We start from the raw sequence: 230,686 nt of genomic DNA, 5'->3' as shown, positions 1-230,686 counted from the left end.
ATAATTCAGGATTTATTTAGTTTATAATTGCTATAAATTATTTTACAGAACCAAGCATACCTTGAACAAATTGCTTTTGCATTACAAAGAATACAAATGCAGTTGGAAGTGTTGCTATTACTATTGCAACCATTATCATTCCATAATCAGGAGTATAACTTGACCCAAGTGTTGAAATTATTAAAGGTACAGTTCTCTTTTCTGGAGATTGAAGTGCAAGTAATGGCCATAAATAGTTATTCCAACTACTCATAAATGTAATTATTGCTGCAGCTGCATATGTTGTTTTCATCATTGGCATATACATTTTGAAGAATATACCTATTTCACTTAATCCATCAATTCTTGCAGCTTCCAATGTATCTTTGGGAAATGACTTTGTATTTTGTCTAAAGAAGAATATTAAAAATGCTGTTGCTATACTTGGAAGTATTATTGCACCAATTGTATTTAATCCAATAAACTTTAATGGTGTAGTTTTTAAATACCCAAACATCTTAAAAAGTGGAATCATAAGAGCTGAAAAAGGCACCATCATAGATAAAAGAAGTATATTAAAAACTTTATCTCTTGTATCTGTTCTAAAGATTTCAAATCCATACCCTGCTATTGAAGATACCAAAAGTGCAACTATTGTTGTTATAATTGCTATTTTAGCTGAATTTCCAAGTGAATTAATAAATCCTAAGTCTGAACCTAAAAGATTATTGATATTTGTCATCAAATTACTTCCTATTGTTAATTTTCCTCTTGTAACATCAACTGATTTATTTGTTGCACCAATTATCATCCAAAAAAACGGAAAGATTGATATAAATGCTGCTAAACTCAAAAATACATATTTAAAAGCTGATGAGAATTTAAATTTACGTTTATTCATTACTGTCCCCTCCTATTTTAAATTGGATTAATGAAAGAATTACAATCATAATAACAATAACATAAGCAACTGCTGCTGCATAACCGAAGTTTGGTGTATATGTGAAACATAAGTTATAAATATAATGTGATATTGTTGTTGTAGCATTTGCTGGTCCACCGTTAGTTATGTTTACGACTTCATCAAATAATTGAAGAGTACCAATTGTTGATGTTATTGTTGTAAATAAAATTATTGGTTTTAATAATGGAATTGTTATTTTAGTAAATTTTTTAAATGTTGATGCTCCATCAATAGATGCTGCTTCATAAACTGCTGGATCTATATTTTGAAGTCCAGATAAGTAAAATATCATATTGTAACCAGTCCATCTCCATGTAATTGCAATAATTATTAATACTTTTGCCCATATCGGATGTGTTACCCATTCAATAGGCCCTGAAATTATGTTTATTGCCATTAAGAATTTGTTTACAAGTCCATCAGATGCAAATATACTTTTCATTATTATTGAATAAGCAACTAATGAAGTTACACAAGGCAAAAATATAGCTGTCCTAAAAAATCCACTGAATTTTAAATTCTTGTCATTAAGCATGGATGCTATTATAAGTGCCAAAACTATCATTATTGGAACTTGTACTAATAAATATAAAAATGTATTTGAAACTGCTTTTATGAATGTTGCATCAGTTAACATTCTTTTATAATTATCTAAGCCAACAAATTTCAGATTATTTCCCATACCAGATTTTAATGATGTTATAAATGATTGCACTGTAGGATAAAATACAAATAATGTTATGAGAAATATACTTAATGATACAAAAATCCATCCCCATCGGTTAGTCTTTCTTTCTATACCTTTATGCTTCATTATTATCAACTCCTTTAATTGTTACTAAGACCACTTGTCAAATTCTAAATTACAATTTGACAAATGGTCTTGAAAAAGATTTTTAATATATAAATTTCATTTGTCATAATTGTTTATTGTCATATATAAAATTTAATTGAGATTATAAAAAATATTTTTAGGATTATTAAGTATAGTTTTTCTTTATATCTTGTAGGTATTATCAATTTCTAATAACACCTACAAGAATTTATTTTAAAAGAAAGAGTTTTTAAGTATTTATATTAGTTTCCTACTGAGGCTTCTGCTTGAGCTTGAGTATTATTTAATGCTTCATCTATGTCTTTACCTGAAACTATAGATTGCATTCCCTCTGCCATTATGCTTTCCAATGCATAAGTGTGAAGTCCATAATTTACAGGTGGAATTTCTTCAGTCCATTTAGCAAAATCTTTAAATATCTCTTGTCCACCAAAGAATTCTGAAGGAGTACTGTAGTTTTCACTGCTACTTGCTGATTTTAATGTACTTACCAAATTAATGGCTGGAACTAAATCATTCATTAAATCATCACTTGAAGCAAAAGTTTCTTTTAAGAAATCAGCAGCTAAATCCGAATTACCAACTTTATCTAATACATACCAGCTACTACCACCACTATTAGAAGCATTTACTGATTTAGAATCTGAACCCATTTTTGGAGTTGCAGCTATTCTCCATTGACCTGATTGATCTTCAGCAGCTTGAATAGAAGAAGAAATCCAACAACCATTAACTACACTTGCAACATCTCCACTTTGGAATGCACCAACAAAAGCATCCCATCCTGAAACTTGTTTTGCAATGTTTGCATCAACCATCTCTTTATAGATTTCAACAGCTTTTCTTAAAGATTCATTGTTATTTATGCTTACTTTACCATCTTTATCAACATACCAAGCACCAGCTGATTGCATCATAACTCTAATTTGATTTAAATCACTTGGATCCATTGTTAACATTGCTTTACCAGTCTTTTCTTTTACTGCTTTACCAATTTCAATATATTTTTCCCAAGTAATATCTTGCATATCCGCTTCTGTATATCCAGCTTGTTCAATTAAATCTTTTCTATAGAATAGAGCTGTTACACCACTATCAAATGGCACTCCATAAATTTTATCTCCATCTGTCATAACACTTAATTTGTAATCCATAAATTTACTTGGATCTACGTATCCACTTAAATCTTTAAGTTCTCCTGGATATGATAAAAGGTAATTTTGAATCTTATAATCTTCTATTAAAACTATGTTTGGAAGTCCATCATATGTTCCAGAAGAAAGGCTTGTATTTAATTTTTGTACTACATCATCTTGGGCCATACTTACAACGTTTATAGTTACGTCAGGATGATCTTTTAAATATCTTTCTTTAGCCATATTGGCTGCTTTAATATTAAATGTATCATCCCATGCCCAAATTGTAATTGTCTTATCATCTGATGATGCTGAACTCGCTGAAGATGATGAATCTGTGCCTGTTGCACCACCACATGATACTAAACCTAATGTCATAACTGCAGTTATAGTTGCTGCTAAAATCTTTTTAAGTTTCATAAATAAATCCCCCTTAATTTTTTATCTTACATGAGATTAGTAAAATTATTTCTCATGTATTTGTTTACATTGTAACATTTTTAGTAAAAAAGTTGTTATGATATTATTTATTATAAATAGTAATAATTTTATAATCAGTAAAAATAAATTTGTACTTTTTTTAGAAAATGGTATTTATTTATGAAAACAATTACAAAGTATTGTTGTTTTTTACTTTTGCTCTTAATTATTTTACTAAATTTATTTCTTTAATTATACTAAAAAAACTATTGTTAATAATTTTAACAATAGTTTCTTTTGTTTTATTTGCTTATTGCAACACAACTCTCTCTTATTTTAAGCTGTGTTGGTATAACTACTTTTTTATTATATTCTCTATTATTTGATATGTTTTCAATTAACAGTTCCACTGAAGCTTCTCCCAAATACTCACTTGGTATTCTTATAGTTGTAAGCGATGGAATCATATATTTTGCACTTGGCTGATCATTAAAAGCAACAATGCTTATATCATCTGGAATTTTCAAATTTGCTTCAGCTATTGCTTTATATGCTCCAACAGCCATTGTATCATTTCCAATTAAAATAGCAGACGGTCTATCTTTACATTTTAACAATTTTTTAGCACCTTCATATCCACATTTAAATGTGAATTTTTCAACCCTATGAATATATTCTTCATTGAATATATCTCTGCTTTTCATAAATTCAAAATATTTATTTTGCCTTGAATCAACATCAATTTCTCTTACTATTTTTTTATTATTTTCACTGCCACCAATGAATCCTATTTTTCTGTGTCCTAAATCATATAAGTATTCTAATGCTGTTTGTGTTGCCTTTTCTAAATCTGGTATTACTGAATCAAATCTATTTTCATCTGGAGAATAATCTACAAAAATTATATTTTCGTTTTTCATATAAAGTTTTTCTATTATACTTTCAGAAAATCTTCCTATTGCTATTATTCCAATAACATCACCAATTTCGGAATCCATACTGTTTTCATTTAATCTTACTAAATTTAAATTATATTCATTACATCTCTTTTCAACTGCCCATCTTAAAGTTAGATAATATGGATCTCCTAATTCTTCCTCATAATCATACCAATATATAATTCCTACATTTTTTGTTTTCTTTTCTTTATTTTTTTTACTCTTAGTTGATATATAATCTAATTCATCTGCAACCTTTAATATCTTTTCTCTTGTTGTGTTACTTACATTTAATGTATCATCAAAATTTAAAACCCTTGAAACTGTTGAAATTGAAACTCCAACTATTGATGCTATATCTTTTATAGTAGCCATAAAAGCTCACCTCACTTAAATATCAATAAATCAATTTATATCTGAATAAATGTATAGTAAAATTTAATTTATTTTACTAAAACAAATTTTAGTTCTATTCTGAAATTATTATATTTAATTGAAAATATAATTTAGTATTACTATTATCTCTTCCTATATAATATACTATATTTCATGAAAAGTTAAGCTTTTAATAGGAAAAAGTCATAAATATTATAATATTTATGACTTTTACTAAAATTCTAATTTTATTTTATTTTAAAGCTTCTTCAACTTCATTAAGCATTTCATTTGCTGCTTTAATTCCAGCGCCTCCAACATACCAAGTTTGAGGATCTAAATAAACAATATTTCCATTTTTATATGTATCTGTAGTTTTAACTAATTCATTTTCTATTATTTCTTTAGCTGGTTGATTTTCTCCACCTGTCATTGCACCTTTATCAATTACAAATAAGTAATCTGGATTTTTACTTACTAAATATTCATTTGAAATACTTTGACCATGATTTGATATCTCAATACTTGAATCAGCTGACATAAATCCAAGCTCATTATAAATTATATTAAATCTTGAACCTTCACCATACACACTCATAGAACCATCACTTACCATTGTCATTAAAGCATTTAAATTATCTGCTTTAACCTTTTCTTTTATAGAATTCATTCTATTTTCAATTTCTTCTATTTTTTCTTTTGCTACATCTTCCTTATCAAATATTTGACCAAGTACTGTTACATTGTTTTTTAATGTTTCTAAATAATTTGCTCCATCAGAACCTAAATATATTGTAGGTGCAATTTTAGAAAATTCATCATAAGAATCCGCTTGTCTTCCTTCAATAATTATTAAATCTGGATTTAATTCATTTACTGCTTCTAAATTAAATTCTTTAACCGAACCTAAATCTGTATATTTTTCATCGTTATATTCATTTAAATAGTCTGGAAGACTTTTCTTTGGAAGAGCTGAAACTGAATCTACTCCCATTTCATTTAATATATCAAGTGAACCATAATCTAAAACAACTACATTCTTTGGATTTTTACTTACCTCTGTTTCTCCACCTCTATGAGATACTGTTATAGTTTGAGTATTATCTTGTTCGTTATCACTAGTTTTAGTATTACATCCAATTAATCCTCCTACTAAACTAATACCTAATGCTAAGGTTACTAATAATTTAACTTTCTTTTTCATATTTATTCCCTCTCCTTTTTACATTTCCAACTTTATTTTACATAATAATTATTATTTAGATTATATTATTGTTTATCTACTCTTTTTTATATTTATTTCTAAAATATATGCATATTTTTATCTTAATTCGATTTTAGAAATATACGCATATTTTATTATCATTAATATTCTTTATATCAAAATCTATTTCATATACACTTTCAAGAATTTCTTTATTTATGATATTTTCTGTCATATCATCTTTAATAACTCTTCCATTTTTTAAAATTACTATATTATCTGAATATACAGATGCAAAATTTATATCATGAAGTACTATTACTACTGTTTTATTAAGTTCATCAACAAGTTTTCTTAATACTTTCATCATTGCTACTGAATGTTTCATGTCCAAATTATTAAGTGGTTCATCAAGAAGTATATATTCTGTATTTTGAGCTATAACCATTGCTATATAAGCCCTTTGTCTTTGTCCTCCACTTAATTCATCTAAATATTTATGCTCTATATCTTTAAGCTCCATATATTCTATAGCTTCATCTATATATTTTATATCTTCCTCATTAAATCTTCCTTCGCAATAAGGATATCTTCCAAAGCCTACTATTTCTCGTATTGTGAGTCTTACATTTATATTATTAGATTGTTTTAGAATAGAAATTTTCTTTGCCAACTCCTTGTTATCATATTTATCTATATCTAAATCATCTATTATAACAGAACCTTTATCCTTATTCATTATTCTCGATATCATAGAAAGTACAGTACTTTTCCCAGCTCCATTTGGTCCTATAAATGATGTTATTTTTCCTTTTTCTATATTTAATGAAACATCATCTACTACTTTTTTGTTTCCATAGATTTTTACTAAATTTTTAACTTGTATCATTTTAAGACTTTGCCTCCTTTAATAAAAGGTATATAAAGTATAACCCACCTATAAAGTTGATTATTATACTTACTGTTGTACTAAAGTTTAGTATTCTTTCTACTATGAACTGTCCGCCAACAAGAGCTATTATACTTATCAAAACACTTCCTGTTATAAGATAGCTATGCTTATATGTTTTAAAAAATTGATATGATAAATTTACTACAAGAAGTCCTAGAAAAGTTATTGGTCCAACTAAAGCAGTTGAAATCGAAACAAGCACTGCCACAACTAGAAGTAATTTTTTACTTAATTTATCATGATTTATTCCAAGATTTATTGCTATTTCACGGCCTAAATTCATTACATCAAGTTTTTTTATATCTTTATATGTAAATATAAAGATTCCACATATTAATACTAAAGCAATTATCAAAATATCTGTATTTATGTTAGTAAAGCTTGCATACATTTTGCTTTGAAGCGCTATAAAATCGTTTGGATCTATAAGTACCTGCATGAAAGAACTCATGCTTCTAAATAAGGTTCCAATGACTGTACCAACTAACAATAACACAAAAACATTGCCGCCTTTTTTAAAAACAAATTTATATAATAATAACGTTCCCAAAAGCATTATTAAAACAGATACAAAGAAGTTTACATTTTTATTAGTCATCATAATACTTTCTATTCCAAATAAATAGACACATAAAGTTTGGCCAAATGTATATATTGAATCCAAGCCAAGTATACTTGGAGTTAAGATTCTGTTATTTGTAATAGTTTGAAATATAATTGATGAAAATGCTATTGCACCTCCTGTAACACATATTGCAATTATCTTTGGTATTCTTTTTGACAAGTTATATGCATAATTTCTCGCATTGAGTCCGCTAAAAATAAACAACATTATAAAAACTACTGCAATCATAGATAATATATAAATTTTTGTTTTATCATCTATTTTTACTTTTTTCTTTACATTGCTTTTTATCGAAATTTTACTGCTAAGCTGCATTTCCATTCCTCCTGAATATAAGATAAAGGAATATTATACTTCCTATTACCCCTACTGTAAGACTTATTGATACTTCATATGGATAAATAACAATTCTGCTTAAAATATCGCAAACAAGTATAAAGTTTGCACCAAATAATGCTGTTATTCCTATGTTTTTACTTAGGTTGTCTCCCTTATAAAGAGATACTATATTAGGTACTATAAGGCCTATAAAAGGAATACTTCCTACAGTTATTACTACAAGTGCTGTAATTAAAGCTACTATCATCATTCCAACATTGCATACCTTATTATAATCTAATCCAAGATTCTTTGATATGTCTTCACCCATTCCTATAATAGTAAACTTATTTGCATACAAAAACGCAATTATTAATAGTGGAATAGTTAAATATAATAGCTCATAATTTCCTTTTAAAATCATTGAGAATTTCCCTTGAAAAAATGATCCCATATTTTGTACTAAATCATATTTATAAGCAATAAATTCTGTAAGTGATCCTATAACATTACCGAGCATTATCCCAACAAGAGGTATAAATATTACACTTTTCATCTTTATGTTTTTAAGTATTTTCATAAATAAAAACGTTCCTATAAGCGCAAAAATAAATGCTGTAATCATTTTTTGCATGACTGTAGCCGAAGAAAACATCATCATAGCAAAAATCACACCAAGCTGCGCTGAATCTATAGTTGCTGCAGTTGTTGGAGATACAAATTTATTATTGCTTATTTGCTGCATTATAACTCCACTTATACTCATCCCAACTCCCGCAACTAATATGCTTATAAGTCTAGGTATTCTGCTTATAAGTAATACATCAAATTTTTCTTTAGTCATTGAAAATATATCTGTAATACTTAAGTCATGAACACCTATGAAAAGTGATATAAATGAAAGTACTATTAAAGTTAAAATCAAAATTTTTTTCTTCATATGTTTTCAATTCAAAATTCTAATTTTGAATAATACCCCTTCCTAAAAAAACTATAAATCATCTGATAATTTATCTAATTGATAACGGTTCTCTCTTGTATCTATATTACTGATATTGTATCTCAATGTCAACTATTTTTATCTTAAAAATATAAAAAATATAGCTTTATGAGCATAATCCATCCTTATTATGTTAAAAATCCACACATAAAACAGATTAATTGTAAAAATCTATTTTATATGTGGATTTTTTATAATTCTCATTTTATCCAATATATTGGAAAATTAGTATTGTTACATCATCAGTTTGATCTTCACCTATACAATATTCATCAATGCTTTCTTCTATTAATGGTATTATTTCATATATATCTTTACTTTGAGTACACTTTTCATTAAGAACATCCCTTAGCTTCCCAGCACCATACAAGTCGCCATTAATATCCATTGCTTCAGTAACTCCGTCTGTATACGCAAACAAAATATCTCCTTCTTCTAATTGTAACTCCTGCTTTTCAAACTTAGCTTGTGGCATAATTGCAAGAATGCAATTATTTTTTACATTCATATAATTAAATTTATCATTGTTTCTTTTAATTAATGGTGGGTTATGTCCAGCATTAACATATGTCATGATTCCTGTTTTGAGGTCTACAATGCCTAAAAATGATGTTACAAACATAAATGTATCATTATTTTCACTTAACTCATTATTAACTTTTTCAACTACATCCTCAATATCAGAAGAAGATTTTAGTAAGTTTTTAATTATAGTTTTAGATATCATCATAAAAAGTGCTGCTGGTACTCCTTTTCCTGATACATCTGCTATTACAAAAGCAAGTTTATCTTCATCTATGAGGAAAAAATCATAAAAATCTCCTCCTATTTCTTTTGCTGGATTCATTCTTGCTACAATATTAAAATCCTTTCTCTCTGGAAAAGCTTCAAATGCTTTTGGAAGTATTGCTGACTGTATATTCTTTGCCACGGATAATTCTGTACTTTCTTTTTGAATCTTTTCTGTTACTGTAGATAAATTTTTGACATAACTTTGAATTTGACACATCATTTTTTCAAAGGCTATTGCTAGTTCTTCGATTTCATCTCCTGTTTTTATTAAAGCAAATTCTTCTTTTATTTCTTCTTGTTTTTTCTTATCATAATGTTTATTTCTTCCAAATTCTTCTACTGAATTAAATAAAATCTGTATAGGAATTATTATCTTACTTTCAACATATCTTAAAGCTAATAATGTTAACCCAAATACTAAATATCCAAATATGCAGATGGTTAAATAAATTTTTTTATATTTAACTACTAAATGTTCAGTAATATTGATATTAGTATTAAAGCCTAAAGCTGCTTCAATTGACACATAAGCTACTATACAAAGAATAACTATGAATACAATGCCAAACGTTAAAAGTCCAACAGTTATCTTTCCTTTAATAGAAAAAACTCCTCTAATTTTAGATATTTCAACAGTATTTACTTTATTAACTATAGGCATACAAATAAAGATAAATAATAGTACATATATAAATGCCAGTCCTAAAATGATTAATATTTTATTCTCTATAAAATTATTATTAGATATTAAAATAAGGATAACAGATAATAGAGCCATTAAATATACTATATATTCATAATTCACATTTTTTAATATGTTAGTTTTTGACCTTGGTATATGTGGTTTTATATCAGTAGTAGATAATATTATCAAAATTAACATTTCAAGTATTACTTGAAAATTATAATTATTCAAAAATCTTAAAATCATAATCTCAATATTAATATTTTGTCCTAGCAGTACACTTAATGATAATTCAGAAATAAGACTTACTGAAAGATAATTAATAAAAATAATAAAAATATATTTTAATATAGATCTAATATTATTTAAATTGGGTATTTCACATTTATCTTTTATATTAAATGTATACCAAAGTTTATATGGAGCATATGAATAAAAAAAGTTTAAGCAAAAGTTAACCATAGCAATTGATAAAGAATACTTACAAATTGATACATCTATTATTAAACTTCCAATTGCTACTCCAAGTGCTCCACTTGGTCCTAAATATAATCCTAATACAGGAAACAATGCTTTTTCAGGTCTTATCATCAGCATATTAGATATACGTAAACTTATAAGCTCGCTTATTAATGATATTATGAAAATTATTATTCCGCTTATTAGTATTTTATTTCTTTCATCTTTTCTCTTTATTATAGAAAAAATTTCCGTCAAAAAGTTTTCACTCCTTTTTAAAACGTACTGTATTTTATTCAAATTTATTTATTATCACTAAAGTGATTGATAATGTTTTTTGATAGTTAATACATTCATATTTTCTCTTCGTTCATATTCAATGATATCTGATATTTTTTTCAACAAAAATATTCCAAGTCCTCCAATGCTTCGTTCCATAATATCGCTTGTAATATCAGGATTATTTTCCTTAATCGGATTAAATTCAATTCCATAGTCACAAACCTTTAAAGTAAGACAATTATTTTCCTTATCATATTCATAACCTGCAATCATTTCTCCATGCCCTTTTGGATATGCATAATTAATAATGTTCATTAAGGCTTCTTCACAAACAAGCCTTATCTCCATATCTACATGTTTTGTAACCTTAACATCTTTTCTTAAGTTTTCAATTATAAAGTCTATCATTATGTTTAAATTACATATATTAGCTTCTTTTCTTAACCAATCCATAATAATCACCTTCACCATATTTAAATAAACTTAATTTATAATTCAAAATTTCTTAAGATAAAACTTTTCAATATTTATTGTTTACTTTTTCCAGTGAGTATAATTATGCTTCTAGGATTTACATAAATTTCATTTTGATTTTCGATTAATATATATTTATTTTCTTCATATATATCTTCTCCATATTTACAAGAAGTGTCACAAAATTTATACCACTTTTTATTTGCTGGAATAATCGGTAAACTGAACTTATGCATTTCCCAATGCATATTAATAGCTATATATATATAAGTATCTTCTTTAACATTATATTTATATTTGTCTTCAACAAACATAACAGCAAGATGCAATGAATTGTATATATTATCAGTATTCCAAGGAGTTTCGCTATGCCAGGAAACTTCTGGATATCCAGTTTTATTTATGTCAATATCGTAGGAAGAATTTTTTAATACAGGATGTAATTTTCTAAACTTTATAATATTTTTAAAATAATTATAAATATCATTGTTTTTCTCTAGCATGTCCCAATTTAGCCATGATATTTCATTATCTTGACAATAGGCATTGTTATTTCCAAATTGAGAGTTACAAAATTCATCTCCTGAAAGAATCATTGGAATCCCCCTACTTATAAGCAAAATGGTTATTGCATTTTTTATTTGTTTTTTTCTAAGTTTTACTGTAGAAACATCTGTAGTTTCACCTTCACACCCACAATTCCAACTATTATTGTCATTTGTTCCATCAGTGTTATTTTCGCCATTTGCCATATTGTGTTTTTCATTATATGAAACTAAATCATAAAGAGTAAAACCATCATGACAAGTTATAAAGTTTACTGATGCATTTGATGATCTATTATCGTATAAATCTTTTGATCCAAGAATTCTTTCCATAAATTCACTTGTAATATTTGAATCACCTTTAATGAATCTTCTTATGGCATCCCTGTACTTTCCATTCCATTCTGCCCATCTTCCCCATGAAGGAAAATTTCCTACCTGGTAAAGTCCACCTGCATCCCATGCTTCTGCAATAAGCTTGCACTTAGATAAAATTGCATCATGTGCAAGTGTTTCAAGTAATGGTGGATTTGTCATAGGTACACCCTCTTCATCTCTAGATAATATTGATGCTAAATCAAATCTAAATCCATCAATATGATATTCAGACACCCAATATCTTAAACAGTCTAATATAGAATTTCTAACTATAACATTATTGCAATTTAATGTATTTCCACATCCGCTAAAATTATAATATTCTCCATTAGGTGTTAAAAGATAGTATGTTTTATTATCAATTCCTCTATATGATATATATGGACCTCTTTCATTACCTTCTGCTGTATGATTAAATACAACATCAAGTATTACTTCAATTCCATTTCTGTGAAGTCTCTTTATTAGATTCTTAAGCTCATCAACTTCCATTCCATACTTTCCTGTAGCTGCATATCCAGCCTTTGGTGCAAAAAAATTAACAGTACTATATCCCCAATAATTATATAATCTATTTCCATCTATTATTTTTGAATTTTCAAATTCATCAAATTCAAAAATAGGTAGAAACTCTATGCAGTTGACTCCAAGCTCCTTTAAGTATGGTATTTTATCAGCGATTGCTGCAAATGTTCCTCCATATTTAGCTTTGCTTGAACTATGCTTTGTAAAACTTCGTACATGTGTTTCGTATATTATGAGATCTTCCATTGGTATTTCAAGAGGAATATCTCCTTCCCAATCAAAGTCGTCATAAATTATTCTTCCTCTATGTTGAAATTCATTTTCAAAGTCAGGCTCTTCTCCCCATATATTTCTTCCTGATACTGATTTTGCATATGGATCTAAAAGTGTCTTTTCCTTATTAAACCAAAACCCTTCTCTTGGTGAAAACTTTCCATCCATTCTATATCCATATTCAACATTCTCATAATCTATATTAAATACTATCATAGAAAAAACATCACCAATTCTAAATTCCTTTGGAAATGGTATTATTGCATATGGCTTTTTTTCTCTTTTTTTATAAAGAACCAGATCGCATGATATGGCATATTTTGAAAATATAGAAAAATTAACTCCATTTGGCACAATAGATGCCCCATAAGGAAGAACTTTTCCTATTCTATATTTAATTCCATCATGTTCATGTGTAGGATAACTATCAACTCTTATCATCAATAACCTCCCATTATACTTATTAATTTATTTTATAAAAAGTAATATATTTATTAATCCTCAAAACCTTTAAATATTCCGCTGAATCCTGTTATCTCCATAACCTCTTTAACATCTTCGCTTAAATTAATTATGTTCATATGTCCACTTTTCAATTTTATAGTTTTACCAATAGTAAGTAAACTTCTTAGACCTGCGCTTGATACATACGGACATTTTCCCATATCTATTACTATATTATTACTTTCATTTAATATATCTAAAACTTGTTCAGTTACATCATTACTTGAATTACCATCTAAATTCCCTATTAATTGTATATACTTTTTGTCTTCCATATCTTTAATATTTACATTCATTAATTTCACTTCCTTTTTATTACAAGGATTTATATAACAATTATATCACAAATTTCTACTAATTTTCTTTATAATACTAACTCCATAATAATTAATTTTCAATGATTAATTTAATTTAAAGCTCTTTCAAAACTTCTACTAATTATTTTTTTAGATTTTGTGATGCGAAATCCTCTTTCACTGATCATTTATATTTGAAAGTTTATCATTAAAATATGTATTTAGATAAAACAAAGAAATAAAGGTCTCATGTTCTGCTTAAATCTCGCATCAGAAAAATGAGCTTTAGAATTCTTACATCAATGATTGTTCCAAAATTGTTTGTCCAATTTTATATTGGAGCAAACGGTTTTGGGCACAATCATTTATGTTTGAATTCTTAGCTTATTTCTCCTGCAAAGCTAGCAGAATTTGAAACCTTTATTTCGATTATTTCTCACTAAACTTAGTCTATACTTTATTTGAAGTATTGATCACCATATCCGTAATTTTCTACTACGTAATCAATGTCTTTATCTCCACGTCCACTTAAGCATACTAATATAGATCCCTGTTTCATTTCTTTTGCTTTTTTCATTGCATATGCTACTGCATGTGAACTTTCAATAGCAGGTATAATTCCTTCATATCTTGATAACTTAAAGAACGCTTCCATTGCTTCTTCATCACTTATTACGTTATAGTTAACTCTTCCAACATCTCTTAAAAATGCATGCTCAGGTCCAACTGATGGATAATCAAGTCCACTTGCAATTGAATATACTGGTGCTGGTTCTCCATCTTTATCTTTTAGCATTATACTTTCAAAACCATGCATAATTCCTTTTTCTCCAAATTTCATTGATGCTGCATGATCTCCAAGTTTTTCTCCTCTGCCTAAAGGTTCAACCCCGATAATATCTACTGGTTCATCTAAAAAAGGTATAAACATTCCAGCTGCATTACTTCCACCACCAACACATGCTGTTACGACATCAGGTAACAATCCTGTCATTTCTTTAAATTGCTCCTTTGCTTCGTATCCTACTACTGATTGGAAATCTCTTACCATAAGTGGAAATGGATGAGGCCCAAGAGCTGATCCAATGCAGTAAATAGAATCTTTATAATTTTTAGCATAGGATTCAAATGCAGAGTCTACTGCTTCTTTTAATGTTTTTAATCCATGTGATACTGGTACTACCTTTGCGCCAAGTATTTTCATTCTTGTAACATTAGGTGCCTGCTTTGCAATATCAACTTCACCCATATGTATTTCACATTCGAGTCCAAAAAATGCAGCAGCTGTAGCTAAAGCAACTCCATGCTGTCCTGCACCTGTTTCTGCAATCAAACGTTTTTTCCCCATATATTTAGCAAGTAACCCTTCACCCATACAGTGATTTAGCTTATGTGCACCTGTATGATTTAGATCTTCTCTTTTTAGATATATTTGACAGCTGCCAATTTCTCTAGATAATTTTTCACAATGATAAACTGGTGTTGGTCTTCCCTGAAATTCCTTACGTATTCTTCTAAGTTCATTAATGAATTGTGATGAATGGCATATTGTTTGATATGCATCTGCAATTTCCTCAAAAGCTGGAATGAGTTCATCACTTAAATACGCACCTCCATATTCACCAAATCTTCCATTTTGATCTGGATAATCTTTTAAATACCTTTTAAAATCCATATATATCCCCCTTATAATAAAGATTTTTGTTATTTAATATCTTTTATTTTATCACTAACTTCCTTTATGGAAGAGGATAAGCTATTTAATTTGTCTATTGCTTTCATATTGTCATCTATGTTTTCTGACACTGAGATTATATTATTTAGCTTATTACAATAACTTTCATTTAGTTTATTAAGACTCTTTGAGTGTTCTAGATTATTTACTTCATCCTTTATATTTTTCAAATCATCTATGTAATATATTAAATCATTTTCTGCACTCACATCGTTTTCTGAGAGAATGGATACCATGTTCTTTAAATCCTTTTGAACATTAATTGTCTGCTCAGAAATAGACTTTATGTAAACAGCATCATTTTTTAAATTCTCAGCTGTTTTTGCAGGACTTTGATTTAATATTATAAAATTATATCCAAATAAAATTAAAATAAAGATACTTATTATTATAACAGCACCTTTAATAGCTCTTTTTAAAAGTCCAATTGCAATAACTGCTACAATTACTACTAATAAAATTTTAAAGATTGAACTTTCTAACATATGCACCTCATAATTAATCTGTTGCAACTAGTTTGTATATTCTGTTTCTTGTCTCAACATAAATATCATCATTATCAAAAAAATAATTTACAACGGGACTTGTCTTTATATAGCCTTCTTCATCTATATTTTTCATTGTAAGAGATTCATCTTTTAAAATTGTATTTTTATCTATTCCTACTCTTTTTCCTAATCTATTACTGCTTTCTAAATCTGGCTTCTTAGTTTTACTGTTGATTATTCCATCAATTATATAATTATTCATATTTTCATCTCCTCTTAGCTAATAAAACATATCTTTATTATATCATATGTATATTATTTTAGCCTTAATTTTACTTTAAAAAGAGTTTATACTTAAAATTAGGTATAAACTCTGAAGTTTAGAAATCTAAAGTTTTTAAAGCAACTTATATTTACCAAAATTTTTAATTTAAAGAGAATTCATTATTTTATCTTTAAACATATCATTGTTTGTGAAACTGTATCAGAAAATAGCTCTATATTTTCTGCTTTTATTACATGAATAACATTATCATAGTCACATTCTATTAATTCACCAATTATATTTTCAGACTCTAATATTAAATCTTCATTGAATTTCACATTATCATCTCCATTAAAAATAGCACCATAAAATATTCCTGATTCGACTAAATCCTGAAAGAAATGACTTCCATATGAAAGCTCCGGCATCAAATTTTCACTTTTATAGGCAACTTCAAATATGCCAAGCATATTACAAAGCTCAGTAAAATGAACTGGTACTCCGAGTGAAGTTATCGTAGTGCCCCATCTTCCAGGGCCTATTAATATTGCATTCCTATCTTTTAACACAGAATTTAGCTCTCCAACTTTTCTAGCTATTTTGAATCTTTCTTGTTCATTTAAATTTAAGTATTCTTTTGCTTTTATATGAACTATATAATCAACTTTATAATGTACATTTCCTCCCATAAAATTACCGTGTGTCTTAAAAAGACATTTTATTTCTTCACTTTCTTTTGGGATATCTACAAGTTTTCCAAGACCTCTAGTTTGAAGTGGTCTACATTGAAGTATATTTATTTTGTAGATTTTATCATTTTTAAAATTTGCAGTGAATTCTATATCAACAGGATAATCATAAGTATCACGTAATAACTCTAATATTTCTTTCATTTTTTCTGCAAAATTTGTTTCATTGAATAAATTCTTAAAATTAATTATATATGCATCACCTTTTAAATTTAGTTCTCGTTTTCTTTTTGAAGTTTCATAATCCATTTGTGCAAATAAGTCCTTGCTTATTCTAAGATCCTCTGACATTCCATCATCAATAGTAAGTTTACAAAATGAATTTTTTTCTATATTGATACAATCCATATAGTGCTGAGAAAACTTTTTTTCATCTCCATAAGAAATTAACGGAACTCGTTTAGGATCATCTAAACATACTATTCTTGGATAATCACCTTCAATTCTATCTACTGCTCGTGTTCCGAGGCCTACAACAAGTCTTAGCATTCCTGCATTCATGTCAATATTCTTATCCCATACATAAAGATTAGATGAATTTCCTACTCCAGCAAGGTGAGGAAAGAAGTAATTCCCATACTTGTCGCCTGATACCCTTTGAATTAAAAGTGCCATTTGTTCATCCTTATCTACAAGTCCTCTATTCTTACGGTAATTAAGTGCATCTTCATTCATTGTGCTTGCATATACAATCTTAACTGCTTCTTCAAATGCGTTATAACGTTCCTCTGAAGTTCCTTGGTTTGTACAAAATACACTATCATATTTACCTGCAAATGCATTACCAAAGTTATCTTCAAGAAGTGAACTTGAACGAACTATTATAGGAGATTGTCCAAAGTATTCCAATACGTTCATAAATTGTGTTTTCATTTCATTTGAAAAAGTTCCATTTAAAAGCTTTTCCTTAAGCTTAGGTGCATATTTATAATATCCTTCTTCTGTCTTTTGTTTTGTTCTAAGAGACCAACATCCATTTTGAACGATATATGTATAAAATACATCTGTTCCTAGATAAAAAGAATCATGTATTTCCATTATAGATTTAAATCTTTTATTTTTGTCACTTTCTAATATTTTTCTTGCAAGAAGCATTCCAACAGATTTTCCACCTATCATTCCAGTTCCTATTTCACGACCTTTTATATTTAGAAGATCTCTTAACGTAAAATATTTTTTACATAAGTCATACATTTTAGATTCTCTTCCAATCAAAAGTTTTATAAGAAGCTCTTTAGCTTTTTCTTGTGCCTCATTAGATCCACTTAATTTTGTATAAGCATCATTAAATGTTACATCCCAATAATCAAGTTTATTTGAATTTAAATTGAATCTTGAAAAAATCAACGAAGCATCAAAGCTTGCTGAAATACACAAGGCTTCTTTTCTTGTAATTAGATGAGGCAAAAACATGTTAGATGAATATCTTTCATAAACCTTTAATGGATGAACATAGTAAGTCCCATCAATATTATATAAGTCAAGAAGAACTTGAGTTGTTTCTCTTATTCTTGAAATTGTATCATTTGTATGGGAATCGCGTATAAGTGCAAAATACGCTATTGTTTCTAACTCATATAAAAATGGACATGTTACTTTAAAGAAATTTCCTATCATTAAGTCAGAATACCAATACTTAAGAAGATCTGTTAAACAGTCAAATACATAAAATGCTCTTTTTCCTTCACCTTCAATTATTGAATGTATTGTGCTTGCAAAATATTCAAAACCTTTTTCTGCTTCAACATTGATTAATATAACATTAGAATTTTCTAAAATTATGGGCTCATGAGTCCCAAAACGTATATAAATTATCCTTCTGTTATCTTTTACTGCCTGTTCTATATAAGGATTTACAATTTTTCTGTAATCGTCTAAAGAATCAACCTGCCATACTACATTATCTCCTAATCTTAACTTATCTATAACTTGATCTAATCCATTAATTCCTGTGTTTACTGCATTCATATAATCTCATCCCCTATCAATAGAAATCGATAACATAACGTGTATGTATTTAAGTATCAATCACTTATCAAGATTATTATCTAAAATTTCAAAGTATAGCCCTTTAATAAATTATATCATGCTTCACTAAGATTTATATATTATTTCCATAATACACATATGAAATATTAATTTATAAAATATAAAAAAACGCAAAATTATTAAAAGTTTAATAATTTTGCGTTTTATCTTTTTAACTAAATTTTAAAAATAAACTAAATCATTTTCTATTTTCTCTATTTCTTTATAACTTTTTACCATTAAGAATGGAATTTCTCTTTGTTCTTCTTTTACATATTGCTTATGAATTACACCTTCAAGTTCAATCCATTTTTGCCCTTCAAAATCTACTGGCTTTCCAGATTGACATAGTAATCCTAAGAAAGATATATCATCTGCACAGCATGTCATAGCTCTTCTTCCAAAAGCAAAAACATTTTTTGGATATTGATCATGAGTATAAGCAAGGCCTTTCACCTTTATATGTTTTCCATCATACTTTTCTGGTGTTTCAATTGCATCTAAATACCATACTCCATAATCATAATCTTCAAATTCTATTATAGGTGCATTTATGTCAAATGGAAGTTCTAAAGGTGTATCATCAATTTCACCATTTTCAAGTTCAAAAACTATGTTTGCTTTTCCACTAACAGCTTTTATACTATTCCTAACAGCTAATTTATTTGTATTTTCTTTGCAACGATTAACTACAATTAAATCTGAATCTTTAAATTGCTCTATCATTAAAGATTTCATGTTACTCATATAGGCATCGAATGTTGTAGCATCTATAGTAGTCATTATTTGTACAAGTTCCCATCCTTTTGGAAAATCTAAATTTTCAATAAGGTCAAACTGCCACATACCATTATATTCAATTATGACTTTTGTAGGTTTATACTGAACTTTACATTGGTTCAAAAATTCTGATGTAAGCTCTTCTTTATTTTTAATTTGTATTAAAACTGCATTATTTTTATTTAGAACTTCTTTTTCATATTCTTCTATTCCACTTTCACAGGCAATTACTGCGATTTTTTCACCTTCTGTAAAGTCTGGATCATTAAATATTTCTTTAATAAAAGTTGTTTTACCACTTTCTAAAAAACCTGTAACTAAGAAAACTGGCACATCTATCATCACATTCTACCTCTCTTACTTATCTTAAGCTATATTAAATAATTCTTCTATTTTTTTCTTATCAATATTTGTTCCTATTACACATAATTTACCTGTATAATCTGGTTTTCCTTCACGCACTTCATATTCACCTGGAACTAAATCAAAGTTAATCCATGTTCCATCAGTTGAAGGTATTATTCCTTTTGCACGTAATATGATTCCATATTCTTTTGTTCCAGATAAAGTTTTTAAAATAGTATCTAATTCTTCTTTAGAATACTTTTTAGGAGTTTCTGCCCCCCAGCTTGTAAATACATCATCTGCATGGTGGTGCCCATGATCATGTCCGCATCCACATCCTTCTCCATGTTCGTGATCATGATGGTGATGACTGCATCCACATTCTTCATCATGCTCATGGTCATTATGATGATGTCCGCATCCACATTCTTCATCATGTTCATGGTCATGATGATGGTGTCCACATCCACATTCTTTATCGTGCTCATGGTCATGATGGTGGTGTCCACATCCACATTCTTCATCATGTTCATGGTCATGATGGTGGTGTCCACACCCACATTCCTTATCGTGTTCATGATCATGATGATGGTGATGATGTTCTTTTTCAGCTTCTAAAAGTTCTTTTTCTAATGAATTTCCTTCTTCCATAGCTTCTAAAATTTGTTTTCCATCTATTTCATCCCAGTTAGTAGTAATTATTGCTGCATCTTTATTATGTTCTCTTAATGCTTTAACAACACTTTGAAGTTTTTCTTCAGATAATTTTTGTGAACGACTTAAAATAATAGTGTTAGCACTTTCAACTTGGTTATTAAAAAATTCACCAAAGTTTTCCATGTACATTTTACACTTCATAGCATCAACTACTGCACTTGCGCTATTTAAATTAATTTTAACTTCACCTTGAACATCTTTAACTGCCTTAATTACATCAGATAATTTACCAACTCCTGATGGTTCTATTATTATACGTTCTGGTGCATATTTTTCAAGTGCTTCCTTAAGTGCTGTTCCAAAATCTCCAACTAAAGAACAACATATGCATCCCGAATTCATTTCTGTTATTTCAACACCTGAATTATTTAAAAATCCTCCATCTATTCCTATTTCACCAAATTCATTTTCAATAAGCATTAACTTTTCACCTTGTAATGCTTCTTGTATTAATTTTTTTATTAAAGTTGTTTTTCCTGCTCCAAGAAATCCTGAAATAATATCTATCTTTGTCATCTAAAAACCCTTCCTTTTATATATAAATTTATATTAAATCCAATATCACTATTTGATTATTTATTTGAGAGTCATTCGCATTTATCTTTTCTCATCTAATACTACTCCCTACTATTAATATTGTCAATAAATAAGTTTTAAATCATTTGGTGCATATAGACAAGTTTATTTATTTTTATTATAGCCATTACAGCTTATAAATTTATTGACTTTATTACAATAAAATCCACTAAGTCATTATTACTTAGCGGATCAATAATTTTATATTACTCTTAAGTTTTAAAACTGTCAATATCATATGTTTTTTCTAAATTTATTATAATTACATTCCTATTTCACTTCTATTTGGCATTATAAATGCACAAATAATGTAAACCAAAAGTCCAGTTCCAAAAAAGAAAAATGAAATAACCCATAATAATCTAATCACTGTTGGATCAACATTTAAATATTCTCCTATTCCCCCACATACTCCACATATTTTCTTATTTCTTTCAGCCTTATATAACTTCTTGTTTTCCATCTGTATCCCCTTCCAAATTCAATTAAAATAAATATAAATTATTTATCTCTTCAATCTATATTTATTTTATCATAAAATATGTAAAAACATATTAAATTACACCAATAATAAGCTAAAAATAAGAAAATACTAAATTCTTAATATTTGTTTAAATAATATTAAACTTCACTATTTTCTATAGGCACTTCATTATTTATGGAGCTTGATTTACTAGGTAATTGTGCCATTATTATTGCTGAAAATACTAAAATACATCCTATAAGTTCTTTTCCTGAAAAAACTTCTTTTAAAATAAGCCATCCTGAAAGTGCAGCAAAAACTGATTCTAAGCTTAAAATTAATGAAGCTAAAACTGGATCAGTATATTTTTGTCCAACTATTTGAAGAGTATATGCAACTCCACATGACATTATTCCTGAATACAATATTGGCGTATACGCAGCAAGAATATTCTTAAGTTCTGGATTTTCAAAGATTACTGCTGGTATAAATGCTATAATTCCACAAACAAAAAACTGTATGCATGACATTTTAACACCATCTACAATAGGTGAAAAATGATCAATAACAAGTATATGTATTGAGAATACAAAAGCAGATAAAAACATAAGAAAATCTCCTTTGTTTATGCCTAAGTTTTCTTTAACACACAATAAATATAATCCAACCATGGAAATTACAACGCTTAACCAAACATTAGACTGCACTTTTTTCTTTAAAAATAATCCAAGTATTGGAACTATAACTATATAAAGTGCTGTTATAAAACCTGCTTTACCAACTGATGTATAAATTATTCCTACCTGTTGAAGTGAACTTGCTGCACATAGAACTATACCACACAATACACCTCCAACTATTAAATCCTTTTTGTTTTCCTTCTTTTCTATTTTCTTGTCTTTTGAGCCAATCTTATTCAATAAAAAAATACAAGGAATAAGAACAATTCCTCCTATTATGCTTCTTGCAGCCAAGAATGTAAATGGACCAACAAAGTCCATTCCAACACTTTGCGCTACAAAGGCTGTCCCCCATATAAGTGCTGTTAAAATTAACATTGAATTTCCTTTTAATTTGCTTTCTTTCATTTGTATGCCCCTGCTTTCTGTTTAAATTGCTTAGCTTATATTTTTCAGCTAACGCTTATTTGCTTTTAAAATAAAAAGTGTAAAAACTATATTACAGTTTTACACCTTTTTTAAAATTCATATCAATACTACTTATTATACCATATTATTTATAAAATTAAAAATTCTTTATGGTAATTTTGTTTACATTTATATCTATACTCTCATTTTTTTATGAAATCATTCAATATATATTAATTCCTCATATATAACTAACAATAATGTTAAATAACATAAAGATGAACTTTCTATTTAAAAGCATCTTTAGACTTTAGATACTTATTAAGTCCATTTTTCCTTAATATACATGATGGACATTCACCGCATCCATCGCCTATTATTCCATTATAGCATGTAAGTGTTTTTTTTCTTATAAAATCAAGCTTTCCAAATTCATCCGCCATTTTCCATGTTTCTGCCTTATCAATCCACATTAGTGGTGTATGTATTACAAAGTCATAATTCATTGCTAAATTTAAAGTGACATTTAAAGATTTTATAAATACATCTCTGCAATCAGGATATCCACTAAAATCTGTTTCACATACTCCAGTAATTATATGTTTAGCACCTTTAACCTTAGCCAAAACTCCTGCAAAACTTAAAAACAATAAGTTTCTGCCTTCTACAAATGTTGAAGGTAATTCACCATCTTCTCCTTTAGTTATTTCTATATCATTTCTTGTAAGTGCATTAGGTGCTAATTGATTTAAAAGTTCCATATCCAATACATGATGCTCCACATTTAATTCTTTTGCTATATTTTTAGCACATTCTATTTCCAGCTTATGTCTTTGATTGTAGTTGAAAGTTACTGCTATAACCTCATCAAAATTCTTTAAAGCCCAAAATAAGCATGTTGTTGAGTCTTGTCCTCCGCTAAATACTACTACTGCTTTTTTATTCATTTTCATCCTCCATAAATTAATAGAATAGTATAAACAGTTCCCATACACATTCAAAATCTCCAAAACAAAAAGGTTATTTTAAAAGACTGTTTATAAATCCTTTAAAATAACCATCTATAGTCTAAATATATTTGCTGCCATAATCAAACATGGCAGCAAATCTCATAAAATTAATAGCCTAGTTTTGTTTAAGGACAGGATGGTCTTAATGAACTGTCCATTATTATATTTTTAAATTAATAATATCATTAATTAGTAAAGAAGTCTAATATATTCCATCCATCACTGGTTTGGCTCTTATATAATTCAGTATATCCGCAATGACTGCAGGTAACTGTGATAAATTTTTTGTTTTGTATATCAAATATTTTAGCAAAATTACCTCCAGTTGCTTGGAACTGATCAGTTTCATATCTGTCACATCCACATTTTGGGCAAATATATTTTCTATTTTCCATATTTAATTCCTTTCTAAAATAGTTTCTTTATAACTAGCAATGAATTGATATAATATGTATTTTTTTATTTTCTAAAACTTTGTACCATACTTCAAAATTAAATCCTTTATCTGAAACAGCTTCAAAATAATCATATTTTTCTCGTCCTTCTTTAACAAGCCCTATACTTAGTGCTTCTGGGTCATGAGTAAAATGTAATTCATATAAGCATTTCTCTATTTCTATCAGCTCATCTATGCTAAAATCAACTATATTTTCTATATCAGTATCTTCTATAATAAATCTATCAAATGTATCTTTCCATCTTGAGAATATTTCACACCTTTTTTCACTTTCTATCTGATTAGCTTCTTCTTTCTTTGATAAAAATATCTCTTGCAATTTTTCTTTTTCTTTAGCAAGTTTTTCTTTTTCAATTGAAAGTTTTTTTAGCAACTCCTCTTTCTCATTAATTTCTTCTAATGTATTATTTCTCAATTCATTTTTATATGTAATTTCATGAATTATATTATTAATTTCATTTGTAATATCAAAAACTTCTAATTTTACTTTTTCATATTCTTCCATTAATAAATTCAATTCTTCTAAATTTAAATTTTTTCGTTGTTCTTTAAATATCTGAAGTTTTTCACATTTTAATTTTTTTTCTTCTTCTAAAGATTTTTTTAAATTTTCTAAATCAATAATATCTTTCTCAGAATTTTTTATTATTTTTATTTTACTATTTAAATTCTTATTTTCTTTATTTAAATCATTCTCATTTTTTTCTATATCATTTATGCATTTTTTAACTTCATTTTCTGTCTTTAATAAATTATCTTTTAAACTTCTAAAAGCTTCATCATTTTTTATTATTGCTTCTTTTTCTTCACCATTTACAAAGCTCGGCATATCTTCATTTTTAGGAGTAAATAATTTTCCATAACTTTTAACTGCTATCCATACAATTTTGGCAAGCATATCTTTATCCAAATTTTTCATTGAATTTAAAATTGAAATTTTATCTTCTTCTATTACTTTCTTAAATTCATTTTCTTCTTCAAATTCTAAGTATTGATTATTTTCTTCACCTACAATAACATACTCTACTTCCTGAATGTTTTCTCCTTTTAAGTGTTTTTCCTCATTTTCATCATTCTTTTTAGAATAATTCAAATAAGTCAGATCAGCTTTTTTTGCTGGTGTTAAATTATCCTTAATTTTATATAATTTTGCTGCTTCTTCTATAACTTTTACTGAAATTTCATCTTCACTTGGTTCATCAGATTTATTTTTGGATTTTTCTATAAGTATCTCTTTTAATCTTTCATTAAGCTCTTCTCTTGTATACTCTTTTAATTCATTTGTCTTTTCTTCAAGTAGTATCCAAATTTCTTTTACTTCTGGTTCTTTTATATTAGGATCTTTTCCAATCTTGTTTCCTAAAAAATTAATTATATTTACAGCTTTTTTTATAGCTTTTTGAGCAATAGGCTTTGAAAGGTTATACATATTAATTGTTTCAAGTAATGCTATTTGCTCTATAAGCTCATTATCACTTAACTTATTGATTCCATCAAAAATATTCGGCATACTTTATCTCCCTTTATAATGTATTTACAAATTAATTATGTACATTTAATTTAATTCATCATATACTTGATTTAGAATTCTATTTCCTTCATAAACTAATATCATTTCATATTTTTCTTCATCTTCAAAAATTTTCTGTAAAATTATATTATTAATTAAAAATTTAGTTTCAAAATCCTTCTTATTTATTATGGCTAGATTAATCCATTTATTTATATGTTTAGCACGTAAAATCCATATTGCTTCTTTATCTTTGCTATCCGGCAGATATGCATTAACATGTTTATTTATAAATTCTGATAATATCATTTGATTATTTACTTTAAAATTTTTAACATGGCTTTCAAAATCATCTACAATATTTATGCTGCTTCTATCAAGCTTTATTAATAAGTCATAACTTTCTAAACAATCAATCCTTTTATTCAAAGCATTAGATTCTTCAGTTATGTTTTCAATATTCTTAGATTCTTGTTTTTGTTCTTCTTTTTTCAGTCCATTTTTTAATTTATTCAACCATTTAAAATATAATCTCATAATAATACCCTTCTTTTCAAATTATAATATATCATATAATTATATAATTTAAAATTCTATATATGTGGAAGTAATCCCCATACTCTTCATTTCCTCAATTACTTCTAAATAAGCTGACTTATCATAAGTATACTTAGCTGCTTCTTCATAGCAGTAAAGCGCTCTACCTTCATCTTCAAAATGATAGTAACATGCAGCGAGCTTGTTTAATAATTCATGATTATTTCTATGTAATTTTAATGACTTTTTAAAATTCTTTACAGCTAACTTATAATTAAGTTTCAATTTATCACTTCCATCAAATTCCAAAAGATTTTCTCTATTTAAATATATGTTTCCTATACATTCATATACAGAGGATAATAATAATTCATCATTTCTCTTTTCCTCTTCTGAAAGACTTTTTTCACCTTTATTAAGATAGTCTAAAGCATTGTTACTATCAAATAATTCTGCATAACAAAATCCTATATATATAAGACTTAGACCATCATTCATAATTTTATTATAATTCTTAAAGCTTTCAATTGCTTCTACATATTTCATTTCGTGTCTGCAAATCATGCCTTTTATAAATAATGCCTCATGGTTTTTATGATCAAAATTAATTGCTTTATTTATAAAGTACTTTGCTTTATCTACATTCTCTTTTTTAAGTTCATCTTTAGCAATACTATTTAAAAGTAATGATAATTCTGCATTACTTGAAATATTTCCACCTTGGACTCTTATTTTGTTTTCTTCTAAAAAATTATCTATTTCTTTTTGGTCCATATATTTTCACCTGCTTTTTATAAAATCATTTACAAACTTATTTTACCATAAAATCTATTATATTAGATTATCAGACTATAAAAATTTATAAATTTTACTTGATAAAGAAAATTTTATTTTATATAATCATATAGTCATGCAATATAATTAAGTACAATAAAATTTAATAAGACAGTTCGTGACCATCCTGTCTATAAATAAAACTAGGGATAATGTAGAAAGAGTAATATTTCTATGTGTTTTTTAAGATGGGCATTTTCCCATCTTTTTATTTTTTGGGAGGTGATTTATATGGAATTAGGTAAGAATATTTCTAAAACACAAAAGCTTACTGTTTCTGCAATAGTTATTGCTATATATGTGGTAACAATGTTTTTTACACAAAGCTTTGCTTTTGGAGCTGTACAAGTTCGTATAGCCACAACACTTTATTCTTTGGCTTATCTATGTCCATTCCTAGTTTTACCCCTTGGTCTATCAAACATAATATCAAATATGGTCCTTGGAGGACTTGGCATATTTGACATATTAGGTGGTTTCATTGTAGGAGTAATAACCTCTTACTTAATTTATCTAGTGAAAAAATATAAATTGAGTACAAGCTATATTGCGCTTATAATAACATTTGTTCCAGGGCTTATTGTACCAATATGGCTATCTTTAATACTACATGTACCATATTACACTTTAGCCATAAGCTTATGTCTTGGGCAAGTTATTCCTGGAATTTGTGGCGTGTTTCTTGTAAACTCACTAAAAAATAAATTTCTATAAACTCTTAAACTTTAAGGATTCTGCATGATAAATTTTAAAATTGAAAAATAAATACTACATGAATGGAGAATAAATTATGCGTGAAGATTTAGATTTAAATTTACTTGGAAATCAAAATGTTAAATATCCTTTTTCATATGCACCAGGGGTTTTAGAGACTTTTGATAATAAACATCCTGACAATGACTACTTTGTAAAATTCAATTGCCCTGAATTTACAAGCCTTTGTCCAATAACTTCTCAGCCTGACTTTGCCACAATATATATATCATATATACCAGATAAAAAAATGGTTGAAAGTAAATCATTAAAGCTATATTTATTTAGTTTTAGAAATCATGGAGATTTTCATGAAGATTGCATGAATATAATAATGAAGGATTTAATAAAGCTTATGGATCCAAAGTATATAGAAGTATGGGGTAAATTCACTCCAAGAGGGGGAATATCTATAGATCCATATTGTAACTATGGAAAGCCTAATACAAAATATGAACAAATTGCATTTAATAGACTTGCTAATCATGATTTGTATCCTGAAAAGGTTGATAATAGGTAGTATTTAGAGTTTAGGCTGAAATAAGCGAAATAAAGCTCTTATGTGTGGCTCGCTTGCTACAAAAATGAAGCCAACATAAGAGCTTTATTTCTTTATTTCATCTAAACTCATAATATAAAGACTATTACTATAAATACATTTTCAAATTAAGAAATATTTAAAAAGTTAGTAGCAAACTGTTTTGGATACAACCTCTTTCATTAGAATTCTTAGCTGAAATATTTACGCAATCGAGCATAACATATATTGAATTTCGAATATTACCACTAAACTCTGATATCAAATATTTTACTCATTTATTCTCATGTTATTAAAATAATATGCTTCTTTTATCTTTAGGTAAAACTTAGCTTTAGTGATTTGTGTATATGGAGTAAGCCATAGAAATCCTATTCCAAGAGTGAATATGCAAAGAATTCCCCATCCAATAAAACTTAAATTAAGAATTATATAATTCCATATGTGGCCTTTCATCATTTTAAAACTATTTTTAATACAATTAATTATTGATTCTGAATGATTTTCTTTAAGAATGTAGTAAGTTTGTGACATAAATGCATCCAAAATAATACATGCAATTGTAGTTATAATTGATAATATTATAAGAATTCCAATGAAACCAAAAGCTCCTGATAAAATATCTGGGGCAATACTACCATAACCACCATTAAAATAAGAAATTGAACCATAAGCAAAATATAATGCTGATATTATAATTAAAGCATATACGGGTAACAGTAATATATTAAAACCTATTCCTGTAATAATCCATACTAATAGTAATTTTAGAATATTTTTAAATCCTGAAAATATATCTACAACATCAGCATTTTTATCCTCTGCAATATTTAATGAAAAATGACACCTTCCATATTCAATTACCACCTCAAGCAAAGCTCTGATAATTGAAAAAATAATTGCAGTAATGCACGTTATTAATATTACCGTGTTTGAATTTATTGTTCCTACAGTATTATTCATAAATGAAGATATAATATTAGGTATACATGTAATAATTCCTCCTATTAAAAATGTTCCTACAGCTAGTCCCCATCTTCCTCTTAACGAGTTCCTTGCCTCTCTTCTTAAGTCCGAACAATTTATCCAATTCATATTTCTTTCTCCTTTTTTATATTATACAAGTTATATTTTACCATATATTATAATAAAACAAAAATATAAGCTATGTAATAGTAAAAGGCTTAATCAACAGTATTCTGTTTTGATTAAGCCTATATTTTAGATAAAAGGATTATAAAATCTATTTCCATTTTTAATTGTAATTATAATTGATACCATAAATATAAGTAACATAACAATCATTGCAAAATAATCTCTACTTCTAAACTTTTTTTCACTATACCATGTACGTTTCTTCATATTTCCAAACGATCTAAGCTCCATGGCACTACTTATTACCTCTATCCTATCGAGACTAGAAAAAATTAATGGCATAAGTATAGAAGTTGAATTCTTAATACGCTGTGTAAGCTTTGCCTTTTTAGACATATCTATTCCTCTTGCCTGTTGTGAAAATGATATATCTCTATACTCATTTTGAATATCTGGAATATATCTAAGAGCTATTGAAACAGAATATGCTATTTTATAATTAACTCCTATTTTATTTAATGATGCTGCAAATTCACTTGGATTCGTAGCAACCATAAAAACTAAAGCTATAGGTATTATAGAAAAATATTTTAATGTTATATTTAAGTGATAAAAAAGCTGCTGGCTTGTCACTGTGTATGGTCCTACTATATGAAAAAGGTCAGTTCTGCTTTTATAAATAGCTACGCCTTCATATGGTGAAAATATAAAAATAGCTATATTATTTATAATTAAAAACACCACTATGAAATAAAAAACAAATGAAATTTGTTTAAATTTTACTTTAGAAATTTTAAATATCATAATGCTGAATATAACTAAAAATGCCAAAACAAATGTATTATAAGTCAGCATTGATGTAAGTGACCAAAGTATCAAGCAAATAAGCTTTGTTGCACCTGTAAGATTGTGTATAGGAGATTCTAATTCTCTATATTCTAAGAATGTTTCATTCATATCTTTCTATACCTCCTATCGTAATCTATAAATTTTTTCACAAATTGTTTAGGCTCTTTTAAATCTGCTTTTACTGCAAGTTCATATAAAGATGTTTCTTTTAAATTCGCTTTCTTTATTATTTCATTATTTGTTAAAACCTTATATGAACTATCATCCATAAGTTTTTCACCTTCACATAAAACAATTGCTCTATTTGTATACTCAAGCATTAAATGCATATCATGAGTTATCATTATTATAGTTATACCTTGTTTGTTTAAATCACATAAAAATTCCATTATTTCTGTGTAATGTTTAAAATCTTGCCCGGCTGTTGGTTCATCTAATATTAATACTTCCGGATTAAGAACAAGCATAGATGCTATTGTAACTCTTTTCTTCTGCCCATAACTTAAAGCTGATATAGGCCAGTTACGGAATTCATAAAGACCACATATTTTCAATGTATCATAAACTTTTTCTTTTATTTTTTCTTCATTAATACCTCTAACCTTTAGCCCTAATGCTACTTCATCAAAAATCATTGTTTTAGAAATCATTTGATTTGGATTTTGCATGACCATTCCTATTTTCTCTGAACGTTCTTTAATACTGTCTTTTAAAATACTTCTTCCGCTATAAAGAATATCTCCTTTATTAGGATTATAAAAACCACAAATTAGTTTAGATATGGTAGATTTACCTGCTCCATTTCTACCTACTATACTTATCATTTCACCTTTATGTATTTTAAAAGATATATTTTTTAATATCTGCTTTCCATCATTATATTTAAAGTCTATATCTTTAAGTTCAAGTATAGTTTCTTCACCATGAAGGCTTTCGTCTTCTTTGATATTTTCAGCCCATGTATTTAGCTTATTTACACATTCTTCTACATTTATAGTATTTATATTTTCTACGTGCATATCACTCTTAATATGGCATCCTGCATACTTCAAGGCACTTAAATATAAAGGCTCCCTTATTCCTATTTCTTTAAGTGTTTCCTTACATAATAATTCAGATGGTTTTTCATCTGCAATTATCATACCATCATTCACAACTACTATTCTATCAACATCACAGTGAAGAACGTCTTCTAAACGATGTTCGATTATAATAATTGTTTTATTGGTTGCTTTTTTTATTTCATCTATTAGCTCAATTGTCTTTTTCCCAGTGCTTGGGTCCAAACTTGCTAATGGTTCATCAAAAAGAAGTATATCAGGTGCTCCAACCATAACCCCTGCAAGGGATACCCTTTGCTTTTGACCACCTGATAATTTCTGTGGTGATGAATTTAAATGATTGTCTATTGAAACAAGCTTTGCAGCTTTTTTTACTGCTTCTTTCATTTCATTTTGATTAATACAATCATTTTCCAGTTTGAATGCTATATCTTCTCCAACCGTAAGTCCTATAAATTGTCCATCAGGATCCTGAAGAACTGTTCCTACCATATTAGATAGTTCAAATATACTTAAATCTTTACTTTCTTTATTATTTATTTTTAAGCTTCCATCAATTTTACCTTCATATTTAAATGGCACTAATCCATTTATACAATTTGATATTGTACTTTTTCCACAACCAGAAGGACCAACAATAAGTACTTTTTCTCCTTCGTATATTCTTAAATTTATGTTTTTTAAAGTTGGCTTTGCCTGAGCTCTGTATTGGAAACTAAAATCATTAAACTCTATTACAGTTTTTCTCATACAAATCTCCCTTTTCATTATTCTTTCTTCTTTAATTTAGACATTCTTTTTACATACTCTACTATGATAAACTATTTTTTTTAATATGTATATGGTAAATTTATTATACTATTAAATTAATTTATTTTTTGTAAAATATAAAGAGACGGAATGTTTTTCCATCTCTTTATATTTTATAAAAACTATTCTCTGTCTAAGCTACCTTGCTTTACTCTAGTCTTAGAATATAAAACTAATAAGATAGTGCCTATAATCCCTACTGTAATCATATTACTTATTCCTGCAACTATACCTTGAAGATATACTTTATTAGCAGGTTCTGCGTATATTACTATGTCTAAAGTTGGTGCAACCAAAAACCAAGCAACTGCATTTGCTATAACTTGACATATATTAAATCCGATAATTTTTTTCTTAGATAATTCACCTTCATTTATATTAATTTTATTCCATGCAAGACCAATAATAAGTCCAACAATAGCTGATGCAATTATCCAGCTAAACCAAGGTAAACCATATGAAGTTAAATCCTTTAATGTATGACCAATAAATCCAATTGAAATTCCAGCTATAGGCCCATAGATAATTGCCATTAATGCAAGGAATGCATATGCTGTTTGAATTTCAGTGTTTGCAATACCTGTTGGAATAGATGCAAATCTTCCAAGAATCATAAATACAGCTGATCCAATTCCAATTGCAACTATTGTTTTGATGCTTAATAGTTTATTTGTCACTTTCTTTTCCTCCTCAATCTTTTTAATGAATATTAGTATCAATATAATTCCTAACAACTGTATTATAATATATTATAGAAAAAAATAAAGCTAAAAAACAAAAAAATCCATATTAAATTGTTTATTTTATTAAAAATTCCAATTTTATCATAATTAATTAAAAATGATTGTTTAATATTCAACATGGCTATTTGTATATAAAATAAATAAATTACGTAGTATTAGATGTTAGTGGGTAAAAACCGAAATGAATCCCTCATGTTCGGCTCACTTGCTACAAAAATTCAAGTCTCCGACGAACATAAGAACTTCATTTCTTTGTTTCATCTAAACTCATAGTATAAAGATTGTTACTCTAAATAAATACATTTTTAAATTAAGGAATGGTTATTTATACATGTTAAAGATTTAAAAAGTTAATATTTTATCATTTTTTAAAGGTATAAATATAAGAATATAAATTCTTACGAATTTGCTTATTCTATGCTGGTTAGCTTGATTTTTATAGCTAACTTCATAAATCACCTCCATTGATTAGAAGATATACTTTATGGCATAGAATATAAAAAACATTAATCATAATTAAAATAAATTGGGTATATATGATTTTAGAGAAAAACAAAGAAATTCAATATATGAATATGCGTAGTATTGTATTGGAAATTTAAGCTTTTAAATTCTTTGGCAGAGGCTGTTCCAAAATTGTTTGTCCAAAAACTTGCTTTTTGGAGCAAAAATTTTGGGGTGCAGCCTCTGCCATTAGAATTTTTAGATGAAATTTCCATACAATCGAGCATATCATATATTAAATTTCGGTTGCTATCCACTAAACTCTTATTCTACACAACATATTTATGTTGTACTATATTTTAATAAATATATTTTTACAATTTGAATTTACTTATGCTTTTTACTAATTCTTCTGATAAAAGTACAAATTGTTCTGCCTCACCTGAAGTTTTATCTATAGCTTGACTTAATTCAGTCATTGAAGCTGATGTTTCCTCAGTACTTGCAGCATTCTCTTCTGCTATTGCTGCTAAACTTTCAATGCTGTTTAATAAGCTATTTTTTAAATTATTTAAGTTTGCTATTTCTTCAGAAATTTTTACTGTTACATTTCTTACTCCTATGATTTCATCATTAACAAATTTAAATATCTTTTTTGTAGAATCTAATTTATTGTTTTGTTCATTAATTATGGTTTCAACATCATTCATTGTACTTACACTTGTATTTGAATTCTTAATGAGTTTTTCAACTATGTCAGCTATTACTTTTGCTGAATTTTGTGATTGATCAGCAAGCTTTCTTATTTCTTCTGCAACAACGGCAAATCCTTTTCCAGCTTCTCCTGCTCTTGCTGCTTCTATACTTGCATTAAGCGAAAGTAAATTAGTTTGATCTGCAATATCAGCTATAAGTTCTGTTGCAGTTCTAATTTCTAATGCTGAACTGTTTGTTAAATCTGTTTGAGATTTAACTATGCCTACACTTTCTTTTGTTTTGTTACTAATTTCTGAAAGTTCATTTAATGTATAATTAGCATTATCATTATATTCGCGCATCTTTTTAGAACTACTATCTAAAAGTTCAACATGATTTTTAGTCACATCTATAGCATTTCCAATATCAAAAATTTGAGAGCTTGCATTTTGAGTTTCATTGGCTTGTGATGTTGCACCATTAGCTATTTCTCCAACTGCTGCATTTATATTTGCCATTGAACCGCTAATATTTTCAGCTGATTCATTAAAATTGCTTGAAAAGGCTTCCAACGTCTTTGATGTTATTATAATATTATTTAAAATATCTCTTAAAGATTGTATTAAGTTATCTGTTCCTCTTATAACATCACCAATTTCATCAGTTCTTTTAAGCATTTTTTCATCAATTTTTATAGAAAGATCACCGTCTTTCACTTTTATTAGGTTATTAGTAGAATATTTCATTACTTTGACCATTTGTCTAATAGATATAGATGCTAATAGACTTAATATTAAAATTATTACTATTTGACATATAAAGGATATAGTATTTAATTTAGACATATCACTATCAACTATAGTTCTATCTTTTCCTACAAAAACCATTCCAATAACTTGTCCCCCATTAGGTTGTTTTATTGGAATATAATTAGCAGCACATTCTATACCATTTATAGATATATTAGATGTATAGAACATTTCTCCATTTTTTATAACTGCATCTATGACTTTTGGGTCAGCTTTTGTACCAATAAATCTTTCACCATTTTCTTTCATTATATTAGTTATTACTCTTGTATCATTATAAAATATTGTAACGTATAATCCTGTTTTTTCCTTAAGTTTATCAATATAATTAAACTCTTCTGATATTTTTATATCTCCTTTACTAAAAATATCGTTCTTATATTCATAATTATCAGTATTTGATGATTCATAATTTTGTAAAATAGTCATTCCAGTATTTCTGAGTTCCTCTTCTAGTAGCTTATCACTAGTTTTGCTTAATCCCTTTATATTTAGTATCGTTAAAAATAACGATATTCCTATAATAGGAATAAATGTAATTAGTAAAATTCTCATGGAAAAATTTAGTTTTAATTTCATTATTATTTATGCCCCTTTCATCTTCAAATATTAAATTTATAAAAAATTTTAATAAATATACTTTATACCCAATATCTACATTTGTATTTTATATTTTTATATGTGCTCTGTCAATAAATTGTATTTTTTCCTTTAATGCAACATATGATTTTCATTCTAATAATAAAAATCACCTTAAACTTCCAGTATTTACCGTAGTGTTTAAAGTGATTTTTATCTATTTATTAAAACTTATTTCTTTATGTTTTTTTCTGATACTGCATCTCCTATAACTAATATTATTGATAAATATACATTAATACCAAAAACTGCCCCGAAACTTCCATATAAATAAAGTTTCTTGAAGAAATCGCCTGCAAATGAATCAAATAACATATGAATTTCTTTAGGGTCCATAGCTGAAATTTGTTTTTCAGTTACTTCTTTTAATTTGATACCTTTTAATATATTAGTTGTATGTTCAATTGCACCAGACATCATAGCTTCTGAAAAATATTCTGTCAGATCCATTTTTGCACTATTATTTATAAAATCCATATTATTTCTTATTGCATTTTCTACTACTATATTTATTAATCTCATATTTTCAACATTAAATTCATTGTTTTTAGACAATCCTATTAGATTTTCTTTTATATCTGTAAATAATACATTTTCATCAATAAAATCTTTAAAAGTTAAATTTGAATTACTTTCATAAAAATTCTTTATTATACTACTTATATTATCTTTTCGAATACTAATATCTAATGCTTTATTTAGAATAGTTTTAATAGTATATCTTATATTCATGTTTTCATATATTTCTTCTACTTTAACATCATAAATATATTTTATAATATTTTCTTTTAACATATTAGTTATATATCTAGAAATTTCGTCTAAATCGTCATTTATATTTCTTGAAATCTCCTCCTGAATCATATGCACTTCATTTATGCAATTCTCATTTATAAAGCTTCTTATATAATCCACTTTTATGTTACATATGTATTCACACAAATAATAACTAATGCTTTCTATCTCTTTACTTAAATCTATGTTTTCACCTACATCAAAAATAGAATTAACTGTATTTGGTATGTTAATATCCTCAACTTTTATATTAAATTCACTTATTTCAGTCACATATAATGAATTATTTAACATATTTTCTAGTACAGATATAATTTCATATAGGTTATCATTCATAAATTCTGGAGTCTTTTTAGAGACCATAATATCTACGCATTCATCTACAATTTTATTCCCTCCAGCCATTAAAAATAAACCTTTTTCTAAAAAGTTTAATTGACTGCTTATGATATTTTTTACCAATGAACTTATTTCATCTTTATTTATATTTAAATATTTCACAAGCTGATCATTTAACTTTTTGCTTATACTATATAAATTTCTATTAAGTATTAATCTTACATAGCCATCAAATACATCTGCAACTGTATTTTCATTACTCAATTCTTTTGTTAAATAATCTTCTACAAATTTTCCTGCAAGAACTTTAAAATCTTCTTTTAAGAATTTTTCTATTTTTACTTCAAAGAACTTATTTATACTTTCAAGTTTTTCTTCATTTAAGAAGTCTTTTATAGATTTATTTATTAAATTTACATAACATTCATCATTACTAAATAACATGTTTTTTATAAAATCTTTTTTTGCTAAAGAAAATGTAAAACTCTTAATATTTGAATATATTTCATTTTCTATAGATTTATTAATTTTTAATAAAATTTCATCATTTAATATATCTTTTATTTTTTCTTCCTTTTGAATTTTTCTCTCAATATAGTTAATTATATTATTTTCTATAGAATCTTTTTGTTTTATAAAATTATTAAACAAATTATCTAAATGAGTTTTTTTAACAATCTTATTTATTTTAGTATTTTTAATACTTTTACATAAATCATTATTTGTTTTCTCATCTTGTAATACATTTAAAATTCTTTTATACAACGAATTACTTAAAGTCTCTTTTTTGGCAGCAATAAGCTTTGATAATACTTCATAATTACTACCTTCAATATTATTAATTAATGACATCTTTAAGTAATTTTTTTTATTTTCAAATAAACTTTTGACTTTTGATGCATTAAGAAGATTATCCTCAATCACATTTCCAATGCCAACTGCCATACTTTCTCTATGTGCTGGAATATATCCTAATGCAAAGTTTTTTAAAAACGGAATCTTTGCAAGAAACTTATTTTTCTTATATGGATGAAAAAGCATTTTTAAAGCTATTACATTTGTCATAATACCTATAATTCCCATTAACAAGCATGAAGTAACTGTTGTTAAACTATTATTATAAAATCCAAATGTATTAATATTAGCAGAGAATAGTCCAAATATAAGTCCAGTAATTCCTCCAAGTATTCCACCAAAAATCGAAAGTGGTTTTAATTCATTTCCCATAAATTTTTGCGCAAGATCACAGATTTCATCTTCATTAAATGTAATAAGGTTATCATAAACTATCTTTTTAACCTTTTGATCTAGTATAATATTTAAATTGTTATTTACATAAGTAAAGATTTCTTCATTTAACTGCTCAATAACTTCTTCTTTGCTTGTTATCTTTTCTATTATATCTATTACTTTACTATCCTCATATTTAGATATTATTTCATCTTCAATACTTAGTACTTTTTCTATGCACATACTTTCTACAAAGATCTTATTTTTAATAAATTCTTCATTCAAATTTATTTCACTTATTGAAGTCTGCACTTTACTCTTAATATATTTTTTTATAGTTTCTTCATTTTCTTTAAATAATTCAAAAATATACTTAGATGAATTTTTTGATATATTATCTATATTGTTATTTATGAAATTTATTGATTTTAAATCAGTATTATATAATTCATCAACTTTATTATTTATATTTTCACATATAAATTGTGAAATTTTCTTTGATAGATTAATTTTATTTTCAAATATAATCTTATATATGTATTCACTGCCATTATCATTTAAAAACTCTTTTAAATCAAATGTTATAACATCCTTAATCTTTTTCTTAAGAAGTTTATTTATAATGACTTTAATTATAGAATCATCATTCATAAATAGCTTTTCATAAACAATTTCTTTATCTAAATTTTTAACTATATCACTTACTTTTATATCTTTAGAGTAATTAATAATATATTCGCTTAGGTCTTTTGGCACATTTTCATTTGTTGAATAATTTTCAATATATTCTACAATTTTATTAACAGCATTAGTCTTTGAAGGATTATCACTTAAGAAAGTATCTCTTGCCTTATTAATTATTAAATTTTTAATAGAGCTATCAAAACCAACCATGGCTTCATTAATAGATTCTTCTATTAATTTGTTAATTTCATCCTTATTATGTACAACATATTCACATATATATGGTGTACTTTTTTCTATAATCACTTTTAAAATAGATTCTATAATTGAATTAGTTTCTTCTGGCAATATTTCATATATATACTTATCACTTTCTAAAAATTCCTCATATATTTTGCCTATAATATCTTTTAGAATTATTCTTAAATCATTAGAATTTATAAAATTTTCTATTTTTTCTGCATTGATAAAAAATCCTATTTCTTTTTCTTTTAACGATTCCTGTAATTTATCAATAATATCATCAATCTTTAAAATTTCACATAATTTATTTATAAATGATTTTAAACTTTCTTCATCCTCAAAAACATCTTTTATTATTAATTCTGTATATTTTTCAATTTCTTCTTTTATTTTATTTTTACTGTCTTCATTTAATATTTCTGAAATTTTAATATTTGAATTTTCATTATATAAATCAAGTATCAGCTCTTGAGTTATACCTTCTTTTTCAAGAGTATCTAAAATCAAATTATACAGCTTATTACTTATATTAGCTTTTTGAGCATTCGATAAAATAGATTCTATATCAAAGTTATTCAAAAAATTGCTTACAAAATCACTCATAAGTAATTCTAAGTTTTCTTTGGTAAACTCTCTAAAAGCATTCTTACATTCATAGAAATTAGATATATCCTGAAATTTCAATTCATTTATTGACTCTCTTAAATTAACTGTAAGAATACTTGTGCACATACTTTTAAGCTGCATTTTAAATTCATCTGTTGAAATTTTCTCTTTTAAAGTGTTACCATTTATAATATCTCTTTCAATTAATTCACTAAGCTCTTCAATAAACTTTTGTTTATTTTTTCTTATTACTCCACCAAATTTTAAAGGAGTATATTCTTTAAACAGCATATTTACAGCATATTTATTTGTAATATATCCTGAAGCCCCTCCTGAAATTCCTTGGAGAATTAAAAACATTAAATTTCCATTTATACTCATATTCATCACCTTAAATTATTTTATAACATTACTTATTTTTTTACAAATTTTATAGAAATCCTATACATTATCATCTTACCTTTTAAATAAATTTAATTTATGATTTAATATGATTATGCACATAATTCACACTTAACATACTATTTAATTTATGACTATAAAAAAGAAAGGATATAAATAAAAAATGAAATATTTAAGTGATTATCACCTTCATTCATATTTTTCCTTTGATGGAAAGCAAAGTATGGAAGAAGCTGTAATTCAAGCAATAAAAAATAACATAAATGAACTTTGCTTTACAGAGCATGTAAGCTTTGATCCTGAAGATAAAAGCTATAAAACTTTCAAATTTACAGATTATAAAAATGAAATAGAAAGATTATCTTCAATTTACTCAGATTCAATAAAAATAAAAGCTGGAATTGAATCTGGAGAATATCATTTATATAAAGAAGATTTTGATAAATATTATAAAAATAATGACATAGATTTTATAATCGGTTCCGTACATAATGTAAACAATAAAGGACTTCGCACTAATTTAAAAGAATATGGAGAACAAGTTTCTTATGAAGATTATTTTAAAGAAATTCTTATACTTTCAGAAGTTGGTGACTTTGATGTTCTTGGCCATCTAGATATTATTCAACGATACGCTTTTAATTACTACGGTATATATGATTTATCTAAATATAAAGAATATATACATGAGATATTAAAGACTCTTATTTCTCGAGGAAAAGGAATCGAGATTAATACCTCTGGTCTTCATAATAATATACTTTTTCCAAAACTTGAAATATTAAAAATGTACAAAGACTTAAATGGAGAAATAATTACAGTTGGTTCAGACGCTCATGATTCTATAAGAGTTGGTGAAAATATTTCTTATACATATGATATTCTAAAAAGCTTAGATTTTAAATATGTATTTACTTTTAATAAAAGAACCAAACATGGAATACTGATATAGTGAATTAAGTGATATCAACTAAAATAGAACTTTCAGTTCTGGTCACTTTGCATAAGCAGAGAAACCAGATCTTGCATTTGGTTTAAATTGTATGCTTTGTGAAGAACATGAGAGCTCTATTTCTTTGTTTAATCTAAAATTATTTATTAGTATTATTAAAATAAGTAATATCACAAAATTCATTCTTTTAAATAATATGATATCTATATTTCTTATTAAATGCGGATGTTATGGCTAATGCCATAACAATGCAATATATATATAATTAAAAAGCTTTAAGCTTTTTTTCCTTCATTGATTATTGAAAATTGATAATTGGTAATTTTAAGGAAACACACTATTCACATTCGTTCATAGGAGTAAGCGCGAGCAGCCAAATATAAAATTTGGACTCTTGCTTAAATTACAATTTATCTATCGGTAAATTATAATATATTAGGCATATAATATTCATCTACATATTTTCATCAATGTATATTGATTTTCTTTTTGTATAATCTATTTAAAAACTACCTTTTATTTATAATCCTAAATTATATTCTCTGACTTTCCCCATTTACTAATCTTTTTATAAGTAGGCACTTCCACATTATACTTTTCTGCAAGTCTTACAACATTGTGAACCAATCCATCAAATTCAGAAGGACCACCTTTCTCAACATCACGCTGCATAGAAGTTGTTGAATCCTTTGTTAGACCCTTTAATATTTCCATATTAACAGTTGTAATATCTTCTTCAAAAACGATTTCCATAGCATGTCCTAATGATTCTATTTCTTCAACAAGACTAATAAATGTATTTTGTTTTTCACCAGGAACCATAAAATCACTACCAACTCCATGATAATATAATCCAGCTGCTCCCATAGGTGAAACAAAACTGAACTTTTGTAAAGTATCACGCTTAATATTGTCACTAAGGCAAGCTTCTATTTCTGAACTCTTTAAATCTTTCTCAACAATCTTTGCTAAACTTTCCATGGTTCTATTTTGATTGTCTCTGAAACCAAAATACACTTTAAAAATAGAAGTAGGCTGATTAATTACACCTGGCTCTTCAATCATGCTGAAAATATAAACACATCCATCTAAAACAGTACATTTAGGACAATACTTCTGCATTACTTCTCCTGTTCCAAATACGTTTAAAATAGGTATTACTAATGTATCCTCTTTAGCTATTCTATTTACGAATGCACCAGTTTCTTCTAGAGAATAATACTTTACACAAACAAAAATAACATCTGGTACATCATCATATTCACCCATAGTACATGCTTTCGCATTATCAATAGTGAAATTTCCTATTTTTGCCGAATGTACTGTCAATCCATTTTCTCTAATTGCTTGAAGATGCTTTCCCCTTGCAATAAAAGTCACATCATTTCCTGCTTTTGCAAGATAAGCTCCAATGCATCCTCCTGTTCCGCCTGCCCCAATAATTAAGTACTTCATAGTATAATTCCCCCTTTTAAATTATCATATATATTCTTCTTATTTTATAAAAATAAAACACAACTCTTTTTCTATGACTCTATACTAATCTTTTCACTTTTTACATCTCCTTAAAATAATTCTTTATTTATATATTATCATATTATTGATTATAAAAGTGTATTTTATGTCTTGTGTTTTTCTATATCTGCATATATAATATTAATTAATAATTACTATTATATGATAGGAGAGATTGAAATGGAAATAAAAGAAAAAATATTGAGCATTATGAAAGAAGCTGGGAAACCATTAAGTGCTGGAGAAGTTGAAAAGTTATCTGGACTTGATCGTAAGGATATTGACAAAGCATTTAAAGAATTAAAAAAAGAAGAAGCTATAGTTTCTCCTGTACGTTGCAAATGGGAGCCTGCAAATAATTAAATTACATAAAAACAAAAAGATTCTATTTACTTGTATTAAGTATAAATAGAATCTTTTTGTTTTTATTCTATATATTAATTATTTTATATGTTCATGTTCATATATATGTTTTTCACAATATGCGTGATGTCCTTTGCACTTGCTGCAATATCTAAATTGCATATTCTTATCATCTGCATCTGTAAGACCACAAATTGTACATTTATGCTTATATGGCATTTCTACCACTTTAAATGCCTTCTGATATTTATTTTTTCTAATTTTAGATGTAGCATTTATCTTTGTATTTTTATAATTACTTTTTCCAAAGAAAACTATATAATTTAGTAATGGTAATAAGTAAACTAGTGTATATCCATAATTTCCTGTTATAAGTGATTTTACAACATTAAGTATAACAATTGCCCATGATAAGTATCCAAGATATTTCATCTTTATTGGTATTATAAAGAATAATAAAACTGTAAACTCTGGAAATATCTTAGCAAATGCTAAAAATATTGATAATGTTATATTAGTACCATCTACTGGACTTTTTGTTATAAATGATACTATTATTGTGGCAATCATACCAAAGAAGAAATATACATTAAACTTAAATTCTCCCCATTCACGTTCTAAGCTTACACCTGCAAGATAATTAAAGTAAAGAGTTAAAACTACTGATAACAAGCTAGTTGTTAATGGAGGAATAAATATAAAGGTAATGAGTCTCCATATTTGCCCCTGCATGACTTTTCCAGGAATTAATATCATTGAATTAATAAAACTAGTATCACCTAAAATAAAAAAAGTTACTACATATAAAATTGCACTGACAATAATGACCTTAAGCATCAAATCTGGAATATAATACCTTCCAAATTTTCTCTCCAGCTTATCTAACCACTTCATATTCAAACCTCGTTTCTTTTGTATGTATTATTAATTATTGTCACAAGTATACCACAAATATATTCATTATTAATATAGCAAAACTATTTACTATTTAATTTTTTATAAATTTACTTTCTACATTTTGATTAAAATTTATTATATGACGTGGAGACTATATTTATTTTAATAAAATGTCTTATCCATTGCTATTTATTGATCTATTACTCTTCCTGCGTATTTCATATTTGATGTACTTAAAGTACTTATCTTAACAACATCACCAGTATGAGGAGCATGTATATATTTATCATTACCTATGTACATGCCAACATGTGTTGAATCGCTTTCCTTATTGAATACTAAATCTCCTGGCTCTACATCATTTATATCTATAGGCTCTGATGCTTTTTGCTGTTCTTGAGAAATTCTCGGTATACTTATTTTTTCTTTTGCAAATACATACTGCATAAGACCAGAGCAATCAAATCCGCTTGGTGTTGTTCCTCCCCAAAGGTATGGAACACCTAAATATCTTTGTGCTGTATTTATTAAGTTTTTAGCAAGTTCTGAAATTCCATCTGGAAGTTCAATTGGAACAATGGTTCCATTAGTAACATTTAAAAGTTCACTATTTTCTTCAATGTATTTAATAAGTTTTGCTTTTTCTTCTTCTAATTTTGAAAGTTCTTCTTTAACATACTCTTTATCTTCTTCTAGCTTCTTTTTATCATTTACAATTTTCTCTTTAGTATTCTCTAAATTTTCTTTAGCTTCTTTTGTTTCTTCAATTAATTTTGCATCACTTTTGCAGATTCTATAAATAGAATTTAGATTGTTTATTGCATCTAATAGATTTTCTGAATTTAAAATTGCCTCTATATATTTTAATGGTGTGACTTTAAGTCCTCCACTGTTTTCAATTTCTTTTAATCTTTCAGCAAGTAGTTTGTCTCTTTCTTCAACCTCTTTTTCAAGAGATTCTATATTTTCTTCATTAACTTTGATTTCTTCACTTTTAGCATCCAATTCTTCTTGAAGCTTTTGTAATTTGTCCATCTTTTCTTCTATGTTGTTATCACACTCTTGTATGTTTAATATAACTTCTTCAAGTGAATTACTTTCTTCCTCAGATTGAGTAATTCTTTCTGCCTGCTCCATTGGTGCAGCAATTACAGTTATATAATTTAGAGTAGTTCCACTAAATAGTAATCCTATAATCGCTATTTTTCCTATATTCTTATTCATACTTTCTCCTTTTGTTTATGTATACAGAATCATATATTAGTCTATTCTATTATAAGACAAGTTTATGTCAAATTTTTTTCGTAATTATTAAATATTTATTAATCTTCAATCAAAAAATAAATTAAGTCTTTTTAATATTATAAAAAACTTAACTGTATGTAAACTTAACTAAATTTAATAATTTTGAAAAATATAAAGGCTTAAGTGATATTTTTGAATATCACTTAAGCCTTTAGTTATGAATATGGTTTAATATAAGCATTAATTTTTCTTATTTAAAGTAATTAATAAACATTTATTTAATAAAAAGTCTATTTCATTTTTAAGTCTTAAAAGTTCTTCTGAATTTATATTTTCAAGTTCATTTCCGTCATTTTTAAATTCGTGACTTAATTCATTATAAAGGGCTACTATTTGTGATTTCTTTTTATCTCTTAATACATCCAAGTATTTTTTAACTGCATACTCTAAATCATTAGCCCATCTATCTACTGCATTTACTGCCATATCTTCAACTGACTTTTGCCAATTAATTGATTGGAATAAAGAAAAAATTGACTCTGTGAACACTGCTAGATATTCTGTGATCGCCTTTATTGAAGTAGCTCTTATTACCTTAAAAAATTGTTTCCTATTATGATCAGTTTTTATGCTTTCATTATTTACTTTTAATCTTTTAAGGTTCTTATATGTGCTGTTTTTTGCCTGTTCTTCTGAATGCTCAGATTGTCTTAAAAGTTCTCCTGTCATCTTTTTTATTTCATCGCCTAAATGCTGATCTATAACATTTACCATAACTTCACTGTATGAAGGAATATTTATTCTCACTCTTTCCTTTAAGTTATTTAAAGAAGCCTCTAAAACCTCATCTATTTTTCTCTCTAAAGAAATTATCTCATCTTCAGTATAATTTATTAAATCATCTGTTTGTTCATTAGTAAACTTTGGCACATAATAATGTTCCATTAGATTTAATGTTTCTTCTTTCTTTGACCACTTGCTTTCATCATATATTATTTTGCTTATTTCTTCTTTTACATTTAAAGCTGATTTATCAATATATTTTACTGTATTTAATTTTATCTTTGTATATCCTCTTTCAATATTTTCAATTATTCCACTCTTTTTATCCAATAAAGTACTATAGATATTTGCTATTTCTTTAATATCTCCTCTTTTTGCTTCTATATTTGCAATTTTAGAGTTAATTTTTATATTACATTCATTTAATATAAAATCCTGATAGCTTTTTAAAGTTTTAGCCAATTCTTCTTTTTTATCTTCTGAGTTTATTCTTTCATATATATAATCATAAAGCTTAGTAGCATCTGGTATTTTATCAATGCTGCTTTCTATTAAAAATGTGTTTGGATCTCTATTTGTACATTTTTCAAAATTACTTTTTATTTCTTTTATTCTTTTATTTTCTTCGTTAACTCCAGAAGGACACATATTAACTGCTAAAACTATTTCTACATCCTTATCAATTGCTTCTGCAACATATTTTAAAAATTGATAATCATAATCACCAAATCCAACTTTATAAGATACTACATATACTATGAAATCACTTTCTGGAATAAATTCTTTAAGAACTTCTTCATGATAGCTTTCAAGTGATCCATAACCTGGAGTATCAAATAATCTTAAATTATCGTATTTTTCATTTTTACATTCTCCAATATATCTTAATCTATGTAGATTTTCTGGAGGATTTACCACAAGCTTATCAAATTCTTCTTTTTCAATTATTCTATATGTACTATCCTTATTTATTAAAAAGCACATCTCTTCGCAACTATTAGATATAGCCACTTCTGTTATTACACTTGTTGTTGGCTTAACGCTTTCAATAAGCACTTTATTTTCAAAAAGACTATTTATAAGTGTACTTTTCCCTGAACTTGTTTCCCCAAGCATAACCACATAATGACTTGGATTTACAACTCTTTCTTTTATTAATATATTTTTATTTATTATCCTATCGACTCCAAGTTCCCTGACTACTCTATCTATTCTTTTTTGTCTGTTTATGCACTCTTCAAATATATTCATATTCTCGTCTCCTTTTAAACTTAAACTTATTTGAAGCTTTCTCTAAGCTCATATAATAATTTTAAATCATCTTCAAATTTCTCTATATGCTCTTTTGTATATGTTCCTTCATATTGTTTCTCTATTATAATAATATCATCTTTAAAGTTCTTTTCTAAGGATTTTCTAAAATCTTTTATTGAATCATCTATTTCTATCTGCTTTGCCCTTAAATCATCTAAGATTTCTTCTTTTAGATAATTTTTTAAGTCTTCTATCATAGGATTCATATCTTTCATAGTAAAATCAGCTCTTGTCTTTACTATTTTTTGTCTCATATAATCTCCTAAAATAGAAAACATAATTCCAATACCCATACCAGCTAAAATTCCAATTGGGCCACCAAGTGCAGATGCTGCAGTTATTGTTCCTATTAATCCTCCAGATAATCCAAGAAGTGATGGAAGTGATTTTTCATACTTAATTTCACTTTCTTTATTAAAAAAAGATATATTTTCATACGTTCCATTAAAGCCTCTAATTGTAATATCTCCAAGCTTATCATTAATATCCTTTATTATCCTACTTGTACTGTTTAAAACTTCATCCATGATTTCATTTATTGCTTTATCTGATAATTCTTTATAAATCATTCCAAGTTTTTCTCCATCAACTATTCCTTTGTTTATAATTCTCTTTAAATCTCTAGTCAATGTTGCTATTTTTTCATCTATTAATAAATTAGCATTTTCTATAAGCTGATCTAGACTGTAATCTGCATCATTTCTTATTTTTTTAAAGTTCCTTTTATTCTCACTTATGATGTCTTTAATTCCTTCTATTTTTTTTTCTTTATCAAATTCATTTTCCTTAGTTTCGTTTAAAGACACAGTTTTATATGTTTGTATCTTTCTTTCTATATTTTCAAAGCAGTCTTGTATTTTTATATTCAAATTGCCTTCTAAAGTTTTATTATAATCTATAGCAACTTTTCTAATTTCATCTATTACATTTGTTATTCCTGAATTCCTATATTCTTCATCATTATAGGTCAGCTTGCTCTTAAGAGCCTCATATACATTTACAACATTTACATGAATTTCTTTATCTTCATTATGCGATAAACTGATTCCTTGTATTACACTTTCATTATGTTCCTTTGCATCTTCTGCATCTTCTTTTGTTTCATCATTCCACTTATTTTGAACAAAAATTGTATTTGAAAGTTTAGGCCATAATGCATTTATAAAGTTTTTTTCAGTCTTAGTTATTGGAGGGTTAGTTCTAATTACAAAAATTGCAAAAGCAAGTCTATTTACATAATCTAATGTTGTCTTTTGATTCTCTGGAGTTAAACTTCCAACACCAGGTAAATCAACAAGGACTAATCCTTGTTTTAGTATTTCACTGTCATTAAAAATTATTATTTTACTAACGTTAAGTTTATTTGCTTCATTATAATCATTATGAACATACTTTTCTAGTTCCTTTATATTTATCTTTTCTTTTGGCTTATCATGAAAATATATAATAGCTTCATCAGTATTTTCACCAAACTTAACTTCTACTGGAACACAAGTTGTTTCGTCAACATCAGTGGGGAGAACATTATCATCCATTAAAATCGCATTTAAAAAGCTGCTTTTTCCAGCCCCCTGTACACCTAAAACTGGCATTATCAATTCATTTTTGTCTAGATTCTCAATAAAATGCTTAAAATACTCTTTATATTCTTCTCCCTGACCCTCATGATTGAAATATTTATCTATTAAATAATTAAATCTATCATCATTAAGTAATTCCATGTATGTCATAGTATCCCTCCAAATTAAGTTTACAAAACCAATCTTTATTTTTTCTTAAAAATCTTTGAAAAGAATGATTGATTAAGATATTCTACTTCTTCTTGAAGATTAGATAATTTTTCACTGTGTTCGCCTTCAAGTTTATTTACAATTTGAATCAGCATATTCTTTTCATCGATTTGTTCACTTATTTTATTAAGTTTTTCTATAAATAACATTTTGTGATCAAAAAAATTGCTTTGAATTATTTTTTCTAAATCATCTATTCTAGTATTTAAATTCATTATGTATTTATTATTTTCTTCTAATTTTCCCTTAATAGACTCATTTTCTTTAGATAATTCTTTTAATTTATTGTTTAAAATGTTATCTTCTTTTGTCATAACATTATTTAAACACTCTTCTAATACATTTTCAATGGAAGATGTCATTTTATTTATACTTTTATTTAAATCATCAAGCTTTTCTAATGCTTCTTCATTCTCATCACTTATATCTTCCCTAAGATCATTAATTCTTTTTTCTATTGGTTTTAACTTTTCTAGTATTTCTCCACTTACATCTTTTGAAACCTTTGTAAGTGAGATTACCATTTCATCCTGAAGCTCTTCCATTATATTTTTTGTAACTTCATCACATTGAATTGAAATACTTTTGTTTTCCATAACTGTTCTCCTTTTTAGTCTGCCTTTTCATCTTTAAGAAAATGCATTAAAATTTCCTCTATTATCTGCTTTTCTTCTAATCCATGTGCTAAAAAGTTTCCAAATAATCTTTCTTTTACTTCCTTATAAGCACTTAAAATGAACTTATCACATTCCTGACATTCTATTAATGTTAGATTGTATATAGGATTTTTAGAATTTATAAGCAAATACCCTTCTTCATAAAAATTAAATAATTTTAATATTTTAATTTTTAAATTATTCATATCATATAAAAGTTCTTTTATTATACCTGCGTTAATAAATTCTCTTGTAGAATCTATAACAAAATTTATTCTAACCTTATTTTTGAAAACAAACTGCCTTAAAAATATACTTGTACATATCTGTTTATCTGAACTCCCGATCTGTATTCCATTTATCATAAGATACATATTATAGCTAATTCCGCTTATACCTTCAAGCCTCGTTAAAAGCTCATCTTTATCAACACAATTTTCATAAACACAAAGTACATTTTCTATTTTTAATATGCCTTTTGTAATCAATATTTTTATTTTTTCATCATCTAAAATAATCTTTTTTATTCTATATAAAAATTCTACACATGTATTTATATCATAAAACCATATCACTTCTTCTTGTATGTTCTTTCTTATATAATTACCAACGATTAAATAGTTTTTCTCAACTATGCTATTTGCATACTTAAAAATATTAAATGACTGCATAGAAATATGAGTATTTACAAGGTTTCTAAGTGCTTTCTTGGTTTTTAATAAATTATCATCAATATTTAAATCTTTAGTTATGTAGTCTAAATCATCTCTTAAGTCTATAAGTTCATCATAAACCTGCTTAATGTTATATATATCAATATCTGCATTTCTCTTTTTATCATAATTTTCACTGTTTTCTTTTAAAACAGCATAAATCTTATTTAATGAATCTGTGTATTGTGAGCTCCAGTCATAAAGAATATCAATATATTTATCCTTATTCTTATCACATACATTACAAACTTTTGCTATTGTAGCATCCTTGTCAATTATTTCTTCACCATATTCTTCTTCATCATATCCCCAACGTATTTTTAAAATATTAGAAACAAGTCTTTTCCCTTTATTAAATGCTCCATCTTTCTTTATTAATCTTACTTTTTCCTCATGCTTCATAGTAATATCATTAATATCTAAACTTTCACTTGCATGACTTGGCAGTGTATAACTATATCTTATATCTAAGTTCAATTTTCTGTAAACTCTTTGTCTATCTACTTCACAGTTTCTAACAATATCTAATATATCTTTTTCTATTTGAAAATTTTCCTTATTGATCTGCCATATTATCTCTAAATAATTACTAACTTCTTTTGAATCTTCCTTTTTTATATTTTCAATTGTTCTAATTGTAATATTATCAATTTCTTTTATTTTTTCATTTATCTTTTGACGTCCTTCTTGAAATTTATAAACCAGTTCATCAATTTCTTTAGGTTCCACATCATAAAACTGTGATGTATCTTTTATGATTTCTTCATCCATATCTATTATAAAATTTATTTTCTGCTTTAAACTTAGAATTCTCTCATTATTAATTTTAGGTGTAACCTTTCTTACACACTCTTTTACAGCATCTATAAAATCTTGTATATTAGATATATCAAATAGTTCTTTATTATTATTTACTATTCCTTTAAAAGCATTTAGAGCTGATATTTGAATTACACTACTATTCTTTCCACTGGTAGCTACATGTAAAATATTTTCTGCTCTTTTTCTATGCTTTTCTAATATAACTTCATTATCTTCTTCAATAATTCCATTTTTCCCGAGCTTTGGTTCTATAGAATCTATCATATTTTGGACCATTATTATTTCTTTATCTTTTTCAAACACAGTTATTATTTTTTCTTTGTTTACATTATCACTGCTTGCTTTAACTGTTGTTAAAAACACACATATATCAATTGTTGGAAGAAGTATTTCAAGAGTCAGTTTTTCATGCATCTCTAAATCACATGCATCTAATCCTGGACTATCTATTATTTGAATATTATCATCTAAAAGAAACTTTGGACTTTTAATGTCTATTTGAGTTACATTATACTTATTATTTGCATTTGAACTTTCATCTGCATATTTCTTTATAATATCCTCATTTAAATCTTCACCTTTTAAACTTAATGGTTCTTTATCTCTAAAATATACAATTCCTTCACGTTCATGACCTTTAGAACATGTTATAATAATACTGGAACTTGGCTTAATTGCTATAGGTAATATTTTTTCACCTAAAATGCTATTTACAAGAGTGGATTTGCCGCTGCTCGTGACCCCTATAATAGCAATTCTTATAATATTTCCATCTGCAATTTTTTCTCTATTTTTAAACCACTCAATATCATTTTCATATCTATTTTTTCTGTATTCGTCTTTCTCTAGGACATTTCTTATTTCTTTTATTATATTTAATATATTTCTTTGTTTATCCATTTTTTTCTCCAAAAAGTTTACTTATCTATGGCTATCTTATCACACTTTTATTGTATAAACCAATTTAATTTTCTTAAATTTAACTACAAAAATCTTAAATTTATATTAACATATTCTTTATCATTAATTTCTTGACTATCTTTTACATTAACTGTATATTATTTTTAGACTAATAATTTAATTGGGGGATTAAAAATGAGTTTTACTAGTATAAGAACAATACCATCACCAGAGGAAATAATTTCAATGACACCTCTTGATGAGCATTTAAAAAAGGTTAAAGCAGAAAGAGATAAAGAAATCAAAGAAATTTTCAGTGGTAAAAGCAATAAATTAGTTGTTATTATAGGGCCTTGTTCTGCTGATGATGAAGATTCTGTATGCGATTATGTTAACAGATTAGCAAAAGTTAATGAAAAGGTTAAGGACAAGCTTTTTATTGTTCCTAGAATCTACACAAACAAACCTAGAACAACTGGGGAAGGATATAAGGGCATGCTTCATCAACCTGATCCTGAAAAATCACCTAATATGCTTGAGGGATTAATTTCTATAAGAAAGATGTTTATACGTGCAATTAAAGAAACACATCTTACTCCTGCTGATGAGATGCTATATCCATCCAATCATCCTTATTGTGACGATTTATTAACTTATGTTGCAGTTGGAGCAAGAAGTGTCGAAAATCAACAGCATAGACTTACTGCGAGTGGTGTTGATGTTCCAGTGGGTATGAAAAACCCAACCAGTGGAGATCTATCAGTTATGTTTAACTCAATAACCGCTGCACATTGTAAACATGATTTTTTATATAGAAGTAATGAAGTAAAAACAAGTGGTAATCCTTATGCCCATGCAATAATGCGTGGTTCTGTTAATAAGCGTGGTATAAACATTCCAAATTATCACTATGAAGATTTAATGCGTGTTTTAGAAATGTATAAACAACATGATTTTCCTAATCCAGCTGTTATTGTTGATGCAAATCATTCAAATTCAAATAAGCAGTTTGCAGAACAAACTCGTATAATTCAAGAAATACTTCACAGCAGAGAATATAATCCAGAACTAAAGCAATTAGTTAAGGGTGTTATGATTGAAAGCTACATTGAAGAAGGATGCCAAAAAATAGATGAACATATTTATGGAAAATCTATAACCGATCCATGTCTTGGATGGGATGCTACAGAAAGATTACTTTATTATATGGCTGAAAGAGTTTAATTTGGTTATATAAATTTACACTGCTAAAGAATTATTTTATTTATTCTTTAGCAGTGTTTTATTTTTAATTTCTTTATATTTATTAATAAATTTATCATTGTAACATATATTTTAATATTTATTAATTTGATATTAGTTATTTATATTTCCAATTAATATAAGTTCTTAAAAACCCGCTTAATGTTTTAATTAAATGTTGGTAATTTCATGTAATTAATAATTGATAAATTGCAATATAATTATTTTTAAAATCATATATTTTTTATTACATTTTTAATACGTACACTATTAAAATACAATAGTGTTAACGTATACAAAAATTACATGAATTATATGAATATTTTATCTGTTTTATTATTAATTGTTAATTTTAATCAGGATGAAAAATACTAAAAAAGATATTATATTATAAGTATAAACAATATTGATTGGAGTGATCTTTATGAAAACTATTAATAATTCTGTTATAAACAATAATTCAAAAAAGTTGAATATTTTTAGTAAATTCTTGCACTCTATCCCTAACCTTTTAATGAATGATTCTGATCAAGAAGAGGTCTATCATCCTTATAAAGATAGTTGCTACTTTAGAGATATATATGATATTCAGTGTACAACACGTAACAAAACTTTTCATTAAAATTTGATTGGTTTTTATATAAATAAAGCAAAAAAAGTTGGCTTACATAATTGTAAGCCAACTTTTTATTAAATTTCTCCATTTAACATGTCATGAATTATTCTAGTAGCATCCATATATTTAGAAATAGATCTTCCATGATTTAATCTATTTATTATTCTTGAACAAAGCTCAGATAAATCTGCACTATAGAACCATGGTGCATTTTTTAGTGTTTCTGGCACATATGTTAAATTAGTTGAATATATTCTAGTTATAAGTCCATCTTCATGTGCTTTATTAAACTTTTCAAGACCTTCTGTAAAGAATGCAAATGTAGCTGCTACATATACATTTCTTACATTTCTCTTCTTTAATTCTTTTGCTATATCTAAAACTGATTCTCCAGATGCTATCATATCGTCAACAATTAATACATCTTTTCCACTTACATCTCTTCCCATATACTCATGTTGAACTATAGGGTTTTTACCATTAACTATTGTTGAATGATCTCTTCTCTTATAAAATAATCCTACATCAACACTTAAAGCACTTGAATAATAAATTGCTCTATCCATAGCTCCAGTATCTGGGCTGATTACAAGTAATTTTTCCTTATCTAATTCTAAACTTTTTTCATTATGTACTAATGCTTTTACAATATCATATGTAGGATATATATTTTCAAATGATAGTAAAGGAATTGCATTTTGGATATTAGGGTCATGAACATCAAATGTGATTATTTCATCAACACCTAATCTTTCAAGCTCTTGAAGTGCAAGGGCACAGTCTAAAGATTCTCTTCCTTTTCTTCTGTGTTGTCTTGATTCATATAAAAGTGGCATTATTACTGTAATTCTTGCTGCTTTTCCTCTAATTGCAGCAACAGTTCTTTTTATATCTTGGAAATGTTCATCTGGGCCTTTATGATTTTCAATTCCAAACATTTTATATGTGCAGCTGTAGTTTCCAACATCACATAATATATACATATCTTTGCCTCTAACCGTTTCAGAGATTTTTACTTTACCCTCACCATTAGAGAATCTGATTTCATTTAATGGTATTAAAAAAGATTCACTAGTACCTCTCATCTTTTGTATGTAATTATCAATAGCCTTTCCTAGTTCTCTGCAACTTTCAAGAGCTATTATTCCAAGTTCATGATTTAATTCAGTCATTGGTGCCTCCCCTTTAGTTATATTAACACAATATTTTAATTTGTATATGCTTTAACATTATCAGTATATACTAAAAATTATTATTAATAAATATAAAAATGTAAATTTTATATTTATTATATGATGAAAATGTTTTCTTATACTACTTTATATTCTACAATAAGTGATTAATTATTATTATAGAATATATTAGAAGGATATTAATACAGAAATTCTTTTATAATTAATTTACTCCATGATATTACATAGAAATACATATTGTTTTAACATTTCGCTTTTATACCAGTCTGTTTTTAAAACATTAACATATCCATCAATTAATGTCTTTACTCGTTTATCCTCTGTAAACTGCTGAAATATTGAAAATGAAAATAATAATATGATTCCAATTCCAATAATAATTTTGGCCAAACTAGAAATATTATTAAATATTATAAGCATAATTCCTTGTAGTACAATTGCTCCTATGGATATATAAGTTAAATAATCTATATTCTTTTTAGTACTTTTTACTTTTTGTTTTAATTCTTCAATTGAATTAACATCCTTATATAATAATTCAAGCTTGTCTCCATAAATGTCATAAAATTTCTTTGCTATATATTCTTGATTTTTTCCATTATATAATTCAGAAATTTTCATACACATTACTTTTTGATATTCATATTCAGTTATTTTTTTATACTCATACTCATCTTTTTTGACTAAGCTAGGAATTTTGACTTGTAAATCCCCTTCATTATCTACAACAATTTCATAGTTATCATGTCTTATATCACCATAACTGTCTTTTATTACTTCTAGTGCTGGATTTAAAACTTTATTATTAACTCGCTTTCCAGTTAAAATTTCTAAAATTGTCATCATTGCTCCCCCTTAGAAAATAAATATATTAATATTAATTTATATATACTATATTACTATCTTTACCATAATAATGCAAAACAAATATAACTTGCATACTTATTGTAAGAAAAATTAAAAATAATTTTTAATAATTCTTTTTTTATAGACTAAATGTGATAATATATTACATGGAGGAATTAACTATGTTAAAAATTATAAAATATATTAAATATGGAGTATATATGATATTCTTTCAATTGAAAGGAATAAAATATGCATTACTAAAGAAATTCAAAGGCATGGAAACAGCATCAGAGTATGTGAAAAAGGCAGCGTTTTTATGGAGTGAATTTACAATAAAAACAATTGGAATTGATATAGATTTATCTGGAGAAGAAAATATACCTAATGAACCATGCATATTTATTGGAAATCATTCAAGTATATTAGACATACCATTAATCTTATATACTTCTAATAAGAAGGTTGGATTTATTGCAAAAAAAGAAATTCTAAATGTACCTATAATAGGATACTGGCTTAAAAGAAGCGGTGGAATTGCACTAGATCGTGAAAATCCAAGAGAAGCTATAAAAAGCATAAACGAATGTGTTGAAAATACCAAAAAGGGATACTCAATAGGTTTATTTCCTGAAGGCACAAGAAGCAAAGATGGCTTAGTTGGAGAATTTAAAAGAGGCAGCTTAAAATTTGCAACAAAATCAAATTGTCCTATAGTTCCTGTAAGTATAGATAGAGCTTCTCGATGCTTTGAAGATAACAGAAGCTTCATTTCAAATAAAATCAAAGTTGTCTATGATAAGCCTATTTATACATCAAATTTAACTAAGGAAGAGGAAAAGAACTTATCTGAAACAATTAGAAATATAATAATATCTAATTTAAAATAAAAAAAACTGCTTTTTTCATAAGTATAAATTTGTACACCTAAAAAAACTAATAAAATAAGCTAGACTATATTTTAAAATGGAACCTATGAAATAAACACGTAAAAAAAGGCTATTTTTATAGGTTCCATTTTATTTTTATATTCTAGCTCCTTTTAATTATATATTATTTCTTTATACGTGGAAAATAATCAGTATGAAGAAGTTCATGAGCTTTATGACTTAATGGATGATCTAGATATTTTTCATAAATAGCAAGAACTTCTGGATTTTCATTTGATCTTCTAATAGCTTTCGACCTATCTATATTATTTAGGCCTTCTGCTCTTTCCTTTAAAATTTGTTCTTTATTTTTTCTTATTTTAGGCTGGCCTCCGCCACCAACACATCCACCTATGCACGCCATTATTTCAATTGCATGGAAAAATTCTTCACCTGATCTTATTTTATCTAACATTTTCCCTGCTTCTTTAAGACCATGTGCAACTCCTATTCTCAAATTTATATTATCAATTTTAACTTCACATACTCTAAAGCCATCCCATCCTCTAAGTGCTTCAAACTCTAATTTATCCATTTTCTTTTTAGTTATATTTTCACATGCAGTCCTTACTGCTGCTTCTATAACTCCACCTGTTCTTCCAAAGATTATTCCAGCGCCAGTATATTCACCCATTACATTATCTATTTCTTCATCTTCAAGTTCTTTTAGATTTATCTTTGAATCCTGAAATATTTTTATAAGCTCTCTTGTTGTTATTACATAGTCAACATCGTAATTCATATCCATTGAAAATTCTGGTCTTGATGCTTCATACTTTTTAGCAATACATGGCATAATTGCAACAGACGTTACTTCTTTTCTTGAAAGTCCTTTTTCTTTTGCCCAAATCTCTTTTGCTACAGTTGCAAACATCTGCATTGGTGATTTTGCAGTTGATGGTACTTCAAGCATATCTGGATAATTTTGCTCTATGAACTTAATCCATGACGGACAACATGAAGTAAGAATTGGAAGCTTAACATTTTTATCGCCTGCAAGATATTTTTCAAGTCTTTCTTGGAGTTCTGCTGCTTCTTCCATTATTGTTAAATCTGCGCCCCAAGTTGTATCAAAAACATAGTCTACTCCAATTTTTCTAAGACCTGCTGCTAGTTTCTTTTCTATATTTTCTCCTGGCTCAAATCCAAAAGCTTCACCAATTGCAACTCTTATAGCAGGTGCCATTTGAGTGATCACCATCTTATTTGGAGTAGCCAAATCCCTAAGAAACATAAGTGTATTATCCCCTGCTGTTATAGCATCAACAGGACATACTGATATACATGCTCCGCAATGAGTACATCTATTATAATCTATATTATGTTGCTTTCTTAACTCTCCATCTATACAATCAACTGGGCACACTCTTTTGCAGCTTCCACACCCAATACACCTACGGGTAATTGTTAGCTTTATAAGATGATTACATTGAGAAGTATAACACTTGTTTTCTTCTATATGCTCTTCTATTTCTTCATAGAAATTACTTATGATTTCTTCCATTATGTTATGTTTTTGATTCATTTTAACTTTTACAGTTTCTGCAAGAGTTCTCAATAGATAAACATCACGCATATTAGATACACCTTTACTTATTCTATCTAAGACTTTAAGCATTTTTGTTATTTCATCTTTAACGGTTTCATAGCCTTTATAAGTTTTATCTTTAATTCTCCCTAGTAAGTATTCTATGTAAAATTTTCCGTACTGAATTATACAATCTTCTTCTGATAAAATAATAATAGTTCTACTTACATTTTTATCAAATAATTCAAAATCTAATTCTTTATCTAAACTATCTTCTGTTAAGAAACCTCCAAATGGCATTCCAATATGAGCTGCTTTAAAATCGCTTTTATTTATGATTCCTCCACAAAGATCAATTACTTCTCTAAGAGTTGCTTTTTCTGGAATTTCTATTATTCCTGGATTATTAATTTTTCCGCATATAGCTATGCTCCTATTTTTATCGGATGAAATTTCTTTTAATAATTCTTCACTAAAAACAGAAAATACTGAACCTAATGAACTTTGTATTAAAGCTGTTTTTTTATCTTCCATAAATATTAACACTCCTAAAATTTTATTTTATTTATTACTCTTTGTTATGTCCTTACTGCCATATCCATATAGTATATTCCATTAAATGTTTTTCATACTTAACATTAGAATATGTTATAAAAAACTAACCTTTTTTTCAAATTATTGATATATTATTTTAGTTTGAAAATATAAAATATTTATTCTTATTATATAAAAAATCATTTATATAACTTTTTTAACTTTTTATTACATCATTTATATATTTATCAATATCATCACATTTATCTTTATGCTATTCATATTTTTAGTATGCACAATGGATAAAATATGATGATATTAATATTTAATTTTATTCACAAACTTTTCCAGGATTCAATATATTTTTAGGATCAAAAGAATATTTTATTCCCCGCATTATACCTATACATTCATTTGGCAATGACTGCTTTAAATATCCTTTTTTAGCAAAACCTATACCATGTTCACCAGAAACTTGTCCTTGTAATTCTTTAGCTTTATCATACATTATCTGCATTATTTCAGTTAATTTTTTATTCCAATTTTCTTCATCTAAATCGTCTCTTAATATATATATATGAAGATTTCCATCTCCAGCATGACCAAAACTCTTTATCCTTATATTCTTTTCCTTCTCAAGTTCATGAGTAAAAGTTACAAATTTACCTATCAGATTTCTTGGAACTACAACATCAACCTCATCCATCTCTGTAGTCAATGCTTTAATTGCTTCTAAAAAGCAGCCTCTTGCTGACCATATTGATTCTTGTCTTTCTTCTGTATCTGAGATAAGTACATCTAATGCGCCTGCTTCTAAACATATATTTGCTACATTTTCATAATTTTTTTCTATTTCTTCTGTTGAATTTCCATCAAAAGTTAGAAGTAAATATGCATCTGAAGATTTATCTGGAAAACTTTTTCCTAAAAATTCTTCTGCTGCAAGTATTGCTTCTCTTTGCATGAACTCTATTGCTGTAGGAATTGATTTTGATTTTATTATTTTAGGTACAGTTTCTATTGCATCCTCGAGAGTATTAAATGGAATAAGAAGGCTTACAGCCTTTTTAGGCAAAGGTAATAATTTTAAAATTGCTTTAGTTACTATTCCAAGTGTACCCTCTGATCCAATTATTAAGTCTTTTAATGAATATCCAGAACTATTTTTAACAACCTTGCCACCTAAATTTACAACTTCTCCATTTGGAAGTACTACTTCTAATCCTCTTATATAGTCTCTAGTTACACCATATTTTACTGCTCTCATTCCACCAGCATTTGTATTTATATTTCCACCAATTGTTGCTGATTTTTCTCCTGGATCTGGTGGATAAAACAACTCATGTTCTTCTACATACTTGCTTATTTCCATAAGCAACACTCCAGGTTCTAATGTTAATGTTAAGTTTTCTTCATCAAGTTCTAATATTTTATTCATTTTACTAAGGTCTATTACTATTCCACCTTCAAGAGGTACTGCAGCACCAACAAGACCTGTTCCTGAACCTCTTGGTGTTACTGGAATATTATTTTCATATGCGTATTTCATAATTTTTGATACTTCTTCTGTTGATAGTACCTGCACAACTATATCAGGCATTTTCTTTATTCCACCTAATTCATCATGGCTATAATCTTCATTTACATCATCTTTAAAAAAGACTCTTTCTTTATCATTTTCTATTACAGATAAAACATATTCATAATCTTTTAATTCTACTTCCTTATAACTCATTTTTATGCCTCCTTAGCTAATTTAATTTTTTCTATTAGATCAGGTATTATTTTATATAGGTCTCCTACAATTCCATAGTTTGCCACTTTAAAGATAGGAGCTTTATCATCAGTATTTATTGCAAATATATAATCTGAATTGTTCATTCCTGCTGTAAATTGAACTGCTCCTGATATTCCACATGCTATTATAAGCCTAGGTCTTACAGTTCTTCCGCTTAAACCTATTTGTCTTTTTGCATCTACCCATCCTGCTTCTATTAATGGTCTTGTACACGCGAATTCTCCACCTAAAAGTTCAGCAAGCTCTTTTAATAAATCTATATCTTTTTCAGACTTAACTCCTCTGCCTGCTGCTACTATTATTTCAGCATCACTTATACCAACATCTTTATTCTTTTTCTTAACATCTAATGCTGTGATTTTAGATTTAAGATTTTCTTTCTTTATTTCACATTTAATTATTTCACCTTTTACCTCTTCTGATCTTTCTGGTGCTGTCATAACTTTATATCTTACAGTGGCTAACTGAGGTCTTGAATTTGGTGTTACTATTTGTGCCATTATATTTCCACCAAAAGCTGGTCTTATTTGCACTAAATCTGTATTTTCCTTCATATCTAATATTGTACAATCAGCTGTAAGACCTGTTTTAAATCTAGCTGCAATTCTAGGAGCTAATGATCGTCCTATAGTTGTTGCTCCAACTAATATTGCTGCTGGCTTAATATTATTTATAAAGTCTGAAAAGGCTGCTGTATATGGTTCTATTCTAAAATATTTTAGTTCTTCTTCATCATAAACAAATACTTTATCCACTCCATAATGTAATAATTCTTCAGCTTTATCATATATATTACTTCCAATAAATACTGCATACACTTGCTCTCTTACCTTTTCTGCAAGTTCTCTTGCCTTTCCTATTAATTCATAGGTTACTGGATGTATTTCTCCATCTACATGATCTACATATATTCCTATACCGCTCCAAAGACTTTTATCTATCTGCTTTACTTCTTCTTCTACATACTCAACTGCACCTTTAGGTCCCTTTTTAACACATAATCTGCACATTTTACATGCCCCGCTTATTTCAAGAACACCATTGTGGTTTTCTAATGCACCAAAGGGGCATATTTTTACTAACTCCTCAATATTTCCAATCTTATCTTGATTTACCACTAACTTTGCCATAAAATTTCACTCCTTTTTAATTCTAGTGTTATATAAACTTCAATTCTTTCAATTTACATTCTATTTTTTCACTTAATTCAGAAGAGTTACCTGTCCATAGTTCTCTCTGATCGTTTACCTCTGGTGGGAATATTCGCTCTACTTGCGTTGGAGATCCGTTTAATCCATAATTCTTTTCATTTTTATCTTTAAAATCATTTAAGCTTAATATTTTTATTTCTTTATCTTTAGTTTCTAATTTCTTTTTATAAGAAGGCAATCTTGGTTCGAATATTCCTTTTTCTACTGTTATAAGGCAAGGATATGCAATATTTACTGTTTCAATGCTCTCAGGCATGTCCATTTCAACTGTTACAGATTTATCCTTTAGCTCAACAATCCTTTTTACATTTGTTACATGTGGTATATTAAGCCATTCTGCCATTTCTGCTCCTACTTGCGCTGTATCACCATCTGTTGTCTGCTTACCACAAACTATAAGATCTATGTCCCCCATCTCTTTTACGCCTTGTGCAATTGTATAAGAAGTAGCTAATACATCTGCTCCTCCAAATTTCCTATCTGAAAGCAATGTTCCTTCATCCGCTCCCATAGTAAATGCTTCTTTTATTATGCTTAAAGCTTGAGATGGCCCCATACTTAGTACTTTTACTGTTCCACCTTTGCTTTCTCTTATCCTTAATGCAGTTTCTAAAGCATATAAATCATATGGATTCATTTTTGAATCAACTCCATCTCTTTTTAATACTCCTGTACCAGGATCTACTTCAACTTTTGAAGTTCCTGGTACTTGTTTAATGCAAACTAAAATATTCATAACTATTTCCTCCTAAAATTTAATTTATAATACAAAAATTGATCCGCAGAAAAAAACTATTATTCCTGCTAATACAATATATAGTAAGCATACTTTTAAGGCTGAATTTAGTATTTTTCCTTCGCTGCCTATAAGATTAGTTGCTGCTGTTGCAACTGCAATACTTTGTGGTGAAATCATCTTTCCAGCAGTAGCACCTAAAACATTTCCTCCTGCTATCCAATAAGGATTAGCACCAATAGAATTAGCTGCTTGTACCTGCAACTGACCAAACAAAACGTTTGCAGATGTATCACTTCCTGTTATAAATGTTCCTAATGCTCCTATTATCGGTGAAAATAAAGGATAAAATCTTCCTGTAATTATAACCAAAACGTCTGCTATAGATTTTATCATTCCGCTATAGCCCATAACTTTAGCTAAAGCTACAATAGATACTATTGTTATTGCAGATTTTGTCATCTGTTTAACTGTGCTAAATAATATAAGTAGTATCTCTTTAAATCTACAACCTTGTAATAAACCTCCAACAAATGTAGCTAATATTATCAATACTCCTGGGGTTACTAACCATGAAAATGTATATGGCTTTGCTCCAATGCCCGTATAAATAAGTATAGATGTTTTTATTTTTGAAAGAGGATTATATATAGCTGGAAATAAAGGTGAGCATACTATTACAAACAAGAATACTAATATAAATGGAATCCATGCTCTAATCTGCTCTTTTACTGATACCTTTTCTTCTTTTTTCTCATTTGTTTCTTTGTTATAAAACTTTTTTGCTAAAAGTATTGTTACAAGCATAGAAGTAATAGACCCTGCCAATGCTGGAAGTTCTGCTCCTATAAATTTTGCGACTAATATTTGTGGTACTGCAAAGGCTATTCCAGATGCAAGTGTTATTCCAAATACACCTTTAATAGCTTTTATGCTTTTTCCAGTTATAGCAACTAATATAAATGGAATTATTACTATCATTAAGCTGAGTTGAATTGTTGTTATATAGGATAATTGATGTATGTCTAAACCAGTTACTTGAGATAAAGTTATTATTGGTAATCCTATAGCTCCAAATGCTGTTGGTGTAGTATTTGCAATTAAACAAATTATAGCTGCAAATACTGGATCAAATTCTAAAGCTGCTAGTATAGCTGCTGGAATTGCTACTGCTGTTCCAAAACCTGCTACTGACTCTAAAAATCCTCCAAACCCCCAAGCTAGTATTAAAACCAGAATCCTTTTATCTTTGGTGATATTTACCATTGTCTTTTTTATGATTTCCATGCTTCCTGAGTGAATTGATAAGTTATAAGTAAATACTGCTGCAATAATTACAAGAACTATGGGCCATAGTGCTAAGAAAACACCTTCAAAGCTAGCTGTAACAGCATCGAGCACGTCCATTTTCCAAATAAAAATAGCAATTAGAAACGTTATCAAAAATGCGATAGGACAGGCTTTATGCCCTGGAATTTTAATTTTCCCAAGAGATATAATAAGCCAGATAATAGGAATACAAGCAACAAAGAATAATAAATTCACCTTTATCCCTCCACTTTTTTAATACATCATACCAGTTACTAATTGGTATGACCAATTCACAATTTAATTATAATTTGTAATCTTATGGTTGTAAACGATTGTTATTTTTTTAACTAAAAATTTTATTTTTGTTAATTTATCAAATTACTGTAACTTTATATAATTAGGCGAATAAAAAAATAAGTCAATAAATAAAAATTAATTATTGGCTTATTTTCTAAATTGATTGTTTAAATTATCACAATATACTATTCTTCATATCCATATGCTTTTCTGATTAAATCAAAATGCTCTTTCATCGCCTGACTTGCTTTTGCTTCTTCTCTGCATTTAAGTGCTCTAAGCAAATTTTCATGTATTTCTAATAAATTTTCTCTGGTATTTCCTTCATGCAAAATTTGCATTCTAGATTTTCGTATAAATTCGTCCATAAGCTGTGATAATACTTCAAGAACATTTATTAATAACATATTTCTTGATGTTTTAGCTATTAAATAGTGAAACTCTATATCTAACTCAAGACTTTCCTCTTCAGTTTTTGCAAGATACATCCTATTTAATATAGCTGTTAAAAGTCCTAATTCATTTTCTTCTATATATCTTGCTGATAACTTAACACATTGAAGTTCTAGTGTTTCTCTTAAATCGTACATTTCTTTAACTGAACTCTCCTGAAGCATAAACATAAGTGATAATGGTTCTATTAATGAATTATCAAAGTTTGTTCTTATGTAATTACCTGCTCCCTGTATACTTTCAATTAAACCTATAACTTCTAAAGCTCTAAGCGCTTCTCTAACAGATGCCCGTGATAAGCCCAAAGATTCTGCCATTTCTCTTTCAGAAGGAAGCTTATCCCCTTTTTTTATTTTTCCTTTTTTTATTTTGTCTTTAATTACCTCTATAACCTGATCATATGCTTTTGGATTCCTTATAGGAGTTGACATATTTACTAGCCTCCATTTTTTCTATGTAGTTTAACACCTTTATTATAACATTAATACAATTATTTCTTTAGATTATAATACTTATTAACTTTATTTGTTTTAAATAATGGAATTTATTAAATTTCCATACTATAGCCCCTATTTTATCTTCAGAATTACCCACACCTTCCATTTAAAAGGTATCATAATCCATAATGATTTCCCTGGAAATAAATTACATTTCATAGAAAATATCATATATAAACTATTGTATCATATGATATATTACGATTATATATTCTTTTATTAAATCTATACTTTTTAGTACTTCATCTCAAAATTTATTGCTTTATGATGACTTTTTAATTAACTTTGGCATATGTTTAACTAAAAAATATATAAATAATTTCTAGTGCATTTACTGTATAAAGACTATATTTATAGGAAAAGTTTAGTAATACATTGTGTAACTCTAAGTCCCCATAAACACTGCATTGAGTATAAACAATGCTAAATATCGATGACTATCTTTTACTATTGATTTTCTTTTTCAGTATTGATTTTTCTGTGATAAGCAGTTATAATGATTATAATAAATGAAAATATTTCAATATATGGAGGTAATATATATGAGTGAAAAAGAAAAAGATTGTAAATGTAAATGTGAAGAAAAAGTTGAAGTGACATATGAAGCAGAAAAAAATGTTGATCCTACAAAGGAATGTGATCCTAGCAATCCTGATTACCCATGGGTATCATGTGGATTAGATAAAAAAGATAAAAAAGAAGAAGAAAAATAATATATAAAACTTCACATAAATAAGATACACCCTATATAGTGGACAAGATATAAATTCCATTATATAGGGTATTTTATTGCTCATTTATAAAATTATTTTTCACCTTAATATTCATATTTAATAAAATTTCATAACGTGTTAGATGTATAATATGCTGTAAAGCTCGTTGTAAATTATTAACTATTTTTATTTTTTCCTTTTATATCCCCCTTTAGTTGACAATTCTAGGGATGTTAAAGGCACCATTTGATAGAGTAACTCATACCATATTTTTTAACATAAATTTAACATATATATTAGTTAAAGTTTCATTGACATTTATTTCATGCCCTCCTATAATTAGCGTGACAAATATTATTATATAAATAGAAAGCTGAATTATATTATGAATACGATAAAAAAATTACTTTTAGGAAAACCGTTAAAAAACAATGAAATTTCACACCAAAAGTTATCAAAACTTTGGGGTCTGCCTATTATGGCAAGCGATGCTGTCTCTTCTGTTGCATATGCAATTGAAGAGATATTATTAGTTCTAATTCCTATTGCAGGTATATTAGCATTTAAATTTATACCGTATATTACCATTTCAATTTTACTGCTTTTATTAATTTTAGTGTTGTCTTATTCCCAAATAATCGATCACTATCCAAATGGTGGTGGTGCTTATGCTGTTGCTAAAGAAAACTTAGGCAAGATAGCTTCATTAGTTGTGGCATCTGCATTAATTGTAGATTATATAATGACTGTTGCTGTTAGTATTTCATCTTCAACTGCTGCTTTATCTTCCGCTTTTCCAGCATTACAAGATTATAAAGTGGTTGTTTCTTTAGTTTGTGTAATTTTTATTACACTTATAAATTTAAGAGGAATACGTGAAGCCTCAAACATTTTTGGACTTCCTACATATATATTTATTTTTTCTATGCTCTCATTAATTATTGTTGGATGCTTTAAACTATTCACTGGAACTCTTCAGGCTGTAAGTTATTCAACACCAGTAATTCCTGCTGAAACTGTCAAAGGAATTGGTATGATATTATTATTAAGAGCGTTTTCTTCAGGATGTTCTGCTATGACTGGTATTGAAGCAGTAAGTAATTCAATTCCAAGCTTCGAAAATCCTGCACAAAAAAATGCCAAGCTTATTTTATACATGCTTGGAGGAATAATAATATTCATCTTTGGTGGTACTTCAATTTTAGCTATAAATCTTCACGTTGCGCCATCAGATGGACATACTGTCTTATCACAAATGGCAAGTGCTGTTTTTGGGCATGGCTTTATGTATTATATAATACAAATCTTTACATCAATAATATTGATTTTAGCTGCAAATACAGCATATAATGGACTACCTCAATTGCTATATATACTTGCGCATGATGGATACGTTCCAAGACAATTTTCTTCAAGAGGAACAAAACTTAGTTTTTCTAATGGTATATTATTTATATGCATTGTTTCCTCTTTGCTTATAATTGCTTTTAAAAGTGAGACTCATAGATTAATTCCTCTTTATTCAGTAGGAGTATTTGTATCATTCACTTTATCGCAATATGGTATGTTTAAAAAATGGCGTGTTATTAAAGAAAAAGGATGGAGATATAAATCTCTTATAAATGGATTTGGTGCTTTAGTTACATTAGTGGTTTCAATTATTGTATTTCTAACAAAGTTCAGTCATGGTGCTTGGATTCTTGCAATTGCAATGCCAATTTTAATGTTTATAATGTATTTTATTCATAAACATTATTCCTTTGTTGCAAAGCAGCTTAGACTTGATGAGTTTAATCCATATTATAGAGAAGAAAAAAAGGCTTCATCCACTCAATGTATAATTCTTGTACATGATATTAATAAACCATTTTTAAAGTCTCTAAATTATGCTAATTCTATTTCAACCGATATAATTGCTCTTCATGTATGTCGTCATCCTGAACATGCTAAGCAGCTTAGAAAACAATGGGAAAAATTCAATATTCCTATAAAATTAGTTATTATGGAAACACCGTATAGAGATATAATAAAGCCTTTAGATGACTATTTATGGAAACGAGAAAGTGAACTAAAATCAGGAGAAAATATATCTGTTATTTCAGTTAAGTTTGTTACTGCTCATTGGTATGATACTATACTTCATAATCAAACAACTTACTTCCTAGAAAAGCATTTAAGCAAGCACAAAAATGTTTCAACAGTTATATTGCCTTTCCACTATAATCTTAGCAAAGTAAGTTTAGATAATCCAGATCGTAAATATAGTTAAAATATAATTTAAGAAAAAAAGTTAAGCTTTTAGATATAAAAGCTTAACTTTTTTCTTACTCTTCTCTAAAAATTTTCATAAGAAACCTTGATAATATTCTTAGAAAAAAAATCTTATTGTATGGAATACCGAATTCCATACAATAAGACTCACTTTTTAACAACCCAGTATATATCTAAGCTGCCAATATGATTTAAAATGAAAAATTTGCTTGCAAGGTTATCGTTTGAGTAACCCTCCTAACTTCTTTGTCTGTGTGGGAACAAAGAAGCTTTTTGTTCTTGAGAATATTATATAGTTAAAAAACATTAATTTTTAAATCTTTAATTTTAATTGAAAACTATTCTCAACTATATAGTACATCCTTATATTAGTTTTGTCAATAATTTTATTGCACATTTCTGTAAAAATTATTAGGATTCTCTAATTGTGATTTTCATTGATTTACTACATTTGTTACACTTGATAATGGAAATATCAAACTCACCTTAGTTCCTTCATTTACTTTAGAACTAATATTTATTTGCATACCCAGTCTTAAGCAAAGTTTTCTGCACAAATATAATCCCATTCCAGTACTCTTTCCAAATTTTCTTCCATTTTCTCCTGTGAAGCCTTTTTCAAATACTCTATTTATATCTCTTTCTACTATTCCCACTCCATTATCTTCTACTTTTAGTACCACAGAATTAGCAAGCTTCTGTGAAGTGATTTTAATTTTCCCCTGTCTTCCTTGTATGTATTTTATTGAATTTCCAATGATTTGATTTAAAATAAACTCAACCCATTTTACATCACAATAAACAATTTCGTTTATTTCTTCTAACTGCAAAATTATCTTTTTACTTATAAAATCTCTATAGTTTCTTTTTATAACTTTTTTTACTATATGATTAAGATTAACTTCTTTAATTATATAGTCTTTTGATGCTTCATCACTTCTTGAGTAATATAAAACCTGCTCTACAAAGTTTTCAATTTTATCTATCTGCATATCTATTTTTTTAGTAACTTCATTATTATTATTTTCTATAAGAAGTCTTGTAGATGCTATTGGAGTCTTTATTTCATGAACCCAAGTTTCAATATATTCTCTGTATTCTTTCTGCATATTTTTATAGTATTTTACATTTTCATGCATATCTCTGCCTATTATCTTTAAAATATTATTTATATTTTCTCCAATTAGAAAACTTGGTTCTTCAATTACTTCTGGTAATAAATATTTTTTATCTAATCTATCTAAAAGGCTTTCTATCGTACTAAAATATTTCTTATATTTAATGTAATCTAAAATCATATAAGTAAGTAAAGGCACAAACCATATAAACGCCACTAAAAAAATTATCACTAAACTGACCTTAGCAAATATCATAATTCCTAAAGCTATAATAAAAACAATTAAATTAACAGCTAAAAACAAACCTTTATCTTTAAAGAAATCTATTATTTTCATGGCATTATATATCCTAATCCTCTTCTTGTTTCTATGGCATTTTCTATGCCTATCCCCTCTAGTTTTCTACGTAATCGTGTTATATTCACTGTTAATGTACTATCATCTACAAAGTAATCAGATTTCCATAAGTATTCTATAAGTGAATCTCTAGAAACAATAGCCCCTTTACTTTCTATTAAACATGATAGAATTTTAACTTCATTTTTAGTAAGTTCCAATTCTTTATCCTTATATGTAATAGATGCATTTGATAAATTAAGCTCGAAATCCTTGTATTTTAAAATAGTACTAGAAGCTGTACTCCCACTTGCTCTTTTAAGGAGAGCTGCAATTCTTGCTAAAAGTATCGCAGTGTTATATGGTTTAGTTACAAAATCATCAGCTCCTAAATTCATGCTCATTAATTCATCCATCTCACTATCTCTACTCGTTACAATTATTATTGGAATTTCAGATTCTTTTCGTATTTCCCTACATATATAATATCCATCATAAAATGGCAAGTTTATGTCTAATAATATTAAGTCAGCTTTTTCTTTCAAAATATCTTCTACAATATTTTCAAAATCTATTGGAGCTACTACTTCATAATTATATTTACTTAAAAAGCTATTAAGTTCGTCTCTAATTATTTCATCATCTTCTACTATTACTATTTTTTTCATAAATACTCCACCTATTATTTTTTATTAACATACTCTTATAGTAATATTTTCGCATATACATATTCCTATATTTTTTCCTATTAACTTTTTTATCATACTGTTAATAGGAATATTTTATCTCATATTATTTAAATTAATTATATCAAAAATCTATCTAGAATAAATATAACTTACCTAAATTGATTTTTACAGTAATATTATATGTTATGCAAATCTAAAGAAAAAATCTATTTGAAGTAAACATAAACTACATCAAATAGATTTTTATAATTATTTTTAAATATTATTTTTTACTATATTTTTATAACCTGTATATGTAGTATAAAAATATATTGCATATATTATCATAAACATTCCTGCTGTAATAAGTGATGATCCCAATATATTGGGCTTATTATACATCATAATAAATTCATTTGCTACTTTTATTCCTACTATAGAATGTACTAGAGCTAATACAACAGGCAGGCTAAAATATATTAAAGTTTGTATAAATATTGTTTTATTTATATTCTTTTTATCTGCACCTAATTTCTTTAAAGCTACATATCTCTCAATACTGTCACTTGCTTCACATAACTGTTGCAGTGCAAGAACTGCCATACTGCTTATTAAGAAAACTATTCCTAAATATATCCCTATGAATAACATTACTGTGGTTTCGCCTTTATTTTCTTCATAAATTTCATTTTTTGTATTTGCAATTACATATCCAACTGTATCATAATCTGGATCCGAATTTTTATATGCATTTACTGAATTAACAAAATTATTTTCAGACTGATTTTTATTATTTTCATTAAAATTTATATTAACATTACTTGAACTTATAGTTTTATCATTACAGAACTCATCATTTATTATTATTGTAATTATATTATTTTGCATAAACTCAGTTTTTAAATTATCTTTTATTACTTCTTCATTTTTTATATTATATACTTTATCTTTAATTTTTATAGTTTTATTGTATTTCATGTAATTTTCTATAATTGGTAAAGTTTTCGAAAAATTTGAAGTTATTAATATTTCATCATTATTTAAATTAATTGGCTCCTCGTTATTAATTTCTCTAATTTTGTTATAATCAGAAATTTTCATATATGAGACTTCAAAATTTACATTCTTATTGATATCATTTAATGATAAAACATCTGAAATTTTTGTATCTGCCCTATATTCATTGTAGTAAGCAACCTTATCATTTTCATTAAACTTAACATTCATAATTTTAAGTGAATCTTCAATATTTCTTAAATCTTCATCTGTATCCAAATACATAAATGCACTAGCATCAAAAGGAGTTGCTCCTTGAAGCCCTGATTCTAAAGCATTTTTAAAACTAAATCCTGTAGATACTACTGATATTGTTATAAATAACATTAAACAAATTACAGACATTGATATAAAATTAGTATTAACCTTACTGTTTATTTGCTTTATTGTGAATATATTTAGATTTTTAAAGTAAATTCTCTTAGTTCTTTTAACTACATATAGTATAAATCCTGCTAAGCTAAAGAAAAATAGCACAGTTCCTACTATTCCAAGTATTATGGATATTAAGAACTTAGGATCATTTAATTGTAATCCAATATCTAATACAAACTTATATGCAGTTCCAAGAGAAATCACACATAAGATAAATGTGATTAAATAAACAAATGGATTTTTAAACCTTATTTCTTCACTCTTTTTCCCCATTTTTAATAAATCAATTATTTTATATTTTGAGATTATATAAGTATTAAATAAGATTACAAGTAAAAACATTATTCCAAAGTAAAGAATTGTCTTACTTATGGCTGATGGTGATATTATAAAACTATATTCATCCATTTTAAATTCAAATAATTTTGAAACTAATATTGATAATCCTTGTGATACTATTAATCCCAGTATTAATCCACTTATTAATGAAAGAATTCCAACTATTATTGTTTCAATAATTAATATTTTTGAAATCTTTGATTTTCCCATACCTAAAGTCATATAAAGACCAAGTTCCCTGTTTCTCTTCTTAATTAAAAAATTATTTGCATAAAGAATAAGGCTTCCTAGTATTATAGCTACAAATACAGATATATACGATATAACATCTGAAAGTATAGTTACATAATCACCTTCTGTGGATGATACTTCTACCAATGCTTTTTGAGATTCAATTGAGTTAAAACTATAAAATATACAAACGGCTAAAGTTAATGTTAAAAAGTATATTGTATAATCCTTAAAACTCTTCTTAACATTTTTTAAAGCTATTTTAGAATACATTGTTGTCGTCACCTCCAATTAGAGTTATTACTTCAATTATTCTATTAAAAAAGTCTTTTCTTGAATCATTTCCTCTAACCAATTCAGTAAATATCTTTCCATCCTTAATAAATAAAATTCTATGAGCATAACTTGCTGTAAATGCATCATGTGTAACCATTAAAATTGTTGTTTTTAAATCTTTATTTAGACTTTCAAATCTCTCTAATAATAATCTTGCAGCTTTTGAATCTAAAGCTCCTGTTGGCTCATCAGCAAGAACCAATGATGGATTTGTTACTATTGCTCTGGCACATGCAACTCTTTGCTTTTGTCCTCCTGACATTTCATATGGATATTTATTTAAGACTTTATCTATTTCTAAATATTTAGCTACCTCTTTAATTTTACTATCAATATTTGAAGGCTTTTCGCCTTTAATAGTTAAAGCTAAGGCTATGTTTTCATAAGCTGTTAATGTATCTAAAAGATTAAAATCTTGAAAGATGAATCCTAATTCATTTTGCCTGAATTTATCTAGCTTTTTTGATTTCAATCTTGTAATATCTTGATCATTAATTATTATATTACCTGTTGTAACAGTGTCTATTGTTGATATGCAATTAAGAAGCGTTGTTTTACCACTTCCTGAAGGCCCCATTATTCCAACAAATTCTCCTTCATCTACTTTAAAGCTGATATTGTCTATTGCTTTTGTTACATTTCCTTTATTCCCATAATATTTTTCTATTTTTTCAACACTTAAGATATTTTTCACTTTCTATACTCTCCTTTTTATCTATATAAAAATTTAATTTTTTTGAATTCTTTAAATTCTTAAGTTTTTTTATTTTTATATGTTCTAAAACAGTTTTTATCAAAATTGAATTTTCCCTTCGAAAATATCAAATAAAGTAATGCTGGTAATTCTAAATTTTATTAATTAGCATTTATATATACAAAATTCTATATGTTAAAACTTGCTTCATCGTATCCTGCAAATATAACTAAAAATGCAATTTTAAAAAACTCATAAAGTTTTACCATAAAATCATCTCCTACGTTTTATTATGTATTTTTTAAGTTATTGATTTTTATATTTGGCTTTGTATTAACCTTATGTGCTTATTATATATGTTACAGATTTAGTTAGAAATTTATGTAGGCTACATTAACATTACATTTTTGTAAGGTTAAGATTATAGTAGATTGGTGTGTTGGATCATAAAAATATACTAGATTTTATTTAAATATTCTTACTATATATTTTCTAGACTTCCATATGAACATAAAATAAAAAAGTCCTGAATTTCTTCAAGACTTTTTACAATGTTATACTACCTCATCAATAATAGTATTATCAAATATCATATCATACACCTTATCATAAATTTTATCAAAAATTTTAGTATATACAGCCCCAAATATATTATTAATAATACGTAAAATTATTGCTCCACCTAATCCTAAAAGTGGTATAGCTGCTGCTAATCCGCCAAAACAATTGAACACTGTCTGCCATTCATAGGTTGCTGATACTCCTACCATTAATCCACCAATCAAACCTATATACCCAATATATTCTTTTGGTAAAACTAAATAAACTATGCCAAACATAATGGATCCTAAAACTACATATATTGGTCTTTTTTTGTATCTAAATTCTAATTTTTCTGCAGTCGGCTGTAATATTGACATACATGAAAAACCTATCCATATTGTTCTTGGTAAATTCAGAATTTCTCCAATCAACATAGCTGAACATATTCCAAGAGCAAGCTTTATCTGCCACTTAGTCCTATTATCATTAATACTAATATCTTTTATTATAGTAATAAATTTATTTTCAAATTTATTTTTTCTTTGTTTATAATAAAAAATACCAGATACAATAATTCCTCCTAAAATAAGTCCAAATATACGATTAATATATCCTTTAAAATCATTTACTTCATATCCATATAAAAGTAGATATGATAATACTAAAGTTGATTGATTAGCTAACTCTACCCTATGACATGATAAAATAATTATTATCATTATAGAAAAAAAGTTTATTATACTGCCTATTATAGGATTTGATATAGATGCAAAATATGGACTTATAATATAGATTATAAAAATTCCAAATAATGCAATTGCAGATTGTTTAACATTAAAATTTAAGTTTGAAAATCTGAAAGTCAAAAGTAATATAACTGTTACTACTCCTACTATACTATTATCTTCTCCAAAAATTCTATTAAAAGATGTAACTATAACCATACAAAACAAAACGCATAAAAAATCCTTTATAATAAGTGCTGATATATATTTTCTCCTTAGTTTTTTATCTTCTGTATTTTTTATTATAGGTTTTAAACCATTTGCTCCTAATTGCATAGCTTCATAAAATGTCATAATTTTCTCCTTTCATTATCATATATTAATTAAATATAGTGCTAAATTTAATACTATAAAAAGGTAAAGAATAATCTATTATTTCTGTAGATTTTTCTTTATATCTATGCTCATTTTTTCATTTGCATTTTCTATTAACCCTATTAACTTTAAAAATTCCTCATCTCCTAACTTTCTGCGCAGTTCATAAATAGGACTTAAATAACATTTATATATTCTATCTAGCTCACCTCTTCCTTTGTCACTTATTTCAACAGCATAACTCCTTTTATCATTTTGGTCTTTTATTTTAGTTATATATCCTTCTTCAGTTAGCTTATCTATTATCCTGCTTATAATCGTTTTATTAACTCCCATAATCTTACTAAGCGTCATAGGTGTCATACTTTCTTCATAAATCACAAGTTGAGATAATAAATCTAAATGTTGTGCTGGAATTTGATATTCTTTAGTAGTGCGATATATCATGTTTCTGCTAAATAATTTTATTTCCTGCAGTTTTTCCGTCATATAAATCCAATTGAAATCTTCCATCATTTATCTTTAGTAAGAACATGTATTATAAGTACCAAACTCTTACTAAAGTTCACCTCCATTCAATTTAGACACTTTTCAGTACCTAATAAATTATTATTGTAGATTCAAAAAATCTTTCTTGAAATTCTACTAATGCCTTTATTTGTTCTTTGTTATATTTGTTTAATTCTTTACAGACTACTAATTTATCCTCAACATCATTTGTTATTTTTATTATTGCTACAACATATCCTTCATATTCTTCTAAAGGGTCAAACTCTCCAATAATGTATACATCAATTTCTTCTCCATCTCCTGATATAGTATTAGGAATAAAAGCATAATTTAAAGGATATATAAAGTTATGTTTCGGGGGCTTAGAACCTAATGGTCTATCCATTTTAACTTTATCAAGTTTACCTAAGTAAGACCCCATATAATCGTCTTCTTATTTATTTTACTTTTAATATAGTTGACTTTGTAAACTATATTTTATTCTTATTTTTTATGTTTGTCAAACTAAATGAATTGTCAGCTTAATAAAAAATCGTCGAGGCAACTAAGTTACAATCTATTTATTAAGTCCTTATTAATCTATAATAGAAAGAACTTCATAAAAAAAGCAGACATTGCACCCAATGTCATTTTATAATTTAAATGACATTAGGCATCATGGCTGCTTTTTTTATTATAACATTAATATTTATTTAAAATAGCATCTTATTTAAATACTTTTATACGTTCTTCTAGTGGAGAGAATTGCTTTTCATCTGGCTTTGCTGTTGGTTTTCCAAATGGCATTTGTCCAATAAGCTTCCAATTTTCAGGTATGCTCCATTCTTTCTTCACATCATTTTCAATAAGTTCATTATAATGTTGTAATGATGCTCCAAATCCTTCAATTTCTAATGCAGTCCAAATAACAAATTGATGCATTCCACTTGTTTGCTGTGACCATATTGGAAAATTATCTTTATATAGTGCAAATTGCTTTTGTAATGATTCTATTACACTATTATCTTCAAAATATAAAACAGTACCATATCCATTTTTAAATGAATTTATCTTATCTTCAGTAGAACTAAAATTATCAGCTGGTACAATCTTTCTTAATGCTTTCATTGTAATATCCCATAATTTATCGTGCTCTTTTCCAAGTAATAAAACTACCCTTGTACTTTGTGAGTTAAATGCTGATGGAGTATGTTTTACAGCATGTTCTATAATCTCCTTAATTTTGTCGTCTGATACAACAGCCTCCTTACTAATTCCATAAAATGAACGTCTATCTGCTACAGCAGTAAAAAAATCTTTTGACATTGATTATTCCTCCTAGTTTTTCTAAATTATTATTTATGTATTTTTTAATCTTCATATTTTTTATATTATTTTCTCTACTTATTTCTAAAATTAAAAATTAGGTATTTTATTTCTGTTTATCAAGTTCTAATGAATAAATATTAACATCCAAATTTATTTTTATTAATGCATGTCCATTTTTACTTGAAGGAATATGAAGTTATTTATTTTATCTATCATTTAGAAATAATTTTTATAAAGTTTCTTACTTTTTGTAAGTAACTTTAAATATATTATCATACATTAATTTAAATTAGTCAAGAGTTTTTTTATAATTGTTTTTTCTATATTAAAGTTTATTATTTTTAATATTAATTTAACTTTAAAGTATTTAACAAAGTTATATTTGAATTTCCTTTCTAATCTTAAAAGCCTTTGTCTGTATTATATTTATGTGATTATACTAATAAAAATTAAAGAACCTCTTATTATAATTAACAAGAGGTTCTTTCTTTATGCGTTTTGTATTTTATAATTAGGTCCATTTTTCTGCCCACTTTTGAATTTCATCCATGACATTTTCAAGCTCTAAACCCTTTTCTGTTAGTTCATATTCTATACGAACTGGAGTTTCAGGATAAACTTTTCTTACAATAATCCCTTCCTTGTCTAGTTCTTTCAATCTTTCTGTAAGCATTCGAGAACTCATATTAGGAATTGCTTCTTCTATATCTGAAAATCTATGTTGTCCATTCAATATTGTTCTTATAATTAATCCGGTCCATCTCTTCCCTAATAATTCAAAGGCGCTTTCAAATTTTGGACACATATGATATTTTTCTATATCTCTCACCACCTTATGCAATGTTATTTTATCATACTTACTTTACAATAGTAAGTACCTTATGTCATTATTTATAGTATTTATTTTATTAAAAATCACTTTAAATTAACTTTTTAATAAGATAAATTAATCCATTTGCAAGAGTTTCTCCCCAGTAAAGATGATCATGTCCACTGCCAAATTCCTCAAATTTAACTTTATATCCATGGTTAATAAGATTATCTTTAAATGCTTTATTTGTATCTTTCATAGATACTTTTGGTTCAATAGCACCTACATTTATATAAAATTTTAATGGCAGTTTTTCTTTTTTATTAAATTCATGATTTATCCATGTGCATTCATCATCATATTCTTTTCTCTTATACCAGTATGAACCAGACTGAGACAATACATTTCCAAATATATCTGAATATCTAAGACCTATGTATGATGCTGCAAGTCCACCAAGACTATATCCACCGATAATATTTTTATTTGGATTATCTGATACATTATAGTTTTCTTTAATATAAGAAATAAGTTCCTTTCCTATAAAATCTGTAAATTCATCACTACACTGAAGATTTTCTGTTCTATCCTTTGTTGACTCAACAAATACAGTTATAATCTTTGGTATCTTCTCGCTTCCCATAAGATTATCAAGAACATTTAATGCATTAAGCTCATTTATATATTCAAAGCCATCATTTAATACAAGCATTCCATAAGGATCACAATTTTCATTATATCCATATGGCATATATACACTTAATTTTCTTTCTTCTTTTAAAATACCGCTATAAATTACATGTTCACATAAATTTCCGCTTTTATAATTATTATTTTTTTGTATATATACTCTTGGGGCTGCATCTTCAAGAGCTACATAAGGCACTAAGCGTACATTTCCACTTAATTTATCTATATGTTTAATTTTATTATTATTAAATTCATCGCCTTGTACATTTCTCCATCTTCTGTTCCAATCATTATCAAGAGGATCATTTATTGAAAACTGATAAGTAAAGCTTATATCTTTTCTTACAATATAAGAAATATACCATAAATTTGTCTTATCTAATTTTTCTAATATACAGTTTTCAAGCTTTCTCATTCCAACAGGCGGTATTAAAACTACATTATGAAGTGGCTTTTTTTCTTTATATATTATTGTTACAAGTTTATTATAATCATCATTTTCTATATCCTCTATTAAAGGAGCTCCCTGCTTTTCTATATCACCCCAAAATACATCAACTGCATTTTTGTGCCCTTCTTTTATCATTTTTTCTAACTGTGCGATCTTTTTATTTTTAAGATATGTTCTCTCCATTTTATCACCTCACATTTATATAGCTTTTCAGTTAAGCCTTATAAACTATAGATTTTTCCCATATATTATTTTAAGTAAATCTCTCAGATGTACAGCTTCGCATAAGTCTACATATCCTTCTTTCAATATTATTCTAATGAGCGTATGCCATTCAGAGATTGACATAATACTTGTATATTATTTTTAAGATATTTTTTAAGTAAGACTTTCAAATTTACAGCCGCAATAATACTATATATTCTTTTTTCATATATTATTAAAAAAACACAAGCATATTTACAACTTTTCAAAAAACTAAATATTCTTTTTCTCTAGAACTTTAAGTGCATTTTCAAGCATTGATGCTGTTACTTTATATGGATAATGTTTTACATCTGACATTTCTGGAATCTTATCTATTATTTCATTAAACTGCTCTCTTGAAATTCCTATATCCTGAAGCTTTACAGGCAGACCAATCTTTTTGTTAAACTCATATATCTTTTCAAAATCGCGTATTGCATTATCGCATAATAAAAGTATAAGTACTCCAAAAGCTACCACTTCCCCATGAAGGTGATTTTTTTCTATTTCTTCAAATTGTGTAAGTGCATAAAATACTGCATGTGCAAGTCCACTATTGTAGTCAGGAGTATGATCACGTGTTAAAAATATTGATACTATAGCTGTAGTAACTATAATTACCAAAGCTGTCTGTTCAAGTTCATATGAACATATTTTCTTTTCATTATCTTCTAGAGCTTTTTCTCCATAGATAATTAGAGGATGCAAACACATATGACTCATTCCTACTCCAAGTGATTTAAAGTGCTCAAGTTCTTCTTCTCTTGCTGAAATTGTACTTTCATAATATTTTGAGTATGTATCTCCAATACCTGCCCACATATATTTTTCTGGAGCATTTGTTAATATTTCAGTATCTATAAATGTATGTACAGCAGGACGTAAGAAAAAGTATGGTTCTTTAAAAGTTCCATCATTGTTGTACATTATAGAAACTGTTGTACATGCTGCACAGTTAGATGCTATAGTTGGGAATGTAAATACTTTTTTGTTTATTTTCTGACCTAAGCATTTACATGTATCAAGTGCCTTTCCTCCTCCAACTGCAAAAATATAATCACATTTTTTAACTGCATCATTTTCACTTAATAAAGATACATTGTCATATGTACAATCATTTCCAAACCATACAAAATCCAAAATTTCAATTTTAGCTTCTTCTGCTGCTTTAATTAGCTTATCCTTTGCAGCGTTCATTCCTTTGTGGCCACCTATTACAACTGCCTTTTCTCCATATTCAAGACATATGTCCTTTATTTTGCCGTAAACATCATTGCCAATGCAATAGCTTGGTAAAAATAAATCATAATTTTCCATATATAACACCCCTAAATTTCTTATTGCTTTGTTATGTTAATAATCTATATTTTGATTAATAATATTATATCGCAATATTTATAATTCTAAAAGTCAGGATCACCCGTAAAACGTGCTGCCCTTACTTTAAAATAATACAATAATACGTAAAATGCCATCTGATATTATAGAGATTCTATTATTTAAAGTTTGAAAAGACAAATTAAAAGACTTGAATCAGAAAATAAAAAGCTTAAAGTTAATTATGCATATATAAACAACTATATTTATATGAAATTATGGTATAATTAACTCTATAAGTTAAGTTGTAATTGAATTATAATACGAGATAAATATAGGAGGAAAAATGAAAAAATTAATTTTTGGGGGAATTATGTTTTTTAGCGGTTTTGCTGGGATATTAATGTTAATTGGTATATCGACTTTATATCCATATTCTTTTGAATATACAACTACAAGATTTTTTAGCTTTTTACAAGATTCACATACTGTACTTCCTTTTATTATATTCGCAGTATTGTGTTTTGGGGGTGGAATTATTGCTTGGAATGCTTCTTATAAATAGACTATAAGCAGAAAGAATTAAAGTCCAGCAATTATTGCTGGACTTTTTAAGTGACATTTTTCGGGAGGTGACTGTCACCATTATATAGTCACCTTATATATCACTTAAATCTTCACCGTTAGTTGCAATTACTCTTTTATACCAGTCAAAAGATTTCTTTTTAGATCTTTCAAGTGTTCCAGATCCATCGTTATTTTTATCTACATAGATAAATCCATAACGTTTTTTCATTTCTCCAGTACCTGCTGATACAAGGTCAATACATCCCCAAGGAGTATATCCTATAAGATCAACACCATCTTCTTCAACTGCATCTTTCATTGCTTCAATGTGATTTCTGAAATATTCTATTCTTGGTTGGTCATCAACTGTTCCATCTTCTTTTTTAACATCGATTGCACCAAATCCATTTTCAACAATAAACATTGGTAATTGATATCTATCATAGAACCAGTTTAATGAATATCTAAGTCCTAGCGGATCAATTTGCCATCCCCAGTCACTTGCTTTAACATATTCATTTCTTACTAAATCTGTTGTTTCATCATAATCAAAATGTATATTATTTTCATTATGTTTAGTTGCAAATGACATATAATAACTAAATCCTATATAATCTACGCATCCTTCTAATAGAGCTTTTTTATCTTCAGCTGTTATATCAAGTTCATATCCTTTTCTTTCAAAGAATTTATCCATATATTTAGGATAAGCTCCTATTACATGAACATCTGTGAACCAATAACGTTTATGCATTGCACTCATTGCCATAAATATATCTTCTGGTTTGCATGTTGCAGGATATATAGGACACATTGCAATCATACATCCAATTTGCATATCTGGATTTATTTCATGACCAATCTTTACAGCTATTGCACTTGCAACAAGCTCATAATGAGCTGCTTGATACATTATTTTTTCACGATTTTCTCCATCTTTATACTTAATTCCTGAGTTTGTAAATGGTGCAAAATCCTCTGCATAGTTAGCTTGATTATTTATTTCATTAAATGTCATCCAGTACTTAACTTTATTTTTGTATCTTTCAAAACAAACTTTTGCAAAGTTTACAAAGAAATCAATACATTTTCTATTTCTAAAGCCACCATATTCTGTTACTAAATGATATGGAAGCTCAAAATGTGATAATGTTACTACAGGTTGAATTCCATATTTTAAGCATTCATCGAATAAGTCATCATAGAATTTTAATCCTTCTTCATTTGGAGTTTCTTCATCTCCATTTGGGAAAATACGAGTCCATGCTATACTTGTTCTAAAGCACTTAAAGCCCATTTCTGCAAATAGTGCTATATCTTCTTTATATCTATGATAAAAATCGATTGCTTCATGATTTGGATAGTTTAATCCTTCGATTACTCCATCTGTTATTTCTCTTTTTGTATTAACTGAACCAGCTGTCATTACATCTGCAACGCTGATACCTTTTCCGCCTTCTTTCCATCCACCTTCGAGTTGGTGAGCTGCAACTGCTCCACCCCATAAAAAGTCTTTTCTTAGTGCCATTATAGCCACATCCCTTTCTTCATAAAAAATAATTATCTAAGTGTTTTTATAATAATTATGGAAAACTTAAAAATTTACTATATCTTTTTTTATTATATAATTACAAATTTCTTTTCTACATTTATAATTTTAAAACATTTACTTTTATTTGTTAAGATTTTATGGGTAAAATAAAAATAGTTATAACTTCTGTTATTTGTTACTTGTATGTAACACCTTGTAACATATTGAATTTCTATAAACAGATGTGAACTATAATTAAAACTTATATAAATAATATTTCCTAACCAACAAAATCTTAAAAGCACTTAGATTCTTGAAACACCACATTTATAGTAACAGCTTTATTATTTAGATTGTTCACTATAATTAAGCTTATCATTTCACTAAGTGCTTAATTAAGAATTGCATCAGTCAGTTAACTTCTGTTATCACCTGCTGTTGTAATTCCTATAATTAATATTAAGAATTATATAGATTAGTTTACTATTATCATATTAAGAATTATATGCGTTAGTTAACTCCTACAATATGGCAAGCTACCTTTCTTCCATTAATATCTTTTAATTTAGGTTCTTCCTTTGAACATATATCTTTACAATATGGACACCTTGTATGGAATCTACATCCTTTTGGTGGATTTACTGGACTTGGTATTTCACCTTGAAGTACCTCTTTTTCAGTACTTCTAAGCTTTGGATCTGGCTTTGGAACGGCAGAAATCAAAAATTTTGTGTATGGATGAAGTGGATTTTCAAATATCTTTTCTGTTTCTCCTACTTCGCATATTTTACCTAAAAACATAACACAAACTCTATCTGAAATATATCTTACAACACTAAGATCATGTGATATAAACAAATATGTAAGATTATATTCCTTTTGTAGTTTATTAAGAAGATTAATTATTTGAGATTGAATTGATACATCAAGTGCAGATACGGGTTCATCACAGATTATAAGCTTTGGCTTTAAAGCTAATGCTCTTGCAATTCCTATTCTTTGTCTTTGCCCTCCGCTAAACTGATGAGGATATCTGTTTAAAAATTCTTGTCTTATTCCAACTTCTCTCATTAATTCATTTATCCTCTTAAGCATATCTTCCTTATTTTTATACATCTTATGAGTAATTAAAGGTTCTGCTATAATCTGCTTAACAGTCATTCTTGGATTTAAGGAAGCATATGGATCTTGAAATATGAGCTGCATTTTCTTTCTTATCTCTCTAAGCTGTGCTGGCTTTAAATCATATAAATTGCATCCATCAAATTCTACTTTTCCATTTGTTGGTTCGATTAATCTTATTAAAAGTCTTCCGAGTGTGCTTTTCCCACATCCTGACTCTCCAACAAGAGCAAATGTTTCACCTTTATATATTTCAAGATTTATATTTGACACAGCATGTACAACACCATTACTTTTTTTATAACCCGAAGATGATATATTAAATTCTTTTACAAGATCAGTTGCTTTTAACAATATTTCTTTACTCATCGTACTACCTCCTTTTCATAAAGGAAGCATCTTGTATAATGTCCTTCTTCAACTTTATATAATTCTGGTTCCTCTTCAAAGCATCTTGATATAGCTTTATCGCATCTTGGACAAAAGAGGCATCCTTTTGGAAGTTTCAATAAATTAGGCACCATACCTCTAATACTATATAAATTATCCTTATGGCTATCTATTCTAGGCATTGATTTCATTAATCCTTCAGTATATGGATGACTTATATTATCAAATAATTCAAATACATCTGCCTGTTCCATGACTTTTCCAGCATACATTACATATACGTAGTCACAAATTTCTGCAACTATTCCTAAATTATGAGTTATCATAAGTATGGATGTTCCATTTTCTTTTTGGAGCTTTTTCATAAGCTTCAGTATTTGAGCTTCAATTGTAACATCTAATGCAGTTGTAGGTTCATCTGCTATAAGAAGTTTAGGCTTACATATCATTGCCATTCCTATAACAACTCTTTGCCTAAGTCCTCCAGATAATTGATGTGGATAACTATTATACCTTTTTTCTGGTTCTGGAATTCCTACTTCTTTAAATATTTCAATAACTCTTTTCTTTGCTTCTTCTTTACTTACATTCTCATGAAGTAATATTGCTTCTCTTACTTGCTTTCCAATAGTATATACAGGATTAAGTGAGGTCATTGGTTCTTGAAATATGAATCCGATCTCATTTCCACGTATTTTTTGCAATTCTTTTTTACTAAGATCTATGAGTTTCTTATCTTCAAGTTCTATACTTCCTTCCACTATCTTCCCCGGCTTTTTTATTAAATTAATTATGGACATTGCAGTCATACTCTTTCCACAGCCTGATTCACCAACAACACCTATAATCTTTCCTTTTGGAACTTCTATATTGACACCATCAATTGCCGGCACAACTCCTTTTCTTGTTAAAAAATGTGTCTTTAAATTATATATAGATAATAACTTTTCATCTTCCATGAAATTCACCTCCTATAACTACTCCTTTAAATATGGATCTATGGCATCTCTTAAACCATCACCTAAGAAATTAAATGCTAAAACTATTACTAAAATTGCAATCCCAGGTGCTATTGAAATCCAAGGATCTGTAAATAAATATTGCTTTCCTCTAACCACCATGAGTCCCCAGCTTGTTGAAGGTGGCTGTGCTCCAATTCCAAGGAAGCTTAAGCTTGACTCAGATAAAATTGATGCTGGAACATTTAATGTAAATAAGACTATTAATGAAGAAATACAATTTGGAAGAATATGCTTGAACATTATAACTGATTTTTTTACTCCAATTGATATTGCAACTTCCACAAATTCCTTCTCTTTAAGTGCTAAAGTCTGTGATCTTACAATCCTTGCTGTTCCTGCCCAATTTACGAGACTAAGTGCAATGAAAATGTTTATAAGACTAGCTCCTAATGTATACATTACTACCATAGCTAATAATAATGATGGAAATGCTAGCATTATATCTGCAAATCTCATAATAATAAAATCAACTTTTTTACCAAGAAAACCTGCCATAAGTCCAAGTATAGTTCCAATAACCATTGATATTACAGTTGGTACAATTCCTATAACAAGTGATATTCTTGCACCATATATAAGTCTGCTTAAAACATCACGTCCAAGTTCATCTGTACCAAGAAGATGAGTTGAACAAGGTGCAATTAATCTGTCTTTTAATACTTGTGCATTAGGATCATATGGCGAAAAAATTGGAGCAAGTATTGCTACTATACATATTGCCAATATTATAAATGCTGAAAATACTGCTAACTTGTTATTTCTAATCATACTTTTTATTTTATCTAAAGCTGTATCACTATCTTCTATGTCTGTTTCTATATCTTCTTCAAATTCGTTATGAACAAATTCTTCTAATTCTTCTCTTAACTTTGCTTCACTCATATTTTCACCTACTCACATCTAATTCTTGGATCAATTACTGAATATAAGATATCTGCTACCAAATTACCACCAATTATAAGTACTGTTGTAAAAAGCACTGTACCTTGAAGCAGAGGCATGTCTCTGTTTGAAATTGCATCAACAGCAAGTCTTCCTATACCTGGAATAGAAAAAATACTTTCTGTGATTACAGCTCCAGATAATAAACTAGAAATTTGTATAGCCATCATTGTTACAACTGGAAGCAATGCATTTTTCAAGGCATGACCTACAACAACTATACTTTCAGAGGCACCCTTAGCTCTAGCAGTCCTTATAAAATCATTTTGCATTATTTCTAAAAGACTTGATCTTGCAAGTCTTGCTATGGTACCTGCTGAGCTCCAACCAAGAACTATTGCCGGCAAAGCAAGATGCATCCAAGTTTTATATCCTGATACTGGAAATACTTTTAGCTTGTATGCAAAAACATATTGAAGTAATAATGCTCCCCAAAATACTGGCATAGATACACCAAATAATGAAACTGACATAAATAATCTATCTATAATTGTATTTTGTTTTATTGCTGATATTATTCCTGCTGGTATTCCTACTATCCATGCTATTACTGCAGCAAATAATGCAAGTTTAACTGTATTAGGAAATGCATCTTTTATTAAATCTGTAACATCTCTCTTTAGTTTATAAGACATACCTAAATCACCTTGAATTGCATTTATAATATATTTAAAAAACCTGATAATTACAGGATCATCAAGTCCCATTCTCACTCTAAACTGTTCAATAAGATCAGGCTTTATATGCTCTCCCATCATTAATGTTATTGGATCACCTGGAACAACATTTAGCATTATAAAAATTATAAAGATAACTCCAATTAATACTGGTATGGAAATTAAAATTCTTTTTAATATATATTTGCTCAAATTGCTTCCCCCCTTAGCTTTTTTGATTTACATTTTTGTTATTTTAAAAAAGTGGGATATTTCAAAATGAAATACCCCTGATACATTAACTTACTACTATTCTTCTATATACATATCATGATACATATTTCCAGACCAACCATTCCACAATATCTTATAATTTTTAACTCTTGGATTAACTACGAATAAATGTTGTTTTGAATATAGTGGAACCCATGCTGCATCTTCTTGAATAATTTTCTTTTCAAGATCTTGATATAACTTAATTCTTTCATCTGCATTAACAATAGTCCTTGCTCTTACTACTTCATTTGAAACTTCTTCATTATTATAGTTAAAAGATCTCTTTACAGTATTTGTTGGTGCAAAGAATGTATAAATAAAGTTATCTGGATCATTAAAATCGGCTGACCAGTTTGTAACATATGAACCTAATTTACCTTCAGATCTTGTTGAAAACCAAGTTGCTTCATCAACAACATTAATGTTAACTTTAATTCCTATTTGAGCAAGCATTGATTGATTTAATTCATAAGTTTGAACTGTAGAATCAACACTTTCTGAATCTTGGCTTATTTCCATCTCAAATCCATTAGGATATCCTGCTTCTTTTAATAATTCTTTAGCTTTTTCCGGATTATATTCTATCACTGGAAGATCTTTATTATATCCAATTAATCCTGGTGGGAATATACCTGATTGTACGGTTCCCTTCCCACTATAAACTGTATCTAAAATAGCCTGTCTGTCTATTCCCATTTGAATTGCTTTTCTTACACGCACATCATTAAGTGGTTCAATATTTTCATTAAGGCTCATATAATAAATACCAACCTTATCTCTGCTTACTATCCAATTTTTGTACTTATCACTATCTAAGAAATATTTAATTTGCTGTGGTGCAGTATCTAAATCAAGTTCATCTAATTCACCTGATTCAAACATCATTCTTAATGTTTCTGAATCTTTTACAACCTTGAATGAAATTCTATCTAGCTTAGGTCTTTCATTCCAATAATCATCAAAGGCAACAAGCTGCTCTTCACTGTTTAATACCCAGCTGTCAAACTTGAAAGGGCCAGTTCCTACAGTAAGTTCTGGCTTAATTCCAAAATCTGCACCTGCTTCTTCTGTTGCTTTTCTATTATAAATTGATACCCCTGGTGTAGAAAGATTTGCCAAAAATGGAGCAAATGGCTCATCTAATGTCATTTTAACTGTGTAATCATCGACAACTTCTAATCCTTTTAATGAATCTGCCTTACCATCCATCATGTCTTGTGCTCCGCTTATTGCATCAATAAAATCCTGATTTAGTGCTTCTGTTTCAGGCTTTAGCATTCTTTCAAATGTATATTTAACATCATCTGCTTTAAATTCTTCTCCATTATGGAACTTTACACCTTTTCTTAAATGAAATGTATATGTAAGTCCATCTTCTGAAATATCCCAGCTTTCTGCTAAACTTGGAACAATTTTAGTTTCCCCATTCTCATCTAGTTTTACTTCTACAAGTCTATCAAAAATGTTCATTGGAATTGTATAATCCTCAGTAGTTTTTTGAACATCAGCAGTTTGAATTTCTTCATTGGTTGCAAGCCTTAATGTGTTACTTGTATCATCTGATGAAGCTGAACTTGAACTGCTTTTATCTCCACCTCCACATCCTGTTAATATTAACGTGACTGTTAACACCGCTGCCACTAACGACCCAATTGATTTTTTCATAAAGTATATTCCCCCTTCAAATAGATATAATATTTTTTATAATAATAAAAAAAGGTGCATTTTTATATAAAAATGCACCTTTGCTTTCATATTTTGTAATATATGTCTAGTATACCATTTTTTACGCTTTAAGTAAATCATTTAGATAAAATTTATTCATAATACTATTCATTTTCTATTCGTCTTAATTTTAAAATCATAAATTATCTTAAATTTTAATTTGATTTTTTATAAGATAATATAATCGCCTTATAAACATTAGGACTTGCTCTTAATATACTTAAGAGTAAGTCCTTTACGTCAAACTTTCATTATTTACATAAACTAATTATAGCTTGTGTAAATATATTTCCATTTAACATTAATTTATCAATAACATCAAATTCATCATTCATAGCACATCCACAGCTTTTGCCAAAAGACTGTAATTATTTCATAGATTCCATAACGCTATCTACAAGTATATCCATATCTGTAATATTATCTTCTTTCATAGAAGATACAAGCGTAACTTTATCATCTAAAACAGTCATATCTCTCATTCCTTCTAAAAATTCACGCATTAAATTTCCAGACCTACATGCCCATGATCCATTTTCAATTATTGCAAAAGTTCTATTTTGAAGATTTAAAGCTTTCATATCCATAAGATAATTATGCATTGGTGGGTAAATACCAAGATTATATGTTACAGAAGCTAAAACAACATGACTAACTCTAAATGTCTCAGAAATTAAATTAGATACATGTGTACTTGAAACATCATACATAACTACATTTTTAATTCCCTTTTCTACAAACTTAGTAGCTAAAGACTCAACTGCACTCTCAGTATTACCATACATTGAAGCATAAACTATCATTACGCCTTTTTCTTCTGGTTCATATTTACTCCATTTATCATATTTATCAAGGAAATATCCAAGATTTGTTCTCCAAACTGGCCCATGTAATGGACAAATCATCTTAATGTCAATTCCACTTGCTTTCTTTAATAATGATTGAACATGAGGACCGTATTTACCAACAATGTTAGTATAATACCTTCTAGCATCATCAATCCAATCACGCTCAAAATCAACTTCATCATTAAATAGCTTTCCATCTAATGCTCCAAAAGATCCAAAGGCATCAGCTGAAAAAAGAACTCCATTTGTATTATCAAATGTAACCATAGCTTCTGGCCAATGTACCATTGGTGCAGCTATAAATGTTACTTCGTGCTTTCCAAAAGATTTTGTGTCACCTTCTGAAACTTCTTCAATCCTTCCGTCAATATTAAATCCAAATTGTCTCATTAGCATAAAAGATTTTTCAGTACTTATAATCTTAACATCCGGATAACGTAATATTATTTCTTCAATCGAAGCTCCATGATCAGGCTCCATATGATTTATTACTAAATAATCTAAATTTCTACCATTAAGAACAGCTTGTACATTCTCTAAAAATTGTCTTCCAATTGACCAATCAACAGTATCAAATAGTACAGTCTTCTCATCTAATAGTAAATATGAGTTATATGAAACACCTCTTGGAATTGGATGAATATTTTCAAAAAGAGCTAGACGCCTATCATTACCGCCTACCCAATAAAGGTCTTCGGTTACTTTCCTAACACAAAACATTACTTATTCCTCCTTTTTACTATAAAACATTTAAAATTTTTGCTACAAATATTAGACCTCTATAAAATTATCTTTTTCTTCACCACAATCTGGACATATCCATTCTTCTGGAAGATCTTTAAATAGAGTTCCACTAGCTATTTCATTTTCTACATCACCTACAGCTGGATCATATTCATATCCACAGCCATTACAAACATATCTCTTCCAATTAGGAGCTGTTTTTTTAGGGAGCTTTTTCTTCATTTTTTTCATAGGAGGAGCTTCCTTTTTAGGTTCTCCATTATCTAAAGAAGCTGTTAATATAGGCATTATCTCCATTATATCTCCAACAATACCATAATCCGCATTCTTAAAGATTGGAGCATTAGGATTATTATTAATAGCAACAATAGTTGTTGCTTCCTTTATTCCTTTTAAATGTTGACCGGCTCCTGATATTCCACAGGCAATATAAAGATTTCCATTAAACTTTTGTCCTGACATTCCAACATATCTATTTAAAGGTAAGTATTTTAAAGTCTCAGCAACAGGACGTGAAGAACCAATAGCTGCACCTGCCTGTATAGCTAGTGCTTTTGCAAGTTCCATATTTTTTTCTTCTCCAATTCCTTTTCCTACACTAACAACACGATCAGCCTTACTTATTGGAGTATTTATATCGATGCCAACAGTAAAATCATAACCATCTGTTTTTAGTGCTTCTACAAGGTTATAAACTTTTTCTTCTGCTGTCCCATCATTAAATATTATCTTCTTACGTGCACCAGTTAGTGGATCACGTGAAGTCTTTCTTTCTCTACTCTCATTTTTAGGCATCTTTCCAATTATATGAGAAGCAATTACAACTCTTTGAATTTCATTTGTTCCCTCGTAAATAGTACAAATTTTAGCATCACGATAGGCTCGTTCTACATCCATGCCTTTAAGATAGCCATTGCCACCAAAAATTTGTAGTGCATCGTTTACAACTTCTAAACAAATATCTGATGCATATTGTTTTGCCATAGCAGCTTCCATAGAATAAGGTTCATGATTTTCTTTAAGTTCAGCTGCACTATAAACTAATAATCTAGCAGCTCTTATCTTTGTTGCCATATCAGCTAGTTTAAAAGAAATTGCTTGTTGTTGACATATAGGTTTTCCAAACTGTATTCTCTCTTTTGAATATTCTAAAGCATTTTCATAAGCTCCCTGTGCTATTCCTAACGCTTGGGATGCAATACCAATACGTCCACCATCAAGAGTTTTCATTGCTATTTTAAATCCTTGTCCTTCTTCACCTAATAAGTTTTCTTTAGGTACTTTTACATTATTAAATATTAATTCTGCAGTTGAAGAAGAACGAATTCCCATCTTATCATAATGATCACCAAAGGTGAATCCTTCCCATCCTTTTTCAACTATAAAAGCACTTATTCCTTTAACTCCTATATCTGGTGTTGTTACAGCAAATACAACATATGTATCGGCTTTATCTGCATTAGTTATAAAGATCTTTCCACCATTTAAAATATAATAATCGCCTTCTAGTACTGCAGTTGTCTCTGTTCCACCAGCATCACTACCCGCATTTGGCTCAGTTAACCCAAAAGCAGCAAGCTTCTCTCCTTTTGCTAGAGGAATCAGATATTTTTGCTTTTGCTCTTCTGTTCCATATGCAAAAATTGGGTAAGTCCCCAATGAAACATGGGCAGATAAAATTACACCTGTACCACCATCTACTCTAGAAAGTTCTTCTACAGCAATGGCATAACTAAGTACATCTAAACCTGCCCCACCATATTCCTTAGGATAAGGTGTTCCTAACACACCCATTTTGCCCAGTTTTTCAATTGCTTCTGTTGGAAATCTATTTTCCTTGTCCAACAAAAACGCCTGTGGCTTTACCTCTGACTCTGCAAATTCTCTAATTCTAGCACGAAAATCTTCGTGTTGTTCTGTGGTCTTAAAAAACATAATCTTACCTCCTTTAATTTTGTTTTTAATTAGATTTTTATAACTTCTATTATTAAAAACTTATAATAAAATATATGCTAATGAAAAAACATATTTATTATAATAATATAAGTAAATAATTAAGGTTTCCTCTAATCATGAGGAACGCCGTAATTGTTTACATTATCTTTAATATCTTTTAACAATAATTATTATAAAACATAAAATATCATTTGTCAATAATTCCCGTAAATGAATTATATTTCATTAAAAATGTTTAAATATTCATATCAATATTTTTATGAGTCCTATGTTAGTAATAAAAACTACCTGAATTATTATAATAACTACTCACTTCAATTCCATATATTATTTTTCTTTTTTAATAAAATTACTATTAAAATAGAATTAATAATCATAATAGACACATTTAAATAAATTTATAAATAAAAAGCCCTGAAAATTCAGGACTTAATTTTTTAAAAAGTTCTTCTTAAAGATAAAATCTATTAAGAAGAACTTTTTAATCCAATATATTTAATTATGCTAAGGAAAATAAAAAACTATGCTCTTATTTATATTAAGAATTTTAATATAAATATAATTCCTATTATTACTGTAGTTATGCTAATTTCTTTTGCTTTTCCTGTAAATAACTTTAATACTATATATGAAACAACTCCAAATACAATACCATCAGATATGCTATAAGATAGAGGCATCATAATTATAGTTAAAAATGCTGGTATAGCTTCTGTAAAATCTGAAATATCTATTTCCTTTATTGGCTCAATCATAAATAATCCAACTAATACCAATGCAGAACAAGTAACTGCTGGCGTAATTGATGCAAATATTGGTGCAAAGAATAATGATAATACAAACATTACTGCAGTAGATACTGCGGTTAAACCTGTTCTTCCACCTTCTGCAACTCCTGATGCACTTTCAACAAATGTACTTACTGTACTAGTACCTACACATGCTCCAAATGTAGTTCCTACAGCATCTGCAAAAAGAGCTTTCTTTAAATTTGGAACTCTACCATCTTTATCTAACATCTTCGCCTTAGTCGCTACCCCAACTAAAGTTCCTATAGTATCAAACATGTCCATAAATAATAATGTAAATAAAACTATTACCATATCTAGAGAAAATATGTTATTCCACTGAAATTTTAATAAAATTGAGCTAATTGATGGTGGTGCACTTATAATACTAGTCGGAATCGGTGTAACTCCTAGAGGAATTCCTATTATCGCTGTAATAATCATTCCTATAAATAATGCACCTTTAATCTTTCTCACTAAAAGAATACCTGTGATTAGAATCCCTATAATTGCAAGTAATCCTGTTCCATTCGTTATATTTCCAAGAGTTAGTATTGTTGCACCATCTTCTGGATGAACTATAATACCAGCACCTTCAAGTCCTACTAGTGAAATAAATAATCCTATTCCTACTGAAATCGCTTTTTTAATATTTTCTGGTATTGAATCAACAATAGCTTCACGAACATCAAATAATGTTAATAAAATAAATATTATTCCTTCTAAAAATACTGCTGTTAAAGCAAATTCATACGAGTATCCCATCCCAAGAACTATTGTAAATGCAAAAAATGCATTTAGACCCATACCTGGGGCTTGAGCAAATGGTAATTTAGCATATATACCCATAATTAAAGTTGCAACTATTGCTGATAATGCCGTAGCTGTAAACACTGCACCTTTATCCATGCCTGTGGCTGATAATATAGATGGATTTACTATTAATATATACGCCATAGTCATAAAAGTAGTAATACCAGCTATAACTTCTGTTTTTAAATTTGTATTATTTTTCGTAAGTCCAAAATAATTATCTAGCTTTCCATCTTTTTTAAATAAATTTTTCATTTAATCACTCTTTCGTAAATCTTTTTTCTTCGCCCGAGTTATAATAATACATTTTACGATATTTTTCAACTTTTTATGAATATTAATAGCTTGTTTATAATTTATTTTCACTTTTTATACTTAAAAAAAACAATACAATACCCTTTATTTTAGAGTATTGTATTGCTTTAATCTAGATATAACTACTATCCAAGAAAAACTCTTCACAAGTTTCTATAATTCTAGGTTCTTTTTTAAATAAGAATTCACCCTTATTAATCCTCTTATCTTTGGATATGTATCTTGTCTTCTTTGAAGATATATATTTTCAGTTGGGCATGCTATAAAGTTTAATTTTGATTTTTTAAAGTCTTTCATAAGATTAAATGCATATGCGTTATTTGCTAAGCCAAATGAACATGTATGACTAGCTGTTGTTAAGTGTCCAATTTCTTCTATATAAGAAATTGCAGACAATTATTATTTTAGAATGTAAATCTAGAACTGAAACTAAATAACACAACTCTATATCTTTACTTTAAGCATTAGGGATTCATAAAATTATATGCCGCTCCTATTAGACCAGCATCATTTTCATGCTTACACTTTTCTAATTTACATTCTACAAAGTGCCACCAAGGAATTTCTCTTAATGCAATCTCAATCTGATAAATTAAATCTGCTCTAGCACTAACGCCCCCACCAATTAAAATCTTTTCTGGATTTAATATTGATGAAAGATTAAATACCATTCTAGCTATATTTCCATACCATTCATTAATAATATTTTTTACATTTTTATCTGTTTCAGCTTCTTTGAAAATTTCATCACCTAAGACTTCAACAGTATTGTCAAGATTTTTATATTCTTTATACATATCTATAAGGGCTGTTATCGAAGAATTTTTACTCAGTATTTGATGTCCTTCCTTGTCCTTAGTAATCATATAACAAAACTCTCCGCCTTTAAATTGCTTTCCTCTTATAAGATTATTATTTAAATAGATTCCGCCACCTATCCCAGTTCCTATAGTTATGCATATAAAATCTTCACATTCCGTAGCATTTCCATTAAATTTTTCAGCTAAAGCAACACAATTTGCATCATTTTCTATTCTAACTTCTAAATTAGTTCTAGAAGCTAATTCATCCTGCAATTTGTAATTTTCTATAAATCTTAGATAACTACATGCTACTGGTATCCCTTCTTTGTTATTAATAAAGCCTGGCATACTAATTGATACACCTAAAATATCGCTATTATCTTTATATAGATTTACTATATCACATAATTCATCAACAAAGTCTTCTGCACCACTTTTTACTGTTACTTTCTTATCCTTGCATAAAACTACACCTGCTTCATCTACAAGTCCATACTTTATAAAAGTACCGCCTATATCGATTGAAATTATCTTTTTCATATCTTCTTACTTCCCTTTAATAGTTTATCTCAACCATTTGATGACCATTTATCTTACCTAGTGTAAACTCTAAAGTTCCATCTACAATATTAAACTTAACCTCTTCATTTTGTGGAACTAATGTAACACTCTTAGGTAATTTATCTAGGTTTAACTTCATTTCTAAGTTGTATAGAGGTATTACATCTTCAATTACATCAATTCTTTGGCATCTTCTTTCAGGAATATAATGAAGTAGATGAAGAACATATCTATTTTTATTTTCTTGCTCATTTAATGTACTTATTATAGTGCTAGGTCCATTATGATTAACTAATCTATTTTCTAATAATATATCTATTGCATTAATAAATAGCTTCTTACACCAAATAGATCCATATTGGTGATATTGGGAGAATATCTTATGAGCAAAATATATTGAATTATTTCCCTTTACAATAGCTGGCCCATATATTTTCCCACTACTTGGTGCATGTTGGTGTGAGCAAAAATGTTCTGGTGTTCTGTTGAAGTAAGGTTCTATTGAATTGCATAATACTCTTTCACCTTCTTCAACAGAAATCTTCGCTGAATCTTCATACATAACATATTCTGTGTTATATAAATCTTTAGATAGTTCACCTTCTGGTATTACAAATGTTGGAGTAAATTCTCCTTTACCTTCATAGTTTACTTTTAAAGATGGTATATTAAACTTAGTTTTCTCTTCATTTAATCCACCTTCGTATACAGCTATTATTTTGCCACCATTTTGGATAAATTTCTCTATCTTATTCTTAAACTCATCATTTACCATTACCCTCTCTTCTGGTAATACTAATAATTTATATTTAGTAAAATCCATAGAACTATCAATAATATCAAATTGAAGTGATGCTTCTTGTAACATTCTAGTTGCTCCAGTTATTGACGGTTTTAAACCAAATGGCTCTTTTGAATTATAGTCTATAAATTCTTCTGGAGTAAATACTGCTATCTCACAAACAGCTTTTGCATCTTCACACCAAGGTTCTTTTGCTTCAACTTCACTATAAACCTTACCGATTAAATCATAAACTTCCTTAGATATTTTTCCACTAGGATCTAATTGATCTCCAATAGAGCATTTTGTATTTTGAGCTAACATATGAAAACATTCATATTGAAGTGCAGCTAAATTTTTAAATGAGTGGAAATCCCCCCAATAAGTATGGAATTTTCCTGTCATTCCCAAGCAGTCCTTCCCTAAATTTCTAGCATATCTAACTGTTGTAGGAAAATGCATATATCCCCATCCACCACTTGGTAATGATTCAATTTCAATATGACTATAGTTATCTAGTGAATCTTTAAGTTGTGGACTTATATGTGAACCATTATAGAATATAGTTACATTTGGATTTATATCTTTAATAAATTGGCTCATTTCAGTTTTAAATTCAGTAAGCATCTTTTCAGAGAACTTTAACCTTTCTCCCCTTATTGTATAATCAATTCCCTGCTCTTCCATACTTTTTTTACAGTTTTCACAAGCACAAGGAACTACCATAACTATATCAAAGAATAATCCATCACACTCTGGAAACATTTCTAATATTTCTCTTACATGATTCTTTAAAAATGTTCTATATTCACTATTTACACATAAAAAGTCATAAAAGCCCGGCTTTCCACCTTCACCTTTTATTGTCTTACCATCTATATCCTTAGACACCCATTCTGGATGTTCATCACAAGTAAACTTATCCCATTGAACAGGTAAATATATTGGTGCTTTGATTCCCCTTTCATGGCAAGCTTCTATTTGTTCTTTTAACAAACTTTTATTAGCTAGATTAGGATGAATTCTTTCTTTATTAATTTTTGAATCATAATATAAATACCCGTGATGACATCTAGCAAAGCAAGTTATAGAATTAACTCTAGCTTTTTCTAATACTTCCCCAAATTCTTCTTTGTTAAAATCTTTTCCTATACCTTCTATTAATTGACTTGTATGAAAATCTAAATGTATTTGTCTACTTCTTGTCTTATATCCCATAATAACTCTCCTCTAAACTTAAAATTATAATAATTTAACCTTTAACAGCTCCCGCTGTAATACCTTTTTCAACATGCTTTTGACATAGTACATATATAATTACTATTGGAATTATAAACATACATATAGCTGCAAATATTGCACCTTTGTCTGATGAATATCTTCCATTCAAGCTCATAAGTGCTACTGAAATAGTATACTTTGTTTTATCAGTTAAGAACATAAGTCCAAATATGAACTCATTATATACTGATAAGAATGTGAATACTGATATTGTAGCTGCTGCTGGTTTAGCAAGTGGTAATAATATGCCAAATACTAATCTTAAACGTCCACATCCATCTATTATTGCTGCTTCATCTATTTCCTTACTTATTCCTCTCATATATCCAGACATCATAAAGATTGCAAATGGCAATTGGAATGTTGCATATAAGAATATGAGCGGTGTTAAGTGATTTTTAAATCCATACCTATTAATAATATCGGCAATTGGAATTATAGTTGTATGCATTGGAATAGTTAATCCTATTACAAAGTATGTTAAAACTAAATTCCTAAATTTAAATCCTGTTCTTGTTATTACATAAGCAACTAAAGTAGCAAGTATTACTACTAATATAGTTGTTGATATGGCTAAGAAAAATGAGTTGAATATGGCAGTTACAATATTAGCTTTACTCAGTGCAGTTTCATAATTAAAAAAACTCATAGTCTTTGGAAGTGAAAATGCATTTCCATATATATCATTAGTACTTTTAAATGATGACATTACTGTGAATATTAATGGAGCAACACTAAATATAGTCCATATTATTGCACAAACGTACATACAATATTTTAAAATTTTACTTTCCTTATTTTGTAACATTTTGTTCCCCCCTAATTATCATCATTTTCTTTAAAGGCTTTATTTAATATTAATGTACAAATTATTGATGCAACCAATATTAATATACCAATTGAACTACCATATCCAAAATTATTATATTTAAATGCTTGCTCATATAATAATGTTACTGGAACGTCTGTAGCTCCCCCTGGTCCACCACCTGTCATAATATAAATGATGTCAAAAACTTTAAATGATCCTACAACAGCTAATACTGAAAAAATTTTAAAACTCTCCTTCATTAAAGGTAATACTATGTGTATTTGTTCCTTAAATCCATTAGCGCCATCAATTTTAGCTGCTTCTATTAAGTCATCTGGTATATTAGTTAATCCAGCTACAAAAATAAGCATATTATACCCAATAAATACCCATGCATTTACTAATGCAACCGTTAAAATTGCAATCTTTGGATTACCTAACCAGTCTTGCTGAGATGCTCCCATTCCTATTTTCATTAACAAGGCATTTAAAGCACCACCTGATTTATATAAAATCAATGTCCACATTAAACCTGTTGCTGCTGTTGGTATTATTGAAGGTAGGAAATATACTGTCTTGAAAAATCTTTTTCCATTAATATATTTACTACTAACTAACAGTGCTAAAAGATATGCAAATGGCATTATTATAACAAAACTTATCAGCATAAAAACCCCTACATTTTTTAATGCACTATAAAATGATGGATCCTTAAATATGTTAATAAAATTTCTTAACCCTACGAATTTTTTATCGATAGCAGGTATACCATTCCATTTTACAAATGATAAATATAATGACTTTACTACTGAAGATGTATAAAAGAAAGTATATATAGCAATGGCAGGAAGAATAAATAATGTACATATAATATTTTCTTTTAAAGCCCTCTTAAATTTAGATTTTTTCAGCATAGTATTAAATGTTGGTGTACTACTATGATTATGTTCTACTTCTTCTATAACAGTATTTTTCATTTTCTCTCTTACCTCCTTGATTCATTATTTTTCTCCATAATAAGGTCGTAAAATTTTACAACCCTATTATGGATCATAAACTTATTCCATATCAGCTACTTTTTGAATTCTAGTCAAAGTATCATCAACGCTAGTTCCAGCAAACATCCCTTGTATAGCATCTCTTATTTCTTCTCTTAATTGTGGATTCTTAGCATAATCCCCTGGCTCCAACTTTGTCTCTTTAACATCTACAAAAGCTTCCTTAAATTCTTTAGCTATTGGTGTAATGTCATCAATTTGTTCCATTGTAGTTACTGGGAATATTCCACCCTTAGATATTTTTTGCGATTCATTATATGCTTCTGCATCAGTTAAATACTTTAATAGTTTTATTGAAGCTTCTAATCTTTCTTCTCCATTATTAGCAGCTAAACTAAATCCTTCTGAAGTACCTGAATGCCAATTATTTTTATTTTCAGCATACTTTTCAAAGTAAGGGAATGGAACAAATCCAAATCTTTCTGGATTTTCAGAATCATTAATTTGATTCATAAACCATGAACCATTTAAGTGCATTGGAGTATCACCATTTAAGAACAAAGATTGTTCACCAACTGAATCTAATGTTGTAATATTCTCACCTAAGTAACCTTTTTTTTGCCAATCAGACATTAATTCGAATACTTCTTTCATAGCTGTATCGTTCCACTTAGTTTTTCCATCAATAATAGATTTTGTATAATCAAAATCTTCTCTCTTTAATATTAAATTTGCTAAAAGATGTGCTCCTCTAAAGTTATCTTTATCACCTAAAGTAAATGGTGTGATTCCTTTTGCCATAAAAGCATCACATACTTTTTCAAACTCTTCTATTGTTGTAGGCGGATTTAAACCGTTTTCTTTAAATAGATCTTTGTTATAATAAAGTCCTGTTGCAAAACTTGACATAGGAACACCATAAAATCCCTCTATACCATCAAACTTCCATGAATCAAGCATGCTTGGAATATATTTATCACTCCATGCACTATCTTCCGATGCAACTTTACTTAAATCATAAAATAATCCACTCTCAACATAATCTTTAAATTGTGTTCCTCCATAGTTTACTAAAACATCTGGAACATCTCCTGTTGCAACAGATGTTTTAAACATATTGTTATATGTTGCTTCATCACCAATAGCTTCATGTTCAATTTTAATATTAGGATTTTCCTCCATAAACTTCTCTATCCTACCATTAACAACTCTATCATCTGCTCCTTGGTCGCTACTATATCTTGATAGTACCTTTATAGTTACAACATTTTCGCCTTTGCTAGTTGTGTTAGAACTATTACCTCCACAACCAATTAATGAAGTCATAGTCATTGCAGCTAAAACTAAGCCTATAATTTTTTTTTTCATAAAACCCTCTCCCTATCTTTTATTTATGATAGTTTTATGTTAACATTTACACTAAAGGAATTGAATGTATTTTCTTTGATTCGTATTGTATTATTTTTAGAATTTATTTGGAGGTGTTTTATGAAAACTAACCTTTTAAAATTTAAATCTATAAAAGATAAAGTATTCTATTTTTCATTCTTAGTAACTTTATCAATAATACTGCTACTTATTTTTATATCCTACTTTATTTCATACAACACTATAAAGAATAACTCTATATCTAGGGAATTAGATACATTAGAGATAATAGGAAACCAAGCTGAATTAGTTTTAAATTCTGCTCAATTAAGTTCAACTGGAATTATTATCGATTCAGATGTTCAGAATACTTTAACTAATAGTAGTATAAATAATATTCAACCTAGCAAAGCAGACGTATTAAAAATTCAAAGAGCCATAGATAATAGCATGTATAAAGACTCAGTTATATCTGGAATCATACTCCACACTACAACCGACTTTACATTTAAAACAAATAGTAAGCTTATTAGTTTGTCTAATTACAATATGGAATTTAATAAATGGTATGGTGCAATTTCAGATACAGTAGGAAATCCTTATTTTTATACAACAAGACAAATATTTAATATGAATACTGGCAAATTAATTGGATACTTAGAAGTATTTATTGATGAATCTACTTTATCTACAAACTATACAAACAGCAAATACACTAAATTTACTGATTTCTTTATTATTAATCCCAAAGGAGTTATAATTTCATCTTCTAATCAAGGTGAAATTTCTAATAATATTTTTAAATTAAGAAAAAACTTAAAATTAGCTACTGCAAGAGATCCTGTAAAAATAATAAATAATAGGAAAGAAGATAAATTAACTCTTATGCTGTACAACAACAAATTGAACTGGAACATAGTTGCTGATATCTATTTAAAAGATTTAATTAAAAATAAAAAAACACTTATTTTATCCTTGATTATTTTATCATTAATAGGTTTATTATGTTCTTATGTTCTTTCTAAGTCTATTTCAAAATCCATTATAAAGCCAATTACCAATTTATCTTTAGCTATAAATCAAATTGAAAAAGGTAATTGGGCAGCAGAAATAGATATTTTATCTGATGATGAAATAGGATTACTTTCAAAAAAATTTAATAATCTTATAGTCTATATAAAAAATTTATTAGACAAAATAACTATTGAACAAAATAAGAAGAAAGAATTTGAATTTCAATTAATTCAGTTACAAATAAAGCCCCATTTTTTATATAATTCATTAGAAAATATTTCTGCTTTAATTGAACTTGACATGAATGATGAAGCTGTAGACATAATCTCAAATCTTTCTACCTTCTACAGAGGTGCATTAAGCAAAGGAAACAATATTATTTCAATTAGGGATGAGATTTCCTTAACAGAAAGCTATTTGAAAATTATGAAGCTAAGATATTATAATATTTTTGATTATGACATTATATGTGATTCTAATCTGGAACACTTCTCTTGTCCTAAACTTTTAATTCAACCGTTAGTAGAAAATGCTATTTATCATGGCCTAAAAAATTATGATGATAAAGGCAAAGTAATAGTTGCTATTGAATACTTTAATGATGAACTAAAAATAACTATAGAAGATACTGGTATAGGAATGACAGAAGATGAATTAAAAAAAGTAATTAACGGTAATATCTCCTCTTCTGCAAAAGGTGGATTTGCCGTAAAAAATACTATAGAACGTTTAAAATTGGTTTATCATAATAACTGTATTTTCAATATTAAAAGCCAAAAAAATAAAGGAACTACTATTACTCTAGTAATACCTGCAATAAGAAAGGATTTATACAGAGATGAATATACTTTTAGTTGATGATGAATATCTTATTAGAGCAAAAATTTTGAAATATTTGAAAGATAGTACCTTTTCATTTAACAATATTTTTCAAGCTTCTGATGGATTTGAGGCCTTAGAACTTATTAGAAATAATTCAATTGATATAGCAATAATTGATATACAAATGCCGAAATTAACAGGGATTGAACTTTTGCAAAATTTGAGAGCTGAATCCTATCAAACTAACGTAATATTTCTTACATGTTTTGAAAAATTCGAATATGCTAGACAAGCCATTAAATATAATATTGTAGATTACTTACTTAAACCAGTAAAGAAATCAGACCTTTATAGTTCCATAGAAAAATGTATATCTTTAATTGAAAAATCAGCTCAAAATCTAGCAGCCTTACATGAATTAGATGAAAAGTCAAAATATCAATACATAGTAGATTTACTTTATAATGACTTAGATAAAAAAGATTCTCTCCTTAACATTAAGGAAGATAACTTTATTTTTATATCAGTAGAATTGTCAAAAGAAGATTATATAAATAATTTATATAACTTTTTAGATGATAATTTTAAATCTTATGATGTTATATATGGTCTTTCTAAAAAAAACAAGATATTACTTATTAATTGCATATATTCCGATGAGATAAAAAGTAAACTTAACTATCTAATTAAAAATAAAATATTATCTTATTGTTATTTTAATAAAAGCTGTACAGATATAAAAAACTTGAAGGATTCCTTTCTTGAATGTATTACATTATTTCCTTCTAAAATTTTTTATAACGAGTTTTCAATATTCACTTTTAATGATATTAAATATAAAACTTACACACTTCCTAAAAGTCTTAAGCTTGACTTTCAGCTATTAATACGCTCTAATACAAAAACCACTTTAACAAATAAGTTTGAGTTTTATTTAAATGAAGTAAGTAGAATTAAAGATGTACATGCTCTTAAATCACTAGTAACTTATTTTTTATCTGCTATGGAAGATGTCTTTCTAGAAGGTAATGGCGAATATTTCTCTTTAATAAATATTGATCTAGTAAATAATCTATTATATGCAAGCAAAGATTTAAATTATATTAAAGATTATTGTTATACTTGCTATGAGCGATTAACTAACGAGCAATCTAAGATTAAAAACACTAAAAATTCTATTTCATCAAATACTATAATAAAAGTCAAGGATTATATAGATAAAAACTATTATTCTGAGGATATAAATTTAGATTTTTTATCAGCTCAGTTTTATATTAATAGTTGTCATTTAAGTTCTACATTCAAAAAAATTACAGGTGAAAGCTTAGTTGAATATACAACAAAAAAACGCATTAGTGAAGCTAAATCCCTACTTAAAAATGATGACATAAAGCTTTCAGAAGTAGCTGAAAAGGTTGGGTATAAAGATTACTACTACTTCAGTAAGTTATTTAAAAAGTATGTAGGTGTATCGCCACTTAAATATAAAAATAAAAAATTTTCAGTTCTATAAAAAAATCGCCAAGGCGACTATGATATAATCATCTATAAAATATAAATCCAATAGAATACAGTAACTTAAATTCAAGAAAATCCTTTAGCCGTCGATTTTTTTCAGCGCATTCTAGATTTTCTGAGCTTGCCGAAGAAAAGGCCAGGCGCATATAATTTATTTTTTATTCTTTAGGAACTATTCATTATTCTATTGCAATATTTTTAAAATGACTTATTCACAGATTATCCGAGAATATAATTTCCTAAAGAATAAAAAATATCCCAGCAAAGTAATTACTAAACTTTACTGGGATTTAATTTATTTATTATCTTTAATTTTCATATTTTATTCTTGTAGCATTGATAACGGAGTTATAACCATTATAGCCATCAGTTTAAAGAAATTCATTGAAATCACTAAAGAAACTTCTACTATTTGCATAAATCTATTATGGCTTGTGTAAATATCTTTCCACTTAACATCAATTCATCAATAACAGCAAATTCATCATTTCCATGCATGTTGTTGTCAGTTCCAGGCATTGAGCATCCAAAAGCTACACCATTTTTAAGATGATGTACATAAGTACCTCCACCTATGGCTAAACATTCACCCTTTTGTCCACTATATTCTTCATAACATTTTAATAATGTACGCACAAAATCAGAATCACAGCTTACGTGATGTGATGGATTTAATTTTTTATCTTCTAATGCTATGTTTAAATCTTTCATGTTCTTTCTTAATACTTCAGTTAAATTTTCATCAGTTGCACAAATAGGTGCTCTTGAATCAAAAGTTCCTTTTAAGCTTGTTAAATTATATTCAAAAATAGTAAATGCAATACTTAAACTTCCGCTTAATTCATCACTCATAACAATCCCACAACCTTTCCCAATAAAATCATTATGAGGGAATAATTTATTTACGCTACATAGCCTATCAAATCCTTCACTTTTTGCACATGGCATTGAGCATAATAATTCAATTATAGCTGTTATTGCATTATCTCCATTTTCAGGTGTTGAAGCATGAGCTCCTTTACCCTTAGCGTTAATTGTAATTAAAGAATCATCTTCACTTACAGTAAACTTAACATTTGTCTTTTCTTCTTCCTTTTTACATAGTTCTTTAACAATCTCTAAATCAAATCCTTCAACTACAGCTGTGGCTTTATCAGGAACAACATTAGCCTTTACTCCTCCATTAATTGATATAATTCTTGGAAGTGCTTTATCTTCAACATATTCACTTGTAAATTCTGCAGCTAACTGTCCCTTTTCAATATTTATAAGTGGAAATTCAGCATCTGGTGAAAATGTCATTGGAGCTTCTTTTTCTAATTTATAATAATGCTCAATGTCTGAACTTCCACATTCTTCATCAGTACCTAAAATTAATCTTACATTTTTACTTAAAGGAATATTTAAATCCTTAACTGCTTTTAATGCATATAAAGCAACTATAGCAGGACCTTTATCATCTGATGTTCCTCTTCCATATATTTTCCCATCCTTTATTATTGGCTCATAAGGCTTAGTTACAGTCCATTCATCACCTGCTGGGACAACGTCTAAATGAGCTAATATATCAAGACCTTTTTCATTATCATTAAAATCAACAGTTCCTACGTAATTATCATAATTTTTAGTCTTAAATCCCATACTTTCTGCAAGCCTTAATGCTGCTTCAAGTGCCTTTGCAGGGCCTTCACCATAAGGCATATTTTCTTTTGCTTCTCCTCTGTCACTCTTTATCCTTACTATATTACATATATCATTAAGCATCTCATCTTTATTATTTTCAAAATACTCTTCAATTTGTTTCTTATACATTTTTATTACCTTCTTCCTTACATTTAATTATTAATATTATGTACATTTATAGTATAACTCAAATTGTTGTATTTTTAACATTTTTATTGAAATATATATATTCTAAAAAAGTTTGTTCATGAAAATATAGTATCTTCATCTGTCACCTTAAATATTTGTCCAGCACAATTTTATCCTTGTTTACAACATATGCACTTCCGCCTCTATCTTTTACATCCTCTACCATGCTAACTATTAATATTGGCTTTTGTGCATTTTTGTCTGAGGTAGATACTGCAAACCAGCCGAGCTCTGTACCGTTTTTATCATCTTGTGATGTTTTTATTTCAGCTGTACCAGTCTTACCAAAAAGCGAAATATCATCTCTATATGCTCCATATCCAGTTCCATGAGGATCATTTACTACCTTTTTTAGACCTTTCATAACTTCATTTGTAACATCACTTGAAAATGCATTTGGAATCCATATATCTGCTTTTGCATCTTGCTTATAAAGCAAATAAGGCTTTATCACATTTCCTTCATTATTAAATGATGTATACAAACTAGCGAGATGTAATGGATTTATGAGTACTTGTCCTTGCCCATATCCACTATCTGCCAACTGTATCTCTGTTTCAATTTTATCTGTATTAGAATATTGTGACTTTTCCATAGTAATTTCAAATGGTAATTGTTCATTAAAGCCTAACTTATCTAAAGATTTCTTTAAATCTTCTGCACCGATTTTTAATGCTGCCTTTGCAAAATAAATATTATCTGAATAAATAAGTGCATTTTCTAAGTTTACTGGAGAATATTCATGAAGAGTAGTCACATAATAATTCCCCCACGATTTATCTTTCTGCCAGCTTAGTCCTTCATCTCCATAATCCTCATTAGGATTAATTGCTCCTGTACTTAGACCAATTTCAGCAATAATTGATTTAAAAGAGGAACCTGGAGCCCATTTTTGCCTGAAGCGATTATATAAAGGTTTATTTTCATCTTCATTTAATGAATTCCACTTCTCTTCTGACATTCCCATAATAAAATCATTATTATCATATGATGGAGTACTAACTAGTGCGAGCACTTCTCCTGTATATGGATTCATTGCTACTGAAGAGCTTTTATCATCTTTAAATTGTTCATATAAATCAAGTTGAAGAGATGAATCTATTGTAAGCTTAATATCTTTTCCATCTTCTTTTGCAATGCTTGCTAATACTTTCTTTTCATTTCCAAATTCATTTACAATACTTACTTTAATTCCATCCTGTCCCTTCAAATCTTTTTCATAAAGCCCTTCCATTCCACTTTTCCCAATTACACTATCTGAACTATATCCTTCCCCTTCATGTTGCTCTAGATCTTCCGCTGTTACACTTTGAACATATCCTACAAGATGTGCTGCAGCTTCTTTTAATGGGTATTCTCTTCTATCAACATCCGAAATCATTACTCCTGGTATAGAAAGGAGTTTGTCCTCTGTTTCATCTTGTGTTTCCACATTAGTTTCTCCATTTATTAAACTCGATTCACTAACTTTAGGAATAGTCTTAATTGGAACAAAGGAATTACCTTTCACCCATCCTGCACTTAATTTTTTATCTATTGTTTCTCTTTCTATCCCTAGTAGTTCAGCTATTTTGTTAAGTGAATCACTCTTGTCTGAAAGTTTTTCAGGAACAATACCAACAGAGGAAGCTGCTCCTTTTCCTGCAAGTAACTGTCCATTTCTATCCAATATTTGTCCGCGCTGAGCTTTATCTCTAGATACTTTAACCTTATCATTTTCTCCTAGGTCAGGAAATATAAGATTATCACTCCACATGAGGCCATATCCTTTATCTTGTTTTAAAAATAAAGCTTTATTATCAAAACTTACTTTTCCAGCAACAGTATCAAATGATGTAGAATATGAAACTGTTATTGTGTTATCTTTATTATTAACTGTATCCTTTACATTTACTTTAATATTGTGAGCTTCAATGCCTTCATAAATTTTAGAATTTCTGGCTATGTAATCTTCTTTGCTAATCTTAGTTGTACTTTCCTTGCTTAACACTCCATACATATCTTCATATTTTTTCTGTTCAATATTATTCATATATTGCACTAATAATTCTTCAGGTTTCGCATATTTAGGTAATTTAAAAAATATTATAAATGCAAACACTGCTGATAAGCTAAAAGCCACTATTCCTAATATCAACATTAATCGAAACAATGGTTTTCCATCATTTCTTCTACTTCTTCTCATACACTACCTCACTTTCATTTTAGTTAAATAAAAAAATATCGACATCTTTCGGGAGGTGACTGTCACCATATAACTAATTGAATATTTCTAGAAATCCGTAACCATCAAAGTCACTGAAAAATTTGATTTTTACTCTAATATCTCTTTAACTTTATCTTCTGAAATTCCACATTGATCTGAAATATTGTTTATATTAATTTTCCTTTGAAATTTTATACTCTATGTCTACTTCTGAGCATCTCCCATCTTTAAATTTATTACAAATATGTGAATTTGCATGTTGATATAATTTAAGATTATATCATCTTCTTTTAATGTAATAAATACCATTAATCAAAATTAATAAAACATCCTCAAATTCTTCATATATATGCCTTTTATTACAATTTTATTCATTCAACAAAATTTTTCCCCAAAAAACTCACCAATGTCTATTTATATTTCTTTACTTAAATTTACATAAATAAAAAAAGCCTTAGAAAATTCTAAGACTTTTATCAATTAAATTTGTTGGTATATGAAATTTATCCCACTTTAAATTATTTCTAAACTAGATTTTCAAATGATTAACTAATTCAATAAGTTCATTTGCTCTTTGCTTAGTTGTATTTATTTCTTCATACAATGTTTCTGAATTACTATTAATATGTTCAACATCGCCAACAATATTCATTACATCCTCTGTGGTTGCATTTGCAGCACTTGTAATATCATCTATTGCCTTTGTCATAACATTAGTTGAATCCTAAAGTTTTTGTGTAGATATATTAAATTCTTCAAAGATACTTACCATTTCATTTGATTCTTTAGTATATTGTTGCCCAGTAGCCAAGAACATTTCATAGTTTTTAACAACTTCAAAGTCTAAAAAGTTTAAAATACGTTCTGAATCTGAAACTAATTTTTCAACTGATTCTAAAGCTATGTCAGCATTTACCGCTTCACCAATCTCATATGGATCACCATCTACATTAATATTTAATGTATCCACTCCATAAACTGTAGTTTTTCCATCTTTATCATAGCTTTCAGTATAAAGATATTTAAAATTATTCGCTAACTTTATTTCTGTAAAATCTTTTTGAAGTGATTTATAATATGCATCTTCCATATCTTTATTTTCCATAAAGTTTTCAAATTTATCTGTATCTATCATATTTACAATTGACATTAGGGATTTTAATGCTTCTTCCTCTGTCTGATTAATCGTATGATTATATATGTATATTCCCCCCGATATTGATGTCATAACAATTAGTAAAGAAAATACCGTAAAAATTACTATTAATCCTCTTTTTTTTAATATTCATTTTTTTCAATTTCACTCTAAATATTGGTAAATTAAATTTTTATAGATAATTATTCGACTTATTATAAGTTAATCTATACTGTATTGTCAATATAAGTTATAATATGAATAAAAATGAATAATTTAATGATTTATTTTTATTATAAGCAAATCCTATTTCTAGTTTCTTAGCTTTTACATATCTATTATTACTTAATGAAAATATAGACTATTCTATTTTATAAATCTATAATTTCATCTAATGAATTATAAATATGATTTATTTTTTCAACATATTGTATTAATTTTTTATAAAATTATAATCAAAAAAGAGCCTGCTTTTACACAAGTTCTAATTTGCAAAATATTTTATTACTTTAAAACTCCTACAAGTGTTTCACCAAAGTCTTTTGCTCCCATTGGTCCATCACTTGTAATTATATCATCATGCTTAACAACATGGTCTGTAAGGTAAGTTACATCTGCCTTTTTAAGTTCATCGATCATATTTTCTACTGGATAGCATGTACCTTTACGCCCCTTTAAAAGTCCAGTTTGTGCTATAACACAAGATCCAGCACATATACCTGTAATTAAGATTTTCTTGTTATATGCGTCTTTTAAATAATCAATTAACTCCTTATTATTCCACAAATAGTCAATTGTACCAGAGCCACCAATAACAGCTATAACATCATATTTTGCCATATCTTCTTCATTAAAAATTGATGTTGATTTGGTAATTACTTTTCCATCTCCAGTTATTTCACCTTTTTTTGTACTTGATACAGTTACCTCAACACCAGCCTTTGTTAATATATCTTTAGGAATGTTCAATTCCTCCTCATTATATCTATCTGGTGGAATTATAAATAATGCTTTTTTCTTCATGTCTTATCCTCCTATTATATCCATTTGTTGAATTCATTATAGATTTATTCTATAATAAAGTAAATAATGCACTTTGTTGTAACCTAGTAACAAAAAAGTAACCTAAAGAAAAGATGTGATAAATTTGAGCGATACATTACGCAAAGAAATTAAAGAAAAATTAGAAAAAAGACAATTTAATTGTGAAAAGGAATTTACTCTTTCAATTATAAGTGGAAAATGGAAGGTGGTTATTATATGGCATTTAGGTCATGAAGGCCCTTATCGCTTTAATGAACTACAACGCCTATTTTCAAATATTTCTCACAAAGTTTTAGCTAATCAGTTAAAAGAACTTACAGAAGATGGCATTATTACAAGAAAAACGTTTGATGAGGTTCCTCCTAAAGTAGAATATTCAATTACTGAACTTGGATCTACACTTATACCAATTGTGGATATGCTTTATGAATGGGGAAAAATGAGAATCCAGCAATTGAAAGATGAAAATTTAATATAAATAAAAAAGTCTTGATAAATAACTCAAGGCTTTTTTTCTCGTCTGGCTAAAAGAAAATCCACTCGCTTTAATTTTAATTATATTAAATATTATAACTCAGTATATTTTTTGCTATTTCCTTTTGCTTTCTCAACTGGATATTTCTTTTCATTCTTATCCATTTTACTATTTATGATCTTTTCAATATCAACTCCAAGGCAGTCTGCCATATGTACACAATACACTAAAACATCTGCAAGTTCTTCACATGCATGCTCCTTATTGTAATTCTCTTCATCCCATAAAAATTCTTCTAAAAGTTCACCTGCTTCTATTGATATTGCTTTTGATAAATTAGCTGGTGTATGAAACTGAGACCAGTCTCTGTCATTTCTGAACTTTCTTATTCTTTCTATTGTTTTTTGCATTTTATTAATCCTCTATCTCTCATATGTATTTATTTTATTATATCATTTATTGAATTTTATGATTATATAAATAGCAGCATGTCATTAAAATTTATATAATTTAAAAATCCTCGCTTTTTACATTTTAAAAAGCAATACGATACTCTTTATTTTAGAGTGCTGTATTGCTTTAATTTATATTATAACTGGTCTATAGAGAAAAAGAATAGTATTAAAATACTTCTCTAATAATAATTACAATTTTTGTTTTTCAATCAACTTTATTCTAAAAACAATCTTTAATTAATTTCATTGGTTCCTTTTCTACTAAAATTTTTCCATTTCTTACAGACATTATAATTCCACTTCGTTCTCTAATAGCCTCAAATTCATTTTCTGCATCTAAAACTATAAAGTTTGCTTTATTTCCAGGTTTTATATAATATCCATCACCTAAATGAAGTGTCTTTGCACCATTTTTTGTTATAAAATCTAAACCTTTTTCTATTTCTTCTTGAGACATTAAATGACCAATATGTAACCCAAAATCTAATATATTCATAAGATTTCCTGTTCCAAGTGGATACCATGGATCTGAAATAGAATCTTGAGCAAAACTTACATTCATTCCTGCATCAGTAAGTTCTTTTATTCTAGTTAAGCCTCTTCTCTTAGGATAAGTATCATATCTTCCTTGAAGATGTATATTTTCTGTAGGACAAGATATAAAGTTTATTTCACTTTGTTTTAATAATTTAAAAAGCTTAAAAGCATAGGCATTATTATATGATCCCATAGCACAAGTATGACTAGCTGTAGCCTTGTCTCCTAATCCTGCAAGATAACTTTCAGCTGCTAGAACTTCTAAAAAGCGTGATTGTTCATCATCAGTTTCATCACAGTGCAAATCTATAAGTTTATTATACTTACATGCTAATTCTACAGCTTTTTTTATAGATTTTTCACCGTACTCTCTAGTTAATTCAAAATGTGGGATCCCACCTACTACGTCGGCACCCATTTTCAAAGCTTCTTCAACTAGCTCATCTCCTCCTTTATATGCATACATTCCTTCTTGTGGAAATGCAATTAGTTGAAGAGTCACAATATCCTTTAATTGTTCTTTTAATTCAAGCATTGCTTTTAAAGCTGTTAACTTTGGATGAGTAACATCTACATGAGTTCTTATATATTGAACTCCACTATGAACTTGACTTTTAATTGCCTTCATTGCACGTTCTTTAACTTCATCTGTAGTTAAAGAATCCTTTGCTTCAGACCATCTTGCAATTCCCTCAAATAATGTTCCTGTTTCATTTTTATTTGGCATATTTGCTGTATAAACATAATCAAGATGTATATGTGATTCAACATAAGGTTCACATACTAATTTCCCTTTTAAATCAATATTTTCAGCCATTTGATAATAATTACCATCAACTGGCTTAATATCCTTTATAACATCTCCCTCAACTATAATGTCAAATAATTGGTTTGTATTTCTAAGTTTTGCATTTCTAAATATTTTCATTTTCTTCTCAACCTTTCTTGCTCTTTAATAGATATATTAATATTGTTAATTTATAAATATTGTCTAATTTTAATAATTAATATCTGGAATTTTAGATATATCATCTTTTTTTTCTTCTGGTTGTTTTATCACAAAATAAACTCCAACCATAACAACTATACTACATATAATTGTTTTTAAGCTTATTTGGCTTCCATTAATCACCACATCAAATATAATTGAAAAAACAACATATGTTATATTTAAACCAGTAGCTTTTGTTGCTCCAATTTCATAAATTGCCTTGTAATAGAACAAACAAAATAATGTTCCTAATAATCCTATTGCAGCAAGACACCAAACTATATTTGTTCTTAAAATATCAAAGCTAAGTCCTATTCCACCTACAATTGGAATTATAAAAAAAGCATAAATACAACCTGATGCTAGTTGTCTTATTTGAAGTGCAAATTCTGATGACAGTTCATTTTTCTTCATTCCAATTGCACATATAACACTTTCACATCCCCATCCAAATACACACACTAAAGCCCATATAATTCCTACAACACTAATTCCAGATTCATTTTGTGAATATGTAATTAAGCATATAGCTGAAATTGCAATTAATAACCCTAGCCAACCTTTTTTAGTAATTTTTTCTTTCAATAAGAAATATGCCAAAACTGCTGAAAGTGCTGGATACAATGATGATATTATTGCAGTATAAGATGGTCCAATATATTTAATTGCAAGTACATATCCCATTATTCCAACTGGTCCACCCATTGCTCCTGCTAGAGCAATAAATAAAGCGCTCCTAGTTTTCATTGCTTTAAATAAATCTCCTAGTTGTCTTTTAAATGCCAGATATATAAATGTCCATAATGCTGAAAATGCATCATGAAAAAATCCTGTTATAAATGGTGCTAAAAATGCTGCACCCTCTGGTAAAAATGGACTCATAGTAAGTACTATTGCCATAACAACTGTATCTAGGCCCCAAATTATTGCTGAACTTATTCCAGCAAACAAACCTACTTTATAATTCTTATTATTTTCCATAAAAAAATCCCCCTGTTAAATTAGATAGTGTAAAGTTGTTTACACTATGTTTTTTTATTTATTACTTTAGCTCTAACATTGCTTCTAAGACTTGTTAACTTTGTATGAAGAATTTTTGAAACTCTTACTTTTCCTCCATTGGAATTTTTCTTAGTTTCAATAAATATTAAATAATTAATCTAATCATTTCATAAGTTATCAACAGATTTTGATGCATTATAGTTTCCTAAAGATTGATGATGTCACATATGAAAATGCAAGAACAACTGTAGGTGTACTTCTCCCTCCTAAATAATATTCAACATCTGCACTTTCACCTTGTCCTCCATTATTTCTACTTGAAACAAATGCTACAATAGCAACAAATGTTAAAAATCCAACAAAAAATATAATTGACATTGTTTGTAAACTCATATTATTTCCTCCTTTACTTTTTTCAATATAATGATTATTTGCTTTAATTAAATCCCATATATTAATAATTTCATTACCCCAAAATAGATAGTTTATACCATAGTCTTTATTTATTTATTAATTAGCCACCTTACGCTTAATCTCATATATTACATTGACTTTTATACAATTTCATCCTTTTTAAACATAAATATTAATACTGACACTAGAGAAATCAGTGCTGTCAAAGCCTGAAATCCAATCATTATTTGCCATGTTTTCATTAATACTCCCCCCTTTTCACAATTGTAATAATCTTTTATAAATTCTACTTTGAATCTTTATTCATTCAGCATTAATAGATGTACTAAACTATTTTTATCTGCTAAAATCTACAATCTCCTACAAGTAAAAACGAGGCCCTAAGTAAAGTTAACTACTCTACTTAGAACCTCATTGCTCTCTCTATTTAAACGTAATTGTTTATATTAAATTTTCCTTACCTAAATATTAATCTAATAGTATTTCTCAGTCAAATTTTATTATATTTTTATGCAGTAATAACAAAAATATTAAAATCTTATTATTATTCATTAACAAAATCTATGTAAAAAGTCTGGACAAATATATACTAATAACTTAAAATAATAGTAAATGTTGGGGTATTTTTTTATGTTTCAATGCAAAGATTTATTCACTCTTCCTTCACTTACTAATATAAAGCTTTTATGTGGCAGCGAAGGATTAAATAATGTAATAAGATGGGCATACAAAGCTGAAAGCCTAAGCCTTAAAAACTGGGTAAAAGGTCATGAACTTTTAATAATAAGTGGTGCAATTATTGATAAAAAAGATTTTAATATATCAAATCTCATTTCTGAAGCTATAGAATTAAATCTTTCTGGAGCACTTCTTTTAGTTGGAGATAACTATATTAAATCCATCCCGAAGACCATAATAAAGCTATGTGACAAAAAAGGATTTCCACTCTTTCTAATAAGCTGGAACACGCCACTTGTCAATATTTTCGAAGAATTAGGACATGCAATTGTTCTTAGCAGTAGCATAAGTCAAATCAGAGATGATTTAGTATCAAGTATAATCTTTGGCAATGATTTGAATAAAGAAAGGCTACTACTTAAGGCTGAAGAGCTTGACTATCCTTTAAATCTCAGCCAAAGTGTTTTTTTAATAAACTTCTTTAATAATTCAGAAAATGAACAATCAAAACTATCTCTTGATGAATTTAAAATAGGAGACTTAAAAAACTTTCTTTTATCTCTATTTAAGGAAGAAAACTTTAAAGTTGTTCTATCTAATTACGGTAATAATATTGTAGGACTTTATACAAGCTCACAGTATAATCTACCTATGGATACTGATAGCCAATTTAAAAGTAATAATGATTTAAGCCACAATCTTTTTAACGAAAATAATAAAATCACTATAACTGATAATACTTACTTTAAAACCATCAATGCTCCTAATATATGCCATGAAATTCTAAATAAATTTCTTACAGAGACATTAAATAAGTATCCTTATATAAGCATGAATATAGGACTTGGAAAATGTTATTTTTCAATAGACCAAATACAAAAAAGCTTTAATGAAGCCTCAAAATGTATTTCCATATGTACAAAACTTAAACACAAAGGTAAAATTCTTTCTTATAATGAAATTGGAATTCTTCAAGTTTTCTCTGAAATTGAAAGACAGGATTTATTAAAAAATTATAGAAATGAAATGCTTAATCCTCTCATTATTCATGATAAGAAAAACAAAGGTGATTTAATACAAACATTAAAAGTTTATCTTAAGAATGATTGCAATATTATTAATACTTCTAAAGTATTAAATACACATAGAAACACAATAAAATATAGAATAAACCGAATTGAAGATATTTTAAATGTATCCTTATCAGATTCATTTACAAAACTTAATTTATACAATGCTATACTTATTCATTCATTTATATTATAAAATGTTATACATGTTGACTTTCTATCCCTAAAAAGAGCATCGCTACTGATTTAAAGTTAATCATTTTGCGACGCTCTCTTTTCATTAATTACAAATTATCTATACTTTTATTAACTTATAAATGTCCTTTACAGAATTGAATATATGAGTAGGTTTATATTTTGAAGCTTTAATTTCTTCTTTATTGGTTTCTCCAGTGAATACAGCAGCTGTGTCTACTCCGCTTTTTAGCCCACATAAAATATCTGTAATTTATTGATTTATTATTTTTCTTGCCACATCTGGATAGTTGGTAATTATTGAATCAATCTGATTTTCATATAAAAGTTTCATATCTTTTTCTTCATTAACAGTCCAAACATGCAAAAGCATATTTTCTTTTTTACATTCTTCTATAAGATTTTCATATTGAAGATTATATCCACAAGGATGCAGTGCAGTAACACCTAATTTTTTAGCATATTCTAAAATACCTATCCATCCATCACAATATAATAACCCAGTAGGTACCCTATTATTAAGTTCTTTAATTCTCTTTATTGTATAATGATTGAAAGATGAATATATTATTCTATCTTCCATTTTCATTTCTTTTGCGAGTTTTAATACTTTTTCTTCTATTCCTTCATAAAAAATAATTCCAGTTTTAATCTCTACATTTATTATTAAGTTTGTTGGTTTTAAAAGCTCATATACTTCTTTGAGTGTTGGAATCTTTACCTCTTCATATTTTTCATTACCATAATTAAAATTGAACTTTTTAAGTTCATCCAATGTATAATCTTTTACATACCCCTTACCATTACTTGTTCTATCTATTTTTTCATCATGTATTACGACTAATTCTTTATCTTTTGTAAGCTGTACATCTAATTCAATACCATCTGCTTTTTCATCTATTGCAAGCTTAAATGCTTCTAAAGTATTTTCTGGTGCATACCCTGAAGCACCTCTATGTGCCCAAATCCTTGTCTTGTACATAATTTATCTCCTTATACATAACTTATAATGTAAAAAGAGTATCTAACAATTAATTATTGTGGATACTCTTTTTTAATTTAATGCTTATATAATAATTATATTCAGTCCACTACTTATTAATGGTGTTATATTCTTTAATCGATTTATTTATACTGTCTGCCATAGCTTTTACAGTTTCTTCTGGAGATTGTTTTCCATTAAGCATATTTTCGATTTCAGTTTCAACTGTTTGTCTAGCTTCTGGGAATACGCTAAGTAATGCTCCAGCATATTCTGGTGCTGAACTGTGAAGTTGATCAATTGCTGTTTGAAATTGTGGGAATTCTTTAACATTATCTTTAAATACTTGTTCATTTTGTGCATCTGTTGTAACAGGGAAATATCCAGTGTTAGCATTCCAATAAGCTTGTGATTCTGGAGAAATCAAGAATTTCACAAATTCCCATGTAGCATCTTTCTTAGCTTCATCCTTATTATCTAAAGCCCATAAAGAAGCACCACCAATTGAAACTCCGCCTTTAGAGCCATCAACAACACTTGGGAAGTATGCAGTACCAACTTCAAATTTACCATCAACATCTTTTAAGATTTGTTTTAATGAAGCTGTTGAACCTAATGTCATTGCTGATTTCCCAGCTGAAAAGTCAGCAAGTCCTGCATCACCACCACGACCTACATTTGCTGTACATCCCTTGTCATATAAACTCTTCCATGCAGTTAAAATATTTAAAGCTGCTCCATTTTTGTCAAATTCAACTGAAGTTGCAGCGCCTTCTCTACCATTTCCGTTATCTGCATATTGAAGACCTTGTTTACATATAAATTGTTCAAAGAACCATCCATAAATTCCTAGTGATATAGCATTTGTTGCTCCACCTTCTGATGTTAAATCTCCTGATATGTTTTCAATTTGAGAAAAACTTTCTGGTGCTTTTTTAATTCCCGCCTTATCAAACATATCTTTATTATAATATAATATAGGTGTTGATGAATTAAAAGGCATTGAATATAACTTATTATCTACAGAATAATATGCTGCTATGTTAGGTTCAATTTTTGAAACATCATACTTATCTTTATCAATTAACTCCTGCATTGGAGTTATCCAGCCTGAATCTACCATAAAACGAGTACCAATATCATAAATTTGTACTAAATCTGCTCCCATATTTCCAAGCTGTGCACTTTTAAGTTTATTTATTGAATCATCATATTCCCCTTGATATTGTGCATCTACAAAAATTCCTTTATCATTTTCGCTGTTGAATTTATCAACTAAGTAAGTAAGAGCTTCTCCATTTACTCCACCCATAGAGTGCCAGAATGTTATTGTTGTCTTCTGAGCATCACTACCATTTGATGATGCATCAGCAGTCCCCTGACTAGCGCCGCCACATCCTGCAAGTGTAGTTAAAGCCATTGTAGCAGTTAAAACAAGTGGTAAGAATTTCTTTAATTTCATTTTTGTTTTCTCCCTTCAACTTTAAAAAATCATAATCTTTTTATATTAAACAGCATGTATTTTAAATTTGATCTTCTTAATATTAATACATGTTGTTTTTAGCCAACATAATAATCGATACATTTTACTTTTTAGTATATTTAGCCTTTAACGGCTCCTGAGAACATTCCTCTTATAAGCTGCTTTTGACCAACAACAAAGATTAATAGTGAAGGTACAATTATCATTACAACACCTGCAATCATCATCGTTATAGATTGAGAATCAATGCTGTTAAGCATACTTATACCAATTTGAACAGTTCTCATCTTATCAGAGCCAGTTACTAGAAGAGGCCACATATACATATTCCATGCATTTATAAATGTATAAACTGCCATTGCACCTATTGCCGATTTTGTAAGCGGCATTAAAATCTTGCATATAAATTTTAAATTTGTACATCCATCTATTTTTGCTGATTCATAAAGAGCAATTGGGAATGATAAATAAAATTGTCTGAATAAGAATATTCCCATGGCTGATGTTAAATATGGAACGATAAGTACCTGATATGAATCTAACCAGTTCCATGAACTTACTGTTAAGTAATTTGAAATAATTGTTGCTTCACCCGGAATCATCATTGTTGACATAACAAGCATAAACAATATTTCTTTGCCCTTAAAATTTAAGAACGAGAATGAAAATGCTGCTAGTGAACAAGATACTATCTGCCCAAGTGTTATAAGTCCCGCTACTACAAATGAATTGAATACAAATTTAAATAAAGGAACCTTTTTTAATACATCTACAAAGTTTGATATGGTTGGATTTTTAGGTATTAAATTTAAATCTGTTGTAAATACTTCACTTGATGGCATAAAAGCAATACTTAAAGCATATAAAAGCGGTAAAAGGACAATTAATACAACAACTAGATTAACTGCTAGTCTTAAAGAAGATTTAATTCTTTTTCTATTTTTGTGTTTTCTTCTCATTTTTGTTTGAATGTCTTCTATTTCTTTTTTGGTTATATTCTCATTAATTACAGCTTCCATTAATACTTGACCCCTTTCTTCTCCATTTTGAACATTACTAAAGTAAGTATCATTATTATTGCAAAAAGTATAACTGACTGTGCTGCTGCACTACCAAAACGATAATTAAAAAATGCGTCTCTATAAATTGAATATACAAGAAGGTTTGTAGACTCTCCTGGACCACCTTGTGTTAATATCTTAACTTGTCCAAAAGCCTGGAACGCTTGTATTATATTTACTACGAAAGTATAGAATAGAATTGGACTAAGCCCAGGAAGCGTTAATTTGAAAAACTGATGAATTGAATTTGCACCATCAATTGATGCTCTTTCATATATGGATTCATCAATATTGCTTAATCCAGCTGAAAAATACAAGAAATTAATACCGCTATTAAGCCATGCAGTTAGTACTGCAACACAAATTAATGCATACTTAGGGTCTGTCAGCCAATTTATATTAGAATTTAAAACTTTATTTGCAATTCCTACTGACGGATGAAGAATGATCTTAAATATCATTGCAGCTGACGAAGATGCAATTGCCATTGGAAGTGCATAAGCTGTGCTGAATGCTCTTATTCCAGGGAAGGATTTATTACATAATACAGCAGTTAAAAGTCCAATTGCCATGCTTCCTAAAACAACTATAGCTACAAAAACAAACGTAACAACTAAACTGTTATAAAAGGAAGGTGATGAAAATAAATCTGTATAATTTTCAAATCCTACAAATAATTTTGGTTGTCCCATTTTATCTGTTTTGTATAAGCTTAAATATAATGTTTTAAAAAATGGATAAAATAGAAATAATGAAAATATTATAAGACTCGGCATAATAAATGAATATGGTTCGATTTTAAATCTTTTTGTTTTATTCATCACATAAACCTCCTTTAACTTCCTCATGTAAGATATTCTTCTCGCTTTTTTCATCAAAAATGCATATATTTTTTGTATATATTAAAACCTCCGCCTTATCTCCTATCCCCAAATTACAATTATCTTTAAAAATTGCTGTTAAATCATTATCACCAATTTTAAAATAAATATTTGTTTTATCTCCAAGCATTTCACTTAAATCTACTTTTACACTAATTGGCGAAGATATATATTCTTTATCTCTTTCTGTCATATCAATGTTGTTTGTAATATGCTCTGGTCGTATTCCTATAATTACATTTTTGTTTTCATACCCTTTTTTAATTAACAAATCACTTTTACTTTTGGGTAAATATACTTTTTCATTGCCAAGATTAAAGTACATTAATTGATTTTCATTTTTCAATTGACATTTTATAAAGTTCATTGATGGAAGTCCTATAAATCCTGCAACAAATTTATTAACTGGATTATCATATAATGCCTCTGGTGTATCTATCTGATGTACCTCTCCATCTTTTAATACAACTATCTTTGTACCAAGTGTCATAGCTTCTGTCTGATCATGAGTTACATATATAATTGTATTGTTTAATTTTTTATGAAGCTTTGACATTTCAACTCTCATATGATTTCTTAATTTTGCATCTAAATTTGATAAGGGCTCGTCCATAAGCAAAATCTTTGGGTTTCTTATTATTGCACTAGCAATTGCAACTCTCTGCTTTTGTCCTCCAGATAATTCTTTTGGCATTCTTTTTAATAGCTGCTGAATCCCTAAAATTTCTGCAACTTCATTTACTTTTTCTTTTATAGTATTTTTCGAAACTTTTCTTACCTTTAAAGAAAATGCTATATTATCATAAACAGACATGGTTGGGTATAATGCATAATTTTGAAATACCATGCTTAGATCTCTTTCTTTGTGAGTTAGATAGTTTGCAAACTGTCCATCTAGCCACATTTCACCTTCACTTATTTCTTCAAGACCAGCTATCATTCTAAGCGTTGTTGACTTACCGCATCCTGATGGTCCAACTAAAATCACAAAATCTTTATCATCAACTTCTAAATTAACGTTTTTAACTGCATATGACTCCTCATCATATTTTTTACATATATTTTTAAGCAATAGTTTCGGCACTTAATTTACCTCCTCATAAAACTTGATTGTAATAAATTTCTTTAGTAAACTTTGTTGAACTTTTTTCAAAAATTTTCCTTCCAACAATTTGAATCTTATCACCACGCAAAATCAAAGTCAATTTAATGTAATTGTTTACTATCACTATTTACGTAGTATTTACACAATCTTTACAGGCCTTTATAAGTATCTTTACTTTGATTTAACACTTCCATGTAGATTAAATAAATCACATTATAAAATAAATTTAATATAATCTATTGCATAATAAGTTCTTTTTGTCTATTATTGTATAGTATTTATTAATAAACTTTAATAGAAAGGTAGGTCTACAAAGTGAAGCAAAATAAACGTAATATAGTTATAGCTATTATGCTAGCAATGTTTTTAGCTGCTTTTGAAGGAACGGTTGTGACTACTGCTATGCCAACCATTTCAAAAAGCTTAAATGGTTTTAATCTAATTAGTTGGGTATTCTCTTCTTATTTGTTAACATCAGCAGTATCTACTCCAGTATATGGTAAACTATCTGATTTATATGGTAGACGAAAGATTATAGTTACCGGAATAATAATATTTATTATAGGAAGCTTTTTATGTGCTTTATCTACAAGTATGGTTCATTTAATATTATTCCGTACAATTCAGGGTATTGGTGCTGGATCAATATTAACTATATCTTTTACTATTGTAGGAGATATATTTGAAATTGAGGAAAGAGCAAAAATTCAAGGTACACTTAATACTGTATGGGGGATAGCTGGTTTAATCGGACCTTTTATAGGTGGCTTTATACTAGATTATTTATCATGGCATTGGATATTTCTTATAAATGTTCCATTTGGAATAATATCTATTGTATTACTTATGAATAATTTTGACGAAGAGCTTATAAAGAAAAAGTCAATAATAGATTATCAAGGTATAGTAATTCTTACTCTTGCAATAGTATCATTGTTATTTGGAACCATGCAAATTGAAAATGGTGTTACAAAAATGATACCATATATATTAGTAACAATGGTTTTACTGTTCACTTTTTACTTATTTGAAAAGAAATCTACTGAACCATTAATACCCTTTAACATTTTTAATAGAACTACAATAATTATAAATATAATTGGCTTTGTAGCTTCTGTGGTTATAGTAATAATAGACTCATATATGCCTATATATATTCAAAATGTTTTAGGTTATAATGCAACAATTTCTGGCCTATCTTTAGCACCTATGTCTATAAGTTGGCTTTTATCAACATTTACCTTAGGTAAGTTGCTTACAAAAGTAGGAGAAAAACGAATTCTTCAAGTTTGCAGTGTTATTATGCTAATTAGTTCAAGTTTGCTTATAACTTTAAAAAGCATATCTTCCCTACCAGTAGTTATTATAATAGTGATTATTATGGGATATGGCGCTGGAGCATTATTTACAATAGTAACAATTGTAGCGCAAATTGGAGCAGAAGAATCTATGAGAGGTGTTGCAACTTCTACTAATTCTCTTATCCGTACTTTAGGACAAACCATAGGGGTAAGTATATTTGGTTCAATATTAAATAATGGTATTGAAATTTACTTTAAGGAACAATACATAGAGGGAATAAACTCCAATAACATATTTACAGCCATAGATAATAATATAATAAAAGCTGTTGATGGAAGTAATGCTATGTTTAATGGAATGCATTTTATATTTATTGCCATGACATTTGTTGCAGCAATTAATTTAATAACAACATTTTTACTTCCTAAAAAGTCAATTATAAAAGACTAAGAAAAAATAAGCAACAAGAATTTATATTAATTTTCACTAATATAAATTCTTGTTGCTTATTCAATAGGAAATCTAAGTGCTAACGATGATAAACTAAAATTTATTGGATCCTCAGTTGTAAATGCATTATTACCAAAAAATAAACCTGGATTATTTTCTAATCTATTTAATGATAAATCTTTTAAAATATTTTGAATATATCTTAATTCTTATAATTCCATTGCTGCATCAAAACCAGTTCTTGTTGCATTCCATAAAGTTCCTCCTTTTACACCGCAATCTCCAACAACATAAGTATCATCAACAATATCCTTTCACATTTAAAGGTAACCTCTTCTTTTTTTAGAAGTTCTTTTAATGCAATCATGCTAATTTGTATGCCATCTGCACCAATTCTTTATTCAGGAAGCAAACAGTTCTATAATGTGTTTAATTTCTCTTTACTACTTTGAGTTGCTACAACTTCAGGTGGTGTAAGCATGTATTGTCCAGATACTAATTTTATACTTGCTAAAGCTCCATATCTATGGATTACTTCTGCAATATCAGCTAAATCAGATATGTATAATGAATTACCTACATTAGTAATAGCTACACCTGAACTTTGTTTATCTACTGATGAAACCCCTAATGTAACAATTCTAGCTCCAGATTTAGCTAATGATTTTGTATAAGCTAAAAATTCTGGATTATCTCCACCATCCCTTCCACATAAAAATGCTCCTGCTGGTGAAACCTCAATACGATTTTTTACTACAACGTTTCCAATTTGAATAGGTTTAAAGATATTGGAATTTTTGTCCATAAAAGTCCCTCCCTTTATTATAATATTTATTTTTTAAAATTTTAAATAAAATAAAACAATGCATCTATAAGATTATCTTATAGATGCATTGTTTACAAATAATTCTACACATGGGTTTGTATTCTCTATTAAATAAGCTACACTAAATTTAATAGAATGATATATACCTTCTATTTCTACAAAAGAAAATCTACTGTTATTTAAGTCATTAATTCTCTTAGGTACAATACTTACTCCCATATTTAAATCTATCATCAACTTTAATATTTGGCTATCTACAACGGTCATAATTGGCTTAGGTTTAATATTATATTTGCCATAAAAGTCAGAAAAATGTTTATAAGTTTTTAATTTTTCTTCATATGCTACCATTATATTATTTTCCATGGCAAGTTCTTCTCTAGAAACTTTAAACTTACCTGCCAACTTATTATTAAAGCTAATCATAGCACATGCTTCATCTTCAAATATTATTTTATTACTAATATTTTTTGATTCCTCAATATCATATGACCATGTAAATACTACGTCATAAATTTTATTTTCTAATTCTTTACTTATTTTATTGAAGGATGCCTTTTTAAAGTCAATCTCTATTAGCGGATACATTTCCTTAAATCCTCTTAGAATTTGTGGCAGAAAAATTTCTTCAATGCCCCACATATTCCTATTGTAATCAATCCTTTAAATCCAAACGCTACACTTTCAGCTTTCCTTACTGCATTTTTATATCCTTCAACTACATTTTTCACTTCCTCATAGAATACCTTTCCAGCTTCAGTAAGTACAACACTTTTACTGGTTCTTATAAATAATTGAAAACCAACTTCAGCCCCTAATGAATTAATCTGCTGACTAATGACCGGCTGAGCCAAATGACATTCTTGTGCTGCCTTAGTAAAATTTAAATTATCAGCTACACTTATAAAATAAATAATCTTGTCTATTTGCATATGATCCCCCACTATTAAAAAAATTCTTCTAATATTATATCATTTATCTAATAAGATTTTGGACTTACATATAAAAAGAAGCCTTAGCTATTCTAAGACTTTTTCTTATAAAAATCAATTTTAAAATTTATTCTAGTTAACAAGCTCTTTTATAGCCTGTTCTAGTTCCTCAATGCAAATAATATTTTCCTTTAAATTTTTTATTAACTCTTCATCCAATAACACCTTATATCTATGTGCCAATCTATTTCTAAATTTTCTTATTTCTTTTATTTATATTTGCATCATAAGAATACATATGACATCTTTATTGGTTGCATTATAAGGTTCTACAGTTGCTACAAATTTTTGTGTGTTTTTTTCTCCACTATCATAAATTCTAATATTTACTTCTTTAATTTTATAATCCCTTATTATTTTTCATTTTCTCTTCATGCACTTAAGACCATTCACTCTTCATATTCATCTTCATAGCAATGCTTCCAAAGACATTTTCTATTGTTCATATCAACACCATATATTTTCAAGCTGATGGTTCATGGACTATATACTTCTAATCTATCCGTATCCCTTGGGTGTTAAGATAGTTGTCATAGAGAATAATTAATGTTATTCTCGTAAGAGATATAATTAAGGAGAGATAATCTATGACAAAAGATAATAGAAAGAATGTTACCACCTGAAAGTATTTCACCTTCTAAGTTATCATTTGAAACTGGAATAAGTAAATCAACTCTTGCAACATGGAAGACTAAAGCAACAGTTTCTCAAATAAAAAGTACTAATACATCTAATATTTTAGATAATAGCTGAGCAATTGCCTGTTGAATTAATCTATCTTGTGCAGTTGGTATTCCCAAAAATCTAACTCCACCATCTGGTTTAGATATTTCTTTTCTCCTTACAGGTGACGGATTATATTTATTTTCTAGTAGTTTAGTTTTAATTGTTTCCCTGTGTTTCTTGATATACTCGCGAAGTTCATCAGTCTTCATTCCATCAACACCGTGGATTCCTTTATTACTAATTACTCTTTTAAGTGCTAAAAGCATATTATTTCTTTCTAGAACTTTTTCAAGTAGCCTACTAGTATCAAATGCTTCATCGTTTACGCTTTCGCTATTTGGTAAAACCATGAAATTACTCGGCACCTTTGACATACCTTGAAGTTCCACTTCTACTTCCATCAACTGGCCTCTATATTGAGTTTTCTACTTTCTTTGTAATTTCTTTGACTTATCCAAAGTTGTAAACCTCCTAACGTTCAGTCCTTCATCCGCTATCGCGATTAGCGGAGTTACTATGACTTCTGCTGACTTCTGATAGTTCAGCTATATATCACTATATAGGTTGTATACTAGAAATTTAATTCTTATGGAACTTATCTATCAGACCTCCCCAGGTAAGAACACGTACTTTCACCTCATACATCTGCCACATCTACTCTTTCTGTTTTGGATAGTTATAGGGCTTTACTTTGTTTGGCAAGTTTACCCACAGAATTGAGCCTCGAATGTGGTTCGTGTACCTCAGACCAAGGCTTTGCCGCCAACTTCCTTCGGATTCCACCTCACGATGGACACCCTTGTCTTAAGCTAATGGTTGGCACTATCAGTCCAAACCACGGACTTTCACCGATTAGCACGTGCCCATGCTGGGCACACCAAAAATAAATCCTAAACTTCAATGAGTTTAGGATTTTGTTAATTATTTATAAGAGTACTCTAATTCTTCGTACTCTGAATTTTCTGAATGATTATCTATAAACTTCCTTATCTCTGCGACTATAGTAGGTACAATTGAAAGCCCAAGAGCTACAAGCCAATGGTGAAGTTCAATTTTAGTTAGTCCTAATGCTGTTCGAATAGATGGAACTATAACAATTATCACCAAAGCTAAAAGCATACATGCCATACTTATGACCAATGAAGGATTATCTAAAAATGTTCGTTTAAAAATTGATTTTCTGCTACGAACTGTAAGAATATGAAGAATAGAAGTCCATCCCAGTACTATAAATGCAAGAGTCTGTCCTATTTCAGCTGAAGGATTTTGAACACCAATATTCAAACAAGAACCAACATAATATGCTGCTAAAACAACCAGTGAACAAATGGCTGTCTGTTGTATAATTACATGTAACAGTCCACCGCTAAACAAGCTTTCTGTACGCTTTACTGGCATACTTTCCATAATTCTAGGATCAGATTCTTCCTTTGATAATTGAAGCCCTGGAATACCATCTCCTAAAACATTTATCAGAAGAAGCATAACTGGAGTAACTAAAACTCCCCATCCAACAATCTGTGCAAAGAGCATAACAAATATTTCAGATAGATTACATACTAATAAGAAATAAATAGTTTTTCTAATATTAGAGTAAACCTTACGCCCTTCATGGACAGCTTCCACAATCGTTGCAAAATTATCATCAGTTAAAATCATATCAGAAGCACTTTTTGCTACTTCCGTACCAGTTTTACCCATGGCTATTCCCACATCTGCTGCTTTTAATGCAGGCGCATCATTAACACCATCACCAGTCATGGCAACTACTTCTCCTTTTTTCTGCCATGCTTCCACAATACGGATTTTATCTGCTGGTGCAACTCTTGCATAAACAGAATAATCTTCAATAGATGCTGCTAATTCCTCATCAGTCATTTCCTCTAAATCAGATCCTGTAATTGCCTTCTGATCTTCTGATAAAATACAAAGTTCCTTTGCAATGGCTGCTGCTGTAGCAGCATGATCTCCAGTAATCATAATTGTACGAATACCAGCTTTCTTAGCTGATTTAATTGCTTTAATAGCTTCAGGTCTTGGAGGATCAATAAGCCCTACAATTCCAGAAAAATCAAGATCTTTTTCCACAGATTCTAGCTCGTCTTCATTAGGAAGCACATCTATATGCTTAATTCCAAGTGCAATTACTCTTAAAGCATCATCAGCAAAAGAATCATGCAACTTTTGAATTTCATTTTTATTTTCCAATGATATCTTATTGAAAGGCAAACGATCCAAAGCTCCTTTCGTAAGAACAAGATATCCTCCTTTTGGATCTTCAATAATTACAGTCATCATTTTTCTTTCTGAAGAAAATGGAATCTCTGCTACTCTTGGATATTGCTCTTCAATTTGATCCTTGTCCAATCCTTTTTCATGGAAAAGTCTAATAATTGCAGTTTCAGTAGCATCTCCAATATACTGTGGACTTCCATCTTCATCTATCTGAATCAAGGCATTGCTAGCGCAAGCAAGCATTTTTAGGAATTCTATCTGATTTTGAGAAAATTCATCAGAATCTTTTACAGGATTTTCTCCATAAAGGCACAGTCGTTTAATTGACATTCTATTTTGTGTTAGTGTTCCTGTTTTATCAGAACATATAATAGAAGTGTTACCTAATGTTTCAACAGCAGGAAGTTTACGAATTAATGCATTTTTCTTTACCATATTTTTAACACCATTTGACAAAGTCAAAGTTACAATTAGAGACAATGTTTCAGGAACTGCAGCTACAGCTAAAGATACTGCCAAAAGCATCATATTCCAAAAATCAGAACCCTGTATCATACCTATACTAAATAAAATAACAGCAGATATAATAGCAATTGTACTGATATTCATTCCCACTTTATCCAATCTTTGCTGTAAAGGTGTCTTGCCTTTTTTAGTATTTTCTAAAAATCCAGCAATCTTTCCAATCTGAGTATTCATACCAGTTTCCGTTACAACGGCAATACCATTACCTGCAGTAACCAAACATCCAGAGAATAACATATTGCTTTGTTCTGCAATAGGAACCTTACCTTCAGGTATCGAAAACCCATTCTTCTCTAATGGTTCACTTTCTCCAGTAAGTGAAGATTCATCTACCATAAGACTGTTGCTCTCCAAAATTCTTGCATCTGCAGATATTAAAGATCCAGTTTCTATAACCATAATATCTCCTGGAACTAGCTCTACAGTATCAATTTCCTGACGAATTCCATCCCTTATTACAAGACAAGATGGACTATTCAAATCAGCAAGACTTTCTAATGCCTTCTCAGCCTTACCTTCCTGAGTAATGGCCAATATTAAATTCATAACAATAATTGATAATATTACAAGAGGTTCTATAAAACTTTCTTTATGCCTCAATGACAGCATAAAGGACATTACAACTGCTATAATCAAAACTATAGTTGATATATCTTTTAAATGGTGAAAAACTCTCTTAATAAGACTTGGTTTTTCTGCCTTTGCAAATTCATTTTTCCCATGTTTCAATTGCCTCTCCTCTATTTTTTCTGAAGAAAGACCCAGTTCCATGTTACTGCGTAACTCTTCTAATACTTCTGTTTTATTCTTTTCATACCATTTCATATACTCATCCTTTCTGTTTTTTATTAAGATTTAATTAAAAAACTATTTTTATATTGTTTTCTAATTAAATTATTAGGTAGAAACTCTACCTAATAATTTAATTAAAAAGTAGGCTTTTTTGCCTACTATAGTTTTACCATTAATACTGCCTTCTAAAATTGTTATTGTTCTAAAAGGTTATCATAGACTTTAAATAAAAGTTTTTTTAATGTTTGAATTTCTTCATCTGTCATTCCTTTTAAAAGCTTCTCCTGCATGCTATTAAATATTTTTCTGATATCATCCAATACTTTTTCTCCCTTAGGAGTAATTATGAGTTTCATAGCTCTATGATCTTCATTACTTACTGTTCTAATTATATATTCTTTCTTCTCCAAGCCATTAAGAAGACTAGTAATTGTCGGCCCACGCAAGTCCATTACTTCCTCTAGAAAGTGTCTAGTTATATTATGTCCAGCTAGAATATTATCATAAATAATTTCTAAAAGCCGTCCCTGCTGATTAGTAACCCCCATATCCTTAAGCTTCTTATCATTCATATAATACAATATATGATATATACTACAAAAAAAAGAATCAAAATTTTTTTCATCACTCTTAAGCATTGTCATTTCCTCTCAAGTTAAAATAGGTAGAAATACTACGTAATTTACTTTATTATATATATCTTTTTAATATTTGTCAATGATAACAACATTTTATTTATAATAGAATTATATAACATTGGCATAGTTCTTTTACAAATTCTAATTATTTAGTGCACAGATCCTTTTATGAATATAAGAAAACAATTATTTAGTTAATTTCTTTAACTTTCAGCATTCATTCTTTCTCTTAACTATAATAAAGAATATCAAGATCATATAAAATGCAATAAGATAGACAATCTAGGCTTTTTCATTCTTTAAATAAACTATCAAATAGCATCCTCCAATTATGGCATATACGATTGAAAGAATGGCATAAAACCAGATATCTGCCACTATAAAACTATATAGAAAATTAAAACAAAAGTGTATCCATACTGCATTAAATAAGTTATTACTTTTCTTTAATATAACATTCATAATTATAACTAATGCAGTCATTACTACTACATTTGAAATAATATATACAATTAAACTCATTCCTGAAAAATCTGAATCTACAAACCAAAGAACTGTATGCCAGAAAGCCCAAATTGGTCCTAAAATAAACGTGCCCTTAACAAATCCAAAACGTTTTTCAAGTTCCAATCGAAGATAGCCTCTCCAACCAGATTCTTCTCCAGTTGGTCCAGATAAAATTGATAGTAAAAAAGATAATGGCAAAGAATATACACCAAGACTAAAAAAGGAAGTAAAACTTGTCTCCTTAATAATTGATAAAATAAATACGGTTGATAAAGTTCCACCAATAACTGAACATGCACTTAAAATAAGTAAATTTATCTTTATCTTATCACTAAATGCATTTTTATAAAATTCTTTTAATTTCATGCCCGGCTTCAATTTTTTAAACATAAATAATAATACAAATGTTGGTGACCATGCACATAAATTAGCAAGCCATCGCATTGTTAATCCTGATGCATGAAATATCATTGAAGCTGTTCCACAAATTCCAAGAACCATTATCCAGAAAAAAAGATATGAACAGAGTACATATTTCCACATTACATCTAATTTTTTATTTTTCTCTTTCATAGTATTCCCCCTAATTTCAAATTATTGCTTATAAAATCATAATCAGATTATAGCTAGCTTCTATATAAGTCTCGATATTAATTAAAACTACTTAAGTGCACCTACTTATTTTTTAGATTAATATATTTCTCCATGTACAAGTAAAAACCATATTAGGAAGTATAATCCTTAATATGGTTTTATTAATATAAAAAGATTGTAATTTTATATTTATATCATTCCTTAATCTTTTATCAAATGCCTTTTGAATTGATAATTCTGATTCTTTTATAAATAATATATAACGTCTTAAAATTTCTTTTCCTTTTCAAGAGATATTTTTATCTTTGGATGTAGCACTTGTGTGTTGTGATACTTTAATAATTCCTTAAAATTATCCTGTGTATCTGCATCAAGGAGAGTTCCCCTGTCATTCACTTCAATACTCTCTAATTTAGCTTTTGTATAAAGAAGTGCTTTTTTTAATCCTCCGCATCCTTTGTATGATAATATTGAAGGAATTAGTTTTGCATCTATTAAAAGAGGATGTCCTCCTCTATTTTCGCAAACTGGTTTTGCTAGTAGCGCTTCAGATTTTAAAAGTTTTTTTACTGTATGTACAGAAAAGAGTGGAATATCTGCAGGAGTGAATAAAATCTTGTCACATTTATTCATTAAATACCGTAATCCTATTTTTGCAGAATCAAGCATTTCAGTAGTTTCATAATTTTCATTGTATAAACAAATTATATTTTCTTTTGATAAATGTTTTTCTAGCATTTTAGATTGAAATCCTGTAATTACAACTACAATATCTACTCCTGCCTGCTTAAGTGTTATTATGACTCTGTTTATTATAGTAATTGAGCCAATTTTCATCATTGGTTTAAAATCATTCATACGTGATGACATTCCTGCTGCAACCACTACCGCTCCGCTCTTCATAAAACTTTCTCCTGATTTAGTACCTCTTTACTAATTTTAACTTATATTGATTATTTAATTACTCAGTTTTCAATTATATAAATTTTAATAAAGTTTCTATATTAAAACTTTTACTAGTATTTTAATCAGTATTATTCAAGTACTTGATATTAATAAAATACTTTAATGTAAATTCTTATTTAGAACATATATATCATTTTTTCATAGCATACTTTACACTTCTTTTCTTGTTTTTTCTTTATATATCAAGGGTTCCGACCGTTTTTTCTATAAAAAAACAACGACCCCCTTATTTCTATGTTAAAATTGAATCTCTCAACAAACAAAACTAACTTAGAAAGGTTGTCGTTATTGTGGATTCAATTATAACTTATTTACTAATGTATAATCAACATTTAATTAAAATTAGTTGTGAATTACTTCTATTCATTTCGAAATATATACCACTTAAACAAATGATATTTGATGATTTAAATAGTCCTGAATATTAAAAGTTCAAAGTCGATAGACTCCCTATAATCTCAAAATTTGAAAAAGTAGATTATATATTGCTTTTAGAATATTACAAATATAAATACAATAAAATTTTGAAACCTGTCCAAAGACGTAACGGTAAGTCAATTCCGGAATCAATTATATGTCCAAAGTGCGGTTCACCGCATGATTATATATACGATAACAATGGTAATAAAGGCCAGTTTCAATGCAAGATTTGTGGTCTTACTTTTAAAGAAAACAATAATGCAACTAAACCTTTAGTATTTAAATGTCCTTATTGTGGACATACACTCATTGTTCAAAAGGAGCGTAAGCACTTTAGAATACATAAATGTAAAAATCCTAAATGCACATATTACTTAAGAAATCTTAAAAAGATCCCAAAAGATTTTGATGAAAGTGACAAGCATAAATATAAGCTTCACTATATTTATAGAGAATTTACTCTTAATTTCTTTAAGATGGATTTACATACTTTGCCTAAGTCTGCTGTTAACTTCAGTTTTAAGAAGTTTAATCCTCATATAATGGGATTGTGTTTGACTTATCATGTTAATTTAAAACTTTCAACAAGGCAAACCGCTCACGCATTATCGGAAGTACATGGTATAAAAATATCACATACTATGGTTGCTAATTATGCATTAACAGCAGCTTCAGTTATCAAGCCATTTGTAGATACATTTAATTACAAGCCATCTAATATTCTTGCTGCTGATGAAACCTATATAAAAGTAAAAGGAATCAAGCATTATGTTTGGATTGTTATGGATGCTTGTAAAAAATCTATCTTAGGTTATCAAGTATCAAATACACGAGCTGTTGGCCCTTGCATCTTAACTATGAGAATGGCCTTTGATAAATTTAAAACTTTTCCTGACAACATATTAAAATTCATTGCTGATGGTTATTCAGCTTATCCTTTAGCTAAACAGCAATTTGAGTTAGATGAAAATAAAAACTTTGATTTAACTCAAGTTATTGGTCTTACTAATGATGATCCAGTCTCTGAAGAATATCGTTGGGTTAAACAAGTTGTAGAACGCTTAAATAGAACTTATAAATCTTCTTACCACGTAACCTGCGGGTACGGAAGTGATGATGGCGCTATTTATGGATTTTCTCTTTGGGTTGCTTACTATAACTTCTTGTGCCCACACCCTTATAATTACTGGCGTCCATTAAATGAACTTCCTCAACTAAAAGATGCTGATAACATGCCAGCTAAATGGCAAATACTAATTAGCTTAGGACAACAAACTATTTTGAATATGCAAGAAAAAAAGTGTTCCTGAACCTCTAAAATACCAATATTTACTTTCTGCCAGCGTCGCCGGAGGCCTATTTCTTGTACTCAAATTTCATTGGCGTTTCACTAATTTTTATTTATATTGATTATTTAGTTATTTAATTTTCAAATATCATTTTTTCATAGCGTACTTTACACTATCAAAATATTAATAATCTTTTACCAGTATGTAAAATTTGGTAAATGTACAAAAATAAAAATGTGAATACAAAAAAACAAGGATGCCAAACACATATAAAATATGTTCAACACCCTTGTTGTGTATTTCATTTTTTTGTTAATATTAGTATATCATTCCCCAATATTTAAATTCATTCCATATCTACTCTTGTACAATTCTTTAATTTTCTCTCTAATACTTATATGAATTTTACTTACAATAAATAAACTTTCCTCATCATATACACCAAGTGTCAAAGAATCATAATTGTTTTCAGATGTAAAAAACATTATCTGATTACAATTCATATTTTGAAGTTCTTTTAAATTTTCAAGTGATGTATCAATTATTTTTCCTTCAACTAATATACTATCAATAAATGATTTTGTACTAACATTACATTCACAAAGGGATTCTTTAATCCTATCACCTATCTCCTCAAGCAATAAAAATGCTTCTTCATCAATCTCATCATGAATATACTCTAAATAAAATTTAGATTCTTTTAAATTTTCACAGTTATAATCACATAGTATTTTTCTAATTTTATCATTGTCAACTTGGGTAAATTCGTCCTTATAAAATATTAGTTTTATATATACACATTTTTTTGTTTCTAGAAGATACTTATATAGATCAATTATAAAATCATCATGATTTTTATTTAGATGAAAACTCATGCTAAAATCATTCAATTATCCGCACCTCATTTTTAAAGTTTTTTGGTTTTATCAATATAATATTCCATATTTACTATTATATAGGTAATATTATTATACACTTTTATATATCTTAGTTTTAATTTAATGATAAAAAAATCCCTGAACATCTAGGACTTAATCTTTTTGTAAAACTGTATTGCTTAGAAACACTTTACTCACTTATAATTCTTTTTTATTATGCTAAAAAATTGCTAGTGGCTAATGCTCATTCCATTTCTAATTTTATTTATGGAGATTTGTGCTTCAATCAATACATTAAATATTAACTTCATTATCTTTTTCAATTTTTATTGCTTTTATTCGAATCTGCAAATACTTTAAATTCCATCCACTTTTCACATTCTACATTGAATTTTTTAATATTAAATTTCTTATGATTTAATAAATTATCATCAACTTCATATATAATAATGTTATAATAAAAATAATATTTTCTAGTTTCTTAAAGAAAGGATTGATGATTCTTGGGTTTTAAAGAAAATATTAAAAAAAGACGCCTTGAATTATAGCTCACTCTTGAGAAAGTGGCAAAAGAAATCTCAATAAGCAAACCTACTCTTCAGCCTTATGAAAGTGGTGTGCTCTCTAATATTCCCTTTGAAAAAGTAGAACTACTTGCAAATGTATTACAAACTTCTCCTGATTGCCTTATGGGATGGGACAGCCTAAAATCTATATCACTATCTCTATCAGATAATGAATATAAACTCATTGAAAAATATAGATTATTACTTATGTCTAGAAAATGTAATGTTAATGAATTTATAGCTTTTGAATGTGAACAAATGAAGCTTTCAGATAAATAATTTGAATAATTTATAATTTGATGTTGCCTTTACAATGATAGTCATCATATAATCTAACTAAAAATATTTATTTTTCAGTTCATTAACCCAATTAGCTGTAATATTAGATGAAATTATATTAAAAATTTCTTGTGTAGTAATGCTATGGCATTTTGATTTAATATCATCAGTAAGATAATTGATAAAACGCGTATTTTTTCATAATCATTTGTTCTATCATATGTAGTTAAATACCACTTATTATCTTTCTTCCTTAATAGAAACAATTCAGCAAAATACAATTTTTCTTTAATGTTTCCACCTGGCTGATACTTAAATTGCGCTACAACATATGAAAGAGTGCCATTTTTGTTAAATTCATATATACTTACATCACTTATTTCTTTAATTTGAAATGTCTCTATAAAATATATAATTACTGTCTTTTATTGTAATACACTTTGATTAAAATGTTAATTTATATCCTTAGAATAATATGGACATTTTTTGGAATTGAATTTTTCATTTTTTGATGATTTTGAAATTTTCTAAGAATTTATATTTTATTATCAAAATCTAATTAGATTTCAATTTATATGGCTGCTTCATTAAACTAGAAACATATTCTGCTCACACATTAAGCTTAATCAATGTTTTGCATTTTTATTATATTATATGTTTATGTACATTTTATCACAATCGAGTAGGAGGTAGACAATTATTTTGTCTACCGACCTCTCACACCACCAGTACGTACCGTTCGGTATACGGCGGTTCATTAGAATTTAATGTATCATTTGATATATTTGTGTTAGACTAACAAATCCTAGTGATTCTAGGTATTTGTTATTTAAAGACTTGCTTAAGATTGGGCTTTTGGAAATTCTCCAATAGCCTTTTCTTGTATTTGCATATTCCCAAGCCTTGTATTTGTTGATTCCTAGCTTAACTAAATTCCTATGTCTGGTGCTAATTTTCTTCCATTGTTTCCAAATGCAAGCTCTTAGTCTTCTTCTAATCCATTTGTCTAGTTCAACTAGCTTTCCGCTGGCGTTGGCTATTTCATAGTAATTTATCCATTCCCGCATAATTTGATTTAATTTTATCAGTCTATATTCCATACTGATTCCTTTGTTTCTATTAGTATAAAATTTAATCTTTTCTTTAAATCTCTTTATGGATTTCTCGTGGATTCTTATCTCGGCTCCACTTTTCGAAAAATAGAATGAAAATCCTAGGAACTTTCTTTTAGATACAGAGTCTACTGCACTTTTATCCTTATTAACTTTAAGTTTTAGTTTATTTTCGATAAGATTAATCATAGATTTCATAACTCTATTTCCTGCTCTTTTACTTTTAACATATACATTATTGTCATCTGCATATCTGCAAAATTTGTGTCCTCTTTTTTCAAGTTCTTTGTCCAATTCATCTAGCATTATATTTGCTAGTAATGGACTTAACGGACCGCCTTGCGGAGTTCCTTCTTCACTTGTTATAGAAACACCATTAATAAGGACACCACTTTTAAGATATTTCCTTATTAATGCTAATAATCTTCTGTCCTGTATTTTCTTTTCAAGTTTGCTCATAAGAATATCATGATTAACTTTATCAAAGAACTTCTCTAAATCCATATCTACAACCCATCTATTTCCTTGATTAATATATTCTTTTGATTTCTTTATGGCATTCTTTGCTCCTCTATGAGGACGAAAACCAAAGCTATTTTCAGAAAATGATGGTTCATAAACCCTAGATAATATTTGAGCAATTGCCTGTTGAATTAATCTATCTTGTACAGTTGGTATTCCTAATAATCTAACTCCACCATCTGGTTTCGGTATTTCTACTCTTTTTACAGGTGATGGATTATATTTCCCTTCTAATAGTTTAGCTTTAATTGTATGCCAGTGTTTCTTGATATGCTCTCGAAGTTCATCGATTTTCATTCCGTCAGCACCATGACTACCTTTATTACTAATTACTCTTTTAAGTGCTAAAAGCATATTATTTCTTTCAAGGACTTCTTCAAGTAATCTACTAGTATCAAATGCTCCATTGTTTACGCTTTCCCTATTTGGTAAAACCATAGAATTACTCGGCGCCTTTGATTTACCTTGAAGTTCCACTTCTACTTCCATCACTTGGCCTCTATATTGAGTTTTCTGCTGTCTCTGTAATTTCTTTGATTTCTCCAAAGTTGTAAACCTCCTAACGTTCAGTCCTTCATCCGCTATCGCGATTAGCGGAGTTACTATGACCTCTGCTGACTTCTGATAGTTCAGTTATACATCACTGTATAGGTTGTAACCTAGAAATTTAATTCATTTGGTACGTACCTATCAGACCTCCCCAGGTAAGAACACGCACTTTCACCTCATCTATCTGCCACATTTACTCTAGCTATTTCGGATAGTTATAGGGCTTTACTTTGTCGTGCAAGCTTACCCATAGCTTTGAGCCTCAAATGTGATTCGTGTACCTCAGACCAAGGCTTTGCCTTAGGCTTCCTTCAGATTCCACCTCACGATGGACACCCTTGCCGTTGGCTATGCAGTTGACACTATCAGCCTCTGCTACGGACTTTCACCGATTAGTACGTGCCCATGCTGGGCACACACAAAAAAGCTGAAAAAAGGTAAGCAAATTAAAAAGCGTGGTATTAGTAATGAGCAAGTTTGCATAGCAACTGCTATAGATAGAAATGGTAATATTATATTAGAACCAATATGTACAGGGAGAATAAGTCATTACGACCTTGAAAGTCTATACAAAGGTCGTATAGACGATAATTCAATCATCTGTACAGATAGCCATAAGTCGTATATTCAATTTGCTACGAACCTTTCATTAGACCATAAAAGAATAATGAGAGGACATTATAAGAATGGTATATATCATATAAATCACATCAACTCTTTGCATAGCAAACTAAAGATTTGGATGTATAGATTTAAAGGTGTATCAAGTAAGTTTTTATCAAATTATATGGCTTGGTATAAATGGCTTGAAAGTTTTAATGATGATAAAGAAATAATAAGAACAAAAAACATGCTTATACATAGTGTAATACCATTTGTAGATACTCGAATCCAAGCGTATAAAAACAGAACTCTTGTTTACGCAACAAAAAGTTGTTAATATGCCTAAATTTGTATATAATATTATATATTTATGCTGGTGTTATAGTTATAATAATTTTCAAAGGGGTTGAGTTTATGAGCATAAAACATATTGACAATATTATTGATAAAGTTGAATTGAAGAATGGAGCACAATTAATCTTGAGAAAGGCAGCAGTAGACGATGCTAACGATATTATTGAATATTTGAATACTGTTGGTGGAGAAAGTAATAATTTACTTTTTGGAGAAGGTGAGTTTAAACTTACAATTGAACAAGAGAGAGCATATATCGAAAATATTAATAAAGATAAAAACTCTCTTATGTTGTTAGGTGTAATTGATAATAGAATTGTGAGTGTTTCTCAAATAAGTAGTCAGAACAGACAAAGAATAGGTCATAATAGTGAACTCGCAATTTCAGTAATAAAAGAATATTGGGGAAACAGAGTTGGTAGTTTTGCTATAGAGCAGTTAATAAAATTTGCAAAAGATAATAAATCTATAAAGAATATTAGCCTTGGTGTTAAAGAAGATAATCATAATGCCATTAAACTGTATAAAAGGCATGGATTTGTAGAAGTAGGCGTTCATAAAAATTTCTTTAATATTAATGGTGATTATTATGATGAAATATTAATGGATTTATATATTTAAAGTTATTAAATAGACAAGCAATAGGTAGTTTAAATTTAACTACCTATTATTATTACTATAAATCAACAATTATATCTAATAGAGCCTTAAATAAAAGTATTATTCATCTATTTCGCTATTCATTATTTCTTACGTATCAGCTTCAAAGCAGTCTGCCATATTTACACAATAAGCCCTAAAAAATGAGGTATCGTTAGCAGAATTTAATCCACTAATAAGACATCCTCATTTTTTTGATTATTCACTTAAAACAATGTTTTCATTATCAAGTCTTGCCATAGTTCCTTTATTAATTCCTGTACCTATTGCATACTTTACCGAAGTTTCGATTATATTCCCTAGCCTAGAGAAACCAAACTTCTTTGCTGTCTCGCGGACCAAATCCATTTCAGAAAGACTGACTTGTTCCTTAAGAACTTCCACAATAGCATTTAAAATTTCTTTAGACGGAATGTCATCCATACTTCGTTTATTGCCTTCTGCATCTTCTACACGATAAATGGTATAATGTTCTGGATCCTGATCTTTCTTCCAAAAAAACACTCTATCTTCATCACTTGTAATATTCTTCTCAATCTTAGCTATTGCTGATGAGAATATACCATCAACACGTGCACCTCCACGAGATATTCCCCATGCATTTAATACTTTACGCAGCAACAATTTTCTACTTATTGGAGCTTCCTTTCCAATAATTGTACTTGCCACCATACCAATCTTACCAAATGATTCTGGAATATAATAATCATCTGATGTTCCCTGCATTGTAATTACAGTAGAGGTATATGACTCACTGGAAGATTTCATAAATTCTATTTCTTCCATTTTCTCAAATTTAATCTTTGCATATGCTGGTTTTACAATTGGCTTTACAGTTTCAGACTTAACCTCTATGGAATCAATCATTGATTTAATTTCATGCTTAACTCTTTCAGCATCATCCAGCCAATCCAGTGTCCATACTCTCATAACTGACCATCCCAGACTATTTAATACTCCAGGCTGCAATACGAATCTATCACGTGCTGTTGAAGCCTCTTTACTGTTTTCACCATCAAGTAAAATACCTAGTAAATAAGTATCTGTATTTTGAGGATTTACGACACCAATATCCATTTTAAACTCAGAGCTGCCAATATTACATTTTACATCGTATCCCATTTCTGCAATAGCTGCTGCAATTTCCTTTACAAGATAATCTTCCTGCTTTATAGTACTGCCGGCACGCTGTACAAAAACATTCTTCCCACGCTCAGAAAACTCTAAGAAGCCCTTTAAACCTGCAACACCTTCTGATCTGGTTCTTGCCAAGTTAATTTGGTCCGGCTTCAAAACAGAATATACAATCATTGACTTTCTTGCTCTTGTAATAGCTACATTTAATCGCCTCCAGCCACCATCTCTATTAAGTGGTCCAAAGTTCATTGATACTTTACCATCTGCATCAGTGCCATAACCAATTGAGAAAAGAATAACATCCCTTTCATCACCTTGCACATTTTCAAGGTTCTTGATAAAGATTGGCTCTTTTGAATTGCGGTCAATCTCCTCAAGTTCAGGATATTTCTTGAATTCCTCAAATAGCATATCATAAATCAAGTTCTGCTGGACTGAACTGAAGGTTACAACACCGATGCTGTCGTTTCGTAATTCTTCATCCTCTAATCTACGTATAATTTCATCTACAATTGCTTTTGCTTCTGCCTTATTATGCTTTGTCTTTCCCTTATCATAAAATCCATCCAAGTGAACCATTTTCACCTCTGCAACTAGGTCTCTTGGTGATGGGAAGGTATATAATTTATTGTCATAATACTTCATGTTGCTATAAGCAATTAAGCTCTCATGACGGGAACGGTAATGCCATTTTAATGATTCTTGCGGCATTGAGATTGCAAGACAATCATCAAGCAAGCTTTCCAAATCCTCCTTCTCGCTATTTTCTTCATCAACACGATTTGATGAGAAGAAGTTAGTTGGTGGCAACTGCTTTGGATCCCCTACAATAACCACATTATCACCACGTGCAATTGTTCCTACTGCTTCGCTTGTTGGCAACTGTGATGCCTCATCAAAAATAACCAAATCGAATTTAGGAAAAGAAGGATCAATATACTGTGCTACGGAAATGGGACTCATTAGCATACATGGGCATAACTTTCTAAGAAGCATCGGTATCTGGTCAAATAATCTTCTAAGAGACATCATTCTACCATTGTTCTTGATTGCTTTCTTTAAAATACCCATCTCAGAATTGAATTAATAGATTCTATTCCAGGTATAGGATGTCTTACAGCTATTACTTTAATAGCTGAAATAGGTGATATTAATGGTTTTATTAAACCAAAACACCTTGTAGCTTTCTTTGGTATAGACAGCTCAGTTAATCAGTCTGGTAAATTTCAAGGTGATCAATGCAAAATATCCAAACGTGGATTGCTTGTAATAAAAAAATTTCTAGACAGTCACTAATATTAATTGGTTCTAAAGAACAAGATTTTGTATCAAATTGTATAGATGTAGTAGAAGCCGTTGGAACTAAAGTTATCTTTGATCCACTTATAGAATTTGGTGAATTTATTGATAATTTCCTTGGTATAAAATAAATCTATTTTATATTGTACTTTTAATACCCTTTTAATCCATAAATTATTTTAATCATGTCATGTATTTGGTATAATTTAGAATAAGTACATTATATTTAAACAAAAGGAGAAAACAAATATAAACAACGACAAACCATTTATAGATATTGATGAAGAAGTTGATTTTATACTTACTGAATGTAAAAAATTTTCTTTAAAAGCATAGGCTTCATCCTGTATTCAGCAGAACCTGTGAACATATCATCCTCTTTGTTATCTACCATTTTAAGTATATTTTTATATTCTTGATGACTCTCTAATATATTGCATTTGTTAAATAAATCATTATTTTTGCAAATTAAACAATTCTTTTTTTAGCCATGCTAAGTTACCTTCTCTTCTCTTAATTTATACTTTTATAGTTTAATTTCTGGATTTTTTAATAAAAAGGTGGTCTTTTATGTTTTTCAGAATATTTTTTATAAAATAGACATTTCCAATTATATGGTTATTAACTGTCCGTAAGTCAGAGTTTTTCATAGTGATTCCATAAATCTTTCATGCTAAATACTTGACTACTTATTGATTAACAAATCAATAGCCGACGAGTATGTATATGAGTATTCCAGCTCAATGCGCTTAAGATGGAATACCCCTATAATATTTTTATTCATAGCTATTCTCAGCCTTTTAAATTATTTCACCTGTTGTTTACTATCAAGGATTTCCCTCAGTTTGGCAGCCTGGGCGTCAATTGACTGCGGACCGTTACCGGTCAGCAGATTTGCCTTCTCATCAAAGACCACCTGTACCGCACTCGGATTGACAGTGCTCTCAACCTGATAGCCGGCTTCTTTTAGTGCCTCGTCTACGTAATATGCCACCCGAGTCTTCTTCCTGGGAACTTTCGGGTATGCAAGCGTCAATGCCATTATTTCTCCACCCTTGGATACGGTGGTCAGTCGTGCCCCTTTGAAATTATGATCACTGGTGGTCGAAATTTTACCATCAGCGGAAACACGGTACTTCGCCGAGACCATAGCAACAGGTGCATGGCAGATAAGTGAAATCAGCACTCCTTCTTCGTGCAGTGTATTTAGCAGTTCGCCCATATAGGGACTATCAACAAAATCAACCATCGGTGCATGCCCACCGGGCATGTGGACAAATGTAAAATCGCGGAGTTTGAACGGATCTTGAGGGTCGCGGTTCTTCTCGACTAATTCTCTCACCGAATAGTAATTGTACTTCGGCAATGCTTTGAACTTCTTTACGATACTGTCTCGTATATGCTTGGCTTCCTTGTCAGTATTAGGAAGTGGATCTGAAACAGGGATGTTTCCAAGGAGCTTATAAGCGGTCTCCAGTTCAGCTTGGCGGCGAGCAATCAGCTTCGGACGTCTTTTACGAAACTTGTCAACGTTAAACAGAGTAGCCTGTGCTACGCCTGATAATCCCATAGCTGCACCCAGGCCTGCGCCAGCGTGAAAGAATAGTGCCATCCCATTGATATCTAACTGCGGAAGCTGACCGTCGGGAGTCGCAAAAACGAATTCGTACTCATCACCAAAACTTTGCAATATCTTTGCCATTTCGACGAGGAAGAACCCTGTTGAGATACCTGGATGACCACTAGGTTCAACAAGCGGCAAAATCTTATTTGAAGATATAACAATTAGTGCTTTTTTCTTTCCAAGCGATTGCTGTGTACTGTTTTTTTCTTTCATGAATGTTTCCTCCCTTTTTCCTACCATATCTAAAATATATCTTTCATTCAAACATGGCTCAATTATTACTTGGATTTCTATTATTAAATTGGAATGTCCATCATGTGATTATATTAATCACATGAAACTCTTAACAAAATTGTCGTAGATATGATTGTCGAATACATTCTTTATAAATATACAGCAGGCTTTGCGCCGAAACCTAACAGATACCAGGTTTTGGGTTTATTGATAGTAACCCCCTTACCAATACATACTTAATCTTATTAGACATTTAATCAGCTCCTTAGAATATTAATATTGTTCCTTTTTGCCTATAATTTATACATCTATAGTTACTGTTATTTTTTCTTTAGGCTTTTTATTTTCATACCAGAATGTATTCTTCATTACATTCTAGACATTTATGTTTAAAATATCCCTTCTCTATATTTCCACAATCTAAAGCTCGTTCTACGATATCTATTATATGCTCACGCATTTCTTTTCTAACTCTATGCCACTTCAATTTTCTAAATTCATCGAAGTGATTTATTAATATTTTATTTATGATTTTGTCACTTTCGTATTGTCTGCATATACTCATATCACTATTATAAACAAGTTTTCCACAGTTTTGAAAGCATTATAAAATCCACGAAAACACATCGACAAAATTGTCAATGTGTTTTCGTGGATTTTAATGGTGGAGACGACTGTCACCCAGAAGATCACCTAAAAGCCTTGAAAACTCAAAGCTTAATAATTATGAATTTAAAAGCTTTTTATCATAATCTGCTATAAAAAATATACATGTACAAACCACATATACAAATCCCTGTTCTTTAAGATTATGTAACTGTTCTTGTAATATAATATTAAAATCAACTGCATCTAAATAACTTAATTCATCTTCATATTCTATAACCTGCTTATGAATCAAAAATAATGATTTGCATAAATTTTGTATAATTAGAGCTTTCTGTTTTATAACCAATATATCTATTTTCATCAAGACTTCTAAACCATAACATATTGTTTACAAAACGCATCAATTGCTTAAGTGGCATCACTCTGTCAGATGGTGTATTATTGACTATATATCTCAATATTGAAACGCTATTATCTTGGAATTCGTAATTTAATGAAGGCATTAGCTTTTTTATTCCTTCAAGATCCCCGCTCATCGTTTCATAATTATATGATATCAAAACCTCTCCATCTATTGAGATTCTCTCATATAACAAATTTTTTATATCTTTTTTTCTATATAAGTAGTCAACCTCTCCACTTTCCAATTTAAATATATAATGAAATTCAGCATATTCTGTTTCTTCATCAGCATTTAAATAATAATCATACACTCCTGGTGTTATATTTTTGTCAGTTAAATGTGTTGTTATATCAAATAAAGCTAACCCGATATTTGATTTTCCTGAAGCATTTTTCCCATATATAATTATTTTATTAAGTAAATCATCTTGAATACACCATTCATTGAATTTATAATCTCTAACATCCGAAAAATTTAGTTCTATATTTTGGTTAAAATTCTTAAAACCTTTGACTTCAAACTTTTTGAGCATTACATCACTCTATCATAAATTATACATTTTTAAAACTTGAAATCAATAACAAGTGATAAATATCCGTAAAAAAATTACGGATATTTTAGAGCTTTTGCTTATTTTTATATCATTTAAAAGCTTTATTTCCCTTTATTATATTGTATACCATTATTTTCTATAAAAAAAGATATATTAACAACTTTTTTAAGTACATTCCTCTATAATAATATTATCTTTTAGATTCAATTATTTTATTAAATAAACTTAAAAATTCTGCTGTTATTATAATAATGTCCATAATTATAATAAATCAACATAATCATATTAAATTAACGATACATTTACATTATCAAACTCTATTATATCTTCATAATCATAAGGAAATAACACAAATGCTCCAAAAATGCAGTTATTTATGTTTTTATGATTTTCAAAGAAATCTTTGGTTTTTCATAAATATTCATATTTTATTAAATTCTTATTTTTCAATAAATATTCATTTTTTATCAAATCTCACTTTTTAATAAATTTGCATTACACATTTTACTTATGATAAACTTGTCTAAAATGAAAATTTTAGTATAAAGTTATTTAAAAAGGATTTGATATAGAAATGAAAAAAATTATAAAAGTCGTTGGGGCTATTATTGAAAATAAAAATAATGAAATACTTTGTGCTCTACGCTCTCCAATTATGTCTACGCCAAACATGTGGGAATTTCCTGGTGGAAAGGTTGAAAATAATGAGACATTAAAAGAAGCTATAGAAAGAGAAATCAAAGAAGAGTTAAATTGTAATATTGAAGCTCTAAGCATTTTTAATGATAATATTCATGAATATGATAATTTTATAGTTAACTTAATTACTATAAAGTGTAAACTAATGTCTGGTACTCCTACAGCAAATGAGCATTCAAAGCTTATATGGCTAAAAAAAGAAAATTTAGATTCTTTAAAATGGGCTCCTGCAGATATTCCTGCTGTAATGAAGTTAATAAGCAAAACAGAGTCTGCCATATAGACATTGGGCTGCTGCATTTAATAATTCGTAATTCATTATATTTACATTTTAAATATATAACGTAACATCCTACAGCTTTTAGCGTACGCTTAACTTAGTGCTTACGGCCTTCTGAAATAGTAAGGTAGCCTGAAACAACTGGCTGATTATCTCTCACTCTCTTCTTTAATATTTACTTAATTATAATCATGATTTATATTATTACAATCCTTTCTCACAGACGTACTTAAAGAAAGAATCTGCTGCTGGTGAGTGGTATCTGTTTTTCATCCTAGATATGTAGAAATAGCTTTCCCAATCTGGTTTAATTATTGGAATTGCTTTTACATTTATGTATTGAATTGAATACATTTTAGGGAGGATTGCTATTCCAAAGTTTTGAGCTATAAGTCCTACAATTAGGCTGTCTTCTTCAACTTCATATGAAACTTTAGGGTATTCTCCTATTTTTTCAAACAATCCATCTATTACAGGTCTTAATCCACTACTTTTAGAAAATATGATTTGTTTATATGGTATTGTATCTTTTAAGTTTAGTTCTTTGTATTTAGCCAATGGATGACCATATGGCACTACTGCACACATTTCTTGCTTTTTAATTGGTACAAACTCAACCTCTGTTTCATTTTCCATTTTTGAGCAGAAACCAATATCATAACTTCCACTTTTTAAGCCTTCTACAATATCTTTAGTCACTCCTGTATAAAATTTAAAATCAATTTCTTTGTCTTTATTTATGTCTAAAAAATCATGAGCTACTTTTGGAATATCCTTTATTGCAAGCGGCTTTATTATAGATAAACTTATGTTTCCTCCACCTTCACTTATGTTTTGAAAGGAATTCACACTTATATCTAACATACTGATGATTTTACTAGCATCATTATAAAACATTTTTCCATATTTATTTAATACAACATTTCGTCCTTCTTTTTCAAATAATTTTACTCCTAATTCTTCTTCTAAGGAGGCTATGGCATGACTTAAGCCTGGCTGAGTTATTTTCAATTTTTCAGCTGTTTTCCCATAATGCTCTAATTGTGCTAAAGTAACAAAATATCGCAAATGATATAAATTCAATATTTCCAAGTCCCTTCTAAAATATTATTTAGGCATATGAAAGAAAATAACAAGTCCAAATATGCCGAGCATATTTTTCATCAGACAAGGAAGTAGATTATCCTCATAGCTGGGTCTATTAGGGTAATCTGGTGACGCAGTATGATGGAAAATAGGCAGATAGATTGACTTGTTATTTTTTTTGATAATGCCTTATTATTATATATTAATTCATAAATAAAATGAATGAATTTCTATAAAATAAATCATTAGAATTTATGAAAAATATCTCATATAATTAATTAGTATTAGACACAATCAAAAAATAATAGAGCAGTATACATGTATTATTTATTTTCATGTGCCTTAATTACAGTTATTTTTATCTTAATGAAAGAAGGCTTTATTTATGAAAAAAATCAGAATTCCAGGAGAGCTAGCACTATTTACAGCAGTAATTATTAACAGCCTTGGTATTGCCTTAATGACCAAAAGTAATTTTGGTATATCTTCTATCTCTTCAGTTCCTTATGTATTTAGTCAAGCTTTTACAATATTAAGCTTTGGAACATGGAATTATACTTTTCAAACAATTTTAGTAATATCCCTAATGATTTTAAGTAGAAAAATTAATTTAAGTTATAGTTTTTCTTTTTTAATGGGTATTGCTTTTGGGAAAATGATAGATGTTCATGAATTATGGGTTTGCTTTTTACCTGATTCTTTAACTTATCATATTATTTACTTTATTTTAAGCTTTTTCATATTAGCATTTGGAATATGCTTATCTAATAATAGTATGCTTCCAATTATACCAACTGATACATTTCCAAGAGATTTATCAGCTATTTTAAATAAACCATACAAATATGTTAAGACAACCTTTGATTTATGCTGCTTAACTACAACTGTTATAATTTCATTATTTATACTTCATAAAGCAGTTGGTGTTGGCATTGGTACAGTTATATGTGCATTTACTACCGGAAAAACTGTTTCAATTGTTCAAGGCTTTTTTGATAAGCATGTAAAACTCTACAGATTAACATCCTTAAATAATTCACATGGTTCAAAAAAACATAATTTAAGTGTCTAAGTTAATCTTAGATACTAAATTATGTTATATATTCAGGAAATATAAAAAATCCAATATCATAATATAAATGTGGAATAAATACTTACAAAGTAAAAAAGGTTCATAGCGAATATAGTAACAAGGTTTTTTGGTAAATTACATAAAAATCTTCATAGACTCTTTTTTTCATATTCAAAGTACACACTATAATAAAACTCATTATTAATGCATATGCTATAGGAAATACAGTCCTTCCTATAAAAAGCTATCCCTTACTTGATAATATCTTATATCATAAACATTTGGGCTCTCGCTTAAATTACAATTGTTTTATTAGCTTTATTAATCATCTTAGCTGGTAATTCTTTTTCAAGCTTCCAAACAAAGCTTATTGGTTTATTTCCACTATGACTAACATATTCACATAAACCTAAATAAGTAAATGGAGATGTGATTCCATCTTTTTCTTTACTTTCTCTAACAAATAAAGCAATTTTACTATTTAAAGCTTTATGATTTATATACCTATTTCCTGTAGTACTTTCTACAGATGTTGTACTTTGACTTTGCCAATGAAATAAACTTTCATTAATTGCATAATCTTCGTAAAGGGTTGATGGTGAGAAATCTTTATCGCTTTTATTTAACGTAATAAAGAATATATCCAAAGATTTATCTGCAAAATATTTGACACCTTCTCTAAATGCTGGCTTTTTATTTTCATTAAAATATCCTAGTGCTGCCATAATCACATCTCTTGAATATTCGCAATGCAAATCTAAAGGACAAGGAAATCCAAGTTCAACTTTTTCATCTATGAAATCAATGTTATTGTAATTAAAACGTAATATGCTTATGATTTCCTGAGCCATATTTTCATTTTTTAATAGACTTTCGATTCCTTCTCTTATGGAGCTAAATCCTTGCTTTTGTGGGGTATCATTATAAAATGTATAATAAATCATATTTACCATAAGCATTTCTTCTTCATCAAAGTCATTATTATAAATATTATTATCTTTAAGAAGATTCAATGTAAACTCAATAAATCTTCTTGAATTAATACTAAATAAATTTTTAAGCTTTTTAGTTATTTCCTTTTCTTGCTCTTCATTAAAATCTTCTTTTAATCCTGATAATACAAGCATTCTGCGAAAGCTTCTATCACCTGATTTTCCATAAAAATCGACTAAAGATAAATGATAATAATTTAAAAAGTTTTCTAAATTAAGTTCAATGTCAGTTTCTAAATTAAAATTCTTCAATTTAACAATTAGATTTTGTTTATTATTTGCACAAGATTTTATGTTTCTTAAAATATATTCTTTTGCTTGTTTTTCTAACTGAATATAACAGCCTTTTGGTAAGGTTAAAAATCCATTTTCTATATATTCTTTAACACTATGATTAGTTTTGCCTACAAGTGCTCTGAATTTTTCTTCAAAATTATAACTCTTATGAGCCTGACCTACAAAGTCCAAAACTGTTAAGCATTCTTTACCTTCACTTAATCTCAATCCTCTTCCTAATTGCTGCAGGAATACTGTTAAGCTTTCAGTTGGTCTCAAGAATAAAACTGTATTAATTTCAGGTATATCTACACCTTCATTATATAAATCCACAACAAAAATAAATTTAATTTCACCATTTACTAATTTTCTTTTAGCATCATTTCTTTCACTTTCATTGCTATTACCATGGAGTGCTATTGATGGAATATTATTTTCACTAAAGCTTTTTGCCATGAACTTGGCATGTTCAACACTTACACAAAATCCAAGACCAATTATTTCATTTAAATCTGTAACATAATTATTAATACTTTGAATTATTTGATTTACTCTAAGATCATTTCCTGTATAAAGATTACTTAATTCTGAAATATCATAGCCACGTCTTCCCCATTTAAGCTTAGATAAATCTATGGTATCAGTAACGACAAAATATTGAAATGGACTTAGAAGCTTTCTATTAATTGCTTCATTTAATCTTATTTCAGCACTAATACGGTCATCAAAATATTTGAAAATATCAGCACCGTCTGCTCTCTCTGGAGTTGCTGTTAAGCCTAGTAAAACTTTAGGATCATAATACTCTAATAATTTCTGATAAGATGGTGCTGCTGCATGGTGAAATTCATCTACAATAATAAAATCATAATAATCACTTGAAGTTGATTCATACAACTTTTTACTATTTAAGCTTTGCACGGAAACAAATAAATGATCTAAAGATTCAGGAACATTATTTCCAACCATTAAATCTCCAAAATTGTTATCCTTAAGTATAGCTCTAAAAGTATCACGGCTTTGCTTTAATATTTCTTCTCTATGAGCAACAAATAATAATTTATTTACACTTGTCTTATTTTCCTTACAAAAATCTTTATAATCAAAAGCTGAAATTACAGTCTTTCCAACACCAGTAGCTGCAATTATTAAATTTTTATGTTTGTTAAATATCTTTCTTTCAACCTTTAGCTTCTCTAATATTTCTTTTTGATATGAATAAGGTTTTATATCAAAAGTAAAATTAAACTGTGGTTCATCATTATATTTTTCTTTTCTAAGAGATCTAGCCAATGTTTCTTTGTCACTATCAGTTCCTATGTAGTTTATAAATTCATTATCATTCCAATAGCTTTCAAAAGTGGCTTCAAATTTCTTAATTATATCAAAGGAATCTTTTTCACTCACTTTTATGTTCCATTCAAGTCCAGAAGTTAATGCAGCATTTGAAAGATTTGATGACCCTATATAAGCAGTAGTAAAGCCTGTCTCCCTTTTAAACATATAAGCTTTAGCATGAAGCCTTGTTCTTTCTGTATCATATGATATTTTAATTTCTGTATTCTTTAGTTTGCTTAATTCATAAATAGCTTTAGCATCAGTTGCTCCCATATATGATGTTGTTATTATTCTTAACTTTTTATCATTGTTTGTTGCTTCTTTTAAACTATCAATAATGCATCTAAGTCCGCTCCATTTAACAAAAGATATAAGTAAATCAATTGAATCACAAGAAAGTATCTCTCTATTTAACTCACTAAGCATATTGGGCTCCATAATAGAACCAGTAAATAAGGAACTTTGAGAAATTGAAGTTATAGGTCTTACTGCTTTACCATTACTAATTGCCCTTTTATTATTTATCTTTAAATAAAGAGAGGTCAAAAGCTCTCCACTTTCATCAATCTTGTATTTTTTAACATCTTCCTCATTAGATTCCTTAGCCAAAATATTGATTATCTTATTGCATACTTCAATTTGCCTTAAAAGCTTATCATCATCATCTTTTTCTTTATCTCTAATATAATTTAATGATTTTCTTATTACAACTTCAATATATTGAGATAAAATAACTTTAGCTTCTTCCGTATCTATATTTTCTTTACTTATTAAAATGCTATTTATATCTATATTCTCTAATTCAGTTATTATTTCATTGTTAATGACTTGCTCATAAATTCCTTGCTTCAAAGTACCACTACCTTTTATGATATTATAATTATTGACTAACATATTTATAATTATATCATAGAAAATGTTTATACTATTTATGAACTATTCTTAATAATCATTATTTTTACATATAAACGACCATTTCTATTTTCACTTGCCATGTTTATCCCTACTCAAAATATTCTTTTAATGAGTTTATTTATAATTATTTTAATTTAAAAATTAAATCTTATTAAATAATCATAGTTCTTTTAAGGTCCTCTCGCTCTAAATACTCAAAAGTAATATTAGCTTCATCTATACCATTATATATTTCAATATATCCTGTTTCTGTATGAATACCTATTCCTATTAAATTCTTATAATAATTTATTTTATTAATTTTATTCTCATTATCTTTTGTATATATAGTTTCCAATTTTCTATGAAATTCTATAATGTCTATTTTTATGATTTTAGAGTTAATTAATTTTCTGAAAGAATCTTTTTTATTTCCCCACTTAACTTCATCAATAAAGTAATCATTTTCAAGATTATAATCCCATTTTAATACTAATTTTTCTAAGTCATATACCTCAACTAATAAACTAGTATCTTCAATAATAAATATTATTGGCTGACTCCAACTTGTAAATTCCTCATCACTATATGCTATTATATCAGTTATTTTTCTTCCAATTATTGATTTAAGTTTAATTTCCTGTTCTTTAAGCAGATCTTCTATTTCTTCATAACATACATTGCCATACAGATCCTTCATAATATGATGGCCTCCTATTAAAATTTATTATTCACTGGTTATATACTACTGTTCATTTGAAAATTTTTAGTTGAAATAACTATTAACACCTATCCAAAAATCTTTCTATTTCATTTAACTGTACTAATTTACCATTAATTCTAATAACTTTCCCATTAATAATTTCTATAGAATTATCATTTACAACATATGTTTAGGTATAAAAAAAATCTTTCAAATATTTTGATCTTGAGTGATGTCTAAGCTTTCTTAATGCTTTCACTTCAATTTGTCTTATTCTCTCTCTTGTAAGATGAAATATTTCTCCAACTTGTTCTAATGTTCTATCTATATTATCGTCTATTCCAAATCTTAGCCTTATAATTGCTTCTTCTCTAGGTTTCAATGTACCTAAAATATTATCTATCTTTTCTCTGCAATCTATCTTAATCACTTCATCAAATACATCTACTCCAATATCTACGATTAAATTTTTTAAGTCTGTATCCCTATCTTCTCCTATCGGTACATCTAAATGTACCATTTTCTCTATAAATAAACTATATACTGTTTTTATTTCATTATATTTTTCTAAAGATATCCTCGCTTCCTTACACACCAACCTTATATAATTATTACTATCTATGTTATAGTACTTATTTTCTAATTTCCTTATTTTTAGCATTAATTCTGATAAGTGAACTGGAATTCTAACAGTATTTCCCTTATCCATAATTTCTTTAAAAATAAATTGCTTTATCCATAAAGTTGCATATGTAGAAAATGCTGTTCCTTTTTCTGATTTAAACCTTTCTATCGCTTTTATTAATCCTAAATTTCCTACTTGAATTAAATCATCATAATCTATAGCCTTTCCATCAATATATTTTGAATATATATTGGCATATTTTCTTACAAGTTTTTGGTTATTCTGTACAAGTTCATTTAAAAATTTATTTTCTTTTGTTTTTTCATATTGCCCTAAAATGATTTTATTATCTTTATATTTATGAATACTTTCAAATTCTTCACATCTATTCTTATATTGATTTGATTCTTCTTCCGTATATAGATTATTAAAATTAATATCTAAATTCAATAGATCCTCAGGATCCATGTTAATCATTTCATAAACTGATAAGTTATTTTCATTATCATCTTTTATATACATATCTCTCTTATCATTTTGGGTGTTAGCAAAAGCATTATAGCTATTTCTATTTAATTTAATATCACACTGCTTTGAATTATCTATCTTATCGTTTAAATATGATTCTATTAAATTAATATCCACATTATGCCCAATTAATATTTCAATTTCATTCTTAATTTCATGCATATTAATTAAATTTCTACTAATATATTTATTTACTATTTTCTCAATTTTTTCTTCAATCTCTCTCATAAAATAATCCTCCACTTACTTATTATACCATAAAGTGATATAATTTGATGGAGGTGATATATTCAATGATAAATTATTTAAACTTAGTAAATGAAAAATTATTTTCTATAATTAACAATGAATTATTAAAACAACAAGACAAACCTCTTTTATTTGTACTAAAAGGTTTTGAGAATAGTACTTTAAAAGAGATAGAGGCATATAAAGTATTTAAACTTTCGTCAGAAATATCTATAAATAACATTTTTGATAATAAATTAAAATTAACTACAGAATTTTTTATGAATGTTCCGAGATATACAATTAATAAATACTTTTTGTGTAGTTTTGAGGAATTTATTATATTTAATGAGTCCTGTAATCTTGTGTTTAAACCTATAATTATTACTAATAATTTATATAAAAATTTATTTCCACTTAATTATAAAATCAAAAATCTTGATAAGATATTAGATTCTTTTGAACTCAATTCTAGCTCTCAAGAATTTGTAAATACACCTGAATATATTAACTTTAATTCTCTATATTCAAATTTAGTATGCATTGATGAACATTACTATATAACCTACAATTTCGATACTACCAATATTTCTAATATACCACTGTTTAATAATGTTGACTCAATCTTACCTATAGAAGTAAAAAGTATTTATGATAATAATGTATATGAACTTACTGATGATGAGACTTCTTATTTAAAACTTCTAAATAATATCTTAGACTTTAATAATAAGACTATTTATGTATCTTTATCTGGATCAATTGGAGAATATAGTATTTATCAAGAACAATTAGATGTACTTTCAAATATCTTTAAATTAGATAAAGAAATTATTCTATGCTCTCAAAGAAATATTAAAACAAATATTGATAAAATATCTGATTACTTAGATATTTTAAAAAGATATTGGGGATATACTTCTTTTAAAGATCTTAAAATGTATAAAAATATTTATGATGATACTAACTATAGAGCTACCATAGATATTTCCCAAGCTCAAATAATTAATGATATTATTACTCAATCAGAATTAGCTTTAAATTGTAAAGAAAATGAAGTAAACTTTAGAGATATATTTGTTACTTCTCCTACTGGTGCTGGTAAATCAATAATGTTCCAAATACCTGCAATATATTTAGCTGAAAAACATCAAGCTATGACGATAATTATATCTCCACTTATTGGTCTTATGGTAGATCAAGTTGAAGGTCTTCATAATAATAATATTCATTTTTCTGCTACTATAAATTCTGATATAACACCTGTTGAAAAGATGGCTATAAAACAAAAAATTCATGATGGTGAAATTTCTATTTTATATATAAGCCCTGAAACTCTCTTAAGCAGATCAGATATAACCGAGTTAATAGGGGAACGAAAAGTTGGATTATTTGTAATTGACGAAGCTCATATAGTAACAACTTGGGGAAAATCATTTCGAGCTGATTATTGGTATTTAGGAAATTATTTAGATAAACTTAGAAGCGGATCCAAATATAAAAAAGCCTACAAGTTCCCAATCAGCACTTTTACTGCTACAGCTATTTTAGGCGGCATTGAAGATATGTATAAAGAAACTAAAGATAGCTTAAATTTAATTAATCCAATCCCTCATTTCGGATATGTAAAACGTAAAGATATAGAAACAAAATTTAAATATGTTGCACTAAAAAAAGAAAAAGGTAGATCAAAGGAATATCTAGATTCTAAATTAAATATTACTTTAAGGCGTTTAGAACTATTTTGCAAAGCTAATCAAAAAACTTTAGTTTATTTTCCTACGGTTACGTTGATTTATGAGCTTGCTAATTTTATAGATCTTCATGGTTCTAATAAATTAAAAGCAAATATTTGTATTTATCATGGAAAATTAGACTCTCAAAATAAGAATTCTAATTATCTAAAATTTAAAAATAATGAAGGTTTAATTATGCTTGCAACAAAAGCGTTTGGGATGGGTATTGATATTCCAGATATATTAAATGTTTACCATTTTGCACCTACAGGTAATGTATGTGACTACATTCAAGAAATAGGACGTGCTGCTAGAAAACTTGATACTGGTTATGCCTATATTGATTATTTTTCTCAAGATGCTTCTCATGTAAATAGATTACATGGATTAAGTTCCATTAGAAAAAATCAATTAATCCAAATAACAGAGAAAATTCTTAATTTATATAAAGCAAATAAATATAACAGAAGAATGCTTGTAAGTTGTGAAGAATTCAAACATATTTTTCCAAATTCATTAGATGATGATGACTCTGGATTAAATAATAAAGTAAAAAGTTGTCTTATGATTTTACAAAAGGACTTTATACTAAAATTAGGCTACTCTCCTATAATGGTTAAACCACGAAGTTTATTCACTAATGAATTTTTCATAGTTCCATATGTTGATGAAGAATATTTAATAAAAAGATATGGCAATTATCTAAAACTAACTGATACTAATAACAATTTTTCTAAAATTGGCAATGTATATACTTTGGATATGAAATCATTGTGGGAAAATACAAATAATAATATATCATTTCCTTCTTTTAAATATAAATTTTATACTGACAAATCTGAACTTAAACTTTCAAGTTTAGATTCTTTAACACCTGTAGTAATGATTGATCTTGCTATTAAAACACAAACGGTTAATGAATTTCACTATACTTATGATAATATAATAGACTGTTTTAAAAAAATTTTTGGTAAATATTCACTAAGCAAAAAATTTATGAATATAGATGAGCTTACTATTGAACTTCAAACACTAATAAAAAAAGATAAATATTTTTGCGAATCAATTATTACTACTGTAATTAATAGTATGATATACCATCAAAAAAATTCTAGGTATAATACTAATTTTGCAAGTAAAAAATACCTAACTTTTTATGAATCTAGAAATGCGTATAAAATTAACAATACATATGATGAATTTTTTACATGGTTTAATAATAAAGTTAATAATATTTTTACTAATAGTATTAATAAATCACAACAGGAATTTAAAACCTATACAATGAAAAATCCAACAAATAAATCTTTACTTGATGATTTATTTGTTACTCTTGGGCTATTAGAAACTTTTGGATTAATTGTGTATGAAATCAATGGTGGTGGTACCCCTGAAATTTATATACATCTAAATTCAGAATATCAATTAAAACAAATTATTTCTAATGCCGATACTTATAGCAATAAAATTTTATCCAATGTATATTTGAGGCACAAAATATCTGTTAAACTCTTAGAGAATATATTTACCAATAATATTGATTCAGATGAATTTTGGAATACTATTGAAGAATATTTTCTAGGACGATACGATGTAAGCAATCTTCTTAATTAGTTTTAAAAACTTAGACTAAGTGTATAACCTTTTACCTTGAAATATAAACAAAACCTCGAGTTTTCGAGGTTTTGTTTATATTTATTATCTTACGTTATATTTTATTGCTTACATAATATTTCTTTCAATAATTCCAAAGCACTTTCCTCATCTTCTGAGTTTGTTCCAAGTTTCCCTCTAAAAGCCTTTGCTAAAATTGATTTCTTTATTAAATCAATTTGTTCTTCTAATTGAGTAATTTCTTCTATTTTAGATTCTTCTTTTAAAAGTTTATCTAATATTTTCACTAGTTCATTTTGTTCCTTAAGAGGAATAATCGGAACTGGAAGATTCAGAACTGTTTTCTGATTAATTTTAGGCATATTACCTGCAGTACCTGTTGCATTATTTATAAAATACCATCTACCATATCTTGAATTTATCCAATACCATAACAATTTTGAATGGTATATTTGCTCATTCACTCTGAATTTCATTATTAAATCTGGATATATAAACAAATCATCCTCCATATCATAAATAGCTGATATTCCAACATAATCCAAAGAATTTGCTCTCTGAATTAAAAAATCTCCTTTTTTTAGCCAAAGATAAGAATCTTTTTCTATTTCTTCATCAATATACTTAAATTCATTAGGATTAAAGTATCCCCTTGTTGTAGCACCTAGTTTTAACGTTTTTGTATTAGTTTCATACTCAACAGCTTTTGGTGAATAACCGTTTCTTGGCTTTTCATTTATAATTTTTTCTAAATTCGAAAGTTTATATCTTGATTTAAATATTTTAAAATCAATTTCCATACCTTCTAATTGTATTTCTATATCTTTAGTAATTGAATTTTCCGTTAAATCACCCCTAAACGCCTTCTCCAAAACAGCACTTTTCCTCTTCTCAAAGCCCTCTCTAGCCTCTTCTATTAATTCCTTAGCCTTATCTAACTTTTCAAAAAGACTTTCTATTCTATCAACAATTCGTTGTTGCTCTTTTAGTGGTGGAATGGGAAATGGTATTTCTGACAAGTTCTTTTGATTTAAGCTAACTTGGTTAACTGCCCTATTAATCCTATCTACTACTTCATCTTTATAATCATATCCTCTAGTGTAAAGGTGAAAAAACTTTGGTATTACTAAATTCCGATTAACCCTTATCCTTAATAAATTCATTCCATGTACTAATGGTAATAATGTTTTCTCTATCAAAGCAGTTTTTCCAACGTGTTCCAAGCTGTTTATATGACTTAACGCTATATCTCCTTCTTCATAATAGTCTTTCTCTTTTAACTTTTCTACTTGGATAATTGTTCCCAATCTATTTATATCAATAGTATTATTTTGCAATGACTCTATCCTAGTTACTTTTATCCCTGTATCATCTTTATTCTGTTTAATTGTAGTTCCATTCTTAATTTCAATTGACACATTTCCAATATTACTCCACACCCAATTCCCCGGCACCTCATAAGGCCCATCCTTAATAATAGCCTCATTCAGCTTTTCTTCCAATGTCATATTCTTCTTAGCCATTACTATTCCTCACTTGTATTTCCATTTTATCTAAATCTATTACTGCATTTATCTCTTTTAAGAAATCCATTCCTATAATTCCATTAATGTCAAAGCCGTAATCCATAACACCGATCTCCACCTTAAAATTTTCAACCTTAATATCTCCAATAACTAATTTATCCATGTTCTTCTTATAGACAAATTCTATTCCACCAACACCTTCAATAGTTTCAATAGTGTCATCTTCTTCAATTACTACACCTATTTCCTCTACTTTATCCATTTTTAATAAAGTTCCACCTGATCCTGTATCCACCAATACATTATCAAGTTTCATTTCTTTATTATTATATACCAATGAAATAGAACAAAATGGCAATCCATATCTATATTTTAATTTAACCATTATGTCTTACTCCAATCCATGCTCTTTCTTCTATATGTAAATCTTCATGTTTAGTATGATATACATACATTTCCTTAGTTTTATCCTTTTTATGTCTCTCTGCATATTCTCTCAAAGCAGTTTTTCCATCACTAAAATAATTAATTACAGATAACTCATCAACAATCCTATTCCCATTCTCAGAATGCGATTCTAATGCTTCAAATAATATCCAAGTATTTTTGTATATTTCTCTTACTTCATTCCATTTCATACTTAATACCCTCCTATTATTGTAATGACTTTAATTCTTTAATAACGCACATAAGTAAATCAGTTGCCTCTTCTAGTTTTGCTACTGCTTCTTCTGCACTTTCTATTGGATCTGGTAGGTCTTCGTAATCTAAGATTGAATCATCTTTTATAAGTCCTAAATCTAAATTATTATTCTTTTCTTTAATTTCTTCTCTAGTGAATTTATTCCATCTTTCATCTTGAACTTCTTCTCTATTTTCAGCTGTATATGCCTTTACAAAATCATCAAAATGTGATTCTTTTAATTGATTTGTCTTGCCAAAGTTTTGCATGTTTGTTCTTAAATCATAGAACCACACTTCTTTTGTATTATCTTTATCACTAGTACCTCTTGTAAAGAACAACACATTAGTTTTAACTCCTTGAGCATAGAAGATACCTGTTGGAAGTCTTAATATTGTATGTAAATTACATTTATCCATTAAGTCTTCTCTTATCTTTGTTCCATCGCCTTCTTGGAATAAAACATTATCAGGCAGAACTACTGCTGCTCTTGCATTTCCATCTGCTTTTAAACTTCTATATATATGTTGCAAAAAGTTTAATTGTTTATTTGATGTCATGTAAGTTAAGTCATCTCTTGTAGCTCTTTCACCGCCTTTTTTAGTTCCAAATGGAGGGTTTGAAAGTACTACATCTAGATCTTTCATCTTTTTACCTTCATTAGTTAATGTATCTCCAAGGATTATGTTTCCTTCTATATCATGAAGCATAGCATTCATAAGTGCTAATCTATGAGTTTCATGAACTAATTCACAGCCTGAAAATGCTTTAGTTCTTTGAAATTCCTGCATATCTGTATCTAAATCGAAGTAATTATCATATTTTTGTTTTAAATAATGATCTGCTCCAATCATAAATCCAAAAGTTCCTGCTGCTGGGTCATTACATTTTTCACCTGGTTTTGGATCTATTAATTTAACCATAACATCTATTAATACTCTTGGTGTAAAGTATTGTCCTGCACCTGATTTCTTTTCTGAGGCATTCTTTTCTAACAATCCTTCATAAAGATTACCTAGACCTTCTTCTTTAGCAGAATACCAGTCTAATCCATCTATAGTTGTTATTATTTTCTCTAAATTCTTTGGTTCATCTATATTAGTCGCTGAACCTTGGTATATTTGCTGTACTGCTCCTGTACTTCTTTCTCCTAAATGATTTAATAATTCTTTATAGAATGTCTTAAGCTCTATTCCGCTTTTAGCTTTTAAATCATCCCATCTATATCCTTCAGGAATTTTTTCTTCAGATCCTGTTTCTTTTGCCATTTTTAAGAAAAGGATATAAGTTAATTCTGTTACATATTGATGATAAGTTATCCCATCATCTCTTAGTACATTACAAAGATTCCAAAGTTTACTTACTATTTCTTGTGTATTCATATCTAGCTAATCCCCTTATCTTCAAACATATATGTTTTTAGTTTATTAATTATCTCTTCTAAGTTACCATTAAACATCTTTTCATTTAATCTGTCAAACCCACCACTTTGAGTTTTAAAGCTTCCGTTATCTAAGGTTTCTTTATTTATAACCACTTCTTTTAACATTACTTTTTCTATTTTACTTAACCAATTTTCTTGAGGTTTTGTGAAATAATACTCTTTCTTTATTTTAGCAACTGCTCTTTTAACTCTTTCCTCATTAGATTCTAACGGACTTCCAAGTGCTTGCTGCCTTATAAATGCAATTATATCCGCTACTATTTCTTCATTATTTAAGTCTTTCCATGCAGTCTTTAAATATTCTTCATTAAAACCTTTATTATCTAATATGGCTTTAAGTTGTTTTAAAGATTCTTTAGTTAAATCTTGTGGTCTTGTACACACTACTTCTAAAGCCTGAATAGTATTTTTATTTTCCTCAATATACTTTTTAAATTCATCTATATAATCTTCTGGCTTTTTGCCTTTACCATAACCTCTTGTATGTGATATTACCTTATCTTCTTTATCAGAAACTATTATTATTTCTTCATTAGTGTATTTTTCATCTAAATATTCAACCAAAGAATTATTTTGAATTATTTCTTTAGCAGCACTTTCAGCATCAAGTCCTCTTAATTCATTAATAAATTCTTCAGGTGTTTTATCATTGCAAAGACTCTTAAAAATTAATCTCTCATTATTATCTATTAATTTCTTTTTTCTTTGTAATTTTGCTATTACCTTATTAACTACTACTTCTTTTTCTTCGATGCTTTCTGCTCTTTCTAAAGTCTCCTTTAATATTCTAAAGCTTGCATTTGCATTAGATGCAACAGGCTTCATATTTGTCATATCTTTAAGTGCTTCATAAAGTCTAACACAATCATATATCTCAAAATGTGTTTTATTAATATCATCACATAATCTTGTCGCTCTACCTAACATTTGCTCATAAAGTATTCTTGATTTTACTCTTCTTAAAAAGACTATTTTATCAATCTTCGGTACATCTATCCCAGTGGATAATAAATCTACTGTAACTGCTATGTTAGGATATGTTTCATTTTTAAATTTCTTTATAGCAAGGTCTGGATCTTTTATGCTACCTGTTATTTTTAAAATAGAATTATCATCAACTCCACCTATGGTTTCTCTATAAATATCTTTTAATAATCTAACTATCATGTCCGCATGAGCATCACTTGCTGCAAATATTAAAGTTTTTCCCTTATCATTTTCAGGATCTATATATTGTGCAACTTCTTCAAGAGCTGCTCTTGTGTGTGCTTCAACAATTACTTTTTTATTAAATTGATCTATTTCAAAATCAACATTATCTTCAAGTTCTGCTCCATTAATAAGCTCACCAGTATATTTATTATATTTAGCCACTTTATCACCCTTATTGTAGTGAACTCCATCTCTGGTAAGCTCAGTTTCTATTAGATGAGGTGGTTCATGATCTACAAGATATCCATCTATAACAGCATCTCTGTAGCTATAGTTATATACAGGATTACCAAAGATCATTGTTGTATGAAGTGCTGGTGTTGCAGTAAGTGCTACTTTAAAAGCATCAAAATACTCTATAACCTTTTTATATTTACTTAAGAAATCTCTATCATCTCTCCACTCAACCTCAGTATCAGTCATTTCTTTATCTAAAGTATAACCTCGGTGAGCTTCATCAACTATGATGCAGTCATAATCTCCAACAGAAGGCACATTATTTTCATCTTCATTGTACATTATCCTCTTAACCATAGCTTGTACTGTTGCTATATGAATTTTAGTTTCTTTATCAATTAGCTTTTCATCAAGACCATTAATATTGTAAATTTGATTTAAAGTCTTTAAGTCTTCTATTTTAACTTCTTTAAATGTATCAAAAGCTTGGCCCCCTAAAGATGTTCTGTCAACTAAAAATAAAATTCTTTTATATCTATTAGTCTTGATTAATCTATATATAAGACCGAGTACAGTTCTTGTTTTTCCTGTTCCTGTAGCCATAGTTATTAAAGCTGATTTTTCTTTTCCATCCGTAATAACTTTTTCTACTGCTTTTATTGCTTCAACTTGATACTCTCTAAGTCCTATACTGTTTTCAGATTTCAAAAATTCAAAACTTAATTCATCCAAACTTTTATTTGCCTCTTCAATATTTTCCTCAAGCATAACTTCAAGCTTTTCTGGCGAATACCATCCTTGAAGAACTTTATCATTATTTCTTGAATTTCTGCAATCTAAGAAATGAACACCACTTTTATCTTCAATTTCTTTTATATATTTCCTTCCATTAGTTGTAAATAAAAATGGTACTTTATAATCATTCCATTGTGAAATAACATAAGATTCATGTTCTTCCTTTACTCCAACAGCATAGTTTTTAGCTTCAACCATAGTTCCAGCTACATCTTTAGAATACTTTTTAGCTTCTACAAATCCAACTAATTTTTCTCCAATAAATAATGCATAGTCAACTTTACCATTACCTTTTTCCAATGAATAAGTAGGCCATTCAGCTATTGCTAAATTTCTTCCTTTTTGAGGTATTGTCCCCTTTGAGTATCTAATATTAATTGTATCAGCTTCCCATCCTGCTGTTTTTAATTGATCATCTATAATTCTTCTTGTTTCAGCTTCACTAAGCTCAATTCGTCTGCTCGCCTTTTTACCTTGCTCTTTACGCTTTTCTAACTCCTCTTTATCCTTTTCTTGAGATTTTAAAGCATTAAGTACTTGTTCTAAAGCTTTATACTTTTCTTCATATTCTCTAGATATATCATTAATATTTTCTCCATATGCATTTTCTTCTTCATCAGGCATTTTAAATGCTTCTGGCTCAAAACTCCATTCTCCATAAGTTTGCATAAACCAAACTGCTAATTTAAATGTTAATTCTAATTGAATTTTTGCTTTTTCAACATCTTCATACCCATTATGAGCTGCATCATTTCTTTTCACTCTAAGCATATGAAGTATATTATCAATATCCTCAGGAAGTAAATCTTCCTTTTTTAATAACTTAATTCTGTTATTATGACTATTATCATGAGCTATTAATGTAGAGTCTATGTCCTCCATTGAAAACATATATTGAACTACAATTTCCCCAAACATGCCACATTTAATAAATGTAGTGTTTGAATCTATATATAAATTTCTTTCAGCCAGCCTTCCTAAGTTTTCTAGAATGGGCCATTTTTCTTTTAAAAATGAAAAATTACTCATAAATTCACCCTTTACAATATATTTCATAAATTTCAATTATCATACTTCATATTCTAATTAATTACATTTTACCATAAAAGGAAGAGTTTATTCTATTCAAAATTCACTTTTACTAAATTAGTTTTGCAATATAATCTTTTTTAATGTTATCATAAATAATAAAGTTAAATTACTTATCTTGATATAATAATTAATTCAATCGAGTAGGAGGTAGACAATTATTTTGTCTACCGACCTCTCACACCACCAGTACGTACCGTTCGGTCAATGTCGTCAACTTAAGAAAATATAGAAAATTTAATAAAAAACACTTGACAATAGGTAAAAAAATGCAGCCTCGCTATAGATATTAAATTTATAGCGAGGTTTGATTTTATGAAAAATATTAAATTACTATCACAAATTTTAAAACGAACAAATAAATTAATTGTTTCAGATGAATATAAGCAGTCATATAGTTTAGGAAATTCTTTTTCAAGGAAAAGAAAACTATCGTTTTCTAATGTAGTTTATTTAATTTGTTCTGTATTACGAAAGTCTATACCTTTAGAAATAGATAATTTTATTGAAAATCATACATGTTTAAACTTTCCTAATATATCAAAGCAAGCATTTTCTAAAGCAAGACAAAATATTTCACCTGAAGCCTTTAAAGAACTATGTAGATTATTTGTTGATTCTTTTTATAATTCAAAAAAGAAATTGAATAAATGGCATGGATTTAATATTCTTGCAGTTGATGGAACATCTATACAAGTTCCTGATACTATTGAATGTGGTAAATACTTTGGAGTAAGTAAAAATCAAAATAAAACTCAAACAGCAGTTGCGACGGCATCAGCCTTATATGATATATTAAATGATATTATAATTGATGCTTCAATAACTAAATTTAAAACTAGTGAAAGAGAATTAGCAAAACAACATCTAGATCAAATCAACAATGAAAAATTATCAAAAAACAGTATTGTAATATTTGATAGAGGATACCCTTCTTATGAGATGTTTGACTATTTAGATACTAAAAATATGCTTTTCTTAATGAGAGTACCATCATCATTTAAAACAGTACAAAATATTGATTCCAATGATTGTATTTTGGAATATAAAATAAAGAGAAAATACAGAAAATTGCGTGTTATAAAAATAGAGCTTTCAAACAACATTACAGAAATATTAGTCACTAATATTTTTGATGAAAACATTAAATATGATGAATTTAAAGAGTTGTATTTCCTTAGATGGGGAGTCGAAAGTAAATACAAAGAGTTAAAAAGTAGTATTCAGATAGAAGAATTTTCGGGAACAAAACCAATTTCTATAGAACAAGACTTTTTTGTTTCTATTTATTTATCAATGGTTGTAGCTCTTATAAAAGATGAGGCCGATGCTGCGATAGCAGATGAAATTAAAGATAAGAATTTAAAATCAATGTATCAAGCAAATCGAAATTTTATACTTGGGCAAGTTTTTAATAGAATTATTAATTTATTAGTTAATGCTAAATTAACAAGAAAAATTTTAGAAATAATATTAGAAAAATCTAAAAAAATTCGCTCACAAATACGTCCCAATCGTTCTCGTGAGCGAAAAAACAAACATCCAAGGAAAAAGCATCATCACAATAAAAAATCATGCATTTAAATTACAAATAATTGCATATTTCAAAATTCACTTTAACCAGTGGATTTATTTAGTGTACCATTTTTTAGAAGAAATTTAAATATATCATCTAAAAATAATCGTGATTTATATTTACAAATTACTTAAGTTGACGACATTGTTCGTTCGCTGGGTAAGCGATTCACACCAAATCAAAGATTTGGGTTCTCTGCTTATGCGTAGTATTGTATTGAAAATTTGAGTTATTAAATTCTTAGACAGAGGTTGTTCCAAAATTGTTTGTCCAACACTTGTTGTTGGAGCAAACTGTTTTGGGCAAACCTCTTTCATTAGAATTTTGGGCTGAAATATTTACGCAATTGAGCATATCATATATTGAATTTCGGTTGTTATCCACTAAACCATGATTCTACGTCCTTTATTTATATTGCCCAACATCTACTTTTGCTAATTTAATAAATTTTTAATATTAAAACCGATTTATTTATTATAATTTATACTGTAAAATATAATATTATAGAAAGGAGTTATTATATGAAAATCGAAATTGACAAAAAACTTATAAAATATGGAATTTATGTTGCTGTTACTTCTATTTCAATATATATTGCATATTTAATCATCTCAAATATTGGAGATATCTTCGGCAAGTCCTTAGATATTTTAAGAAATATATATAAGTTAATAAAGCCGTTGTTTTTTGCATTCATAATAGCGTATTTATTATTTCCAATAACGAAGGCTATAGAAAATTTTCTTAAAAATAATACAATTTTTCAAGTAAAAAAAGAATCATCTCGAAGAATTTTAGCTATACTGTTTTCTTACCTTTCGGTTATTGGGATAATACTTGGGCTGCTTTGTGGAATCTACTTTATGATTGGAGGACAGATTTCAAATAATATAACTATCTCTAATATTGTTGATGAAATTTCTCTGTACCTAAACTCAAATTTATTTAATAGTACATCAATAAGTGATACAATAAAAAATTTAAATATTCCATTTATTAATGAAATAGAACCTTATATTTTAGAAGCCCTTCAATATGTACAAAAATATATTACTAGCAATTTAGGTAATTTTACTTCATACATATTAAGCATAGGAAGTGGAATAGCTACATTCTTTATTTCATTAATATTAAGTATTTATGTATTAAAGGATTCAGAATATTTTATCAATCTTTGGAAAAAACTATACAACTTAGTTTTCAGAAAAAGCAAGCTTGGTTATGATATTGGTTATGTTTTTAAAACAGTTAATGAAACTTTTTCCAAATTTATCAAAGGTCAATTATTAGAAGCATTCTTTGTTGGAGTTTTATCTGCAATTGCACTAACAATTGTTGGAATTGATTATGCTTTTATAATAGGTGTAATAGCTGGAATATGTAATATGATTCCTTATGTAGGACCAATTGTTGGTACTATACTTGCTGCCATAATGGGTTTATTAAGTGGAAATCCATTAAAAATTCTTTATGCAATAATTTCTATGCTTGTTGTTCAACAAATAGATAACAATCTTCTTGCACCTAAAATAGTTGGCGACAGTGTTGGTCTTCATCCAGTTTTCACAATGATGGCAATCCTTATTGGTGGAAATATAGGTGGTTTATTTGGAATGCTTTTATCTGTTCCTATAGCCGCATCATTTAGAGTTTTATTTAATAATTGGTATGACTCATACATAAAAACACATGAAAAATTAAAGTCATAACCTAAATAAGTTGCAAAAACAACTTTCAATAAAAAATTATCAATGATGAATAAGGATAGCATTGTATCAAAATTTGAGTAAAAGTTCTTAAACAGAGGCTGTTCCAAAAACAACTTGCTTTTGAAGCAAATTGTTTTTGGAACAGCCTCTATCTTTAGAATTTTCACTCAAATTTTCCTACAATCGAGCTTATCCTATATTGAATTTAGGTTATTTTACTCTAAACTTAGTATGTCCCTTATTTAATTTATAAAGTGATTTTTACTTCCTGTCCATCAGCTGTTTCTACTTCTACAATCTTCATTCCTTTATATTCTCTAGAACTTCTTTTAACACATTTAATTGCTTCTATTATTAACACCTTTAATTCATCTGTTAGTTCTTTATTAGGTATATGCCTAATAATAAATCCACATAAAGATAAAGGAATAAGTATAGTAAATCTTATTTTATCTGCTTTTATTGAAACCTTCATAATAGTGCCTCTATTCTATAACTACCTTCACTATATCACCTTTATTAGAAGTTACATCAACAATCTCTCCCATTGCTTCATTATCAAGACAAGTTACTATTGTATTCATTAATTGTTCTATATCTACTCCATCCAATCCTTCTGTTTTAATTGGAAGTTTTCCTGTAACCTTAAGAACTTCTCTTATTATTTTGATAGGAAGCTGTACATTAACTTTATCACCTTCTGCACTTAATACTTTTATTCTTAAAAATTTGTCTTCATAATTCTTATTTTCACTGATTACAATTTGTGCATCACTATCATTTGTTCTATTTGAATTATTTAGTGCATCAATAAGGTCTTTTGCCTTATCAGCAGTTATTTTCCCTTCCTCAACCATCTTTAAAACTCTCAAAACTTCTTCATTCATAATAATATCCTCCATTTTTTATAATTTATTTTGATATTTTTTGCCCTAATATATTTTTTAAAATTGTGTTTTCTTATTCTTTTAATTTATTAATTGCTTCATCTGGAGATATTTCACCCTTTTCAAGTGCATCCAATATATTATTATTATCTTGTCTTAATCTAGGCTCTTTCATCTCTTTTACTGGATATCCTAATGCTGCAATAACTTCATCTAGCTTTGATCTAACAGTTGGATATGATATTCCGAGCTCTCTTTCTACTTCCTTTATACTTCCCCTGCATTTTATAAAAGTTTCTATAAAATAAAGCTGTTCTTTATTTAAATAATCAAATTTAGATAACTTGAATTCATTTTCTATAACAGTATTACAACTATTACATCTTAATTTAGTTGCCACAAGCTTCTTAGCACATATTGGACATCTACTTATTATCTCATGCATTAAATCATCTCCATTCCTTAATAATAATTTATCACTATTTATAAAATTTGTAAATAGACAATATTAATTTTTTTAATATTTCCATTAATTTTATTTATTTATAAACTTATAAAATCAAAAATATTAATTTATATTTTAATTTTTTTAATAAATATAATTTCCTAAAGAATAAAAAAGACAGCCTCCCTTAAGTAGACTGTCTTTAATCTATAACTATTTCTTTTTAGATTTTTTAGTTTCTTCTTTTTTTATATCATAAGCATTTATATACATTTCTTTAAGCTCACTCATAAGTGGATATCTTGGGTTAGCTCCAGTACATTGATCATCAAATGCCTGTTCTACCATTTCATCTAAGCTTGCATAGAATTTATCTTCAGATACACCAGCTTCTTTAATTGTTTTTGGCATATTTACTTTTACTTGTAATTCTTCTACAGCTCTAATTAATAATTGAACTTTTTCTTCTGTAGTATTTCCACCAAGTCCTAAATAATCAGCAATCTTAGCATATCTGCCTGCTGCACTTGGATATTTATATTGAGCAAATGCTGCCTGCTTAGTTGGAGCATCTGTAGCATTAAACTTAATTACTTCATTTAATAATAATGAGTTTGCCATACCATGTGGTAAGTGATGGAATGCACCTAGCTTATGAGCCATTGAGTGGCAAATTCCAAGGAAAGCATTTGAGAATGCCATACCAGCGATACATGATGCATGCGCCATTTTTTCTCTTGATTTAACATTAGTTGTTCCTTCACTATATGCAAGTGGTAAATATTTAAATACTAATCTTATTGCTTCAAGCGCCATACCATTTGTATATTCAGATGCCATTATTGAAACATAAGCTTCCATAGCATGAACTAATACATCTATACCAGCACAAGCTGTTAACCCCTTTGGTGAGCTCATCATAAGTTCAGCATCAACTATAGCCATATCTGGTGTTAAAGCGTAGTCAGCAAGTGGATATTTTATTCCTGTTTCTTCATCTGTTATAACTGCAAATGGAGTAACTTCTGAACCAGTTCCTGCTGATGTAGCAATTGAAACCATCATAGCTTTAACGCCCATTTCAGGGAATTTATATACTCTCTTTCTTATATCCATGAATCTCATAGCTAAATCTTCAAATCTAACTTCTGGATGTTCATACATAACATGCATTATCTTAGCAGCATCCATAGCTGATCCACCACCAAGAGCTATTATTGTATCTGGTTCAAAGCTTAACATTTCCTTAGCTCCAGCTTTTGCACATCTTAAAGTTGGATCTGGTTCAACATCACAGAATATTCTATATTGTATTTTGTTTGCATCTAAAATTTCTGTAATTTTATTAGTGTATCCAAGTTCGAACAATACCTTATCTGTTACTATGAATGCCTTTTTATTACCCATATCACTTAATTCATTTAAAGCAATTGGTAAACATCCATATTTAAAATAAGTTTTTTCAGGAACTCTAAACCAAAGCATATTTTCTCTCCTCTTAGCTATAGTTTTTACATTTATTAAATGCTTAGGACCAACGTTTTCTGAAACTGAGTTTCCTCCCCATGATCCACATCCTAATGTTAAAGATGGTGCAAGTTTAAAGTTAAATAAATCACCTATAGCTCCTTGAGATGCTGGCATGTTTATTAATGTTCTTGCAGTTTTCATTCTAGCACCGAAGGCTGATATTCTATCTTTTGATTTTATTTCATCTGTGTAAAGTACTGATGTGTGACCCATTCCACCAAGAACTATTAATCTATCAGCCTTATCTAAAGCTTCTTCAAATGTTTTAACTTTGTACATTGCAAGTACTGGTGATAATTTTTCGTGTGAGAATGGTTCTTCAAGCTCTACTGAAGTAACTTCACCTACTAATACCTTAGAAGTTTCCGGCACATCTACACCTGCCATTTTAGCAATTTTATATGCAGATTGACCAACCATGTTGGCATTTAATCCACCTTTTTCATTTAAGATAATCTTTCTTACCTTATCTATTTCTTCACCTTTTAAGATATAAGCTCCTCTTTCACTTAATTCTTTCTTAACTTCATCATAAACTTCTTCTAATACAACAAGTGATTGTTCTGATGCGCAAATCACTCCATTATCAAAAGTTTTTGATAAAAGAATTGAGTTCACTGCCATTTTAATATGTGCAGTTTCATCTATTATCGCTGGAGTATTTCCTGCTCCAACCCCTAAAGCTGGTCTTCCTGATGAATAAGCTGCCTTAACCATTGCAGGGCCACCTGTAGCAAGTATTATATCTGACTCTCTCATAACATTTTGTGATAATTCTACTGATGGTTCATCAATCCATCCTATTATTCCTTCTGGAGCTCCAGCTTTAACTGCTGCATCTAAAACTATTTTAGCTGCTTCAATTGTAGCATTTTTAGCTCTTGGATGTGGTGATATAATTATTGCATTTCTTGTTTTAAGTGCAATTAACGTCTTAAATATTGCTGTTGAAGTTGGGTTTGTTGTTGGAACTATAGCTGCTATAACACCTATCGGCTCTGCAACTTTAGTAATACCATATGTGTGATCCTCTTCTAGAACTCCACAAGTTTTCATATCTTTATATTGGTTGTAAATATATTCAGCCGCAAAGTGGTTTTTTATAACCTTATCTTCAACTATACCCATTCCAGTTTCTTCTACTGCCATTTTAGCTAATTTAATTCTGTTATTATTAGCTGCCATAGCCGCTTGTCTAAATATTTCATCAACTTGTTCCTGAGTAAAGTTTGCGAATTCTTTTTGTGCTACTCTTAATGCTTCAATTCTTGCTGTCAATTCTTGTGGGTTTGTAACTTTCATTCCCATACCTCCTAGTAAATTCACTAAAAAATTTATCTTGTGATATTTTTAACACTTTTCACAAATCAATTCTAGTCTATTGTTTGTCTTTTGTCAAACAATTTTGAATTATTTTTAAATTTTATTTAATTATAGCTAAAATTTTTATGCATCCATCGATTATTTTGTCGTTAATAGTTCATCTGCCCAAATTTGTATTGTTATTTTTAATTCAAAAAAATGGAACTAAAATTCTATTATATTTATCTTTCTAAAATCCTTACTAACTGCTTTAATAATTAATCATATTATAACGTTACTTGCTAAAAATTATTCATAAGAAAAACTATATTAAAATAATTTTCTTATAAGCTTAGCTAGATTTTTTATATAAACATATAAAATTTCAATTCCATTTTAAATTATCTTTTTATTTTTTAAGTATATATTGTTTTAACCAAACTACTGACCATTATTTATTATTCTGTTAATTAAGACAGTAAGTTATCTATTGTTTTAACTAATCCCTCAACTTCTGGTTTACTTAATTGTGCATTTGCTCCTACTGATTCTCCTTTGTGTCTTAGCTCATCAGTAATTAATGAAGAGAATACTATAACAGGAAGTTTTTGTAATATAGGATCTTCTTTAATTTTTCTTGTTAATGTAAGACCATCCATTCTAGGCATTTCTATATCTGTTATTAGTAATTGTACATCTTCTCTAAAGTTTTCACCTTTTTTAGCCTTAAGTTCAGTTAAATAATCTAAAGCCTGCTGTCCATCATCAAAAATTCTTAAATTTCTAAATCCTGCTTTGGTTAATGTATCTTTTAATAGTCTTCTTATTAAAGCTGAGTCATCTGCAAGCATGACTTTTATATTTGATCTATCTTTATAGTCTACATTTACAAGTCTGTCTTCACTTATTCCAGAGCTTGGACAAATATCTGTAACTATTTTTTCAAAGTCAAGCATTATCAAAACTTTTGTTCCAAGAAGAATATTCCCTACAGACAATGAGTTTTCTGATAAATCATCTGGTTTTCTTATTTCTTCCCATTTAATACGATGTACAGCTATAATATCATCAATATTAAATGCTACCTTTATTTTATTAAACTCACATATTATAACTTTAGCACCTATATTTTTTGATTTTTGCTTTGTTAAAATATATTTTAAATCTACTAATGTTAATATTTCATCTCTGCATAAAATAAGTCCTGCTATTTCAGGTCTAGGATCTGGAAGCTTTGTTAATCCATCCTTTGGCATTTCAATAACTTCTTTAACCTTAACAACATTAATTGCATAATGATTGCCATTTGCCACAAATTCTATTATCTCCAATTCTCCTGTTCCTGATTCTAATAATATGTCATTTTTAGTTTCCATAACATCTACCCCTTTACGCTTATATATTTAGTAATCTTCTCCTAATAATAAGATTATATCATTTATTCAACATTCTTCATATAATGTAAATCAAAAAATATCTTCAATTATTATCACATATTGAAGATATTTTAATTTATCTGTATAGAATTTTTTATATTTTGTTGAATTATAAGATACAACCATCGTTCTTTAACAATTTATATAAAGTTGGATTAAAATTAAATTCTTTAATTAAATTATTAACTTCGTTTAAAACTATATTTTTCTTTTCATCTGATACTTTGTTTTTGCTTGCTCGTATCAATATATTTTTAGGCGAATGAGCTATGTCTATAAATTCTAATAGCTGAGTTTTATATCCCATATATTCTAAAAGATTTCCTCTAATACTATCAGTCATAAGTGCAGCAATTCTTTCTTGTATTATTCCATAATTTGTTAGTATGTTTAAATTTTCACTTTTCATTTGAGCATTTAGTTCATGTTGACAACAAGGTACAGAAAAAATCATTTTAGCATTCCATTTTATAGCATTATAAAGTGCATAATCTGTAGCTGTATCACAAGCATGAAGCGTTATAACCATATCTACTTTATTATTATATTTAAAACCATTTATATCACCAAGCTCAAAATGAAGATTTTCATAATTATATGCTTTAGCAATTTTATTACATTTATTTATAACATCTTCCTTAAGATCCAAACCAATCATTTTAACATTTATTTTTTTTATTTCTACAAAATAATGATAAAGCACAAAAGTTAAATATGATTTTCCGCACCCAAAATCTAATATAGTAAGTTCTTTATAATCTTTTTTCTTTATTTCATCATCGATTATTTCAATGAATCTGTTTATTTGTTTGTATTTATCATATTTAGAATTAACAACCTTTCCTTCCTTAGTAAATACCCCTAAATCAATAAGCGGTTTTATTATTGTACCTTCTTTAAGTATATAATTCTTTTCTTTATTATGACTTTTGTTTGACAGTTTAGTATTATTAGTTTTACTTTTACTTAAAAGAATTTTACCTTTTTTAGAAATCTTCATATCAAAAGTTGTTTTCTCTGACCATCCGTTAAGCTGCTTATAATTATTATAAACAAACTCTAAAATCTTATCTCTAAGTTCTTCTTTTTCTATATTCTCATGAAATACCTGTTTATCAGTATACTTTTCAATTTGATAATATTCCTTTTTCTTATTTTCTTTTAAAAATATACTTATTTTATTATACTTATTTTCTTTATTTATTTTATTGCTTATAACTATCTTTATCAGTTCATCATTTAACATATCATCTATTGCTTTTATTAAATCTTCCATTTATATAACACACCTATCATAAAAAATAATATAGTATACAAAAGATTTTTATAACTTTGTATACTATATTATTATATATTGTAAAGATATTATTTCAAACATAAAATATGAAATACAATAAATTTGTTCTTATATATTTGTTTTTATCTACCAGCGGCACCCTCCAACCTTTACACTCCAATTTTTCAATTTTCTTGAGTTCTTTTCTTTTTGGTATGCCATATATTCCTTTTCACCTTTTAATCTTCTTTTTTTTATATCATTTATTGTTTTTATAGTAAGTTCTCTTGCAGTCATATATTTATACCTCCTTACTAATACTATTTACAATTAAATTTTCTCATAATTTTTATAAATCTAATCGCAGTATTATTAAATTGAGGTTATATATATGTTATATCTTATTTTATTTTTTATTCTTCATCTTCTTTATTATTCTGATTTTTTTCTTCTTTTTCTTTTTTCATACTTACTTTTGTTATAATCTCTGGAACCATTTCAATTAATGCTTCTAAATTATTTTTACTTTTAATTGGAAGCATGCTTACTTCACCTTTTTTAATTACAACAATTGCATCAGGAGTAATTCTTGCACCACCGCCACCGCCTGCTCCATCGCTATCTATACTTTTATTATCGCTTCCTTTTCCTCCACCAGCTCCACAGCCAAAGAATACGCTAATAATTGGTACAAGAGTTACTTCTCCTACAACTATGGGTTGTCCAACTACAGTTTCTGTTTTTATAAATCTTTCAAAATTACTAAATATAGAATCAATGCTTTCTTTAAAATTATTTTCCATAAATCTCTCCTCCTAAAATCTTAACTTATTAACTAGACTTGTGCAGTAAATAGGAAAAATTTAAGCTACTAGTCCTAATTTGGCAATAGTAGACTGTAAATCAATCCCGTTATCTGCACATTCATGTGCAAAAGAAACTATTTTTACCAAATAGTTGTTTCGGAAGTGTAATATTACATCTCCAATATTTTTAAATTTATATAATTTTTCACATTTGACTCTGAAAATCTCAAGAAAAGTATACGTTAAAAATATCATGCTCCAATATCTATGTATTGATTTTAAAGATTGAATTTGAAATTCATCAAAACCAAGAGCTGTTTTATGATATCTATAACTTACTTCAATATCCCAACGCTTTTCGTAATATGAAATTATGGTTTTATTATCGAGTGAAACATCCGTACTTATAATGAATGCTGGATTATCAGATAAATCGTTTTTAGTCCAGCTTATAAGTACAACTACATTCTCAATATCATTAAGTTTTCCTTCATATCTATAAACATAGTACTTGTTATTACTAGCGGTAACTAAGCTAGTCTCATTAGTCCTAATGTATGAAGAAAACTTTTTGACATTTGTTTTAATGCCAGCCGGATATATTACTCTGTTAGATTTTATTCTCCCTATAGTGTGACAACCATTTATTAAACCGTGAAGCAAAATTTTTGCTGAAGTATACCATGAATCAACTAGTAAATAATTGTTTTTAGTTACAGGAGTGAATTCATTAATCAGTTCCATCGCAAGTTCATTTTTATCTAGAAATTTTTTAGATAGTTTTTTACTCGATTCCTTTCGGTGATATTGTCTAAAATCTAAAGGTATAGAATAATCATTAATCTTATAATGCGATGTAACTAAGCAGTGTGACCATTTAGGTTTATTGCCATCAGCATGTGAATTGTGAAAATCTAAGCCTTCAATTTTTTTAGTTGAAGTATTTTTCTTAGTTAAGGTATCATCAATGATTAGGAATCCAACATCACTATCTTCACAAGTGTTGGAAATTTCAGATATTGCATGAAATATGCGTTCTTGCGTAACATATTCATGATTCCATGAATATGAACTTAGGAACCTTGAACCAGTACTTCGATCTCTATTGCATGTAATTTTATTATGAACAGATGAAATAGTTTTGCTTCCTTCTGTTACAATAATTCCAGATACTATATTTACCATATGATTCTTTATCGCAGAAGAATATGGCAGATTTAACTCTGAAATATAGTTGATAATTGTTTCATTTTGGTTTAATATTGTTGTCAGCATATAAATCTCCTTAGATTTGGTTTCGCAACAATAAATCTAGCATGTTTGAGGTTTATATGCTACTTTTTTATTTAAAATTATACTGGTAAAATGTCAATAAAAATCCAATGGTAAATTTTCTTAAATTAATGCACAAGTCAAGTTATTAATTTATAATTTATATTGATCAATATGTTTTATACTATTTAATACACATCTTTGGCTTTAAATGTTTCATATTTTTTTCTTTTTTTGAAAAGATTATTTTTCTAATATCTTTTTTCATTAAAAGATGAATAGTTTTAAATATAATTATAAATCCTAAAATTTTTCCCATGATTTCTAGTTCAATATGGTAGACTTCTTCTTCAAATCTGGGGAAAAGATTAATGTTGTTGTTTGGATAAGCTGTATTTATTATGCTTATTAGTCCAGATAAAATACCCGTCATAGATGGATCTTCAAATCCATAAATTCCATCTGCTTTTATATATTTGGGCTTAATTATATTTAAAACTTCTTTCGTATAGTTGCAAAGTATATTAAAAAGATTCTTATTAAATTGAATCTTCTTTGAGCTTTTTTCTTTTATTTCTGACTTTTTGGTTTCTCTGGTTTTAAATTTTTTTTTATCTGCCATTGAAATATTTATCCCACATAAACTTATTTGCATTTTTACTTTTGAACTTTCTTTTTCTCTTGATATAATAAGCTTTACTAATCCAAATAACAACTTAACACATGCATTTCCATAAAATCCTTCATCAATGGATCCTTTAACTATATATCTAAATGGTACAAAAATTATAGCTGTAAGTATTAATGAAATTATTATCAATACTACACTTATGATTTTCAATCCCAAAAGCAATATTGCCATTTTTTACACCGCCTTTAATATTTTATACAGTTTACTTTTTGCCAGTTTGCTGTTTTCAAATTTACTTTGGCAGTACCTTCCTGCTGATTTTTTTACAATATTAGTAGTTATGGCAATATTCTTTTTTATCAGCTTATCATACGGATTATTATATCTAAGCTTATATCCATCTAAAATTGTGGATTTCATTAATCGTATACTTTCTTTATAATTGTTATATGTTATTTTTGGTTTTTCTTTTTCAACTTCATTTAAGCAGTTATCGATAATAAGTTCACTTAAATCTGATAACCTTTGTGGAATTTCAATATCTTCAAAATCAAAAGCTGCTAGTTTACCTTCCATATTTCTTATTTCAATTAATTCTTGCGCGCATTCCTTACAATATTTCAAATGTTCTTCCAAAATTATTTTTTCCAAGGGTTCTATTGAATTATCTGCATAAGAATATAACAATTGCTTGTCCATATTGCACATTATTTATTCACCTCCATAACTTTTTCAAGTTTTTTCTTAAGAATAGCTTTTGCACGATAAATTTCAGTTTTTATGGTTCCCAATGGCCTTCCAATAAGTTCTGCTATTTCATTATATGATAATTCTTCATAATATCTAAGAACTATAACCATTCTATATTCCTCTGGCATCTCAGTAAGATATTTTTTTATTATGCTTTTAGTTTCTAAATTAATAACTTCATCTAGAACATCTTCTTCTGACACAAATGTATCTCCTAATGTTACCTCACCATCAATGTCATTTATACATACATTCATAGATACCACATTATTTTTAATTGTTCTTGTAAAGTTTAAACATGTATTAACTGAAATTTTTCTTATCCATGGATGAAATGGCATCTCTGTATCAAATTTGTCAATATTCTTAAAAACCTTAATATATATTTCCTGTACCATATCAAGTGCATCATGCGGATTCTGTACATAATTGAAACATAAAGAATATAAATATTTTTCATACATATTATACAATTTCATAAATGAATATTTATCATATTCTTTACATTTTTCAATGAGTTTCTTGTTTACCTCCACATTTATTCCCCCACTTTTAATATGATCTTCATTTAATATTAATCTTTATATAACCATACACTTATAAATTATAAAAAGTTTCACTTATTTGAAATTTTTCATAACACTTCTCTTCATTCTTTAATTTTACCTCTTACTTTAAAAGAATAACTTAAATTTATAGTGCAGAAAAAAAGGAACTATCACAGATTATTTAATGTGACAGCGCCCTAATCTTTACTTCTCTTCTATTTTTCTTTTACTGGAATCCATATTGCACTTTCATAATCAAAAGAATTACAATTTCCACATGAATACCACTCAACATTTATTCCCATTTCAATCTCATAATCTGGATTACCAGGTAACCATTCTTTAAAAATTTGAGTATTCACAGACTGTAATGATCCTGGCAGAGGACCTGTACATTTAAATTTCGCCCACTTTGCTTTCGGAATTTCAAATATTTTCATTCCTTTCGGTATATTACCACCATTATATTTTCCTGCAATCATATAACGAAATTCTTTCTTTCCTGGTGCATCTTCAATGCATATTCCAAATTGCCCAATCATACATTCTTCAATTACTCTTTTAGTTTCTTTACTATTTTTATCATTAATACAATTTTTAGAAAATTCCTCCCAGAACTTTGGAATTTCAGTGTAAGCTGTTTCATAAGCAAAATTTCTATCACACCCAATTACTTTAATAACGTCCATTTTTTCTATTGTATAATCCATATCGTTTCCTCCTCTAATTGATACAATAATTTTAAGAGGTAAAAAGGTCTTTATTTTTCTTGTATCTCCTTTCAGTTGTTTTGGAGATACTCCATGGAAACGGCTGAATGCTTTTGTAAAACTTTCTGGACTATCATAACCATATTTATATGCCAAATCAATTATTTTTTCCTTATTTGATATTAGCTCCAACGCCGCCATATAAAGCCTGCGATTCCTAATATACTCACCTATAGAATACCCTGTCATAATTTTAAATCCCTTCTGAAAATAAAACGATGACATATATACTTGATCAGCCACTTCATCTGCTCCAATATCTTCTAGCAGATGTTTTTCCATATAATTAATTGCCCTCTTTAAGCTTTCTGTCCATTCCATTTACATCACCTCTCACCAATATTCTATATCATGGACATAATTAAATCTTGTCATTTTCTGCTCTCTTCTGTCCATTTCAATTTCATATTAATTACTCTTCATACACTTTGCGTATCTACATATGGAAAAATCGAACAATAATCATTGAGCATTCTTTTGAATTCATCCCATTCAACGAATTTTGCGCCCATACTTTCCAAGTGATCTGTATGAACCTGACAATCTATAAAAGCAAAATTCTCTTCTTTTAATTTTTCAGCTAAAGTTATAAGTGCAATTTTTGAGCTATTGTTTACTTTTGAAAACATAGATTCACCAAAGAAGCATTTTCCAATTTTAACACCATAAAGTCCACCAACTAATTCTTCATTTAAATATGTTTCAACACTCATTGCATATCCAGCTTTAAATAAATCTATATATGCACTTTTCATATCTTCTGTTATCCAGGTTCCTTCTTCATCTTCACGTGTAATTTTACAGTTATTTATTACACCTTCAAAATCTGTATTAAATTTAACTTCGAATATATTCTTTTTAATTATTTTTCTCATTGATTTTGATACTTTAACTTCATCTGGCTTTAATATAAATCTAGGTTTTGGGCACCACCATAAAATAGGTTCACCTTCGTTATACCATGGAAAAATCCCATTTGAATACGAAAGAATCAGTCTTTCTATTGATAAATCTCCACCAACTGCTAAAAGTCCGTCCTCTTCCGAAAGTTCTGGATCTGGAAATATTAATTCTTGTGGTAATCTATAAACTGCCATTTAAACTCTACCGCGCTGCTATATTTTATTGCAGTCCTTTCTTTAAATTTATTGTCTATTTATAATAAACTTAGCATTTCTATACAAATATCATTATTCTTTCTATTTATATAATATCATATGTCCTTTTATTTAGTATATATTAGAAACTAATATATACTATACTCAAAAAGCAATATCTAACTCAAGTTATGTTTTTTATAATAACGATCGAGATCCAATAATGTTATTAAAAGTTTGGGATAGTATGTATGTAGAAAGCATCTATTGTGATATAAATTGGAATGATGATATTATCAATATAATAATAAATGATTACGATTCAAAATATAAATAGAGGATACATCAAAATCACTTAATTATGATGTATCCTCTTTCACATTATTTACTAACATTAAATTTTTCTTCATCTTTATGAGATTTATCAAATAAATTATTATATTGATACTTCTCGTATTCTTTTATATCATCACTGTATGGGCTTTCTTCATCATATTTATAATACTTTCCATCAGCTCCAATATATCCATTAACATTCATTGCTGGAATCTCTTCTCTAAGCTTAAGTAAGAATTTATTATAATCTGACATTTCTAAATTAGCTGTATTTAATAATATAGATGATAAATAATTTGCACTTATTGTACCTAAATCCTGTTCTTCTATATCATAATTTGCCCATATTCTAAATGGAACTGTAAATTTTGTTTGAAGATCTTCTAAATTATCTAATGAAAATAAAGAAGTTCCTCTTCTTGTATATATCTCTTCATAGAATTTTTGTTCAATTGGAGGCATATGATCCCCAAAGAAAACAACAATTGTTGGTTCATCTATTCCTTGTAAATAAGTAAGAAGATTTTTAAATGCTTCATCAGAGCGTTTTGCTAAGCTTAAAAACTGATTTGCTTGAGTTGTATTTTTCATATCAGTTATCTTAACATCACTTTCAAATACATCTTCACCAAAGTTATATCCACCATGATTTTGAATAGTTACATTAAATATAAACTTAGGTTTATCATCGCTTTTATCTTCTAACACTTCTTTAATTTTATCATAACTACTTTCATCACTTATATAGCATCTATAATAAGATGGATCTACAAAATCTTCTGAATCATAAAATTCACTAAAACCAAAATCTTTATATACGGTGTTACGGTTCCAACCTGTTCCTGGATATGGATGTATTGCTGTACTTTCATATCCTTGCTCATTTAATATACTCGTTAAGTTTCCCATAGGTTTTGTAACATATTGCTGATATGGAATACTACCAGCTGGTAAAAAGGCCATACTGTTTCCTGTTAAAAACTCAAACTCTGAATTACATGTATTACCTCCAAAAACTGATACAAGCATATTTCCCTTTATTGTATTTTCACTCATGTTCCTGATAAATGGCATATAATCTTCATTTGTTTTAAAATCTGCAATTACACTTGGATCTCCAAAAGATTCATTCATAATTGCAATTATATTGGGTTTCTTAGATTGTGTAGTAACATTGTTTGAAAATACTTCCATGGTTTTATCACTGTCACTACTAGCTAAAACTGTTTGCCCAATTGTATTTGGATCGTAATTTTCCGGCTTTTCAACTATTAAAAATTTACTGTTATTTATAAAGCTTGCAAAAAAGCCATTTTCTCTATATCCAACATTTTGTTCCCAAAGGTTTACTGTAAGTCCAATATTCTTTAGAAAATCAGTTCTGTATACTGTAACAGCACTTGTAGTTCCAACAACTAAGAAAACAGCTACTAAAGCTAAATTTCTTTTTAAACTATTTTTCCATGTATAATTTTTATTGAAAATAGAAATAACTAAAACTAACAGTAAAACTATAAATGGCACTATAATTTTATAGTCTAAAAAATTATATGTGAAATTTCCAGCTACACTTGCTGCTGTTTTAAATGAACGTAAATCTGATGGTAAAATAGGTGTATTACGAAATTCTGCTACAAAATGATTTGAAACACCTATTATAAAAAATAAAATATTTCCTATTATTGTTGTGTATCTAGTACTTTTTATTAATGCAAATAAAATACCATACACAAACACATAACAAAATATATTTGCTAAAATAGCATTTATATTTAATTTAAATATATTCCCACCTTGAAGCATTTCTATTGACCAAAATGATATTAGTGGTGATAAACATAATAATATAGTAGCTATTTTGAAATCGTATCTCTTAAAATTTTCTTTTAAATTATATAAAATATTCTTCATAACCTATTAATTTATATCCCCCCATATTAAGTTTTTGTTTGCATTCTGTTAAATTCATATTAAAACTTTCTTGCTATATCATATACTATCACTGTATCAAATTATTATCAATGCTTTTACGTTGACATATCTTCCTTCTTTTAACTAAATAATAAATAGCATTCTAAAGCACCTAGGAAATTTCAGAGAATACAAGCTTTTTGTAATATGTTTGTAATATATTTAATGTAGAAAACTAATTGCAACATATATAGTAAATTTTTTATTGCTTCATAATAATAAAAAAAGCTGCTATGCAATAAAAATATGGATTTAATCCATACATATCACATAACAGCCATATTAGATGTTTTTATAATTTTTTAACAAATTCTGATTTTAGCTGCATTGCCCCAAAACCATCTATTTTACAATCAATATTATGATCGCCTTCTACTAATTTTATATTCTTTACTTTAGTTCCTTTTTTAAGAGCAGAAGAACTTCCTTTAACTTTAAGATCCTTTATTATTGTTACAGAATCTCCATCGTTTAATATGTTTCCATTAGAATCTTTAACAACAAGTACATCATCAGTATTTTGGTTTTCTGAATTTAAAGTCCATTCATATGCACATTCTGGACAAATAAGAATATTTCCATCCTCATAAGTATATTCTGAATTACACTTTGGGCATTTTGGCAAAGCTTGCATAAATTCATTCCTTTCTCTCTTGTTATAATTACTTATAAGTATATATAAAAATCTAATTAAGATATTAAATATCTATTATTAAGATATTTATACTCATAGATTAATATAATATCATATCCTTATTATATTAACAATTTAATATTAAAAACTGTTTTTATTTTACTTTTTTGATGTTATTTCCTATTCTGTTTAATTTATTCATCTTTTCTATTGCTATTATATATAATACTTCTTATAATATATCCAATAAGCAAAGATGCATTTATTTTCTGCATCTTTGCTTTTTTATTTTGAGTGGGGGTTATTTTATGAAAAAAAGAGTATTAAGTTTAGTTTTAGGAGTACTTATGTCTATTACTTTTATATCTTGTGGTAGTACATCATCATCTCCATCTGATTCAAAGTCCGAGTCATCATCTAGTGAATCCACAGCATCCGGTGACACAATTCCAATAGGAGTTATTTCACCATCAAGTGGTGCATTATCAGATTATGGTATAGCCGTTAATAATGCAATTGCACTTGCTATTGATGAGATAAATGCCAGCGGAGGTGTCCTTGGAAAACAAATTAAAGCAACATATCTTGATGATAAACATGATAGTGCTGAAGCTGTTAACTGTTACAACAAATTAAAAGGAGATAAAGTTGTTGCAGTAATCGGATCAGTTGCTTCTGCTGATACATCTGCCATTGCTTCTGTCGCAGCAAAAGATGGTAAATTAATACTTACTCCAACCAGTACAAATGATGCTATAACTGGTCTTGGAAATAGTATATTCAGAGCATGTTACACAGATTCACACCAAGGTGAAATTATGGCAACATTTGCATCTAAAAATTTAAAAGCCAAAACTGCTGGAATACTTTATAACACTACTGATGAGTATTCTACTGGTCTTAAAGATTCTTTTGAGAGTGCTGGTAAAAATTCAGGATTAGAAATTACAACTACTGAAGGATACGGAAATGGTGATGTTGACTTTAATACTCAGCTTACAAAAATAGCCTCATTAAATCCTGATGTATTGTTTGTTCCTGATTACTATGGTACTGATACTTTAATTGCTTCTCAAGCAAGAGCTGCTGGATATATTGGCCCAATACTTGGTGCAGATGGATGGGATGGTGTAATTGAGGCAACTGATTCTGGCTCTATGGAATCATTAAATAATTGTTTCTTCTCAAACCATTATTCTTCTGATGATACTTCTGAAAAAATTCAAAACTTTATCAAAGCTTATAAAGATAAATACGATGGTAAAACTCCAAATGCTTTAGCAGCATTAGCTTATGATTCAACTTATATGGTTAAAGAAGCACTTGAAAAGGCTGGCGCTACTGATGATGCATCTATTGTAAAAGCAATGACTGGAATGACATATGAAGGTGTTACTGGAAATATAGCTTTAGATGAAAATAGAAATCCTAAGAAAGGTGCTGCAATTATAGAAATTAAAGACGGAAAATACACTTGGAATTCTACTGTTGAATAAAACTTAATTATATCTTTCAACAAATTCAAAAGGAGTATTTCAAATTGAAGTACTCCTTAATTATATTTTTATATTAAGAAAGGAAGTGTATTCATTGGATGCAAATTTTATAATATTTTTTAAACAGCTCATAAATGGGCTTCAAATTGGAAGTGTTTATGCTCTAATCGCTTTAGGATATACCATGGTTTATGGAATCATTAAGTTAATAAATTTTGCTCATGGTGATTTTATAATGGTTGGAGGATATATTATAGTTTTCACCATTCCATTCTGCAGCGCTTTTGGAATTCCTATATATATTAGTGTTATCCCTGCAATAATAATGTGTGCAATCTTAGCAATGCTTGTTGAGCGTATTGCCTATAAACCATTAAGAGGTGCTGGTTCCCTCTCTTCATTAATTACTGCTCTTGCTGTGAGCTTACTTCTTGAAAATTTATGTTTAGTATTATTTACTTCTTCGCCAAGATCTGTACCTGCAATGTTTTCAAAAGATAATGTAGCTTTAGGTGGTATTTCTATTACCCAAAGCTCAGTTCTTACAATTTCAATAAGTATCATCGTCATGCTTATTCTTCAATTATTTGTCAAGAAAACAAAACTTGGAAGATCTATGCGTGCTGTTTCAGAAGATAGGCAAGCATCAGTTCTAATGGGAGTAAAAGTAAATAGAACAATTTCATTAACTTTTGCAATTGGATCTGCACTTGCTGCTGTCGGTTCATTAATGTATGTTGCTTCTTATCCTAAAGTAGAACCTTATATGGGCATGATGCTTGGATTAAAGGCATTTATTGCTGCTGTTTTAGGAGGTATAGGTAGTATTCCTGGTGCTATGGTTGGTGGATTTGTCATAGGTATTGTTGAAAGTATGACTAAAGCATATATAAATTCACAGCTTGCAGATGCCTTTGTATTTGGAATACTAATTATAGTTTTACTTGTTAAGCCAACAGGACTGCTTGGTAAAAATATAGGTGAGAAAGTGTAGGTGATAATTTATGAAAATACCAAAAGAAAAATTAAGATCAACTCTTATTAATCTAGGTGCTTTAATTATAGCGTTTATAGTTCTTGTTATTTTAGTTAAAGGTAATTTAATATCAAGCTATATTCAAGGGATAATCGTACTTGCATGTATAAATATTATACTTACTACATCTTTAAATATTACTACAGGTTTTCTTGGGCAGATTGCTTTAGGTCATGCTGGATTTCTAGCAATTGGTGCTTATACCTCAGCTTTAATTTCAATGAGTTTAAAAAGTTTTGCAATGCCTGATATGGCAAGATTTTTCATTGCAGTCTTAGGTGGCGGCATCTTCTCTGGATTCTGTGGAGTCTTAGTTGGTATTCCTGCATTACGTCTGCGTGGTGACTATCTTGCAATCATAACGCTTGGATTTGGAGAAATAATACGTGTTATCATTCAAAACTTAAAAATAACTGGTGGTGGGAAATCATTAATAGGAATTGATAATTTATCTAATATATATGTTATATTTTGGATTACTGCGCTTATTGTAGGCGTTCTATTTACTTTTGTTCGTTCAAGATATGGACGTGCTATACTTGCAATCAGGGAAGATGATATAGCTTCTGAGTCATCTGGACTTAACAATACATTCTTCAAAGTATTAGCTTTCAGTATTGCAGCTTTCTTTGCTGGAATTGCTGGCGGTATCTTTGCACATCATTTAACAGTTTTAAATGCAAGCGGACTTGGATTTATGAAATCCACTGAATATGTAGTTATGGTTGTTCTTGGTGGAATGGGCTCACTTACTGGTTCAGTTTTATCTGCTATTATACTAACTATTTTGCCAGAGGCTTTAAGAGCCTTTTCAAGATATCGTATGCTTTTATATTCTATAGTTTTAATACTTGTTATGATTTTTAAACCATCCGGACTTCTTGGAACGTATGAATTTTCATTAACTAAATTTATTGATAAATACATTTTACGTAAACCAAAAGATGCATCATCAAAAGTTCAGTATATACAAGATGAAAAAAAGGACGGTGTAATTAATGAGTAATAATGTAGTATTAAAAGCTGAAAATCTTGGAATTGCTTTTGGAGGATTAAAAGCAGTTGATAATTTTAATATAGAACTTGGCGAAAGTGAACTTGTTGGACTTATAGGCCCTAATGGAGCTGGTAAAACGACCATTTTCAATCTTCTTACTGGAGTATATAAGCCTACTTATGGTAAGCTTACTTTAAATAACAAAAAAATGAATGGTAAAAAAACTTATCAATTTGTTAATGAAGGCATTGCAAGAACATTTCAAAATATAAGACTATTTAAAAAAATGACTGTTCTTGATAATGTAAAAGTAGCATTTAATAAAAATATGAAGTATTCTATTCCACATGCTATTTTTAGATTAGGATCTTACTGGAATGAAGAAGAAGAAATTGATAAAAAATCACGTGAGCTTCTTTCATTATTTAATATGGAAGACAAAGCTAACTATTTAGCTGATAACCTTCCTTATGGTCAGCAGCGTAAACTTGAAATTGCACGTGCTCTTGCAACCGATATGAAAGTTTTACTTTTGGATGAACCTGCTGCTGGTATGAATCCAACTGAAACTGCTGAACTTCTTGAATGTATTAATTTGATTCGTAAGAAATTTAATATTTCGATTTTACTAATCGAACATGATATGAGCCTTGTTATGAATGTTTGTGAAAGAATTATAGTTATCGACTATGGTGTAACAATAGCTAAAGGACTTCCAAATGAAATTGCCAATAATCCAAAAGTTATTGCAGCATATCTTGGAGAATAGGAGGATACTTATGTTAAAAGTTTCAAATTTAAATGTATCTTATGGTGCAGTACATGCAATTCATAATGTTAACCTTGAAGTTAATGAAGGTGAAATAGTTTCATTAATTGGTGCCAATGGCGCTGGAAAAACTACAATACTTCACACAATTACAGGACTTAAGGATGCTACATCAGGATCAATAACTTATAATGATACTGACCTTAGAAAAATTGATCCAAGCAATATTGTTACACTTGGCATGGCTCATGTTCCAGAAGGAAGACATGTTTTTTCTCAAATGACAGTAGAAGAAAATTTAAAAATGGGTGCATATTATAGAAAAGATAAGCCAAAAATTGAACTTGATATATATGATATTTATAAACGCTTTCCAAGACTTAAGGAACGTTATAAACAAACAGCTGGCACATTAAGTGGTGGTGAACAGCAAATGCTTGCAATGGGACGTGCTATAATGTCGCAGCCTAAAATTCTTCTTATGGATGAACCTTCTATGGGATTATCTCCCCTTCTTGTAAAAGAAATTTTTAAAATAGTTGAAGAGCTTCACGACACAGGCATAACCATATTATTAGTAGAACAAAATGCTAAAATGGCTCTCTCAATTGCAGACAGAGCTTATGTTCTTGAAACTGGTCATGTGAGCATGACTGGAAACGCAAAAGAACTTCTTGCTGATGACAGAATCAGAAAAGCTTACCTAGGTGCTTAAAATTGCCTTTTTATTGTTGCAATAGACATTCAAATTTAATGAATGCCATCAAAATAAATGTCTTAAATTCTGCTGACTTTGCAAAAAATTAACTAATAATCCAAATACCACCGGTTGAAATCAACACCGTTTTCATCAATATAAAATTTAGCAAACATTTTGTTAACAACCATTTATGTAATGACTCCAGAGTTTATTTTTAAGTATAAGCTGCTATATTACAGCAATGTAGCAGCTTATAGTATATAAGTATTAATTATATTCTCGTAATCGTTGTAATTAAGCATAAATAAAATTAGTACTATACATATATATTGTTACAATTTCATATGGGCTAATGTTTTAAACTAATGTTGTTAAAGTTATCTTTATCTATTATGTACGTGCCTTAATACTTATATTACATATAATAAAAGATCTTTGAAATATATTACCTTTAAATTTCGCTTATATTGCACAAGCAATGATATTAATTACAACATACATATTATACTTTTTGAGATAAATTATATGTTAAATCAAGACTATTGAATTTTCTATATACATTAAAAATAATAAAGTATGAAAGATATCCTTCTAAATATTTTGTTGCTACACCTTTAAATCCACCTATCCATATTTTTAAATTCCTTCTAAAATTTTTTACACATTCCTCTTTATATGCATTTAAAACTATTCCTTTATTATGTTTCTTTGCAGTATTCATCATATACCTGTCGTAGTCTGGGACTATGTAAGAAGCTTCTTTTATTTTTGAATATACTATGTTTTTAAAATTATTTTCATCCCAAAGCTCCTTACATACTGGCGCAATAATCATTGAATCACGTCTATCTTTTGCAGCTACAATCCACACATTTCTTCTTTTTGAAGTAGTAATATTTCTGCATCCTTTAAAATTTTCCTTTTCCATTGCTTTTGTTATAAAAACTTTTCCTTCTAGCCTATCATCTGTTATATCTTGAGACATTTTCTTCATAATTTTATGTCTCCATATAAAAGCTGTCCTTATATTTATTTCTAATATTTTCGAACATGCTCTTAAAGACTTCTTCTGAAGCATTAGTTCCATAAATTCAACCCATTTTTCTGGCTGTTTTTTTGAATAGCTCCATAAAGCTTTCGTGGTTCTAGAAAAAGTTTTGTCACATTCTTTACATTTATATCTTTGTATTCCATTATATCTTCCAAATTTAATATAGCTTCTCCCATTACAATTTGGACATTCATTAATACATCTGTTTTTATAAATATCATATTTCAAAAGATTTCCTGTATGTTTTCTTAATTGTTCAAGATTGATATCTTCTTGTATCATAATAATCTCCTTTATAAAAATAAAATTATTTAAAATCAAACTACTATTATGATACTTGCCAAAAAACAGCTTTTTTAAACTTGACAACATTTTTTTAAAACATCTCTTTATAGAATTTAAGAACTAATACTAATCCTAAACCAGTAATAACATTGACACTATTCCAGTATTAAATTATAAAATAATTTCAAAATAAAAAATGATGTATATATGAGTTTAGAGCTAACAAATAACTGTCATCCCAAAACTCAGTTCTACATCATATACTTTTTATATGAAACTTCCAATTTTATTTAACTATGAATCATTTATTCCCATTTTCATTTTCTTTTTTTCAATAATATCAGCAAATCTACTTCTAATCATACTTAAATAACTCTTGTATTTCACAAACTTTGTTAATATATTTCTTGAGTATTTCTTTATCTATTTTTTCTAATTCAATAATATTATCAAGTTTCATCCTACATACTTCCTGATGGTTTTGTTTCTCAAGCTCTCTCTTAATATATTTTTGCAGTATTTCATCATTTATTTTATGATATTTTTCTGTACTTGCCCAAATCTTAGAGAATTCTATGATATCATCATATCCCAAACAACTTCTTATTGGCTCTATTAATTTTTTTATAAGAATCATACACTAGATACTTTCATCATCTACTTTTGTATTTCTAATAGTCTTAGCCAATTCAAATGAAAGAACTAAATCAATATGCTCTGATCCATTGCCTTCCAAAACCATCTTCACACTCTTATTATAAAATTCATCAACAATATCATTTCCATCTATAAGCTTTACTGAAATAAGACCTTCTTCCTCAATCGTCCTAAAAAGTTTTGCCAGTCTTACAAATAATTCATCAATTTTTTGTCCCATTTATACCACTCCCCTTTTTGTATCTTATTTAATTCTCAAAAATTTCTTTCCTTTATATATCCGTATTTCATTGCCTCTCTCAATAGCCTTATTTTCCAACCATCTTTCACAACTATTATCCTTTAAGGCTTTATTATTTAGATCTTTAGCTGCTTTTTCTAATTTTCTGATTGCTATATTTTTATTCATTTTTTGATTTCTTTCTTCTGTCGCTTCAACAATTAACTTAAGTGGTTCATAAATCGCTCTAACACCACTTTCAACTTTGTTTACATTTTGTCCACCATTTCCACTGCATCTAAAAGTCTCAAATTTTATTAAATCTTCATCCAAATAATATTCTTGTATCCCACTTATTACTGACACATCAATAAACCAGTTTTTTCTCTTATGATTCTTTCTATAAGGGCTTTCACAAATCCATTTAATACTGCCCTCCAAGAATGATAAATCATCGGTACTTTCTACTACCACATATTTATATGTGTCTTTATATTTACCTTTACTTGTTTCAACTATCTCTAAATTCTTAAATTCCTTTTTAATAGAATCTAAAAATTTTCTTACAGCTAATTCACATTCTTCTGGACCATTACCCGAACTTATTTGTAATCTCAACTTAACAGCCACCTAACCTTTAAATGTAATTAAGGGCTTCATAGTTGCCACAACTTTAATAAGATCATACTCTACAAGGCAATTAATTATTACATCAATATTTTTATACGCTTCAACTGCTTCTTCATAAAGTAAATTAGAATCATGACAAATTACACTGCTCTTTAATTTTGTTTCTTTTATTGATTCTTTTGTATATTTATTTTCTAATCTTCCTTTGCATAAATTTCTTGGCCACTTTCTGCCTGCTCCATGGCATAATGAAAAGCCTGAAATTTCTTTATTATTTGTTGGCATTACAATATAACTTAAGCTTCCTCTTGATCCGGGAATAACTACCATCCCTTTTTCACTGCTTACAGCACCTTTTCTATGAACAAATATATCATCCTTTTGTTCAACAAAATTGTGATAACAGTCAATTGTCACTTCATTTTCTATACTAAATCCCAAATACTTAGTAAGTTTATCAGCTACTTCTTTTCTATTGATTTTTGCCCAAACAAGAGCTTTATCATGTTCTTTTAAATATTCTTTTGCAATTTCAGAATTACAATCTAATCCATCATAGTTTAAATATTTCTTTAAAATTTCTTCACCATAATTTCTTGAGCCACAATGAACAAGCATCATGATATCATCCTTATTAAAGTTTAATTTTTCAAACTCTTCATTATCAAAAACTTCATCTAAAATTTGAAATTCTGCAAAATGATTTCCACCACCAATAGTTCCAAAATTAAAAATTGGACACTTTTCTTCAGAATTACTCGAATCATCAAAATCATTAAAATTATTAAAATCATTGATATTTTCAATATTCTTAAGATTTTCAATTTTTTCAAGTTTTCTAAGAATTTTATCTTTTTTGAATTTTCTTTTAATAATATTACTTTTTATAAACATCATTCCACACCCAATATCATTTCCTATCAAATGTGGATATATTTTATTTTTAACATCTATTACTGCACCTATGGGCCCCTTCCCATAATGAAGATCTGGAAATCCTACTGCTCTTATTACATTTTCTAAATTTGAAACGCTGTTTAGTTGCTCTATTGCATTACTTTCAATAAAACATTTATCGTTTTTTATTATTTTTATTTTGTCCATTATATATTTCTCTCCTCTTAATTATGAATGTAGGCATGTCTAAAGTTTTTCATTTCATCTTTAACTATTTCTTTCTTCATATGCCTTGCCTATTAGATTTTTAATAGAAATTGCTAAATGATATTTTCTAAAAATGGGTATAAAAAATCCGTGACAACAAAAGCCACGGAAAAAATTCATTTTTAATATCTGCAAAATTTAATAATACACAAAATGTATTACATAACATAAATTCTTTAAAAATAAATAGGCTATTGCTTTATATAAAATTATTCAGTTATTACCTCACACCTACTTACCATCATATAAAACACATCCTTTCATAATTAATAAGAAATAAATCTTACAGTATTATATTAAGACAGCCTCTTATAATTGTCAATACTTAGAAATAATTTTATTTATTTCATAAACTTTCTCAAAAGCTTGATTTTATCATTAAAAGGTGCAAACCTAATGGGAAGTTCCATAAATGTTTTTCTATTTATTACACCCTTTTTATGAGTAAATACATCAAAGCTGTACTTTCCATGATACGCTCCAACTCCGCTAGGTCCAACACCTCCAAACGGAAGATTACATGAACCACCATGGAGCGTTACATCATTTATTGTAGCTCCGCCACTTGAAATTCTTTTTAATATATCTTCTACTTTTTCTTTGCTTTCTGAAAAATAATACATTGCAAGAGGTTTATCTCTATTATTTACATAATCTATAACTTCATTTATTTCTGCAAATTCTAAAACTGGAAGTATTGGTCCAAAGATTTCTTCATTTAATATTCTACTATTTTCTTTTATATTAGTTAATATTGTAGGTTCAAAGAAAAGTTCTTCTTCATTATATTTTCCACCATAAAATACATATCCATCTTCTAAATATGAAGATAACCTTTTTATTTCTCTTGAAGATATAATCCTTGTATAGTCTTCACTTTTCCTTAAATCATCTCCGTACTGTTTGTGTATTTCCTTTACCATGAAAGTTAAAAGTTCATTTTTAATATCCTTATGAACATACAAATAATCTGGTGCTATACATGTCTGACCACAATTTAATAATTTTCCCCAAACTATGCGCTTTGCTGCCATTTCTAAATTTGCATCTTTATCTACAATGCATGGGCTCTTACCACCAAGCTCTAATGTTATTGGTATAAGTCTTTTTGCGGCCTTTTCCATGACTATTTTCCCAACTGTAGTACTTCCAGTAAAGAAAATATAATCAAAATTCATATCCAAAAGTTCTGTTACAATTTCTTTTCCTTTATTTGCTCCAACAACTTTAATATATTCTTCATCAAAATTATTATTAATAATCTCTTCTAGTAAATTAGAAATATGTGTACTATGTTCAGAAGGCTTAATTATTACAGTGTTTCCAGCAGAAATAGCACCAATTAACGGAATCAATACAAGCTGAAAAGGATAATTAAACGGTCCAATTATGAGCACATTTCCATAAGGCTCTTTGTAGAGGTACGATGAACTTGGGAAAAACATTATTGAATTCTTTAGTCGTTCTCTTTTGGCATACTTATGAATGTTTTTTATATGAAGGTTAATTTCATCATAAACAAGTCCAACTTCTGTTAAATAACTTTCAAAATTTGATTTACGTAGATCTTTATTTAAAGCTTCTAGTATTTTTTCTTCATTTTCACTAATTATATTTTTTAAATTTATTAGCGTTTTTCTTCTAAAATCTATGTTTAATGTGTTTCCATCAAAAAAGTAATTTTTCTGTTTTTTTAATAATTCTTTTAATTCCATAAAAATCTCCCAAATTGATAAATTTATAATTTTTTATAACTTTTAAACTCTTTTACTCTTTTATCCAATATTCTGAGCAATCATTATTCCTCTCTAGATAACCATACTCAATTAAGGCACGCCTGATACTTGCATAATCTTCATATATTCTTTTTAAGATTCTGTTTATTTCTTTTTCTGAATATTTACGATCCTTATTAAAATTTTTGACTATTTCTTCAAGAACTATAATCTTTTTCTTCTCTCTCGCTGGATAACTTTTTAAAAAACCATCTTCATTAAAGTAGGTCTCTTTAACTTTTTCTTTTTCCTTATCAGTTATATTGAATCTATCATCTACAGATTTTGCACTTTTATGTGCATCACACAGGCTTCTCTTATCCAAATTATTTATCTTCTTATCAGTTTTTTCATTTAAAAGCTCCATCATTGCAAGAAAAATTTTTGACTGCTTTTCCTTTTCACGAAGCTTATATCTGTGATTTCTTATTGTTGACTGAGCTATGCCTATTTTTTCTGAAATTTCCTTATCAGAAAGTCCTGAATAAAACATATTTATAAGGTCTTTTTGCACATCTGTTATTCCAGTAAAGCTTGAATTCATATTAACTAGATAATCAAGCATGCTTATATGCTTTTCTTCAATATGAAATTCAGTTGCTTTTTTCGCATCATACAAAAGCGATTTTACTTCATATATTCTGCCTTTAGTGAAGTTTTCACCACATATTAAGCATTTATACTCATCTTTGTCCTCTATATATCCATTCTTCACTTCTTCTATAGATGAACTCCAGAATTGTTGATTTTCTTTTTCATTACTCATCTTTATTCCTCCAGTATTTAGCACCATCTTTGGTTCTGCTTAAAAATTTGTAATCAATCATTCCGCGTCGTAGTAAAAAATAATCATTAAACGTATGGATTTCATCTATGATTGCATTAACTTCCTTTTCAGTATAAAACTTATCATATTCAAATTTGTTGCTTAAATACTTTAAAATTTCAATCTTTTTGTCCTTTTTAGATGGCCAGGTTTTAATTTTACCACATTCATCTAAAAACCTTTGTATATTATCCATAAATTCTGCCTCCTTAATATACAATCTATTCTTCTAATTATATTTTATAAACTATTTTAAATTTTGTCTATAGATAATTAAACATTTATCATTTTTGTTTATTTTATATTTATAAATATAACTTATACATGTATATTTTAATATCAATTTTATATCAGAGTAAAGAAATAAGGTTACAAATATTTGAAATGTTTATATACTATATACTAAGTATAATGTCTATTTAAATATTTATTGAAAGGAGCATTGTTAATGAATACATCCGATAATAGATTTAATGATTTATTTGATGATTGGGCTGATACCTATGACGATACCATAACTACTACTGATGGCGAATATAAAGAAGTATTTCAAAATTATGATAAAATACTATCAGAAACTACACTTCATATTGCAAAATTTAAAGGGGCAAGTGTTATTGAAATTGGTTCTGGAACTGGTAATTTAACATACACTTGCAGCCTGGCTGGCTATAATGTTACTGGTTTTGAACCAAATTCTAAAATGCGTAGTATTGCAGCTAATAAATACCCTTCACTAAACTTTGCCTATGGCACATTTTTATTCTTACCAATAGCAAACCATAGCATTGATTCAATAATCAGCAGCTATGCTTTCCATCATCTAACTGATGATGAAAAATACAATGCAGTAAAACTATTTAAAGAAAAACTAAAATCTGATGGAAATGTAATAATTGCAGATACTATGTATGAGACCCTTGAAACAAGAGATATTTTAATTAATGAATCTTATAATAATAACTACCTATCTCTTGCCCATGATTTAGAAACCGAATTTTATACAACTCATAAGGTGCTGTCTGAAGCATTTGAAAGTGAAGATTTTAGGGTAGATTTTGTGCAAATGAATAAATTTGTATGGATTTTAACTGCTAGATTAAAATAATAAAAAAAATCGCAAATCCATAATTCTCGATTACATACTATCTATTTGATAGCATGTAGTTCATTTATTGGATACTGCGATTTTTAACTATAACGTAAATTTGCATAATTTGTAAATAAGCTTTTATCTAAATATTTTCTAAATCGGAAATACTTTCTACATTAAAAATATTTTCTAAAAAACATAGTCATTTTGGGCCTTTTTATAGTGGATTTTTTATTTATATTTTTTAATATTTTAATTAATTCCAGCTTCAATTAGATTAATTTCAAGATCTATATTATCTCCATCCCATACATTATTTTTGTATTTATATTCTACTTTATCTATGGCAGCTAGCATTATTACTTTAGTTGTTCCCCCATCAAGTGATTTTCCATCATTAGTCATGCTACTCTTAATTGCTAATTCTTTATATCTAAATACAATACTTTGAGCTTCCATATTGTTATTTACAAATCTTAATTTTTCTTCCAATCGTTTTCTCTGCTTTCCCACTACAATTGCTTTTTTTATTAATTCTGGATTGTTTTCATTTAAATCATATAAGTCTTCTTTAGATACATATTCTCCTCTTGCTATTTTACATGCAATGATTTCTTCTTTTGTTCTTTCTATATTTTCCTGTATATCACTAAAGAAATCAATTTCTATTTTGTCATCATCCAATAAGTTATTTTCATATCCCTTTTTTTCATGTTTTTTATTTTTCATTAGATTATTATTTTTTGATGAACCTTTTTGATTAGGGAAATTCCATTCTGTATATAAGCTATTCTTTTTACGTAAATTACTCTTATCATACACATTACTCGAGTCTTTCACACTACTTATTTTGGAAATACTGTCTCTATCACTCATATAATCACTTCCCTATCTAGTATTTGTTAACTTATTTTCGGAATATTTTATTCTTTCTTTACTATAATATGAATATCTTCACCTAAATAAAGTTCTCAAATTGGGCTCGCTTGCTCAAAAAATGAAGCAAGAATTTTTTTAGAATGTAATAAACGTACATTGACATCTTAATTCTGTCAAAAACACATTTGTTTTTTGAGTCAAGCATAAATTATAACAAAAATAAATTATGTATCTATGGTTTTAGAGAAAACAAAGAAATTCAATATATGAATATGCGTAGTATTGTATTGGAAATTTCAGCTTTTAAATTCTTTGGCAGAGGCTGTTCCAAAATTGTTTGTCCAAAAACCTGCTTTTTGGAGCAAACATTTTTTGGCGCAGCCTCTGCCATTAGAATTTTTAGCTGAAATTTCCCTACAATCGAGCATATCATATATTGAATTTCGGTTATTTCCCACTAAACTCTGATTCTACACAATATATTTATCCTCTGTACAACACTCATTGCTTTTTAGAAGATGAGTTATTTTTTATTTTTAAAAGCATCAATACAATTATCAAACTTAAATTAATAATTGTAATTAAAATACCTGATAGCAATCCATATGTGCCAAAAGAAAAAAACTTATAATTTGAAACGCTTGAAGAAACACATACTGGATAGTTACTTGTAAGCTTTATGAGACCTGTCCCAAGTCCTAAAACAACAGTATAAGAAAAATCCATTATTATGACAGACCATAAACTTTTAAATATAGATAATATAAATGAAAAAATAATTCCTAATGTGAATATATTAAAAATAGTTAATATATCTAAACCATAATATTTTATATGTATAATCATATAGATAATGCCTGTTATCATTATTGCAGATAACTCGCTTTGTTCTTTTTCTATGATTCTATAAACATATCCTCGTACTAATAGATGTACCATTATGCAATGAATCAATAATGCTATTATCCACATTACTAATTCCAAATAAAAGCTAGCATTTTTTATATAAAATGATACACTTTTTATGCAATATAAAATAACAATTATTAATACACTATATCCAAGGCCTAATCCCATCCCTATCAACGTATCTATTCCAATTGCGTCAAATTTAAATATCTTTATCTTTCTTTTTCTATCAACTACAAATATTAAAATACACGTGGCTATTATAGTTGCTAATAAAGATATAATTTCATGATAAAGCTGCATTGTCCCATCTGATTTTCCAATAAAATCAACCAGAATATATAGCTTAAAAAATCTTTCTGTTATTACAACAAGTACAATCCATATTATAAAAAATAACAGACATTTTCCTAACGTTTTTAACTTATTCTTCATAAAATGTTTTAGTCCTTTCTCTATTAATTAAAATGATTTCTTCTCATATTATACCATTTTAATACATCTATATATATTATTTTATATAATATATCATTCTAATTATTTATTTTAAAGAATAATTAACAATCATAAATTATTAATTTTTTTATTTTATTATTGACAATATGAAACATTTTTGAATATAATTATTATAAACTTCATATTTTAAATGTAATGAAAAGGAAAAGTAGATATATATTTGATGCAAAGAGAAAGAATGGTTGGTGTGAATTCTTGTGATTAATATATTGAATGTAGCCTTGGAACTTTTAAAGGAAATCGTTTAGAGAGTAGAATTAAACGGATGCCTACCGTTAAAAAGGCAATAATATCGATAAATAGTTATCTGTATTATATTAAAGTGTGTATTTCTCAATACAAATTTAGGTGGTACCGCGGTGATTCGTTCTTCGTCCTATACTTTTAGGATGAGGATTTTTTATTATACAAATGTTTTATTTTTATAACTCCATTACAAAGTTTATAATAGCAAAGGAGTGATTTATTTGAAGTATAGTGGAGCTGAAATATTAATTAAATTATTAGAAAATCAAGGTGTTGAATATATTGCAGGTATTCCTGGTGGTTTTAATCTTCCAATTTATGATGCTTTATACGAAAGTAAAAAAATCAAACATATACTGGCACGTCATGAACAAGGTGCAGGATTTATTGCACAAGGTATATCTAGAACAACAAATAAACCTGGGGTATGCTTTGCAACTTCTGGACCTGGAACCACAAATTTGCTTACTGCTATTGCAGATGCTAAGCTCGATTCTATTCCTCTAATCGCAATAACTGGACAAGTTTCCTTAAGTGCAATAGGTACTGATGCATTTCAAGAGGTAGATGCTTATGGACTAACCATTCCAATTACAAAACATAATTTTCTAGTTAGAGATCCGTATGATTTATTAACTATTATTCCAGAAGCTTTTAAAATAGCTTCTGAAGGTAGGCCTGGTCCTGTTCTTATTGATATTCCAAAAAACATTCAAACATCAATAATTGAATGTGATGAATATTTTTTAAGTAATAGTTCAAAGCAAGAAAATATAATAGACTCTATTATATCTAATGATACTAAGAATACATCACATATAAAAGAAAAAATAAAAACTTCATTGAAAAAATCCACATTATTATGTATAGCTGAATTAATTAATGATTCTAGGAGACCTATAATATATGCAGGTGGTGGAATTATAAATGGCGACTCCAGCAAAGAACTATATGCTCTTGCTAAAAAAAATAATATTCCAGTATCATTAAGCTTAATGGCTTTAGGTGCTATTCCTCATGATGATACTTTAAATCTTGGAATGCTTGGCATGCATGGTGCACCTTATACAAATTATTTATTAAATGAAGCTGATTTAATTCTAGCATTAGGTACACGATTTGATGATAGAGCCACAGGCGATATTAATACATTCTGTCCAAATGCACAAATTATTCATATAGATATTGATCCATCTGAAATCAATAAAATAAAAAATAGCAACTTATCAATGGTTGCAAATGTTAAGGACTTTTTGATTGAAATTTTGCCTTATATAGATGAAAGAAAAAGAAAGTATTGGACTCAAAGAATTGCCTGCTTTAGAGAAAAATATCCCCTTCCATCTTATGGGCAACAATTGCATCCTGCAAATATAATACCATTTATAGGATCAAAGGTGGATTCATCTACAATAGTAACTACTGATGTTGGGGAACATCAAATGTGGGTTGCCCAAAGATACCCATTTAATACCCCAAAAACACTTCTTACTTCTGGCGGACTTGGAACTATGGGCTTTGGACTTCCTGTAGCAATTGGTGCTGCTTTAGCTAACAAAAATACTCCTGTAATCTGCTTTAGTGGTGATGGCTCAATACTTATGAATATTCAAGAGCTTGCAACTTTAGCCGATTTCAACCTTAATGTTAAAGTAATAATTCTTTCAAACCATCATTTAGGACTTGTACGTCAACAGCAAGAATTATTCTTTAGTGGTCACTACATCGCTTCAAAATTTATATCAAACCCAAACTTTAAGATTATTGCAGAAGGATTTGGAATTAGTTCAATTGATTTTTCTTTCGAAGAAAATCCTTTAGAAAAATTAGAAGAAGTTTTAAATATACCTGGTCCTTATTTAATAAATATACCTATTGGAGAGTGCGAGAAAATTCTTCCAATGGTCGCACCAGGCAAATCAAATATTGAAATGATAGGAGGTGAAGAGTTTAATGATTAATACAAAGTACTATTTATTAGAATTACTTGTAAGAAACCATCCAGGTGTGATGAGTCATATTACTGGATTATTTGCTAGACGAGCTTTTAACTTAGAAGGAATTTTGTGTGCTCAAGTTGGAGATGGTTCAACAAGCAAAATGTTCTTGCTTGTTAAAAACGATTCAGTTTTAGATCAGATCATTAAACAAGTTGAAAAATTATATGATGTACTAGAAGTTAATTTACATCAAGATTATGATCAAAATGTATTTGAAAATCTTGATAAAGTTCTTAAACTTGAAAAGTAACTAAAAATTAAATTTATAACACGTTAATCGACAATTAATGTGTTATAAATTATGAGCTTAGGTAAAATAAAGAATTTCGGTATATGAATATGTGTAGTATTGTATTTAAATTTTTAACTTAAATTTTTCTACTGTTGACATATCATATATTGAATTTCGGTTGTTATCCACTAAAACCTGATGTTAAGTTCATTATTTATTTTTTGTAAAATTTTTTACATATATCCTCTTGATTGTTTTCCAAAAAATCCTTATACTGTATAAGGACTTTATCTTTTGTTCTTTAATACAATAAAATATAAAGTCTACATAAATTCTATAGTTTTTCAAGGGGGAAAAACAAGTGGACAATTATAAAGGTATCTTATATGCTATTCTTTCATCATTAGCTTATGCTATAATGCCAATCTTCGCAAAAGTCGCCTATGATAGCGGCTCTAATTCTACATCTGCACTTATTTTTAGATTTTTGATTGCAGGCGTAGTTCTACTTATTTATCTTAAAATAAAAAAAATTAATCTCAAAATTAGTTTTAAACAATTTTTTATCTTATTTATCATGGGTGCTTTGGGATATACAATTACTACAGAGACATTATTTTTATCTTATAATTATTTAGATGTAGGACTTGCGACTACTCTTCACTATATCTATCCAGCAATAGTTTGTTTACTTAGCTTTGTGTTTTTTAAAGAAAAGGTTGGATATAAAAAGATTATTTCGTTGATACTTTCAATTTTAGGAGTTTACTGTCTTATTGCCTTTGAAGATAAATCATTAAATACAGTTGGAATTATTTTAGCCTTATTTTCTGGCTTATGTTATGGAATTAATGTTGTAACATTATCTTTAAAAGAGCTAAAGGACATAGATCATACTGTTTTAACTATGTATGTTTGTTTTGGTGCAACACTCGGGTTAATTATATATGGTGCCTCTACAAATTCAATAATCTTAAAATTTAATTTTGAAATCATATATTCATATTTAGGACTATCTATAATTTCAACTATATTTTCAATGATTCTTTTACTTAAAGCAATTGAACTTATTGGCTCAACTTCTGCTTCAATTCTTGGAACCTTTGAAGCTATTATGAGCATATTTTTAGGAGTTATTTTCTTGGATGAAAAATTGAGCTTTGCTTTAATTTTAGGAAGTACACTAATCGTTATTTCAACTATTATTTTAGCTAAAGATAAAAATAATACTAAGCATAATTCTACTATTATCAATAAATTTAATATTACAGGTAAAAAAAATTCTTCAACTTTACCTATATAATAAAAATATAATAATTACTTAAAATTTCATTTTTTCAGAAATTTTGTAATTATTATATTTTTATTGTTTTTTCTAATTTATCAGATTAATTTTATTTTATTTTCTAATCATTATTCTTACTTTAAATAAATCTCCATCTATTATAACTTCAAATTTTCCTCCTTGGAGCTCAATTAAACTTTTTGCAATTGCAAGGCCAAGTCCCGAACCTTCTGTTGTTCTTGAAGAATCTCCTCTTTTAAATCTTTCTAAAATTTCTTCTTCATTCATATTTAATCGATATTTTGATATATTTCTAAAAACTATACATACAAATTCTTCTTCTTCACTTACATTAATATAAACTCTTGAATGATCCATAGAATACTTAAGTATATTTGAAATAATATTTTGAAAAACCCTAAATGTCTTTTTGCCATCAGCATAAATAATCACTTTATCATTTGGAATTTCTTTTATAAATGACAATGTTGATTTCTCTATTTTTTCTTCAAACTCACCTAAAGTTTGTCTAATTAGAGCTATTAAATCTATATTCTCCATATTTAATTCCATATTTCCTGATGAAGCTTTTGACACTTCAAATAAATCTTCAATAAGCACCTTAAGCCTATTGCTTCTTTCCTTTAAAATACTTATATATTTCTTTTTCTCTTCCTCTGATATATCTTCCTTATCTAAAAAGTCTATATAATTTATTATTGAAGTTAATGGAGTTTTTAGATCATGTGAAACATTTGTAATAAGTTCACCTTTCATTCTTTCGCTTTTTACAGCTTCTTCTATGACTTTGTTTAAACCATTTTCAATATTTTTTATATCATAAGCAATTTGTTTAAAAATTTTAACTTTACTAAGGCTTGCTTCATTATTATATTTTCCACTTAAAATGCTACCTACTGCTGTTTGAACATAATTGATATCACATTCAAATGTAAATACATAAACTAGTAATACTGCTGTTAACAGAAAACTTATGAAGATTAAAAATATCTCTTCAATATTCATACTAAATATATCATACCATCTTATATAATGATATCCTATATGATGTGCTGTTATTAATAAAACTAAAACATATAAAAATATATATACTATTTTTAATAACAACCTATTTTTTGTTGATTTAATTATTAAATTACCATTAAACTCATTACATATTTTACTATAGCCACTTCTAGTTTTGTTATGTATAAAATAAATCAATGATTTGTCTTTTATATATTTGTCTAACTCTTCTTTCTTATTAATTAACCCCATTTTATATGCATCGCATATTGCAACATATATTAACAATAAACAAATAAAAAATCCAGAAATATAATCATAAGAAAAAAAGTCCCTATAATTTGATATTTCATGCAAATACGCTATAAGGTTCATTGCAATAAATATAAATAAAATTCGTATTTCAATAAATAGTTTACTATAAAACAAATCAACTATATTATTTCTATATTCCAATTTGTATTTTTTATTAATTATAAAAATTCCCACTAATAAAGATAAAATTATTGATATCCCTATCATATATCCAGTAGCTATTACACTCTTACTATAATAATAACGTGTTATTCCTAAAAATCCTGTTATTATTAATATATTAATAGATATAACTAGAACTAGAAGATTAAAGCTAATACTTTTATTTTTCAATTTTGTATCCAATTCCCCACACCACCTTTAAATATCTTGGTTCTTTAGAATTTATTTCTATCTTTTCTCTTATGCGCCTTATATGAACTGTAACTGTATCAACACTTCCAACCACCTGTTCATTCCATACCCTTTCATAGATTTCTTCAATTGAAAATACTCTATTAGGATTTTCCATAAGAAGTGTAACTATCTTTAGCTCAAGTGGAGTAAGTTTAACTACTTCCCCTTCTGCAGTAACTACTTTACTTTCTTTATCCAGTGTTAATCCACCTATAACTATTAAGTTTTCATCTTCTTTTAATGAAGAAAACCTTGTATATCTTCTTATTTGAGAATTTACTCTTGCAATAAGTTCAAGTGGATTAAATGGCTTTGTTATATAATCATCTGCTCCTAAATTGAGTCCTAATATTTTATCAGTATCTTCTGACTTTGCTGAAAGCATAATTATTGGAATTTGTTTTTCTTCTCTTATTTTAACAGTAGTTCTTGTCCCATCCATATTGGGCATCATAATATCCATAATTATTAAATGAATTATCTCATCTTCTAAAATTTTAAGTGCTTCTATTCCATCATATGCTTTAAACACATTATACCCTTCATTTTTAAGATATATTTCAATGGCTTCTGTTATCATCTCATCATCATCAACCACTAAAATATTATAGTCTTTCATTCACTATCGCCCCCATATTTAGCTAAATATTACACATCACTTTTAAATTATATCATTAATAGAAATAAATCCCTTATGTATTTATATTAATATATTAAAATTACATAATTATCATTAAAATTCTTAAGATTTTCGAAAGAATAGTATTTTATTTAAAATTTAAATATTTTGAGAAAAGTTATTTTTTAACAAAAAATAAAAAAACTATAGTAAAATTAATATACAAGAAAAACTTGCATAAAGTCATTTTACTATAGCTTTTAACCCTACGTAATATATTATATATGGAATTTTAAAAATTGCAATTTAAAATTTATTTTGTAAAATTCTATTTACAAAAATTAACGCTTATTGTATGGAATTTCTCTTCCTTTTTCAATTGTATTATCACTTAAATCTGCATTTTCTGAATATGATTTAACTTTGGATTGAGACATAGATCCGCCTTTTTGAATTAACTTATCTTTCGAATTTTTTGACAAATGTAATCAACTCCTTTCAAAGTTATTATTACACAATAAATTTAATATTATTATTTAATTTTCATATTTCCTTCAAGATAATTTACAAACTGCTTTGCTGTTCTTGGTGAACGACCATTATAAAATCTTACCCATTTTAACGCTTCAGCTCTTAAATATTCTGGATCTACTTCTATATTTCTTTCTTTAACTAAGCTTTCAACTATAGCTAAGTATTCCTTTTGATCTGGTGAATAGAATGATACAGTAATTCCAAATCTATCTGATAAAGATAATTTCTCTTCAACAGTATCAGAGGCATGAATATCATTATTTCTTTCCTCAAATGTTTCCTTAACTAAATGCTTTCTATTAGTTGTTGCATAAATAATTATGTTATTTGTATTGCTTTCTATTCCACCTTCTAAAATTGTTTTAAGTGCTGAATAACTTGCTTCTCCATCTTGAAATACCAAATCATCCACAAATATTATAAATTTCAAATTTTTATCCTTTAACACTTCTATTATCTTTGTAAAATCAGTCAATCTGTCCTTATCTACCTCTATCAGTCTAAGGCCTTTATCATAATATTCATTTATTATTGCTTTTACAGTTGAAGATTTTCCTGTACCTCTTGAACCATATAGAAGTAAATTGTTTGCTGGATGTCCATTTAAAAATTGTAATGTGTTATTTATTATAATCTTCTTTTGGTCTTCATACCCAACTAGCTGTGATAGTTTTACTGGATCTGGATGCTTTACACCTCTAAGGTAAGCTTTGCCTCCATCTCTCTCCCAAACAAAAGCTCTATATTCACCAAACTCACCAGTTCCAAACTTCTTATAAAATTCAATAATATCTTCTAAACATTCTGACCATTTATTAGAATCAATAATCTTTTTCTTTAGCTTATCAATAGATTTTTCTGAATCATCTATGCCTTTCTTTGAATCCCATTCAATTAAATTTTTAATTATGCCTTCTTCAAAATCTATTCCTTTTGTCTTATATAAGATTAAATCTTTAATAGTTTTACATTCAATGCTACATATATATTGTAAAGCTTCAAGTTCAAATGAAACTTGATTTACTATATTTTTTTGACTTAAATCATTACAGTCTATCATTTTAGTAAACGCATTATTATCTAAAAATATTTTATCAATTATGTACTTTTTAAAATTAGTCTCATTAGATTCTTCTAAAAGCTCATATACAAATTCATTATAAAATGTTATGCCTTCTGAAACACTTATATCATCATATCTTAAATATTTTAATAATGCTTTATATTTTATTAATACATTATCATCTTTTAACTTTTTAAATATGCATAAAGAATCTATCATTATATGTGCCCTTTTTATTTGTTCAAAATATGTGTCCATTTTCCTTCCCCCTAAATATTATGCTTATGCTTTTTCTTATAAATTATGAATAATTATATATTTATTCATAATTATATCATTTCAAGTTACATATTCCAAATATAGCTTTATAATAACCAAAATCACTTAAATGAACATATTATAAATGAAATTATATTGTCTAAAACAAATTTAGATGCTATAATAAAAATTACGTTTGTACGTGGGTGGGCGAGGGAATTTTGAAAGTTAGGTCGAAAGGATGGAAAAATTTTTTAAATTAAAAGAACACAATGTTAGCTTTAAAAGTGAAACTTTAGCTGCTTTAACATCATACTTTGCTTCTGTGTACATACTTATAGTCAATGCAAGTATATTAAGTGATTCAAATGTTGAAGTTCAGCCACTTATTATAGCTACAGTCTTATCTTCTGCTTTAGGCACAATATTGGTTGCATTTTTTAGTAACGCACCACTTATAATCATGCCAGCAATGGGACTTAATGCTTTATTTACTTATACAATGGTAAATAATTTAGGACTAACGTTTTATGAGGCTTTAGGTTCAGTTTTCATTTCAGGTATACTGTTTTTAATTATAGCAGTTACTCCTATTTCAAAATTATTAATGGAAGGAATACCAGACAGCATAAAAGAAAGTATAACAATTGGTATAGGACTTTTTATAACTTTTCTTGGTCTTCAAAAATCAGGAATCGTTGTTGCAGATAGTTCTACATTAATTTCTCTTGGTAATTTAAAATCACCAAATGTTATTTTATTTATAATTGTTATGCTTCTAACGATTATTTTATTTATTAGAAATGTTCGTGGAAGTTTTTTAATTTCAATAATAGTCGGAACAATAATAGCGTCTTTTATGGGGATCATAGATTTAAAGAGTCTTACATATACTATGCCAGATTTTAAAGAATATAAAAATATATTCTTCAGCATGGACTTCTCAGCCATTAATAATCTAAATTTTTGGATTTCAACTTTTTCATTAACATTAGTATTAGTTTTTGAAAATTTAGGTATTCTTCATGCACAAGTAAATGTTATGCTTGATAAACCTGAGAAAACTTCTAAAGCTTTAAAAGCTGTTTCTATATCAACTATAGGTTGTGCACTATTAGGTTCAAGTCCACCAGTTTCAGTTGCAGAAGGAACTGCTGGTATAGCTGATGGTGGAAGAACTGGATTTACAGCTATAATATGCAGCTTATTGTTCTTAATATCATTATTTTTTATTCCTTTTATAAGCATAATTCCAGATGAAGTTTTAGCTCCTATACTAATAATTCTTGGATGCCTTATGAGCCAAAGCTTAAGAAATATAAATTTCCATGATTTGAGCGAATTTTTACCAAGTTTTCTTATTATAGTTCTAACTCCGCTAACATATAGCATTGTTGATGGTATTGGTTTTGGATTTATTGCTTATCCAATTTGTAAAATATGCATTAAAAAAGGAAATGAAGTTTCTCTTCCTATGTATATAGCCTCAGTTGCCTTTTTTATATATTTTATTATATCAGCATATATTAATTAAAATTAATGCATACTTTTTTGAAATAATTTTATATAAAAATAGCTGCTTAAAAACAGCTATTTTTATATAATTTATATTTATTTTATTATTTCTATCTAAAACTATGATTTTTTAATAAACTTTGCTTTAAATCATATAATTTTTGAGAAAGATCAACATAATATTCCTGTGGGTTTACAAATCTCTTTACTTCATCCCAAAGACTTTCTACTTCACTTTCACAATATTCTCGTATTTCCTGAATTGATGGACTTTCATATACACATTCTCCTTTTATAAATATAGGGATCTGCATTTTTCTTACTTCAAAATTCTTTAAGATTTTTCTTTTCCATGTGTGTATAGGATCAAATATTTCATATTCATCTTTATTTATTATTTCATCATGTAACGCTATTACATCTCCAATAGCTTTTTTGCTATCTTTGTCATAAAATCTATATAATGTTTTATATCCCGGATTAGTTACTTTTTCTACATTTTCAGAAATCTTAATTCTTGGAACAAGTTCTCCATTTTCTTCTACTGCACATAATTTATATACTCCCCCAAAAACAGGTTGTGATTTTGAAGTAATAAGTCTTTCTCCAACACCAAATATATCTATTGGTGCCTTCTGATTTAAAAGTTCACTTATGATTTTTTCATCAAGACTATTAGATGCTACTATTTTGCAATCTTCAAGTCCAGCTTCATCTAACATCTTTCTTGATTTATTTGAAAGGTATGTTAAATCTCCACTGTCTAATCTTACACCTTTAAGTCTCTTTCCCATTGGTTCCAAAAATTCTTTGGTAACTCTAATGGCATTTGGTATACCACTTTCAAGTACATTATAAGTATCAACTAATAATGTTGTATTATCTGGATTGTGCTTTGCATATGCAGAAAATGCTTCGTATTCATCATTATATAATTGAATAAAAGAGTGAGCCATTGTTCCTGATGCTGGTACATTAAACTCTATATCACTAAGTGCTGTTGCGCTGCCATGAACTCCACCAATATATGCGGCTCTTGCACCTAAAATTGCTGCATCATAGCCTTGTGCTCTTCTTGCACCAAACTCTAAAACAGTTCTATCCTTAGCAGCTCTTACTATTCTATTAGCTTTTGTAGCTATAAGGCTCTGATGATTTATTGTTAAAAGCAGCATTGTTTCAATAAGTTGTGCTTCTATTACTGATGCTTTTACAGTTACTATAGGTTCATTAGGAAAAACTACACTTCCTTCTTTTACTGCATAAATATCCCCAGTGAACTTAAACTTCTTTAAATATTCTAAGAACCCTTCATTGAATAAATTTTTCTTTCTTAAATAATCAATATCTTCACTTGTAAATCTCATATTATTCACATATTCAATAAATTGCTCTAATCCAGCTGCTATTGAAAATTGTGCATCATCAGGACTTTTTCTAAAAAACATATCAAAACATACTATTTTGTCTTTTTGGTTATCTACAAAAAAAGTGTTACTCATTGTAAATTCATAAAAGTCTACCAACATTGATAAATTTCTTTCATTTTCTAAATTAATATTCATAGTTTACACATCCTTCATTTTTATATAATTTATTTTTATTTTGAAAATTCTCAATTTCAAAAATCATGTCCAAAGCTATATCTCTATATTCTCTATGTGGATATTCTGTACAATTTTCATTGTAGCCTTTTTTAATTTCTAATACATTTTTATTAGAACACATACACATTTCAAAACGTATAGTTTCATCAAACCACTTACCTGTATCTACCAAGAAAATAAGTTCAGCTATATTTTTTTCATACACATTTGAATTCTTATAAATTGCTTTAGAATGTTCTTTATATTCAAAATGTGATACATTCAGATATTTATATTTTTCATTATTTAAAATCTGCTTTATTATTATTGTTAAAATATTTTTCATAAATATACCTTCTTTCTTATTTTCATTTTGAATTTAAGTAGCTTTAAAAAAATAGCTGTTACTTCATTCTTTGTTAAATTCATTTCGATATTAAGTAACTTCAAAAAAAATTCATATACTCTTAATTATAATATTTGCACTTTATACTTACTTATCAGCTTCTTAATTTCATTTTGATGTTAACTCTATATACTTATATTATTCCTAAAAAATGTATATGTCAATATAAATTTTAAAAAAGATAAAAAGTATAAAAAATTAATTTTTTATACTTTCTTTAATTTCAGTTATTTATCTTAAAATTAAGAATTCTGTGATTTTAAAATCTTTTAATAATTTATAGCTGAATACACTATGCTTCTTAATTTTCTTGTGAAAACACTTGTCCCAGTATCACATCTTTGGATAAAATACATAAATATCATATTATCCTTTGGTGAAATTGTTATATAATTTCCTGTCCAACCATCCCATCCAAACTCACCTAAAGATCCATTTGTCTGACCTTCTGCTTGATTTATTAGAATCCTCATTAGATTTCCATATCCGTATCCTCTAAGTGATTCCCAGTTCATTGATTGCATTTGTTTTTCATTAAGTTGATTTTGTGTCATAAACTCAACAGTTTTACTGCCTAAAATTCTAGTGTCTTCATATTTTCCTTTATTTAAAAGCATAAGTGCAAATTTTTTATAATCATTTATTGTAGAAACAAGTCCTGCTCCACCGCTTTCAAAAGCTGTTGAAACTTTATATCCATCCAACCCCAAAGCATCTTCTAAATATGGATATAATCTTTTTTCTTCTTCATTATATTTGTAAATTTGTGCGAATCTTGGGCGCTTTTCTTCTGGAACATAAAAAGCTGTGTCTTTCATATGAAGTGGCTTAAAAATCTCTTCACTTAAAAATTCACTAAACTTCTTCTTGCTTACAACCTCAACTATTGCTCCCAAAATATCTGCTGATGTTCCATATAGCCATTGATCTCCGGGTTGAAATGCAAGCGGAACTTTACCTATTGCATTGCAGAAATCCAAAGTATTTATAGTGCTTCCTTCTTCAAGCTTTCTTTTAACATCATCAAAAAGTTGACTCATACACTTTCCGCATTCTGTAGAATCATCAGCATAACTTAATCCTGATGTCATATTAAGTAAATCTTTAATAGTCATTTCTCTGTTAACATCTGAAAGCTTACCATCTTTTATTACCTTTTGATTTTTAAAGCCTTCAAGATACATAGAAACCGGATCATATAAATCTATTTTCCCTCTTTCAAATAATATCATAATTGCAGTGGCTGTAATGGGCTTTGTCATAGAAAACATACGAAAAATAGTATCGTCTGCCATCTTTATATTATTTTCTTTATCTGCAAATCCAAAATTATCTTTATATATTTCTTTTCCATCTTTAATAATGCATACACTTGCACCGCTTATATTACAATTCTGTATTTCTTTTTCTATTTCTTCCTTAATATATTTAAAATTATTATTCATAAAATCTTCTCCTTTTTTTATTATCATGAATAATTAAATTCGTTTATATCTATTTTTAACTTAAAGTTTTTAATATTTATAAATCATGATTTTTTTGATTTTTTACTTTTTTCATAAGTTCTTAAAATAATTAAAATTTACTTTTTCTAATTTATTAATATAATTTTATATTTTTCATTAATTTTAAGGATTAATAATTATATCTGTAAATTTTTAATAGCATCTACTAAATCTTTAGCTGCAGCTTTATGATTCAAAACTCCTGGATGACTTCTCGCCCCAATGGTTTCATCTGTTGTGTTTGTAAGCTGAGTTATATAAACCTTAGTATCTCTTGATTCTTTTTTATATGTATCTACTGCATGATAAATATATGGCATCATTGGAATTCCAAGCATTCCATAAGCCCATAAAATTTTCGAATTTTTATTATATTTTCTAAGTTTATACAAAAATCTGACTACTGCATCTTCAAACCTTTTAATATCCTCTTCACTATAACTTCCATCTTCATTAAGATGCTGCTTGAAAATTTCTCCAGTTTTTTCATCCTTAAATTCTGGTGAATTAAATGCACCGCCATCATTTGTTCCCAAATTTACAACTATAAAATCAGGCTGCCAAGACTCAAAATCATTTTCTTCATATGCGCCAAGTTCTTTATTTCTTTCTCCGTTTACTACACTACAAACTTTATCATAATATTTAGGAATTGCACATTTAGGATCGTTATCCCAGCTTGAAAGTACGCCCCATCCACTTTGAGATATAATTCTAAAATCTGCATCAAGATTTTTGGCTGTCATAACCGCATAATTATTAAGTGATGTAAACCACATAGAAATCCAATCTTCTTCTATTCTAGCACCTATTGTTCCTTCTCCTGAAGTTATGCTATCACCAATGAATTCAATTTTCATACTCTTATCTTCAACTTTTTCAAACTCTCCATCAGTTCTAAGTGAATGAATTAAAAATATACAATCATTATCTTTTGGCATAGCTTGAACATCTTTATATACACGAACATTTTTAACTAATTCATTATTCATTCCTCTAAAAAGACATATAAAATATCTTCCTTTAGTTAACATTTGACGACTTACAAATACTCCATTGATTTCTACACTTATCCATTGTTCATATTCATTATAATCTATCTCTACTTCCATCCATAATTCCTGTGCTCTTACATTTACTTCAAATCCACTTCCTGTCCAAAACAAAGGTAATGGTGATATTTTTTTAGTTGTTCTTCCATTTATTTTTATGTTCTTAACTTCATCAATTTTTAAAGTCTTTAAATCTATATCCATTTCTCTCCTCCATAATCAAGTAGTATTTATCAAAAAAAGTATACATGAAAATGTAAAATACTTTTTTCATTATCTATAGTATAAGCATTTAAATAATCATTATCAATTAATTAAAAATTCATCATGATTATTTGTATATAAAACTTATTAATTATTTATTTTTTACTATTTATAATCATATATATCATAAACATATTTATCTATATAATTACAACTTTGTTAATATATGTTAAACTATATTATATACTTATAGTTTATATTACACATGTAAGGGGAATGGTTATATGCAAAATATAAAACATGAAGCAAAAATTTTATTATCAAATCATCTTGAAATTATCATAGGATATGTCTTATTTTTCGGTTCTCTTTTGGCTATTATACTTCCTGAAATGCTTATAAAATTTGCAATAAATATTACAGCTGATTTATTTTACTGATTATAATTTCTATAGCAGTTCTTATACTATATAATAGTTTAAGTATACTTCTCCTTATTTTTAAATTGGGATATGGTTATTTTTATTTGTTAACAGATATAAAGATGTCCGGAATTTTATCGTGTATACTAGCTCTTTTATTAATAAGCTCTCTTATATTTTTTAATTTTCTATACTTAAGACACTTTGGATGTTTAATTTATTTTTACTTTATGGACATGAATCAATCTTTAACTGAAGTTTTTAAAACAAACTCTAAATTTTTTAGGCAAAATTAAAAAGATTTAACTAATTTATATTTTTCATTTTTACCAAACTTTTTCCTATGCTTTTTCATAATACCAATATTTTATTTTGTTCCTTAAATAGCTATGATCATGTCCTGTGACAGCTATATTAAAGATCAAAATAAGACTTCAAATTACTAGATCTTTATACTTAATCATGGAAATTAAATTCTTTGTATAATTTCCATGTATTATCCTTCCACACATATATACTTACATTATCAAATAAGCATTCAAATCTGAAAGGATAATTGTTAACATAAGACCAAATGTCGTTATATATAAGTGTTAATTTTTTTGAGACTAAAGTCACATGAAATATTTTATTTTTCCCTTCATTTTCTTTAAATCTAATATATGAAAACTTATTTAAAACATCTATAAGTTCATCATGAACTTTTTTACCTTCATAGCTTATTTGGACCTCCATATATATTACTCTTTTATCAAAATGATTATATTTGTCCATTATATATTTTATCTTTTTATTTCTCATACAAAAGCTTTCTATTGCATTTTCAAGATCATCTATATCTTTATCATATTCAAATGGTGCTTTTATTGTAAAATGTGCTGGCAGTTTTGAAGATTTTGCTTTGAAATTTTCATAAAGCTCCTTTCTCATATTATTATTAAATTCTCCAGCTCCGCCTTTTACAATGCTTACTATTACATATCTCATACAATCAGTCCCTTTATATCATTTATAATAATTTCATTATTTTTTAATATAGTATATAGCTTTTTCAATATTTAATGAATTATTACATTATCGTTTCTATTATAAATTTATTTTATGTAAATACTTATGACCCATAACATAGTATCACCACTTCCTTAAGTATAATTTATAATTAAGATTTCCTTCAATATTTTTATGTTCACTTATATATGTTTGTTTACATATATTGGATTGTATAATTGCTAATTATATATCACAAAGGAGGAGTCTTATGTTTACTTTTAAACAAATAACAGAAACTAATGGTATTGACATAAATAATTTAAAAAATTCCAGGCAAAATAGCTATGCATGGTCCATGGCTGAGCTTGGAAATTATATATATGTAGGCACTTCAAGAAATATGATTTCATCACTTACCACTGCCTTTACAGAAAGTCCAAACCTTGCTCCATCACTTGTAACAGGTTCAGATAACAATGCAGAAATCTGGAGATATAAAAAGGATGGATCATGTCCATGGGAAAAAGTATTTAAAGCCAGTTCGAAAGATAAAATTTATGGATTTAGAGCAATGATAACTCATAAATCAAACAACTCATGTGCCATTTATGCTGCTTCTATGGGCGAAAAAGTTTATGTGTTCAAAAGCACTGATGGTGTTCATTGGAAAAAAATAAATACTTCTAATGTTTCAGGAACAAGCTCAAGAGCATTTGCATCTTTTAATGGAAAATTATATATGGCAACTCTTGAAGAAGGAATTGGAGGAAATGTCCCTTATTTATATTCAAGTAAAGATCCTGAATTTGAACTTTTTAAGCTAGTTATAAACCCAAAGTCCAAGGGATTTATTCCCAATAATAATCCAATTGGTGGAATTGATGATCTTAGTGTTTTTAATAATAGGCTTTATTTAAGTATTGGAAATTCAGATGGTGCAGAAGTTTGGAGATCAAATAACTGCAATCCTAAAAACAATGACTGGACTTTAGTTGCTTATAAAGGTTTTGGTGATGCATTAAATACAAATATAATGTCTACTGGAGTATTTAAAGATCATTTATATGTTGCTGTTACAAAAAGATTTCCTTTATCCTTATTCGTCCCACTAAGCTTTGACTTAATTAGAATTGATAAAAATGACTGCTGGGAAATAGTCGTTGGAGGCAAACCTATTATACCTTCGTGTCCATCTACTGGCGTAAGAAATAAAAGTCTTTCTGGATTTAATTCAGGTTTTAATAATTTCTTTAATGTTTATGGATGGCAGATTAAAGAATTTAAAGGTAATTTAGTTATAACAACTTATGACAGTTCAACTAATATAAGAACTTTTATAACAGGCTTTGAATATAACAAAGAAGATTATATAAAGAATTTTGGATATGAGAACTATAATAGACTTTTAAATTCCTATAAGAAAATTTATAAACTTCTTTGTAAATATAATTATCCAAAAGGATTTGACATTTACACTTCAAAAGATGGATTAAATTTCAGTCCAGTAATCCTAGATGGATTAAATGATCCTAATAATTATGGCGGAAGAACTCTTCTTGTGAGCAGTGAAAATAAATTATATGTTGGAACTGCAAATCCATTTTTAGGCCTTGAAGTATGGGAAGCAGATTATAATAATAGTAATAAATACTGTTCAAATAATGAAATTCACGAATATTTTAGTAACCTTAAGAAGCTAAATAAAGAGTTATTAGCACTTTATCCTGAACTTATGGATGTACTTCAAAGAACTTTTCCAGCTTTTCAGTAGATAATATACTTTTTAATTCTCTAACTTTAATAATAAAAAAATAAGGGACTGTCTCACTTACAAATTTTAATTAGACATCCCTTATTTTAATAATACTATTTATACTTCCCTTTTTTCAGGATTTATTACTTTTTCAAAATCCACCTGTTTTTACTGCATTTTAATTATTATTGCAATATTAATAATATAACTTTAAAAGAATATTACAAGCTTATGAAAGCCTTCATTCATATCAAATACATAATCATCTAAGACTTTTCCTTTAAAGATTTGTTTCAATCCATTTTATAATATTGGGTATAATATGCTCATTATTATTTACAGTTATATGATTAGCATATTTCTTTACTTCGTTTGATGCATTTTCAGGACAAAATGATATTCCCGCTTCCATTAGAAGCTCCAAATCATTCATATTATCTCCAGCACATATAACTTTTTTCTTATCCAAGTTATAAGTTTTAATTATTTCATTTAATGCATCTCCCTTTGATGCATTATCTGGTACTATTTCTACAAAACATTCTCCACTTCTTATAGCTTTTGTTTTATATTTATTATAAAATTCACTTTCAACTTCATCCATCAATCCAATCTTACCTACAGTAGTAATCTTATTCCAACTTAGATTAAAAATGTTCTCTGGAACATCATATTTTAAATTCAATAATCTTGTTGCCTGTCTGTCAGACATACCATTATCTTTAAGTACATATACGTCTTTACCAACATATATTTCTACCCCTATATTTTCATAATCATCAGCTATTTTACAAGCTAATGCCTTTTTATCTTTATCTAAAACTTTTTCACTTATAATTTTCTTTTTATTATAATCATAAATAGTACCCCCATTATAAGTAATTATAGGTAAGTCCGTTTTTACACCTTCAATATACTTACTAACAGAATCAATTGCCCTTCCTGTCGCAATTGAAAATTTTCCGCCATTTTCTATAAAATATTCTATCGCTTTTTTATTTTCTTTTGATACTTCTTTATTATCATTTAATAATGTTCCATCTAAATCACTAAAAATAACATATCCATCAAATTTATTTTTCATATGCGTCCTCTTTCTCTTTACTTGTTTAATATTTTAAAATCTGCTTTTCTATCTCTAATTTATATAATATTGCTTATTAATTTATTGCTTTATTATATATTATATTCTATATATTTCTCAACATCATAAAAAACTAAAAATAACATAAATAAAAGAAGCTATTATCATCATGTATTCTTCTTTTAAGCTCATATTGATACAGCTTCTTAATTATTATATAAATTTATATTTTTCTTTTATTAATATTTCTCATTATCTTTTTTTTTCTCATTAACATTTTTTTACGTTTAATCCTTTTTAATATAATTTTTCTTCTAATTCTAAGTGCTATAAAAACCATTATCCCTAATATACCTATTTTAGCAAAATTACTTTTATCATTTTTTTCTTCTTTATTTTCATTAACTTCTTCTTTATGAGTAGTTTTTGTTATATCACTAGAACTTTCTGAACTTATTCTAAGATCTCTTGATTCACCTGCATATAAATCAACATCTATGTATTCTTGATTATTTACATAAATAGTTCCATCTAATATTTTTTCACCTTTTTTAAATGATTTATTACTTAAATCATCATCCTTTATCTTTAAATTGTAATTTAAATTGTCTTCATTACCTTTTTCAGTAACATACTTTATTGTTTCATTCACAAATAGAGGTATTCTTTCGTTGTTGGTTATGTAATATGTAGCTACCTTTTCATTAGTATTATAAAGATCAATAAAAGAATAGTTATTAAATCCATAATTAAAAATAGATTTCATGTCTTTATAATTTTGTTCTTTATCACTTGCTTTTAAAAATGATCCAATTAAAGTATTCCCATCCTTTTTTGCTGCCGCAAGGAAAGTATGATTTGCTCTCATTGTATACCCACTTTTTCCACAAAGAGCATATTCATAATAAAATTCTGAATTCTTATTAATTAAATAATTTTTATTGTTTACAGTTAATGTTCTTTCTGAATTATTAATCATTGATATTGTCTTATTCTCAGTGGCTGCAATATTTATAAAATCAGGATTCTTTATAGCTTCTCTCAAAAATAATGCTAAATCTCTAGGCGTTGTATAATGCTCTTCATCTGGAAGTCCACTTGGATTCTTAAAGTTTGTATCTATTGCACCGAGTTCTCTTGCTTTTTCATTCATAAGCTCTGCGAATTCTTCAATACTCCCCGAAACATGATAAGCTAGTGCATTGGCACAATCATTCCCTGATTCCAACATTAAGCCTAAAAGAAGATCATACACAGTAACTACATCTCCTTTTAATAATCCTATAGCACTACCATCTATATCAGTAAAATTTTCTCTTATAGTAACCTCTTCATATAAATCACTTTTCTCAAGTACTATTAATGCTGTTATTACTTTTGTTGTTGATGCTGGCTCAAATTTAGTATCAATATCTTTTCCAAAAAGAACTTGGCCACTCTCGGCATCAATTACAGCATAACCTTGTGCATTTATTTCTGGAATAATGGTTTCACCATATACAGGTCTGCAAAATAAAAATAATAGTATAACTAAATATTTTATCTTTTTTATCATAAGTATCTCCGTATCAAATTATCTTTTTGTAAAATAAATTATCCTTATTAAAGTTATCATAAATATTTTTTATATTCTACAATTATTTTAAAATTTTTATAAAGATATATTCTATAATTAAATTTTTAATTAAATTGCTAATATTCAGTGCTTAAAATTTAACAGTATTTATTCCTTATAAAATCTAAGTAGTATAGTAATATAATAAAAAAGTCCTAGAAATAATCTAAGACTTTTTTATTATATATATGTTGCAATATGATTTATTCAATACTTGAGTATACGTACTGTACATTTAATGTAGATTTCGATTTTCAACATATATATTAATTATTTATTAAATTATAAAAATCACCTTTTTTAGTTATTAGTTCTTCATAACTTCCCTCTTCTGCAATAGTTCCATTATTAATCACAATGATTCTATCTGCATCTTTAATTGTAGAAAGCCTGTGTGCAACTATAAATGTCGTTCTTCCATTTGTTAAATTTTTAAGCGCTTTTTGAACATGAACTTCACTTTGAATATCTAATGCTGAAGTTGCTTCATCAAGTATTATGATTTTTGGATCACGAATAAGTGCTCTTGCTATAGCTATACGCTGCTTCTGTCCACCAGATAACATTCCTCCATGTTCTCCTACATTTGTATTAAGTCCATCTGGAAGTTTACATATAACATCGCTTAAACATGACGCTTCTAAAATTTCATTTAATTTTTCTTCACTTACCTTTACACCATAAGTTATATTTTCTTTTACGCTTCCAGAAAATAATATTGTATTTTGAGGTACTACTGCAATATGTTTTCGATAATCTCTTAAATTAATTAACTGCATATCCTGTCCATCTAGTAAAACAGTACCTTTTATAGGCTTTATAAAGCCTATAATTAGATCTAGCAAAGTGGTTTTTCCTCCACCTGATTCTCCAACAAATGCTATGCATTCACCCTTTTTTATTTCAAGATTAAAATCATTTAATACTAAATTCTCACCATCATCATATTTAAAGTACACATGATTAAATTTATAATTTCCATTGATATTTTTAACTTTAGTTTTTCCCTTATTTTTTTCTATATCATCTGCTAATAATATTTCTGAAACGGAATTAATAGAATCAAATCCCTTAGCCAAATCAGGATAAACATTAATAAGTGCATTTACTTCTCCTAAAAGTGAAGTAAAATAACTTTGATAAAGAACAATATCTCCTACTTGTATCTTATTATTTAATGCAAGATAAGATGTAAACATCAAGCATCCAAGCTGCATTATCTGAAAAGAAGCCCATCCACATGAGCCAAAAAATTCATTCAATATATCTACGTTGTATCCAATCTTTTTAACCTTATTTATTTTATTGTCAACTCTTGTTATCTCTAATTTTTCCAATGCATGCGCTCTTGTTATCGGTATCATTTCAACCATTTGAGATACTGCTGAAGACATATCTTCCATATTTATTCTTAACTGCATGTTCTTATTTATTATTTTCTTTCCAAATATGCTTATTATAAAAAATGCTACTGGTATTGCCCCTAAAAAAAATAAGGCAACATATTTATTCTTAAAAATAGTTATAGAAAAAGTCACAGAAATGCTAATTATTATAGGTAGTACTGTAATCCCTAGCTGCTTAGATAAATTAGTAATTGCTTCTACATCTCTTAATATTTTTGATTGAAGTTTTCCTACTTGCAGATGCTTATGATAAGGAATTGATAAAATTTGCAATTTACTAACCAAATCACATCTTATATTAGACTCAACATCTCTTATAGCTAAGCTTCTATAATGAGCACATATTAAATTAGTGGGGATATTTGTAATAATTAAAATTACCATAATACCAATGTTTAATATTAATTTATTTGTATTATTTCCTGAAGAATTACTAATTAAATTTATTATATTAGATAAAACAATTGGCATTATCCATACAGGAGAACTTTTTATAATAAAAAATATTAGTGCTATTAATAATTTAATATAATTTCCTTTATACAAATTTATTAAAGTTTTCGATGGTTTGTCCTTAATAAAAACATCATTCACATAAATTCCTCCTATTAAAATTAAAATACTTCACCAATAATTATATTTTAAAAAATATATGATGCATGTTTTTATATTTTATTCTTAATAAATGCATATAAATCTTAACATTAGTAGATATAGTATTGTTATAATTTATAAAAATTAACAACTTAATGAACCATCCTTACTTCTATTATAATTGTTTCAAAAAATCAATTTTTTACTGTAAATAATAATATAATATCTTTTAAGAAACTATTTTAGGCAGAAAACTACATTTATAGTTTGCTGCCTAAAATCATTATATCCTGACTAAAATTTCATTTATTTCTTCACTTACTTTTATTCTTTCATCATAAACCCAGTCTATATCAAATTTTAAATTGAATATTTTAGAAAATGAGTAATACATGTTAATTTTTTGATAATAAATTTCAAGTTCTTCTAGATATCCAGAATAACATTCTGGCTTAAATAGCTCTTTTTGCTTATTTACAAAAATCTCATCTACATAATTTAAAAATGTTTCCATTAAATCGTCTCGAGCTACATCGAATGGAACTTTTAATAAATCCCATTGTATTTCTTCACTTAATTTATACCTTTTTAATTTATCTAATATTAGTATATATTCACTTATATCCATTTTTGTATAATAATCAAGTTTCTCTTCTCTAGTGCTCCAAAGAGCCAATTTCTCATTCAATGGTAAACTTTTTATTTGAAGAATTGCTTCTGATGGTCCTATTACTGCTGCTTCTATTCTCTTATCTTCTTTCTCAAGCTTAGATTTTATAATTTCTGCATTTCCTGAAACGGATGCAACATATCCAACATCATATATACCAATTCTACCTGCACGTCCTGCTACCTGCTTTATTTCTTGTGATGTAAGTTCTCTTATTTCATCTCCATCAAACTTCTTTATGCTCATAAATATAATTCTTCTGATTGGCAAATTTACTCCCATGCCAATAGCATCAGTTGTTACAAGTACTTTAGTTTCTTTCTTTACAAACTGCTCATATTGCATTTTTCTAACTTCTGGCGGTAAGTCCCCATAAATTACACTTGTTTTTATACCTTTATCTGAATACTCTTTTGCTATTTCAAGTACTCTTTTTTTAGAAAATACTACAATGGCATCACCATCTTGTATATCTTCATATCTAAAATTCTTATATTCAACCTCTAATGGAATACTTCTTTTATATTCTTTTATTTCATATTCATCATTACAGTCATTTAATATTGTTTCTAATATATATTTACTATTAGCTGCTCCACAAATATGAATTTCATCACAATTAAGTCCGAGAACTGCCTTACTCCATGCCATTCCTCTAAACGGATCACTTATCATTTGAATTTCATCAATGACAGCTATATCATAATGTTCTTTTAAGTTTACTTTTTCAATTGTACAAGATGTATGTGTAGCACCTTCTTTTAAAATTTCCTCTTCACCAGTTAATAGTTCACATACAATTCCTTCATTATTGAGCTTTTCAAAATTTTCCAATGCAAGTATTCTAAGTGGCGATAAATATACACCTTTTTTAGCCGTCTTTAAACGCTCTATTGCATTGTATGTTTTACCTGTATTTGTATCACCTAAATGAATATAAAACTTTCTTTTCATATGTCTTGCTTGATAATATTCATCTTTAGGATTAACAGGAAACTTTTCTTCAAATTCCTGACTGATAAGTTTAGGTATATGAATTTTTGTAAGAAGTGCCATTATTCCAACATTCTGAAAACTATTATAATTTCCTCTTACAACATCAAAGAAATCAAATTCAGTATTGTTCTTTTTATTATAATCTTTAAGCATCTTTTCTGATACATACTCTAAAAGCTCTTCATACGATTCATAAACTTCATCAAAGTCCTTTAATCCTGTCTTTTCAAATTCTTTTAGCTTTTTTAGCTTTTTTCTTATTGCACTTTCCTGCTCTATAAGAGCTCCTGGCTTTGAGTGCTCTGCCACTTCTTTCATTTGATGTATTTGACTTTTATACTTTTTAAATTCACGTATAGCTGCATTATTACCCATATGTTGACACCCCTTATATTTTTAGTAGCTAGTATTAATATAACTTATATAATAAACTCTTCATTATATATTATATCTAAATATATAAATTTATTTAGCTTATTTTATGTATTACTTTATTTACATATCCAATAAATAAAAAATGATTTCTGTAATATTATCAGAAATCATTTTATTTTAATATATTCTATTTCAAGAATCCATTAACTATCCATTCTTCTGCTTCTTTTTCAGTAAGTCCAAGAGTCATAAGTTTAGTTAATTGTTCTCCTGCAATTTTACCTATAGCAGCTTCATGAATAAGATTTGTATTAACATTATTTGCAAGAATTTGTGGAATAGCCTTTACTGTTGCATTGTCCATAATTATTGCATCGCATTCGCTATGTCCAGTACATTTAGCATTTCCCTTAATGTCAGCTAAAAATACTTGATTAGAATTATCTTTTGCAACAGAACGTGATGTAACGTGTGCACTGCTATTATCTCCATTAAGCTCAACTTCAAATCCTGTTTCTGCAAATTGATTTCCATGAGTCATAATTTTTTCTTTTACTACTATTTTAGCGCCTTCATTCAACTTAGCTTTTGTAATTCTTTTAGTTGAATCTACACCTTTAATTTGAACAGTATCCATTTCCATATATCCATTTTCATCTATTTCAACTATAGTAACTGGATTTAATATTCTTTGCCCTTTTCCATCACCTTCACCATAGTGTTTTTCAACATATTTAACTTTAGCGTTCTTCCCTATGAAAAAGCTATGTATACCATCATGCTCAGATTCCTTATCTCCACTATTATGAATTCCACATCCAGCAATTATAGTTACATCGCTATTTTCTCCAATGTGAAAATCATTATATACCACCTCTTTAAGACCTGTCTGTGTCAAAATCACCGGAATATGTAAACTTTCATTTTTTGTATTTGGTTTAATATAAATATCTATTCCACTTTTATCTTTCTTTTTAACAATTTCAATATTAGCAGTAGAATTCATGCTAAGAGCCTGACCATCCACTCTTATATTATATGCCCCAACCGGAATACCATGGAGGCCTGATACTTCACTTAATAAGTTTTTTTGCATTTCTTCCATAGTTTATTCTCCTTTATAAAATCTGCAACTATCTGCTGCTGAAAGTAACTTAGGTAAAATCTCATACTTTTTACCACTCTGTTTTACTTGTCCATTTTCAATGACTATAATATCATCTGCAATATTTAGTATCCTTTCCTGATGAGAAATTATTAAGATTGATCCATTAATCTCTTTACGCATTTTTTCAAATACATTTATCATATTATTAAAGCTCCATATATCAATTCCTGCTTCTGGCTCATCAAATATTGAAAGCTCTGTTTTTCTTGCTAAAATAGTTGCTATTTCAATTCTTTTTAATTCTCCTCCAGAAAGGCTTGCATTGACTTCTCTATTTATATATTCTTTTGCACACAGTCCTACTTCTGATAAATAATCACATGGACTTTTTTCAAATTTTATGTTTGAAGTATTACATTTGCATCCAGAGTTCCCACTTGCAAGAGTAATGAGCTCTTTAACTGTTATCCCTTTAAATCTTACTGGTTGCTGAAATGCAAAGCTTATCCCTAATCTGGCTCTTTCTGTAATACTCATGTTTGTTATATCATTACCATTAAATATTATTTTTCCACTTGTAGGTATCTTAATTCCAGAAATTATTTTTGCTAAAGTTGATTTTCCACCACCATTTGGACCTGTAATTGCGACAAATTTTTCATTATCGATATTTAAATTAATATTTTTTAGAATTTTTTTAGTGAAGCCTTCTTCTTGGACTTCAAAACAAATATTTCTTAGTTCTAGCACACTTATTCGCCACCAATTTTAAATATTAATATATAACTTATTGGTAACTATCTCCTTTCTATCCTTAGTTCATTATTCAATCCTAAAATTATATTTATTAGAAAATATTCTATTGTATTATAATATCATAATGATAATATAATTGCCAATCATGTAAATGACTAATAAAAAATCTCCACTATAACTATGTACTTTAGTTTTTTTAATATAAATTCAAAGGAATATAGTAACTTAAATAAATAAAAGAAATCCCAATATTTAGAGATTTCTTTTTAAAATGCATCCTCATGAAATTCTATTAGTCTTGTCTTTTTGTTAAAAAACACCTGTACATGTTCATATTCTCTTTCAGTATTAGCAGACACATTTCCTATTTTAAATGTTGTATTTCGATATGCTAATACTGCACTTATTTTCCCTTCCTTTGGAACTATAAGAGTCGTTGGAATTTCTGCTCTGCTTCCTACAATTCCTGCTGCTATACTATTTCCAGCTGAAATTATTCCACCCCTTGCTACTGAATCAGGCTTAGTAAACATTATGTCTTTCATTGCAGTTAGCTTTGATGTAAATTCGCCTTTTCCACTTATTATTATATTTCCAGTAGATTTAATTTCACAATCCTGACAATACGAAATTCTTATATCAAGAGGAACAATGCTATTTTTATCGTAATATTCTATTTCGTTATCTAAAATATTAAGTAGAATAGTAAGGTCATTTAAAGATTTCATCTTTAATATGTTATATCCCAAAACTTTTTCCTTTATATATTCTATTAATTCCGATCCTTTTGTTTCATTTTTAATATTTAAAGTTACTAATTTTAATGCTATTTTTTGAAAATCTTTATATTTATCTTCAGTTAAATTTTGTATAAAATCCTTTGCTCCAAATGCTGTGGTTTTCGCCTGAAGAAGCCTTATAGTTTTTATAATATCATTTATCATATCTTTATATAAAGTCAAAACATCAGCATATTCTTTTTTTCTTATATCAATCTGTCCGGATAATATTTTAGAACTTATAGCATTACCAAGTATAGTTATATCCCCACCTGTAACTACCTTTGAAGCATTTACGTTATTGCTTACATCAAGAGATCCGCCTGCATTAACATCCATATGATCATTAACACTATCATATACTTCAATATCACCATAAAAATTTATATTACATGTTTCCATATTAACACTTTCAACTGTAAATACTGGATTTACAGTTACAATTCTTCCTGATATATGAGCCTTTCCATCTATAGTGGCTATTATATCATTTTCTTCTATTTTACATCCCTTGTTAGCTGTAATAGGTGTTAATCTAACATAATTTTTTTTGATAATTTCCCCAAAAATGTTCTTTCCATCTTTTCCTATGGTCTCTGGAATTATTTCAGCTATTTTGTCACCTTCTCGTACATTAGATATTCTAAATAAATTTTTATAATCTATAGTTTCACTTGATTCTGGATCAGGAAAGTGCATTTCTGTTGGTGAAAAAAGTAATTTCACTTCACTTGGTACATCTTGTATGGGGTACTCTCCATCAGCTATTAATAGTTCTTCATTACATCCTAAAATAGCTTTTTCCAATGCTGCTTCTTTAATGCCAAAAATCACATTCTTTTCTTTAAGAATTTTTTTTACTTCATCTACAGTATACTTAGGTGGATATTTTCTACTTACTTCTTCTACTGATAAAGCCAAATTAATAAACGATGCTTTATCCTTAAGCTTATATTCTATTTCTGGTAAATACTCTATCCTTACATATGCTTTCATTTTATCTTCAGATATAAATATATTTATTTCCCTTTTAGCTTCTGACTTTTCAAGGGTATAGTGTATTTTATCATCTTTAGTTACTACGTTTTCTTCAAATTGTTTGCAAAGTTCATCATTTATGAATAAATTAATATACTTTCTTGACTTAATTGTAAACTTTTCATCACTACAATCATTTTGAAAAATTATATTACCATTGACAACTTTTATTCCTCTTTCAAGGCTCATCTAATACTCCCCCAATATAAAATCTTTCGTTTTTATCACTATCTTGCCCCTAAAGTATGTATCTATTTTTTTCTTAATATAATTATTATATTGTAAAATTATGGCATACACTTTATAATTTATCTTAAAAAACTCATCCATCTTAAAAAGTCTCTTCTGTTTTCTTCACTCCACACTGAACATATGTAATAATCTTTATCATATATTGTTGCAATAAATCCATAATATATTGCATTTCCATTTTCATCTCTTCTTTGTTCCTCTAAAGAATACTCCATATCAACTTCTTTTAATACAGGGTAATCAATTCCAAATATTTCTTTGCAGTAATCATATTCTTGAAGTTTTCTTATTTCTCCTTTAGGTACACTTTCATCTCTAAATAATCTATCAAATTCCTTTTTAACCAATTCTCCAATTTTTATATCATCATATTTATCCTTTATTTCACCACCTTCGTGTTTTTTATTCTTCAATAAATTTTCTACAAGTTTTCTATTCCGTTCTTCTATTATTTTGCTTATTGAATCATCATCTACTCTTAATTGAGTTTTTACATTTCTATTATTCATATAATACTTTGTAGTATGGCTCTCTCTATTATCATCAATATTACTTATATTATCAAATAGTATTCCATTTATATCTTCATCTATTGTAATATCTAACTTACTTATTTTGTTTTTATTTGTTTCTTTAACATTATGATCAATATTCCCATAATCATTTTCTTCTAAAGGTTTAACTGCTTCAATTTCTATTGTGCTGCTTGTCTCTTCTTCTGCATCACTTTTAATCTTTTTCTCTACATATTCATTATTTTCTTCAATATCATTATTTTTATAATTAAGTTGCTTTTGAAGTTTTAAACTTTTCAAATAAATTTCTTCTTCTGTTTCATCTATATCTAGGCATACTTTTTCCAGTTTGCTTATAACCTCTTCTTGAAACTTTTCATTAATTAGTATACTTACCTCAAAAGAAAGATTAACTTGTCTGAATATTTCCTTTATATCAAAATAATAAGTTCCTATTTCTCTTATAATTTTATCATTTAATTTTGAACACATAATTATTATATTCCCATTTATTCTGTTAAAATAGCTTACAAGATAAGTAGAAATTATAAATATTTTTTCTAAAACATTTTCAATATTTACTTTATTGTAACTTTCATTTAATTCGCACATAACACCATATATATCTTGTGTATAGTCTTTATTAAATGTTATCCCAAAAGCATCTATATTATTATATAGTTTGATAATATCATCATCCAAAGATATATTTTTAAATATATTGATTCTATACTTATTTTTAAAATAGTTTTTACTTATTCTTATTAATTCCTTTGCTTTATCATATTCTTCATCCCAATCCTTAGTCTTTGGAACCCAATTAGTTTGTATAATTTTACACTTTTTTATATGTTTAAGATACGAAAAAACTAAAGATTCTTTTAAAGTCATTTTTATCCTCCTAATTTATGTGTTAATCCTATTTTTCTAAATATATTATATCAAAACAATAATATTAAGAGTATTTTTATTTTTCTTAATATTTCTTAAATTACTGTAATCCTCACCATTCTTCTCCTAAGGATCTTTGTACCCACAAATCATATAATGGATTGGCCCAAATAGTTCCATCTTCAAATTCAATTTCCTTTATATTTGCTTCAACTCTTGATAATTTTTCACTTGAGCCTATATTCCAACCCATAGTTCCATTTCCCCACGTTCCATCCTTAGGTATATTTACATTTTGACCTGTCCCCATAAATTCGAATCCTTGACTTTCAGATAAATATCCTGGTATTTCAATTGGATGATTCTCACTATCATATCCTATAAAACAAACATTGAAATTTTTAATAGTTTTATCAAAATGATTAGTTACTTTTATTTGTAATTGATCTGGATACATCGATTTTTTATTTGAATTGCTGTAAGCTATTTTACATTCATCTATGGTGACTAATACTGTACTCTTTGCCAATTCCTCAACCTCTTTTATTTTATTTTGCGCATTATTGTAATTGCTTTTATCATTTTCTAGAACTGCTGAAAATTGATTTATTGCTTTTTTATACTCATTATTTTTCATCGACTTCATACCTGCATCATAAGCTTCTTGAGACATGACAAGTTCATCAATTTCATTTATTGTTTTATCAACTTCATCTTTATTTTCACTTACTGATTTCAATATATTTAAGTATTCTACTGCTGTATCTCTATTTATTTCTTTATTAATAAACTTTTCCTTCAAAATAGAATCTTGCTTTTTCATAATTTCTATTGCTTTTTGTTTATCTTCTTCATCTTTTATGTTATTAAATATCTTTATGGCTTCTTCATACTTACTAGAATTTAAGTTTTCATTAATTAGTTCTATTTTACTTTTTCCACATCCTATTAATCCTGATATTAATATTATAGAAATCATGAACTTAGCTACTATAGTTTTATATTTACTCATAAATTATTCCCCTCTTAAGTTCCTTAACTATATAATAATAAAAAACTAGAATAATACTATGTTATATATTTTTTATAAGTTTTTCTCTTTATTCTAATTCATATACTATGATTATACAATTAAATGATAATTTTTAGAAGTTAGAAAAAAAACTTCTAATTTTTTTCTAATAAATATAATATCATCTTAATATAAGATGATATTATATTTATTATGTTTATGATATACTATAGTTGAATTAATATTACATATTTAACATATTTAACATATTTAATATTTTCAATAAAATTATTTTGGGGGAAAACATGATTAATATACTTACAAATAGCACTAATAATTTTGGATTAAACAAAAATTTGACCAATTATATAGTCTCAGTTTTATCTGAGTCAAATGATAATAATACCATAATCAATTCAATTTTATCTTATATTGGAGATAATTTTAATTTAGATAAAATCATTTTATTAAGATCAAATAGAGAGCTTACCGCTCTTAATTCAATTTATGAATGGCATAGCAAAACATCGGAACCCTCTAAAATTAAGTCATGTGATATAAGCAAAAATTTTATACAATCAATAAAACATCAAGTTATTGTTTGTGATGATTTTAAAAATTTTGATAAAAATAATATTCTCTATCCTTTAGTAAAAAAATTACACTCTCAATCTTTTATATGTTTTTCATTATATAACACATATTTTACTGGCTTCTTAATTTTTTCATTAACATCTGCTCCTCATAAATGGAATGAAAACGAAATAAATAATTTTTCATTAATTAGTAAATTTTTTGAAAACTATATTTTAAAATTTTATAAGAATAGTGATTATGAAAAAGAAATAAAAATAGCTACTTCCATTACTAAAAGTCAAAATTTATATACTTATGCACTAAATTCTAATTCCTATGAGTTAGAATTTATAGGAGAAAATCTAAAGCAGCTTTTTCCTTCTGTAAAGCTTGGTGAATTATGCTATAAAACTTTAAAAACTAGAAATTCTCCATGTGAGAATTGCCCTATTTTAAATGAGAACTCAAATATACATGACAACAAAAGTAATGAATATTTTGATCCATATTTAAATATGTGGGTCAGCTCAATTGTATCTAAGATAAATTTATCGAACAATAAAAATATAAGATTAATATGTCTTTCAAATATAGGTAATTTTATCGAAAGAATTAAATCCAAAGATTCCTTAACTGGTCTTTTATCATTATCCAAATTTCAAGACAAAGCAATAAAAATATTGGACAGTAACGTTTTCGACAATTTTGCTATAGTATTCTCTGATATAAATAAATTTAAATATATAAATGAAAATATAGGATACTCAACTGGGAATATACTTTTAACAGAAGTTGCCAGATTATTTTCATCAAATTTAACTGAAGATGAATTAGTATGTCGTAATGGAGATGATAAATTTATACTTTTAATTAAGTATAATACAATTACTGATCTAAGAAACAGGATAGACTCTTTAAATGAGCAAATCCTAACTCTTCAAAATAATAAATTCAAAAATATAAACATTGCATTAATTAGTGGTATTAGCTTAGCATCCACTAATAATAGAGACGTAATCCAACTAATCGATAGAGCTAACATCACTAGAAAAACTTTAAAAAATTCGCATAAAAGTACGTATTCAGTATATAGTTGTGAATTGCACTCTAAAATTACAAAAGAAAAATCAATTGAATATAAAATGAGATCTGCACTTATAAATAAAGAATTTATAGTATATCTTCAACCTAAAATTGATTTATCTACTAGACAGATTTCTGGTG

188 protein-coding genes, 5 pseudogenes and 1 other annotated feature (1 of these 194 cut by a window edge) are annotated in these 230,686 nt (G+C 27.8%); of the genes and pseudogenes, 38 read left to right on the top strand and 155 right to left on the bottom strand.

Features of this window, described 5'->3' with window-relative positions; genetic code table 11:
* Nucleotides 1-37 precede the first annotated feature (37 nt).
* The 25 genes from CNEONATNEC86_RS10675 to CNEONATNEC86_RS10555 all read right to left on the bottom strand — a co-directional run bounded on the left by CNEONATNEC86_RS10675 (nt 38) and on the right by CNEONATNEC86_RS10555 (nt 27,481).
* Complete coding sequence (locus CNEONATNEC86_RS10675; RefSeq protein ID WP_058295322.1) at nt 38-880, bottom strand: carbohydrate ABC transporter permease; 843 nt, start codon at nt 878-880, stop codon at nt 38-40.
* Entirely contained in the window at nt 873-1,757 is an 885-nt protein-coding gene (locus CNEONATNEC86_RS10670) for a carbohydrate ABC transporter permease (protein WP_159116239.1), read from the bottom strand. Before CNEONATNEC86_RS10670 ends, CNEONATNEC86_RS10675 begins: the two co-directional genes overlap by 8 nt.
* Before the next feature lie 263 nt (nt 1,758-2,020).
* Nucleotides 2,021-3,334: an ABC transporter substrate-binding protein gene (locus tag CNEONATNEC86_RS10665; RefSeq protein ID WP_159135972.1), complete on the bottom strand. Its 1,314-nt coding sequence runs from the start codon at nt 3,332-3,334 to the stop codon at nt 2,021-2,023.
* A gap of 302 nt (nt 3,335-3,636) precedes the next feature.
* A complete protein-coding gene (locus CNEONATNEC86_RS10660) occupies nt 3,637-4,647 on the bottom strand; it encodes a LacI family DNA-binding transcriptional regulator (RefSeq protein WP_058295325.1) in 1,011 nt (336 codons plus the stop codon).
* A gap of 253 nt (nt 4,648-4,900) precedes the next feature.
* Nucleotides 4,901-5,851, bottom strand: a complete 951-nt coding sequence (locus CNEONATNEC86_RS10655) for a siderophore ABC transporter substrate-binding protein (RefSeq protein ID WP_058295326.1) — start codon at nt 5,849-5,851, stop codon at nt 4,901-4,903.
* 133 nt (nt 5,852-5,984) lie between these two features.
* Nucleotides 5,985-6,740 (bottom strand): iron ABC transporter ATP-binding protein, encoded by a 756-nt coding sequence (locus CNEONATNEC86_RS10650; RefSeq protein WP_058295327.1) that lies wholly within the window; start codon nt 6,738-6,740, stop codon nt 5,985-5,987.
* Between the two features lies 1 nt (nt 6,741).
* The gene (locus CNEONATNEC86_RS10645) at nt 6,742-7,656 is read right to left on the bottom strand and encodes an iron chelate uptake ABC transporter family permease subunit (RefSeq protein ID WP_058296913.1); all 915 of its coding nucleotides are present in this window, start codon (nt 7,654-7,656) and stop codon (nt 6,742-6,744) included.
* A 76-nt stretch (nt 7,657-7,732) separates the two neighbouring features.
* The gene (locus tag CNEONATNEC86_RS10640; RefSeq protein WP_125149698.1) at nt 7,733-8,686 is read right to left on the bottom strand and encodes an ABC transporter permease; all 954 of its coding nucleotides are present in this window, start codon (nt 8,684-8,686) and stop codon (nt 7,733-7,735) included.
* Between the two features lie 265 nt (nt 8,687-8,951).
* Nucleotides 8,952-10,940 carry a PP2C family protein-serine/threonine phosphatase gene (locus tag CNEONATNEC86_RS10635; protein WP_243123146.1) on the bottom strand — a complete coding sequence of 663 codons (1,989 nt, stop codon included), beginning with the start codon at nt 10,938-10,940 and terminating at the stop codon, nt 8,952-8,954.
* A gap of 57 nt (nt 10,941-10,997) precedes the next feature.
* Entirely contained in the window at nt 10,998-11,417 is a 420-nt protein-coding gene (locus tag CNEONATNEC86_RS10630; protein WP_058295330.1) for an ATP-binding protein, read from the bottom strand.
* Between the two features lie 74 nt (nt 11,418-11,491).
* On the bottom strand, nt 11,492-13,600 hold the full coding sequence (gene glgX, locus CNEONATNEC86_RS10625) for a glycogen debranching protein GlgX (protein ID WP_159135971.1): 2,109 nt from the start codon (nt 13,598-13,600) through the stop codon (nt 11,492-11,494).
* Between the two features lie 53 nt (nt 13,601-13,653).
* Nucleotides 13,654-13,959, bottom strand: a complete 306-nt coding sequence (locus CNEONATNEC86_RS10620; RefSeq protein WP_058295332.1) for an STAS domain-containing protein — start codon at nt 13,957-13,959, stop codon at nt 13,654-13,656.
* A 457-nt stretch (nt 13,960-14,416) separates the two neighbouring features.
* A complete protein-coding gene (gene trpB, locus CNEONATNEC86_RS10615; protein ID WP_159135970.1) occupies nt 14,417-15,634 on the bottom strand; it encodes a tryptophan synthase subunit beta in 1,218 nt (405 codons plus the stop codon).
* A gap of 29 nt (nt 15,635-15,663) precedes the next feature.
* Nucleotides 15,664-16,179, bottom strand: coding sequence for a hypothetical protein (locus tag CNEONATNEC86_RS10610; RefSeq protein ID WP_058295334.1), 516 nt, complete (start codon nt 16,177-16,179; stop codon nt 15,664-15,666).
* Nucleotides 16,180-16,192: 13 nt separating this feature from the next.
* On the bottom strand, nt 16,193-16,444 hold the full coding sequence (locus CNEONATNEC86_RS10605; protein ID WP_125149703.1) for a hypothetical protein: 252 nt from the start codon (nt 16,442-16,444) through the stop codon (nt 16,193-16,195).
* 182 nt (nt 16,445-16,626) lie between these two features.
* Entirely contained in the window at nt 16,627-19,164 is a 2,538-nt protein-coding gene (locus tag CNEONATNEC86_RS10600; protein ID WP_159135969.1) for a PEP/pyruvate-binding domain-containing protein, read from the bottom strand.
* 243 nt (nt 19,165-19,407) lie between these two features.
* Nucleotides 19,408-20,346 carry a TIGR03943 family putative permease subunit gene (locus tag CNEONATNEC86_RS10595; protein WP_058295337.1) on the bottom strand — a complete coding sequence of 313 codons (939 nt, stop codon included), beginning with the start codon at nt 20,344-20,346 and terminating at the stop codon, nt 19,408-19,410.
* Nucleotides 20,347-20,370: 24 nt separating this feature from the next.
* Nucleotides 20,371-21,582, bottom strand: coding sequence for a CobW family GTP-binding protein (locus CNEONATNEC86_RS10590; protein ID WP_159135968.1), 1,212 nt, complete (start codon nt 21,580-21,582; stop codon nt 20,371-20,373).
* 322 nt (nt 21,583-21,904) lie between these two features.
* Nucleotides 21,905-22,105 (bottom strand): PspC domain-containing protein, encoded by a 201-nt coding sequence (locus tag CNEONATNEC86_RS10585; protein WP_058295339.1) that lies wholly within the window; start codon nt 22,103-22,105, stop codon nt 21,905-21,907.
* A 158-nt stretch (nt 22,106-22,263) separates the two neighbouring features.
* The gene (locus CNEONATNEC86_RS10580) at nt 22,264-23,193 is read right to left on the bottom strand and encodes a DMT family transporter (RefSeq protein ID WP_125149706.1); all 930 of its coding nucleotides are present in this window, start codon (nt 23,191-23,193) and stop codon (nt 22,264-22,266) included.
* Between the two features lie 287 nt (nt 23,194-23,480).
* Complete coding sequence (gene queC, locus CNEONATNEC86_RS10575) at nt 23,481-24,140, bottom strand: 7-cyano-7-deazaguanine synthase QueC (protein WP_058295341.1); 660 nt, start codon at nt 24,138-24,140, stop codon at nt 23,481-23,483.
* A gap of 248 nt (nt 24,141-24,388) precedes the next feature.
* Nucleotides 24,389-24,598, bottom strand: coding sequence for a zinc ribbon domain-containing protein (locus CNEONATNEC86_RS10570; RefSeq protein ID WP_058295342.1), 210 nt, complete (start codon nt 24,596-24,598; stop codon nt 24,389-24,391).
* A 33-nt stretch (nt 24,599-24,631) separates the two neighbouring features.
* Nucleotides 24,632-26,170 (bottom strand): hypothetical protein, encoded by a 1,539-nt coding sequence (locus CNEONATNEC86_RS10565; RefSeq protein WP_159135967.1) that lies wholly within the window; start codon nt 26,168-26,170, stop codon nt 24,632-24,634.
* A 45-nt stretch (nt 26,171-26,215) separates the two neighbouring features.
* On the bottom strand, nt 26,216-26,707 hold the full coding sequence (locus CNEONATNEC86_RS10560) for a hypothetical protein (RefSeq protein ID WP_058295344.1): 492 nt from the start codon (nt 26,705-26,707) through the stop codon (nt 26,216-26,218).
* A gap of 48 nt (nt 26,708-26,755) precedes the next feature.
* The gene (locus CNEONATNEC86_RS10555) at nt 26,756-27,481 is read right to left on the bottom strand and encodes a tetratricopeptide repeat protein (protein WP_058295345.1); all 726 of its coding nucleotides are present in this window, start codon (nt 27,479-27,481) and stop codon (nt 26,756-26,758) included.
* 291 nt (nt 27,482-27,772) lie between these two features.
* Here CNEONATNEC86_RS10555 and CNEONATNEC86_RS10550 point away from each other — a divergent pair, with 291 nt between their 5' ends.
* Together CNEONATNEC86_RS10550 and queF are read left to right on the top strand one after the other, a co-directional pair.
* Nucleotides 27,773-28,255, top strand: coding sequence for a QueT transporter family protein (locus CNEONATNEC86_RS10550; RefSeq protein ID WP_058295346.1), 483 nt, complete (start codon nt 27,773-27,775; stop codon nt 28,253-28,255).
* A 76-nt stretch (nt 28,256-28,331) separates the two neighbouring features.
* Nucleotides 28,332-28,814, top strand: coding sequence for a preQ(1) synthase (gene queF, locus CNEONATNEC86_RS10545; protein WP_058295347.1), 483 nt, complete (start codon nt 28,332-28,334; stop codon nt 28,812-28,814).
* A gap of 288 nt (nt 28,815-29,102) precedes the next feature.
* On the opposite strand, the gene CNEONATNEC86_RS10540 is transcribed toward queF, so the two are convergent.
* From CNEONATNEC86_RS10540 to CNEONATNEC86_RS10515, 6 genes are all read right to left on the bottom strand, one after another.
* Nucleotides 29,103-29,927 carry a DUF975 family protein gene (locus tag CNEONATNEC86_RS10540; RefSeq protein ID WP_125149711.1) on the bottom strand — a complete coding sequence of 275 codons (825 nt, stop codon included), beginning with the start codon at nt 29,925-29,927 and terminating at the stop codon, nt 29,103-29,105.
* Nucleotides 29,928-30,053: 126 nt separating this feature from the next.
* Nucleotides 30,054-30,884 (bottom strand): energy-coupling factor transporter transmembrane component T family protein, encoded by an 831-nt coding sequence (locus tag CNEONATNEC86_RS10535; RefSeq protein WP_058295349.1) that lies wholly within the window; start codon nt 30,882-30,884, stop codon nt 30,054-30,056.
* Nucleotides 30,881-32,587, bottom strand: coding sequence for an ABC transporter ATP-binding protein (locus tag CNEONATNEC86_RS10530; protein ID WP_159135966.1), 1,707 nt, complete (start codon nt 32,585-32,587; stop codon nt 30,881-30,883). The genes CNEONATNEC86_RS10535 and CNEONATNEC86_RS10530 overlap by 4 nt, the downstream gene beginning before the upstream one ends.
* Before the next feature lie 182 nt (nt 32,588-32,769).
* On the bottom strand, nt 32,770-33,324 hold the full coding sequence (locus CNEONATNEC86_RS10525; protein ID WP_058295351.1) for an ECF-type riboflavin transporter substrate-binding protein: 555 nt from the start codon (nt 33,322-33,324) through the stop codon (nt 32,770-32,772).
* Nucleotides 33,325-34,208: 884 nt separating this feature from the next.
* Nucleotides 34,209-35,918: a methyl-accepting chemotaxis protein gene (locus CNEONATNEC86_RS10520; protein WP_125149714.1), complete on the bottom strand. Its 1,710-nt coding sequence runs from the start codon at nt 35,916-35,918 to the stop codon at nt 34,209-34,211.
* A gap of 231 nt (nt 35,919-36,149) precedes the next feature.
* Nucleotides 36,150-40,256, bottom strand: a complete 4,107-nt coding sequence (locus CNEONATNEC86_RS10515; RefSeq protein ID WP_159135965.1) for a DUF445 family protein — start codon at nt 40,254-40,256, stop codon at nt 36,150-36,152.
* A gap of 184 nt (nt 40,257-40,440) precedes the next feature.
* Here CNEONATNEC86_RS10515 and CNEONATNEC86_RS10510 point away from each other — a divergent pair, with 184 nt between their 5' ends.
* A complete protein-coding gene (locus CNEONATNEC86_RS10510; RefSeq protein WP_159135964.1) occupies nt 40,441-41,229 on the top strand; it encodes a histidinol-phosphatase HisJ family protein in 789 nt (262 codons plus the stop codon).
* Between the two features lie 528 nt (nt 41,230-41,757).
* On the opposite strand, the gene CNEONATNEC86_RS10505 is transcribed toward CNEONATNEC86_RS10510, so the two are convergent.
* Nucleotides 41,758-42,684, bottom strand: coding sequence for a ketopantoate reductase family protein (locus CNEONATNEC86_RS10505; protein ID WP_159135963.1), 927 nt, complete (start codon nt 42,682-42,684; stop codon nt 41,758-41,760).
* Nucleotides 42,685-42,924: 240 nt separating this feature from the next.
* Here CNEONATNEC86_RS10505 and CNEONATNEC86_RS10500 point away from each other — a divergent pair, with 240 nt between their 5' ends.
* Nucleotides 42,925-43,107 (top strand): transcriptional regulator, encoded by a 183-nt coding sequence (locus tag CNEONATNEC86_RS10500; RefSeq protein WP_159135962.1) that lies wholly within the window; start codon nt 42,925-42,927, stop codon nt 43,105-43,107.
* 78 nt (nt 43,108-43,185) lie between these two features.
* Here the strand turns inward: CNEONATNEC86_RS10500 and CNEONATNEC86_RS10495 are convergent, their stop codons facing one another.
* The 6 genes from CNEONATNEC86_RS10495 to CNEONATNEC86_RS10470 form a co-directional block, all read right to left on the bottom strand.
* Nucleotides 43,186-44,001, bottom strand: coding sequence for a hypothetical protein (locus CNEONATNEC86_RS10495; RefSeq protein ID WP_159135961.1), 816 nt, complete (start codon nt 43,999-44,001; stop codon nt 43,186-43,188).
* A 192-nt stretch (nt 44,002-44,193) separates the two neighbouring features.
* Nucleotides 44,194-45,228, bottom strand: coding sequence for a C40 family peptidase (locus CNEONATNEC86_RS10490; protein ID WP_159135960.1), 1,035 nt, complete (start codon nt 45,226-45,228; stop codon nt 44,194-44,196).
* Nucleotides 45,229-45,489: 261 nt separating this feature from the next.
* Nucleotides 45,490-47,283: a dynamin family protein gene (locus tag CNEONATNEC86_RS10485; protein ID WP_125149718.1), complete on the bottom strand. Its 1,794-nt coding sequence runs from the start codon at nt 47,281-47,283 to the stop codon at nt 45,490-45,492.
* A 26-nt stretch (nt 47,284-47,309) separates the two neighbouring features.
* Nucleotides 47,310-49,076, bottom strand: a complete 1,767-nt coding sequence (locus CNEONATNEC86_RS10480) for a dynamin family protein (RefSeq protein WP_159135959.1) — start codon at nt 49,074-49,076, stop codon at nt 47,310-47,312.
* A gap of 35 nt (nt 49,077-49,111) precedes the next feature.
* The gene (locus CNEONATNEC86_RS10475) at nt 49,112-49,732 is read right to left on the bottom strand and encodes a coiled-coil domain-containing protein (protein WP_125149719.1); all 621 of its coding nucleotides are present in this window, start codon (nt 49,730-49,732) and stop codon (nt 49,112-49,114) included.
* A gap of 14 nt (nt 49,733-49,746) precedes the next feature.
* On the bottom strand, nt 49,747-52,227 hold the full coding sequence (locus tag CNEONATNEC86_RS10470; RefSeq protein ID WP_159116220.1) for a dynamin family protein: 2,481 nt from the start codon (nt 52,225-52,227) through the stop codon (nt 49,747-49,749).
* Nucleotides 52,228-52,422: 195 nt separating this feature from the next.
* Between CNEONATNEC86_RS10470 and CNEONATNEC86_RS10465 the strand changes: the two genes are divergently transcribed.
* Nucleotides 52,423-53,451 carry a 3-deoxy-7-phosphoheptulonate synthase gene (locus CNEONATNEC86_RS10465; RefSeq protein WP_058295363.1) on the top strand — a complete coding sequence of 343 codons (1,029 nt, stop codon included), beginning with the start codon at nt 52,423-52,425 and terminating at the stop codon, nt 53,449-53,451.
* Between the two features lie 708 nt (nt 53,452-54,159).
* Here the strand turns inward: CNEONATNEC86_RS10465 and CNEONATNEC86_RS10460 are convergent.
* Nucleotides 54,160-55,257 (bottom strand): ribose-phosphate pyrophosphokinase, encoded by a 1,098-nt coding sequence (locus CNEONATNEC86_RS10460; protein WP_058295364.1) that lies wholly within the window; start codon nt 55,255-55,257, stop codon nt 54,160-54,162.
* A 228-nt stretch (nt 55,258-55,485) separates the two neighbouring features.
* Nucleotides 55,486-56,124 carry a hypothetical protein gene (locus tag CNEONATNEC86_RS10455; protein WP_125149721.1) on the bottom strand — a complete coding sequence of 213 codons (639 nt, stop codon included), beginning with the start codon at nt 56,122-56,124 and terminating at the stop codon, nt 55,486-55,488.
* A 182-nt stretch (nt 56,125-56,306) separates the two neighbouring features.
* On the opposite strand from CNEONATNEC86_RS10455, the gene CNEONATNEC86_RS10450 reads away from it, so the two are divergent.
* Entirely contained in the window at nt 56,307-57,014 is a 708-nt protein-coding gene (locus CNEONATNEC86_RS10450; RefSeq protein WP_058295366.1) for a lysophospholipid acyltransferase family protein, read from the top strand.
* A 163-nt stretch (nt 57,015-57,177) separates the two neighbouring features.
* On the opposite strand, the gene CNEONATNEC86_RS10445 is transcribed toward CNEONATNEC86_RS10450, so the two are convergent.
* The 6 genes from CNEONATNEC86_RS10445 to CNEONATNEC86_RS10420 form a co-directional block, all read right to left on the bottom strand.
* On the bottom strand, nt 57,178-59,115 hold the full coding sequence (locus tag CNEONATNEC86_RS10445; protein ID WP_058295367.1) for a [FeFe] hydrogenase, group A: 1,938 nt from the start codon (nt 59,113-59,115) through the stop codon (nt 57,178-57,180).
* Nucleotides 59,116-59,446: 331 nt separating this feature from the next.
* A complete protein-coding gene (locus CNEONATNEC86_RS10440) occupies nt 59,447-60,850 on the bottom strand; it encodes an FAD-binding oxidoreductase (RefSeq protein WP_125149724.1) in 1,404 nt (467 codons plus the stop codon).
* A 2-nt stretch (nt 60,851-60,852) separates the two neighbouring features.
* Nucleotides 60,853-62,043 carry an electron transfer flavoprotein subunit alpha gene (locus CNEONATNEC86_RS10435; RefSeq protein ID WP_125149725.1) on the bottom strand — a complete coding sequence of 397 codons (1,191 nt, stop codon included), beginning with the start codon at nt 62,041-62,043 and terminating at the stop codon, nt 60,853-60,855.
* Between the two features lie 28 nt (nt 62,044-62,071).
* Complete coding sequence (locus CNEONATNEC86_RS10430; RefSeq protein WP_125149726.1) at nt 62,072-62,860, bottom strand: electron transfer flavoprotein subunit beta/FixA family protein; 789 nt, start codon at nt 62,858-62,860, stop codon at nt 62,072-62,074.
* 24 nt (nt 62,861-62,884) lie between these two features.
* Nucleotides 62,885-64,411, bottom strand: a complete 1,527-nt coding sequence (locus CNEONATNEC86_RS10425; protein ID WP_058295371.1) for an L-lactate permease — start codon at nt 64,409-64,411, stop codon at nt 62,885-62,887.
* A gap of 242 nt (nt 64,412-64,653) precedes the next feature.
* Nucleotides 64,654-65,352, bottom strand: coding sequence for a FadR/GntR family transcriptional regulator (locus CNEONATNEC86_RS10420; protein WP_058295372.1), 699 nt, complete (start codon nt 65,350-65,352; stop codon nt 64,654-64,656).
* Between the two features lie 608 nt (nt 65,353-65,960).
* On the opposite strand from CNEONATNEC86_RS10420, the gene CNEONATNEC86_RS21265 reads away from it, so the two are divergent.
* On the top strand, nt 65,961-66,131 hold the full coding sequence (locus CNEONATNEC86_RS21265; RefSeq protein ID WP_172437805.1) for a hypothetical protein: 171 nt from the start codon (nt 65,961-65,963) through the stop codon (nt 66,129-66,131).
* Nucleotides 66,132-66,516: 385 nt separating this feature from the next.
* On the top strand, nt 66,517-68,400 hold the full coding sequence (locus tag CNEONATNEC86_RS10415; protein ID WP_159135958.1) for an APC family permease: 1,884 nt from the start codon (nt 66,517-66,519) through the stop codon (nt 68,398-68,400).
* 436 nt (nt 68,401-68,836) lie between these two features.
* Here CNEONATNEC86_RS10415 and CNEONATNEC86_RS10410 read toward each other — a convergent pair whose 3' ends face one another.
* From CNEONATNEC86_RS10410 to CNEONATNEC86_RS10360, 11 genes are all read right to left on the bottom strand, one after another.
* Complete coding sequence (locus tag CNEONATNEC86_RS10410) at nt 68,837-69,856, bottom strand: sensor histidine kinase (RefSeq protein ID WP_159116215.1); 1,020 nt, start codon at nt 69,854-69,856, stop codon at nt 68,837-68,839.
* Complete coding sequence (locus tag CNEONATNEC86_RS10405) at nt 69,853-70,524, bottom strand: response regulator transcription factor (protein WP_125149730.1); 672 nt, start codon at nt 70,522-70,524, stop codon at nt 69,853-69,855. Before CNEONATNEC86_RS10405 ends, CNEONATNEC86_RS10410 begins: the two co-directional genes overlap by 4 nt.
* A 276-nt stretch (nt 70,525-70,800) precedes the next feature.
* A complete protein-coding gene (locus CNEONATNEC86_RS10400) occupies nt 70,801-72,798 on the bottom strand; it encodes an ABC transporter permease (protein WP_125149731.1) in 1,998 nt (665 codons plus the stop codon).
* Nucleotides 72,788-73,555 (bottom strand): ABC transporter ATP-binding protein, encoded by a 768-nt coding sequence (locus CNEONATNEC86_RS10395; protein WP_058295377.1) that lies wholly within the window; start codon nt 73,553-73,555, stop codon nt 72,788-72,790. Before CNEONATNEC86_RS10395 ends, CNEONATNEC86_RS10400 begins: the two co-directional genes overlap by 11 nt.
* 554 nt (nt 73,556-74,109) lie before the next feature.
* The gene (locus CNEONATNEC86_RS10390) at nt 74,110-75,177 is read right to left on the bottom strand and encodes an FUSC family protein (protein WP_125149733.1); all 1,068 of its coding nucleotides are present in this window, start codon (nt 75,175-75,177) and stop codon (nt 74,110-74,112) included.
* A gap of 78 nt (nt 75,178-75,255) precedes the next feature.
* On the bottom strand, nt 75,256-75,687 hold the full coding sequence (locus CNEONATNEC86_RS10385) for a MarR family winged helix-turn-helix transcriptional regulator (RefSeq protein ID WP_230131955.1): 432 nt from the start codon (nt 75,685-75,687) through the stop codon (nt 75,256-75,258).
* 109 nt (nt 75,688-75,796) lie between these two features.
* A complete protein-coding gene (locus tag CNEONATNEC86_RS10380) occupies nt 75,797-76,129 on the bottom strand; it encodes an inorganic diphosphatase (protein ID WP_125149734.1) in 333 nt (110 codons plus the stop codon).
* Nucleotides 76,130-76,413: 284 nt separating this feature from the next.
* Nucleotides 76,414-77,013 (bottom strand): nitroreductase family protein, encoded by a 600-nt coding sequence (locus tag CNEONATNEC86_RS10375; protein WP_159116211.1) that lies wholly within the window; start codon nt 77,011-77,013, stop codon nt 76,414-76,416.
* 514 nt (nt 77,014-77,527) lie between these two features.
* On the bottom strand, nt 77,528-77,836 hold the full coding sequence (locus CNEONATNEC86_RS10370; protein WP_058296914.1) for a winged helix-turn-helix transcriptional regulator: 309 nt from the start codon (nt 77,834-77,836) through the stop codon (nt 77,528-77,530).
* A gap of 100 nt (nt 77,837-77,936) precedes the next feature.
* Complete coding sequence (locus tag CNEONATNEC86_RS10365) at nt 77,937-79,151, bottom strand: alpha/beta hydrolase (RefSeq protein ID WP_125149736.1); 1,215 nt, start codon at nt 79,149-79,151, stop codon at nt 77,937-77,939.
* 294 nt (nt 79,152-79,445) lie between these two features.
* Nucleotides 79,446-80,531 (bottom strand): iron-containing alcohol dehydrogenase family protein, encoded by a 1,086-nt coding sequence (locus tag CNEONATNEC86_RS10360; RefSeq protein ID WP_125149737.1) that lies wholly within the window; start codon nt 80,529-80,531, stop codon nt 79,446-79,448.
* A gap of 346 nt (nt 80,532-80,877) precedes the next feature.
* Between CNEONATNEC86_RS10360 and CNEONATNEC86_RS10355 the strand changes: the two genes are divergently transcribed.
* The gene (locus CNEONATNEC86_RS10355; protein WP_159135957.1) at nt 80,878-81,096 is read left to right on the top strand and encodes a hypothetical protein; all 219 of its coding nucleotides are present in this window, start codon (nt 80,878-80,880) and stop codon (nt 81,094-81,096) included.
* 93 nt (nt 81,097-81,189) lie between these two features.
* On the opposite strand, the gene CNEONATNEC86_RS10350 is transcribed toward CNEONATNEC86_RS10355, so the two are convergent.
* The 15 genes from CNEONATNEC86_RS10350 to CNEONATNEC86_RS10280 form a co-directional block, all read right to left on the bottom strand.
* Nucleotides 81,190-82,626, bottom strand: coding sequence for a 6-phospho-beta-glucosidase (locus CNEONATNEC86_RS10350; protein WP_200848515.1), 1,437 nt, complete (start codon nt 82,624-82,626; stop codon nt 81,190-81,192).
* A gap of 513 nt (nt 82,627-83,139) precedes the next feature.
* Complete coding sequence (locus CNEONATNEC86_RS10345) at nt 83,140-84,120, bottom strand: ABC transporter ATP-binding protein (RefSeq protein WP_159135956.1); 981 nt, start codon at nt 84,118-84,120, stop codon at nt 83,140-83,142.
* On the bottom strand, nt 84,117-85,100 hold the full coding sequence (locus tag CNEONATNEC86_RS10340; RefSeq protein WP_159135955.1) for an ABC transporter ATP-binding protein: 984 nt from the start codon (nt 85,098-85,100) through the stop codon (nt 84,117-84,119). Before CNEONATNEC86_RS10340 ends, CNEONATNEC86_RS10345 begins: the two co-directional genes overlap by 4 nt.
* An 18-nt stretch (nt 85,101-85,118) precedes the next feature.
* A complete protein-coding gene (locus CNEONATNEC86_RS10335) occupies nt 85,119-86,045 on the bottom strand; it encodes an ABC transporter permease (protein WP_159135954.1) in 927 nt (308 codons plus the stop codon).
* Between the two features lie 8 nt (nt 86,046-86,053).
* Nucleotides 86,054-86,974, bottom strand: a complete 921-nt coding sequence (locus CNEONATNEC86_RS10330) for an ABC transporter permease (RefSeq protein WP_159135953.1) — start codon at nt 86,972-86,974, stop codon at nt 86,054-86,056.
* A 96-nt stretch (nt 86,975-87,070) separates the two neighbouring features.
* Nucleotides 87,071-88,702: an ABC transporter substrate-binding protein gene (locus CNEONATNEC86_RS10325; RefSeq protein WP_159135952.1), complete on the bottom strand. Its 1,632-nt coding sequence runs from the start codon at nt 88,700-88,702 to the stop codon at nt 87,071-87,073.
* A gap of 428 nt (nt 88,703-89,130) precedes the next feature.
* On the bottom strand, nt 89,131-90,330 hold the full coding sequence (locus tag CNEONATNEC86_RS10320; protein WP_058295389.1) for an FprA family A-type flavoprotein: 1,200 nt from the start codon (nt 90,328-90,330) through the stop codon (nt 89,131-89,133).
* A 51-nt stretch (nt 90,331-90,381) separates the two neighbouring features.
* Nucleotides 90,382-92,289 (bottom strand): acyl-CoA dehydrogenase family protein, encoded by a 1,908-nt coding sequence (locus CNEONATNEC86_RS10315; protein WP_159135951.1) that lies wholly within the window; start codon nt 92,287-92,289, stop codon nt 90,382-90,384.
* Nucleotides 92,290-92,843: 554 nt separating this feature from the next.
* Nucleotides 92,844-94,166, bottom strand: a complete 1,323-nt coding sequence (locus CNEONATNEC86_RS10310) for an NCS2 family permease (protein WP_125149746.1) — start codon at nt 94,164-94,166, stop codon at nt 92,844-92,846.
* Between the two features lie 213 nt (nt 94,167-94,379).
* Nucleotides 94,380-94,622: a hypothetical protein gene (locus CNEONATNEC86_RS10305; RefSeq protein WP_159135950.1), complete on the bottom strand. Its 243-nt coding sequence runs from the start codon at nt 94,620-94,622 to the stop codon at nt 94,380-94,382.
* Nucleotides 94,623-94,690: 68 nt separating this feature from the next.
* Nucleotides 94,691-95,569 (bottom strand): ROK family protein, encoded by an 879-nt coding sequence (locus CNEONATNEC86_RS10300; protein ID WP_159116201.1) that lies wholly within the window; start codon nt 95,567-95,569, stop codon nt 94,691-94,693.
* 16 nt (nt 95,570-95,585) lie between these two features.
* Nucleotides 95,586-97,589 (bottom strand): beta-galactosidase trimerization domain-containing protein, encoded by a 2,004-nt coding sequence (locus tag CNEONATNEC86_RS10295; RefSeq protein ID WP_058295393.1) that lies wholly within the window; start codon nt 97,587-97,589, stop codon nt 95,586-95,588.
* 34 nt (nt 97,590-97,623) lie between these two features.
* Nucleotides 97,624-98,460, bottom strand: a complete 837-nt coding sequence (locus CNEONATNEC86_RS10290; RefSeq protein ID WP_058295394.1) for a carbohydrate ABC transporter permease — start codon at nt 98,458-98,460, stop codon at nt 97,624-97,626.
* 11 nt (nt 98,461-98,471) lie between these two features.
* Nucleotides 98,472-99,440: a carbohydrate ABC transporter permease gene (locus tag CNEONATNEC86_RS10285; RefSeq protein ID WP_200847555.1), complete on the bottom strand. Its 969-nt coding sequence runs from the start codon at nt 99,438-99,440 to the stop codon at nt 98,472-98,474.
* Between the two features lie 81 nt (nt 99,441-99,521).
* A complete protein-coding gene (locus tag CNEONATNEC86_RS10280; protein ID WP_159116199.1) occupies nt 99,522-100,829 on the bottom strand; it encodes an ABC transporter substrate-binding protein in 1,308 nt (435 codons plus the stop codon).
* Between the two features lie 120 nt (nt 100,830-100,949).
* Between CNEONATNEC86_RS10280 and CNEONATNEC86_RS10275 the strand changes: the two genes are divergently transcribed.
* The gene (locus tag CNEONATNEC86_RS10275; protein WP_159135949.1) at nt 100,950-102,701 is read left to right on the top strand and encodes a sensor histidine kinase; all 1,752 of its coding nucleotides are present in this window, start codon (nt 100,950-100,952) and stop codon (nt 102,699-102,701) included.
* Nucleotides 102,682-104,178, top strand: coding sequence for a response regulator transcription factor (locus tag CNEONATNEC86_RS10270; RefSeq protein WP_125149751.1), 1,497 nt, complete (start codon nt 102,682-102,684; stop codon nt 104,176-104,178). The genes CNEONATNEC86_RS10275 and CNEONATNEC86_RS10270 overlap by 20 nt, the downstream gene beginning before the upstream one ends.
* A 413-nt stretch (nt 104,179-104,591) precedes the next feature.
* Here the strand turns inward: CNEONATNEC86_RS10270 and pepV are convergent, their stop codons facing one another.
* The 5 genes from pepV to CNEONATNEC86_RS10245 all read right to left on the bottom strand — a co-directional run bounded on the left by pepV (nt 104,592) and on the right by CNEONATNEC86_RS10245 (nt 110,419).
* Nucleotides 104,592-105,995 carry a dipeptidase PepV gene (pepV, locus tag CNEONATNEC86_RS10265; protein WP_125149752.1) on the bottom strand — a complete coding sequence of 468 codons (1,404 nt, stop codon included), beginning with the start codon at nt 105,993-105,995 and terminating at the stop codon, nt 104,592-104,594.
* A gap of 142 nt (nt 105,996-106,137) precedes the next feature.
* Complete coding sequence (locus tag CNEONATNEC86_RS10260) at nt 106,138-108,240, bottom strand: penicillin-binding transpeptidase domain-containing protein (protein WP_159135948.1); 2,103 nt, start codon at nt 108,238-108,240, stop codon at nt 106,138-106,140.
* 550 nt (nt 108,241-108,790) lie between these two features.
* The gene (locus CNEONATNEC86_RS10255; protein ID WP_159135947.1) at nt 108,791-108,970 is read right to left on the bottom strand and encodes a hypothetical protein; all 180 of its coding nucleotides are present in this window, start codon (nt 108,968-108,970) and stop codon (nt 108,791-108,793) included.
* A 15-nt stretch (nt 108,971-108,985) separates the two neighbouring features.
* Complete coding sequence (locus CNEONATNEC86_RS10250) at nt 108,986-109,411, bottom strand: hypothetical protein (protein WP_159135946.1); 426 nt, start codon at nt 109,409-109,411, stop codon at nt 108,986-108,988.
* A gap of 489 nt (nt 109,412-109,900) precedes the next feature.
* The gene (locus CNEONATNEC86_RS10245) at nt 109,901-110,419 is read right to left on the bottom strand and encodes a DJ-1/PfpI family protein (protein WP_159135945.1); all 519 of its coding nucleotides are present in this window, start codon (nt 110,417-110,419) and stop codon (nt 109,901-109,903) included.
* A 124-nt stretch (nt 110,420-110,543) separates the two neighbouring features.
* On the opposite strand from CNEONATNEC86_RS10245, the gene CNEONATNEC86_RS10240 reads away from it, so the two are divergent.
* A complete protein-coding gene (locus tag CNEONATNEC86_RS10240; RefSeq protein ID WP_159135944.1) occupies nt 110,544-110,918 on the top strand; it encodes a winged helix-turn-helix transcriptional regulator in 375 nt (124 codons plus the stop codon).
* Nucleotides 110,919-111,007: 89 nt separating this feature from the next.
* Here CNEONATNEC86_RS10240 and CNEONATNEC86_RS10235 read toward each other — a convergent pair whose 3' ends face one another.
* The 4 genes from CNEONATNEC86_RS10235 to CNEONATNEC86_RS10220 all read right to left on the bottom strand — a co-directional run bounded on the left by CNEONATNEC86_RS10235 (nt 111,008) and on the right by CNEONATNEC86_RS10220 (nt 114,293).
* Nucleotides 111,008-111,325, bottom strand: a complete 318-nt coding sequence (locus CNEONATNEC86_RS10235) for a nucleotide pyrophosphohydrolase (protein WP_159135943.1) — start codon at nt 111,323-111,325, stop codon at nt 111,008-111,010.
* A gap of 265 nt (nt 111,326-111,590) precedes the next feature.
* Nucleotides 111,591-112,835: a cytosine deaminase gene (gene codA, locus CNEONATNEC86_RS10230; protein ID WP_159135942.1), complete on the bottom strand. Its 1,245-nt coding sequence runs from the start codon at nt 112,833-112,835 to the stop codon at nt 111,591-111,593.
* A 69-nt stretch (nt 112,836-112,904) separates the two neighbouring features.
* Nucleotides 112,905-113,879: a DMT family transporter gene (locus CNEONATNEC86_RS10225; protein WP_159135941.1), complete on the bottom strand. Its 975-nt coding sequence runs from the start codon at nt 113,877-113,879 to the stop codon at nt 112,905-112,907.
* A 216-nt stretch (nt 113,880-114,095) separates the two neighbouring features.
* Nucleotides 114,096-114,293 carry a hypothetical protein gene (locus tag CNEONATNEC86_RS10220; protein WP_159135940.1) on the bottom strand — a complete coding sequence of 66 codons (198 nt, stop codon included), beginning with the start codon at nt 114,291-114,293 and terminating at the stop codon, nt 114,096-114,098.
* Between the two features lie 651 nt (nt 114,294-114,944).
* On the opposite strand from CNEONATNEC86_RS10220, the gene CNEONATNEC86_RS10215 reads away from it, so the two are divergent.
* Entirely contained in the window at nt 114,945-116,258 is a 1,314-nt protein-coding gene (locus CNEONATNEC86_RS10215; RefSeq protein ID WP_159135939.1) for a PucR family transcriptional regulator, read from the top strand.
* A gap of 99 nt (nt 116,259-116,357) precedes the next feature.
* On the opposite strand, the gene CNEONATNEC86_RS22020 is transcribed toward CNEONATNEC86_RS10215, so the two are convergent.
* The 6 genes from CNEONATNEC86_RS22020 to CNEONATNEC86_RS10185 all read right to left on the bottom strand — a co-directional run bounded on the left by CNEONATNEC86_RS22020 (nt 116,358) and on the right by CNEONATNEC86_RS10185 (nt 121,748).
* Nucleotides 116,358-116,501 carry an HAD hydrolase-like protein gene (locus CNEONATNEC86_RS22020; protein ID WP_353885320.1) on the bottom strand — a complete coding sequence of 48 codons (144 nt, stop codon included), beginning with the start codon at nt 116,499-116,501 and terminating at the stop codon, nt 116,358-116,360.
* A 9-nt stretch (nt 116,502-116,510) separates the two neighbouring features.
* On the bottom strand, nt 116,511-117,239 hold the full coding sequence (locus CNEONATNEC86_RS10205; RefSeq protein ID WP_159116192.1) for a glycerophosphodiester phosphodiesterase: 729 nt from the start codon (nt 117,237-117,239) through the stop codon (nt 116,511-116,513).
* 109 nt (nt 117,240-117,348) lie between these two features.
* The gene (locus tag CNEONATNEC86_RS10200) at nt 117,349-118,701 is read right to left on the bottom strand and encodes an ABC transporter substrate-binding protein (RefSeq protein WP_159135938.1); all 1,353 of its coding nucleotides are present in this window, start codon (nt 118,699-118,701) and stop codon (nt 117,349-117,351) included.
* Nucleotides 118,702-118,841: 140 nt separating this feature from the next.
* Nucleotides 118,842-119,681: a carbohydrate ABC transporter permease gene (locus CNEONATNEC86_RS10195; protein WP_374116954.1), complete on the bottom strand. Its 840-nt coding sequence runs from the start codon at nt 119,679-119,681 to the stop codon at nt 118,842-118,844.
* Nucleotides 119,682-119,740: 59 nt separating this feature from the next.
* Nucleotides 119,741-120,604, bottom strand: a complete 864-nt coding sequence (locus CNEONATNEC86_RS10190) for a carbohydrate ABC transporter permease (RefSeq protein WP_058295407.1) — start codon at nt 120,602-120,604, stop codon at nt 119,741-119,743.
* Nucleotides 120,597-121,748 carry an ABC transporter ATP-binding protein gene (locus CNEONATNEC86_RS10185; RefSeq protein WP_159135937.1) on the bottom strand — a complete coding sequence of 384 codons (1,152 nt, stop codon included), beginning with the start codon at nt 121,746-121,748 and terminating at the stop codon, nt 120,597-120,599. Before CNEONATNEC86_RS10185 ends, CNEONATNEC86_RS10190 begins: the two co-directional genes overlap by 8 nt.
* Nucleotides 121,749-122,084: 336 nt before the next feature.
* Here CNEONATNEC86_RS10185 and CNEONATNEC86_RS10180 point away from each other — a divergent pair, with 336 nt between their 5' ends.
* Nucleotides 122,085-123,521 carry an MDR family MFS transporter gene (locus CNEONATNEC86_RS10180; protein ID WP_125149761.1) on the top strand — a complete coding sequence of 479 codons (1,437 nt, stop codon included), beginning with the start codon at nt 122,085-122,087 and terminating at the stop codon, nt 123,519-123,521.
* A 418-nt stretch (nt 123,522-123,939) separates the two neighbouring features.
* On the opposite strand, the gene CNEONATNEC86_RS10175 is transcribed toward CNEONATNEC86_RS10180, so the two are convergent.
* The 9 genes and pseudogenes from CNEONATNEC86_RS10175 to CNEONATNEC86_RS10140 all read right to left on the bottom strand — a co-directional run bounded on the left by CNEONATNEC86_RS10175 (nt 123,940) and on the right by CNEONATNEC86_RS10140 (nt 132,259).
* Nucleotides 123,940-124,326 (bottom strand): oxidoreductase, encoded by a 387-nt coding sequence (locus tag CNEONATNEC86_RS10175; RefSeq protein ID WP_230131957.1) that lies wholly within the window; start codon nt 124,324-124,326, stop codon nt 123,940-123,942.
* A gap of 72 nt (nt 124,327-124,398) precedes the next feature.
* Nucleotides 124,399-124,935, bottom strand: coding sequence for a LysR family transcriptional regulator substrate-binding protein (locus CNEONATNEC86_RS21545; protein WP_230131958.1), 537 nt, complete (start codon nt 124,933-124,935; stop codon nt 124,399-124,401).
* Between the two features lie 14 nt (nt 124,936-124,949).
* Nucleotides 124,950-125,279: a LysR family transcriptional regulator gene (locus CNEONATNEC86_RS21540; protein ID WP_230131959.1), complete on the bottom strand. Its 330-nt coding sequence runs from the start codon at nt 125,277-125,279 to the stop codon at nt 124,950-124,952.
* 132 nt (nt 125,280-125,411) lie between these two features.
* Complete coding sequence (locus CNEONATNEC86_RS22015) at nt 125,412-125,543, bottom strand: hypothetical protein (protein WP_370468868.1); 132 nt, start codon at nt 125,541-125,543, stop codon at nt 125,412-125,414.
* Nucleotides 125,544-126,061: 518 nt separating this feature from the next.
* Nucleotides 126,062-126,466, bottom strand: a pseudogene (locus tag CNEONATNEC86_RS10160) (group II intron reverse transcriptase/maturase); the annotation flags it as partial.
* 520 nt (nt 126,467-126,986) lie between these two features.
* A complete protein-coding gene (locus CNEONATNEC86_RS10155; protein ID WP_159135936.1) occupies nt 126,987-129,650 on the bottom strand; it encodes a cation-translocating P-type ATPase in 2,664 nt (887 codons plus the stop codon).
* A 161-nt stretch (nt 129,651-129,811) separates the two neighbouring features.
* Nucleotides 129,812-130,255 (bottom strand): MarR family winged helix-turn-helix transcriptional regulator, encoded by a 444-nt coding sequence (locus tag CNEONATNEC86_RS10150; protein WP_159116186.1) that lies wholly within the window; start codon nt 130,253-130,255, stop codon nt 129,812-129,814.
* Nucleotides 130,256-130,537: 282 nt separating this feature from the next.
* The gene (locus tag CNEONATNEC86_RS10145) at nt 130,538-131,335 is read right to left on the bottom strand and encodes a CPBP family intramembrane glutamic endopeptidase (protein WP_159135935.1); all 798 of its coding nucleotides are present in this window, start codon (nt 131,333-131,335) and stop codon (nt 130,538-130,540) included.
* Between the two features lie 288 nt (nt 131,336-131,623).
* Nucleotides 131,624-132,259, bottom strand: coding sequence for a nucleotidyltransferase family protein (locus CNEONATNEC86_RS10140; protein WP_159116185.1), 636 nt, complete (start codon nt 132,257-132,259; stop codon nt 131,624-131,626).
* A gap of 353 nt (nt 132,260-132,612) precedes the next feature.
* Between CNEONATNEC86_RS10140 and CNEONATNEC86_RS10135 the strand changes: the two are divergent.
* A pseudogene (locus tag CNEONATNEC86_RS10135) lies at nt 132,613-134,052 on the top strand (IS6 family transposase).
* A gap of 305 nt (nt 134,053-134,357) precedes the next feature.
* Here the strand turns inward: CNEONATNEC86_RS10135 and CNEONATNEC86_RS10130 are convergent.
* Complete coding sequence (locus CNEONATNEC86_RS10130) at nt 134,358-134,921, bottom strand: hypothetical protein (protein WP_159135934.1); 564 nt, start codon at nt 134,919-134,921, stop codon at nt 134,358-134,360.
* Between the two features lie 548 nt (nt 134,922-135,469).
* On the opposite strand from CNEONATNEC86_RS10130, the pseudogene CNEONATNEC86_RS10125 reads away from it, so the two are divergent.
* Nucleotides 135,470-135,754: pseudogene (locus CNEONATNEC86_RS10125) on the top strand (helix-turn-helix domain-containing protein); the annotation flags it as partial.
* A 764-nt stretch (nt 135,755-136,518) separates the two neighbouring features.
* On the opposite strand, the gene ltrA reads toward CNEONATNEC86_RS10125, so the two are convergent.
* Nucleotides 136,519-137,934, bottom strand: coding sequence for a group II intron reverse transcriptase/maturase (ltrA, locus tag CNEONATNEC86_RS10120; protein WP_200848514.1), 1,416 nt, complete (start codon nt 137,932-137,934; stop codon nt 136,519-136,521).
* A gap of 433 nt (nt 137,935-138,367) precedes the next feature.
* On the opposite strand from ltrA, the pseudogene CNEONATNEC86_RS10115 reads away from it, so the two are divergent.
* A pseudogene (locus CNEONATNEC86_RS10115) lies at nt 138,368-138,877 on the top strand (IS1595 family transposase); the annotation flags it as partial.
* A 77-nt stretch (nt 138,878-138,954) separates the two neighbouring features.
* Entirely contained in the window at nt 138,955-139,515 is a 561-nt protein-coding gene (locus CNEONATNEC86_RS10110; protein ID WP_159135550.1) for a GNAT family N-acetyltransferase, read from the top strand.
* 237 nt (nt 139,516-139,752) lie between these two features.
* Here the strand turns inward: CNEONATNEC86_RS10110 and CNEONATNEC86_RS10105 are convergent, their stop codons facing one another.
* A complete protein-coding gene (locus CNEONATNEC86_RS10105; RefSeq protein ID WP_276508224.1) occupies nt 139,753-141,654 on the bottom strand; it encodes a DUF3320 domain-containing protein in 1,902 nt (633 codons plus the stop codon).
* A 114-nt stretch (nt 141,655-141,768) separates the two neighbouring features.
* On the opposite strand from CNEONATNEC86_RS10105, the pseudogene CNEONATNEC86_RS10100 reads away from it, so the two are divergent.
* Nucleotides 141,769-141,975, top strand: a pseudogene (locus tag CNEONATNEC86_RS10100) (IS110 family transposase); the annotation flags it as partial.
* Nucleotides 141,930-142,121, top strand: a complete 192-nt coding sequence (locus tag CNEONATNEC86_RS10095; RefSeq protein WP_159135932.1) for a hypothetical protein — start codon at nt 141,930-141,932, stop codon at nt 142,119-142,121. The pseudogene CNEONATNEC86_RS10100 and the gene CNEONATNEC86_RS10095, both read left to right, overlap by 46 nt.
* Before the next feature lie 674 nt (nt 142,122-142,795).
* Here the strand turns inward: CNEONATNEC86_RS10095 and CNEONATNEC86_RS10090 are convergent.
* From CNEONATNEC86_RS10090 to CNEONATNEC86_RS10075, 3 genes are all read right to left on the bottom strand, one after another.
* Nucleotides 142,796-143,827, bottom strand: coding sequence for a type 1 glutamine amidotransferase family protein (locus CNEONATNEC86_RS10090; protein WP_159135931.1), 1,032 nt, complete (start codon nt 143,825-143,827; stop codon nt 142,796-142,798).
* 745 nt (nt 143,828-144,572) lie between these two features.
* Nucleotides 144,573-144,749, bottom strand: a complete 177-nt coding sequence (locus CNEONATNEC86_RS10080) for a hypothetical protein (RefSeq protein WP_159135929.1) — start codon at nt 144,747-144,749, stop codon at nt 144,573-144,575.
* Nucleotides 144,739-145,392 (bottom strand): AAA family ATPase, encoded by a 654-nt coding sequence (locus tag CNEONATNEC86_RS10075; protein WP_058295415.1) that lies wholly within the window; start codon nt 145,390-145,392, stop codon nt 144,739-144,741. Before CNEONATNEC86_RS10075 ends, CNEONATNEC86_RS10080 begins: the two co-directional genes overlap by 11 nt.
* Nucleotides 145,393-145,987: 595 nt before the next feature.
* On the opposite strand from CNEONATNEC86_RS10075, the gene CNEONATNEC86_RS10070 reads away from it, so the two are divergent.
* A complete protein-coding gene (locus CNEONATNEC86_RS10070) occupies nt 145,988-146,395 on the top strand; it encodes a (deoxy)nucleoside triphosphate pyrophosphohydrolase (RefSeq protein WP_159135928.1) in 408 nt (135 codons plus the stop codon).
* 201 nt (nt 146,396-146,596) lie between these two features.
* Here the strand turns inward: CNEONATNEC86_RS10070 and CNEONATNEC86_RS10065 are convergent, their stop codons facing one another.
* Complete coding sequence (locus CNEONATNEC86_RS10065) at nt 146,597-147,475, bottom strand: LysR family transcriptional regulator (RefSeq protein WP_159135927.1); 879 nt, start codon at nt 147,473-147,475, stop codon at nt 146,597-146,599.
* Between the two features lie 388 nt (nt 147,476-147,863).
* Here CNEONATNEC86_RS10065 and CNEONATNEC86_RS10060 point away from each other — a divergent pair, with 388 nt between their 5' ends.
* A complete protein-coding gene (locus CNEONATNEC86_RS10060; protein WP_159135926.1) occupies nt 147,864-148,550 on the top strand; it encodes a DUF6198 family protein in 687 nt (228 codons plus the stop codon).
* Nucleotides 148,551-148,843: 293 nt separating this feature from the next.
* Here CNEONATNEC86_RS10060 and CNEONATNEC86_RS10055 read toward each other — a convergent pair whose 3' ends face one another.
* The 3 genes from CNEONATNEC86_RS10055 to CNEONATNEC86_RS10045 form a co-directional block, all read right to left on the bottom strand.
* Complete coding sequence (locus tag CNEONATNEC86_RS10055; RefSeq protein WP_159135925.1) at nt 148,844-152,008, bottom strand: DEAD/DEAH box helicase; 3,165 nt, start codon at nt 152,006-152,008, stop codon at nt 148,844-148,846.
* A 214-nt stretch (nt 152,009-152,222) separates the two neighbouring features.
* Complete coding sequence (locus tag CNEONATNEC86_RS10050) at nt 152,223-152,750, bottom strand: hypothetical protein (protein ID WP_159135924.1); 528 nt, start codon at nt 152,748-152,750, stop codon at nt 152,223-152,225.
* Between the two features lie 193 nt (nt 152,751-152,943).
* Nucleotides 152,944-154,134, bottom strand: a complete 1,191-nt coding sequence (locus CNEONATNEC86_RS10045; protein WP_159135923.1) for a sigma-70 family RNA polymerase sigma factor — start codon at nt 154,132-154,134, stop codon at nt 152,944-152,946.
* A gap of 65 nt (nt 154,135-154,199) precedes the next feature.
* On the opposite strand from CNEONATNEC86_RS10045, the gene CNEONATNEC86_RS10040 reads away from it, so the two are divergent.
* Nucleotides 154,200-157,484 carry a DEAD/DEAH box helicase gene (locus CNEONATNEC86_RS10040; protein ID WP_159135922.1) on the top strand — a complete coding sequence of 1,095 codons (3,285 nt, stop codon included), beginning with the start codon at nt 154,200-154,202 and terminating at the stop codon, nt 157,482-157,484.
* Between the two features lie 101 nt (nt 157,485-157,585).
* Here the strand turns inward: CNEONATNEC86_RS10040 and CNEONATNEC86_RS10035 are convergent, their stop codons facing one another.
* Genes CNEONATNEC86_RS10035 through hsdR form a run of 5 tightly spaced genes read right to left on the bottom strand, consistent with a single transcriptional unit; the run spans nt 157,586 to nt 164,349 of the window.
* Nucleotides 157,586-159,007 carry a restriction endonuclease subunit S gene (locus CNEONATNEC86_RS10035; protein WP_159135921.1) on the bottom strand — a complete coding sequence of 474 codons (1,422 nt, stop codon included), beginning with the start codon at nt 159,005-159,007 and terminating at the stop codon, nt 157,586-157,588.
* Nucleotides 159,000-159,395, bottom strand: coding sequence for a retropepsin-like aspartic protease (locus CNEONATNEC86_RS10030; RefSeq protein ID WP_159135920.1), 396 nt, complete (start codon nt 159,393-159,395; stop codon nt 159,000-159,002). Before CNEONATNEC86_RS10030 ends, CNEONATNEC86_RS10035 begins: the two co-directional genes overlap by 8 nt.
* The gene (locus CNEONATNEC86_RS10025; RefSeq protein ID WP_159135919.1) at nt 159,388-159,648 is read right to left on the bottom strand and encodes a hypothetical protein; all 261 of its coding nucleotides are present in this window, start codon (nt 159,646-159,648) and stop codon (nt 159,388-159,390) included. Before CNEONATNEC86_RS10025 ends, CNEONATNEC86_RS10030 begins: the two co-directional genes overlap by 8 nt.
* Nucleotides 159,649-159,664: 16 nt before the next feature.
* On the bottom strand, nt 159,665-161,074 hold the full coding sequence (locus tag CNEONATNEC86_RS10020) for a class I SAM-dependent DNA methyltransferase (RefSeq protein WP_159135918.1): 1,410 nt from the start codon (nt 161,072-161,074) through the stop codon (nt 159,665-159,667).
* A gap of 2 nt (nt 161,075-161,076) precedes the next feature.
* On the bottom strand, nt 161,077-164,349 hold the full coding sequence (hsdR, locus tag CNEONATNEC86_RS10015; RefSeq protein ID WP_159135917.1) for a type I restriction-modification system endonuclease: 3,273 nt from the start codon (nt 164,347-164,349) through the stop codon (nt 161,077-161,079).
* A 375-nt stretch (nt 164,350-164,724) separates the two neighbouring features.
* On the opposite strand from hsdR, the gene CNEONATNEC86_RS10010 reads away from it, so the two are divergent.
* Both CNEONATNEC86_RS10010 and CNEONATNEC86_RS10005 read left to right on the top strand, forming a co-directional pair.
* Nucleotides 164,725-165,993 (top strand): IS4 family transposase, encoded by a 1,269-nt coding sequence (locus tag CNEONATNEC86_RS10010; RefSeq protein WP_125147759.1) that lies wholly within the window; start codon nt 164,725-164,727, stop codon nt 165,991-165,993.
* A 513-nt stretch (nt 165,994-166,506) separates the two neighbouring features.
* Nucleotides 166,507-167,694, top strand: coding sequence for an AI-2E family transporter (locus CNEONATNEC86_RS10005; RefSeq protein ID WP_125148122.1), 1,188 nt, complete (start codon nt 166,507-166,509; stop codon nt 167,692-167,694).
* 247 nt (nt 167,695-167,941) lie between these two features.
* Here the strand turns inward: CNEONATNEC86_RS10005 and CNEONATNEC86_RS10000 are convergent, their stop codons facing one another.
* From CNEONATNEC86_RS10000 to CNEONATNEC86_RS09930, 16 genes are all read right to left on the bottom strand, one after another.
* Nucleotides 167,942-168,169, bottom strand: coding sequence for a hypothetical protein (locus CNEONATNEC86_RS10000; RefSeq protein WP_125148121.1), 228 nt, complete (start codon nt 168,167-168,169; stop codon nt 167,942-167,944).
* Nucleotides 168,170-168,179: 10 nt separating this feature from the next.
* Nucleotides 168,180-168,581: an SHOCT-like domain-containing protein gene (locus CNEONATNEC86_RS09995; protein ID WP_125148120.1), complete on the bottom strand. Its 402-nt coding sequence runs from the start codon at nt 168,579-168,581 to the stop codon at nt 168,180-168,182.
* 73 nt (nt 168,582-168,654) lie between these two features.
* Nucleotides 168,655-169,026 (bottom strand): DUF2089 domain-containing protein, encoded by a 372-nt coding sequence (locus CNEONATNEC86_RS09990; protein ID WP_058295083.1) that lies wholly within the window; start codon nt 169,024-169,026, stop codon nt 168,655-168,657.
* A 213-nt stretch (nt 169,027-169,239) separates the two neighbouring features.
* Nucleotides 169,240-171,858 carry a bifunctional acetaldehyde-CoA/alcohol dehydrogenase gene (adhE, locus tag CNEONATNEC86_RS09985; RefSeq protein ID WP_159135916.1) on the bottom strand — a complete coding sequence of 873 codons (2,619 nt, stop codon included), beginning with the start codon at nt 171,856-171,858 and terminating at the stop codon, nt 169,240-169,242.
* A gap of 470 nt (nt 171,859-172,328) precedes the next feature.
* The gene (locus tag CNEONATNEC86_RS09980; protein WP_058295081.1) at nt 172,329-173,234 is read right to left on the bottom strand and encodes a chemotaxis protein; all 906 of its coding nucleotides are present in this window, start codon (nt 173,232-173,234) and stop codon (nt 172,329-172,331) included.
* A gap of 169 nt (nt 173,235-173,403) precedes the next feature.
* Nucleotides 173,404-174,570, bottom strand: coding sequence for a class I SAM-dependent methyltransferase (locus CNEONATNEC86_RS09975; RefSeq protein ID WP_058295080.1), 1,167 nt, complete (start codon nt 174,568-174,570; stop codon nt 173,404-173,406).
* 147 nt (nt 174,571-174,717) lie between these two features.
* Entirely contained in the window at nt 174,718-174,867 is a 150-nt protein-coding gene (locus CNEONATNEC86_RS21260) for a hypothetical protein (RefSeq protein ID WP_185738678.1), read from the bottom strand.
* 116 nt (nt 174,868-174,983) lie between these two features.
* Nucleotides 174,984-175,373: a GerW family sporulation protein gene (locus CNEONATNEC86_RS09970; protein WP_058295079.1), complete on the bottom strand. Its 390-nt coding sequence runs from the start codon at nt 175,371-175,373 to the stop codon at nt 174,984-174,986.
* A 60-nt stretch (nt 175,374-175,433) separates the two neighbouring features.
* Nucleotides 175,434-176,651 (bottom strand): IS701 family transposase, encoded by a 1,218-nt coding sequence (locus CNEONATNEC86_RS09965; protein WP_058294124.1) that lies wholly within the window; start codon nt 176,649-176,651, stop codon nt 175,434-175,436.
* Nucleotides 176,652-176,832: 181 nt separating this feature from the next.
* The gene (locus CNEONATNEC86_RS09960; protein ID WP_058295078.1) at nt 176,833-177,510 is read right to left on the bottom strand and encodes a DUF2953 domain-containing protein; all 678 of its coding nucleotides are present in this window, start codon (nt 177,508-177,510) and stop codon (nt 176,833-176,835) included.
* 3 nt (nt 177,511-177,513) lie between these two features.
* The gene (locus CNEONATNEC86_RS09955; protein WP_125148118.1) at nt 177,514-177,987 is read right to left on the bottom strand and encodes an anti-sigma factor family protein; all 474 of its coding nucleotides are present in this window, start codon (nt 177,985-177,987) and stop codon (nt 177,514-177,516) included.
* On the bottom strand, nt 177,987-178,565 hold the full coding sequence (locus tag CNEONATNEC86_RS09950; RefSeq protein WP_159116177.1) for an RNA polymerase sigma factor: 579 nt from the start codon (nt 178,563-178,565) through the stop codon (nt 177,987-177,989). The genes CNEONATNEC86_RS09955 and CNEONATNEC86_RS09950 overlap by 1 nt, the downstream gene beginning before the upstream one ends.
* A gap of 227 nt (nt 178,566-178,792) precedes the next feature.
* Entirely contained in the window at nt 178,793-179,668 is an 876-nt protein-coding gene (locus CNEONATNEC86_RS09945; protein ID WP_058295075.1) for an AraC family transcriptional regulator, read from the bottom strand.
* A 98-nt stretch (nt 179,669-179,766) separates the two neighbouring features.
* Entirely contained in the window at nt 179,767-180,444 is a 678-nt protein-coding gene (aat, locus tag CNEONATNEC86_RS09940) for a leucyl/phenylalanyl-tRNA--protein transferase (protein ID WP_058295074.1), read from the bottom strand.
* 381 nt (nt 180,445-180,825) lie between these two features.
* Nucleotides 180,826-182,691: an alkaline phosphatase family protein gene (locus CNEONATNEC86_RS09935; RefSeq protein ID WP_159135915.1), complete on the bottom strand. Its 1,866-nt coding sequence runs from the start codon at nt 182,689-182,691 to the stop codon at nt 180,826-180,828.
* Between the two features lie 352 nt (nt 182,692-183,043).
* On the bottom strand, nt 183,044-183,385 hold the full coding sequence (locus CNEONATNEC86_RS09930; RefSeq protein WP_058295072.1) for a zinc ribbon domain-containing protein YjdM: 342 nt from the start codon (nt 183,383-183,385) through the stop codon (nt 183,044-183,046).
* A gap of 308 nt (nt 183,386-183,693) precedes the next feature.
* On the opposite strand from CNEONATNEC86_RS09930, the gene CNEONATNEC86_RS09925 reads away from it, so the two are divergent.
* The 5 genes from CNEONATNEC86_RS09925 (at nt 183,694) to CNEONATNEC86_RS09905 (ending at nt 188,398) form a co-directional block, all read left to right on the top strand.
* Nucleotides 183,694-184,881 carry an ABC transporter substrate-binding protein gene (locus tag CNEONATNEC86_RS09925; protein WP_159135914.1) on the top strand — a complete coding sequence of 396 codons (1,188 nt, stop codon included), beginning with the start codon at nt 183,694-183,696 and terminating at the stop codon, nt 184,879-184,881.
* A 94-nt stretch (nt 184,882-184,975) separates the two neighbouring features.
* Nucleotides 184,976-185,875: a branched-chain amino acid ABC transporter permease gene (locus CNEONATNEC86_RS09920; protein WP_247607737.1), complete on the top strand. Its 900-nt coding sequence runs from the start codon at nt 184,976-184,978 to the stop codon at nt 185,873-185,875.
* A gap of 10 nt (nt 185,876-185,885) precedes the next feature.
* Complete coding sequence (locus tag CNEONATNEC86_RS09915) at nt 185,886-186,923, top strand: branched-chain amino acid ABC transporter permease (RefSeq protein ID WP_159135913.1); 1,038 nt, start codon at nt 185,886-185,888, stop codon at nt 186,921-186,923.
* Nucleotides 186,916-187,683 (top strand): ABC transporter ATP-binding protein, encoded by a 768-nt coding sequence (locus CNEONATNEC86_RS09910; RefSeq protein WP_125148113.1) that lies wholly within the window; start codon nt 186,916-186,918, stop codon nt 187,681-187,683. Before CNEONATNEC86_RS09915 ends, CNEONATNEC86_RS09910 begins: the two co-directional genes overlap by 8 nt.
* A gap of 10 nt (nt 187,684-187,693) precedes the next feature.
* On the top strand, nt 187,694-188,398 hold the full coding sequence (locus CNEONATNEC86_RS09905; protein WP_125148112.1) for an ABC transporter ATP-binding protein: 705 nt from the start codon (nt 187,694-187,696) through the stop codon (nt 188,396-188,398).
* Between the two features lie 487 nt (nt 188,399-188,885).
* Here the strand turns inward: CNEONATNEC86_RS09905 and CNEONATNEC86_RS09900 are convergent, their stop codons facing one another.
* From CNEONATNEC86_RS09900 to CNEONATNEC86_RS09865, 8 genes are all read right to left on the bottom strand, one after another.
* Nucleotides 188,886-189,716 (bottom strand): IS1/IS1595 family N-terminal zinc-binding domain-containing protein, encoded by an 831-nt coding sequence (locus tag CNEONATNEC86_RS09900; protein ID WP_159135912.1) that lies wholly within the window; start codon nt 189,714-189,716, stop codon nt 188,886-188,888.
* A gap of 358 nt (nt 189,717-190,074) precedes the next feature.
* Entirely contained in the window at nt 190,075-190,356 is a 282-nt protein-coding gene (locus CNEONATNEC86_RS09895) for a hypothetical protein (RefSeq protein WP_125148110.1), read from the bottom strand.
* A 3-nt stretch (nt 190,357-190,359) separates the two neighbouring features.
* Nucleotides 190,360-190,596: a hypothetical protein gene (locus CNEONATNEC86_RS09890; RefSeq protein ID WP_159135911.1), complete on the bottom strand. Its 237-nt coding sequence runs from the start codon at nt 190,594-190,596 to the stop codon at nt 190,360-190,362.
* Between the two features lie 24 nt (nt 190,597-190,620).
* Nucleotides 190,621-191,214 carry a peptide chain release factor H gene (prfH, locus tag CNEONATNEC86_RS09885; RefSeq protein ID WP_125148108.1) on the bottom strand — a complete coding sequence of 198 codons (594 nt, stop codon included), beginning with the start codon at nt 191,212-191,214 and terminating at the stop codon, nt 190,621-190,623.
* 12 nt (nt 191,215-191,226) lie between these two features.
* Nucleotides 191,227-192,330: an RNA ligase RtcB family protein gene (locus tag CNEONATNEC86_RS09880; RefSeq protein WP_159135910.1), complete on the bottom strand. Its 1,104-nt coding sequence runs from the start codon at nt 192,328-192,330 to the stop codon at nt 191,227-191,229.
* A gap of 401 nt (nt 192,331-192,731) precedes the next feature.
* Nucleotides 192,732-194,105, bottom strand: coding sequence for an aldehyde dehydrogenase (locus tag CNEONATNEC86_RS09875; protein WP_159116171.1), 1,374 nt, complete (start codon nt 194,103-194,105; stop codon nt 192,732-192,734).
* A 52-nt stretch (nt 194,106-194,157) separates the two neighbouring features.
* Entirely contained in the window at nt 194,158-194,931 is a 774-nt protein-coding gene (locus CNEONATNEC86_RS09870; RefSeq protein WP_159135909.1) for a DUF2087 domain-containing protein, read from the bottom strand.
* The gene (locus CNEONATNEC86_RS09865) at nt 194,924-195,187 is read right to left on the bottom strand and encodes a DUF2087 domain-containing protein (protein WP_058295062.1); all 264 of its coding nucleotides are present in this window, start codon (nt 195,185-195,187) and stop codon (nt 194,924-194,926) included. Before CNEONATNEC86_RS09865 ends, CNEONATNEC86_RS09870 begins: the two co-directional genes overlap by 8 nt.
* A gap of 252 nt (nt 195,188-195,439) precedes the next feature.
* Here CNEONATNEC86_RS09865 and CNEONATNEC86_RS09860 point away from each other — a divergent pair, with 252 nt between their 5' ends.
* The gene (locus CNEONATNEC86_RS09860; RefSeq protein ID WP_125148104.1) at nt 195,440-196,099 is read left to right on the top strand and encodes a class I SAM-dependent methyltransferase; all 660 of its coding nucleotides are present in this window, start codon (nt 195,440-195,442) and stop codon (nt 196,097-196,099) included.
* 237 nt (nt 196,100-196,336) lie between these two features.
* On the opposite strand, the gene CNEONATNEC86_RS09855 is transcribed toward CNEONATNEC86_RS09860, so the two are convergent.
* Together CNEONATNEC86_RS09855 and CNEONATNEC86_RS09850 are read right to left on the bottom strand one after the other, a co-directional pair.
* On the bottom strand, nt 196,337-196,960 hold the full coding sequence (locus CNEONATNEC86_RS09855; protein ID WP_058295060.1) for a hypothetical protein: 624 nt from the start codon (nt 196,958-196,960) through the stop codon (nt 196,337-196,339).
* Between the two features lie 504 nt (nt 196,961-197,464).
* Nucleotides 197,465-198,307 (bottom strand): CPBP family intramembrane glutamic endopeptidase, encoded by an 843-nt coding sequence (locus CNEONATNEC86_RS09850; protein WP_159135908.1) that lies wholly within the window; start codon nt 198,305-198,307, stop codon nt 197,465-197,467.
* Between the two features lie 207 nt (nt 198,308-198,514).
* Nucleotides 198,515-198,770, top strand: a binding site (T-box leader).
* An 85-nt stretch (nt 198,771-198,855) separates the two neighbouring features.
* On the opposite strand from CNEONATNEC86_RS09850, the gene ilvB reads away from it, so the two are divergent.
* The 3 genes from ilvB to CNEONATNEC86_RS09835 all read left to right on the top strand — a co-directional run bounded on the left by ilvB (nt 198,856) and on the right by CNEONATNEC86_RS09835 (nt 202,169).
* A complete protein-coding gene (gene ilvB, locus CNEONATNEC86_RS09845) occupies nt 198,856-200,595 on the top strand; it encodes a biosynthetic-type acetolactate synthase large subunit (protein ID WP_159135907.1) in 1,740 nt (579 codons plus the stop codon).
* Nucleotides 200,588-200,884: an acetolactate synthase small subunit gene (gene ilvN / locus CNEONATNEC86_RS09840; protein WP_058295057.1), complete on the top strand. Its 297-nt coding sequence runs from the start codon at nt 200,588-200,590 to the stop codon at nt 200,882-200,884. Before ilvB ends, ilvN begins: the two co-directional genes overlap by 8 nt.
* A 343-nt stretch (nt 200,885-201,227) precedes the next feature.
* Nucleotides 201,228-202,169 carry a DMT family transporter gene (locus CNEONATNEC86_RS09835; protein ID WP_125149001.1) on the top strand — a complete coding sequence of 314 codons (942 nt, stop codon included), beginning with the start codon at nt 201,228-201,230 and terminating at the stop codon, nt 202,167-202,169.
* 96 nt (nt 202,170-202,265) lie between these two features.
* On the opposite strand, the gene CNEONATNEC86_RS09830 is transcribed toward CNEONATNEC86_RS09835, so the two are convergent.
* The 4 genes from CNEONATNEC86_RS09830 to CNEONATNEC86_RS09820 all read right to left on the bottom strand — a co-directional run bounded on the left by CNEONATNEC86_RS09830 (nt 202,266) and on the right by CNEONATNEC86_RS09820 (nt 206,362).
* Complete coding sequence (locus CNEONATNEC86_RS09830) at nt 202,266-203,837, bottom strand: sensor histidine kinase (protein WP_159135906.1); 1,572 nt, start codon at nt 203,835-203,837, stop codon at nt 202,266-202,268.
* Entirely contained in the window at nt 203,815-204,507 is a 693-nt protein-coding gene (locus CNEONATNEC86_RS09825) for a response regulator transcription factor (protein ID WP_159116168.1), read from the bottom strand. The genes CNEONATNEC86_RS09830 and CNEONATNEC86_RS09825 overlap by 23 nt, the downstream gene beginning before the upstream one ends.
* A gap of 341 nt (nt 204,508-204,848) precedes the next feature.
* On the bottom strand, nt 204,849-204,989 hold the full coding sequence (locus tag CNEONATNEC86_RS21255; protein ID WP_185738735.1) for a hypothetical protein: 141 nt from the start codon (nt 204,987-204,989) through the stop codon (nt 204,849-204,851).
* A gap of 50 nt (nt 204,990-205,039) precedes the next feature.
* Nucleotides 205,040-206,362, bottom strand: a complete 1,323-nt coding sequence (locus CNEONATNEC86_RS09820) for an ATP-binding protein (protein WP_058295054.1) — start codon at nt 206,360-206,362, stop codon at nt 205,040-205,042.
* A 241-nt stretch (nt 206,363-206,603) separates the two neighbouring features.
* Here CNEONATNEC86_RS09820 and CNEONATNEC86_RS09815 point away from each other — a divergent pair, with 241 nt between their 5' ends.
* Complete coding sequence (locus tag CNEONATNEC86_RS09815) at nt 206,604-207,896, top strand: NCS2 family permease (RefSeq protein ID WP_159116167.1); 1,293 nt, start codon at nt 206,604-206,606, stop codon at nt 207,894-207,896.
* Nucleotides 207,897-207,987: 91 nt separating this feature from the next.
* Here CNEONATNEC86_RS09815 and CNEONATNEC86_RS09810 read toward each other — a convergent pair whose 3' ends face one another.
* From CNEONATNEC86_RS09810 to CNEONATNEC86_RS09795, 4 genes are all read right to left on the bottom strand, one after another.
* On the bottom strand, nt 207,988-209,442 hold the full coding sequence (locus tag CNEONATNEC86_RS09810) for a nicotinate phosphoribosyltransferase (RefSeq protein ID WP_159135905.1): 1,455 nt from the start codon (nt 209,440-209,442) through the stop codon (nt 207,988-207,990).
* On the bottom strand, nt 209,432-209,809 hold the full coding sequence (locus tag CNEONATNEC86_RS09805; protein WP_159135904.1) for a hypothetical protein: 378 nt from the start codon (nt 209,807-209,809) through the stop codon (nt 209,432-209,434). The genes CNEONATNEC86_RS09810 and CNEONATNEC86_RS09805 overlap by 11 nt, the downstream gene beginning before the upstream one ends.
* Nucleotides 209,810-210,138: 329 nt before the next feature.
* A complete protein-coding gene (locus tag CNEONATNEC86_RS09800; RefSeq protein WP_159135903.1) occupies nt 210,139-211,314 on the bottom strand; it encodes a serine hydrolase domain-containing protein in 1,176 nt (391 codons plus the stop codon).
* Nucleotides 211,315-211,511: 197 nt separating this feature from the next.
* Nucleotides 211,512-212,630, bottom strand: coding sequence for an SGNH/GDSL hydrolase family protein (locus CNEONATNEC86_RS09795; RefSeq protein WP_058295049.1), 1,119 nt, complete (start codon nt 212,628-212,630; stop codon nt 211,512-211,514).
* Nucleotides 212,631-212,914: 284 nt separating this feature from the next.
* Here CNEONATNEC86_RS09795 and CNEONATNEC86_RS09790 point away from each other — a divergent pair, with 284 nt between their 5' ends.
* On the top strand, nt 212,915-213,070 hold the full coding sequence (locus CNEONATNEC86_RS09790; protein WP_159135902.1) for a hypothetical protein: 156 nt from the start codon (nt 212,915-212,917) through the stop codon (nt 213,068-213,070).
* A 438-nt stretch (nt 213,071-213,508) separates the two neighbouring features.
* Here CNEONATNEC86_RS09790 and CNEONATNEC86_RS09785 read toward each other — a convergent pair whose 3' ends face one another.
* Nucleotides 213,509-214,039 (bottom strand): 2'-5' RNA ligase family protein, encoded by a 531-nt coding sequence (locus CNEONATNEC86_RS09785; protein ID WP_159135901.1) that lies wholly within the window; start codon nt 214,037-214,039, stop codon nt 213,509-213,511.
* A 271-nt stretch (nt 214,040-214,310) separates the two neighbouring features.
* Here CNEONATNEC86_RS09785 and CNEONATNEC86_RS09780 point away from each other — a divergent pair, with 271 nt between their 5' ends.
* Complete coding sequence (locus CNEONATNEC86_RS09780; RefSeq protein ID WP_125150301.1) at nt 214,311-215,813, top strand: hypothetical protein; 1,503 nt, start codon at nt 214,311-214,313, stop codon at nt 215,811-215,813.
* 262 nt (nt 215,814-216,075) lie between these two features.
* On the opposite strand, the gene CNEONATNEC86_RS09775 is transcribed toward CNEONATNEC86_RS09780, so the two are convergent.
* The 9 genes from CNEONATNEC86_RS09775 to CNEONATNEC86_RS09735 form a co-directional block, all read right to left on the bottom strand.
* Complete coding sequence (locus CNEONATNEC86_RS09775) at nt 216,076-216,879, bottom strand: Cof-type HAD-IIB family hydrolase (protein ID WP_159135900.1); 804 nt, start codon at nt 216,877-216,879, stop codon at nt 216,076-216,078.
* 223 nt (nt 216,880-217,102) lie between these two features.
* The gene (locus tag CNEONATNEC86_RS09770) at nt 217,103-218,434 is read right to left on the bottom strand and encodes a D-alanyl-D-alanine carboxypeptidase family protein (RefSeq protein ID WP_125150299.1); all 1,332 of its coding nucleotides are present in this window, start codon (nt 218,432-218,434) and stop codon (nt 217,103-217,105) included.
* Nucleotides 218,435-218,760: 326 nt separating this feature from the next.
* Nucleotides 218,761-220,494 (bottom strand): ABC transporter ATP-binding protein, encoded by a 1,734-nt coding sequence (locus CNEONATNEC86_RS09765; RefSeq protein WP_159135899.1) that lies wholly within the window; start codon nt 220,492-220,494, stop codon nt 218,761-218,763.
* A gap of 283 nt (nt 220,495-220,777) precedes the next feature.
* Nucleotides 220,778-222,535 (bottom strand): helicase-related protein, encoded by a 1,758-nt coding sequence (locus tag CNEONATNEC86_RS09760; protein ID WP_159135898.1) that lies wholly within the window; start codon nt 222,533-222,535, stop codon nt 220,778-220,780.
* 187 nt (nt 222,536-222,722) lie between these two features.
* Entirely contained in the window at nt 222,723-223,640 is a 918-nt protein-coding gene (locus CNEONATNEC86_RS09755) for a SufB/SufD family protein (RefSeq protein ID WP_159135897.1), read from the bottom strand.
* A gap of 3 nt (nt 223,641-223,643) precedes the next feature.
* Nucleotides 223,644-224,393: an ABC transporter ATP-binding protein gene (locus CNEONATNEC86_RS09750; protein ID WP_159135896.1), complete on the bottom strand. Its 750-nt coding sequence runs from the start codon at nt 224,391-224,393 to the stop codon at nt 223,644-223,646.
* A 272-nt stretch (nt 224,394-224,665) separates the two neighbouring features.
* On the bottom strand, nt 224,666-226,405 hold the full coding sequence (locus tag CNEONATNEC86_RS09745; RefSeq protein ID WP_159116159.1) for a DUF342 domain-containing protein: 1,740 nt from the start codon (nt 226,403-226,405) through the stop codon (nt 224,666-224,668).
* A 119-nt stretch (nt 226,406-226,524) separates the two neighbouring features.
* Nucleotides 226,525-227,874, bottom strand: a complete 1,350-nt coding sequence (locus CNEONATNEC86_RS09740; protein WP_058295039.1) for a ring-infected erythrocyte surface antigen domain-containing protein — start codon at nt 227,872-227,874, stop codon at nt 226,525-226,527.
* Between the two features lie 112 nt (nt 227,875-227,986).
* Complete coding sequence (locus tag CNEONATNEC86_RS09735; protein WP_159116158.1) at nt 227,987-228,886, bottom strand: DUF5780 domain-containing protein; 900 nt, start codon at nt 228,884-228,886, stop codon at nt 227,987-227,989.
* Nucleotides 228,887-229,191: 305 nt separating this feature from the next.
* On the opposite strand from CNEONATNEC86_RS09735, the gene CNEONATNEC86_RS09730 reads away from it, so the two are divergent.
* A protein-coding gene (locus tag CNEONATNEC86_RS09730) for a putative bifunctional diguanylate cyclase/phosphodiesterase (protein ID WP_058295037.1) crosses the window boundary here: on the top strand, nt 229,192-230,686 show its 5' portion. The gene runs 674 nt beyond the window's last position; 1,495 of the gene's 2,169 nt are visible here — the first part of the coding sequence; it begins with the start codon at nt 229,192-229,194; its stop codon lies beyond the right edge, outside the window.

Origin of the sequence: Clostridium neonatale, assembly GCF_900465025.1 — a bacterium.
GTDB classification, from domain to species: Bacteria; Bacillota; Clostridia; order Clostridiales; family Clostridiaceae; genus Clostridium; species Clostridium neonatale.
This window is presented reverse-complemented; position numbering and strand designations above follow the sequence as displayed.

Coding starts and splice junctions, on each gene's coding strand:
- CNEONATNEC86_RS10675 (WP_058295322.1), bottom strand. CDS start 880: ATGAATAAACGTAAATTTAAATTCTCATCAGCTTTTAAATATGTATTT.
- CNEONATNEC86_RS10670 (WP_159116239.1), bottom strand. CDS start 1,757: ATGAAGCATAAAGGTATAGAAAGAAAGACTAACCGATGGGGATGGATT.
- CNEONATNEC86_RS10665 (WP_159135972.1), bottom strand. CDS start 3,334: ATGAAACTTAAAAAGATTTTAGCAGCAACTATAACTGCAGTTATGACA.
- CNEONATNEC86_RS10660 (WP_058295325.1), bottom strand. CDS start 4,647: ATGGCTACTATAAAAGATATAGCATCAATAGTTGGAGTTTCAATTTCA.
- CNEONATNEC86_RS10655 (WP_058295326.1), bottom strand. CDS start 5,851: ATGAAAAAGAAAGTTAAATTATTAGTAACCTTAGCATTAGGTATTAGT.
- CNEONATNEC86_RS10650 (WP_058295327.1), bottom strand. CDS start 6,740: ATGATACAAGTTAAAAATTTAGTAAAAATCTATGGAAACAAAAAAGTA.
- CNEONATNEC86_RS10645 (WP_058296913.1), bottom strand. CDS start 7,656: ATGATTGCAGTAGTTTTTATAATGTTGTTTATTTTTAGCGGACTCAAT.
- CNEONATNEC86_RS10640 (WP_125149698.1), bottom strand. CDS start 8,686: ATGAAGAAAAAAATTTTGATTTTAACTTTAATAGTACTTTCATTTATA.
- CNEONATNEC86_RS10630 (WP_058295330.1), bottom strand. CDS start 11,417: ATGGATTGGTTAAGAAAAGAAGCTAATATATGTAATTTAAACATAATG.
- glgX (WP_159135971.1), bottom strand. CDS start 13,600: ATGATAAGAGTTGATAGTTATCCTACACATGAACATGATGGAATTAAA.
- CNEONATNEC86_RS10620 (WP_058295332.1), bottom strand. CDS start 13,959: ATGAATGTAAATATTAAAGATATGGAAGACAAAAAGTATATACAATTA.
- trpB (WP_159135970.1), bottom strand. CDS start 15,634: ATGGATTTTAAAAGGTATTTAAAAGATTATCCAGATCAAAATGGAAGA.
- CNEONATNEC86_RS10610 (WP_058295334.1), bottom strand. CDS start 16,179: ATGTTAGAAAGTTCAATCTTTAAAATTTTATTAGTAGTAATTGTAGCA.
- CNEONATNEC86_RS10605 (WP_125149703.1), bottom strand. CDS start 16,444: ATGAATAATTATATAATTGATGGAATAATCAACAGTAAAACTAAGAAG.
- CNEONATNEC86_RS10600 (WP_159135969.1), bottom strand. CDS start 19,164: ATGAATGCAGTAAACACAGGAATTAATGGATTAGATCAAGTTATAGAT.
- CNEONATNEC86_RS10595 (WP_058295337.1), bottom strand. CDS start 20,346: ATGATAGATGTGCCAGTTTTCTTAGTTACAGGTTTTTTAGAAAGTGGT.
- CNEONATNEC86_RS10590 (WP_159135968.1), bottom strand. CDS start 21,582: ATGACAAAGATAGATATTATTTCAGGATTTCTTGGAGCAGGAAAAACA.
- CNEONATNEC86_RS10585 (WP_058295339.1), bottom strand. CDS start 22,105: ATGGAAAACAAGAAGTTATATAAGGCTGAAAGAAATAAGAAAATATGT.
- CNEONATNEC86_RS10580 (WP_125149706.1), bottom strand. CDS start 23,193: ATGAAAGAAAGCAAATTAAAAGGAAATTCAATGTTAATTTTAACAGCA.
- queC (WP_058295341.1), bottom strand. CDS start 24,140: ATGAATAAAAAAGCAGTAGTAGTATTTAGCGGAGGACAAGACTCAACA.
- CNEONATNEC86_RS10570 (WP_058295342.1), bottom strand. CDS start 24,598: ATGGAAAATAGAAAATATATTTGCCCAAAATGTGGATGTGACAGATAT.
- CNEONATNEC86_RS10565 (WP_159135967.1), bottom strand. CDS start 26,170: ATGCCGAATATTTTTGATGGAATCAATAAGTTAAGTGATAATGAGCTT.
- CNEONATNEC86_RS10560 (WP_058295344.1), bottom strand. CDS start 26,707: ATGAGATTATATTTTAAATGGTTGAATAAATTAAAAAATGGACTGAAA.
- CNEONATNEC86_RS10555 (WP_058295345.1), bottom strand. CDS start 27,481: ATGGACCAAAAAGAAATAGATAATTTTTTAGAAGAAAACAAAATAAGA.
- CNEONATNEC86_RS10550 (WP_058295346.1), top strand. CDS start 27,773: ATGGAATTAGGTAAGAATATTTCTAAAACACAAAAGCTTACTGTTTCT.
- queF (WP_058295347.1), top strand. CDS start 28,332: ATGCGTGAAGATTTAGATTTAAATTTACTTGGAAATCAAAATGTTAAA.
- CNEONATNEC86_RS10540 (WP_125149711.1), bottom strand. CDS start 29,927: ATGAATTGGATAAATTGTTCGGACTTAAGAAGAGAGGCAAGGAACTCG.
- CNEONATNEC86_RS10535 (WP_058295349.1), bottom strand. CDS start 30,884: ATGAATGAAACATTCTTAGAATATAGAGAATTAGAATCTCCTATACAC.
- CNEONATNEC86_RS10530 (WP_159135966.1), bottom strand. CDS start 32,587: ATGAGAAAAACTGTAATAGAGTTTAATGATTTTAGTTTCCAATACAGA.
- CNEONATNEC86_RS10520 (WP_125149714.1), bottom strand. CDS start 35,918: ATGAAATTAAAACTAAATTTTTCCATGAGAATTTTACTAATTACATTT.
- CNEONATNEC86_RS10515 (WP_159135965.1), bottom strand. CDS start 40,256: ATGAGTATAAATGGAAATTTAATGTTTTTAATTCTCCAAGGAATTTCA.
- CNEONATNEC86_RS10510 (WP_159135964.1), top strand. CDS start 40,441: ATGAAATATTTAAGTGATTATCACCTTCATTCATATTTTTCCTTTGAT.
- CNEONATNEC86_RS10505 (WP_159135963.1), bottom strand. CDS start 42,684: ATGAAGTACTTAATTATTGGGGCAGGCGGAACAGGAGGATGCATTGGA.
- CNEONATNEC86_RS10500 (WP_159135962.1), top strand. CDS start 42,925: ATGGAAATAAAAGAAAAAATATTGAGCATTATGAAAGAAGCTGGGAAA.
- CNEONATNEC86_RS10495 (WP_159135961.1), bottom strand. CDS start 44,001: ATGAAGTGGTTAGATAAGCTGGAGAGAAAATTTGGAAGGTATTATATT.
- CNEONATNEC86_RS10490 (WP_159135960.1), bottom strand. CDS start 45,228: ATGAATAAGAATATAGGAAAAATAGCGATTATAGGATTACTATTTAGT.
- CNEONATNEC86_RS10485 (WP_125149718.1), bottom strand. CDS start 47,283: ATGAATATATTTGAAGAGTGCATAAACAGACAAAAAAGAATAGATAGA.
- CNEONATNEC86_RS10480 (WP_159135959.1), bottom strand. CDS start 49,076: ATGACATACATGGAATTACTTAATGATGATAGATTTAATTATTTAATA.
- CNEONATNEC86_RS10475 (WP_125149719.1), bottom strand. CDS start 49,732: ATGGAAAACAAAAGTATTTCAATTCAATGTGATGAAGTTACAAAAAAT.
- CNEONATNEC86_RS10470 (WP_159116220.1), bottom strand. CDS start 52,227: ATGGATAAACAAAGAAATATATTAAATATAATAAAAGAAATAAGAAAT.
- CNEONATNEC86_RS10465 (WP_058295363.1), top strand. CDS start 52,423: ATGAGTTTTACTAGTATAAGAACAATACCATCACCAGAGGAAATAATT.
- CNEONATNEC86_RS10460 (WP_058295364.1), bottom strand. CDS start 55,257: ATGACTGAATTAAATCATGAACTTGGAATAATAGCTCTTGAAAGTTGC.
- CNEONATNEC86_RS10455 (WP_125149721.1), bottom strand. CDS start 56,124: ATGATGACAATTTTAGAAATTTTAACTGGAAAGCGAGTTAATAATAAA.
- CNEONATNEC86_RS10450 (WP_058295366.1), top strand. CDS start 56,307: ATGTTAAAAATTATAAAATATATTAAATATGGAGTATATATGATATTC.
- CNEONATNEC86_RS10445 (WP_058295367.1), bottom strand. CDS start 59,115: ATGGAAGATAAAAAAACAGCTTTAATACAAAGTTCATTAGGTTCAGTA.
- CNEONATNEC86_RS10440 (WP_125149724.1), bottom strand. CDS start 60,850: ATGAGTTATAAGGAAGTAGAATTAAAAGATTATGAATATGTTTTATCT.
- CNEONATNEC86_RS10435 (WP_125149725.1), bottom strand. CDS start 62,043: ATGGCAAAGTTAGTGGTAAATCAAGATAAGATTGGAAATATTGAGGAG.
- CNEONATNEC86_RS10430 (WP_125149726.1), bottom strand. CDS start 62,860: ATGAATATTTTAGTTTGCATTAAACAAGTACCAGGAACTTCAAAAGTT.
- CNEONATNEC86_RS10420 (WP_058295372.1), bottom strand. CDS start 65,352: ATGTCAACTCCTATAAGGAATCCAAAAGCATATGATCAGGTTATAGAG.
- CNEONATNEC86_RS21265 (WP_172437805.1), top strand. CDS start 65,961: ATGAGTGAAAAAGAAAAAGATTGTAAATGTAAATGTGAAGAAAAAGTT.
- CNEONATNEC86_RS10415 (WP_159135958.1), top strand. CDS start 66,517: ATGAATACGATAAAAAAATTACTTTTAGGAAAACCGTTAAAAAACAAT.
- CNEONATNEC86_RS10410 (WP_159116215.1), bottom strand. CDS start 69,856: ATGAAAATAATAGATTTCTTTAAAGATAAAGGTTTGTTTTTAGCTGTT.
- CNEONATNEC86_RS10405 (WP_125149730.1), bottom strand. CDS start 70,524: ATGAAAAAAATAGTAATAGTAGAAGATGATGAAATAATTAGAGACGAA.
- CNEONATNEC86_RS10400 (WP_125149731.1), bottom strand. CDS start 72,798: ATGTATTCTAAAATAGCTTTAAAAAATGTTAAGAAGAGTTTTAAGGAT.
- CNEONATNEC86_RS10390 (WP_125149733.1), bottom strand. CDS start 75,177: ATGACATTTTATGAAGCTATGCAATTAGGAGCAAATGGTTTAAAACCT.
- CNEONATNEC86_RS10385 (WP_230131955.1), bottom strand. CDS start 75,687: ATGACGGAAAAACTGCAGGAAATAAAATTATTTAGCAGAAACATGATA.
- CNEONATNEC86_RS10380 (WP_125149734.1), bottom strand. CDS start 76,129: ATGGGGTCTTACTTAGGTAAACTTGATAAAGTTAAAATGGATAGACCA.
- CNEONATNEC86_RS10375 (WP_159116211.1), bottom strand. CDS start 77,013: ATGTCAAAAGATTTTTTTACTGCTGTAGCAGATAGACGTTCATTTTAT.
- CNEONATNEC86_RS10365 (WP_125149736.1), bottom strand. CDS start 79,151: ATGGAGAGAACATATCTTAAAAATAAAAAGATCGCACAGTTAGAAAAA.
- CNEONATNEC86_RS10360 (WP_125149737.1), bottom strand. CDS start 80,531: ATGGAAAATTATGATTTATTTTTACCAAGCTATTGCATTGGCAATGAT.
- CNEONATNEC86_RS10355 (WP_159135957.1), top strand. CDS start 80,878: ATGAAAAAATTAATTTTTGGGGGAATTATGTTTTTTAGCGGTTTTGCT.
- CNEONATNEC86_RS10350 (WP_200848515.1), bottom strand. CDS start 82,626: ATGGCACTAAGAAAAGACTTTTTATGGGGTGGAGCAGTTGCAGCTCAC.
- CNEONATNEC86_RS10345 (WP_159135956.1), bottom strand. CDS start 84,120: ATGAGTAAAGAAATATTGTTAAAAGCAACTGATCTTGTAAAAGAATTT.
- CNEONATNEC86_RS10340 (WP_159135955.1), bottom strand. CDS start 85,100: ATGGAAGATGAAAAGTTATTATCTATATATAATTTAAAGACACATTTT.
- CNEONATNEC86_RS10335 (WP_159135954.1), bottom strand. CDS start 86,045: ATGAGTGAAGCAAAGTTAAGAGAAGAATTAGAAGAATTTGTTCATAAC.
- CNEONATNEC86_RS10325 (WP_159135952.1), bottom strand. CDS start 88,702: ATGAAAAAATCAATTGGGTCGTTAGTGGCAGCGGTGTTAACAGTCACG.
- CNEONATNEC86_RS10320 (WP_058295389.1), bottom strand. CDS start 90,330: ATGTTTTGTGTTAGGAAAGTAACCGAAGACCTTTATTGGGTAGGCGGT.
- CNEONATNEC86_RS10315 (WP_159135951.1), bottom strand. CDS start 92,289: ATGTTTTTTAAGACCACAGAACAACACGAAGATTTTCGTGCTAGAATT.
- CNEONATNEC86_RS10310 (WP_125149746.1), bottom strand. CDS start 94,166: ATGAAAAATTTATTTAAAAAAGATGGAAAGCTAGATAATTATTTTGGA.
- CNEONATNEC86_RS10300 (WP_159116201.1), bottom strand. CDS start 95,569: ATGAAAAAGATAATTTCAATCGATATAGGCGGTACTTTTATAAAGTAT.
- CNEONATNEC86_RS10295 (WP_058295393.1), bottom strand. CDS start 97,589: ATGGGATATAAGACAAGAAGTAGACAAATACATTTAGATTTTCATACA.
- CNEONATNEC86_RS10290 (WP_058295394.1), bottom strand. CDS start 98,460: ATGTTACAAAATAAGGAAAGTAAAATTTTAAAATATTGTATGTACGTT.
- CNEONATNEC86_RS10285 (WP_200847555.1), bottom strand. CDS start 99,440: ATGAAAAATACTGTTATAGAAGAAGTAGAACATAATCATAGTAGTACA.
- CNEONATNEC86_RS10280 (WP_159116199.1), bottom strand. CDS start 100,829: ATGAAAAAAAAAATTATAGGCTTAGTTTTAGCTGCAATGACTATGACT.
- CNEONATNEC86_RS10275 (WP_159135949.1), top strand. CDS start 100,950: ATGAAAACTAACCTTTTAAAATTTAAATCTATAAAAGATAAAGTATTC.
- CNEONATNEC86_RS10270 (WP_125149751.1), top strand. CDS start 102,682: ATGAATATACTTTTAGTTGATGATGAATATCTTATTAGAGCAAAAATT.
- pepV (WP_125149752.1), bottom strand. CDS start 105,995: ATGTATAAGAAACAAATTGAAGAGTATTTTGAAAATAATAAAGATGAG.
- CNEONATNEC86_RS10260 (WP_159135948.1), bottom strand. CDS start 108,240: ATGAGAAGAAGTAGAAGAAATGATGGAAAACCATTGTTTCGATTAATG.
- CNEONATNEC86_RS10255 (WP_159135947.1), bottom strand. CDS start 108,970: ATGACAAAGGCAATAGATGATATTACAAGTGCTGCAAATGCAACCACA.
- CNEONATNEC86_RS10250 (WP_159135946.1), bottom strand. CDS start 109,411: ATGTCAATTGTAAATATGATAGATACAGATAAATTTGAAAACTTTATG.
- CNEONATNEC86_RS10245 (WP_159135945.1), bottom strand. CDS start 110,419: ATGAAGAAAAAAGCATTATTTATAATTCCACCAGATAGATATAATGAG.
- CNEONATNEC86_RS10235 (WP_159135943.1), bottom strand. CDS start 111,325: ATGCAAAAAACAATAGAAAGAATAAGAAAGTTCAGAAATGACAGAGAC.
- codA (WP_159135942.1), bottom strand. CDS start 112,835: ATGAAAATATTTAGAAATGCAAAACTTAGAAATACAAACCAATTATTT.
- CNEONATNEC86_RS10225 (WP_159135941.1), bottom strand. CDS start 113,879: ATGGAAAATAATAAGAATTATAAAGTAGGTTTGTTTGCTGGAATAAGT.
- CNEONATNEC86_RS10220 (WP_159135940.1), bottom strand. CDS start 114,293: ATGAGTTTACAAACAATGTCAATTATATTTTTTGTTGGATTTTTAACA.
- CNEONATNEC86_RS10215 (WP_159135939.1), top strand. CDS start 114,945: ATGTTTCAATGCAAAGATTTATTCACTCTTCCTTCACTTACTAATATA.
- CNEONATNEC86_RS10205 (WP_159116192.1), bottom strand. CDS start 117,239: ATGTACAAGACAAGGATTTGGGCACATAGAGGTGCTTCAGGGTATGCA.
- CNEONATNEC86_RS10200 (WP_159135938.1), bottom strand. CDS start 118,701: ATGAAATTAAAGAAATTCTTACCACTTGTTTTAACTGCTACAATGGCT.
- CNEONATNEC86_RS10195 (WP_374116954.1), bottom strand. CDS start 119,681: ATGAGAAGAAAACACAAAAATAGAAAAAGAATTAAATCTTCTTTAAGA.
- CNEONATNEC86_RS10190 (WP_058295407.1), bottom strand. CDS start 120,604: ATGAATAAAACAAAAAGATTTAAAATCGAACCATATTCATTTATTATG.
- CNEONATNEC86_RS10175 (WP_230131957.1), bottom strand. CDS start 124,326: ATGGACAAAAATTCCAATATCTTTAAACCTATTCAAATTGGAAACGTT.
- CNEONATNEC86_RS21545 (WP_230131958.1), bottom strand. CDS start 124,935: ATGTATCCGCTAATAGAGATTGACTTTAAAAAGGCATCCTTCAATAAA.
- CNEONATNEC86_RS21540 (WP_230131959.1), bottom strand. CDS start 125,279: ATGCAAATAGACAAGATTATTTATTTTATAAGTGTAGCTGATAATTTA.
- CNEONATNEC86_RS10155 (WP_159135936.1), bottom strand. CDS start 129,650: ATGAAATGGTATGAAAAGAATAAAACAGAAGTATTAGAAGAGTTACGC.
- CNEONATNEC86_RS10150 (WP_159116186.1), bottom strand. CDS start 130,255: ATGCTTAAGAGTGATGAAAAAAATTTTGATTCTTTTTTTTGTAGTATA.
- CNEONATNEC86_RS10145 (WP_159135935.1), bottom strand. CDS start 131,335: ATGAAAGAGAAAAATAAAAAATTAGATGTAATGTGGAAATATGTACTC.
- CNEONATNEC86_RS10140 (WP_159116185.1), bottom strand. CDS start 132,259: ATGAAGAGCGGAGCGGTAGTGGTTGCAGCAGGAATGTCATCACGTATG.
- CNEONATNEC86_RS10110 (WP_159135550.1), top strand. CDS start 138,955: ATGAGCATAAAACATATTGACAATATTATTGATAAAGTTGAATTGAAG.
- CNEONATNEC86_RS10105 (WP_276508224.1), bottom strand. CDS start 141,654: ATGAGTCCCATTTCCGTAGCACAGTATATTGATCCTTCTTTTCCTAAA.
- CNEONATNEC86_RS10095 (WP_159135932.1), top strand. CDS start 141,930: ATGCAAAATATCCAAACGTGGATTGCTTGTAATAAAAAAATTTCTAGA.
- CNEONATNEC86_RS10090 (WP_159135931.1), bottom strand. CDS start 143,827: ATGAAAGAAAAAAACAGTACACAGCAATCGCTTGGAAAGAAAAAAGCA.
- CNEONATNEC86_RS10075 (WP_058295415.1), bottom strand. CDS start 145,392: ATGCTCAAAAAGTTTGAAGTCAAAGGTTTTAAGAATTTTAACCAAAAT.
- CNEONATNEC86_RS10070 (WP_159135928.1), top strand. CDS start 145,988: ATGAAAAAAATTATAAAAGTCGTTGGGGCTATTATTGAAAATAAAAAT.
- CNEONATNEC86_RS10060 (WP_159135926.1), top strand. CDS start 147,864: ATGAAAAAAATCAGAATTCCAGGAGAGCTAGCACTATTTACAGCAGTA.
- CNEONATNEC86_RS10050 (WP_159135924.1), bottom strand. CDS start 152,750: ATGAAGGATCTGTATGGCAATGTATGTTATGAAGAAATAGAAGATCTG.
- CNEONATNEC86_RS10045 (WP_159135923.1), bottom strand. CDS start 154,134: ATGAGAGAGATTGAAGAAAAAATTGAGAAAATAGTAAATAAATATATT.
- CNEONATNEC86_RS10040 (WP_159135922.1), top strand. CDS start 154,200: ATGATAAATTATTTAAACTTAGTAAATGAAAAATTATTTTCTATAATT.
- CNEONATNEC86_RS10035 (WP_159135921.1), bottom strand. CDS start 159,007: ATGGCTAAGAAGAATATGACATTGGAAGAAAAGCTGAATGAGGCTATT.
- CNEONATNEC86_RS10030 (WP_159135920.1), bottom strand. CDS start 159,395: ATGGTTAAATTAAAATATAGATATGGATTGCCATTTTGTTCTATTTCA.
- CNEONATNEC86_RS10025 (WP_159135919.1), bottom strand. CDS start 159,648: ATGAAATGGAATGAAGTAAGAGAAATATACAAAAATACTTGGATATTA.
- CNEONATNEC86_RS10020 (WP_159135918.1), bottom strand. CDS start 161,074: ATGAATACACAAGAAATAGTAAGTAAACTTTGGAATCTTTGTAATGTA.
- hsdR (WP_159135917.1), bottom strand. CDS start 164,349: ATGAGTAATTTTTCATTTTTAAAAGAAAAATGGCCCATTCTAGAAAAC.
- CNEONATNEC86_RS10010 (WP_125147759.1), top strand. CDS start 164,725: ATGAAAAATATTAAATTACTATCACAAATTTTAAAACGAACAAATAAA.
- CNEONATNEC86_RS10005 (WP_125148122.1), top strand. CDS start 166,507: ATGAAAATCGAAATTGACAAAAAACTTATAAAATATGGAATTTATGTT.
- CNEONATNEC86_RS10000 (WP_125148121.1), bottom strand. CDS start 168,169: ATGAAGGTTTCAATAAAAGCAGATAAAATAAGATTTACTATACTTATT.
- CNEONATNEC86_RS09995 (WP_125148120.1), bottom strand. CDS start 168,581: ATGAATGAAGAAGTTTTGAGAGTTTTAAAGATGGTTGAGGAAGGGAAA.
- CNEONATNEC86_RS09990 (WP_058295083.1), bottom strand. CDS start 169,026: ATGCATGAGATAATAAGTAGATGTCCAATATGTGCTAAGAAGCTTGTG.
- adhE (WP_159135916.1), bottom strand. CDS start 171,858: ATGAAAGTTACAAACCCACAAGAATTGACAGCAAGAATTGAAGCATTA.
- CNEONATNEC86_RS09980 (WP_058295081.1), bottom strand. CDS start 173,234: ATGGAAACTAAAAATGACATATTATTAGAATCAGGAACAGGAGAATTG.
- CNEONATNEC86_RS09975 (WP_058295080.1), bottom strand. CDS start 174,570: ATGGAAGATTTAATAAAAGCAATAGATGATATGTTAAATGATGAACTG.
- CNEONATNEC86_RS21260 (WP_185738678.1), bottom strand. CDS start 174,867: ATGACTGCAAGAGAACTTACTATAAAAACAATAAATGATATAAAAAAA.
- CNEONATNEC86_RS09970 (WP_058295079.1), bottom strand. CDS start 175,373: ATGGAAAATAATTTTAAAGAAAGCATTGATTCTATATTTAGTAATTTT.
- CNEONATNEC86_RS09965 (WP_058294124.1), bottom strand. CDS start 176,651: ATGCTGACAACAATATTAAACCAAAATGAAACAATTATCAACTATATT.
- CNEONATNEC86_RS09960 (WP_058295078.1), bottom strand. CDS start 177,510: ATGGCAATATTGCTTTTGGGATTGAAAATCATAAGTGTAGTATTGATA.
- CNEONATNEC86_RS09955 (WP_125148118.1), bottom strand. CDS start 177,987: ATGTGCAATATGGACAAGCAATTGTTATATTCTTATGCAGATAATTCA.
- CNEONATNEC86_RS09945 (WP_058295075.1), bottom strand. CDS start 179,668: ATGGAATGGACAGAAAGCTTAAAGAGGGCAATTAATTATATGGAAAAA.
- aat (WP_058295074.1), bottom strand. CDS start 180,444: ATGGCAGTTTATAGATTACCACAAGAATTAATATTTCCAGATCCAGAA.
- CNEONATNEC86_RS09935 (WP_159135915.1), bottom strand. CDS start 182,691: ATGAAGAATATTTTATATAATTTAAAAGAAAATTTTAAGAGATACGAT.
- CNEONATNEC86_RS09930 (WP_058295072.1), bottom strand. CDS start 183,385: ATGCAAGCTTTGCCAAAATGCCCAAAGTGTAATTCAGAATATACTTAT.
- CNEONATNEC86_RS09925 (WP_159135914.1), top strand. CDS start 183,694: ATGAAAAAAAGAGTATTAAGTTTAGTTTTAGGAGTACTTATGTCTATT.
- CNEONATNEC86_RS09915 (WP_159135913.1), top strand. CDS start 185,886: ATGAAAATACCAAAAGAAAAATTAAGATCAACTCTTATTAATCTAGGT.
- CNEONATNEC86_RS09910 (WP_125148113.1), top strand. CDS start 186,916: ATGAGTAATAATGTAGTATTAAAAGCTGAAAATCTTGGAATTGCTTTT.
- CNEONATNEC86_RS09905 (WP_125148112.1), top strand. CDS start 187,694: ATGTTAAAAGTTTCAAATTTAAATGTATCTTATGGTGCAGTACATGCA.
- CNEONATNEC86_RS09900 (WP_159135912.1), bottom strand. CDS start 189,716: ATGATACAAGAAGATATCAATCTTGAACAATTAAGAAAACATACAGGA.
- CNEONATNEC86_RS09895 (WP_125148110.1), bottom strand. CDS start 190,356: ATGATTCTTATAAAAAAATTAATAGAGCCAATAAGAAGTTGTTTGGGA.
- CNEONATNEC86_RS09890 (WP_159135911.1), bottom strand. CDS start 190,596: ATGGGACAAAAAATTGATGAATTATTTGTAAGACTGGCAAAACTTTTT.
- CNEONATNEC86_RS09880 (WP_159135910.1), bottom strand. CDS start 192,330: ATGGACAAAATAAAAATAATAAAAAACGATAAATGTTTTATTGAAAGT.
- CNEONATNEC86_RS09875 (WP_159116171.1), bottom strand. CDS start 194,105: ATGGAATTAAAAGAATTATTAAAAAAACAGAAAAATTACTTTTTTGAT.
- CNEONATNEC86_RS09870 (WP_159135909.1), bottom strand. CDS start 194,931: ATGAGTAATGAAAAAGAAAATCAACAATTCTGGAGTTCATCTATAGAA.
- CNEONATNEC86_RS09865 (WP_058295062.1), bottom strand. CDS start 195,187: ATGGATAATATACAAAGGTTTTTAGATGAATGTGGTAAAATTAAAACC.
- CNEONATNEC86_RS09860 (WP_125148104.1), top strand. CDS start 195,440: ATGAATACATCCGATAATAGATTTAATGATTTATTTGATGATTGGGCT.
- CNEONATNEC86_RS09855 (WP_058295060.1), bottom strand. CDS start 196,960: ATGAGTGATAGAGACAGTATTTCCAAAATAAGTAGTGTGAAAGACTCG.
- CNEONATNEC86_RS09850 (WP_159135908.1), bottom strand. CDS start 198,307: ATGAAGAATAAGTTAAAAACGTTAGGAAAATGTCTGTTATTTTTTATA.
- ilvN (WP_058295057.1), top strand. CDS start 200,588: ATGATTAATACAAAGTACTATTTATTAGAATTACTTGTAAGAAACCAT.
- CNEONATNEC86_RS09825 (WP_159116168.1), bottom strand. CDS start 204,507: ATGAAAGACTATAATATTTTAGTGGTTGATGATGATGAGATGATAACA.
- CNEONATNEC86_RS09820 (WP_058295054.1), bottom strand. CDS start 206,362: ATGGACACATATTTTGAACAAATAAAAAGGGCACATATAATGATAGAT.
- CNEONATNEC86_RS09815 (WP_159116167.1), top strand. CDS start 206,604: ATGGAAAAATTTTTTAAATTAAAAGAACACAATGTTAGCTTTAAAAGT.
- CNEONATNEC86_RS09810 (WP_159135905.1), bottom strand. CDS start 209,442: ATGAATATTAATTTAGAAAATGAAAGAAATTTATCAATGTTGGTAGAC.
- CNEONATNEC86_RS09805 (WP_159135904.1), bottom strand. CDS start 209,809: ATGAAAAATATTTTAACAATAATAATAAAGCAGATTTTAAATAATGAA.
- CNEONATNEC86_RS09800 (WP_159135903.1), bottom strand. CDS start 211,314: ATGAATAATAATTTTAAATATATTAAGGAAGAAATAGAAAAAGAAATA.
- CNEONATNEC86_RS09795 (WP_058295049.1), bottom strand. CDS start 212,630: ATGGATATAGATTTAAAGACTTTAAAAATTGATGAAGTTAAGAACATA.
- CNEONATNEC86_RS09790 (WP_159135902.1), top strand. CDS start 212,915: ATGCAAAATATAAAACATGAAGCAAAAATTTTATTATCAAATCATCTT.
- CNEONATNEC86_RS09785 (WP_159135901.1), bottom strand. CDS start 214,039: ATGAGATATGTAATAGTAAGCATTGTAAAAGGCGGAGCTGGAGAATTT.
- CNEONATNEC86_RS09780 (WP_125150301.1), top strand. CDS start 214,311: ATGTTTACTTTTAAACAAATAACAGAAACTAATGGTATTGACATAAAT.
- CNEONATNEC86_RS09775 (WP_159135900.1), bottom strand. CDS start 216,879: ATGAAAAATAAATTTGATGGATATGTTATTTTTAGTGATTTAGATGGA.
- CNEONATNEC86_RS09770 (WP_125150299.1), bottom strand. CDS start 218,434: ATGATAAAAAAGATAAAATATTTAGTTATACTATTATTTTTATTTTGC.
- CNEONATNEC86_RS09760 (WP_159135898.1), bottom strand. CDS start 222,535: ATGGGTAATAATGCAGCTATACGTGAATTTAAAAAGTATAAAAGTCAA.
- CNEONATNEC86_RS09755 (WP_159135897.1), bottom strand. CDS start 223,640: ATGGAAGAAATGCAAAAAAACTTATTAAGTGAAGTATCAGGCCTCCAT.
- CNEONATNEC86_RS09745 (WP_159116159.1), bottom strand. CDS start 226,405: ATGAGCCTTGAAAGAGGAATAAAAGTTGTCAATGGTAATATAATTTTT.
- CNEONATNEC86_RS09740 (WP_058295039.1), bottom strand. CDS start 227,874: ATGACTTTAAAAGAATCTTTAGTTTTTTCGTATCTTAAACATATAAAA.
- CNEONATNEC86_RS09735 (WP_159116158.1), bottom strand. CDS start 228,886: ATGAGTAAATATAAAACTATAGTAGCTAAGTTCATGATTTCTATAATA.